Below are 230686 nucleotides of genomic sequence, written 5' to 3'. Positions count from 1 at the left end.
GGTGTTAGAGCTTTAAATAATTTAAAAGATTAATTTTAAATTTAATAATAAATCCGTAATCCTAATGAAATTTCATTTGTTCCATTTTTATTTACATACCCTATTTGAGTTTCAAAATTCTGAGCAATATAATAATTTAAAATTAAAGAATGTTCCATAGAATCAATATTTCTTTCATAGTTATATCTTTTAGAAAAATCGGATTGTAAAATTAATTTAAAATATGGTGAAAGTTTTGCAAGACCACCAATAGAAAGCGTTGGGCCTATATGCGCACCAAAATCAGAAGAATATCCAAAATCTCCTTGAATAATAGCAAACAATAAAGCTTTATTTTCAAAACCAAAAAGTGCTGAACCAAAACCCATTTTTAAATATTCTCTTCCTTGAGTTGAAGCATCTCCAAATCCAAATCCATATTCATATCCAATATCAAAATGCCAGGCGAGAAATTGAATATTTGGAACTTGTTCTGGCAAAGATGTAATTTCTAATAAATGAAAATTTTTTAAATTAATCTGTTTATTTTTATAATCTACTCGAAGAATTGTATCTAAAAAACCTACGCCCAATCCATTGCTATAGCCTTGTTCATTTGCTTCGATATCATGTAATGCGGGTCGCCATCTTAAATCTGAATAAATATCTCCATTAATTGAGGAACCAAGATTTAAAGAAACAAGACCAGAATCATGTCCTAAATGAGGGGCATTTGATTTTGGTGAATATAATAAGGGATCTGATTTAACCCCATCTTGCGATCTTGCAATTAGCAATTGATTTCTTAAATTTTGAAACTCAATAGGATTATTTGAACCGACAAGTTTTTCTTTATAGTCTATATATTCAAGAGCAGAATCAATTGTTCGTGCTTTACAATATTTATCACATTCATTTGATAATGATTTAATTAGTACTGTTTCATCATTAGAAATTATATTACTTACAATCTTTGTTTCATTTTGATTTAAAACAGACATTCTTTCTTTGTAACGTGACAAAACAGATGGTCTATAATGAATACTTTTTATGAATTTTGGAACACGATTTACTATTCGAATTGTATCAGAAGGAATGGCATACAACCAAAGCTTACCAGTTAATTCTAAATCAGGTTTAACAGCTTCAAGTATAGAAAGCATAATATAAGCACAATTATGATCTAAGTAATAATAATCAATATAGAACCAACCAACTTCCCATAACACCCTTTCAAGTAAACGTATTTCATCTTTCGATAAATTTAATCTGTATTCCCATAAATCTCTACTTTCATAATTATTATATTCTTGTATTTTTTGATAATAAGGAACAAGAGAAAATCTTCCTTTATATCCACCAGCTAAACCTTTAATTGGATATAAAAATTCTTTTTCTTGAGGAACAAAAGCTGAAAAATTTACAATATCATCCTGAAGAACAGAATCACCATTTGAATAGGAATTTCTATGAAGCCTTAAGAAAGTATGTCCAAATAAAGTTCCAGGACCATCTGCAACATAATTAGAAAAAACAAGTGAAACATCTTCATAATTTAAATAATTAATAAATTTATTATATTCTGGACATGACTGAAATGTCATTTTACTAGGATCAATTTTAAGTTCTTTAACAAGCCAGTAAAAACGAGCAGCATATTTACACTGAGGATGCATAGAACTATTAATAACTAAAGGCTCATTAAATGCTTTAAGAGTTGAAATAAGTTCATTTTCAGGATTATATTTTCCATCTAGGGCTAAAAAATAAGACTTATCACTTATTAAACTTCGTTTATTATTATAAAAAAAATGATCAGGTATAAGCAATAACTTTATCCAAGCTCTTTTGTCCCAAAGTTTTTTAGATTGAGCCTCAAAAATTAAATTATCTATATAGCTTAAGGACTCACCATAGAGTTTTTTAGACTGAAAAATACAATTAAAAAATAAAATAATATATAAAAAATAATTTATAATATTTTTTATGATCATTATGATAAAATTCTGAAAAGAATTTTTGAAAAAAATCTTAACACTTGGTTACCAAAAATTTTTTTTTCAATAACATAAAAAGAAGCAGAAAAAACTTTAATACCAAAAGGCAAATATTTTTTCCAAAACATCTTGATAAGGCTCCTTACAATGTTACGAATAATTGTTTATATATATGTTTATTAAGGATTTATATATTAGTCAATAATAAATCTGTTTAACTCGATCATTAAGGAGTCTGAAAATTGACTAAAAGTATTTATTTTTATTTATTTATTGTTATTAATTTAGTTTCGGGTTGTAATCACCTTTTCTATTATCCTGATTCTGAAGTAAGGGTAACACCAGACAAATTAAACTTAAAATATGATGAAATATCTATTAAAACAGAAGATAATGAGAATTTAAATGGATGGTTTATTTATTCAAAAAATAAAGACCCGTATGCAACTATTTTACATTTTCATGGAAATGCTGAAAATATAACTACTCATTTCATGTATCTATCTTGGTTAGCAAGCTATGGTTATGATATTATTTCATTTGATTATCGTGGATACGGTAAATCAACAGGAAAGCCAACCCGAGATGGTTTATTTATAGATAGTAAATCTGTATTAAATTGGTTAAAAGATAATTCAAGAACAAAAGACATATTTATTTTTGCTCAAAGCCTAGGAGGAGCAGTTGCGGTTCCCGCTTATGTTGAAAACCCAATTCAGCAAGTGCAAGCAATTATTTTAGATAGTACATTTGGTTCATATAGAATAATCTCGAGACAAAAATTATCTAGTATTTGGCTTACCTGGCCTTTGCAATGGCCTCTTAGTTTTCTAGTTTCAGATAATTTAAGTCCCATTGACTATATAAAACAAGTTAAAATTCCTACATTATTTATTCATAGCACAGAAGATCCAGTTGTTCCCTTTGAATCAGGTTCTTCTTTGTTTAAAGAAGCTGAAAATCCTAAAGAGTTTTGGGAATTAAATGAAAAAGGGCATTGTTCTGCAATGGTAATAAAAGACGATATTTACAGAAAAAAATTATTAAATTATTTATGTTTTCATTTAACAGAATCGAAAGATAAATGCGAAAAAAATTTAAATGATAATATATTATCTTATGTAGAATTATTTCCTAAATCTTTTTATGATTCAAAATAATTCTTTAAAAATCATTTCATTTTCATAAATTTCATCATAATTTTGAATTCCTAAAATATCTTCAATATTTTTTTTATCTGTTAAACATGCCTTTGAGCATTCTAAAAAATTTTTTGAATTAGATATTTCAGAATTTAAAATTTCTATATTATTTGAAAAATATTTATTTATTTTTGCACTAACGGGTAAGCTAGAAAACAATAAAATAGATAAAGATAAAAACTTTTTAATCATAATTCATCCTCAATATCTCTAAAATTTGATAAAATTATAATTCAATACAATAGTATCTAAAAAATTTTAATTAAATAATTTTTTTTAGTCAATTTTATATATTAATAATTTATTAAAAATATTTGGTAATCTTTAAAAATTATTAATTATATTTTATTTATTTTAACATTTTCTATTTATTTAAAGTAGAATTTTTATTTAATCACAGCTATTACGACCAAAGAACAGAATAACGAATAGATCCAAAACTAAGAACCCCTCTTTGTCCTGAAGTCACGGGCCCTACCCCAGCTGGTGTTCCAGTAAATATAAGATCTCCAGCAACAAGCGGAAAAAACTTACTAATGTAAGAAACACATTCGATAGGTGACATTGTCATATTTTTTCCAAAACTTTCCTGTTTGACTTTATCATCAAGAGAAAATGTAAATTTTTCTTCTAAATAATTTGGAAATTCAGATACTCTTAACCATGGGCCAACTACAGCACTGTCTACAAATACTTTGCTAGTTGTCCAAGGATGTCCTTCTTTTTTTTGTTTTGCTTGAAGTTCTCTTAGTGTCATATCTAGTCCAATTGAAACAGCTCCAATGGCTTTTTCTGCTTCTTTTAAATCTAATTGATATCCACCTTTATCAAGACGTAAAACAATTTCAGCTTCATAGTGCAATGAACTAGACACTTGAGGAATAACCAAGGAAAGCTCTTCATGATCGATTGCAGCCCTTAAAATACTTTTGGGTTTAATAAAAAGTACTGGTTTTTCTGGAATGGCATCACCTAACTCTTTTGCATGTTCCATGTAATTCTTGCCAACACAAACAATTTTATCCATAACTAAGTCTCCAAGGGACAAGATGCCCTTTTACAAATAGGCACAGCAATATTTTTATTGGCATGTGCTAATTTGTAATTTAAAGAAAGCTGTTAACAATGTCTACTAGCATTAAAAAAGAGTTTTATACTCTTTCATAAATAGCGTACATTGAGTTTGAAATAAATATTTGCATTTAGTTTGGCCTATTGCAACATTAGTTTTGGAGAATGAAAGTATGGGATTTAAAGGGAATAATAAGAATACATATCGTCCAAAACCCCCTAAAGGGCCGATTCGTCTTACATTTGGAATCATCGATGATAAAAAAAATGAAATTAAACCTGTCATAGTTGAACAACCTAAATTTGAAAAACAAGAAATAATTGGCACATTAAACTTAAAAAAAATAAAAATTCACCTTGCACCTCCTCTTCAAACAAAACATTTAGATCGAATACTAAAAAATATTTCTAAAATTTATGAAGAAGGCCGTTACTTAAATACAAATACAATAATTGATTTAGAAGAAGGTAATTTTAAAGTTACATTTAATTATAATCAAAACACAATTGATAGAATTAAAGGCCTTGATCGAAATGAAAGACAATGGGATCCTGATAATAGAGCATGGAAAGTATTTATCGGGGCATTTGATGATCTTTTCGATATTATTGGTAAAGGCTTTAAAATAACAGATGAAGCATATAAAGAATTAACCGAGTTTGTAAAAGGAAAATATTATGCAAATATTGCTCCAAACAAATTAGGTAAATTAATATTACGTGAAAGCTGGTTTGAAGAGTTTGATTTAAATACAGAAGTTCAAACAAGCATTGGTAGTGAAGCGATGATTGGCTCTACCTCAAAAGAACAAAAAATATCAGAAGATCAACTAAAAATACTAAACAAAACAAGAGAACAATTAGCTTTATTTCCATTTAAACGAAAACCTTATTCACACCAAATTACGGGTATTGAATTTTTATTACAAAACTCTGCATGTGCGTTATTAGATGAAATGGGATGTGGTAAAAGTTTTCAAATTGCTTCCTCTGTTGCAATGCTTTTACAAAATAAATCTATTGATCGTTGTTTAATTGTTGCTCCAAAATCTCTAGTAAGAACTTGGCAAGAAGAGTTATCTTTAGCAACATCTACACCTTTTACAGTTATAGAGGGTTCACCTGCACAAAGAGCTAAATTAATACAAAGTGATTCCCCTATATTTATTATCCACTATGAAGGTATTAGATTAGAAAAAGAAGCATTAGCCAATTGGATCCAAAATGGGGATGGCATGATTGTTTTTGATGAAAGCCAAAGAATTAAAAACCTAATGGCTCAAACAACAATTAGTGCAAAATTTATTCGAAACGGAGCTAAGCGTTGTGTTATTGCAACAGGTACACCAATTGCAAATAGACCAATTGACCTTTTTGCTCAATATTTTGTTATGGATAATGGAAATACTTTTGGAACGAGTTTTCCTGCATTTAAAAATACATTTTGCTATATAGATATTCTTGAAATTAACCAAGGTAGAAGAAAAGTTAAAGTAGAAAAATTTATCGGGGTTAGAAACGGTGAAGAACTTAGAAAAAGAATTCAAGCAACAAGTTTACGTCGTTTAAAAAATGAAGTCTTAGATTTACCTCCTATAATTTATAAAGATTATAGCATTGAACTTAAAGCAGAACAAAAAACAATATATGCTAAAATGAGAGACTCTGTTAGAAGTGAAATAGAAAATATGAGTCCTGAAGAGTATTCAATGCAAGCAAATAATATTGTAGTAAGATTGCTTCGCTTATCTCAGATTTGTTCAAATCCAATGCTTATTGATCCTAATTATAATGGTCCTAATGCTAAATTAACAGAACTTGAAGATATTTTAACAGATATATTTTCTGATGAAACAAAAAAAGTAATTTTATGGAGCCACTTTGTAGGAAACGTAAATTATTTAGCAGAGACATATGCTGAAAGTTATGGCGCAGTTGCTCATACTGGTGAAATGAATATTCAAGATAGAGCTAATAGTGTAGAACAATTTCAAAATAATCCTGAATGTCGTTTATTTATTGCCACACCACAATCTGCTAAAGAAGGTTTAACTCTATTGCCTAGAGATGGAAAAATGAAAGCAGATACAATGATATATATGGATTTAAATTTTGATGGAGGAAGTTACGTTCAGTCACAAGCTCGTTTCCACCGTATTGGCCAAAATTCAGAAAAATGTTTAGTAATCCATTTAGTTGGCTTAGAAACCGTTGATGAATATATTAAAAAATCCTTAATTGATAAAATTCAAACCGCTTCACAAATTTTGGATAATGCTTCACAAGAACAATTAAACCAAATTAAAGGTGAAAAGTTTACTTTATCTAAAGAAGAAATATTAAATATTTTATAAAAGTGATTATAAATAAGTAACAAGGATGTTTCTTAATTTTCTTCCTGATAATTCTATTTTATTTCTGTATCCCAAACCTCTATCTTTATTATAGGAATGGTAACAGTTTATCCATTTATCACCACAAGTTTTAACATATGTTTTTAAAATTTTATTGGATAAAAAATCAACAGAAAATTCGCCGTTTAAATATTTTATGGGCTCATATTCCCATTTTGATCCGTTAGCTTTCCAATTAATTTGCAAGGGGCCAATATCAACATTTTTATTTTTTGGTAACCCTTTTAATAAAAACTTTTTAGCATCATTACCAGTAAGAACCTGTTTTCCTTCTATATTTACTATTCTTATTTTAAACATAGATTCAACATGAGCTATTTGCCATAAAATATCGGGATTTTGAGTGTCACAAGCTGCTTTTGCAAAATTCATCATAAGCAAACGCTCGTCTGCAGGAAGTTTATTCGAAGATGCCTTACCTGCTGCAGCTAAAAATAGCACGTGACAAGGTATATCTCTCTTTTTTGAAACGTACTGGATAGCTTGGCCCTCAGGAATAGAAGCCAAAAAATCTATATTAGGAACCACAAACCCCTCAGTATTACTAAGTACTCTAAAAACATAGAAAAAAACACCGAGTACATATAACAAATTATTTTATAAATGTGGAGATAAAGTTGCTAAAATTTTTATCAATAATTAAGTTAATAGTTATTTTATCAATAATATTAATTAATTATAGGGTTTATAGTGATAGCTCCATTTTAATTCCGCCTACTCCAATGTATTTAGGTGCTAGACCACTAGGTATGGGAGACGCATTTGTTGCCGTTGCAGACGATGAAAATACTATCTTCCAAAATCCTGCAGGGATTGGTTTAAATAATTTAAAATCTAAATCAATTTTAAAAAGTGCTTCTTTCCCTAATATTTCATTTTCAAGCAACGCATATACAACAGATTTATTAGGAAATTATTTTAATTCCTTTGAGTATCCTTCTGGTATAATTAATAAAGCTGTTACAAACTCTGATACTAATAATATTGTATTTACAAGATTAAGTTTATTTCCAAATGTAGTTATTGGGCGTTTTCAATTAGGAATTTTAGTTGATTCTTACGTTAATGGTTATACTACAAAATCGAATTCAATCCAAACTAGTGCATATTCAACTAGCGCAAGTCCATTGACTTACGATAGAACCTTTACTCTATTTAGTCGCGATCAATATGGGCCTGTTATGGGATTTAGTTATACCTTTTCTAGGCATATTGTATTAGGACTAGGCTCAAGATTTATGCAAAGAGCAACAAAAATGAATACGATTGAAGCCAATCAAAATGGTGCTATAGACGCTTCTAATAAGGCTTCTGATAAAAATGTGAATTATACTTATGGTTTTGCTTTTGATACAGGAATTATTTTACCCCTTTATGATAGTATAAACACCAAAATAGCCTTTTCGTTCCTAGATGTTGGAGATACCACATATAAAGCTGCTAGCTCATCATCCAGCAACGAAGTTGAAAAAATGAATATTAAAGGGGGCTTAAGTATTAGTCCAGATATTAGCAAAAACGTTGGCACCATTCTCTCAATTGAAGAAGAAAGAATTAATGATCCAAGAGTGGATGACCGAAATAAGCTACGTGCAGGATGTGAATTTAGTTTTGGTGAAAAAACCGGAGCTAACGCACCATTCTCTGCAAGACTTGGTTATGGAATGCAGACTTTTAGTGCAGGAATGTCAATATACATTCTTTTTGCTAATCTAGAATTCGCAACATATGGCGAAAGTGTTCCAATTAACAATGGTTATGTCATCGACAGACGATATATTACGAAACTCACTGTCGATATATTGAATTAAAGATTTTAATGCATTTAGTTTCGGGAGGTTTACGTGGATGTTCAGTTAAAGGATGGCATATACCTTGTCTCTGGAGACATCACCGAAACTTGTAATTTAGGAGACTTTGGTCTTCCTTCGGGAGTTGTAAAGTTTGATTTAGGTAGCATAAGAACAATCAATAGCTGCGGCGTTCGTGAATGGATATTATGGATTACAAAACTAAAAATAACTCCTGTTTATTATAATTGCCCTCAATCCGTCGTTATGCAATTTAATATGGTTAAAGAATTTTTATCTAATAATGCCAAAGTAGAAAGCTTTCAAATACCGGCATATTGTGAAAATTGCGGTGAACAAAAAGTATTTTTAATGAATTCTGGAAAAGAATTCACATTGGGTAAAAAATTAGAATATGAGCTTCCTAAATGTGATAAAGAAGGTTGTAGTATTGAATCCGATGTCGATTTTGAATCATATTTTTATTTTATTGAAAATTTAAAATAAATTAAGGATTTCTATGATAGATAGTGACAACATAAATTTAGATGCAATTATTGATGTGCAGAGCGAACATTATAGAAATGAATTGGTCGCTTTATTTAAAAGTTGCGCTATATCTACTATTATAGCATCTATGGATAAAACTATTATAGAAATAAAAAAACTGGCACAAAGTGGTTGTAAACAAACCATGTATATCACTGATAAAGTAGATGAAAAAAAATTAAAAGAACATGAACTTATTCCTTCTATTCGAATTGAAAATTTGCTTTTAGTAGATGAAGAAACGAAAGATAAAATAGTAGATAGCGAAGGCTTAATGCTTTTTGGCCATGTATTATCATGTAATCAAGAGCATGTACCACATTTACAATTAATGAGCACAATAAGAAAAATACGTGAAAAAAAATACTTTGGTGTTGATAAGTGTGTTTCTTATGGTGCCTATGTTCATAGATATGTCTTATCTCATTCCGATCAAAGACAATGGTTTAGAGATGCTTTATTTGAATTTATTAAAGGTCTATCTCAAGTTTTAGGTAGACCAACGGATGCCTATGCTCAATTTGGTGTAGAAGTCCAAGAAGAGCTCCTTATGAACGCTATATGGGATGCTAATCCAAAACTGCAAGATGTCGATAGAAGAGTTCCAATTGCCTTATTACCACAAGAAAGTGTCCAAATTGAATGGAGTTTTGATGGAACTTATTTAGCTGTTGGCGTAAGAGACTCTTTTGGATCCTTTAGCAAACACACTGTTTATAAGTACTTAAAGTTTTTATTTGCCAGCGATAGAAAAGCGATGATCCGTCTTCAACAAGAAGCAGCGGGAGCGGGTTTAGGGCTTTTTATGGTGCTTGAAAGACTAAGTTCACTAATTATTACTGTTTCTCCAAATAAAACGACAGAAGTTATAGCAATTTTAAACTTAACCACCAGCCCAAAAGCTTTTACTAGAAAACAGCGCTCATTTCAGTTCTTTAGCATATAAAGTCATTTTTTTTTAATTTAATTACCGATTAGGGTTGAACTATCTAAAAATCTCATATACAGAAGGACATCGAGCGGATGTGGTGAAATTGGTAGACACGCTGGTCTTAGAAGCCAGTGCCTTTGGTGTGAGAGTTCGAGTCTCTCCGTCCGCACCATCTTAAAGTCTAAAGAACTTAGGTGTGCCTATGAGCATTCAGTCTTCAATCGAATTAAAATTAAAAGAAAAATTAAATCCCCATTTTTTAAAAGTCGAAAATGAAAGTTATATGCACAGTGTCCCAAAAGGATCCGAGTCGCATTTTCGAATTGAAGTTGTTTCTAATTATTTTGAAAATAAAAATCTATTAACGAGACATCGTTTTATTAACGAATTGCTTTCCGAAGAAATTTCAAAAATTCGTGCTTGTTCCCTTCATACTTTAACCATAAATGAATGGGAAAAAAAGAATGGAAAAACAGAAAACTCACCTACGTGTGCAGGTGGTTCTAAAAAATAATATTTTATTTTTTTCTGTTTATTTATTCAAATCGAATGGGTGCAATTTCAAAGTGCTCTAAATGATAATCTACAAAAGATTTAACGACTACCTTTTTACCATGCCTAGCTTTAAGTTCATCAATAAAAATTTTATCTTCTTCCAATAATCTGTCTGCAACATGTGGATGAGCTTTAACAACAAATCCTTCATTATTTGAGCGAGAAAATTCTCTTAATAACTCTCTAATTACTTCATAAGAAACTGTAGAAGGACTTTTTACATGACCATTTCCATCGCAGTAAGGACAATCTACAGTCATTTTTTGCATTAAACTTTCTTCAGTACGTTTTCTAGTCATTTGGACTAGACCCATTTCTGAAATTCTTAATACTGTAGTTTTAGCTTTATCTTTTTTAAGTTCTTCAACAAGAGCTTGAAAAACTTTATCTCGATCATCATTTCGATCCATATCAATAAAATCGAGAATAATAATACCACCAATGTTACGTAAACGAAGCTGTTGAACAATTTCTTTTACAGCTTCAAGATTCGTTTTAACAATAGTGTCTCCAAGAGATTTATTACCAACAAACCTTCCTGTGTTAACATCAATTGCAGTTAAGGCTTCTGTTTGTTCAATAATTAAATAACCACCCGATTTAAGCCACACTTTAGAACCTAAAGCACGAGAAACCTCTTGCTCAATTCCAAAAGCATCAAATATTTGAGTGTCGCCTTGATAAAGTTGAACTTGAGCACCTAACTTAACACTAAAACGATTTAAAAAACGTACAAGATCTTCGTAACGTTTTTTGTCGTCAATCACAATTCGATCTAAATCTCGTGAAATAAGATCTCTGGTAGCACGGAAAACAAGATCTAAATCTTCATGAACTAAACAAGGTGATTTCGATTTTAAACTTTTTGTTCTTAAAGATTCCCAAAGTTTAACTAAAAAATCGATATCGGCAATTATTTTTTCATCTGGGACATTTTCACTTGCAGTTCTTACGATAATACCAGCACCATCTGGCTTTATTTTTTGAACAATAGTGCGTAATCTTGTTCTTTCGTCTTCACTTTGAATTCTTCTACTGACACCAATATGGTTAATACTTGGCATTAATACAACATATCTTCCAGGTAAACTTAAGTAAGTTGTAACCCGAGCTCCTTTTGTACTAATTGCGTCTTTAGCAACTTGCACAAGGACTTCTTGACCTTCTTTTACGAGGTCAGATATTTTATAATTTTTTTGAAAATTTTTATTCGGGTTTCCTTCATTATTTTCATCATCATCTACATGATGATGAATAGGCTTACCCTCTTCATCAAAACCTTCAGGTAATTCATAAGAACCCTCTGGTTTTATATCTCCCCCATATAGAAAGGCAGCTCGTTCCAGACCTATATCAACAAAACAACTTTGCATTCCAGGAAGAACACGAATTACTTTGCCTTTATAAATACCTCCAACGATTCCTCTATCTCGACTTCTTTCAATGTAATACTCTGAAACCTGACCACCTTCTATAAGAGCAACACGCGTCTCATAAGAAGTGCTGTTTATAACTAATTGCTTAGCGACCATGACTCATATTCTTTTTTTAAAAAGGTTCAAAAATCCAAACACAAATGGAGTTACCTAGTCTTTACTATTTTTACCTTCTAAAAAGGCTTGCAAGATAATTTCACTTGTATCAGGAATACTTTTAAACAGCTCTATCGCTTTTGACCTTGCTTGGCCTAATTGAATCGCTGGATGGGTTGAGTCAGCCCCCTTCTCTACCAAACTAACCCACTGGGCAAGAAATTGGAACAACTCATTTGAATTTTGAAAAGAAATTGCTCCTCCCGAATTTATCAACTGAGCTGCCTCTCTAGCTCGCAAAAACATATTACCGATTAAAACAGGAACCCCATGAGCTGCGGGCTCTAAAACGTTATGAATTTGGCCATCAAATCCACCACCAATAATGGCAGCATCTGCTAGCTCATATATTTCTGCTAAATATCCAATTTTATCTACTATAATTATTTCACTTAAAGACATTAAATTTGGCGAAAATTTTATTTCATTTTTATAATTATAAATATTATTTGGCAACCTTAATTCATTATGATGATCATTGTTTTTTTGATACAATATTTTTTCTAAATTATCGTTTTTATTTTCAGTAAATTCATTTTTAATACTATTTATAAGATCTGAAAATAAAACCGCTTTTGTTCCTAATTTATAAAAGTCTTCTAAAATATTTTGACAAATTTTTGAATTAACATCATGGGGAACATATATAATTAATATTTTTTCTTTTAAAGATGCACACTGAATTGCTATTTTATGCTCATCACTATGAGGCGAACCAAATACAATACATTTTTTATATAATGATTTTTTTTGAGCAATACAGTATGAATAAAATAGAGAAAAATCATTTTCTACTTTTTTTCCTGATCCGTTTTGAGCTCTTTCATTTGCCCTAGCCCATTTTGCATCACCAGATAAATATATCTTTGAACCATTCATAAATTGAGAAAAATAAGTAACATCTTCATTTGAAACTGCAAAAATATTTTTAAAATTTATATAATATTTTTTATTCCAAATTTTACTTAAAAATCCTAATAATCCGCTTTTTGTTTTCTCAGACGAAGCAGATATTAAGTTTAGTTCAATTTTTCTTTGTAAACATGTTTCAAATAATCCTGGCCAAATATCGTATCTAACAAAGAACATTTTATCTATTTTTACTTCATCAAAAAGAATATTATATAATTTTCTTAAATCAATAGGTAAACCAACACAACCTATTTTTGCAGGAAAATTTTTTAAAAATGGCTCTGCACTAGGTGAATAATAAGTAACAAAAAAATGAGCTCCTAATTTTTCATTTAATTTTCTTGCAACAGGGATAGCTTGTTCCATTTCACCGGCACTAGCAACATGAAACCAATAAATTATAGGATAATCAATATTATTTTTAGTTAAATTATTAATTTTTTCTTTTGTGTTTTTTATTTCACTCAAAAAAAACGATGAATTTCTTAATTCACAAAATCGTATAAATTTTTTATTTACAATAATTTTAGATAATATTATCAATAAAAAATAAACAATTTTTTGAAAAATTTCATATATAAAAAACACTAAAAAAACTCCTGTCTATATTTTATCTTTGTTCAATGGGAATATAAGGAACATTTATATCACCAATATATTTTGAATTAGGACTATACACTTTATTATTTTGTCTGAGTTCTAAAATATGGGCGCACCAACCAACCATTCTTGCTGCAGCAAAAATTGCTGAATAAAGTACAGGGTGAATACCTAATTTTTTGTAAACAGCACCACTCCAAAAATCTACGTTTACATGAACTGGCAACATTTTTTCTTTAAAATATTTTCTAGCTTCTTCTTCTATTTCAGATAAAATTTTTAAATCACTATCTTTCTCATCTTTTTGGGTTAATTGAGTTAATAAGTCTTTAAAAATAACCGCCCTGGGATCTAATGTCTTATAAACTCGATGCCCCATTCCCATAATTTTTCCGCCAGAATTTAATAATTCTCTTGTATACTTTACAGGATTTCCACTTAATTTTGCTTTTTTTAACATATCAATAGTTAATTCACTTGCACCACCGTGTAAAGCACCACTTAATGCTCCCACAGCAGCACTTGTCGCAGAATAAAAATTTGAGAAAGTTGACGCAACAGCTCTTGCGGTAAATGTAGACGGTGTAAAACCATGATCCATTTGAATTATTAATGCAATTTCCATACATCTACTTTGATTTTTTGATGGAATATTTCCAAAAAGCATGTAAATAAAGTTTTCAACAAAAGTTAAATCCGATCTTGGCTCTAATAATGGAACACCTAAATAATGACGATAGGCAGCAGATAATATTACAGGAGTTTGTGCAATAACACGCATAACTTTTTCAATATGATTTTCTTCTTCTAAATATTCATCTTCTCTGTCAATACACGCCAAAGATGATAATCCAGTTTGCAAGACAAGTAATGGATTAGAATGCTGAGGAAACTCTTCAATAATTCGTATTACTTTTTCTTGTGAATGGGACATATTACTTAATCCCCATTGAAATCCTTCGAGTCTACTTTTAGTAGGTAATTTTCCAGTTAAAAGTAACCACGCAGTTTCCTCAAATGTCGCATGAGCAGCGAGTTCCGCAATATTAATTCCTCTATAAAATAAGCGTCCATTTACCCCATCTACCCAACTTATTCCAGTCGTATCTACAATCATGTCTTGCATATTATATTTTAATTCATCATTTTGCTTCGATGGGTCTTGTTGACTCATTTCAAACTTCCTCGGTTTTTTTGACCATTACGCTCAATTTTGCTACCAACTTTAACAATGCTCGAAGTTAGTTTTGAGCTGTACTCATTGTGACATACCAGCACTTTAAGAGGATTAAAACAATATGGACATTCTACAGCTTGAAAAACCCCTTCTTGAACTTTATAATAGAATTTCAGAACTTCGAATTGCTGCTCAACAATCCTCTATTTCACTATCAAAAACTGAAGATACTAAAGGTCTTAATGAAGAAATTTCTATACTAGAAAATAAATTTGAACTTTTAGCAAAAGAAATTTTTTCTAACTTAACACCTTATCAAATTACACAGCTTTCTCGCCATCCAAACAGACCCTACACTTTAGATATTATTAATCAGTTGTGCTCAGATTTTATCGAATTGCATGGAGATCGAAATTTTGCTGACGATCAAGCAATTGTAACAGGAATTGGAATAATTCGTAAAAAAAGAGTTGTCATTATAGGACATCAAAAAGGCCGCGGCACCAAAGAAAATATGAAAAGAAATTTTGGAATGCCAAGACCCGAAGGTTACAGAAAAGCTCTAAGAATAATGAATTTAGCGGAACGCTTCAATTTACCAATAATTACTTTTATTGATACTCCTGGTGCTTACCCCGGAATGGATGCTGAAGAGCGTGGCCAAAGCGAAGCGATTGCAAAAAATATTATGGTCATGAGTCGACTATCTGTACCTATTATCTCCATTGTTGTCGGAGAAGGGGGAAGCGGTGGCGCACTTGCGATTGGAGTTGCTAACAAAACTTTTATGATGGAATACTCGACATATAGTGTAATATCACCTGAAGGCTGTGCTTCTATTTTATGGAAAGATGGCTCACAAGCCGATAAAGCTGCTAATATTCTTGGATTAACTGCTGATATTGCTTTGAAAAATAAAATCATTGATGGAATTATCAAAGAACCTCTTGGTGGAGCTCATTGGAAAAGCAAAGAAGCAATTGAATCTATAGGTGATATTATTGAGAAAAATGTAAATCAATTGTCAAAATTAAGTAAAGATGAACTTAAACTAGATAGAATAAAAAAATATTTTAAAATTGGTTCATTTGAAAATATGCCTGCAATTTCACCAATGCATTCAGAAAAATCCCACATTCCTGATTGGAATGAAGCTTGGGAAGATGTTGAATCCTTTTTGGGTCTGCAATAGAGGAATTTATGATTAACCCCGATTTCAATTTGCAAGAAAAATTAAAGGTAATAACCATAGATGGGCCTGCGGGCTCTGGAAAAAGCACAGTTGCAAAAATTGTTGCCCAAAATCTGGGTTGGATTTACGTAACTACAGGTGCCATTTATAGAACCCTAGCTCTTTTATTTCATGAATCTAATATTAAAGTTACAGATCTTGAAAATACAGAAAGATTTATTTCTTTTATAACAGAAAGATATAGACAAGAATCTAATTCGGGGCAAGTTTTTATTGGCGAACGCGACATTACAAATGAAATTAAAGCTCCATTTGTTTCGGAATTAGCTAGCATTCTTGCACAAGAAGATTTTGTTAGAAAAAGGCTGCTGCCTATTCAAAGAAAAGTTGTTTTAAATAACAATGGTGCTGTTGTTGACGGCAGAGATATGGGGACGGTTGTATTTCCTGACGCCCCACTTAAAATATTCTTAACAGCCTCAGTCAAAGAAAGAGCTGAAAGAAGGCTAAAAGAATTAAATCAAAGTGGTCAAAAAACAGATATAAAGGAAATACTTCGTGAAATTCATGAGAGAGACGAAAGAGATTTAAATCGAACTTTTTCTCCATTAAAACCAGCTCTTGATGCTATTTCACTAGATTCTACTAAATCATCTCAAGAAGAAATTGCAAAAAAAATCTTGCAATTTGCTGTACAAAAAGATTTAGTTATTTCACAAAGCGAATTTTAATTTAATTTTGGAAGGCTTTTTTAATGGATACTGCATTAGAATCAACAAAAATAGATTGGTTTTCCATCCTTTTAAATGGCGGCCCTGTTGGCATGGCAGTCATGATATTATTAGGGTTCATGAGTATTTGGGCATGGGTTGTTATTGTTGGCAAAATGCGCTCTCTAAAAACGATGCAAAATCTCTCGGAAAAATTTCTCACAAATTTTTGGGAAGCCAAAAGCCTTTCTGAATTAAATCTTAAAGTTAAAGACATGGATTATAGCCCAGCTCGTGAAGTCTTTCGCTCAGGATTCAATGAAATGATTCGAGTTTTACAAACTCGTGAAAAAAGAGGGGCATCTGGTCCAATTCCATTTGATACAGTTAAAAGGACATTATCTAGACAAAAAATGCTTGAAGAAGCTAATTTAGGCAACAATTTAAGTATTCTTGCAGTTTGTTCTTCTGCTGGCCCATTTATCGGACTTTTTGGAACTGTTGTTGGTATTATTCGCGCTTTTCATGACATTGGTTCAAGTGGTACATCTAGCTTAGCTTCCGTTGCTCCCGGTATTTCTGAAGCACTTATAGCAACAGCTTTAGGTTTATTTGTAGCTATTCCTGCAGTTATTTTTTATAATGTTTTAATAAACAGAATAAAAAAACATCTCGTTTTATTAGACGGGTTTTCTTCTGATTTCATTAATATTTTAGAACGTCATTACACAATTAAGCCAGATCAAGAAGGTAATTAAAAGGATATCTTAAAATGTCTTTTCAAATTGATAATGAAAATGAAAGTAATCGCAAAGCAAATTTTATTGCAGAAATCAACATGACTCCATTTGTTGATGTTTGCCTTGTGCTTTTAATCATTTTTATGGTAACAGCGCCTTTTGCAATTTCTGGGGTAAATGTTCAATTACCAAAAACATCTCAATCTAAATCTCTTTCTTTATCTAATGAGTCTTTAATATTATCCATTAATAAAAAAGGCGAATTTTATATTGGAAAAGAATTTATAAAAGATACTAGTCTTGTAACTGTAATTAAAAATTCAATTAAAGATCGAGAGCATCCATCTATTTTTATTAGAGCAGATGATGGTGTTCCCTATGGTAAAGTAATGGCCGCCATGACAGCTGCTCAGAAAGCTGGTATCGAAAGAATCGGCATGGTTGGCGAAAATAAACGTGACAAGAAATGAATAAATACGAAATACCGATTGAAATAAAATCTTATAGATATCCTGAAGTCGACGAAAAAAACATGTTAAAATTTAACAAGCCGACTTATACAGCAAAGAATAATATTTATTTTTCAAGTTCATTTGAAAACTCTATTCATGATGATAAAGTTCTAACTGGTCCAAGATATTTAAAAATTTCCGAATTACCATTAAATAAAAAAGTAAAACAACCTATAATAGATATAAAGCCCAATAGTTTTAAAATTCCTTTTTTATCACCAGCAGAAGTTAGTGAATATTATAATACAAAGCCATTTCATTTTTTAGTAGCTTTAATTGTTCATTTAAGCATAGCTTCATTTTTTGTTGTTACTTCTTATATTTCATCCATTAATCAAGATAAAGCAGAAATTGTTGAAGTAACATTTGGATTAAATGACACAGCTGCTCAAACAATACAGAAGACAACTACAGAAGAAATTGGGGAAAGCGAAGCGACAAAAACTATACGTGAATTACCTCAATTAACAAAAAATGTTACTCCTGATACAGCTCAAAAAGTTCAAGAAAAAACTCCCTTAATTGATAATCCAAACAGTACTCTTACTTATAAAGAGCAAGAAACAAAAGTAAAACCACCACCGATTGAGAAAAAAGAAAACAAAGAGAAAGTTGAAAATAAGCCAATTGGGCCAACACCAGATAAAGATAAACAAAAAATTAAAGTAGATGATTTTTTAAAACGTAAAGAGCTTGATACAAGAAAAGAAGCCTCAAAAAAAACAGATGGTATACGTGAAAAAAATCTTGCTAAACCAGAAGGTAACAAAGTAAATCCAAATAAAATTCCTACTTCACCTTTTGCATCTCCTAGTGATCTTCCTGATAGCCCTTTTGCAGAAGCTCCTTCTGGTGTCTTAGAAGGAAAAATAAGTAGCAAAAGTTATAATAGCTATAAGGCTTACATTGGTAGACAATTAAAGTTAAATTGGGGGACATCGGAAGGAAATAATTTTCCTTCAAATTTAAAAGCAAAAGTTGAATTTATAGTTAATCCATTTGGCCATTTAATTGGTAAACCGAAAATAATTAAATCAAGTGGTAATAGTGAGTTTGATTCACTTGTTATCAATTCTCTTGAAAGTACTTTTCCCGTTTCTGAACCACCACCAAAAGATATCAATCCTCCAAAAAGATTTGAAGCATCATATTCAGCTAAAAATGTACAATAATAAGGAATTTTTATGATATTTCCGAATAAATTTAAAAAATACTTTTTACTAGCAATACTAAGTTCAACAAATTTTTCTTTTTTTAGTTATGCACAAAGTAATTCCTCATTTTCTTCTTCTAGTGGTGCATCTAGTTCTTTTGATTCAAATGCAAAAACAAATATTAAACCTAAATCAATTGAAAAAAAACCATCCTCAGTTCCTGAAGATTTAATTCCAGAAGGAAAGCTAGATAACACAATAGATGTGGGAGCCCCAGGCGTAAAAAAAATCAGGATGGCCATTCCAAGTTTTGTCATTAATGACAAAAGTGTTACTTTAAGTAATCAAGATTTAAATTTATTAACAAAAAGAATGAGCTCAATCTTAGGTTTTACAAATTGGTTTGAGTTTATTCCTCAAGATTCTTTTCCTAAAGTGGCAAATATTGCACTTCAACCGTTTCAAGCTAATCAATGGAAACCTTTAAAAGCGGAATATGTTATTCTCGGAAAATTTACTTCGGGAAGTATATCTAATAAGTTTAATTTTGAAGTAAGATTGTTTGATGTTAAATCACAAAATCAAATTGTTGGAAAATTATATACTAATTTAAGTTTAAAAACAGCTGATATCGCATTAAGAAGATTTGGAGATGTAACTGTTGGAGCATTAACAGGTACAACAGGACCATTTATGTCTCAAATTGTCTTTGTTGGTAAAAAACAACTGAATGGCAATGGTCAAATATATATTGCAGACTTCGATGGTGGTAATATTAAACAAATAACTAATAATAATGCAGTTAATTTAAGCCCCACTTGGACAAAAGACGGAAATAAAATATCTTACACTTCTTTTAAATCGGGTAGACCAGAAATTTATAATTACGACTTAATCACAAAACAAGAGACAAAAATTGTAAATAATATGCCAAACAGCTCTGGTGCCTCTTGGTCTCCAGATGGAAATACCATAGCTTTTTCTTCAAGTACTAAAGAAGGTTCCACTCATATATTTTCTATGAATAAATTTGGTGGCAATAAAAAAACCTTAGTTGATACAAGCGCAATAGAGGTTGAACCTGCTTACTCACCAAATGGAAAACTACTTGCCTATACAAGTACAAAATTTGGTAAGCCAATGATTTTTATAAAAAACTTAGCAACAGAAGCCAGCACAAGAATTACATACGCAGGATGGTATAATGCTTCAGCAAATTGGACTCCAGATAGCAAGACTATTGCTTTTGCAAGTTACGATAGAGATATTGATCGCTGGGACTTATTTAAAATAAATGCGGATGGTTCCAACATTGAACGTTTAACTTTAAATCAAGGAGATAACGAAAAACCGACTTGGTCTTCAGATGGAAGATTTATTTTGTTTCAATCCGATAGAACTGCTAAAGGAACTAGAAATGGGCCAAAAAGATTATTTGTTATGACAAAAGATGGTTCCTATCAAAGACCCCTCGATATACCTCTAGCAGAAGTTAAACAAGCCACTTGGGGCCCACAAATTTCTGACTTTGAAGATGATTAGGCAACATATCATTTTATAATTTTTTTATTTTATTAATCTCTTCTTGATACTCTGCCATAATATTAAAAATAAATTGTTTTGCAGAAATAATTTTTTTAATTTTCCAAACAGATTGTCCGCACCAAAGTGACATGAAATCTGGATTTTCATTTTTACTTGCAAAAGCGCGAATATCTTTAGTCATAGAATTTTGAATGGGGAATTCAGCTTTTTTTGTTTTTTTAGATTGTAGATTTTCTATTAACAAATTAAATTTTCCTCTAGCCTTTTTACCAGAAACATACTCTGTTAAAATAGTTTCATGTGAATGACAGTTTAATAAAGATTCTTTGTAAGATTTAGGAATACCGCTTTCTTCCGTTAATAAAAATCCTGTTCCAATTTGTGAAGAAGTTGCACCAAGTGTTTCAACAGCTAACAAACTTTTTCCAGTAATAATTCCTCCTGAAGCAATCACGGGAATTTGAATTAAACCTTGAAATTCTTGTAATAATGAAATTAAGCCTATTTCATCTCTTAAATTATGATTTAAAAATGATGCTCTGTGTCCCCCAGCTTCAATTCCTTGCGCAACAACAGCATCTAATCCCAACTCTTCTATTATTTTAGCTTCAATAATATTTGTACTACTACCAATGGTATAAATATTATGTTTCTTTAATTTTTCAATTATTTTTTTATTTGGTAATCCAAAGGTAAAACTAACAATTTTGACATTATGTTTAATAATAATATCAATTTTATTCTCTATTTCTTCATCAATATGAATTTTTATTTTTTTAGTTTTAAAAATTCCTAATTCTTTTTCTATTGCACAAATATTTTCAGGTTTTATAAAATTATTCTGAATTAATGGATCTATAATAAAGAGATTTACACCAAAAATTTTATTGGTTTTTGATTTAGTCTCTATTATTTGTTTTTCAAGTATTTCTGTAGATAAATAACCTGCTGCTAAAAAGCCTAAAACACCCTCATTAGCAACTGCAGCAACAAGATTTGGGGAAGATGCTCCTCCAGCCCCATAGGAGCCTGGATGATAGGATATTTTAAATTAAAAATTTTATAAAAATCATTGCTGAATATTTTTGGAAGATTTATTGAAATCATTTTTTTTCTTAAATGCCTCCATTGCAAACGCTCTATGACTTAAACGATTTTTTTCTTCCATAGAAATACTAGCAAAAGAAAGATCTTTATTTGCTAAAGAAAAAAATTGTGAATCATACCCGTGACCAGCACCAGAAATCAAATTTTGCTCTTTTGAAGAGACTTCACCATTACAATATCCATAGTGAATATTTAGATGAATATCTAAAGGAAATTCCTTGTAAAACATAGAAAAGGGTAATGAAATTGAATGAAAACCACCTACCCTTTTAAGATCAACTTTTTTCAAAAGTTCATTTTCATTTTCTATTAAATTTTTGTTTACAAATGATGATGCCTCTGTAAAATCAAAATTATTTATAAATTCAAAATCATTTATTTGGTTAAAATTTATTTCAAATAAAAAACAAACAAAAAATGCGGATAATCTTTTTTCATTTGCATAATCAAAAGATTTTGAACTTTTTAAGATTTCATCGGCAAGTTTTAACTTATTTTTTTTATCATCTTTGGGATAACCAGCATAATTTGCAGAATGAACACCTGGCAAATAATTTAAACCAGGTACACACAAACCAGAATCATCTATAATAATTTTTTTTATTTCATTAAATTTTTGAATATTTTTATTATTATAAATGTATTTTAACGCAACAAATACTTTGATAAAAGCATTTGTTAAAAAATAGTCTGAATTTTCTATGGGCTCAACATTATGGTTACTAGATAATTCATTTAATTCTTTAAGACCAACTAGATTAATTTCATTCTTTAACATTTTTTGAAATTCAACTAATTTTCCACTATTACTTGTAAATATTAAAATTGTCATAAATATCTTTTATTTTAAGAGATAATATTTTTTTGGCCCGATTTTTCCCAATCTTCAATAAATTGAGCAAGACCTTTATCTGTTAAGGGATGATTATAAAGCTGTAATAATACTTTATAAGGAATGGTTGCAATATCGGCACCTGCAATAATGGCATCTGTTACATGTCGAGGATTACGAATACTTGCTGCAAGTATTTTTGTTTCAACTTTATGGGCAGAATATAATTCCTTAATTTCTGAAATAAGGCGTATTCCTTCTTCACCTATATCATCTAATCTTCCAATAAATGGCGATACATATGTTGCACCAGCTTTAGCGGCAAGCAATGCTTGTCCTACACTAAAGCATAAGGTAACATTTGTTTTAATTCCCTTACCCGTTAAAACTTTACAGGCTTTTAAACCTTCTTGAGTAAGCGGAAGTTTAATAACTATGCTATTGGCTATTTTTGCTAGTTCTTCTGCTTCTCTAAGCATTCCTTTTGAGTCGCTTGAAATCACTTCTGCAGAAATAGGGCCCGGTATAATATTTATAATCTCAAGTAAAACAGTTTTAAAATCTTGTCCGGATTTCGCAATTAATGTTGGATTTGTAGTTACACCATCACACACACCGAGTTCAGCAACCGATTTAATTTCATTAATATCAGCAGAGTCAATAAATATTTTCATAATCTTCTTCCAATTCTTCCCAAATTTTTAATATTCAGTAAAAATAACAGGATCACTATTAGCAGATGATGAAACTTTATATCTTGAGATGGTTGAATACAAATAATTTACACAAAAAACTTTCGGATTATCCGCTATTGGTAAAACATCGGTACAAGATTGAGCACCTGAACCTGCGCTAAAATTAAACACAGATGGTTGTGTTGGATCTATTGTTAAATTTTGATAGGTCGCATAGCCACCAGAAGATGATGTCATAGTTACAGGACTAGATATAAGCCAAGCAGTATCTCTTCCTAATGAACCGGATGTTACTGTATTTCGAGCCCAATACGGTCTACATGTATTTGATGATGCAAATTTTACAACACTTATGTTAGCTATTCCTGCGCCTGTATTATCAAAATTACTTACATTAGAAGTTCTAGAAAACATAAATGGAGTTAAAGGGCCCACAGTTGAAGTCCACGTTGTACTTGTATTTAATGAAGTCTTTGCCGCATTATAAAAATCTATTATTTGATAAGCAGAAATTTTATTAAAATCTGAATCACCAGAAGCAGTTCTTAATCCTTTAATCACATTAATATTTGATCTTAAATTATCAAAACCAGTTAAAGCAAGAACTTCTGTTCCATTTCCCGTTTTACCACCATTTGAATTATCATTGTTTCCATTTAATCCACTTTTAGCAACAAAAACCGAATTATCGCCTAAAACTTGATATTGATTTGCACTTGTTGTTCCTGTTGTTGCATAACAAGAAGTAGCACCAGAACCTACATTTGAAGTATTTGCCCAATACGAAGACCAAAAGCCATATTGATAAGAAAAGGAATTAAGATCAGAATTATTAGTATTATTTGGATATGTAATTAGAGTTCCATTTGTTGTAGAACGATATCCCATACCATTTTGATTCCATAATAAAGGAACAAAATAGGTTGAATTATTAACAGATTTTCCGGCCACAATATCTGCCATATCCACTGCAGCTAAAGAAATTGTTCTAAAATCAGGTAAAATTTTACAAGCAACTCCATTACATGTCGTGCTATTTGAAGTACCCGATAAATACGTCAAAGCATCAGGTAAAACAGGATATGAGTTCACTCCATTATTAAATCCACCAATTGACCCAGTAGGAAATGCTATAAATAAATCATTTCCTCCACCAACATAAGTTGGTGCACCATATCCAAAAGTATATTGAGCATTATTTGAAGTCACGGCGGAATTTATAGAAGTTGAATTTGGTGACAAAGAATTTGTATCGTTCAATCCGTAAGAAAGAATAAATAATAATTGAACAGAAGAAAAACTACTATCAATTTTTGCAACAAAAACTCTTGATGGAATATTTCCATTAGAACCATCGTCATTTGGAAATGTTAAAATTGAACCATAAAAGTAGTAACTATTATCGGCAGTCCTTTTAAAAAAACCAGTTCTTTTTACTGCCTGCTTGCCCCCAGAAGAAGGCAAAGAAAGATTTATTGGGAGTAAAGAAGGACTATTTTTATTTGAATAATTATAAAATTGAACTTGAGTGTTTGAATAACTTCCATCAAAAGATAATGCAACTAATTTACTATCAGAGCTCACAGCTATTTCTGTTCCATGAGCGGGGACAGACATAGCTGAAATAAAAGTATGGTTTCCTGATGAATCTACTGTATATCTTTGAATAGATCCATCTGAGTAGTCACCATTTGCAGACGTGTTTAATAATAAAAAATCTGTTGTTCCTAAGGCAATCATTGAACCAGGAAAAGACATATTATTGCCAATTGGTGGAGCCTTAGATCTTTTACCGCATGAAAATACTAAAGAAGAAATCATAATAATTATAGAAGAAAAAATAAAACTCTTGTTTAATTTTAATTTCATATTAATTATTCAACCTCTTCAACAGATTCTATTTGAGTAACAGGTGTGTCATCAAATTCACTTGGAGTGGAAACTGAAACAATTTTTTCATCTTCAAGAATTCTCATTAAACAAACACCTTGAGTAACTCGTCCCATAACTCTTAATGAAGAAACTGAAATTCTTAAGACTCTACCTGTATTTGTTGTAAACATAATATCGGAGTCTTCAGAAACGGAAATCATTGTAATTACTTTTCCGTTACGTTCACTTATTTTAATCGTTTTTACGCCTTTTGCACCACGACTTGTTTTTCTATATTCTTCTAATTTACTTCTTTTGCCGTAACCGTTTTCAGTAACAACTAATAAACTTTCTTCAGGGTGTACAACTTCTGCAGCAACTACATAGTCTTTTTCTTCATCGTCTATAGTAATTCCTTTAACGCCTTTAGCTGTTCTTCCCATTGAGCGAACATCATCTTCATCAAAACGAACTGCTTGGCCATTAGCTGTAGCAATAATAATTTCATTTTTTCCAGATGTGATTTTAACAGAAACTAAAGTGTCTCCATCTTCTAAAGTAACAGCTCTTAACCCGCCAGCACGAATATTTGAAAACGAAGATAATTCTGTCTTTTTAATTGTTCCTTGTTTAGTTACCATTAAAATATGTTGATTTTCAACAAACTCTTTAACGGGTAACATAGCCGTAATTTGTTCATTACTAGACATAGTTAAAATTTGATTTATAGATTTACCTCTTGCAGTAGCGGATGCTTCTGGCAATTCATAAACCTTAAAGCTATAAACTTTTCCAAGATTTGAGAACATAAGAACATAATCATGAGTATGCGCATGGAATGTAAACTTAACAACATCATTTTCTTTTAATGCTGCTCCTGTTTTTCCTTTTCCAGCTCTATTTTGCGTTCTAAATTCGTCTTGATTTACACGTTTAATATATCCAGAACTTGAAAAAGTTACAAAAACATCAGCAGGAGGAATTAAACTTGCTATATCGACATCTCCAGCATCTGCAACAATTTCAGTACGTCTTTTATCATTATGTAAATTTTTTAAATTAATAAACTCTTCTTTAACAATTGCACGAACTCTTTCTGGTTTATTTAATATATCTTGCAAGTCTGCAATGATTGCTAATGTTTCTTTATGCTCAGCAATTATTTTATCTCTTTCCAAGCCTGTTAATTGAACTAAACGCATATCAAGAATAGCGCCAACTTGTTTTTCAGATAATGAATAGGCTGAAATTAGTTTTTCTTTTGCGTCATCACGGCTATCTGCACCACGTATAATAGCAACAACTTTATCTATATTATCGACTGCTATTTTTAAGCCTTCTAAAATGTGCAAACGATCTTCTGCTTTGCGTAAGCGGAATGTAGTTCGACGCGTAATCACTTCTAGACGATGTTCTAAGAAATATTCCAATGTTTCTTTAATATTAAGTAAACGAGGAACGCCTCTAACAATACAAACCATGTTTACGCCAAAGGAGTCTTGTAAACGTGTTCTTTTATAAAGATGATTTAATATAACTTCTGCATTTTCACCTTTTTTAATTTCAATAACAACGCGAATACCTTCTTTGTTACTTTCGTCACGAATATCAGAAATACCCTGAACTTCTTCGTCTTTAACTAGTTCAGCAATTTTTTCGATCCAAGTTAATTTATTCACTTGATAAGGAAGTTCTGTTACTATGATTTGCTCTCTTCCACCTTTAGTGGATTCAACAGCAGCTCTACCTCTAACAACAATACTTCCTCTACCTGTACGGTACGCATCTTGAATCCCTTTTAAACCACATATCATGCCATATGTAGGAAAATCTGGGCCTTTGATAAAATGCATAATTTGATCAACAGTTGTTTTCCCTTTTTCTAGCATATGCAACAAAGCATCAATCACTTCGCCTAAATTGTGCGGAGGTATATTTGTTGCCATTCCAACAGCAATACCGCTTTGTCCATTAATTAATAATTGAGGCAATACAGTTGGCAAAACAAGAGGCTGTGTTTCACTATTATCGTAGTTAGGACCAAAGTCGACTGTATCTTCTTCAATATCAGCCATAAGTGCTTCGGAAATTTTTGCTAAACGAATTTCCGTATAACGCATTGCCGCAGCAGAGTCGCCGTCAATCGAACCGAAGTTTCCTTGACCATCTATTAAAGGATAACGCATAGAAAAGTCTTGAGTTAACCTAACTAGAGCTCCATAAACTGCACTATCTCCATGAGGGTGGTATTTACCTAACACATCACCAACAATACGCGCCGATTTTTTAAAAGGTTTATTATGAACGTTATTTTGTTCATACATAGCATATAAAACTCGTCTATGAACTGGCTTCATACCATCGCGTACATCGGGAAGAGCACGACTTACGATTACGCTCATGGCGTAATCGAGATAAGCATTTTTCATTTCATCGTTAATATTTGCTGAAAGAACACTCATTTTTTCTAGTGACATAATCTTTTTTCCAACTTTTTTTTTATACTTTAATTAAGCATCAAGATTTCTTACATTCAATGCATTTGATTCGATAAATTCTTTTCTTGGAGGAACATCATCTCCCATTAACATAGAAAAAATATTATCTGCTTCAATAGCATCCTCTATTGTTACCTGAAGAAATTGTCTTGTAGAAGGCTGCATTGTGGTTTCCCAAAGTTGCTCTGCATTCATTTCACCAAGACCTTTATAGCGTTGAATATAAGCGCCACTTCTTCCTTCAGAAAGTAAAAATTCTCTTAAATCAACCCATGAAGAAATTACTCTTGATTTTTTATCATGAGAAAACTTTAATGGTAAAGCAAAAGTCGATTCTAATTGAGAAGAAAGTCGTTTTAATTCTTCAAATTCAGACGAACTTATAAAATCAAAATCAAATTTAAAGTGATATGGTTTGCCAGATAATTGAAGATCTAATACTGCAAAATAACGATTATGCTCATTGTCAAAATCTATTTTTGTATGGATATGTCCATATTTTAGAACATGTAGCTTTATTTCTTCAACAAGTTTTTCAAAGCCAGATTTATTATAAAATATTTCTGGAGTTAAAGATGTATAATTAGCTAAAAAGCTAACAATTATTGAACTTCTTCTACGAGACAAAATGCTTGTAATTCTGTTTCTTCTTTCAACACATGACAACATATTTTTTACCACTGATAACTCAATTACTTTAGAGTTATTATCAAGGATAGAAGCATCTTGCATAGCTGTTTCAACAAGAAATTTTTCAAGAGCAGAATCATCTTTTAAATAATGTTCCACTTTTTGTTTTTTATATCTATATAGAGGAGGTTGAGCAATGTAGAGGTGTCCTCTTTTAATAACTTCCTGCATTTGTCTATAAAAGAAAGTTAAAAATAAAGTACGAATATGAGCTCCATCAACGTCCGCATCCGTCATAATGACTATTTTATGATAACGAAGTTTAGAAATATCAACATCATTATCGTGTCTTCCAATACCTGTACCTAAAGCTTGAACTAATAAACGGATTTCTTGATTAGATAACATTTTATCCGTTGTCGCTTTTTCTACATTTAATATTTTACCTTTTAAAGGTAACACAGCTTGTGTTTTTCTATCACGACCTTGTTTAGCAGAACCGCCCGCAGAGTCCCCTTCCACGATAAACAATTCACAGTTAGCAGGATCACGATCCTGACAATCTGCAATTTTTCCAGGAAGACCACCCAAATCCAATGCACTTTTTCTGCGAGTTAATTCTTTTGCTTTTCGAGCCGCAATACGTGCTCTGGCTGCATCAACAATTTTTGACACAATTTTCTTAGAGACATCAGGATTTTCATGAAAATAATCCGTTAATTTTTCATTTAACGAACTTTCTACAAGAGTTCTTATTCTAGAATTTGCTAATTTGTTTTTGGTTTGTCCTTCAAACTGTGGATCACGAAGTTTTACATGAACAACTCCAGTTAAACCTTCTCGAATATCTTCTGGTGATAAGCCTTCTTTTAAATTTTGAACCGCTTTATCATTTGAAGCTAATTGATTTACAACACGAGTTAATGCTCCTCTTAAACCAGTTAAGTGAGCACCACCTTCCATTGTATTTATATTATTTGCATAAGAATAAACACTTTCGGAATAACTATCATTCCATTGCAAAGCGATTTCAATAACAGTTTCTTCTCTATCAACAAGCATATAAATTGGTTTTGGATGAATAACAACTTTACTTCTATTTAAATATTCAACAAAACTAATTAATCCACCTTCATATTTAAACTCTTGAGTTTTATCTTTGACTTCATCAATAAGACGAATACAAATTCCTTTATTTAAAAAGGATAATTCCCGAAGACGAGCGCATAAATAATCAAAACTAAATTCAGTTGTTTCCTGGAATATGGTTGAATCCGGTTTAAATGTCGTAGTTGTGCCGTGAGATGTTGTATCTCCAATTCTTCTTACATCAAACTGAGGAATACCGCATTTATACTCTTGCTCATAAACACCACCATTTTTTTTGACTTCTACGCGGCAATAGCTGGATAAAGCGTTAACAACAGATGCACCAACACCATGTAAACCACCAGAAGTTTTATAAACTTCATTATCAAATTTACCGCCGGCATGTAATATTGTCATTACAACTTCAAGAGCGCTTTTTCCGGATGGATGTTTGTCTACAGGAATACCACGAGCATTATCAGATATTGTGACACTGCCATCAAGATGCAAAGTGATTTCTATTTGGGAACCGTGTCCAGCCAAATATTCATCAATTGAGTTATCTACAACCTCATAAATTAAATGGTGAAGACCAACTGTACCTGTATTACCAATATACATCCCAGGTCTTTTACGAACAGCTTCAAGACCTTCAAGGACTGTGATGTTCGAAGAACCATATCCATCATCTTTTTTTTCATAATTTCCAGGATCGCAAACAAACAAATTGAATTTATTAAACATAGCTCTTTTCTTTAATCAAAAATTAAAAACTCAAATACGGACTTAAAAACGAGCTGGCACTAGAAGATAAAAAACTTCTAAACCTCTTTGACTTTCGCCAGTGATTTTAACAGGTCTGTTCATATTTTCCCAAGCAAATTGAACACGTAATCCAGATAAAACCCCTAAAATACCCATAATCAAAGATCCGTTATAGTTCACTTCAAATGGAGATGCTATAGATGCACTCATTTCGATCACCTCTTCGCCTTCTTTTTGACCAGGGGTGGAACTTGCCATCGTTAAAAGTGAATTTTCAAAATGTAATTTCATCACTTTATTTTTGTCAGCAAAAAGAAGAGAACGCTTTACACTATCTTGAATTGATTTTAAATCTAGTTGAATTTCTGTATTTATTTTTTGAGGTATAGCTGCTTCATAAGGAGGATATTGTCCCGCAATACATTTTGCAAACATCGTATATTCATCAGCTTCAACAGAAAAAAAGAGCTCTTTTTCATGCCATTTTAAACTAAATTCTTTTTCAGGTTCTAAAGTAGCTACTCTTTTTAATTCTTCTAAAGCTTTTCTAGGAATTAAAACTTGACTTGAATCCAAATTTTCAATTTGAACGCCTTCATTCAATGATGATTTTGCTAATCTTAAAGCATCACTTGCTACTGCATGTAAAACAGAACTATTTTCGGAATTTTTTTCTGCCCAAATTAAGGCACCATTTGCATAAAATCTATTATCATCAACAGAAACAAAATCTTTAAAGCTTGAAACCCAGCGTTCAATTAAATTTCCTTTGATTTTTACTAAAGTTCCTGCTTGTGGAATATCAATTTTACTTTGTGATTGATCATGTACAAGTTGTATTTTAGCAGAACTTCTTCCACATCTTAATTGAATTCTAGAAGGGAGTTCGGCTTTTAAATAGACTTTAGTTGAAGGAAGTTGTTTAACATAGTCTGAAAACTGCTTTCCAGAAACCTTAATAACTCCTTGTCCTGTATAAGGCGTTTCTATTTCACATTTAATTGCAAGATTGTGACTTATAGAAGAAATAACAACTCTTTTACCACCGGAAAAAGAAAGTTGTACCCAACCAATATCAGGGTCAATTTGTGCTGCACTTACGGATAATAACGCACTAGCTAATTTGTCCCTGTCAAACTCAGCAGAAATTTCAGGACTTATACTTTGGACGTCGGATGAAAAAAAACATTTGCTCTTTTTAAACATATGTCCACCTTTGAAAAAATTCATCTATACAGTGTTTGCTTAACCTATTGTCAACAGCTGTTCAAGCATGAGTACTTGAGTAACTCTTCTTATACACTTTATAAGAAATTTAAAAACTTTTTATTAGAAGTAGTAGTAGGTGAAGCTATTTTATGTGGATAACACAAATGAGGATTTAAAATATATATTATAAATCAATAACTAGAGGCGTTTTTGAGTACTAAAAAACCTGTGGATAAGATGTGGATAAAGTGTGGATAAAGTGTGGATAAGCTAAAATTTTGGTGGATAACTTGCTGCATTAATTTTAAGCGTTTTAGTTATCCACAGGTTGTCCACACTTTATCCACATCTTATCCACATAGAAAATGAGATCTGTAAAGATTCCCAAAAGTGAGATAGAGTAACTAAATTTTTATGTGAGTATGTGGATAACTTTGATTTTTGATGTGGATAACTTTTTGTAAAAACCTTGAAAATCATTCTAAAATATGGAAAAAATGCGATTGAGGTGAGGTCCTATTTCCTATGTGGATAACATGTGGATAAGTCTATTAAGAACTCGAAATGAATCAAAAATTGGAGATACAAGTGGCAAAAATCTTAAATTTCTCTGAAGAATCAATGGATCTGTGTGCCCATGCTTTACAAGCAAGTAACTTAGTCGCATTTCCCACGGAAACAGTTTACGGCTTGGGAGCAAATGCGCTTGATGAGAAAGCATTAGAAAAAATTTTCTTTGCCAAAGGAAGGCCAAAGTCAGATCCTCTTATCGTTCATATAAGTGAAATATTCCAAGCTGAAAGCTTAACAGAAATGACTTCATTTCAAAGACATTGTTTTGACATTCTTGGTAAGAAATTTTGGCCAGGTCCTTTGACATTAATTGTGAAGGCCTCCAAAAATATCCCCAAACTTATCACTGCTGGTGGAGATTCTATCGCTATTCGTATTCCATCGGGAAAAATTGCTTTAAGTTTGCTAAAAAAAGTAAATTTTCCAATCGCTGCTCCTAGTGCAAATCGATTCGGTCATGTAAGTCCGACTAAAGCAAATCATGTTTATGATGATTTAGGAAGCTTCCCAGATTTATATATTATAAATCAAATAGAAGAATGCGATATAGGAATTGAATCAACAGTAGTTAAAATATCTGAAAATAACGAAATTTCTATTTTAAGACCAGGAGCTATTAGTTCACTTCAATTAAATAATGTATTAAATGAAAATAATGTAAATATAAAAGTAAATTTAGTTAAAAGAGAAGTGAAAATAATAAATGAAGATCAGGAATTATCAACTAACCTAGACTCTCCTGGACAATTATTAACACATTATTCACCAAATATTGAATCATTTATTATTAAAAATAATGAATTAAAATTAAATAAAAATATTCCATTATTTTCAAAAAACTTATTATCAAAATCCGTTTTAATTGATTTCAATTCTAAAAATTTAAAATTCAAAGAACTTTCACTGTGCTACTTAGACTTATCTGATTCAGGAGATTCTAAAGAAGCAAGTAAAAATTTATTTCATTTTTTAAGAAAAGCAGAGATAATTGAAAATGCTGAGTTTATTTTATTACCAGATTTAAATTATGAAAATAATGAGAATTTAAGTGCTATTTTTGACAGAATTTATAGAGCAGCATCTGGTAAATTTGTACTAATTAATTAGATTGCATTAGAGCTTCGATTTTTCTTTTTACTTGTATGAAATTGCCTCTGAACTCATCGTCTTTTTCTAAAAGCTCTTTTACTTTTGACATCGCATGTAAAACTGTTGTGTGGTCTTTTTTTCCAAACGCGTTTGCGATTGCTACTATTTGTAAACCAATCATTTCTTTTGCTAAAAACATTGCAATATGTCTTGCGATTACAAATTTTTGTTGACGACTTTGTCCCATTAAATCAGCCATTTTTATTTGAAAATGATTTGCTACTACTTTTTGAATTGCGGCAGTATCAATTGTAGATTCTACAGAGCCTGTAGGAAATCTTCTTTTTAAAATTGTTGTTACAGATTCAATAGTAGGGCTTCTCCCGGTCATGTGCTGATTCATAAGAAGATCTTTTAACAATCCTTGAATTTCTCTTACGTTTGTTTTTGCATGTGTAGCAATTAAAAAAGAAATTTCTTGATTTATTTTAAGACCAATTAAATTTGCTTTTGTTTCGATAATAGCAACTCTATCCTCAAATCCTGGTGGTTCGATATCAACAAGTAAACCTTGTAAAAATCTACTTTTTAAGCGTTCTTCAATATTTGGAATGTCTTTAGGAAACTTATCACTTGTAATAACAATTTGTTTTCTTTTTTGATAAAGCTCATTAAATGTATGAAAAAACTCTATTTGACAAGCATCTTTTTTTTCAAGAAATTGAATATCATCAACTAATAAAACATCACAAGCACTATATTTAGATCTAACTTCATCCATTTTTCCAACACGAATCCCTCTATGAATTACATCATTTACGAAGTCTTCACTTGTTATATAAAGAATTTTTGCATTTGGAATTTTTTGAATTATTTCATTACCTACTGAGTGAAGAAGGTGTGTTTTACCAAGTCCTGTTGCACCGTAAATAAACAATGGATTAGATAAATTACCAGGATTTTTTGCTACCGCTTCACATGCAGAATAAGCTACAAGGTTACTTTCACAGCGTATAAAAGTTCCAAAGTTTTGCGTAGCATCTAAAGTTCTTGGTTTTTCATTATTTATTGGAAGATTATTTTTTTCTTCAAATTTTTGAGTTATTTCTTCTTCTTTAATTGCATTTACAGGAGTAATTTCTTGAAAAGAAATTTTGGGTTTTAATTTTTTCTTTTTTTCTGGGAAATAGTTATTTTCATCTGGAAAAAGTGTAATTTGAGACTCTTTATTTGTTTTAAAGCTTTTTGTTTTGACGGCACTGTTTTCTTCAATAGGGTTGCCTTCTATTTTAAAATCGTATGCTTTTCCCCAACAATCTTTAGCTATTTTTTCTATTTCATCTATTTTTGGAGAGATAATGTGATCTCTATAAAAAGTGTCAGAGCAGTAGGATATAATGGTATTTCCATCTATCTTTACAGGTGTGATTAGTTTGGTTATTTTTGTTGCAGTTTGTTTTGAAAGACCCAACTCAATAAATCGAGTACGGAGTTTTTCAGAAAAAATTTGGTTCGATTCTTTATCTAACATGAAATAACCTCGTTTTGGGTTTTGTCGCCAGCGAGGCATTTAGCCTTTGCGTTGCGTTTTGATTCTTACGAGCCAAATTCTTGAGGTCAAGTGTTTTGCCTAAAAAATGGTATTTTTTTTATGAATAATGAATTAAGAACTGTTGCAATCTTGTTTGGTCAGATTAGTTCAACTATTTTGATCATTCTAATGATTTGGGTTTTAGGAGATACGGAAAATGGAAAAAAAATTGTAAGTTATTTATTTTTTGAACCATTTACTGTAAAAATACTTATTTCCATATTTATTTTTGTACTTTCGTTTATAACTGTGTATAAAAATTTGAAATTATTAATCAAAAATGAGTTCAAGGACAATCGTGATGAGTAGTTTATCTATGCAAATAATGTTTGTAATATCGGCTATTCTAATTATGGCCGGAGTTTTTATCAATGCTAAATTCATTTTAAATAAAAACCAAAATACATCTTTCTTGAGTAGGCTACTAGTCATAACTATGAAGTATCTTGGCTTTGCTATTTTAGCTTATCTGGTTTACGAGTGTCCTTCTGAGAAATTGATTTTGAATTTGTCTCTTTTTGTTGCAACATATTTTGTCAGCTTAATGCTCTACCTACTTGCAAGAAGAGTCTCAATAATGTAATTGGCTTGTGTTTGCTTTGATATTTTACGAAGGGATCCTACATTAAAATTATGAAACGTAAAATTATTCATATCTTAACCTTGTTATCTATAGTTGTTGCGCCAGCAGCCTATGCAGATTCCTCAGGAGTGCATGTTGTGAATTGGTATCATGAAATTTTAGAAAACTTTTTTGTATTTTTTAATCCTGACATAACTCAGGCAGCTGCAAGTATAAAAGCTGAGCAGTGGTCCCCTGTTTTTGCTTCTGCCTGTGCAGTACTTTTACTAGCGGCTATTGCAATATTTTCTGGTTTTTCAAAAATGAAGCCAGAGCAAATGAGTGATGAGGAAATCCTCCCACCTAAAAAGTTTGGAATTGTGGCTTTTATTGAGCTTTGTTGGTCCGTTGTTTCCTCAACTCTTGAATCCACAATTGGTGAGAAAAATTGGATGAGATTTGTTGGAGTATTAGGCGGAACTTTTTTTGTACTAATTGTAACAAACTTATCAGGCGTATTACCTGGTTTTTCTCCTGCGACATCAAATATGTCTTTTACATTTGCAGCAGCCATGGCAATCTTCGTATATTTTAATTATTACGGCTTAAAAGAATCTGGTTTTGATTATATTAAACACTTAGCAGGACCTGTTTTATGGATGGCTCCGTTAATGTTCTTAATCGAATTTATTAGTTTATTATCAAGACCAATCTCGCTTTCTTTACGTATTTTCGGAAATGTATCAGGCGATCACTTTGTGTTTGCAATTTTTTCTGGACTTATGAAAGATTTATATATTCCATTTGTTCCAATTCCAGCAATTTTTCTTGGATTTGGTACATTTGTTGCCTGTCTTCAAGCGTTTATATTTATGACTTTAAGCGCCGTATACATCAAACTTGCACTTGAATCTAAAGAACAACATTAAAATTGTTTTTTAGTTTATGTTTATTTAGGATTTATTGAATATATCAATTCCTATCCATTCAGGATAAAGATTTAATTCATAAATTTCCTTACCTCTTATTTAGAGGTGATTCTATAAGAATCATTACATGAGAACTGGTATTCTGCATGTAAAAAAGAAACGAATGGCAGTGATTAAAAGTTTTTTATTTTTAGGAGTTTTTCATGAAAAAGAAATTTGCTATGGTTTCTGCTGCTGCGGCGGCTTTATCTGTTAACGTTTTAGCTTTTGCTAATGATGCTGCAACTACTGTCGCTACAGACGGAATGTCTATTGGAACAGGACTAAAACTAGTAGGCGCTGGATTAGCAATCGGCCTAGCTGTTGTTGGTGCTGGACAAGGTCAAGGACAAGCTGCAAAAGGCGCTCTTGAAAGTATTGGACGCAACCCACAAGCTTACAATAAAATCTTTACTCCTTTCCTATTAGCAATGGCTCTTATTGAATTTCAAGCGATTCTTGGTTTAATTATTGCATTTATTATTATCGGTAAGTAATATAAGTTTTATTCATAAAAAAATAGTTTAAAGTAAATTACTTTAAACTATTTTTTTATATTCATTCCTTGACTTAGAAGTTCATCTTAGATAACTAAGTGGAAACAAAAGTGGAGGGTTAGCTCAGTTGGTAGAGCAAGAGACTCTTAATCTCTTGGTCCAGGGTTCGAGTCCCTGACCCTTCACCATTTATCCGCTTTATTACAAACAAGTCAAATGACAAAATTTTCAAAATATGTTGGGCGCTTTGCGCCGTCTCCTACTGGCGATCTTCATTTTGGTTCATTGGTAACAGCTGTCGCTAGTTATCTAAGAGCTCGCTCTCAAAATGGAAAATGGCTCTTAAGAATTGAAGATATTGATCAAAAAAGAAACCAAAAAGGTTCTACTTATTCTATTTTAAAAACTTTAGAATTACATGGTTTAGAATGGGATGATGAAGTTATTTATCAATCTAAAAGAACTGAAATATATCGTTTTTATTTAAATCAATTAGTAGAAAAAAAATTAATTTATAAATGTTCTTGTTCAAGAAAAAATTTAATAAATTATTATAAAAATCTACAAACTATGGAATATGTTTATCCAGGTATTTGTAGGAATAAAGAGATTGAAAACAATGTGTTTTCATGCAGAATAAAGGCTTTAAATACATTTAATATTAATTTTACTGATAATATTCAGGGTTCAATTGAACAAAATCTTGAAAAAGAAGTAGGCGATTTCATATTGTGGCGAAATGAAAATATAGCTTCTTACCAATTAGCGGTTGTAGTGGATGACGAACTTCAAGGTATAACAGAAATAGTTAGAGGTTGTGATCTACTCTTTCAAACCTCACGTCAAATTTATTTGCAAAAATGCTTAAATTTTACTACACCAAATTACGCACATATTCCTATTTTATTAAATAAAGAAAATCAAAAATTATCCAAACAAACAAAAGCAGAGCCATTAAAAAATATAAATTCTAAAGAAAATATATGTAAAATTTTAAATTATATTGGTTATGATAAATCAGTTATAAATAATTTATATATTAATAGTAAAAACTCAAATGACTTAATAAATAACTCTGTATCTTATTTTAATTTAAAAAAAATAAATAAAGTTATTAGTGTTCAATTTGAATAAATATATTGATAAAATATTTTTTAAATAATTTAAAAAAAACCTAATATTTCATATCAAATTAACCGAAATGTAATCATGTTATATTATAATGATATTCTGGTATATTGTCATATTTTGAATTGAATTGTTTTAGATTATTATTATCATTAATGAATTTAATATTATGGTGTTAAATGAAAAGAAAAAATTTGCAAAAATTTCTATCCGTTTTTTGTTCCTTGTTAATTCTTTCTTCTCCTTTTCAAACATATGCTTTTGCTAAAGGAATTTCTAAAGTAACATCAATAATTTACAACTCAAAAAACGAAAAGTATAGTAATAATAACAGCTTATTGGTTAATAATTCAGCTCAATCGGCAAATGCAGCAATTACCTCAACGAATCAATCGTCAAATATTGTTAGTGATGCCTATAATTATAAAGATTTAACTAAAAATGTAGATCCTAGAACCGGTGCTTTTTCTATTTCATATAAAATTGCTGATGTAGTTGGGAATGGTTTTGAAGATCCCATTATTCCTCTGTCCGTAAACTATTCATCATTATCACAATCAGATCGCTTTGGATTAGGAAAAGGATGGGCTTGGAATCTAACGTTTTATGATACTAAAACAGGAATGCTGAGTTTATCGAGTGGAGGTAGTTATAAGCTTGATATTGGTCAAGGTAAGTTAAAATATTATAAATTAAATGATTTAAAAATTGAAATTGGAAGTATCTATTTAACTCTAAAATATAAAGATGGTAGAGAAGAAAAAATAGAAAAAGCATTTGGAAATTTAGTTTCTGTAACTAACAAAGAAGGCTATCAAGCATTTTTTAATTATATTAATGGAAATAAATTACAAAGTATAAGCTATAAAGATTTAAATAGTGATTCAGATATTAAAAAAATTGAATTAATTTACTCTAGTAACACATTTATAACAATTAAATTAAATAATGGAACTAACAATTTACCTACTACAACTTTAACAAAATCTAATAATAGTAATTTATTAACATCAATTAAAAATCCACTATTGCAAGAAGTAAATTTTTCTTATGGAGCTTCATCTGAAAAAGATTTTTCTACAGATTCTCTTGTAACAAAAATTTCTTTTCCTACTGGAACTTCAGTAAATGTAACTTATTTAACTGGAGGTTTAAATTCTCCTTTAGATGGAATTTCTTTTCCTGCTGTATCAAAAATTGAAACTAACTCTTTTACTTTGAAAAGTAATTCTAATAAACTTGGAATGAATTCTGAATCTATTTCATATATTTTTAATCAAGATTCATCAAACTATTTAGGAAAAGGTTTTACTGGATATAAAGAAGGTGAAGATACTTTATTTTATACACCAAATACATATACTTATTCTTCTATAGAAAGTAAAGACTCCCCAACTGGGTCAAATATTAAAACAGAAAGAATATATAATCATTTTCATCAATTAATGAGTGAAAAAATAAAAGAAAATGATAATTTGATTCAAACAAAAGAATATAATTATCCTGAATGGAAGAGTAAAAGTTTTGCTTCACTTGACCCAAATTATAATTATCCAATTGAAGTAAAAACTACATACTATAAAGATGGTTTAAATAGAACAGAAGTAGTTAAAAATTCGTATGATAATTCTGGAAATATACTTAAAACAATAGAAGCTAATGGAATTATAAAAGAATACCAATATTTATCAGCTGAAAATACATTTAATGGCTTGGTGCATTTAGTAGAAAAAGAGATTAAAACATCTCCTATTGATAAAGTTAGTTTAATAACAGAATATAAATATGAAAACACTCAAAATTTAACAGGAAAAACATTTCAAAGAGTTTTAGCAAAAATTTATAGATATAATACAAATATATGTGGAATAAGTGATGTAAACTGTGGAAAAGTATACAAAACCGAATTGAATACTTATAACAAGGATACAAATAAATTTAATATTTATTCTCTCCCTTCTATTGTTAAAATTAAATCAGCTTCTGGTGGTAAATGTAAGGTCTCTATTAATAAAAATACATATTCATTAAATTCAAACTTTAATATTACAAATAAAGAATATATTGACTATAAGGGAAATATTCTAGCTAAAGAAACATCAAAAATAAATTCCTTTACTAAAAAAGAAGAAAATAAAGTTGAAACAGATGGAAAAAATATTTCTTATCAATATGATAATTTAGGAAGAGTTTTAAAAGAAACAATAACATCTGTGAATGGTGAGAGTTCTATATCTACAAACTATTTATATTATTTAAATGATTCAAAATATGGTTTGGGATTTGGAACTTCTGCTGTATTAGTAATGAATCCTAACGGATATACTACATATAAAGTTAACGATTCTTTAGGAAGAGAGATTCAAACTTTTTTACAATCTAAATATGATAGTTCATTCAATTTAGTATCTTCATTAAGTTATAATAGTACCGGTCAAAAAGATTCTCAGAGTTTATACGATATTGATAAAGATGGTTATAAATATCAAATATCAACAAAATATAAATATGACGTTTTAGCAAGAGAAAACATGGTTGTTTCACCAAATGGAGAAACGAAAGTAACGAAATATGACGATGCTAAAAATAGTTCTGAAACTTACATGATATCAAATACAGGGAACTCATCTTCAATAAGTGTTTCATATTTTGATTTAAATAAAAAACCTATTCGGCTTGAACTTTTAACTAAAGATAGAACGTTATTTAGTAAGAGCTCAAGTTTATTTGATGGATTTGGTAACTTAATAGAATCTACAGATGTAAACGGAAATGTTGTTAAGTTTAAATACAGCCCTTTGTCTCAAAAAGTTCAAGATATTTTTTCTGATGGAAGAAAAATTTCTTACGATTATGATCCATTATTAAATGATAAAATAATTAAAAAATCAGTTATAACATCTGATGGTTCTTCATACACTTTAGGTTCAAGAGAATATGATTCAATAGGTCAATTAGTATCAGAGTCCGATCCATTTGGAAAATCTATAAAATATATTTATGATTTATACGGAAATGTTGTAAGTAAAACATTAAGATCAGGTAAGGAAATAAAATATTTATATAATGGATTTAATAAATTAATTAAAAAACAAGTCTTGGGTGAAGAATCTAATTATACAACGAATTATGAGTATGATTCGTTTTCTATGTATTTAGTTAATATGATTGATTCAACTGGTAAAACTAAATATACTACTTTTAAAGATGGTAAATTAAAATCTGTTACTTATCCTGATGGAAAATCGATTAGCTATGAATATAATTTTCAAGACTATCCAGTTACTTTAACTGATATTAATCAATTAAAATCAAGCTATATCTTTAATAAATCAACCGGTCGTTTAGAAAAAATTCAATACAATTCTAAAGATGGTATTTTCCAGGAAGAAAATTATTATTACGATGATTTTGGTAGAATATTATATAAAGTACTTCCAAATAATACAAAAGTTTCTTATTCATACAATTCAATGGGAGCATTAAACTCTTTATCTTATACAGATGTAAATAATTCTAATATTCTATCCTATACATATTCCTATAATATAGATATGAATATTGCATCAAGAAATAGATATAGTAATAATTCTTCTAGTGTTGATTCTCAAGAAAATTATTCTTATGATTCACTTAATAATCTCCAAAAATATGTTTGTACTGGAGTACTTTGTCCTAGGGATACAAACGGAAATATTATAAAATCAGAAGAATATTCTTTTGATTCATTAAATAATATTAAAACTGCAAAAGTTAAATATTCTGATTCTACAACAGATAGTATAACGACATATAATTATAATAAAACAGATGGAGTTAGATTAGAGGGATATTCTTCAACTGGATTAAAAAATACATCATCTACTTTAGAATATGATGAAGATGGAAATATAATTAAAGATGGTAATGATAATAAATTAGTTTATACACCATTTCAAAGATTATCAAAATTTATTAGTAAAGATAAAACAATAGAATATAGTTACAATGGTTCAGGTGAAATTATATCACAAAATGATAGCGAAAATGGATTAGTTAAATTTTATTACAATGGAAATAAAATTATAAACGAAAATTCAAATGGAAAAATTGTAAGTTATTTACAAATTAATGGTTACATTATTGGTAAAGTAAATCCAGGTAGCGTTTTCCAATTTTATTTAACAGATCAGGCTAGAAGTGTCATTCGAGTTATGGAAGGTGCAAAATTATTAACTAAGAATTTTGTATACACACCATACGGTGAGCAATTTGATGTTTCAAATTCTGCAGCAAATTCTCCTAAATTAAGTGATATTGGTTTTAATGGAGAAAGAACTGATGGCAAAACAGGTTATCAATTTCTTGGTAAAGGTTACAGAGCGTATAATCCTGCTTTAGGTAGATTTATGCAATATGATACTCAATCTCCATTTGGAAAAGGTGGGATTAACGGATATATATTTGCTGAAAATAACCCTATAATGAAATTCGACCCCACAGGTGAAAATGCTGCAAATATTATGCTAGGTGTTGGACTTGGTTTGTCTATATTAGGAATATTCCTTTCCATATTTACTTTAGGTACAACATTAGCCCCTGCTATTGCAGGTACAGCAGCATTATCTGCTGCAGATATAGCTGTAACTGTTGCTGCTTCTGCTGGTATTGCTTCAAGTGTTATTGGGATAACTGGACAAGTTTATGGAAAGTTATCAAGTGATGCAAATGCAGCAGGAAATAAAGCGGATGCAACTAAATATGGTGATATTTCATACGCATTAGGATGGACATCATTTGCTTTAGGAATGGCTGCAAGTGCTGTTGGTATTGGCCTTGAGGTTTCTTCTTTAGCTGGCGTCGCGTCGGCAGCAAAAAATACTTCTGATAATATAATTAAATTAGGAAGCTCTAACGCGAATAAAATAACGAATAATAATTATTTAGCAGATATGTATAATATTTCTACTTCTGATGGGATAAGAGTTAGTTCTCAATTTAAATACACAAAAATGATTATGGGTTATACAAGTGATGCTGCTTGGATTGCTGGAAAAGGTTTTGGAGAAGCATCAAGAAATGCAGGAAAAGCCGGTGATAATGAAAAATCTGATTTATATGGAAAAATAGCAACTGACATTTTCTGGTTATCCTTAACTACGGGCGGTGTTTCTGCAAGTATGTCAGTATTTAAATCCCCTCTTACTTATAGAGAAACAGTAGATAAATTAAATGTTGATGGTATGTAAAAAAACGGACTAAAGTTCTTAAAATATAATTTAGAACTTTAGTACCTTATTATTTGCTTATTAGAATTTTTATTTTTAAAAACAGAAAAATATAATAATTACTCCCATAACCCATTAAAAAATATTGTAATATATTTGTTAATTATTTGTATTGACAAGTAAACAAATCTTATTTATATAGACCCTTGATCCCAACGCGTCTTTTTTATAAATGCTCTAAATTAAATTATATAATAATTCATTAAATATCATACTTGAATATATATTAATTTAATAAATAACTGATAAGGAATGAATCATGCGTTCTAAATTTTCAGCTCGTTTTATTATAGCACCATTTGTATTATTTTTAGCATTAACAATGTATATTTCTGATGCGTCTTCAGAACAATTTAATGCGGGACCCAAAAAAATAAGAATTTGTACACTTGATGACTGCTAAAATTAACATTTAATAAATTAATTTTTTACTGAAACTTTTAAATATTTCAAAAATTTGATATAATTTCCTTAATATTTTTATAAATTAATTTTTTTATTAATTTTAAGGATAATTATGTTTTTCAATTTTATTAAAATTCCTACTTATATCTTTTTTATTTCGTTATTTCAAAATCAATTACTTGCCCAAAAAATAGTTTGGGAACAAATTCAAATACCTGCCGAGAAAACAAATTCGAACGGACTTGAATCTTTAATCATGTGGCCTGATACGAAAGGCAAGCATCCTTTAACCTTAATAACGCATGGTACCCCGAGAAATCACGAAGAAATTCCAAAAAGAACCGCAATGCTTTTTTTTGCTCAAGCAGTGGAGTTTGCAAGAAGAGGATTTGGGGTAGCGGTTGTTATGAGAAAAGGATTTGGTCATTCTGGTGGTGGGTTGTCAAGATATTTAAATGATTCGTGTACATCTCCGCCCTATTTACTAAGGACAAAAAAAGCTTCGAATGATTTAAAAGAGGCAATTTCATATTTATCTTCTATGCCTCAATTTGATACATCTAAAACAATTGTTATTGGTGTTTCCACGGGAGGGCTTGCTATTCTGGGTTTAACCGCTTTTCCTCCAGAGCCTAAAGATGCTGTTGTTGTTGCAGGAGTTAATTTTGCAGGCGGGAGTGGTTCTTACTCTAATGGACGTATATGTGGCCTAATGAATTAGCGAAAAAGTATCAAAGTTTTTTTCAAACCTATTTAGAAGATGCTCCTCATAAAGCTTTTGCAATATCAAAAAAGGGTGGATATGGAAGAAGTAACTCACAATACTCAAAAGAGATAGCAATACAAAAAGCAATAGATTTTTGCAACAAAAGTAGTAAATCAGAGTGTGAAGTTTATGATTCAGATTAAAATTATTTTTAAATAAACTGGGATTTTTGTTAATGAAACGTGATGAATATTTAAACAGACTTCAAAAAGCAATAAACTTTATTGAAAAAAATATAGATGAAGAAATAAAACTTTCTGATGTATCTAAAGAAGCCTTTAGTTCTTTGTCTCATTTTCATAGAATATTTTCATTTATGACAGGAATATCTTTAAAAGAATATATACGTAAAAGAAAACTTTCAATCGCTGCTGAAAAATTATTATTAAAAAAAACAAAAATTATAGATATTGCTTTTGAAGCTGGCTACCATACTCCTGAAAGTTTTCAAAGAGCCTTTAAAGAAATGTTTCTTTGTAATCCTTCCTATTTTAGGAAAAACCCATCTAGAAAAAAGTTATTTCCAGTATTAAAAATTGAAGAAATAATTAAAAAACAAAAAAATAAAACAATTGAAATTCCAAAATTATCCTATGTTCTATTAAATAGCTCAAAAATTTATGGATTAGAATTAAAAACATCATTAAAAAATAATAAATTAAAAAAAGATATTCCAAATTTTTACAAAAAATGTCTTAAAAATAATAATTTTAATATTATGATTCCATATATAAAATCAAATTATTTATATGGCCTTTATAAGGATATGACTGATGAAGAGGATTTTATTTATTTACTTGGCTATGAATGTTCTGAATTTTTAAATTTAGATTATAAAATTCAAATATTGCCAAAAGGAAAGTATGCGTGTTTTGAAGTTATAGGTGGAACTAAAAAATTAGCTAATGCATGGAAATATATTTATGGAATATGGTTTATTGAATCTGAACAAGAAAGGGATAAGGGTTTTGACTTTGAAATATACAGTGAAAATAAAACTGAGATTTTTATACCATTAAAAAATATCTAATTTTTATAAAAGAATAATTTATTATTTCTAAATATAGGATAATTAATATGTTTCAAAAAAAAACGATAAATAATGAACTTTATAAAAGCTTAGGAGATAAATGGTATCATGGAAATGATTATGTTGAACTCTTAAGATCGGAAGCAAAAACACGAAATCCTTGGATTATGCTTCAAATTGAAAAATATTTTAATAAAAATATTGAAATTCTTGATATAGGTTGCGGAGGAGGTTTATTATCCAATGATTTATCAAAAATTGGATATCATGTTTCAGGAATTGATATTCATGAAGAAGTTTTGCAGGTAGCTAGAAATTATGATCAATTTAAAAAAGTTAAATATATAAAAGCAGATGCATTAAATTTACCTTTTCCTGATGAAAGTTTTGATGTTGTTTGTGCAATGGATTTTTTAGAACATATTGAAGATTATCAACTTGCATTAAAAGAAGGAACTAGAGTGTTAAAGAAAAATGGTTTGTTTTTCTTCCATACCTTTAATAGAAATTTATTTTCTTCTCTTTTTGTTATTAAAGGTATGGAATGGTTTGTTAAGGGAACGCCAAAAAATCTTCATGTGGCTCATTTGTTTATAAAACCATCAGAATTATTGAGTTTTTTTTCTAAATTAAACTGCCAAAAAATAGAATTAAAAGGATTAAGTCCAAAAATATTTTCAAAATCTTTTTTTAACTTAATTCAGAATGGAGTTGTAGATAAAAATTTTACGTTTCAAATAAATTCATCGCTACTTACTGGTTATATTGGTTATGTCAAAAAAAATTAGTATATATTTAAATATATTTTTAATTTTCATAGGTTGAAATATTTTTTTGAATTTCAATATCTCTTACTTTTCCAATTTCAGTCCATAATTTTTCTGCAATATTTTTGTGTTCATTTATAAACTTATGACTAAAAATTAAAAAATAATCTTTTGAAATTACATCAGGATTTATTTTAACAATATTTTTTAGTTTTAGTTTTTTAATAAAGTAATCAACTGTAATAGATTGCCCTATACAGGATGAAATACGAGAAGAATCAAGTTTTTTAAGAAGAACTTCAGTTCCTTTGCTTTCTTCATAAGGTATTTGTAATTTTTTAAGAACATCAATAACTGCATAACCTCGATTTACACCTACTGCTTTATCTGAATTACTTAATTTCTTTCCATCCCATGTTATATTAGAGTCTTTTCTTTTATAAAAAGAATATATCATTGTGGCAACTCGTCTTTCATGATCAAGATCTTTTTTATTCATTGGAAAATATCCGTATTCTAATCTTTCTTCTAAAAAAGAAAAAATAAATGCACCATCTACTTCATTTTTTTTTAAAATATTAAAGACACGGTTAGTTGGTACACGAGAATAAATTACTTTGATATTTAAATTACTGGCAGCTTTTGAAATAATGTCTAAAGAAAGTCCTGCAGGATTAAAAACATGATCACCATTTCCTATTTGCCAAGGAGGAGCATCGTTATCTGGATAGCATAATTTTAATTCAAATTCTTTTGCAATAGAAAATAGTGGGAATAAAATAAAAATAAGTATTATAGAAATTCTACTTAAAACTTTTATAAACACTTCATATTCTCCAGAAAAATATTATTTTATAAATATAACAGATTTTTAATTATTTATTTAAAGTGATAAAAGAAAAATTATGACAAACTTATAGACTAAGATATTTATATTTAAAAATGAGTAAACAATAAAAAAACCCCCTTCTTAATCCTTTAAGAAGGGGGTCTAATATGGCGGAGAGAGAGGGATTCGAACCCCCGGTAGGCTCACACCTACAACGGTTTTCAAGACCGCCGCCTTAAGCCACTCGGCCATCTCTCCAAATAAAATCTTTTAATTAAAATTACTTTTTAGTAGCTGATTTCTTTGTTGTCTTAGAAGCTACTATTTTTGCTTTAATGCGTGCTTTTTTAGCAGCTTGAGCTTTTTTTCTTTTCATTTTAAAAGTACGACGGTTATCTTTCTTACCCATTTTAATCTCCTCATTTAGGTTGAGAAGGTTGTAACTTCTCTAATACAGAAGCTGACCTGTAACATGTGTATAAGAGCTTCGCAAGTTCTTTTAAAAAAAAATAAGTTTAACAAAGAGAATCGACTCTTTCTCTCATTTCTTGTCTATGATCAGAGACTTGCTGTTTTTCTATACTATCAAAAAGAGCCTTAAAATTACCTTCTCCAAAGCTATCATCGCCTTCTCTTTGAATAATTTCATAGAAAAAAGGTCCCGCATTCTTGTTATTCAATTGAACACACTGCTCTTTCATAAATATTTGAAGCAGATATTTGCCGTTAGAACCATCTAATAATATGTTGTTTTTTCTAACAATATCATATGGTTCATTTATTTTTTGTAGGTTCATTTGTTTCATGCGTTCAGGTAATTGCTCATAGTATTTATCTGATGCTTCAAGAAAAACGGTTCCTCTTTCTCTAAGTTTTTCAACGGTTTGTATGATATTTTTTGTTCCAAAAGCGATATGTTGAATACCCGATCCTCTGTTGTCTTCAACATAAATTTGAATTTGAGAGTTATTAAAATAGGGGGCTAGGGGTTGATTGGTTGCAAATTTAATGCCGCTTTCTTTATCCCACATCACAATACTTTCTAACCCAGATCCTGTACCTAATTCTGGTTTATGATGAGCTGTATGGAATTCAACCCCCCAGTACTGCTCAAACCCCATACAGTGCCTATAAAACTCTGTTATAGCGTGCATGGAGCGCCCATTACAAGTAACGTGATCTATACCCAGATCTAAACCAATATCATTTAATTTTGTTTTATTATTTTTATTTGTCCATTCAAAACCTGGGGCAAATTGATCAAAATTATTTTCCTCTATAAAACGAAATCCAACATCATCTATAGCTGTTGCAATAGATGTTTCTCTCCAAGAACCATCATGAGGAGATGTATGACTTTCGATATCATATAGGATGGAAGCTTTTTTATCTAATAGAAATTCAGCTGTATTTTTTATATTTTTAACTCTGAAATTTAAATATGCAATTCCATCTGGATGATTTGTTAAATATCTACCTGCAGTGGATGATTTTTCTATTGGCTCAGTAATTATCCATCCAAGTTTTCCTGCCCCTAAAAGGACAATAGCACGCATTCCATGACGTTTTTCCCAATTTGTTGTTGATTTAGCAATTTCTTCGAAACCAAATTTTTCTTTATGCCAATGCACGCAGGTTTTAATATCGCGTGTAAAATATTGAATAGAATGATAACCAATAAGACCAAGTGATTTATTTTCATTTTTCATAGCGGTACCTCCTGATTAAATATCAAGAGATATTGGATCAATTTTTTTTTAAAGTAAAGAATTTGTTTATTTAATGATTAGTAATAATAATTAATTTATTTTTTTATCTTTAATTTCTTTGCTAAAGTGACATGAAACATGATGTGGATTTTCTGTTGTTCCCAAATTTTTTAAATTAGGAACTTCATTTGTACATATTTCTTTTGCAAAAGGGCATCTTGTATGAAATCGACAACCGCTTGGTGGATTGATAGGGCTTGGAATATCACCTTGTAATACCTGTCGCTCTCTTTTTTCTACAATGTTATGCCTTGGAATACTGGATATTAAAGCTTGTGTATAAGGATGCAAAGGATTTTTATATAAGTTTTCAGATGAAGTATATTCTACTATTTTTCCTAAATACATGACAGCAACATTATCTGAAATATGCTCTATTACAGATAAATCATGTGCAATAAATATATACGATAATTTATATTTATCACGAAGATCCATCATAAGATTTAATATTTGGCTTTGGATTGAAACATCTAAAGCACTTACAGGTTCATCGCATATAATAATTTTAGGATTTAAGGAAAGAGCACGAGCAATTCCTATTCTTTGCCTTTGTCCTCCAGAAAACTCATGTGGATATCTATCAATTGATTCTGGGCTTAAACCAACTTCTTTTAATAAAGAAACAATTTTATCAAGACGTTCATTTTTATTTTTGTATAAATTATGAATCTCAAAAGGTTCAGATAATATTTCTTTTATAGACATTCTAGGATTAAGGCTTGCAAAAGGATCTTGAAAAACAATTTGAAATTCTTTTCTAAGGGGGCGTAAGTCTTTTTGAGATATATTTGTAATATCTTTTCCTTCAAATATTATACTACCCGATGTCGGTTCGATTAAACGCAGAATTGTCCTTCCAAGAGTACTTTTTCCACATCCTGATTCACCAACAAGGCCTAATGTTTTTCCTTTTTCAAGCGTAAAAGTAACATCATCGACTGCATGTACTTTTGCAATTTGTTTACCTAAAATTCCACCATTAATAGGAAAATATTTTACCAAATTATTAATCTGTAAAATATAATCTGTAGACATATTATTTTATACCTCTTTAATAAAGGAACTTCTTTCAAAACGAATTCGAGGACCATAAACTCCATTTGGAGCTTTTTCGCCAGCTCCAATTACCATTACTACATAAGCATCTTTTGGAAGATTAAGTATTTTTTGAACTCTTTGTGCATCAAATCCTTCCATTGGGCATGAATCAAAGGAATGCGCTCTTAACGCTAACATAAGATTTTCTGCTGCAAGAGCACATGTTTTTGTTGCCCATAATACCATATCACTATTTGAAACAGGATTTCGAGGAGTAGGTGTTTTTAATCCTCTTATATATAAAATGGGTTTTTTTATAGTACCAATAATACTTAAAAATCCTTGTGTATAAGCTAAGGGAACAATTTTTTTATAATAATCTATTGCCGTTTTTGGAACTTTATCTCCTTGGCTTTCGAGTAAGTTCAACATTTTTTTTGCATTTTGTTTCCATGTGTTTGTTCTAGCAACACACACAATTAATTCAGCAGCTGTACTTGCTGCTGGTTGAGATAAGCATGCTTTGACTAATTCTTGTTTTTTGTCTTTACTGCGCACCCAATAAAACTCCCATGGTTGTAAATTAGAAGAGTTTGGGGCAAGTAAGGCAAGGTCTAAACATTCATTCATTATATTTTCAGGAATAGAAGTGTTTGTAAAAACACGGACACTTCTTCTTGAGGTAACAACTTTTTTAAATTCTTCAGGATTTATTTTTGGGTTTGCTTCTTCATAATTTTTAGTTGGGATGGTATTAAAAATATTTTTTGACATAATTTATTATTCCCTAAGCCTTAAAGCATGAGACTAGTTTTTCGTTTTTTAAAGTTTTTAATTCAGGTTCTATTATTTTACATTCATCTGAAACTAAAGAACATCTATCTTGAAAACGACAACCTTTAGGTAAATTTGATAAAGAGGGAACAATACCAGGTATGGTATTTAATCTGTGTTTTTTTTCACCTAATTTTGGGATTGAATTAAGCAATCCAATTGTATAGGGGTGTTTTGGGTTTTCAAATAATTCTTTTGTAGAAGATTTTTCCACTATTTTCCCAGCGTACATGACCACAACATCATCACAAGTTTCTGCAACAACCCCAAGATCATGTGTGATTAGAATTGTAGACATTCCTGTTTCTTTTTGTAAATTATTCATGAGCGCAAGAATTTGAGCTTGAATTGTCACATCTAAAGCTGTTGTTGGCTCATCTGCAATTAAAAGTGAAGGTTTACAAGCTAGAGCAATTGCTATCATCACTCTTTGTCGCATGCCACCTGATAATTGATGAGGATAATCATCAATTCTTTTTTCTGGTGATGGAATTCTTACAAGTTTAAGCATTTCAATAGAGAGATCTCGAGCTTCTTTTCGAGTAGCTCTTTTATGCAAAGTAAAAACCTCTGCAATTTGATTTCCAATTGTATAAACAGGATTTAAACTTGTCATAGGTTCTTGAAAAATCATTGAAATTTTATTACCGCGAACAGATCTCATTTCTTTTTCAGATAATGTTAATAAATTTTTATTTTCAAAAATAATATTTCCAGAAACTATTTTACCAGGAGGATTTGGAATTAATCTCATTAAAGATAAACTTGTTACACTTTTTCCACATCCAGATTCGCCAACAATTCCTAAGGTTTTCCCTTTTTTTACAGTAAAGGAACAATTATCAACAGCATTAATTTCGCGTCCTGATACTTTAAAACTTGTTACCAAATTTTCAACTGCCAGAACGGTTTCGTCTTTCACTTTAAAACTCCGATTAGATTTTAAATTTTTTTACCCAAGCCTATTTCCCTTAACCTTTGTAACAAAAATTCATTTGCTAAGATAGGGGGGAATTTTGCTGATCTTGATGGAGAAACACATTTATCTAAAACATTGAGTTCGCAGTTTTCATATGCATGAACAAAAAATGGCAATGAGTATCGAGAAACGTTTTTGGCATTTATAGGATTCACAACTCGATGGGTAGTGGAGGGTATAATTTCATTTGTAATTCTTGATAACATGTCACCTGAATCAACTATCATTTGACCCTTTTGGCTTTGGATTTCAAGCCATTTTCCTTGTCGAGTTAATATTTCAAGCCCTCCTTCTGTTGCTTCACAAAGTATCGTAATTAAATTGATATCTTCATGAGCAGCAGCACGAATTGCTCCCGAATTAAATTGATCGCCTGTTACAGGAGGATAATGCAATGCTCTTAAAACAGTGTTTCCATCTTTTGCCATATTAGAAAGTGTATTTTTTGGAATTCCTAAATACTCTGAAATAGCAGAAAGTAACACAAGAGATATTTTGTCTAATGAAGAATATAATGTTGTTAATTTATCTTTAAAATTTGGTAATTCTTTTACAGGCCAAATATTTTTTGCACTTTTTAATTCAAGGTCTTTGTTTTCATAAAACTCTCTTCCAATATGCCAAAATTCTTTTAAATCGCCTTTATCGTTATTTTTAGCATGTTCTAGTCCAAAACTTACATAACCTCTTTGGCCTAATCCACCTTCTTCAATATAATTTGATTTAATATTTTTTGGTAAATCAAATAATTGAATAATTTGATCATAACAATCTTGAATTAATTTATTTGGAACTTCATGACCTTCAATGATAACAAAACCAAATTCTTGAATTGCTTTGCCAAATATTTTTATAAACTCATTTTTTTCTTTAAGAGAGCCTTCGGTATATTGTTTTATATTTGTTATTGGAACCTTGTTCATGAATATTAATCTCCAATATTATCAAAAATACTTAATAATTTTTCTACTAAGTCTCGTTTTCTTCTTGCTTTAGGACCAATTAAAACAAATCCTCTTCTAGCAGAACCAAAGACTTTTTTTGCGGTATGTAAAATTTGTTCTTGAGTTATAGATTTAACAATATCTATTTCATCATCAACAGATAAATTAGAGTTCATAAAATAAGAAGAGACTTCTCTGTTTAATAAACGAGATGGTGTTTCTTTAATTTGCTTTAAATCAAAACAATATCTAAATTTAATGTGCTCTATTTCCTCTTTAAGAGGATATTCTGAAATTACTGTTTTTAATTCACTAGCTAATTTTTCGAGTAATTCATTTAATCGATCTTCAGAAACAGTAGCGTCTATACTAAAGGTTCCTATCTCATTAAAAAATTGAGTGTCACAACTAATATCATAGACTAATCCATGTTTTTCTCTAATATTTGCTGGTAACCTTGTGCAAATACCATCATCAAGAATTCTTTGTAAAAAGGTAATTAAAACAATATCTCTTGATAGTCCGCCTATTGTAGGAAATATCATTTTTACAGCAAATTGATTATCAGGATTATTTTGTAAACATAATGCATTTTGGGGTTTTCTTAATTTAGATAGAGAGGGTATAGTATTTTCAGCCGTAACTCTATTTGGGTTAGATTGTTTTGTATGCTCCCAAAAGTTTCCAAAATAAGTTTCAAGTGTTTTAATTGTTTCAATTTCAGAATAAGAAGTATTTATTGTTATTATACAACGCTCAGGTATATAAAAATTTCTTCTTTTTTCGGATAATTCTTTTTCCGATATTTTTTTGACTACATCTTCATTACCAATTATTGGATTTCCTAATGGATGATTTGAAAATAATGTAGACATAGATAAAGATTCTGTATCAATACTATCCCCAGATTCATTAAAATCAGATGCCATTTCTTGCAAAATAACAGAACGTTCAATTTCTAAATCAGCATAATTAGGATGCAAAAAGAAATCAGAAAAACATTCAATTGCTTCAATTGTTTTTTCAGAATCACCTTTTAACCAATAAGTTGTATGTTCTATCCCAGTCATTGCGTTTGTTTCACTACCAAAAGATTCCATAGCTTTTGAAAGCGAAAGTGAATTCGGATATTTTTTAGAACCACGGAACATCATATGCTCTAAAAAATGGGATACACCATTATTTTCTTCAGACTCATCCCTAGCACCCGTATTTATATGAATAGATAATTCAAATGAAACGGAATCGGGCGTGTGACAATATAATACGCGCAATCCATTTTTTAAAGTATGTTTACTTATTGAAAAAAATTTCATTTTAATTCTTTCTGTTCAGAACGAAATACGTTATTTCACGAAGTGCTTCTAGTGCATGAATTTGTTCTGTATTTAATTTTAATTCTTTTTCTATTTTATTAAGAGCATCTCTTGCTTTTTTTGAATATTCTTCAGCTGTTTTATATGATTTTTCTAATCCTTCTGTTTCAATAACATAGCTCAAAAGAATTTGTTTATTTTGCTCTGAGGTTTCACCTGTTTCAATAATTGAATTCACTAGCTCAATTAATTTAGTTTTAGAATTGTGCTGAGAGTTTATAGAGTAAATTAGCGGTAATGTAATTTTACCTTCAAGCAAATCGGTTAAAACTGGCTTCCCTAAGATAGATTGTTTTCCTTCATAGTCTAAGCAATCATCAAATATTTGAAATGCATAACCTAAATTTCTACCATATTCTGCAAAATAATTTGAAATTTGAGTGTTTGTTTCTTTAAGATAGCAAGGTGTTTTTGCACTTGCTTGAAAAAGAACTGCTGTTTTTCCTGCAATAACTCTTTCGTATTGATCTATTGTTGTATTTGGTTTCCACAAAAGCTCTAATTGAAAAAGTTCACTTTCACTCATAAATCGAATACATTCAGCAAAATCATCTATTAATTCTAAACTCTTTGTTTTAACCATGAGTCTACATGCTGCTGAATAAATAAGATCACCAGACAAAACTGCGGTTTCATCTCCCCAAACAGAATTAACAGTTGGTTTATTTCTTCTTAATGTTGAGTTATCAATAACGTCATCATGTAATAAACTAGCTGTATGAATATATTCACATACAGAAGCTATTGGAAATTTATTTTCTCCATTATAACCAATTAATTTAGAGCATAAAAGAAAAATAGCAGGTCTTATTCTTTTTCCACCTGAAGAAAAAATATGGGATAAAACTTGATTAGTAGGCTCATTTGGAGTTAGTAAATACTCAACAAGTTTTTTTTCTAAAGAAATAAGTTCATCAGATATTGGATCGTAAAATTTAGGTATCATATTTAATCTTCTTTAATAAAGTTAAAATTATTTAAATCAATTTATTTATGCATTTTTTAAAGATGCTTTTTTAATTTTTTGAATAGCTTCTGAGTAATTTTCAAAATTAAATACAGCACCACCTGCGACTACAATATCTGTACCTAATTGTTTCAATGTCATAACATTTTCTGCATTTACCCCACCATCAACCATAATTTCAAAATTTAAGTTATTTTCTTTTCTAAATTTTGAAAGTTCATGAATTTTTTTATGAACTATAGGTATGTGAGATTGTCTTGAAAAACCAGGATTAACAGACATAATTGTTACTTGATCAAGAATAGGAAGTAAATATTCAATTGTATTCCAATGGGTTGATGGATTTAAAGCAATACCAGCTTTTTTTCCTGCATCTTTTATTTTCATACAAATGCGATGTGGGTGTAATGATACTTCTTGATGAAAAGATAAAACGTCTGCCCCTGCATCTAAATAATCTTGAAATACATGATCTGGGTTTGTTACCATAATATGCACATCAATAGGCATTTTTGTTATTTTTCTCATTTGCTCAATAAATGGAACACCAATGGTTAATAGTGGTACAAAATGACCATCCATTACATCAAAATGAATACTATCTGCGCCACTAGACTCGAGTTTTTTAACTTCTTCTTCCAATTTCATCAGATTAGCAGCTGCAATAGAGGGAGAAACTTTGATTTCTTTTTTCATTTTGTAACCTTATTCAATAATAAAATTCTATATAGGATTAACATAAGTATGTATTAATGTTTTTTCACCTACACTACTTCTTTCAAATTTAATTTTTAGTCTATAACCTTGAGAACTTTTTTCTATTTCTCGAATGATGCCTTCACCAAATACTTTATGATTTACTCTTTGTCCTTTTCTCCAGGTAGGAGTGTCTTCATTTGAGTGATTTGTTTCTTTTTGAAGAAGATCGTCACCTTTAAATATTCGAGGTTTATCTATAAATTTATTTTCAGCATTTATTTTACCAAATTCTTTTTTTACATTTTTATTAATAGTATCAATTTGATCTATAAATTCAAAAGGAATTTCAGAAATAAATCTGCTTTCTTGAGCGGGTAAAAAATCTTTGTATCTATTTCTTTTGCAATTAGTAATTGTTAACTTATTTTTTGCTCTAGTAATAGCAACATACATTAAGCGACGCTCTTCTTCAATTGCTTCAGGAGAATCTAGAGAGTTTTGATGTGGAAGAACTCCTTCTTCTAGTCCTGCAATAATGACATTTGGAAACTCTAAACCTTTTGCAGAGTGTATTGTCATTAATGTAATTGCATTTGCAGTACCTTGTTGAACATTTACAACTGTTGGTTCAATAGTAAGCATTGCCTGTTCAATAAAACGAGATAATTTTTCTATTCCTGTAAAAGGTTTTTCATTTTGAATAAATTCTTCATCATATTCAAAATTTTCAAATTCAATAATCGCGTTTCTTAACTCAATAACGTTAAGCCATCTTTCATCAAAATCTTCAGGATGTGTTGTTTTTAAATAAGCTTCAAATTTAATATCTGAAATTATGTCTGCTAAAATTTGAGAGGGCTTATTATGTTCATTTATATTATTTCGCCATTTTTGGTAGCTCATAATAAATTCTTTTATTCCTGAAATAGATCTCGATATTTCGTTTTCAATAGTTCCATATACAATTTCTGTCATTGTTTTTAATAGTGTTTCATTTCTACTTAAGGAAAGATCTTTTAAATTTTGTAAAGCTTTATCTCCAAAACCACGTCTAGGAGTATTTATTACTTTTTGAAAGGACGCTTCATCTGTTGGATTTATAATTAATTTTAAATAAGCAAGCAGAATTTTAATTTCGGCACGTTCATAAAAACGAACAGAGCCATAAATAATATATGGCATCATGCGTCTTCTAAGTTCGTCTTCTAAAGAACGGCTTTGCGCATTTGTTCTATATAAAATACAAAAATCGGAAAATTTTTCATCATTTTGAATGGCAGAATATATTTCATTAGCAATAAAACGAGATTCAGAATAAGAATCATCACAGGATTTAAACTTAATTTTTGAACCATTTGTTTTTTGAGTAAAAATAGATTTATCGGCTCTTTTATAATTATTTTTAATTACTCCTGTAGCTGCGCCAATAATGGTATTTGAACTTCTATAGTTTTCTTCAAGTTTATAAACTTTTGTATTTTCATTTTCTTTATCAAAATTTAAAATAAAAGAAGGCTCAGCCCCTCGCCAAGAATAAATACTTTGATCATCGTCACCAACAATAAATAAATTTTTAGTTTTTGAGCTTAAAATACGAATTAATTTAAATTGTATTGGATTTGTGTCTTGAAATTCATCAATTAAAAAGTAGCGAAAACGATTTTGTAATGAAGCTAGAACATTTGGGTTGTTTTCTAATAATTTATACATAATTAATAATAAATCATTAAAATCCATTGCATTTTGTTGCTTCATTTGTCTTTGGTATAGTTCATAAACTTTTTGTATAAGTTCAGGATCGTAATGTTCACCAAAATTTCTAAGCTGGTTTCTTTCTTCTTTTATCGTATAATCTTTATTATTTTTTATTTCTTGTAAATATTCTTCAGGAGTATGTCCTTGATTTTTAATTTTATCAATTTTAGATTTAACAGTATTTAATGAAAGAAGTTTATCTGGAACATTTAATTGTTTTAAAATATCTTTTAATAAACTTTTTTGATCATTATCGTCATATATTGTAAAACCAGGTTGATAGCCGGCTTCATGAGAATAAATTCGAAGAAATCTTGCACAAAAAGCGTGAAAAGTTGAAACAATAATGTTTTTTGATTTTTGTCCACCGATATAGCTTTCAATTCTTTCTTTCATTTCTTTAGCGGCTTTATTTGTAAAAGTTACTGCTAAAATGGAAGATGGAGGAACGCCTTGTTCTGTTATTAACCAGCCAATTCTTGAGCAAATTACTCTTGTTTTTCCACTACCTGCACCAGCATAAACAACTGCAGGACCATCTTTGTGTGTGCATGCATCATATTGGGCTTTATTTAAAAGAGTGAGATCAGGAGTCCCTGTTTGATTATGCATAATTGAAATTATCCTTTTATAAATGCAGAGCAAGATGTTACTTTATTTTTTTTTCTTTTTAGATTTTTTCTTATTACGCTTTGGGGTAACATTTTTATTACTCTCATTTTTACTATTAATATTTTTTCTTTTCAGATTTTTAATAGCCGCAAGGCCAGAAGAACCAATAGCTAATCTTCTTATTTTTTTTAAATATTGTTCCTCTAATGCAGCAGCTCTCGATTTATGAAGTAAATTAGAATAAAGAGGGTTGTTTTCAATATTTGAAGTCAAAAATACATGTTGGTGTTCTTGATCAAATCCCTTTTTCTTAAAAAATTGAACTGCTCTATTATTGCTTGGATCTGTATCAGCCATTATAATACGAACACCTTCATTTTCTACAAATGCTTCAACTACTTTATCAATAAGTTTGCTTGCTACACCTTCTCTTTGCCAATTTGGGTGTGCACATAACCAAACAATATATCCATAGCTCCAGGCGGTTCCTGGTTTAGACATTACTGTTCCTAAAACAAAGCCAACAATACGTTCATCTTCAGGATCTTCACCTTTTTGAAAATCATCATTTTCTGCAACAAGGCAATAATCACCATCTGTATTAAACATACTTGTGACTTCATATTCATCCCAGCCTCTGTATAACATTGGCCATAAATCTGCTCTAAAGCATGTTTCACCTAAGTTATAAGCTTCAGCTAAATCTTGGATTTCCATTTCGCGAATAGAAAAGCTGCGTTTAGAATCAAGATTTTTCTTTTCTTCCTTACTTTCTTCTTTTTCTCTTTTTTCTTTCACTGTCATAAAAACCCTTTTTTAACTAAATAAGCCTATTTAGCTATAACGTAAGGAGAGCAAAACACAAAATTTGGTCCCATTTCAATGTTAATTTTACCATCATTTGAATTTAGAAGATCACCATCTAACGAATAAAGAGTGCTATCATTGCAAGTTAATATAGCTTTTTTGAATTTTACAGAGTGAACTTTTGAAAAATTATAAATATCTCCGCCTAAAAAAGCCTTCATAGCTCCTTTTATAAGTTTTCTTCCTTTTTCAGAAATAGCCATCATTTCTGCAAAATTATCGCCCAATTCTACTTTTTTAAAAAAATGTGAGGTAAGTGGAAGTTTTTGAACTGTTGAAGCAAATACTAAACTAAATTCATCAGGTGTGTTATGAAGTTTGTGGATAGACTGCCAAATTGGAGAAGGTGATGTTTCTATTTTCATATTTTGCTGTTTAACTAATCGTGGAAATTCCCCATTTATTTTACCTTTTAAAAGGCCGTCAGCAATATATCCAGCTATTTTGAGAGCGGCTCCAAATGAGTTTGTTTTATCTTTATAAAACTCTTCAAGAAAAGCTGTGGCTACTCCGTTTGCAAAGATAAATCCAATTCGCCCATTGACATACAAGGTACTCAGAATAGCTTCATTCATGATTTGTTTTGTGTTGATGAGTTTTAATGTATCTTCTAGGCAAGTCAGAGCTTCTGTTTTTATGCCTAAATTTTTAGCTAAAAAATTGATTGTTCCGCCTTTTAGGATAAGAATTTTTGGAAGATTATTAGGCCCATAAGCTTTTAATATGGCTGAAAGTGTTAAACTAATGCTTCCATCACCGCCAACAATTCCAACAAGATTTATTTTTCTTGCACTAAATTCTTGGCAAACTTGATTTAGTTGTTCAATAGATCGAGTGACTTCAAGTTGCCCATAATTGGCCAAAGTATACCAGAGGCGCGTATTGTACTCAGGATTATGTTTGATAATTTTTGCAAAAGGGTTGGAAATGATTCCGACTCTGAGCATTGTGGATTCCTTTTCAGGGAGTAAGCCCTATGACTCGTAAGAAAGAGATTGTGATAACTGACGAAGAAAAGCAAACAGATGATTCAAATAAAACAAATAAAAAATCTTTTGTTCGAGTTTCTGGACAGAGCAAACAGAAATTAAAAAACAACAATATAAAAACAAATCTGAACTCCAAATCAAAAAAAACAGATCTACTTGATGCAGAAGTTTTAGATGAAGATGATTATACAGAAGAATCTTCAAAAGAACGACAAGATATAATAGATATAGATAATTATAAAGACTCTGAAACCGAAGTTATTTTAGATGACAGCGATATACTTCCTGCCCTTCGTGAAGAAGAGTCCGATGAAGATGATGATGTTGACCTTGATGATACAATTGAAATTGGTGCTAAAGAAAATGGTTTAATAACTACAAACGCTTTACAAAAATATCTTGCCGAACTTCGTAAATATTCCTTAATGACAAGAGAGCAAGAAAAAGAAGTCGCAATAAAAGCTTATGAAGAGCATGATATTGAATCAAGAAATCGTCTTGTTACCTCTAATTTAAGACTTGTAGTGAAAATAGCTATGGAATATAGAAGAGCTTATTCACAAATATTAGATTTAATACAAGAAGGTAATGCAGGTTTAGTTCAAGCTGTAAATCGTTTTAATCCTTATAGAGGTGTTAAGTTATCAACATATAGTGCATGGTGGATTAGAGCTTATATTTTAAAATTTTTAATGGACAATAAAAGTCTTGTAAGAATGGGAACTACCGATGCTCAAAGAAAATTATTTTTCAGACTTAGAGGCGAAGCTGAAAAATTATATGCTTTAACTCAAAAATTTGATGCTAATTTGTTAGCTGAAAAAATTGGTGTACAACCACAAGATGTTGTTGAAATGCAACAACGATTAACTAAAAATGATGTTTCTTTAGATACTCCTGTTGGTGAAGATAATGATACAAGACAAGTTGATTTGTTATTTTCTGATTCCGAAGAAGCTGATGTTACTTATGAAAAAGAGCAACTATTAAAAATATTACGAAAAGAAGTTTCATTTATTGAAAAAGAATTAAATGAAAGAGATGCATATATTTTTCACAATAGAATTATGTCTGATGACCCTATTACTCTTCAAGATGTTGGTGATAAATATGGTATTACTAGAGAAAGAGCAAGGCAGCTTGAAGCACGAGTTATAAAAAAAATTAAAGATAGAATTATTGCAGCAGGAATAAATCGGTGAAAATATTTTTTATTTATATTTTTGTTTTTTTTAATTTTATAATTATTTCAAAAGCATCAGCAAATAAAAATCAAAAAATTGTTTCATTAGCACCTAATCTTACAGAAATTGTATATGCACTTGGACTTGGCAATCAATTAGTTGGAAATACAATTTTATGTGACTATCCAGAACAAGCAAAAAAAGTATATAAAGTAGGTAATTTTAATAATCCAAATATGGAAAGAATCATTTCTTCAGGAACAAATATTATTTTAGCAACTGAAGGTAATCCAATGGAAAAATTAAATGCTCTAAAAACAAAAGGAATAAAAATAGTTCAAGTAAAACCTCAAAAAGCTACCGATATACCAATAATAATTCAAACTATTGCGAATAACCTAGGAGTAACAGAAAAAGGAAAAGAGCTATCTAGTAGTATTGAAAAATCTTTGCAAAAAATTTCAAATGGTAAGAAAAAAAATAAATCATTTTTACTGATATTACAATTTAATCCTATTTATTCCGTAAGTGAAGAAACTTGGCTAGGTGAATTATTTAAACTATCAGGACTTAAAAATATTGTTGGAAAAAGTGTAATTAAGTATCCTATAATTTCAAATGAATTTTTATTAAAAAACAGACCAGATTTGATTTTAGTAGGTGGTATTGAAGGTAAAACTAAACAGGAAAGTTTAGAAATACAAAAACAAAAAATCCAACAAATTTATGGAGAAGATACTAAAAAAATTGATATAGAAATATTACCTAAAGATGTTCTAGTAAGACCAGGACCTCGAATTGTTGAAGGAATTCATTTTATTGAAAGTATATAACATTGAAAAAAGATTTTTCTTTTAAAATTTTTATTATCTATATTTTAATTTTTTTAGTTTCTTCATTTTTAAGTATCTATTTTGGTTCTACAGACATAAATATTTTTAGTTCAAATTTAATTCAAACTAACAATGATTTATACCTAAAAATTTTAGAATTGAGAATGAATGGTTTAATACAAGCAGCAATTATAGGCGCTATTTTAGCTTTGTGTGGATATATTTTACAAAAACTGTTAAGAAATCCATTAGCAGATCCTTTTATTTTAGGAATATCATCTGGTGGTTCGTGTTTTGCGTCTTTATTTTTCATTTTTAATTCTTTGCCTATAATTTCGAGTCTTCCTTTAACAATACTTTTTCCAATACAATCTATATTTGCATTTATTGGATGTATGTTTTCATTTATAATTTTAATTTTAGCTAGAAAAAATATAAAAAACTTAAATGATGATTATATTTTTCCTGTAATAGGAATTATTATTAATTCTTTTTTTTCATCTATATTAATGTTGATATTTTCTCTTGCAAAGCCTGAACAGTTATCTGAAATTCATAATTTTTTAATGGGGTCTTTACAGCCAATATCAATTTATCCTTTATTATTTATAGTTACGTTGTCAATATACCCAATATACTATATTCTAAAAAAATCAAAATTTTATGATTATATGTTATTTGGAGATGATTTTGCAAAATCTATGGGAATAAATCCTGTAAAATTAAGAAACAACTCAATTTTAATGATTTGTATTCTTATTTCATTAGCAGTATCAACATCTGGAATTATTGCTTTTATTGGTTTAATTATTCCACATATCATTCGAAAAATTCATAGATTTTCATCATATTTTGAAATAATTATTTGCATGATTTTAGGTGCTATTGTTCTAGTAAATGCAGATACTTTATCTAGGTCTTTATTTTCACCAGCTCAACTATCTGTTGGCATTTTTACAGCAATTTTAGGAGCTCCTATGCTCTCTTTTATTCTTTTAAATAGGCATAAAATATGACTCCTATTTTCTTAAAGTCTTTAGATCTTGCTTATGCTGTAAAAAGCGGTAAAATATTATTTCGAAACGTAAGTTTTGAGTTTACCGGTGGAGATATCATTTGTTTGCTTGGTAATAATGGTGCTGGTAAAAGTACTTTGTTGAAGGTTTGCGCAGGTTTATTGGAGCCAAGTTATGGTCAAGTCTCATTATTAAAATCTCAGGATGACTTATTAAAAAGTCATAAAAATAGGAAATCAATCTCTTGGTTACCACAGCAGCTTATTCGACCTGAAAATTTTAACGTTATTGAGTTTATATCTTTGAGCGATTTTTTAAATAGGAATACTAGTTATTTATCAAATGAGCTTTCTATTGACTATGATAACATTTTGAGAGATTTTGACTTAATGCACTTAAAAAATACAGAATTGGTTGATTTAAGTGGTGGTGAGTGGAAAAGAGTACAATTGGCCAGAATATGGGCTAGTAAAGCAAAAGTACTTTTTTTAGATGAGCCTGAAAGTGATTTAGACGCAAGACACAAGCACGATTTAATTTATAAATGTAAATTATACGCTCGTGAAAATCAATCAATCATTTTTATCACTTCACATGACCTATTTTTTGCTAGAGAGATTGCAAATAAAATATGTGCATTAAGTGACGGTTTATGGGTTTGGAATTCGGATTCTGATTTTTTTTGGAGGTCAAATATCGTACAAAAATTATATGGAATTCGAAATTCATTAGAATAAAAAATATTTTTATTCTCAAATCCAATTATTGAAAGGAATTATTAGTGAATGAAAATAATTTAAATAAAAAAAATGATATTATTGACGCTGAGTTTGTTAATGAAGATAGTACTCAAACAAATAATTCAAATTCTAATATCAATGAAAATCAAAGTAATAGTATAAAAAAAGTGAATGAATATCATTTTTCAGAGCAAGAATTTTATTCATCTGAAAATCAACAACAAAAATTTAAATCTTTCTATTATTCCTTTGGAAATAATTCTAATATCAAATTAAAAAAGCCATCAATTTTAAAAATTATATTGTTACTTCCCTTTATTATATTAGGATTTTTATTTCTATTAATAATTGGTTTAATCATGTTTGTCATTTTTTTGCCAAAAATTTTCAATATATTTAGAAAAAAAGGAATTTCTGGTTTAAAAATGGATTATAATTTAATTAGAGGCTTATTTGGTCAAATCAGAACAAAGTAAAAATGCTTTAATTTCACCTTTACTATTATGGGTGCCATGATGCCGGTAAATGCTCCAGAGTTTCCTCCAGAGTTTAAGTGGATAAATTCGGAATTTTCTTTAAGCTTAGAACACTTTAAAGGTCATCCTATTTTATTACACTTTTGGACTTTTTGTAGTGTAAACTGTCTAGAAGTATTAGCTGAATTAAAAAAATTAGAAGACGAATTTAGTAAAAAAGGATTAGTCGTAATTGGAGTTCAAAACGCTAAATTCTTTCATGAACAAGATTTTAATAATGTAAAAGAAGCCTGCCATAGATTAAATATAAATCACCCAGTTATTGTTGATGAAGACATGCAAATTTCAAAAAAGTTTGCTATACGAAATTGGCCTACTTTTGTGATAATTGATTGTGAAGGTAAAATATTTAATTCAGTTACTGGTGAAAATAAATATGATTTTTTAAAGGAACAAATTTCATCTTTAATTATAAATAAAAATTTACCACAAGTTCAATTAAGTAACTGGGGAACAATTGATGATAAATTTAATTTTAGATATCCTACAAAAGCAGTGGCAACAGAAATAAATTCAAATGTATTTTATTTTGTTTCGGATACATTTAATAATAGAATTGTTCAATTAAATTATGAAGGAAAATTTGTAACATCATTTGGTGAAGGAATTCTTTCATCACCTTTAGGATGTTGTATTTGGAAAGAAGAGCTCATCGTTTGTGATTCTGGACATCATCGTGTTATTGCCTTTGATTTAGAGGGCAAACCCCAAAGAAAATATAGAGTACTTGCTGGTAAAGGGGAAAAAGGTTTATTTGAAGCCCGCTCTGAATATGATGCAAAACTAGCTCCGTTAAATTGTCCAGCTGATGTTTGTGTGTGGGGAAATCATCTTGCTATTTCATGCTCTGGAAGCAATCAAATTGTTCAATATATAGTTAAAGACGATTCTGTTTCACATATTGCTGGGTCAGGTCGAGAAGATCTATTAGATGGACCCGCCTCGTTTGCTGCTTTGGCTGAGCCATCAGGAGTTTCTGCCGTTTCTGATACTGTCCTAGCTTTTACGGATAGTGAGACAAGTTCTATCAGACTTATTATTAAAAATTGGAATGAAACAGGAAAAACAATGATAGTTAGTCTTGTTGGTGGAGGTCTTTTTGATTTTGGTTTTTCAGATGGACTTGGTGCAGAAGCTAAAATGCAGCACCCATTAAGTTGTGCATGGAGTCCTACCTCACAAAATTTATATATACTTGATTCTTATAATAATGCGATGAGAATTTATTCTGTAGGCAAGGATTATTTAGGGACAGTTCCTTTATCTGAACGTTTAAATGAACCATCTGGTATTACTTGGTTCAACGGAAATTTAATTATAACGGATACAAACTCTCATCGTATCCTTATTATTCATGAAAATGATATATCACAAAAAGAAGATATAGATTCTTCAAATGTTACATTAGTAAAACAAATTTTTGAAGGACCATTTGCAAGAATAACAGACTACCCAAAAAATAATTTAAATGTAAATTTAGTTTAAAATGTTATTATATAAATGAAATTGTTATTTTAATATCTTATTATTATCTTGAATAATTTATAAAAAAAATATAAAATAATGAATGATTTTATTTCTTATTCCATGAATAAGTTTTTACTATCTTAGATAAAGGAACGGATTTATGTCTGCATATAAAAAAATATTAATATGTACTGATTTTTCAGAAGCGAGTATTAAGTCATTTCAAAAAGCAATTCCTCTTTCAAGTGCTTTTAATGCGGAAGTACATATCTGTCATGCCGTAAGTCCAGTTGCATCTATTCCTGTTCATGGATACTACTATCCTGTAAATATTGATCTTGAAAAAGAAGCCATTCAAGATGCTGAACAAAAAATGAATAAACTTGTTGCGGATCTTAATGTAGAAAAGCAAAATATTCATGTTTTTTTTGCTGATCCTAAAGAGGGTATTGTTGCTTTTGCTAAAGAATTAAATATTGATTTGGTTATAATTGCTGGCCATCACCATTCTTTTATTGGAATGCTAGGTTCTACAGCGAATTATATTGCGAATAAAATTCATAGCGATGTTTTAATATTAAATTAAATATTATTTAATATTTTGTAACGAATAAAGATAAGAGTCTAAAAAATCCCCATTTTTCAAAATATGTTTTTTTATTATTCCTTCTCTTTTCATCCCAAGCTTTTCCAATAGTCTAAAACTAAATATATTTTGAGTGGCACAATAAGCTAAAATTTTTTCTATTTTAAAATTTTTATTTGTAAATGATATTAACGTATTTGCAGCTTCATAAGCGTATCCTTTGCCCCACCAATTTTCTCCTAATACAAATCCTAGTTCATATTGATTTGGTAATTTAGGATTTTTAGGAAGGAGTCCAATAGTTCCAATTATTTTCTCAGATTCAGTTTCACTTTCATTTAACAAAATTGCTAAATTACTTGTAGGAAAATATTTATATAATGATATAATTCTATTTAAATAATCAATTGTTTCTTCTGTATTTTTGTGATAATCCCAATTTAGAAATTTTGTAACATTTAAATTTTTTGAATATTCAAATATTTGTAAATAATCTTCAATTTTTAAAGATCTTAATGTAATTCTTTTTGATTGAATTGTAACTAAACTATTCATAATAAAATCCTTAATATTTTCTTTATTCTTTATTTATTATAAATAAAAATTTTTTAAATGCCAAAAATATTTTTGACATTTTTAAATTTTAAAAAAAATTAAGATTAATGGGTAGCAATTTCAAAATTTTTAATTATTTAATTGACCGTGTGGCTAATTTAATATAATTTAATCTTTGAAAATCAAAAAATAAATATAATATTCAATAATAAAAAAGGAAATTTTATGAAAATAAAATTTATATATCTAATTTTATTTATAATTAATACATTTTGTTTTCAAAGTATTTTTGCTGAAACGACAGAAGTATTTTGTGCTACGAATGACAAAAAATGGGAATGGCTAAGATCAAATAATCAAATTGTTTCTGTGAATGGAGAGTGGGTATTATTCAGCAAGTCAATAACGAATAATAGATATTTAAGCCTAAGATATTTTAAAATAGATGCTGACTGGAGTTTTATAGAAAATTTGCAAAAAGAATGTATTAAAAAATTTGGTCCATCTTATATTTTTGCTCAAGTAGCTGATAGTATGTTTTCAGATTGGTTTCTTTTGGGTGTGTCAAATAATTCTGTAGCAAAAGGTGTATTTGAATTAAATAATAGGTGTGTATTTTGCTCAAGGAACCTAAAACCTTTTAGCATAATAAGAATTAATTTTTATGATTATTTTAATTTAGAAAAATATTTTAATGAGTTTTAAAATAGCTTAAATATAAAAATGGAAAAAGTATTAAATAAAATTTGCTTGAATATTTTAAAATTTTAAGTTATTTAAATTTTATTTAAGGATGTAAATATGAAATTTATTAAAATTTTAATTTATATTAATTTTGTTTTATGTTCCTCATTAATGGCTTATGCAGATACAGCAGATATTTATTGTGCTAATAAAAATAAAGAAACAAAATGGCTTTATTATAACAATGATATTTTAAAATTAAATGGTGAATGGCAAAATTTATCTAAAAAAATAAATTCTGAGTATAGGTTAATAGCAAGATATTTTAAATTAAATAATAAAAATTTAAATTTGAATGAAATACAGCAACTTTGTGTTCATAGTTTTGGCTCTGATTTTCAATATGTTCAAGCATCAAGCGGGATTTTTTCAACATGGTTACCTGTTGGTATTGATGATAGAAATGTACTGCAAGGTTTTTTAAGCTTAAGTTATTACTGTATAAGATGTTTAAAAATAAAAACTTTTCATAAGAGTGTGAATGAACTTTCTCAAAAAAATAACAATATTTTTGAGTTTATTTATTAATATTTATAAATTGGTATAGTTATGAATCAAAAAAAATTAAAAATATTATTATATTTAACTTTAGTAAATATATTTTATTTTAATAATTTGTATGCCACTAAAGTAGATGTATTTTGTTCAACCCTTTCTATGAAATGGGAGTGGCTTAAAATTGATGATAAAATATATAGTGTTGAAGGAAAGTGGGAAAAATTTTTAAAAAAAATAGATTCAAATTATTTTTACGAAATTGACTATTTTAAAATTAATGGTGGTATTCATAAAATAAGAGAAATTGAAAGTTTATGTATTAAAAATTTTGGAAATTCTTATATACTTGCACAACCAGCTACAGGTTTTTTTTCTAATTGGACAGTTTTTGGAGAAAATTCAGAATTTCTTTCAACAGGATTTACAGATACTATAGTTTCATGTCCTAAGTGTTATCAAAAAAGAGCGAATTTTTCGGTCAGAATATTTATAAATTCTTATTAATAAATAATTAATATCTTTTTGGAAACGCATTTAAAGCTTGTCTTTCGTTTTCTTTTTTTAGAACAAATGTTGATCTAAGCTTCCAGCTTTCTGCAGCACGTTCAATTCTTCTATTTGTTTCTTTTAATGCTTCTTTTAATAATAAAATTTCTTCTTGTAAGTTTTTAATTTCATTTTTTAAATTTTCTTCTAAAACAGAATTATTTTTATTATTATTAACTCCAATAGGAATATTTCTTTCTTTATAAATATAATTCAATATAAATGAAGAAGGTTTAAATACATTTTCCTCATTATTATTTAGAATAAATATACCTAAAGATACCATTTTGTTTTTCCAATTATCAAAATGGTTTAAGTCTGAAATAAGTCCAGCTTGTAAAACTTCTTCCCCATTTATGGTTACAGATAAATCTTGTTCCTGAGTAAAAGCTATTTGATTGAATAAAGATAATAGAAAAAGGGCGTGTTTTCCTGGTTTATCCAGTTTTTTTCTTCTTAAAGACTGTTCTAAATTTTTTTGATTTTTAAATATTTGAGCCATATATGCAATAAACCTCGCAACTTATTTATTCTAAGTTTCTATCGGCTAAAGTATTTAATATTTAAAGATATTTATTAATTTTTTTATTTTATACAAAATAATATGATCAAAACAAAAAAAGCTTCCTAAATAATTAGGAAGCTCTTTAAAATGGGGTGACTGAGGGGATTCGAACCCCCGCATGATGGAATCACAATCCATTGTCTTAACCGCTTGACTACAGTCACCATCTCAAGCCTGAAAGCAATACTTTACAAATATATGAGTGTCAAGCACAGAGTAACAAACTCTTTAGTTTACGGGATCTTCATGTTATTATGACAGAATTTCACCTGTCGCAAATACGATTAGAGGGAAGGATAACAATGGAGCAGTTAAAGATTGAGAAAATGAGGCAGTTTTATGACCTTTTCCCTTATCCTAACCGCCCTATTTTTGTTTCTCCTAAATTAGACGCTCAGTTAACAGCTCATGGTGGTTTTCTGATGATGTTGTCTAAGGGAAGGACAATTCTTGCTGAAAAAATTTGGTTTTTAAGCTCCAAGTATAAACATTCAAATATAAAAATATCAAAAGAAGAATTCCTGCCTGTTTATAATGAAATGATAGAGATTTTTCCAAATACAAAAAGAATATTATTAGTAGGTTGTGGAACCGATGAGCCTCTTCTTTTTAGAAAATTACATCCAGAAAACGAAATAATTGCTATGGATCTTAGCAGAAAAGCAATCCAAAAAGCAAAAAAAAAGCTCGCCTTTCATACTATTTTAAATGTTTTTTGGAATCAAAAAACATTTAAAAAAATCGAGTTTCTTTTAGGAAATGCAGAAATGATTTTAAAGGAAAAAGCAATTGGAAAATTTGATTATATTCAATGCTTTGGAGTGTTACATCATCAACCAGACCCTACAGGCATCCTTCTGGCAATTTCACAAAAATTAAATGAAAATGGTGTTTTAAGACTTATGATCTATAGTTTTCATGGACGAAAATTAGAACGTCGTATTCAAAATCGTTATAGTGGGACATGGGATTCTTTTTTACAGAAAAAAGGATTTAAATTTCATATTGTTATTAAATATTTTCAATTAAGAGTATGGCAATTTTTTAATTTTATAGGTTTTTTTAGATCTACCTTCGAAAGATTTCGTTATTTAGGGCCAGGTTCAGCTTCTGTTGCCGATGCTCTTATGCATCCTTCGGATCCTGGATTTTCTTTATCCTACTTTCAAGAACAAGCTCAACAATTCGGTTTAGAGCTTGTTTACTGTGAAGGAAAATTAGAAAATGAAGGCTATGTGAATGGGTTTGAAAACCCGTTTTTAGTCTGGAATAAAATTATAGAAGCAGATAAGAAACAGGAGTTGTTAACAAACCCTATTCTTATTTTTCGTAAGGCGAACAAAGTTGAACAGCAAATTTAAAATCACCCATTTATTTTTAAATTCAAACCCATGGTTTTCTGCGGTCTCCGATTATAGTTTACAAATTGCGCTTTATGTAAAAACGAATCATAATATTCTTTACTGTGCTGAAGTAGGAAGTACAGCTATGAAGGATAAATGCAACCAATATGATATTCCTTTCGTTCATTCACCAATTCACAATCAAACATTCATAAATTTTTTTAAAAGTCTTTTTTTGTTAATAAAAATTTTATCAAATCATAAACAAGATTTAAAATATATTTGGGTTTTTGAAGGTCGTGAGCATACACTATGTTGTATAACTAAAATTCTTTTTCCCTTTTTTTGGAGAGACAAAAAGTTAATTCGGGTTAGAGGTCAAGCTCAAAATATCAAATCAAATTTTATATCAAAATATATTTATAATAAAATCACAGATAAAATTATTTTTGCTGCTGAATGTGTTAAAAAAAGAGTACAATTTAATTTAAAAAACGATAAATTTATAGTTCATTATTATGGAAAATCGCTTTTTCCTGTAAATGATAACAACTCTTCTTTCTTAATTCATCCGTCATTACCAACAATAGATGCAAAAAAATTAGTTTTTACTGTCATTGGAAGGTTTGATCCCGTTAAAGGACATGACTATTTAACGGAAGCTTATTTAAAAGCAAAATTTAAAGATTTAAAAGGTAATTTCATAAAGACCCAAATGGTATATATTGGATATAATGCTAATGTAAATCCTAAAGATATTTATTCAAAATATTTAAATATTTTTGGAGAAGGTAAATATATAGATTCTAAATATTATCTAGAGAATAAAAATGAAAATAAAGAACTTTTTATAATTGAAGAAAAAATAGCTAATATTCAAAATTTATTAAGCATAACAGCATTCGGAGTAATTCCGAGTCTTGATAGTGAAGTTATTTGCCGCGTAGGCGTAGAATTTTTACAAAGTGGCGTTCCTGTTTTAAGTTCAAATGCGGGCGCGCTACCAGAAGTTTTTTCTGATTTCCCAGAATTTATTTTTAATGCAGGAGATATAAATAGTTTAACGAATAAGCTTGAAAATTCTTTAAGTTTATTTTTAGATAATGAAAAATATAGTAATTTAAAAGAAAAGTCTAAAAATATTGGTGTAGAAAAATTTTCATCCCATAATTATAAAAATATGATTGATTTTATAGATAAAAAATAAAATATTTATTCTTGCATAGCAATAGAGCTTTTAGTATTTTCTGGATTTGGATTTGCAATAAATTTAAAATTTGAGCTTGCAAAATATTCAAGAGATTTATTTGCGTTCATATCATATATTTTTAAAGGTTCGCTAGGATTCATATATACAATAAAACCTTCTGGTTTTAGTATAAATTTCTTGATTTCAGATTTATTGTATGGTGTCAATATTTCATTTTCTGTCTTTTGAATATTAGAAATAAATTCTTTTTTAACGGATTTTACAGATTTTTTACTTTCTTTCGCTATAAAATTGAAAATTTGATTGAATACATTTTTTCCAAATAATGAGCAGTTAGAGTCTACTAATTTCATTTCTTTGAATGAATGTTCATAAATAACATTGCTGTTACAAGAGAAGTTAAAAACATTTTTTATATTTGAACTATAATTAAAATAATTATACCATTTTTCATTTTTATCCTTTAAATTTTAAGTATAACTTAAAATTTAAAAAAACGTCATTTTTTTGTTTCCAAATAATTTTGTAATATAAATATTATTAAATATTTTATTAATAGGAAAATGAATATCATTAAATTGAATCTTTAATTCTTTGATTGGAAATAACTTTAATACATTATAAAGTTGTTTTTCTAACTCTGCTAAATGCTCAGTTTCATTATCATGTAATTCTTCTTCTGTTTTGTTTACGAAATCATTCATACGTGCAGCTATTTTTAGAAGATTTTCTTCATGATTATAAAAATTAGTTGCTTCTATTTTTGCGTTAATAAATGAGATTTTATTGTTTGACAAATCTATGCTAGAATTAAATATGTCTTTTTTCTCATTATATTCGCCATAAGAACTCAATTCATAATCTTCTACAAAATATTTAAATGTATGAATTAATGAATTTAATTCTTTATTAATTTTATTTTTCTATGATTTTGTTATAATCAGAATTTTTAAGTTTTTTTAATTCGTAATGTAATGGAATTAATTTGTTATTTATTTTTTTAATATTTTTATAAGAAATTTTATTTATATTAATTACAAATTAATTATTCAATTTATTTGAATAAGTTTTTTAATTATTAGATTCAATATGAACAGGATATAAATTTTTCTCAACTAAATATAAATCTTTTAAAATTAAACTATCATGAGAAACTTTTGTTTTTAATAATTCATAGTTTGATGAAAATTCTATAAATTCAATATTTTTAGGAATTAATATACCGTTTTTTTCTTCAAGATGAGTAGCAATAATTTTTTTAATATTTGTGATTCTTGATTTTTATTTATCGTGTAATTTTACATTATTTAACTCAATTTTTAATGGAATATTAGAGTTTTTTCTCTTTTAAAAGAAAGTGTTTTTCCATGATTTAGGTTTATTTTATTGGAGTATTTTTCATAGAAATAGTTTACGTCAGAGAAAATAAAATCTTTATTTAAGTGTAAAATTTCATTTTCACTTGAAAAGCTAGAGAAATTATGTTCAATTTTTTTATCATTGCACTCATGACACTCCAAATTTGGAGGTGCTGTCTTGCTTTCTGCATAAACTGAGTTTGTAATAGATCAATTTATACCTAGTATAATTAATGTTGTGCTTAGTAATTTAAATTACATATCATACCCTAAAAATTATTGGATGAATTCTAAAAAAATGAAATATATTTGTATTTTTATAAATGTAAAGAAATTTAGTATATATTTTATAATAATATTTAAAATACAATAAATATAATAAATAGAATTATAAATTATAAAAAAATGTGTATTTAATTTATTTTTGATTATTAATTATATAAAATTAGTAATCAATTTTTTGACTCATGATATTTTATATTAAATTTTTTTAAGATAAATTACAGACTCCATTCACAACAACATAAAGGAGTTTCTATGCTTAAAAAAGCATTGTTATTAAGTTCCGTTGCTGTTTCTTTATTTGCAAGTATGAGCGCTTTTTCTTTAGATAGACTTATGCCTAATCAATATATTACATCAGGTCAAAGACTTGATTCCGCTAGAGGTTGTTTTCATTTAGATATGCAGAGTGATGGTAATCTTGTTATTTATAGAAGTTCAAATGGTCAAGCTATTTGGTCATCAAAAACACAAAATACAGGTACCTATTTTGCTGTTATGCAAGCCGATGGTAATTTTGTAACATATAATTATGCTGGTAAACCAACTTGGAATTCACGCACCAATAATCATGAAGGCTCTTGGGTAGTTCTTCAAGATGATGGAAATTTAGTGGTCTATGCTTATAATTCCTTACGTCCATTATGGTCTTCTGGTACTGTGACACACTGCTAATAAAAGAGCGGTTTTATACCGCTCTTTTTTTTATAAAAAATTTCACATTATTTAAAAATTTATTAATTTAAAAAAGTTCTATTTGCTTATCTATATTATAGATTGAAAATTATAATAAAAAAAACTATACTAAATTTTGATTAAATTCCTTTTAATAAGGCTAAATTTATGAAATTTAAATTTTCAGTTTCATTATTTTGTATATTTTTTACACAATTTTCCTTTTCAAATAATCGTCCTTTAAAATTTTGTTACGAAGATCAAGACTCATATCCTTGGGTTTTGAAAGATGGAACTGGCCTTAATATAAATTTAATAAAAATACTTGCTCTTAAATTAAATACAGAAATTATTTTAACCCCTGTTCCTTGGAAACGCTGTTTAGAAGACTTAAAAAAAGGAGATGTATTTGATGGCGCATTTGCTGCTAGTTATAAAGAAGACAGATTAGAATTTGGAAGATACCCAACTCTAAATGGTTTAAAAGAGGGAAAACCAAATGAAAATAAACGACTTCATAGAAATGAATATTCATTGTATGTTTTAAAAGATGAAAAAACCATTCGATGGGATGGAAATATTATTTATGGTGTGGACGTCATAGGATCTTTACCAGGTTACTCCATAAATGATTTTCTAAAAAAATTGAATATTCGGGTCGATGATGGGACCCGAATGCCTTTAGGTGTATTTGAAAAATTGATAAGTAAAAGATACCGCGCTATAGCTATGCAAGATTATAGAGCCGATTATGTTCTTAAACAAAAATCAGAACTTAATAATCAAATTAAAAAAATATTACCTCCTTTAGAAAAAAAGTCCTATTATTTAATGTTATCTGCAAAAATGTTTGAAAAAGAAAAAGATTATTCAAATTTAATTTGGGATAAAATAGAAGAAATCAGAAATTCAAAAGAGTATAAAAATATGTTTGAAGAATTTTTTAAAAGTAAAAATTAAATTATTCTAATTCCTGTTTCTTTATTGAAAAAATGAAATTCATTTTCTGGAATTTTAATAAATATTTTTTTATTTTCAGCAATAATAGCAGATGGTGATTTAATGATTATTTCATTATCTGTATTTTCAATTTTTCCATAGATAAAATTTTCATGTCCAATACTTTCAAACATGTTAACGATAAATGGTATGTACGAAGAATCATTTTTTAAATTGTTGTCTTCAGATATTTGAATTTTTTCTGGGCGAAATCCTAAAATTAAATTGGAATTTAAGTTATTCATTTTTAAATATTTAATTGCGATATCACCAGGTAAAAAATTCATAGGCGGATTTCCAATAAATCCACCTACAAAAACGGAGGCTGGTTTGTGATATAATTCAAGAGGTGTTCCAATTTGTTCTATTTTACCTTTGTTTAGTAATACAATTCTGTCAGCTAATGTCATTGCTTCAATTTGGTCATGAGTAACATAAATACTTGTTGTTTTAACTTTTCTGTGAATATTTTTTATTTCAAATCGCATTTGGGTTCTTAGCTTTGCATCTAAGTTACTTAATGGTTCATCAAATAAAAATACATTTGGTTCCCTGACAATTGCTCTTCCCATTGCAACCCGTTGACGCTGTCCACCACTTAGCTGATTTGGTTTTCTATTTAATAAATCTTTTAGTTGTAACATATCAGCAGCAATATTTACTTTTTTTTCTATTTCATTTTTTGGTACTTTATGCAATTTTAAACCATAAGCAATATTTTTATAAACGGTCATATGTGGGTATAAAGCATAATTTTGAAAAACCATTGCAATTTTTCTATCTTTAGGTTCTAAATTACAAACATTTTGATTTGCAATTAATATTTCACCTTCTGTAACCGTTTCGAGTCCTGCAACCATTCGTAGCATAGTTGATTTACCGCATCCGCTTGGACCTAATACAACAATAAATTCACCATCATTTATTTCTAAATTGATATTATGTAATATATGATGATTTTGATATGATTTTTTTAGATTTTTTAAAACCACTTTTGCCATTTTTTTTACCTTTTTATAATTATTTTTCAGAATCAATCAGTCCTTTTACAAACCATTTTTGCATTAAAATAACAACACAAATAGGAGGAATCATAGCTATAATTGCGACACCCATTACTAAATGCCAAGGAGTTGTTCCGTCATGAGAAATCATTTGGGTTAATGCAATTATTATTGTGTTCATGCTTTGTTTTGTTGTGATTAATAAAGGCCATAAATATTGATTCCAGCCATATATAAATAAAATTACAAATAACGCGGCAATAATTGTTTTTGAAAGTGGAAGTACCGTATCCCAAAAAAAACGTATGGGCCCTGCCCCATCTATTCTTGCTGCTTCACATAATTCATTCGGTATAGACATAAAAAACTGTCTAAATAAAAAAGTAGCTGTAGCAGAGGCAATTAAAGGGACAGATAAACCTTGAAAACTATCTAATAAATTTAAGTTTGATGCCATTTGAAAAGTAGGCACAATTCGAACTTCAATTGGTAACATTAACGTTAAAAAAATTACAGCAAAGGCAAACTTTTGAAAAGGAAATTTAAAATAAACAATGGCATAAGCAGAAATGATCGATATTGCTGTTTTTCCAAATGTTATTAATAATGTAACAATTAAACTGTTTAATAATAATCTCCAAATAGAAATACCTGGTAATATTTTTTTATCTGGAGATAAAATTTCTAAATAATTATTTACAAAATCACTTCCAGGAATAATACCCGATTTTCCGTGTAAAATACTTTCTATATTTTGTGTTGAAGCAATAAATCCAAAGTAGATCGGAAAAGCAACAACAATAACTCCAATAATTAAAATGATATGAGGAATTATATTTGATGTTTTTAAATTTTCATTCATTTAATAGTGCACCTTTTTTTCAACAAATCGAAAATGTAAAATGGTAATTAAAGAAACAAAAATCATAAGAATAACAGATTGAGCTGCAGAGCCACCTAAATTTAAATTTACGATTCCATCGACGTAAACTTTATAAACAAGGTTGGTAGTGGAATAACCAGGGCCACCTTGAGTAGTTGTGAAAATAATTCCAAATGTATCGAAAAAAGTATATATTAAATTCATAATAAATAAGAAAAAAGTAGTAGGAGAAATTAATGGAATTATGATGTCTATAAATCTGCGTATAGGTGTTGCTCCATCTATAGAAGCAGCCTCTAAAAGAGATTTAGGTATAGATTGTAAACTGGCTAAGTAAAATAAAAAATTATAACTAATTTGTTTCCAACTTGCGGATAAAATAATTAATATTAAAGCATGATTTCCATTCAAGCTAGGATCCCAGTTAAATCCTAAAATATTTAGTATATTTGCAATATATCCTATAGAAGGACTAAATAAAAAATACCACAAGACACCTGCAATTGCAGGCGCAACAGCATAAGGACAAATGATTAACGTTTGGTAAATGTATTTCCCCGCTTTTATTTTATTGACAAGCCCTGCTAATATTAATGCAGAAATTAAACAAATTAAAGTAACACTAATGCTAAATATTAGTGTAATAAAAATTGAATTTAAATAGTTTGAGTCGTGAAAAATTTCTTTATAATTTTCAAACCAAACAAATTCTGTTTTTAGTCCAAAGGCATCTTCTTTTAAAAAGGATTGCCATACCGCTAAAAGTGCAGGCCAAAAAAAGAATATGCCAGAGATTAAAAGTTGAGGTGCAAGAAATAAATAAGGTAATAATTTTGAATTAAATCCGGATCGTTTTTCCACTTATTCACCCGATTTTTTAATGATTGCATTTCCCTTTTCAACTGCGTCATCTAAAGCAACTTTGGCAGTCATTTTATCTGATAGCATAGATTCAAAATTTGCTTCAATAATATTTCGAATATTTGGTAAGCCTACTATTCTTAATCCTTTAGAATTATTTGTTGGAGATTTATTATTTAATTCAGAAATGGCTACTTCATATCCTGAATTTTCTTTATAAAAACCACTTTGTTTTGTAAAATTATATGAGGCATTTGTTACGGGTAAATAACCACTAGATTGATGCCATTTTGCCATAACTTCGGGTTTGCTTAAATAAGATATAAATATGGCTGCTGCTTTTTGTTTTTCTTTTGAAATACCATTAAATACCCAAAGACTCGCGCCACCAATAATTGTATTTTGTGGAGCGCCATCTACGCTTTCATAATAAGGTAATTGAGCAACTCCAAAATTAACTTTAGCTTCTTTTACATCACCATATGAGCCTGTAGAATCTAAGTAAATTCCACACTTTTGAGTTGTAAATGCCATTTCTGCTTCTGTTGTTCTACCATAATAAGTAAAGTAACCTTCTTTATTTGCTTTTTGAATATTTTCCCAATGTTTAACTTGTAACTTTGAATTAAAAAGTAATTTTGGTTTTGTAGATTCCATACCATTATTATTTGAAGCATACGGAACATTGTGCCAAGCACTAAAATTTTCAAGTTGGATCCATGCGGGCCATGTTGTCGTAAATCCACATACAGCAGAGTTTGTTTTTTTAATTTTTTCAGCAAATTTAAAAAGTTCATTCCATGTTTTAGGAGGTGTGTTTTGATCAAGCCCCGCTTTTTTAAATATTGTTTTATTATAATACATTACTGGAGAAGAGCTGTTTAATGGAAAAGAGATTAAAGTGTCTCCTTGGCTATAATAACCTTTAACAGCAGGAATAATGTCGTTGGTGTTTAAAGTAACATTATTTTCGCTCATTAAAGTTGAAACGGGAATGATTGCTCCTTTTGCAGCCATCATGGTCGCTGTCCCAACTTCATATACTTGGATCATATCAGGTTGTTTTTTTGCTCGATATGCGGCAATACCAGCCATCATTGTTTCTTGATATGTTCCTTTTCGAACAGCATTCACGTGATACTCTTTTTGTGAGCTGTTAAAATCATTGACAATAACATTTAAATATTCTGCAGTAACTCCAGAAAAACCATGCCAAAATTGAATTTCTGTTTTAGGTAATGCCTCAGTTGTATATATTAAACCTATTACTGAACTTAAAGTAACTAAATTAATTATCTTCATTTTTATTACTCCTTCCAAGGAAAATCGGTAAATATTGCGGTTACGCCCATATCAAATAATTCATTTGCTCTTTTTTGATCATTAACTGTATATGTAAGTATGGGATAACCTTCATGCGTTATCTCATTTATCATTTCTTTATTCACAATTTCGTGATCAATATGTATGGTTTTTGCTTGAACCTCTAAAGCTATTTTTTTCCAATCGTGAGGGAGTGTCTCAAATAAAGCTCCAATAATCAAATTTGGATCGACTTTTTTTGCGGCCACAAGAGATTCCATGCTGAAACTAGATACTAATGGCGGTGGAAGATTTTTAGGCCATTTGTTTTTAATTTCATTAGCTATAGCAATGGCAGTTCTTTTTTCTCTTGTAGGACAAGGCTTGATTTCAATATTTGCACCTAAGTTTAATTCACTTAAAAGTAAAAATGTTTCTTCTAAAGTTGGAATTTTTTCATTAGTAAATGTGGAATTAAAATAAGATCCTGCATCAAGATTTTTTATTTCAGACCACTTCGAATTTATAATGGTACCTTTGCCATTTGTTGTTCTATCGAGATCATCATCATGCATGATAATAAGGACACCATCTTCGGTTTCTTTTACATCGAACTCAACCCATGTAGCACCAAGTTCTTTTGCTTTGCGAAAAGAAACTAAAGTATTTTCTGGTGCAAGTCCTTTTGCTCCTCTGTGGCCAATTATTCTGGGAATTTTTGTGCTTGTTAACATTTTTACTCCTTTTACAGTTCATTGACATGAATTGATATTCTGGCATATAGTAAAGTGATTTTTGAATTTTACAAGTTTACTTTTATTTAAAATACTTTCTTTAATAGTATGGAATCTTAATTTTGAATCAGTTATGATTTTGATCTGTGAGTTACCTTATAAGGTATATAAAGTAAGAAAGTAATTTTCATGAAAATATTTTACAGTTCTCTCCAAAAAAAACATGTCATTAAAAAAGAAGTTTATAATGGAAAAGCACACCCTTATAATGATAAGGTGGGCCGCATAGATTCAATATTAAAAGCTTTTAAACAAGTTGGTCATTATGAAATCATTGTGCCCGAAATTTTACCTTATGATGCATTAACTACAGTTCATGATGAAGATTATCTTCATTTTTTGGAGTCCTCTCAAAATTTAAAAAATGATGAAATTATTTGTCCTTACGTGTTTCCTTGCGATAGTCGTATTCCAAGACATGAACCTTTTATTCCAAAACGCGCTGGTTATTATTGTTTTGATGCAGGTACTTCTTTAATGAATAACACTTGGAATGCTGCTGTTGCTTCTGCAAGTGCTGCTTATTCTGCTGCTTTACACACCAAAAAAACAGGAGAAGCGACTTATGCATTATGCCGCCCTCCAGGACATCATGCTTCAAAAAATATGTTTGGAGGCTATTGTTACTTAAATAATGCCGCTATTATTGCAAAATATTTATCAAAATCGGGAAGTGTCATGATTGTGGATTTTGATTATCACCACGGAAATGGGACTCAAAGTATTTTTTATGATTCATCTGAAGTTTTTTATTTTAGCATTCATGCACATCCTTTAGTTGAATATCCTTACTTTACAGGATTTGAAACCGAAATTGGAATAGATGATGGCGTGAGTTATAATTTAAATGTTCCTTTAATGCCATTGTCTTCACCTAATGAATATTTTAAAGCTCTTTTAAATGGAATAAATAAAGCTTTTAAGGCTATGGAACCTGACTATTTAATATTATCGGCTGGTTTTGACATTGAAGCTGGTGATCCCATTGGTCACTTTAATATTAGCATTGCCGATTTTCAAAAATTAGGCCGTGAGTTTCGTAAATTAAATAAAAAGACAATTATTCTGCAAGAAGGTGGTTATTTAGTAAGTGAACTTGGAACAAATGTAGAAAGTTTTTTAAATGGGTTTCAAGCATAGACAGAGAATTGTATTTGTATTTATTTCTTATTAAGATGAATTTTTTTTCATAAAAAGACAATTATTCCTTATTTTAAGATTCATATTAGTTAAAATATTAATACTCAAAAAAATTATCATTATTTTAATTATCTAAAAAATAAAAAATATTATACTATATTATAATAATATAGATATTTTAATGAAGTTAATCAAGCTTTAAAGCTTGATAATATTTTTAATTTTAAATAATAGATATTAATTTTAATGAAGTATTGGTTTTTATAATCTTTAATTTATGAGGAAAATTAAATGGATTTAATTTTAAAAAGAGAAATTGAATTAGAAAACGAGTTTATTTTTAATGAATTTTTTAAAAATGGTATTTTAGAAAAATACTTAATCGAAAGAGTTGATGTTAAAGAGTATTGGGAAATATATTATAGCGATTTTTTTGACCACTATCCAGATGAGTTATTTTTTATCAGAGAAGATTTGTTAAATGAAGAGCAAAAAAGAAGTGATTTAAATTAAGCATATTAGATGAAAGTAAACAAATATCAAATAATTTGATCTTGAAAGATAAAGAAAAAGATAAAAATATTGCAATATTTAGAAGTGAACAAAAAGAAATTGATATATATTATATGCGCCATTCTATAGTTTATTCTGATTATCGTGGGTTAGGAATTTATTCAGATTATCTTGATAAAATAATCGAATAATTCAAGCTAAATTAAAAAAAGAATTTTATATTAAAGGAGTTGAAACTCATTCTGATTTTGGCTTGAATTTATGTCTTTCTCATTTTCTAAATGAAGATTTGAAAAAAGCATTTTTCTTTAGATGTGGTATGATTGAATTTTCAAAAAATATGTTTCATAATTCAGAAGGGAATTTAGTTAAATTTAGATAAATTAAAAGAAATTAGTCTTTAATATTTTTTTACCCAACTTGCATCTTAATTCAAAAGTGCCTAATTTTTCAAATTTAGTTACTTTTGAATTTTTATTTTTTAATATACATTTTTTATAAGTAAAATTAAAAAGGAATATCATCATCCATTGGGCGTGAGTTGCTGCTAAATGCTTGGCTGTTATTATTGTTTCTTTGTTGTTGTGGCGCAGAGTCGTATCCACTTGGACCAGAATAATAATCGTTTGTATCATTAATTGGTGGAATTTCATTCATGTCACGGCCAGGCGCAGAGTTCATGCTTTCTAAAAATTGCATATTATTTGCTACAATTTCTGTTGTATAGCGTTTTTGACCTTGCTGATCTTGCCATGAGCGTGTTTGAAGTTTTCCTTCAATATACACAAGACGGCCTTTTTTTAAGTATTTATGTGCAATTTCTGCTTGTCTTCCCCAAAGAACAACTCTGTGCCACTCTGTTCTTTCTTCTTTGTTGCCGTCTTTGGTCCAGGTTTCGCTAGTGGCAATGCTGAGGGTGCAGACTTGTTGTCCACTTGTGGTGCTGCGGATTTCGGGTTCTTGTCCTAATCTACCCACAAGAATGACTTTGTTAACTCCAGACATAAGAAACTCTCCTTAAGGTGCTAATAATGGGAATGGGGAAATAGCTCTGCCCACACAATAGGCTTATAGTGGCTGTTCTGAGGCGTCAATCGTGTTTTAAAGGCTTAGTCTTTTTTTATTTATATTGAACAGTTACTGATCGCTTGTATTTAATAACCAAAATGTCAAAAAAGTAAACATAAAATATTACAGCATATTTTAAAGTTTTAGTAGAAATTAAGATATACTTTCCGATAGACTCCCTAAGTTGTAAATGCTGAAATTTGTAACAGTATTAAACTTGCAGCAGCATTTTTATAATGCTAGTTGTTATTAGTAGTTTATAGTCTGTTAGCTGCATTTTAGCTTTCATGAATTATTCTTTTAGTAGTTGTAACTGCTGTATTTGTTTGGATTTTATGGAGAAAGTATGAATAACTTCCAAAGAACGTTGAAGCGCTCTGTATCCTTCGCTGGTATTGGAGTTCATTCAGGAAATTTAATTTCCGTTGAAATTCGTCCTGCTTCAGCTAACACAGGAATTGTTTTCCAACGTACTGATCTTCCTGGTAAGCCTTACATTAAAGCAGACGCTTTATCCGTATTTGATACAAGTTTAGCAACCCGTATTGGTACAAGTGAAGCCTATGTTTCTACAATTGAGCACTTGATGGCAGCTTTTTTTGGATTTGGTATAGATAATGCCGTTATTTCTATAGATAACAGTGAAATGCCTATCTTAGACGGTTCTTCAGCACCCTTTTTAGTTCTTTTAAGCGAAGCAGGAATTGAAGAGTTAAAAGAACCCAGAAAAGTTATAATTGTAGAAAAAACAATTGAAGTGGTAGATGAAAAGAACCCTGCCCGCTTTATTCGTATTGAGCCTTCAAAACAACCGCTCATTTCTTACGCAATCGATTTTGAAAATATAGTGGCTATAGGTCGTCAATCTATTTCAATGGATTATACGGCAAAAGCTTTTTGTGAATACTTTTCTTTTGCGAGAACGTTTGGTTTAAAAGAAGATATTGATTTTTTACATTCTCGTGGCCTTGCAAAAGGTGGTTCTATTGAAAATGCGATTGTAGTTTCAAGAACAGAAGGTGTTTTAAATTCTCAAGGTCTTCGCAATGAGCAGGAGTTTGTAAAACACAAGGCTCTTGATTGCATTGGTGATCTTCATTTAATTGGTATGCCTATTTTAGGCCATGTTATTGCTCATAAAGCAGGACATGATCTTCATAATAAACTTGCAAGAGCAATTTTAAGTGAAGTTTCTTCAAGAAAAATTATTATTCCTTCTGCAAAAGAGACAAGTCGTCTTAAATCTCTTCTCTCTTTCCCAAAATCTCTTGCGGAAGTTCAAGTGAATTTTAACGGACTAGCTATTGGTTAAGTTAAATATTAATAACTTAATTATAGCTTGTTTGTTTCCCTCTTACGAAATCAATTTCTTTCATATAAAAATAAAAATGTAGATAATATCTGAATAATTAAATATACTTTATATCAACTCATGATTATAATCTGAAATTGCAATAAAAAAAGTCTATGACTTGTTGACTCTTTTAAGATCAAGGTTAAGTTTTGTCCGCAACCGTGTTTTTTTCTGTCGAATCGCATGCTAAACCCCCGACAGTTTCCTGGAGTATTATTAGATGACTACAAAACGCAATTATTATGAAATTTTACAGGTATCCAAAACTGCTTCTACAGAAGAAATCAAAAAAGCTTATCGTAAACTTGCTGTTCAATACCATCCTGATCGTAATCCTGGTGACAAATCAGCAGAAGAAAAGTTTAAAGAAGCTGCTGAAGCTTATGAAGTATTAAGTGATCCAAATAAACGCCAACGTTTTGATCAATTTGGTCATGCTGGTGTAAATGGAGCAGGCTTTGGCGGAGCTGGATTTGGCAATGTAGACGATGTCTTCGAGCATTTTGGTTCTATATTTGAAGATCTATTTGGCATGGGAGGCGGAAGAAAAAGAGGCGGTGGAAATAGAGCTCGTAAAGGGGGCGATCTCCGCTATGATCTCAAAGTTTCTTTTAAAGAATCTGTTCTTGGAACTGAGAAAAAAATTCAAATTCCAAGAAAAGCATCTTGTGTTTCCTGTGAAGGATCGGGAGCTGCTAAAGGAACAAAACCAGTTACTTGTTCAACATGTCGTGGTCAAGGTCAGGTTGCGGTTCAACAGGGTTTCTTTACTTACGCTTCTACATGTCCTGACTGTAACGGCAGTGGTAAAAGTATTTCCACACCATGCGGTGATTGTAAGGGAACAGGGTTTCAAACGAAATCATCAAATATTAATGTTAAAATTCCAGCCGGAATTGATACAGGCATGAGACTTCGCGTAACAGGCGAAGGTGAAGGCGGTGTAAATGGTGGACCTGCTGGTGATCTTTATGTGTTTATTGAAGTTGAGGCTAATCCTTACTTTAAGAGAGAAGAGTTTGATCTTGTTTACTCGCTTAAAATCGGTGTGGCGCAAGCAATACTTGGCACAGAAGTAACAATAGACTGCTTTGAAGAAGAGCCTCGTAAAATTGAAATACCTGCAGGAATACAACCAGGCCAACGTCTTGTTGTCCAAGGTGCAGGGATTCCAAAATTAGAAAAATATGGTAGAGGTAAGGGAGACCTCGTCATAGAAGTGAGTGTTGAAATTCCTACGAAAGTTAATAAAGAGGCGGAAGAACATTTAAGAGCTTTTGCTCAAAAAGTTGGGCAAAACGTAAAAAATAGCAATGGTTTTTTTGACAAAATATTTGGGTAATACAATATGAAAATACATTTTTTTAATACGCTTACTGGAAAAAAAGAAAAATTTAACACATTAAATGAAGGTAAGGTAAAAATGTATTGTTGTGGTGTTACTCCTTATGGAAACACACATATTGGCCATAGCCGCACTTTTTTTTCTTATGACTTATTATATCGTACATTAGTTGATAATGAAATGAACGTAGAATGGGCTAGAAATATAACAGATGTCGATGATAAAATTATACATAAAGCAAATCAAGAAGGTGTTTCTTGTGCTGATATTGTATCACGTTATGTTTCTGAGCAAGACGAAATGCTTGAGCTCTTTAATTTACAAAGACCACAGCATGAGCCTAAAGTTACAGAAAATATTCCTCAAATTATTTCGTTAATAGAAAAATTAATTCATAAAGAATTAGCATACGTAACAAACTCCGGAGTTTATTATAGAGTCCGTAAGTTTGCGGAGTATGGTAAGTTAAGCAAAAATAAAATTGATGATTTAAAAAAAGGTGCTCGCATTGAAATAGATGAAGCAAAAGAAGATGCTCTCGATTTTGCACTATGGAAATTTGCAAAAGAAGGTGAAATTTATTGGGCTTCTCCATGGGGAAATGGTCGTCCAGGTTGGCATGTGGAATGCTCTGCTATGATCCATTCTTTATTTGGTGATTCTATAGATATTCATATGGGAGGAAGAGATCTTATATTTCCGCACCATGAAGCTGAAATTGCACAGTCTGAAGGAGCAACAGGAAAACCTTTTTCATCTACTTGGCTTCATGCAGGTATGGTAACGCTTTATGGTGAAAAAATGAGTAAAAGTACAAATCATTTTGTTGCTATTAAAGATTTTTTATCGAAATACCCTTCTGAAGTATTAAGGTTGGTTTTTTTGTCGATTTCCTATGGGCAACCACTCGATTTTACCTTTGAAATGACGACAGAAAACTTAAAAAAACTGGCAAAAATTTATCGTTTTGTTTCTTTAGTAGATGAGTATTCAAACCAAAATACAAATCATGATAATCAATCTAGCGAATTTATCTTTACGGAGCTTGAAACTTTAATACCAAAAATGAGAGAATTTTTAGCGGACGATTTAAATAGTAGTGCTGCCCTTGCTGTATTTTTTGATTTTATTCGAAATATAAATACAAAACTAAGTGCTCTTGAAAAATCGGGAAAAATTTTGTCAGAAAAAGATATAACTATTTTAAAATCAAAATGGCCAGAATTTAAAAACTGGATGAAAAATGCAATGGGTCTACTTGTAGAAGAGCCAAATGTATTTTTTGAAAATTTAAGAAAATATAATTTAGCTTCTGAAATATCTTCTTCCGAAATTCAACAAAAATTAGAAGAACGAAAAAGGGCTCGAGCAAATAAAGATTGGGCAAAATCAGATGCAATACGAGATGAGCTTTTGGCACAAGGTGTCCAAATTCAAGATGCTCCTTCTGGAACAAAATGGACTATTATAATATAGTACATTTTGTGGCTAAATTATAATAGTCCATAAAGCTAATTTTACTTAATTTAATAAAAATAATTAGGAGTTTTGTGTGAAAAAAACAATATTATCTTTTCTTTTAGTTCTTTCTTTTCCTTCTGTTTATGCTTGTTCGGATCATGAATCAGCATCAAATAATATAAAACACGAAAAAACAGAAAAATGTGAAGATTTAAATTGTGTTCGGAAGCATATTGATGAAATAAACAAAGAAATTATATCACTATTAGCGAAAAGAATGGAATATGTAAATCTAGCTGGTGAAATTAAATTAAAAAATAATATAGCAACTGCTTATGATAAAAAAAGATCGGATCATGTTGTAGATACTGCTGAAGAGTTTGGTAAATCAAAAGGCCTTCCAGAAGGATTTACAAAAAGTGTATTTCAAGTAATCGTTGATAAATCAGCTGAAAATGAACAAAAAAATATGGATCAAGTTAAAGTAAAAAAATAAATATCTATTGTTGGTAATGTATTTTCTCATTTAAGTAAAATAATAATATTTCTTTAATTATTTGTAAAATTTATAAATATGTGATATTTTCTCAAAGTTCAATGAATTTATTCTATTCAATTGAACATATTTAATAATAGCAAAAAATAAAAATCAAATACGCATAGCCTAAAATTTAAAGGTAAATAACTATAATGAAATTTGTAATTATAACTATACTACTTTTATTTTCAAATATTTCTTTTGGAGTAACAAATTTTATGAACCAAAATAATGGAAATATTATTTATTATTGCTCAAATAAAATAGGACAGCCTTGGCTGGAAAACTCTTCTTATGATTGTTGGTCCCATTTTATGACAGCTGTTTTAGGAACGCTAATTTATGTTGATAATAATGGCGATCTTGTTCCATCTATGGTTGAATCTTTTAATTGGGATTTTGAAAAAAATTATTATAAATTAAAATTAAGAGAAAATCTTGTTTTTCATAATGAAAGAAAAGTAACAATTGAAGATTTAGAGTTTAGTATTTTACGATCTTTTTTTGCAAAAAATCCAAATAATGAAGGCGCACTTGCGCTTTATAATTTAAAGGGTGTTGAAAAAATAAAACATGGACAACCCTACAAGTCAGGATTGGTTGAAGGAGTAAAAATATTAGATAAAAATACACTTGCATTAGTGCCTAATACTTATAATCCTTCATTTTTATATAATTTATCTCGTGCTCATTACTCTCTTGTTCCTTATGAAGAATATAATGATGATTTAATGACTTGGAAAAAATGGCCTGTTGGTGCAGGTGCATATAAATTAATAGAAGAAGATAAAAAAAATAGATCCTATCAGTTAGTGCTTGTAGACAGCAAGAATTATCCAAGAGCCCCAAAATCAATTTACTTTGAACAAGAACGTATTTTAGAGCCAGATATCACATTAAAAGACTCTTTGTCTTATAATAACAGTAAGTATAATAAGGAAGTATTGTCTTTTCCATATATGCAAAGAAATATTAATTTTAATTTTTCATCACCTTTAGGAAGAAATAAAGATTTTAGAAAAGCAGTTTCTTTAGCAATTTTTCGAGATGAAATAGTAAAAGCAACAGAAATAGAAACAAAACCTTTAAATGAGATGATTACAACAAGTAGTTTAGGAAGAATAAATGTTTTAGAAAATTATAATTTAAAAGAAGCTTCTCGTTTATTTGCTAAAGTATTAGAAAATCAAAATACAAAGGTTTTTAAAATTCCATATTCTTACGATAAATCACTTTTTGGCGAAAAATATAGAGAGGTAATTGTAAATCAACTCTCTAAAGCGGGATTGCAAATTGAATTTTATGAAGGTAAAAATCTTTGGGAACCCTATACAAATGAATTTCAAAATTCACCTTTTAGCCTAGATTCTTTAATGTCAGACGCTTTTGATTTTATATCAACTTTTACAGGTTATGCAAAAAGTGGAGGAGCTTCAAGTAGTGTTTATTATTACGAAACGGAGACTCTTGAAAACTTAATTCAAATAGCAAAAATTTCTAATAATCGTGAAATCTTAAATGAAAGACTTAAAAATCTATCAAAATATTTCCACGAAAATGTTATTATGGTACCTTTATTTGAAACAAATGCTGTAGTCATCTATAAACCAGAAAAAATAGAATCATTAGGAAAACAATTTGGCGAATCTATTTTTTATTTACATAATATAGAAATGAGATATGAATAAATAAATTAATTATTCATCGGAGAGTTCAGGAAATCGGCTTAAAATAATTTTTTCAATTTCAACAGAATTTTCTTCGAGTGCTTTTCCAGTAACATCTAAAACAGGCCATCTTTTGTTTTTTTTAAATATTTCTCGGCTCCATTCTAGCTCTTCAAATATTTTTTCAATATCAGCATAGTCACCAATGTCATTTGTACCTAACGCTTCGATTCTTGCTACTCTAATTTCAGCCAAACGAGTTGGGTCAATAATAAGTCCTATTATTTTATTTTGATCTACTTTTGAAAGTTCAATCGGTGGATCAATTCCAGGAACTAAAGGAATATTTGCTACTTTATAGCCCTTGTGTCCCAAATACATTGAAAGTGGTGTTTTAGAAGTTCTAGATACACCAATTAATATAATATCTGCTTCTGGTAAATCACAAGAAATAACACCATCATCATGTCTAACAGTATATTCAATGGCGCTTATGCGTTTAAAATAACCTTCATCTAATTGTCTTAACAAGCCTGGTATAGAACTTGGACGCCTTCCTAATTGCTCAGATAATGTTTCTAAAAGTGGAAATAAAACATCAACAACCTTCACACCTAATTGCATAGAACGAGATATTAAAAAAACTCTAAGTTCAGGATCAACTAAAGTAGCAACGACTGTCGCATTTTTATTTTTAGCGGAAAGGAGCATTTCCTCCAACATTTCACGACTTCTTACTTTATTATATCTTTCAATATGCATTTCGGCGTGTTCAAATTGAACTCGAACAGCTCGAACAATACTTAATGCTGTTTCTCCTGTACCATCTGATACTGTAAAAATATTTGGAATACTTAAATTTGTATTCATTTTATTCATATTTAATCCTCAAATCTCGAAAATAATTCTAATAAATTTTTTGTAGGCAGTGTACAGCCTTTTTTATTACAAAAAGAATATTCAACTTCAAAATTAGGAGCAAATAATTCTTTAATGTAATCATGAATATTTTCTAATTCATATTTTGAATTTAACACACCACCTAAAATAGAATAATCATTTAAATGATTAACACAAGCTGAATAGGCTGAGTGAAAGTTTTGAAGAGGGACAGAGATGTTATTTTTATTATTGATAATAATAACATTTTTATATTCTAAAAATTTAATTTTTTGAAGCATCTGAGCGCAAGCGGTAGGTATTTTTTGAGATAAAATAACTGTATTAGATACAGAAATTAAAGCAAGTGACTCAATCATTTTGTGATCGCTTGATGAAATTTTATTATAATTGTCTGTACTTCCTAGCCAAAGAATAAACTTAGTTAAACTTCCAAATATTGCAGAATTTGCACTATATATTACATTATCTTCAAATTTAATTGGCCTATTAATAAGATCTTTATCATTTCTTGAATAATATAAAGTTCCTGAAATAGGATCTACATAATTTTTATGAATTGTTTTAATAATTTCTAATATTTCTTTGATTAAACTTTCGCAACCCGTAATTAAAATACTTTCAATACATGCTTCTAGTAAGAAACCCAAATCGTCTACAAAAGGAGATATTTTTGCATGTCCATTCGTATAGACATGAAAATATCCCTGTGGTGATTTAAAGTATTTAAAAATATTTTGAATTAAGCTTAAACCTTGTTTAAGAAAATCGGAATTATTCAAAGTAATAGAAGATTGAATGAGCGCAGTAGCAGTAAGTGAATTCCATGAAAGTAGGCATTTATTATCAAGTCCTGGTCTTACTCTTTTATTTCTTTCATTAAATAAAATTTTTCTTATTTCGGAATAAAATGCTTTACCATCTTCTACAGAAATTGATATTTCATCACAAAACTTTTTAAAATCATTTGGGATTGTTAATATATTAGTGCCTTCAAAATTACCGTTATTTGTTACTTTATATAATCTTTTTGCAAATTCAAGAAGTTCATAATTGTTTTTAAATATTTCTATGAATTCAGATTCTAAAAAAGTATAAAATAACCCTTCTTCTCCTTCACTATCAGCGTCTTCTGCACTAAAATACAATCCTGATTTTTTGCACTTTAAATCACGTTCTAAATATTCAAAAATACTTTCAGATACTTTTTGAAATTCAAGAGATAAATCTTTATTATTTTCTTTTAATAAATTACTAGCAATAGCGTATAAAGTAAGCATTTGGGCATTATCATATAACATTTTTTCAAAATGTGGCACTAGCCATTTATTATCAACGCTATAACGAGAAATTCCTCCCCCAATTTGATCTATAATGCCACCGCATCTTATTTTGTCTAATGTTAAAATTGCATGAGCTTTGTTATGTTTGTTATTTGATAATAACATAGCAGATATTTTAGATGGTTGAGGGAATTTTGGGGCATTTCCAAATCCTCCATTTATTTTATCTGCATCCATTTCTAGTAATTCAAGAAGAGAATTATAAGTTGGTAATAAGTGATCTACTATTTTATCTATTGTTATATTTTGATCTGAAATATGATTTTCTAATTTAACTAAACTAGATTCCATTTTACTTTCATTTAAATAATGAATAATTTTAGAAGATCGTTCTTCTGTTTCTTGATTATTTTCTAAATAAAACTTAGATATAGTTTTAAGTACGTCTTTAAATGAAGGATAATTATTTTTTGATTCTAAGGGAAAATAAGTTCCACCATAAAATGGTTTTAGATCAGGAGTTAAAAAAACACTTAACGGCCATCCACCATGTTTAGTAATGAGCATGACGGCTTCCATATAAATTTCATCAATATCTGGTCTCTCTTCTCTGTCTACTTTAATATTAATAAACAATTCATTCATTAATTTTGCAGTTTCAAAGTCTTCAAAGCTTTCATGTGCCATAACGTGACACCAGTGACAACTAGAATATCCAATTGATAAAAATATTGGCTTATTTTCTTGTCGTGCTTTTTCAAATGCTTCTTCACACCAAGGGAACCAATTTACAGGATTGTTTTTATGCTGCAAAAGATAGGGACTTGTTTCTTTATTTAACTTATTTTCATTTTCCATTTTAATTTCCTGTTAATAATATCTTAGTTATTTTCTGGATTTATAATTTTATCAGAAATTATTTTTTGAATTTCTTTAGAAGATATATCTTCTAAATTTTCTTTAAATCTTGATATATAAATTCTTCTAATGATAAACTCTTCATCTACTCTATTAATAAGAGTACTGTGATTTTCAACGGGCTCAAGGTACCTTAATGAATGAACATCTTTAATAATAATTTTTAAATTATTTTTAGAAGAATTTTCTTTTCCTTTTGGAGAAAAATTAGTTAAATTTGTACTATTTTCTATAATTTCAGCAGGGCAATCTATTTTTTGTAAATAGTTTGTAATTGTAGGACATAAAGAAGGAATTGTTCTTAAAGTATTTTTAGGAATAAATTCTTCATAAACTCTTTTCCAAAGTTTTCTATTATAAATTAAATCGGTTAAAATTTCTTTAGTAAATGGTTTTAAATCCGAAGCATAATTTTTTTCTATATAGGGGAAAAAACTATGTTCATCAATAGCAAGATATTCATCAATTTGAATAGGTAAATTAAAATTAGGAAAATTTTTGTTAATATTTTGAAGCATTGCTTCGCACGCTGTTACTGTTTTATGAAAATAGACTTGTTGGTACATGCTCCAACGAGCCCGCAAATAATCTTCAAAAGCCGATATTCCACTTCGTCTTAATGCTAAGTGATATTTATTTGTTTGATGATTCAAATAAAATCCAATGGAATCTAAAATTCTTCCTAAATCAAAATATCCATAAATGATTCCGCATTCTCTTGAATCTCTTAATAGATAATCCATTCTATCGGCATCAATTTCACCACTTACGATTTCATGTAATAAATTTTGTAATCTGCTTTTATGCAGATCTCCATTTGGGTTTGGCGATACGGAAAGGTCTAAAATAGCACAAATATCTTGTCCCATTTTTTCAGATAAAAATTCATCTTCATTGTTAAATAATTTTGAAACAATAATTAAGGTATAGACTTCATGGCGAATTTTAAGTTCATTTAAATTGAAATTTTTTTCTTTTAATTTTTTAATTTTATTTTTAAATGCTGTTTTAAGCCATAAGGGAACATTTAATTGGTCTAAATGTTTCCCAAAAAATTCCCATGTAACCATAAACCGTTCACCAGAATGGCTATAAGGTGCGTGGCCTATGTCATGTAATAGTGCGGAAAAACGAAGGCATTGTGTCAAATAAGGGCAAGTTTCTAAATAATGCAATGCTTCTTTTGTCATGCTTAAAGAACCATTTAGTTTTTCGTTTTCTAAAAAAAATTCTTTTGTATGTTTTGGAGTGTCTTCACAAGATAGATCTAAAGCTTCTAGAAGTCTTTTTTGGTTATTTATAATTGAATTTAGCATTAGATCTGCAACATGCATAACCCCAAGAGAATGTTCAAATCTTGTATGGGTAGCACCAGGAAAGGCGTACAATGTAAAAGCGGTTTGGGTTATTCGTCTAAGTCTTTGAAATTCTTTGGTATTTATGATTTTTTTTTCATGCTCTGTAAATGGTATGGTATCATGCAAAGAATCTCTAATTTTACCAGTAAAAATAAGTTTTAATGTTTTTTTGTCAATTATAGAATATCCTTTACGAGCTATTGTGAGAGCCATTGAGTCTCCTTTTAAATGCCACTCTATAAAAAAGTTATTAATGTTAAATAGGTGCGCAATTACTATGCAAAATAAATTGACAAAATTGGTTTGTCTAGGTAAATTAGATGATGCTTTGACTTGCAAAAACAGGCTTCAAAAGGTCGGTTTTTTAATACAATAAGTTTAGGTTTAACTAATTTCAATGGCGTGATTTGCTTTAGCTTTTGTTTTTTTACTCTTTTTTGATTCAACCAGAGTTTTATAAAAAACATTCTCTAAGGCGACTCACTATTAGTTTTTTTGAGTTATGTCAAATACACTCATCAATTTTTTTTGAAGAGGATGTAACTTTAAGAAAACTTTTTAAAGTTAAAATTTGATGGAACGATTACTCTGGAATTTTAAGATTGCAAATTCAATCTTTGGGTGAAAATCCCTTAAGACCACAATTAAAATTTGTGGTATATTTTAGAGAGAAATTTTTAAGAATATTTTAGAAAGCATCTTCATTTGCTGTTAGATGCAAGAGAGGGCTTTTTGCTTTATTCAAATTTAATATCTTTCTGTAGCGGAATAAGACTGATAAATAATATTCATATTTTATTTTTTCATTAAAAACTTAAGTATTTCTCGTTGTTTTTCCTGATTTTTATTACAAGGTGCAACGGGTTTTCTTTTTTCTGGAGGTCTTGCAGCATGAGTGCTGAAAAGTTCTACGATTTCATTGTTGGTCAAAAAGCGGTTTATCCTTGCCATGGTGTTGGAACGATTGAAAATATTGAAGAATGCAGCATTGGCGGAGCTCAACAAGATTTTTATGTCCTTAAAATTCATTCAACAGGCGCTAAAGTGATGGTTCCTACTAGAGCTGCAAAAACTGTTGGTCTTCGTTCTGTAATTTCTTTGCCAGACGTAGAGAAAGTGTTTCAAATTCTTCAGTCTCCTTCTAAAAAATCTACTGCAACTTGGAATCGTCGTTTTAGAGCGTTGAATGACAAGTTAAATACAGGTGATTTAGTTGAAATTGCTGAGGTTCTTAGAGATTTATCTTCTTTAAGTTCTGATAAAGAGCTTTCTTTTGGTGAAAAGAAAATGCTTGAGCGCGCACGCAATATGCTTGTTTCTGAAATTTCTGTTGCACGCGGCGAAGAAAAAAGTGTTATTGAACATGAATTAAATCATATTTTATTTGCGATCTAAATTTTTATTCAATTTCATTCTTTAAAAAGCCTCCCAAAAAAGGGAGGCTTTTTTATTTATTTTTTTCGCAAAATATATACAAATTTTAACAAAGAAGAAATTTGTAAAAATAGAACAGAAACTTTGTGAGCTTGTAAAGCAGAACCAAGCTCTATATTCTCATTTGAAAATGAACTTCTAAAGGTTGAAAAATACCAATATTTGTTTCATCAATTTTATTAGGACACAATATATTTTATGGAAATTTCAGTATCATCAATGTCATCATTAATAAAACCATCTCCTGAAATTTTAGCTATAGCTAAACCTGTTCTGAAATGGGCAGGAGGGAAAACACAATTGCTTCCAGTTCTTTCTGCTAATTACCCAAAAAACCTTGGTACTAAAATTAAGAAGTATATTGAACCTTTTTTTGGAGGTGGAGCTGTATTTTTTGATCTTTATAATTCAAATCTCATTAATGAATCAATAATAATGGATGCAAATCCTGAGTTAATACTTTTGTATAAAACAATAAAGGAACAGCCTGATCAATTAGTTGAAGTTTTATATAAAATTCAAAAAAAATATTTATCATTGAATGAATCTGAAAAGGAAAAACTATATTATGAAGTTAGAGACGATTTTAATTCAAAAAGAAATAGTAAATATAATGAAGTGAATCCTCTTCGTGCAAGTCAGATTATTTTTATGAACCGAACATGTTTTAATGGACTTTTTAGGGTTAATAGTAAAGGAGGATTTAATGTTCCTCATGGTAATTATAAAAATCCAAAAATTCTTGATTCTGAAAACATTTATGCTGTTTCTAAATCCTTTCAAATAGCAGAAATTCTTCAAGGAGATTTTGAAGATATTACGTTAAAAATAAAAAGTGATGATGTGTTTATATATTATGATCCTCCCTATAGACCTTTAAATGAAACATCTAATTTTAATGCTTATACTGGAATATTTGATGATTCACACCAAATAAGGCTTGCAAAAGTTTTCAAAAATCTAGATCAAAAAGGCGTAAATCAAATGCTTAGTAATTCAGATCCTATGAGCGCTACGGGTGATAATTTTTTTGACCTACTTTATAAAGATTTTAATATATCTAGAGTTGAGGCTAAACGCATGATTAATTCAATTGCAACTAAAAGAGGAAAAGTTTTTGAACTTCTTATAACTAATTACAATGCAAATTGATTTAGTTAATGATTATTCTTTTGTTGTAATGCCTTTAATTCCAAATGAGTCTATTTCAATATTATAAATATATTCATTTAAATTAATTTAAAACTTACTTGACAAATTGTTAAAGTTCTCTCATGGTAAAAAAAACAGAGGAATAAAAAATGAATAATTATAATAAAATAATCTTGTTATCGTCATTACTTTTTTCTGTAAATACATATGCCGAAGAAGTAAGTGTTTTTTGTTCAAATGATTCTGCAAAATGGAAATGGTTATATATAGATAATAGTTTATTTAAGAAAGTAAAAGTTAATGGAACTTTTATGGATAATATGGTGCAATTTTCAATTTTAAAAAAATATTTTACATATTTTAAAATAGATGGAAATCAGAATAGTATTAATAATCTTATTCAACAATGTATAAATTCATATGGTACTGAATATAAATATGCGCAAATTTCAAGAGGAATAACTTCGGATTGGTATTTAATAGGTACATCAGACTATTCTATTTCACCTGGAAATTATAAAATCTATTATATGCTAGGAGATGTTGCCGATTCTATGGAAGCCGATAAAATATTTACAAATAAACAAATTTCAGTAAAAGAAGCTTTTGAAAAATCATTAAGGTAATTAAAACAAATTAATCATCGGCATTTTCTAAAAAATGTTTTGCAAAGCTAGAGAACGTGCCATCAGCTATTGTCTCTCTAATTTTTTCCATTAATCTCTCATAAAACCATGTGTTGTGATATGAAATTAATTTCCATCCAGTAGGTTCTTCGCATTTAGTTAATTGATGCAAATAAGCTCTTGAAAATCTTTTACAGACAAAACATCCACAAGTTTCATCAATAGGGATTGTTTCTCTAGCATGAAAAACTCTTCTTAATTTAATTTTACCACCAAAAGTATAAGCGACACCTTGGCGAGCATGGTTTGTTGGAATGATACAGTCAAACATATCAACTCCAGCAAGAACACTTCGAACTAAATCGTGTGGGGTACCTACCCCCATTAAGTAACGAGGTTTATTTTGAGGAAGAAGTTTTGCCGTAAAGTTTGTAAAGTGATCTCTTTCTTCATCTGTTTCACCTACAGCTAATCCTCCAATGGCATATCCATCAAAATCTAAGTTAACAAGAGTTTCGGCACTTTCTTGCCGAAGATTTTCATAAATAGCACCTTGAACTATTCCAAATAAAGAATTTTCTTCTCTTGTTTTTGCTTGTTTGCATCTTTTTGCCCAACGATGTGTTCTATTCATAGCTTCAACACAAATATCGTATGAGCTAGTTGAAGGTACACAAACATCAAGAACCATCATAATATCGGATCCAATAACCTCTTGAAAAGCGATATCACTTTCAGGAGTTAATCTTTTGTAACTTTGATCAATATAGCTTTTAAAAGTAACACCTTTTTCACTTATTACTCTTTGATGTGGTAGTGAGAATATTTGAAATCCACCACTATCTGTTAATATAGGTTTATTCCAGCTCATTAATTTATGGTAGCCACCAACATCTTTTAAAATATCTGGACCTGGTCTTAAATAAAGATGATAGGTGTTACCTAAAATAATTTGAACTCCAATATCTTCTAACTCTGTATGATCAAGGGTTCTAACGGATCCAAAAGTTCCAACAGACATAAATACAGGAGTTTCAATTGTTCCGTGAGCAGTATGAATTCTTCCTCTTCTTGCCTCTGAATTTGGATCTTTTGCAATATAATCAAATTTAAGTGCCATTTTTGTGCCTAAAAAAGAAATAAAAAAATCACCAATAAATTTTATTGGAGGAGAAATTATTTTTTAGCAATAATTATGAAAATTTCAACAAAAAAATTCAAATATACAAATGAATATTTGAATCAATGAGTTTTATTTTTGCATTTAAACTAAAATTTATTTTTTGCCGAAAATCTTTTTATCTAAAGAGAATTTTCCAGGTCCAATAACAATAAATAAAAGAGATAATAAAACATAAATTACTGGTAATTCGTAGGAACCATCTTCTCTTGATATAAAGGCATGTCCATAAATAAATATGTGACTATAGACAGCAACAATCATTGTGAAAAATAGACCTAAAGAACTTAAGCGTGTTAAAAGACCCAGTATAAGAGCAATTCCTCCTCCAAATTCAGAAATAGCAGCTAGTGCTTGAAAAAAAGCTGGCACTTGAGCATCTGCTCCCATCCAATGAAATGGATTTAAGATTTTACTCCAACCATGAATTATAAATGCATATCCAAAAACAATACGTATTAATAATAAAGTGAGATCTGCTGGTGTACCAATAGAATTTACGGCTAAAAACTTATTTTTCATTTAAACCTCATATATGGGATTATTAATAATTATTCTCATAAGAATAAACTGATTTCTTATGATATTTAATGTGAATCTTATAACTTTTTCTTTATTTATCAATCTTAAAGAAATGTTTTTTGAATTTTAATTTAAGTGTTTAATTTTAAATAAATTTACTGGTTGTCTGTATTGGTGTTTCCAATATCAGCAAACTGATGTTTTTTAAACTCATACTTTATAGCTTTAAAAAGTCCTGGAGAAAAGTCATTCCAAAACTTTTTCACAAACTTTGGATTACTGCTACTCATTTCAAGTGTAATTGTTGGAATAATTCTTTCATTTCCTGCATAGTTTCCTAGGCTACCTGGGTATATTCCTATATCTTTAATTTTATAATTGCCCGCACTTCTTGACAAAAGTTCAGCTAAATTTCGTGCTTTTTTTTGTTGATCAGTTAGTTTTCCAATTGATAGAAGCTGAGGAATTTCATAATCTAAGTCTAAAAAAGCAAGAGGAGCATGGATAGAAATTACCTTATCAGGATGAAATTTTTCTAATAAATCTGCCTGAAATCTTGTACCTTGTTCCGAATTTGCAAAGTATCCAGGAAATTTTCTTTTATCTTTTTGTTTTGATTTTAACCATACTTGGTAAGCATATTTATTCCAAGTGGCTGTTGGAAAATTTCGATTTAAATCAACACCATTTGCATTTGTTCTTTTGGGAGGATTGGTAAAAAAGCCATCGGGATTTACGAGTGGAGCAACAATGACATGTGAATTTGCATAAAGATCTGGGTTTTTTTGTAAAGCTTCAGCAAATTGAAAGGCAAGGTGAACTGGGGTCAGCTCATCGGGATGAACTCCTCCTAGAACAACTGTAATATTCTTTTTTTGATCTTCGTCCATAGTGTCGCTTACAAAGTCCCAATATATAAGGGGATTTCCATTTTCACTGACATAATCATATTTCCATGGGACTGAGAAACAAGGGCTTTTACCCCAATTTAATTTTTTATAGGTTAAATCGACTCTTTGACATAAATCCGCGATTTGTTTTTGAGAACGGGCTCTTTGTATATCATTTAGTACGTGAAAACTGGTGAAAGGAATTCCGCTAATATTAAGTAATGACAGAGGAATATTTATGTTTTCAAAAATGAGTGGTGAATAATCATTTTTTTCTATAATATTAATGGCATAAGCGCTATTAAAGAAAATTAAGATTAGCAAGCTAAGGATATATTTAAAGTTGATTTTGCCCTTGACTGGAGCAATAACCATGAGAATTCCTTTTATCTAATTTTATAAAATAAATAATATTTTTTCATTAACTTATCATATATTTATTGCAACACGTATAAGGAGTCTTTGCAAGGCTTCCGTCATGAACTAAACTATGCTAGTATTATCATGGCTAATAGAAAGACTTATGTTAAGAATGCGATAAATCGTATATTTATCTAACTAGCTTTAATGATTAAGGATATTTTTTATGAAGAATTTAGAGCAGTATAATGCGATAAAAGGATTTATCGATGAAAAAATTTCACCAGGCGTTATGGCTCATGGCGGAGAAGTTAATTTGATAAGTTTAGAAAATAATATTTTAACTTTAGAGTTATCTGGTTCATGTGGAAGTTGTTCAATTCAGGCATATACATCTGAATCTATTTCTAATTATTTATTAGAAGAATTTCCTGATCTTGATGATGTGATTGTAACTGACTAATAAAGAAAAATATAAATGAACGCCTTTATTCAAATTATCGAAAAACTCGTAGAGGCTGTTTCAGGACAGACATGGTTAGAGCAAAGTAACTTTCCTTTTAAATTTTTAGACAATCCTTCAGGGCGTGTTTTTGATGCCTGTTTGTTTGAAACGTCTGCTCAAGGCGCATTAGGATTTATTTGGGTTGAATTTGAAGGAACTTCTGACTTATACGTTTTTCCATTTCGTTTAGCGAGATATAGTGAAGATGGTGATTTAATCTCAATTTCTCCTTGGAGTTTTCGTGATGCATCATCGGATAGTCAATTTTATGAATCTTGGCGTGTAACTCAAAAACAAAGAAATCCACTACCAACAGCAAAAAAAGGAACATTTTATCACAAAAAATGTGGTGGTGAACCAAGTTTAATTGCAATAGGAATTTGGAGTGACACAAAAAATACTTGTGTACGTTTAGATTTTCAGGTTGCTTATAAAATTTTTAGAACAATTGAAAGAGAGCACCCACAATCAATTGAAGTTGAATTATTATCGTATTTAGGTAGTCAAAATATTTTTTCGAATTTTGCTAAATTGATAAGTGTTTTTGAGTTTTCATCTAGAAATATAAAAAAATCTCATACGGCTATTGGTATTAAATATGTTCAAAATAATGGTACTTTATTTCCACATTTAGTTTCGTTATTGCATAAAGCAAGATTCCCAAAAAAATTAAAAGAAACACAATCTGAAGAAGCATGGAATCAAGTTTTAGAAATTGTAGAATCCCTTGGTAGAATTATGGGTGATTTTCATAAAGCAATGACTTTAGCTCCACGTGGAACGGATCTAATGCCTGATCAAACAACGGCTGAGTCTAAAAACAAATGGCTTGAAGTAACATCTCAAAAACTTTATGAGCGATTGAATAAAGTTCTGACTATGAAAGATCAGTATCCAATTTATTCTGGAGTTTTTTATTTATTACCAGATTTTATTGAAAGAATAATTGAAAAAATTAAAATTGCAGATGACTTAGGACTTCGAATTCGTAATCATGGTAATATACATTTAGGTCAATTTTTGATTGGAAAAGATGGAATTGTATTATTAGATTATGAATCTGATAATTTTGATGATCCGAGTTATAGAAGATTCAAACAACCGTGCTTAAAAGATATTGCATCACTATTAGTTAGTTTAAGATTTGCTTGGTACTTTACAGAAAGAAAATATTACTCATCGTTAACTGATGGTTCAGAAAATATCGAAATCAAAATTGGAAATTTAAATACTAAAAAAATTTCAGAAACTATAACTCCAGAAAAATATAATCCTAATTTAAATGAAATAGAAAATTTATTTTATAAATTTTATAATCATAGTCTTGAAGAAAATATTGGTTCTTCTCAATTAAGACCAAGAAATTTAGAGATGGTTCATGATTTATTTAACTTCTGTTTTATTATGCGAATTCTTAAAGAAATTATTCGTGACTCAAACGATGGAAATCCTAGGCCTAGAATATGGCTTCATATTTTGCAAGATTTTATAATGAAAGAATCTTCCAATAACAAATAGGCGACTGGTATTTATATCTTTTCATAAAAAAGCTCCTTTTTGAATGTTTCCTATTGACATTTAACCTATTTTTTAAATAGCTTTGTTTTGGTTTTATTTATTCTTGATTTTCTTAACTAATTAATAAGAGGTATATTATTATGGAAAGAACCTTCTCTATCATCAAACCAGATGGTGTTAAAAGAAACCTTATTGGAAAAATTCTTTCTAAAATGGAAAGCGCTGATTTAAAAATTGTTTCAACTAAAATGATACATATGTCTCGTCGTGAAGCAGAACAATTTTATTCTGTTCACTCAGCTCGTCCCTTTTTTGGTGAGTTGTGCGATTATATGACTTCTGGGCCAGTTGTTGTTTCAGTATTAGAAGGTAAAAATGCAGTTGTTGCTTATAGAGAATTAATGGGAGCAACAGATCCAGCTAAGGCTGCTAAAGGAACAATTCGTGCTGAATTTGGTCTAAGTATTGGCGAAAATACTGTTCATGGTTCTGACTCTCTTGAAAATGCGGCTATTGAAGTAGCTTACTTCTTTTCTGGAACAGAACTTGTAAATGCAGCTAAATAATTAAATTTTATTTATATTTCGCTCGTTAAAAAACCGCATTTGCGGTTTTTTTTGTTTAAAAAGAGTGTATAGTATCCGACGTGCGTTTTGCTTTCCTTAATCTGGGAAAGTTTTGTTCTCCTGGCTTATTTAAATTGCGAGTAACTATTATGGCTATAAAAGAAATTATCCTCACTCAAGAAATGATATCTGATATTTCAAACGATTTAAATATTCAAAAAAATCAGGTTGAAAATACTCTTAATCTTATACTTGATGATTGTACAATACCATTTATTGCTCGTTACCGAAAAGAAGTAACAGGCGGACTTGATGAAGTTCAAATTAGAAATATTGTAGAAAAATTTGAATATATATTTTCTTTAAATGAAAGAAAAGACGCAATTGTTAGATCAATTACGGAACAAAATAAAATGACTCCTGCTTTACAAGCTAAAATTTCAGCTTGTAAAGTTAAATCAGAATTAGAAGATTTATATTTACCATATAAACCTAAAAAACGTACTCGTGGTCAAATTGCTGTTGAACGCGGTTTAGCTCCATTAGCATTAGAAGTATTAAATCAGGATTCATCTCTTATTGATTTAGCTTCTTTATTTTCAGCATATATTGGCAAACACGATGATTTAAAAAATCTTGAATTAGTTATTCAAGGTACAAAAGATTATATTGCAGAGAATATTTCTGAAATTGCAGAAATGAGAAAAGAAGTCCGTCATTGGATGTTTGAAAATGCAAATTTTAAAGCTGAAGTAAGAGATGAGTTTAAAGATAAAAAAACTAAATATAATAATTATTATGAATTTTGCGAACCTATTAAGTCGATTGCAGCTCATCGTTTAATGGCATTAAGAAGAGGCGAAAAAGAAGAAGTATTAAAAGTGTCATTTGAGTTTGATGAGCAAATTCCACTTTCTATTATTTCTAGTCATGTAATTAAACATGAAGCATCTGATGTTGTAAAAAACTTTTTAACAGAATGTGTAAATGAAAGTTATACAAGATTAATTTCTCCAAGTATTGAAACAGAATTGCGTTTAGAAACAAAAACAAGCGCAGAAGAAGAAGCTATTTCTGTATTTGGAAAAAACTTAAGAAACTTGTTACTTTTACCACCAATTCCAAAAAGAATTATATTAGGTGTGGATCCTGGCCTCAGAACGGGAAGTAAATTAGTTGTCGTTGATCAAACAGGAAAATTACTTGATTATACAACTGTATATCCTCAACATGAAGATGATTTTGAAAAACCAAAAAATAAAAATGCTGCAGAATCAATTGTGAATTTAATTCAAAAACACCATGTAGAACTTATTTCTATAGGTAACGGAACTGCAGGTCGTGAAATGGAAGCATTTATTGAAAAGACTTTAGAGACTTTAACAAATGTTAAAAAACCTAGAGTTGTAATCGTAAATGAAGCTGGAGCAAGTGTTTATTCCGCAAGTGATATTGCCAGAGAAGAATTTCCAGATCTCGATATTTCCTATCGTGGTGCTGTAAGTATTGCGAGAAGATTGCAAGATCCATTAGCAGAACTAGTAAAAATAGATCCAAAAAGCATTGGTGTTGGTCAATATCAACATGATGTAAATCAGAGCAGATTAAAGAAACAACTTGGTGAAGTTGTTGAAAGTTGTGTGAACTATGTTGGTGTTAACTTAAACACAGCAAGTCCTAGCTTACTTTCCTATGTTGCTGGCATTGGAAATAGTTTAGCAAAAGGTATTGTTAGACATAGAGAAGCAAATGGTGAGTTTAAAGATAGAAAAAATTTATTTGAAGTAATGGGATACGGCGCAAAAATATTTGAGCAATCCGCAGGATTTTTAAGAATTCCAGAAAGTTCAAATCCATTAGATAATACAGGCGTTCACCCAGAATCTTATCCAATATTAGAAAAAATGGCTTCTGATTTATCTCTGCCTATAAATCAAATAGTAGGTAACAGAGAAAATATAAATAAAATAAAACTTGAAAATTATGTTTCAGATGAAGTTGGATTACCAACATTACAAGACATCATTAAAGAATTATTAAAACCAGGCCGCGACCCTCGTGAAGATGGTTCAAAACAAACTTATAACCGTGAAGTTAGAGATTTTGGACATTTAAAAGAAGGCCAAGTTGTTACAGGGACAGTTACTAATGTAACAAATTTTGGAGCTTTTGTAGATATTGGCGTGCATCAAGATGGATTAATTCACATTTCTGAATTATCAAATCAATTTATAAAAGACTTATCTCAAGCTATTAGTGTTGGGCAACAAGTTAAAGTTAAAGTAATTGGTTTAGATAAAGAAAGAAAAAGAATTTCTCTTTCTAAACGTGCATGCGAAGAAAATTCGGCAACTACAAATACTGCATCCTCTACACATCAAAATCGTTCTGGAGCAAGTAGCGGTCAAAATCAAAAGCAGCAATATAATAAAGGGCAATCTCAAGATAACAGAGGCCATCAAGAAAATCGTAATTACAATCAAAATTCTTCTTATAATACTAAAAAATATAATACTAAGAACACGAAAAATGAAAATAAAGAATCGGAAAAGCCAGCAAGTTTATCTGATTTAATTAATAAATTTAACACAAATAGAGTTTAGTCTATGAAAGTACAGTTGCTTCCTGTTTTAGAAGACAATTATATCTTTATATTAATTGATGAAAAAAATAGAGAAGCAGCTGTTGTGGATCCTGCTTTAGCCAAACCTGTTATTGAATTTTTAGATCTTAATAATTTAACTCTTACTAAAATATTTAATACCCATCATCATTATGATCATGTTGGTGGAAATAAAGAGTTAATTGCAAAATATCCAAAAGCCGAAGTTTATGCTGGAGCAAATGATTCGGGACGAATTCCATTTCAGAAACATTTTTTAAATCATAATGATATTGTTTCTTTTGCAGGAAATAATGCTCATGTTTATTATGTGCCAGGCCATACATTAGGCCATATTTGTTATTTTTTTTCAATTAGCAATTCTGAAAATCATTTATTTATTGGTGATACAATTTTTTCTGGTGGTTGTGGTAAATTATTTGAAGGATCATTAGAGCAAATGTATACTTCTTTAAATTTTTTACGTGAAAATTTACCTAAAAACACATTAATATGGTCTGCTCATGAATACACTTTAGAAAACTATCTTATACTTCAAAAGCTTGAACCAAATAATAAAAATATTGAAGAAAAAATTAAAGAGATTATTTCAATTAGAAAAGAAAATAAATTTACAGTTCCTTTTCATTTTGAAAATGAGCAAAAAACAAGTAGTTTTTTTAGATGGGATGATCCTGAGTTGCAAAAAATTACAAATACTTTCACAAATTTTGAAACATTTTGTTTTGTTCGAAAATTTAGAGACAATCCTCCCATAGTTAAGATAACTATTTAATTCGAATAAATTTATGGAGAAATAAAGTATGAAAAAATGTATACTTCCAAATGGAATAACTATTTATAAATGGCCTCATAAAATAGATCCAACTGAAAATCTAATGAAAGAAGAATTAGAAAAATTAGGATTTAAAGCTTATGATTTACAAACTTGTCCTCCTTGGTTTGAACGTAGTAAACATGGGCATGATTATGAAGAAATAAGAGCTGCAGTATCTGGTTGTATTACATTTCATTTTGACGAATTTCCTTTAACAATGGAAGCTGGTGATATTTTAGTGATACCTGCTGGAATTCCACATGAAGTTATTATTCATAATTCAAAACTTTTTACAGCATTTAAGGGAAGTCGTTCTGGTGAACGTAAGGTAACTGAACTTGGTGATGGCAAAGGAAGTGTTGAAGACTTACAAAAAAATAAGGCGTAAATTTAAATGAGATTTTTTTTCTTTGATTTAGATGGTACTTTAGAAGACTCAAGAGAAGATATGGCAAATTCAGCAAATGCTGTTCGGGAAAATTTGGGTCTTGCCTTAAAAGATGTTGAAATTTTAAAAACGCATGTAAATAAAGGAATGCATGAACTTTACATGAATTGTTTTGAAGATTATTTACAAAATAAAGAAAATTTTAATACTTTATATGAACAAGTAAAACAAAAGTATGAGACACACTATTTAGAAAATATTTGTATAAAAACAAAATGTTATTCTGATATAAAAGAAGTTTTAAAAATCTTATCTCAAAAAGATAAGGTATTTGTTATTACAAATAAGCCAGAACTTCATTCTAAAGAATTATTAAAAAAATTAGGTCTTTTAGAATATATAACTGATGTAATGGGTGGTGATAGTTGTGCCGAAATGAAACCCAGTTCTCTTCCCTTAAAAATTGTTTCACAACGACATAACTTTTGTTCTTTATCAGATAAAGCTTTTATGGTTGGTGATAGTTCTGGAGATATAAAAGCAGGAAAATCTTTTGGAGCTTCAACTATTTGGTGCTCATGGGGATATAATTCAGCTCCTGGATCCGACCTTCCTGATTTTACTGTTAATACACCTAAAGAAATTTTAAGTTTAATTTAATTTTATAAAATTTATTTTATTGCAAAAAAGGATTTGCCTACTTCTGGAAATTGTCTAGAGGATAGGCTAAGCCATTCGTGAGTGGCATTGAGCTACAAAATTAAGTGTTTTCTTTTTTTAAAGCTCCCATAAACTTAAATTAGGAAGTGATATAATGCAAAATGAAGATACAAGTGCATTTAGACGTAAAGGTGACCTGGGTGTGCCTTTTGTTATTGCTCTATTTGCTCTTTCTATAATTATTGGTTGGGTTGTATTTAGAAATTATGAAAATTCTGCCAAAGAGATAACGGCTTCTCTTGCGCAAATTCAGGAAGAGTCCAAAACTTTTACTATAACGGATTGTGCAGGCAAAACTATGGAATGGTTTTCAAAATGTGATGCTATGACACAGCTTTGTGACTCTACCGTTCCTAGGATGATTAAGGTATGTTTAGCGAATTCAGATAAATCATCACAATGTCCTCAATATGGAAATGAAATCTATGGCTATAACTTTGGAGCAAAACAATGCAAACAGTATATGCATGGAAGAAATATGAAGAGACATAAAAAAGCTTGTGGTGATGTTTGGCAAGTAATTGCAGAATATTGCAAGGATGCAGCTAAAGTAACAACGCAAAAAACACAATAGAGTTTTGGAAATTAAATAAACAATGTCTATTAAAAATTCTACATTCCGTGATTATATAGAACTATCAAAGCCAAGAATCGCCTTTTTTTGTATTTTAATGACTGCTGGCGGAGTCGTTCTTGCTCCTGGTAGCATAAACATTTTTAGCTTTATTATGACTTTATTCGGTACGGCTTTATCTGTTGCTTCTGCAAATACATTTAATATGATTTATGAAAAAGATACAGATAAGCTTATGAGACGCACAAAATTTAGACCACTTGCAACGGGAAGAATTAAAGCTTCGCATGCATTTATTTTTGCAACATTATTGGGTATATCAAGTATTTTAATTTTATATGTATTTGTAAATTTATTAACAGCTATTTTAGCATTAACAGCTATTTTAGCATATAGCCTCATATATACTCCTTTAAAATATAAAACTCCTTTAGCTTTAGTTATAGGCGCATTTCCTGGGGCAATGCCTCCCTTATTAGGTTGGACTGCAGTTAGTAATAAAATTGACATAGCAAGTTTAGCTTTATTTGGTGTTTTATTTGCATGGCAAATGCCGCATTTTATCGCAATTGCGATTTATCATAAAGAGGATTACTCTAAAGCTGGAATAAAAGTTGTATCTGTTATACGCGGTGATTATATTGCAAAAATTCAAGCTTTATTGTGGACTCTTGTTTTAATTGGATTCACTTTTACGCTTGTTCCCTTAAGTGTAGGTGGCGAAGTATATTTTATTTTTGCCGCTGTTCTGGGAATATGGTTTTTAAGATTGAGTATTATTGGTCTTAAAAATAATGTTTTGCCAAATTGGCCTAGGAAATTTTTTCTTGCTTCCCTTGTTTACTTACCAGTGTTAGTTCTTGGATTAGTAGCAGATCGATTTTTTTGGATGCTCATGCTTAAGTAAGAATAAAATTTCAAAACATTAATTGAGAATTATTCTCAATTGAATTTCGCCACTCTTTTGTATATAAGCTTGACAAGCAAGCAAGTGAACGAGAAAATTTTTATTTACTGAGAGATTATGAGTTTGAAAAATGTTTTCGATGATCTAGGATTAGGCTCTTGCTCGTATTGTTTTGATCCGTTAGAACACTCCCGCAACATAACATTGCACTGAGTTCAACTAAAACTGAATTCTTTGGGTATGTTTTGTTTGTTACGTTACTGAAAAAAGTTTTTGATTTTTTAATTATTTTTTAGCTTTTGCTTTAATTTAGGTGGTGCCGTGGAACCGATATTTCCAAAATGGACGAACCGAATTCCTTTATATCTAGGTATAGGTATTCCTTTACTCGTAATAGCTATTGTTACAGGAATTTGGTACTATTTTTCGCCAAAATTTTTGGCTGTAGGTTATGAACCCGAACAACCGATAGCTTTCAGCCACCAGCTTCACGCAGGGCAAATGGGGATAGACTGTCGTTACTGTCATAGTGGAATTGACAAAACAGAAATTGCTCCATTGCCACCTACAGAAACATGTATGGGGTGCCATAATAAAGTTAAAAAAGACAGTCCTCGTCTCGAACTTTTGCATAAAAGTTATAAAAATAAAACTCCAATTCCTTGGGTACATGTTTATTCTCTACCAAGATATTCACATTTTAATCACAGCGCGCATTTAACAGCGGGTGTTGGTTGTGTGTCTTGTCACGGTGATGTCAGTAAAATGGAAACAATTCGATTGGTAAGTCCGTTAAGTATGGGATGGTGTCTAGAATGTCATAGAGATCCTATGCCAAATATTAGACCCCAAAATCAAATCACAAATATGATTTATGATCCTCATGCGTCGGGATATATTCCAACGAATGATCCTGATTACAAAGATAAATTAATACAACCACCACAAGCGTGTGGAGCTTGTCACTATTAGTGAATTTTAAAACGAGTTTTATAAAAGAACTCGTAAAGTAACAAATTTTGATTGGAAAGTTTGCACCATGACAAAGTTCAATTCCAATGATGAACAAAACAAACAAACCCATTGGCGCAGTATTGAAGATTTAGAAAATTCGCCAGGATTTCTAAATAAACTGCAACGTGAGTTTCCGCACGGTGCGAGTGAATTAGAAATGCGCCCCGGTGTTCACAGAAGAAAATTTTTAGGAATTATTGGCGCTTCAATGGCGCTTGCCGGTGTTGTGACAACGGGTTGTATAAGACGACCAAAGGGGCATATTTATCCAGAAAATAATCGCCCTGAAGACACCATTCCAGGAATTCCAAAATACTATGCAACATCTGCTCAAATTGGTGGAAGTGTATTAGGTCTTTTAGTAACAAGCACGGATGGCCGTCCTACTAAAATAGATGGAAATTCAAGGCACCCAATGAATAATCCAATTTTAAATAGTAAAATTGGATCATCAAATGGATATGCTCAAGCTGAAATTTTAAATATGTATGATCCAGATAGAGGCCAACAATGCCAAGCATCTGGTAAAGTTATGGCTAAAAAAGAAGCTTACACTGCACTTCGCAATTCTATGATGAGTTCAAAAAAGACAGATGGAAGTGATCTCGCATTAGTTTATGCATCAAATTCTTCAATGGCATTTGCAAGTCTAATAGACGAATTCAAAGCAAATTATCCAAAAGCAATCATTGTTGCTCAAGACTCTAGCTATTCTAATAATCGTAAAACAGCATTAAGTAACATTGCAAATACACCTGTTGATTGTGTTTATGACTTTATAAATGCAAATGTTGTTCTTGCAGTAGACTCTGATTTTATGGGTATTGAAGGTGACAGCGTAAAAAATGCAAGACAATTTGCAGAAAAAAGAAAAGTAATTGATTCAAAATCTTCAATGAATAGATTGTATAGTATTGAATCAAATTTTAGTACTACTGGAACAATTTCAGATCATCATTATATTTTAAGAAGCGGAAGAATGGGGGAATTCTTATTAGGAATTGCTTCAGAATTAACAACATTTGGTGCTACTTTTCCATCTGAAATAAACGATGCTCTTAAAGGTAACAGAGTATTTCCTGAGTCTTTGACAAAATGGATTAAGGCTTGTGCAAAAGATTTGTATAAAAATAAAGGAAATAGTTTAATTGTAGTTGGCGACAGACAACCTGTTTGGGTTCATATGCTTGCCTTTTCAATTAATGTTTTTTTAGGCTCTGTTGGTAAAACAATCAATTTAATTCCTGATACAACAAGACCAAAAAGTTTAGATAATGAAACAAATTTAACTTTTGCTTTGCAAAAAGGATATATTCAAACATTAATCGTTGTTGGTGGTAATACTGTATATACTTCTCCAGCAGATTTAAAGTTAGCAGAATTATTTAAAAAAGTTTCAAATAGTTTCTATTTAGGTTTTTCATTAAATGAAACGTCTGAAGTTTGTAAATATTATTTTCCAAAAACCCATTTTCTTGAAACTTGGGGAGATACACGTTCTTCAGATGGTACTGTAGGTATTACACAACCATTAATTGCACCGCTATATGAAGAATGTTCCGATGAATATTCCTTTGTTTATTCTCTTTCTCATTTAGATGATGCTGAATCTGGATATTCTTTAATTAGAAAATACTGGCAAAATAAGCTCGGAAATCCTGTAAATTTTGAAAGTTTATGGCGTCAATATTTGAGCGATGGGTTTATTTCAGATTATCGTAAAGAAGTTTTTTCAAATACTTCTTATTTATATTCTAGCTTTGCCGCATCATTTAATAAATCGGTAAAATTAGCAGAACCAAATGCAAGTTCTCTTGAAATTGATTTTGCGCTTGATAAAACGGTTTATGATGGTCTTTATTCAAATAATGCTTGGATGCAAGAAACTCCCGATCCAGTGAGTAAATTAGTTTGGGATAATGCATTATTTATCAGCCCAAAAACAGCAAAAGCTTTAGATTTATTAGCTCGACCAAAACCCGGAAAATCGGAAGTAGATCTTGTTAAAGTAACTTATAAAAATAGAACGATAGAAGTTGCTGTTTGGGAAGTTCCTGGTGTTGCCGATTTTTCATGTATTTTACACTTAGGATATGGCAGAAATTTCGGTCGTGTTGCTAAGGGCTGTGGATTTAATGCAAATTTAATTAGAACATCTGAATCTTGGTTTGGATCTGATGTAAAAATTCAAAAGACAGGTAAAAAATATTCATTAGTTTCAACTCAAGAGCATGGATCTATGAGTGGAACTCCTGGCGTAAAAGAAGACAGACCTCCAACAGTTCGTGAAGCAACTTTAGATAAATTTAAATCAAAACCAGACTTTATTCATGAATATGAATTACTACCTGTTGAAGAACAAAAGAGTAATTTATTTAAATTCCCAGAAGATCCAGCTCAGAAAAAATGGGCTCGTCAGCAATGGGGAATGACGATTGATCTAAATACTTGTATTGGTTGCAATGCTTGTTCCGTTGCTTGTCAATCAGAAAATAATATTTCTGTTGTTGGTAAAGAAGAAGTATTTAAAAATCGTGAAATGTCTTGGATACGAATAGATCGTTACTTTACTGGTGATGTTGATAATCCAGAAATGGGAACTGTATTTCAACCTATAAATTGTCAGCAATGTGAAAATGCACCTTGTGAAGCAGTTTGTCCTGTTGCCGCTACTGTACATAGTCCTGATGGACTAAATGATATGGCATACAACCGTTGTGTAGGAACTCGTTATTGTGCAAATAACTGTCCATACAAGGTTCGAAGATATAATTTCTTTAACTACAGCAAAGTAGATGACGAAAGAAATCCTTTGTATGCAATGCAAAAAAATCCAAACGTAACAGTGCGCTTCCGCGGTGTTATGGAAAAATGTACTTATTGTGTTCAAAAAATAAATAGCGCACGCTCTAAATTTAAAAAATCTTCAGATGGAATAATTCCAGATGGAGCTATCACAACTGCTTGTCAAAATGTTTGTCCAACAAATGCAATTGTTTTTGGTGATGTTGCGGATCCAAATACTATGGTTTCAAAACTAAAAGCACTAAGTCGTAATTATGCATTGCTTGGAGAATTAAATACAAAACCAAGAACGACTTACCTTGCAAAACTTCGCAATGTGAATCCTGAACTTGGATAAAGTAACGCGGGAATTGTGATGGTGGAGGAATTATGACTACGAATGATAAAAAAATGCTTTATGGAATATTAGCTCAATTTGAAACTGCTCCCGAAATTTATCATGCATGTGAAAAAGTTCGTGATAGAGGATTTTCAAAATGGGATGCTCATTCCCCTTTTCCAGTTCATGGACTCGATAAAGCAATGGGTCTACCTCAAAGTAAGTTATCATGGATTGTTGGAGCTACTTCAGCCATTTGTGGAATTGGTGGATTCGCTACATGGGTATGGATGAATGGTGTAGATTATAAACTTGTTATCGCAGGAAAACCTTTTTTGGGATTAACGGGTTATTTTTTACCAGGATTTGAGTGCGCTGTTTTATCGGCAGCAATTGCGTGTCTTTTTGGAATGCTTGCCCTAAATAAATTACCTAGGTGGTATCATTCCTTATTTCGATCTGAAGCATTTAAAAGAGCTACTGATGATAAATTTTTTATCTCGATTGAAGCAACTGATCCAAAATTCCATCCAGTAAAAACTATGGAGTTCTTAAAAGAATTAGGTGCATCTAATGTGGAACTTGTGGAGCAGTAACATTATGGTAAAGATTATGAAATGCAAAAAAATATTGTTACCTTTAGTTGGTTCTGCTCTAGTTCCTTTTATCTTAGTAGGATGTAGAGGACAAAAAAGCACAGAACCACCTATTTTACCAATACAAAATATGGTTGAGCAAACATCATATGGACCTCAATCAAAAAATGAATTTTATAAAGATCAAATGGCAAATAGACCTCCTGTGCCTGGTACGGTTGCGCAAGGTGAAGAAAAAACAAATAAGCAACTTTATTTAGGTCAAGAAGCAACTTCTACAGATCAAAATCCAATATGGGTTAAGAAAATACCAATTAAATTAGATCAAAAAACGCTGAAACATGGACAAGATCTTTACAATATTTATTGTTCACTTTGTCATGGAAAATCAGGCGATTCTAATGGTCTTGTTACGCAAAGATCTGGTGGTGCGATTCGTCCATCTAATATTCATGATCAAGACAGATTAAATCTTCCCGTTGGTAAAATTTATGATGCTGTTCGTAATGGTGTAAATAATTGGAATATGCCAGGATTTGCAGCTCAAATGACAGTTGAAGATAGATGGGCTGTGGTATCCTACGTTCGAGCTTTACAGCTTTCTCGAACCGCTAAATTAGAAAATATACCTGATGAAGTTCAAGTTAAAAATGGTTGGAGTAACAAAAAATGAGCGGCAATCATCATAAAGTAACACTTACAAAAGAGAATGCTTCTGTACCTCAAGATCATCTCTTTGCAAAATTGCCACTTGCAGGAACAGCCATCGGATTAATTTCATTATTAGTTGCCTGTATGCTCGGTAAATCAAATTCAGAATATTTTTTCTTTTCTTTTCATGTCTGGTGGCTTTTCTTTTTAAGCATTGCCATAGGAGCGGTATTTTTTGTATTAATACAATTTGCAACAAAAGCGGGATGGAGTGTTGTTGTACGCCGTTTAGCTGAAAATATTGCTATGACTATGCCGTTATTTTTTGCCTTACTTATTGTTATGGCATTTGGTACTTCCACATTATATCACCACTGGTTAAGTCCAGAAGCTATGGTTGATAAAGTGATTCAATCTAAACAGTGGTACTTAAATGTTCCATTTTTCTATATACGCGCTGTTTTTTATTTAGCTATATTTACTTGGGCTGCTATGTTTTTTGCAAAACATTCTGCAAAACAAGATGAGACTGGAAATCATGCCATCACTTACAAACTTCAAAATGCAAGTTATCCATTTTTAATCATTTTAGGCTTTTGTGTTACATTTGCTGCATTTGATTGGATAATGTCTTTGGAGCCACACTGGTATTCAACAATTTTTGGATTATATTTCTTTGCAAGTTGTTACATGGTTTTCTTTGCTGTTTTAACAATTGCAACTCGATTGTTACAAAATGTAAAATCATTAAGTGAAGTTGTTACTGTAGAACATTATCATGATCTCGGTAAATTGGTTTTTGGTCATACTTGTTTTTGGGCTTATGCTGCTTTTGTTCAATATTTACTTATTTGGTATGGAAATATTCCTGAAGAAACAGTTTGGTATGAAGTTCGTGGCCATCATGGATGGTTTTATGTTTTGATGATTCTTTGCATTGGCCATTTTTTCGTTCCTTTTTTCTTTTTAATGGCGCGAAAAGCGAAACGCTCAAGAGCAATGTTGGTTGTTCTTTCTGTCTGGATGTTGATTATGCACTTTCTTGATCTTTATTGGTTGGTTATTCCTTCAAGATATCATGAAGGCCCCCAATTTGGATTAATAGATGTATTCTGCTTTCTTGGAATTGGTGGATTATTTGTTGCTTTATTTGCAGCTGTAGCTAAAAGAAAAGCTCTTGTTCCAATTAAGGATCCGCGCTTGCCTGAGTCTATGACATATGAAAATGTGTAAGGTGGTTTGAGATGCTAAATTTTATCAAAGGTATTCATTTAAATTTATCTTCTGATCACTCTTCAGGAGCTGATGAAGACGAGCCAGACCGTCCGCCAGTTTTAATAACTGCTGTAATTGTTGTATTATCTTTTGTTTTTTTAATATTTGTTGCAATTTTATCGTATACATTTTTATGGAAAACAACGGACTCTCAATTGAATAAAATGGATACAGGTATGGCAAATGAAACGAGATTAAACTATGAAAAAAGTCAGGATGAAACTCTTTCATCTTATAAAAAACTTGAAAATGGTCTTTATCAAATACCTATAACGAAAGCTATGGATATGGTTATTAAAGAACAAAGTAGTAATTAATGGGAGTATAAATTTTGAATTTTCGTGTTTATTCAATCATAATAATAAGCATTTTTACTTTAACAAGTAATTTGTCATATGCTTTTGATGAATCTATGCGAATGCCTTCTCAAAAAAGAGAACTTAGTACTTCCTTGCCTTTGAATGAAACTCCAAAAGTAATGCAAGGAGTTACTATAAAAGAGAATTTAGGAAAATCAGTTGATCTTAATCTTTCTTTTACAGATGAAAATGGTAAATTAACAAAAATTTCTGATATGGTTGCTGATGGCAAACCACTTATTCTTACTTTAAATTATTATAGATGTTCAACTCTTTGTTCTATTCAGCTTATTAATTTTGCTAAAACGTTAAAAGACATGGGATGGAAAATTGGTAAGGATTATAGAGTTGCTACTGTAAGCTTTGATCCTACAGACACTTCAAAAGAAGCTAATATTAAACAAAAAGAATATCTTAAGTTAACAGATCAAGAAAGTGGCGATTGGAAATTTTATGTTGGAACAAATGACAATATAAAAAGCTTAACAGATCAAATTGGTTTTTATTATAAATATGATCCTGTCAGTAATGAATTTGCTCATGCTGCAGCAATATTTTTTATTACTCCGCAAGGAAAAATATCTAGTTACCTTTATGGAATTACTTATAAATCGAGAGATGTTAAGTTTTCATTAATGGATGCCTCAAAAAATAAAATAGGATCACCAACCGATCAAATTTTGTTAACTTGTTTTCATTATAATCCTACAACAGGAAAATATGATGCATTTGCTATGGGGATGCTAAGAATTGCAGCTTTAATTACAGTCTTTTTCTTAATTATGTTTTTAGGATACTTTTTTTGGCGCGAGCAGCGCAACAAGAAGGCTTATTAGGGAGTACATAACGTGTCAGCAACACCAGTGCCAGAGAACACTTGGCAAGGATCATTCTGGTTGCCAGAAAATGTGTCACCAATGACTGGTGGCCAGGATGAATTATTTTATTTTATATATGGACTTTCAATCTTCTTCTTCATAATTGTTGTTGGTTTTATGGTTTATTTCGCATGGAAATACCGTAAGAAAAAAGAAGGAGAAAAAACAATAGATATTCATGGGAATACCAAATTAGAAATAATTTGGAGTGTTATTCCTGCTATTCTATTTATTGTTATTTTTATTTGGGGATTTAGAGACTGGGTAAAACTTAATGTTCCTCCTCAAGACTCCATGGATGTTCGTGTAACTGGACGTAAATGGGACTGGTCTTTTATGGATGTAAGAACTGGAGCAGAAACTTCAGATCTTTTTGTGCCAGTAAATACCGCTGTCCGTTTAACAATGTCTTCTGCTGACGTGATTCATGGTTTTTACGTCCCTCAATTTCGTATTAACCGAGATGTTCTTCCAAACCAATATACTGTTTTATGGTTTAAAGCAGAACAAGAAGGTAGTTATCCAATATTGTGTACACAATATTGTGGAACAAAACACTCTCAAATGGTTCGTTACGTTAGAGTAGTATCTCAAGCAGAGTATGAAAAACAAATGAATGCAGCTCAAGGAGCTGGCTTAACCCCTGCACAACTTGGTAAAAAAATATTTGAAGGAAAAGGAGCATGCGCTTCTTGTCACGACGTATCTAAAGCAAAAACAAGATCTGTTGGACCACCTTTATTTGGTTCTTACGGAGAAAAACAAGAAATTATTTTATCTAACGGTAAAAAAGAAACTGTTACTTTTGACGATAATTATATTCGTGAATCTATTCTCAATCCAAATTATCGAGTTGTGGTAGGATATCCTTCAGTGATGCCTTCCTATCAAGGACAATTAAATGATAAAGAACTTAATTCTATAGCTGAATATATTAAATCACTAAAAGAATAAAGAATGAAAGATTATTTGGATATTTAGGAGCTTTTCTTATGGAAAAACGAGAGTTTGTTAAGCCAGTGCTATTTTCGGATATGCTGTCTTCACATCATGATACCGGATCAAATTATTTGAATGCAAAAAAAGGATTTATGTCCTGGTTATTTACTGTGGATCATAAACGCATTGGAGTAATGTATTTTATTTCTATTGCTATATTTTTCTTAGTTGCAGGCTTATTTGCTTTATTATTAAGAACAGAATTAATGCAAATTCGTATTCCAAATGCGACTGCAAATTCATATATGATTAGTGCCGATCATTATAATGAAGCCTTTACATTTCATGGCGCAATTATGGTATTTTTAGTTATTATTCCATCTGTTCCAGCAACATTAGGTAACTTTTTACTACCACTTATGATTGGCGCAAAAGATGTTGCTTTTCCAAAATTAAATTTAATTAGTTTTCACTTATATATAGTTGGCGCTTTATTTCTTGTTTATACCATAGCCTTTGGTGGTCTTGATACAGGTTGGACATTTTATACACCTTACAGTACTCAAACTTCAACATCTGTAATTGCAGCTGTTTTTGGTGCTTTTATTCTTGGTTTTGCTTCTATTTTAACAGGCGTTAACTTTATTGTTACCGTTCATAAAATGCGTGCGCCAGGCATGACTTGGGTAAGAATGCCTTTATTTGTTTGGGCTATTTATGCAACAAGTGTTATTCAAGTTTTAGCGACTCCAGTAGTAGGTGTAACTTTAATATTAGTAGCAATTGAACGCTTATTAGGAATTGGTATTTTTGATTCAAATTTAGGTGGAGATCCTATTTTATTTCAAAACTTTTTCTGGTTTTATTCACACCCTGCAGTTTATATTATGATTCTTCCAGCTTTTGGAATTATGAGCGAATTAATTACGATCCACTCTCGTAAAAGTATTTTTGGATATAAAGCAGTTGCGATTTCGAGTATTGGTATTGCCGTTATTGGTTTCTTTGTTTGGGGACATCATATGTTTACAAGTGGTCAATCTGCACTTGCATCCGTATTTTTCTCCTTGTTAACTTATGCGGTTGCTGTTCCTACAGCGATTAAAGTTTTTAGTTGGGTTGCTACCTTATATAAAGGATCTATCTCTTTTACAGCGCCAATGTGTTACGCATTTGTTTTCTTATTTTTATTTTTAATTGGTGGTTTAACAGGAATATTTTTAGGAGCTCTTTCTACTGATGTGCATTTGCATAACACTTATTTTGTTGTTGCACATTTTCATTATGTAATGATGGGTGGAACAATTATTGCTTGGATAGGTGCTATTTATCATTGGTGGCCTAAGATTACTGGAAAGAAATTTAACCAAGCATGGGCAATTATAAGTTCAATTGTTGTTTTTATTGGTTTTAATTTAACATTTTTTCCTCAGTTTATAATGGGTACACGTGGTATGCCACGTCGTTATTATGATTATTTACCTGAATATTATACATTCCATTTATTATCTACAATTGGTTCTTTTGTTCTCGCTATAGGTCTTTTTATCGTATTATTTAATTGGCTTCATTCTATATTTTATGGAGAAAATGAAACAAATCCTAATCCATGGAAAGGCAAATCTATGGAATGGACTGAAACAGCTGTTGTGCCAATTGAACATAATTTTGAAAAACAACCCATATCAACTCATGGACCATATGAATTTGATGAGCTTGTAAAACCAGTTAAGGCAGGGGGACATTAAGTTATGACTGACCATGGCCACGGTTCTCATCCAAAGTACCAAGCACATCATTTTAAAACGATGGACCAGCAGACGTCTGCTGGTAAGCTTGGTATGTGGGTCTTTATGGCCCAAGAGTTGTTGTTTTTTTCTGGATTATTTTGTGCTTTTGGATTTGTTCGTTACATGTATCCAGAAATGGTTTCTCAAGCACAAAGCTCTATGGATTGGAGACTAGGGGGAATTAATAGTATTATCCTTTTAGTCAGCTCTTTAACAATGAGTTTAAGTGTACGATCAGCACGTTCTAACAATAGAAGTGGTACTATTAAGTTCTTAATTGCAACTATGATTTGTGGTATTGCGTTTTTAGTGATCAAGGCAACGGAATGGGGAATGCACATGCATGAAGGGTATTTTCCTGGAAAATACTTTAACCCAGTTCATCATGCTGAAGTCCAAGATCCTTTAGCCCACATTTTCTTTGGCCTTTATTATGTCATGACAGGAATGCATGGATTGCACATTGTTGTTGGTCTTGGACTTATGACTTGGATGCTTGTACGTGCTTCAAGAGGTGAGTTTAACTCTGAAAACTATGTTTCTTTAGAGAATACAAGCTTGTTCTGGCACCTTGTGGATATTGTCTGGATCTTCTTGTATCCGCTTCTTTATCTAGCAAAGTAACAGATTAGGAGTTCATCATGTTTGATAATTTAAAAAAATCGTTTTCAAAAAGTAATTCAGAGAACTCATCTGATCATGAAAAGAAAAGTCATGGCTTACTGCCTGTAAAACTATATTTGGCTATTTTTACAGTACTTCTAATAATGATTTTTGTGAATGTTGGTATTGCACATCTGCCGATACCAAGTTTGTGGAAAACAGTTTTATTAATGACCGTTGCTCTTATACAAACTATTTTAGTTGCCGTCTTTTTTATGGAATTGATTCACGAAGATAAATTTTATTCTTTTGTTTTTGGTTCTGCTGTTTTGTTTATGCTTTTATTTTTTACAATTACTCTCGCTGAGCTTAGTGGTAGAGATTTCTTTCACAAAAATGAAGGAATTAAAATCCTAAGAGGAGTCGATCAAAAAGGTAATTTTGCTCCTGGTGGTCCTAAACTTGAGCATTCTAAAGAACAAGGTAATGAGCACTAGAAAAAGTTGTTTCTTGTTTTATCCTTAATTTTGTTAAAATTTGTTTATTTAATTGAAAACATATTTTGACAATGCAAATTAAACCCTGCAAAAATTATCTTATATAAATTTAATAAATAGCCGATAATAAAGAAAATTCCAGTTCTATATGCAAGGTGGCGGGGCATGTTAAAAACGGTTACGAGAGGGATTTTTAAATCAAATTCAAAAGATTCCTCCGATTTCACGGAGCGAATTTTAAAAGCATATTATAATAATCAAAAGCCTCCTGAAAGAGATCAGGTAGAAGATCCCTTAAATTCTTCCTATATTACCAATCAACAAGGAACAGATAAAATATATTCTCAATTTTCAGAAAAAGATGAATTAGAAATAAAATCGAAAAATCAAATTAGTAAAGATTCTAAAAATTTGGAAAAGTCTGTTAAAACTCCTCAAATAATTTCAATTGGTGGTGGTAAGGGCGGTATAGGGAAAAGCTTTTTATCGGCGAATATTTGTGTCCGACTTGCTTCACTAGGTTACAAAGTCTCTGTTGTTGACTTAGACTTAGGTGCCGCTAATTTGCACACTTGTTTAGGAGTTCCCACACCCAGATCTGGAATTTCTGATTTTATTCATGGAAATGTAAATACTCTTGAAGAAACAGGAATTTCTTGTTGTTACCCTAATTTAACTCTTTATGGAGGGGGTCAAGAATTTTGGCAACAAATTAAGCCACAAAGTTCACAAAAAATAAAATTAATATCTAAGTTACAAGAACTAGATGCAGATTATGTTTTTTTAGATTTAGGAGCTGGAACTCATATTCATACTCTAGATTTTTTCATTTTTTCTCATGGCGGTGTTTTAGTTGTTGCGCCTGAGCCAACAAGTATTGAAAATGCTTATGTTTTTATGAAGAGTGTCTTATATCGAAAAATTCAGAGTATATGCAAGGCGTTTGAGATTGAAGAAAGCCTTGAAAATGATTTGTTAAAAAAAATATCTAACCCAAAAAGTTCTGAAACCCCATTTTCACAACTTGTTTCCTTTTCCCAGAAAAACAAAGAAGTTGGAAAACAAATAAAAGATATGATAGAAGCTACTAATATTGGTATTATAATGAACCAAGTTAGAACAAAGGAAGATAGGGATCTGGGTGAGTCTATGTCTGTTATTTGTAATCGTTACTTTGGCTTTTCATCACAGTTTCTTGGCTCGACAAGGTATGATGATGCAGTTTGGAAGTCAGTAAGAATAAGACGTCCGCTTATTTTAGATTATCCACTTTCTGCTATAGCAGTGAATATAAATCAGATTACAGATAGAATTATCAAGATGTTTATTCAAGAAGGCAAAAAGGGTAAAATAGAAAAAGCTGGTTAAATTTATGAATATTTCTAACAAAAAAAAGAACCCGTTTGAAATTTTAGGTCTTCGTGATGGAGAAATGTCTTTAGTTAAAGTAGAAAATGCTTATAGAACCATGAGAAAAAATCTTGATGATCAAATGAATCAGGGAGAATTAAAGCTTAATTTAACTTATGAAGACATAGAAAAAGCTTTTCAAGAATTAATTAGTTATATTGATGAAGATACATCTCAAGACCCTGAAGAAGTAGTTATTTCTGCTTCATTTATGCCTAAAGTTAATAATAAAAATATGGTTATTAGAAAAGAACAAATTAGTATAGATAATAATTTACTTTATATGCATAAAGATAATCATGTCTCGCTACCTGTTCAAAAAATTAAAAATGAAAATATTACCAGGCCTATAGATAGTCTTATGAATATGAAAAATACATCAAAAAGACTTCGAGCAGTATCAGCAAATAAGCCTGAAATGATACAAACATTAGAGAGCATTATTTCTTCTACAGAATCTATATCAGGAAGTTTATTGCGTATACTTAGAGAGAAAATGTCAGTAAGTATTGATGAAATGTCTAATAAAATCAAGGTTAGTAAAATCTATTTAGAAGCAATCGAAAGTGATTCGTTTGACAAATTGCCAGCCGAAGTTTATGCGAAAGGTTTTTTTAATTCTTATCTAAATTATATAGGGCTTGACAGAAAGGATCTTGTTGAAGCATTAATGGAGATCTATAGAGCCAGAAAAAGGTTGATTAAAAAAAGGTAATTTTGTCAATCTAAGGCAAACATTGCGGGTTGGCATAATCAAATGAATGATTTAATTCAAGTTCGAGTAACTGAAGATTTTGAAGGGGAGCGATTAGATTTATTCATCACTCGAGTTATTGATATTATTCCAAGCAGGTCATTTGCTGTAAAGTTAATCGATAATAAAAAAATTAAGGTTGATGAAAAGTTTCAAAAACCTTCTTATAAATTAAAAATGAATCAATTAATTGAAATAGATACTAGTTTTTTATCTGAAATAAATCCAAACCCAAATGCAGAAAATATACCTTTAAATATTGTATATGAAGATGAACATTTAATCGTAATAAATAAACCTGCAGGTATGGTTGTTCATCCAGGTGCTGGAGTAAACACAGGAACCTTAGTAAATGCTATATTAGGTTACTGTGGAGTTACTTTACCAACTTTAGGCGCACCTTCTAGAGCAGGAATTGTACATAGACTTGATCGTGATACAAGTGGTGTTATGGTGGTTGCAAAATCTCAAATTGCATTAACAAATTTATCAAAACAATTTGCAGATCATTCGCAGATAAGAATATACAATGCAATAATATTTGGTGAATTAAATCCTAAAGAAGGTAAGATTGAAACTTGGCATGGAAGAGACCCGAAAAATCGTCTTAAATATTCCGTCCAAGAAGAAGGTGTTGGAAAAAAAGCCTTATTAAATTATGCAACGATAAAAAATTTATGTGGTAATTTATGTTCACTTATTTCATGTAAATTATATACAGGACGAACTCATCAAATTCGAGTTCAAATGAGCTATATGAATCATGGAATTATTGGTGATGCTTTGTATACAAAAACTCCTCAATCGATTATAAATAATAAAGAACTTTCAGCTATGATAAGTAAAAATGTGTCAAGACAAATGCTTCATGCAACACACCTTGGTTTCAAACATCCCGTAAGTGGAGAAAACCTAAGTTTTGATGTACCTTATCCTGAAGATTTTCAAAATATTTTGACCCTTTTAAAATAAAAAGGTTGTTTTATATGAATAAGAATATTTTAAACGAATTTTTGGAGTCTGCTTATTTTATAGGATCTCCAAACGAAAATAAAATATGGTGTATGGTTTCTTCTTTTGAAAATTATTCGTTTGAAGAAAAAATAACTCCACCTTATTTTTATTTAAATAATTTTTATTTGTCTAAAGCAAAACCTTATTGCAAGGGCGAAGTTTTTTTTGAAATGACATACTCTGAGTTTTCTGATTTTTTACAATTTGAAAATGATGAAAAACCAAACATTAAATGGGAAAATGTTAACAAAGAATATTATTTATCAAAATTTTTAGAACTAAAAGAAGAAATAAAAAATAATATATTAAAAAAAGCAGTACCTTATTCATTTATAAATGGAAATGTGAAAATAAATAAATTAAATAAATTATATTTATTAAAAAAATTATTAGAAAATAAAGATCAAAAGCATTCATACATTTATGGTTTTTGGAATAAAAATACAGGATTTATAGGTTCTTCACCAGAACTTCTTTTTACACAAAATGTTAAGAATATTCATACGATTGCTTTAGCTGGGACAATTCCAAATAATTCTTCTACAAATAAAAATGAATTTTTATTAGATCCTAAAATGCAAAAAGAGCATTATTATGTTATTGAAGGAATTAAACAATCACTTAATAAATTTGGTAAAATAAAAATGGGAGAAACGAATTTATTAGAATTACCTAAACTAATACACTTGAAAACAGATATTAATATAGAAATTGAAAATCAAAATTTATTTCAATTTCATCAATTTATAGATGTTATCCACCCTACCCCAGCAATTGGATCTCTTCCAAAAAATTCTCAATCAAATTGGTTAAGTGAATCTGTTGTAGAACATAGCAATCGAGGATATTATGCAGCTCCATTTGGAGTTGTATTAAATGATCAAAAATCAATTTGCATATGTACTATCCGAGGCATTCAATGGAATGAAGAAAATATTAAAATATGTGCCGGTGGAGGAGTTATCTTTGAAAGCGAATTTGATTTAGAATGGGAAGAAATTCTTTCTAAAATAAATGCTATTAAGCATAATTTAGGTATTTAAAGTTTTATTAACTTTTAAAAAAATATATAGTGATAATAATTTGTCGTTTTTTTCAAAAGTCTTTTTTTGCTTTTTTTTGATTCTAATCTTTTATATTAAGATTTTTTTCTAAAAATGTAATATAATATTTTTAAATAAAATAGGAGACAAATTTATGTCGTTAAATAATAAAGAAGTTATTGAAGAAAGGCATTTTGTTGTCAAAAAGGTTTATGATCCTGTTTTAAGATTTCTTCATTGGTGGAATGCCTTAAGTATATTTAGTTTAATGCTCACAATCTGGCTGAAAAAATTTATAAGAGAATATGAAAATGGAAAAGAAATTCTTTATCGCTATCATACTTTAATTGGATATGCTTTGACCGCTGGGATTACTTTAAGAATAATTTGGGGATTTATTGGGCCAGAACATGCTAAATTTAAAAATATGATACATATAAAATCTTTTATTAAATTAATACAAACTAGAAAATACGATGATCATGATAATTGGGGACATGATAAATATGCAGGATTATTATATATCATTGTCTATATATTAATGGTTTATCAAATATTTTCTGGTTTATATTTAGCAGCTAAAATTTTTGGAATGGGTCCTTTAACTAGTTATGTTCCACTTTTAAAAGAAAAGACTCCATTATCAAGTTTTCTTAAAGATGTTCACGAGATTATTTTTTATATTTCAATGATATTTGTTTTACTACATGTGTTTATGATAATATTTCACGAAATAAAAAGAAAATATCCTATGGCACAGTCTATGTTTAGTGGAAATCAATATAGGAAAAAATGATTAACAGTCAAAAATTACATTTGATTAATTGTTTGGGTATAAAGAAATTTGGAAGAACTGCCTTCGAATAAATGAAGTTCTAATCCACCGTTTCTGTTAATGGAATAAATCATATTAAAAGGAACGTATCTATTTGCATTTCTTTCTTTTACTGCTGCATCAATATCTTTGAATGAATTTATATCGAATTCGTCTCTAAAAAAATGTGCTTTTCGATCTCTTGAATCCATTATTAATTGTGCATAGTAAGAATATTCATTCCCTTTTTTAGTATAAATAAAACAGTCAGAAAAAAAATCTCTATTTTGTTTAACATCACAATGAGCAATAACAGTTTCTTGTCCCCATTGAGTAAATAAGTATTTTTTATCGAGGCAATCTTCTTCGTCTTTTGTTATTTTAATTAAGGATTGTTTCTGTTTGTCTTGTTGATTTTGATGACTTTGATCTTGATAAAATAGATTAGATTGTCCATTTGCCTTTATACAAGCTGATTTTGTTTGATTTGCATTTGGCTGATGTTGTTGCGTGTATTGCTTAATTATATCTGTATCAATTATAGGATCTAATGCATGTCCTTGTAAATAGGCATTTGCAGATAAAGGGGAGATAAAAAAAACCAGTTTTAGCATCCCTGAACTAAAAGTAAATTTATTCATATTTATTCCTATTCTTATTAATATTGATAAAAATGAAATTAAAGAGATTGAATTTATTTATAAATAGAATTATTTAAGCCTACCAATAAAAATATTTTCTTAAATTATGTGCTATTTATAACTAAAATCAAAATCATCGTATAATAATTATTTGTTTTGTCAATAAATTAAAATATATATTTTTGGTAAGTTATTTTGTTTTATATATAAAAATATTAAATTAAATTAAGTAAAAGTTTATGAAATATATTAAAATATTTTATCTTTTATTTCTAATTAAAATAAATTTTAAAATAAAAATGAAAAGAAAAAAATTTAAATAATATATCTAATTATTATGTAAGTATCTAATATTATAGAACTAAATACCATAATCAATTTATGAAATATTTTCTTATTTTAATCAATTTGTAATCTTATCAAATAAATTTATAAAAAACAAAAAACCCCTAGCAAATTGCTCATAATTATAGCATTATGGTATAACGTACACTTTCGGTATGCATTTATATTAAGAATTAGGAGCGCGTTTTGAATAAAGATAACAATTATATAGAGCTACATTCACCCGCTCTTCTAAAAGCCTTACAAAAAAGAAAAGAATATTTTCAAGCTCTTACAGAGGAAAAAAGAGAAGAGGCTTATAAGTTTCAAGAATTTATTGATAATGAGCTAAAAAAAGCTGGAAATCAAAATAATAGAATGTCTATTATTCAGCAAATGATGAAAGAACAATTAAGAGAACTTCATAAACAATCCTCATTATTATCTGGTTCTTTAAAAAATCTATCTAGCAGTTTAAGTGCTCTTGTTCCTGAAGAACCTAAAAACTAAATTAAAAAATATTCAATTTATCTCTATATTCATTTATTCTCGCCCTTTCACTCCCTTAAAAATAATTGTAAAGTCGCTCACTGTTGAGACAATTGTCTTAAATGTATAGTGGGCTTGGTGCCCGTTTCATTCATATGGTCTTTTATATATTTTGGAGAGTTTCATGAATATTCATGAGTATCAGGCGAAGGAGCTACTATCCCGTTTTGGTTTAAGTATTCCTAAAGGCAAACTTGCATATACTGCTACGGAAGCGGAATGGGCTGCGCGCAGTCTTTCTTGTGGAAAAGATGGCAAAGTTGCTGTTGTTAAAGCTCAAGTTCATTCAGGTGGTCGCGGTAAAGCGGGCGGAGTAAAATTAGCAAAAAGTCCAGAAGAAGCATTTTCAATTGCTGAAAAAATGCTTGGAATGACTTTAATTACAAATCAAACTGGCCCTCAAGGCAAAAAAGTAAATAAACTTTTAGTAGCTGAAGGCTGCGATATTGATAAAGAATACTATTTTGCTCTTGTTGTAAATCGCGAGACAGCAACAATTGGAATTATGGCTTCTACAGAAGGCGGAATGGACATAGAGGAAGTTGCTGAAAAACATCCAGAGAAAATTATAACAGCAGACATTGATCCTACTGTAGGCCTTCAGGAATTTACAATTCGTAAATTGAGTCTTGGATTAGGTTTTGGCCTTGGAACTCCATTGGCAAAAGATTTTGCGAAGACTTTAAAAGGATTATACCAAGCATTTTTAGCATATGATTGCTCAATGGTAGAAATTAATCCTCTTGTATTAACTAAACAAGGCAATATTGCCATTTTAGACTGCAAAATGAGTTTTGATGAAAATGCTTTATTTCGTCATCAAGACATTGCAGATTTACGCGATTATGAAGAAGATGATGCAAGAGAATTAGAGGCATCAAAATATGGTTTAAGTTATGTTTCTTTAGAAGGTAACATTGGTTGCCTTGTAAACGGTGCCGGATTAGCAATGGCTACTATGGACATAATTAAACAAACTGGTGGTCAGCCATCAAACTTTTTAGATGTTGGTGGTGGTGCTAATCAAGAGACTGTTACTCAAGCATTTAGAATTATTTTACGTGATAAAGCTGTAAAAGGTATATTTGTAAATATCTTTGGCGGAATTATGAAATGTGATGTTATCGCAAATGGTATTGTTGCAGCTGCAAAAGAACTTGGTTTAAAAGTTCCACTTGTTGTTCGTCTTGAAGGTACCAACGTAGAACTTGGTAAAAAAATTCTTAGTGAATCTGGGTTAAATATTTTAAGCGCGTCATCAATGGCTGATGGTGCACAAAAAATAGTAAATGCTGTAAAGTAACAAAAGATTAAAAAGGGTTAAATAATATGTCAATTCTCGTTGGAAAACAAACAAAACTTATATGCCAAGGAATTTCAGGAAGTGCAGGCAAATTTCATTCTGAAAAATGTGCAGAATACGGAACAAATTTAGTTGGTGGAGTTGTTCCTGGAAAAGGAGGCTCTTCTGTTTTAGATCGCCCTGTATTTAATACTGTTGCAGAAGCTATGCATAAAACAGGTGCAAATGCATCTATGATTTTTGTGCCTCCTCCTTTTGCTGCCGATTCTATTCTAGAAGCAATTGATGCTGGAATAGAACTTATCGTTGCTATTACAGAGGGAATTCCTGTTTTAGACATGCTTAGAGTAAAAAAAGCGCTTTTAAATGCAGGTGGCCGTACTCGTTTAGTGGGACCAAATTGTCCTGGAGTTATTACTCCTGGTGATAAATGTAAAATTGGAATTATGCCTGGCCATATTCACTTGCCAGGTAGGGTAGGAATTATAAGTAAGTCAGGAACATTAACATATGAAGCGGTTGGACAAACTTCTGCTTTAGGAATAGGCCAATCTACTTGTGTTGGTATTGGTGGCGATCCTATTAATGGCACAAGCTTTATTGATGTTCTTGAAATGTTTCAAAAAGATCAAGATACCGATGCTATCATCATGATTGGTGAAATTGGTGGAAATCTTGAAATTGAAGCTGCGGAATGGATTAAAAGAAATATGAAAAAGCCTGTAGTAGGGTTTATTGCAGGACAAACAGCTCCTAAAGGCAAACGTATGGGCCATGCTGGTGCCATTATTAGTGGCGGAAAAGGAACGGCAGAAGAAAAAATTGAAGCCATGAAATCTTGTGGTTTGCATGTTGCTATGAGTCCTGCTGATATGGGAATTACTCTTAAAAAAGCCCTAGGTATTTAATTTGACAGCAATAATTTGTAAACTTTAACCCTTTTGATATTCTTAATTTTAGATAAGCTCTATAATTAGGAAAATTAAAATGTCCGTATTTAAAAATGAAATTTATAAGAATTCTCGAATGAGGGAATTCTTATTTTTTTTCTTTATTATTTTTACGATTATATTTATTTTTTTTGAGCTAAAAAATGGCCGTTATTGGCAAAGTGATTTTGAAGTTTATTATAAAAGTGCAAAACGTGCATTGTTAGGTGAAAATCTTTATCGACCTGACGAAGATGGTTTTTATCGTTTTAAATATTCTCCATTTTCAGCTTATTTATTTATCCCTTTTACTTTATTTTCTTTTACATATGCAAAATATTTATATTCCTTTTTTATTTCTCTTTTAATGTTTTTTAATTTTTTGTATTGTTTTTTATTAGGTAGCGAAATTTTAATTGAAAAACTGAAAAATAAAAAAAATATAAATTCATATTTAATCTTAGTATTTTTGTTTTCATTGTTGCCATTAGGGGTTTTTTATGTGAGAGAATTGCACTTAGGGCAAATTAATATATTATTGCTTTTTTTGTACATATACTCTTTTTATTTATTAAGACACAATAATAATATGTCTTTTTTTATTTTGGCAATTTCATGTTTTATAAAGCCTTATTTTTTGATATTTTTAATGTATTTTTTATATCAAAAAAATATAAAAGCGGTTTTTTTAACTATTTTTTCAGTTATTTTTATAAGTTTTATTCCTTTATTTACCTATAAATTTAAAATATTTATTGAGCAAAACTATTTATGGTTTAATGAGCTTAAAATTGAAATATTTAGACAGGGTTCTGTCTCTGGGGATTCAAACATTTCACTATTTTCTTTTATAGATAGATATTTTCCAATTAGTTTTAATAATTCTATTATTATAAAAAAAATGTTTATTATTTCTTTGTGCGGCTTGTTTTTGGTTTATTTTTTCAATAAAACAAAAATTTTATTATCAAAAAATTTAAAAATATTTTATGATTTTTCTTTGTTGTGCCTTTTTATTTCTCTTTTAACTTCAAATGGGAAAAGTGTTTATATTTTATTATTGCCTAGTATTTTCATAATTTCTTCAGTAATCAGCAAATATAATTATTTTTTAATTATTTTATTTTCAATTTCATGTGCGATTTTAGGGTTAGATATTGGAGATGGTGGAATTTATACCAAATGGATTAGAACATATTACCTCTTGCCATCAAGTGGACTAATTTTAATTATTTGTCTATTAATTTCATTAAAAAAAGCAAATTCAAATTATATTTCTGATCCAATACCTTTATCTGAATCTTTGCCTTTAACTAAATAAGTAGGCTTAAATCCGACTTCTATTTTTTAGAAGGAATGAGTTTTGATAATAAAATTACTTCTTTTTTACATATAAAGTTTTTTCAACTTTAGCAATAAGATCGCCTTTATCATCAAATATATATACTTCTTTATTAAATAAATGTTTTTTTCTGTTTTGGCAATTATGCTTAATTTCTTCTAATTCTTCTGTGGTAAATTCGAAATGTGCTTTGACAATTCCAACTCCTGGCTTCATAAATTCAATTTTAGAAGCTTTATCCCAAATTATATATTCTGATCCTAAAGATTTAATAAGCATCAACATATAAAAAGGATCTGTCATTGAAAATAAAGATCCACCAAAATGTGTTCCTACAAAATTTTTGTTGTACCAAGATAAATTCATTTCAACATCTAACTTTAAAAAATCGTCACTAATATTTGTAACTTTAATTCCAGCCCCTAAATAAGGTGGCCAAAATCGGATCATTTTTAAGAGTGTATTTGCAGGTAATTTATTTTTAAATTTCTCAATAATATTCATTTTATTTCCTTTTTATTAAATAAAATATAATAAGTAATAGAACATATCATAATGATTGGAATAAAAACAGGCTTTGTGTTTATAAAAATTTGTTATATTTAATAAAAATTATTGAAATTATTATATAATTAAAAATAAAAAAAATTAATTAAAATTAATTTGAATAAATAATAATTTAAATTAATTTTAAAAAAATATTAAATTTTGCTGAATAAAAATTTAAGTTATTGTAGTTAATTTGTTTAGGGGGATATAATTATGAAAAGAATTTTATTTTGTTATTTGTTATTTTTTGCTAATTTAAGTGCGTTTTCTATTCCTGATGCTTGTAAAAATACAGCAGAACATAAATGCATAACGAATTATGGTGAAAAATTAGGGGAGAATAATGGGGTTGAAGCTTATTCAAATTGCCGATCTTTATGTGTAAATCCTGAACCTAATAATTTATCTGGGAAAACTCTTGCTTTAAATAAAGATGTTTATACTGGGATAAAGTGGCAGTGTGTAGAGTTTGCTAGAAGATGGTGGATTAGGCAAAAAGGAATTACTTTTGGTTCAGTAGAAACAGCAAATGAAATTTTTGATTTGAATCATGCTGAAAAATTAAACTCAAAAGAAAAAGTTATTTTAAAAAAAGAAAAAAACTTTTCAAACATTATTCCTAAAGTTGGAAACTTAATAATATATAAAAAATTAGCAATGGATTCAGATTTACCATTTGGGCATGTTGCTGTTGTAGTTAATCTAGATACAACAAAGGGTTACTTAGATTTAGCAGAATCAAATTATAACAATGAAAAATGGGAAGATCCTAATAAATATTCTAGAAGAATTAAATTAGAACAAAAAGATAATAAATATATATTATATGATATTGATTATGCAAAATTTGATCCTTCAAAAAAAGATAATCAAGCAAAAGCTGAATTGATTTTAGGCTGGGTAAATCCTGAGATTTAAAAATTAAATAATAAGTTTTTCTAATGATATATCATTTGTAGATTTAGCAAAATCAATTAAGGTACGTTCTTTTAGAATTTTTGCAATTGGCAATGTAAAAATAAATTCAACAGAGGATTTATTCATATCTTCATTATATTTAGAAGTGCAAACTATAGTTCCACCATGTGCACGAATTATTTTTTGAACAATGGCAAGGCCTAAGCCTGTGCCACCTAATTTATTATAAGTAAAAAAAGCATCAAATATTTTTGCTGATTTTTCTTTTGAGATATAACTGCCATTATTTCCAATACAAAACTCTATAAATAAATTTTCATTTATTTTTATTTCTTTTGTTTTTATCCATATTTTACCTGATTTATTTATGGCTTCAATGGCATTAAATATAATGTTTGAAAAAACCCTATGAATTTTATTTTTATCAACATTAAATTTATAGCTATGATTAAAACTATAATAGAATTCTATATATTTTTTGTTTTCAGTGAGTAAAAGTTCATTTATGACAGAATTTATTAGAATTTCTGGAGTTATGGCCTCAAGTTTAGGTAGTGCATCAGAGCCAATTTCTAAAATGTCTGAAATTAAGTTATCAACTGAATTTTTTGCTTGATTCATAAATGGGATGGTAGAGGTTAAAATTGATTTAACCTTTTCAAAATCATTTTCTTTTTCAATGTTGTCAATTAATAATTTAATGATAGAAAATGGTTTTCTAACATCATGTGCAAACATTTTTGTTGAATTTGCTATGGCATCATTTATTTGAGATTTTATTAAAATATCATTAAGATTATTTTTACTAGAGAATAAATTTTCAGACATTTCAATTAAGTTTTTGCAAATTTCATCTATTTCTTTTGTGCTTTTTACTATTTTATAATCAATTTTTTCTCCGTTTTCAATATGTTTTAATAGCTTAGGAATTAGTTTTTCAGAAATATTTTCTAAAGGTTTTTTTATTTTTTTAAAAAGCAAAAAACCTAAAATGGAAAAAATTATAATTAATCCAATAAAAGTTAATAAATAACTGTAAATTATTTTTTTAGAAAATGTTTTATTTCCTTTTATGGTAATATTGTATTCCGGTTCAATTAAAGACGTTTGAGTAACAATACAAGATAATTCAAATAAAGCACAATTTTCCGTTTTTTCTTTGGTCACTTGAATGGACTCTAAATCATATAGTGAGTTTAATTTTGCAATTGTATGATTTAAACTATATTTATCTCCTAATAAAAGATCATTGGATAAAACCCTAATTACTCTTGGCGAAATTCCTACAAGTTTATCTTTTTCTAGATTGATTATATTTATTAAAACAAATGAACTTGAAATCATAAATAATAAAAATATTAGAACAATAATACTTAATATAATTTTTTTAATTGTCAATTTATTGTTCATATGTTTTTATTTAAAATTTCTTTAAAAAAGAATTTTTTTCCGCTTAGTTCAAAAACTCCAAAATTTAAATTTGACTGGAAAAAATCTTTTGGTTGTTTTTTTATTATTTCATTAAATTCATCTTTATTATTTGGTTTATTTTTACATAAGATATTTAATATTTTTTCAAGAGATTCTTTAAAGTAAATAGCTTCATCAGGTGGGAATAGCTCTATATCATTCCAAGATAAACTAAGATTTTCAGTATTTAAAATTTTAATGGTCTCCGATTTTTTAGGACCTAGTCTTATTGAAAAACCCTTTTGTTCTTTGCTTATTGGGTAATAAGATACATGATTTAATTCATCTCCTAATCCATCATTGGCAATAAATTTTATTTTTGAAAAGGGCTCTTTATTTAATGAAGAAATTACTTTCCCAGAAAATGAGGAATATAGAGGTAATAATATAGAAGTAATATTATACCTATTAATTTGTTTTTTTAAAAAATTTGAATTAAAAAGATCTTCACTTGTTTCATATACAAAAGAAGGATTTCCAGCATATTTTATATAATTATTTTTAAAATCTTCACAAAAAGTGCAGCTTGGATCAGTAACAACTCCATAATTTCCTGAGTATTCTTTGTTTTTATTAACCCAAAAATATGTTGCTTTAGCTAATAATTCATTTGAAGGATATATAGTATAGAATGGCCAGTTTAGTTCATAGATTTCTTTAGAATTTGCCATGCCACTTATCATAACTGTTTTTTTAATTACTCTTGCTGCATTTATAAATTGTTCACTTTTATTTGGACCTAAAATAAGCCAATTGTTTTCATTTTCTAATTTCATAGCCAAAGACTTTAATTTAGGAGTATCTTCATGAGGAAAATATTGAAACTTATACTTAGGAAGATAGCCACATTTTTTAAATTTTTCAGCAAACATTCCTAAATTAAAAAAGAGAGCTGCTTCAAATGCCCCTTTATATAAATAGGAATCTTGTGTGTCTTCAGATAAAAATGGTTGTAGTACACCTATATTAAATTCTATTTTTTTATCTATTTGAATAGCATTTGCCTGTATAAAAATTAAATTAATAATGATACAATAAAGATATTTCATTCTAGTTATCATCCAAAATAAATTTTAATAACGTTTTTATAAATAATTCCGGTTCTTCAAAATGAGGATAATGTGCTGAAGTATTAAAGCGGACAATTTTACTTTGATCTTCTATATTAAATTTTATCGTTCCATTCATTAAATAGTCATGAAATCCATTAATATAAAGACTTTTTTGTTTTAGTAAACAGGGGTTAAATGATCCTGAATTAAATGTTTCGTCGTTAAATGAGGATACTATTTTAAAATAAGCTTCATCCGAATCTTTTACATTATGTTCTGAGTCTATTTTATTCCACCAATTCATTGCGTTTTCATTTACCCAATAATATTTTTGTCTTTCTTTTTGTCTCATTTTTAAGTCTGAAAAAAGTTTTCGAATTTCAGGCGAAATTTCATAGGGCTCAATATTAGCTTTTGAGATTAATTCTACTGCTTTTTTAAATTCTTTTGGTTGACTATTGCGTAAAACAAGAAGATCCAACCCTAATGAAGTATTTAAACAATCATTTGGATGAAGACTTGTTCCAGATAAAATAAATTTAAAATCCATTTTTGGATTATTCCATAGGTAGTCGTAAACCAAACGCGCACCATAACTATGTCCATACAACACTGGTGGTAATTTTAAATTAAAAACTTCTTGTGTCGCCATGAGAAGAGTTTTTAAATCTTCAATATTTCCTCTATGGTTTAAAGTTTTTATTTCATTCTCTTTTATTTTTGATCTGCCAGATCCTCTTTGATCATAAGTTATAAAAGCTAATTGTGATTCATAAAATGCATTAAAATGAGTTAAGCCTTCTTCAAAATCTTTTGAATGGCTCCCTGGCCCGCCGTGGACATAAAATACACAATGGCCATTCCAATTTTTGGGAGTGTGGATTGCTACATAGAGATCATTTATAATAAGAGTTTTAGTTTTCATTTTGATATTCCTTTATCATATGAAATTTTACTTTTATTTAGGATTTTGGTTATGAAATTTTGATTAAAATGAGCACTATTAAATATCCTAGATTATTTTTTAAATCTCTCCATTAGTATCAAATATATAACCAGAAGATTATTGCTATATGGTTTTTTTGATCCATAGTAGCTATTTATTTAATTAAATAAAATAAGATAAATTGTCAATATTATTTAAAAAAAATAAAATTCATTATGAAGTAGTATATTATTATAATAAATTATAATAATATTGAAATTATTCTTATAATTATTTTACATTTATAATTATTTTAAATTTATATAAAAAAATTTTATTTTTTTATCCACTTTAAATTAAGCTAAACATATTAAATTATTAAAAAGCTAATATCGATAAATAATTTGAATAAGATAACCAATATTTATTTTTAACAAATATATTTTAACTACTTCAAGGTAATGTCTAACTTCATTAAAACTTCTTTTAATTTATCAAAATCTCTTAATGTTAAGATGATTTCTTTATTTTCTATCGTTCCGCCACAAGCTAATTTATTTTTTAATTCGGAACAAAGTAATTTTAAACTTTCCTCATTATTTGCTTCTGGATCTGTAAAGTTAAATAATATAGCCACAGGTTTTCCTGCTCTCCCCTTTGTTTCTTTCCGGGCTTGCACTTTCCCTTTGATTTTTTGAGCCGGTCTTTTTTCATTCTTTTGAGATGAAGACTCGCTTCCTTTTAATGATATTGGTTTTTCTTCTGTAGTCGATATGAGCGACCCAACCCACTCTAATTTTGTTGGTTTTGTCTTTTTCTTTTCTGTCATAATTCCACCTTATTTGACCCTTAGCTTATATGTGAGGCATTAATTTTTCTTCACAAATGAGCAAACTGCATGTACAACATACCGTCATCTTTCTCCTTCCTTATTTAATATTACATAGGAAGGCTATTTGCTTTTTACTTATTTTTTTGGAGTTGTCCTATGTCCGTAAATCCATGGCATCCTTGGCATTCTGTGAGTGTTGGTGAAAAAGTTCCATCAATTGTTACAGCAATTATTGAAATTCCTCGTGGCTCTAAAAATAAATATGAAATCGATGCGGATTCGGGATTGTTATTTCTAGATCGTGTTTTATCGAGTCCTATGTTTTATCCAATAAATTATGGTTTCATCCCACAAACTTATTGTGATGACGGTGACCCTCTCGACGTTATGGTTATTGGCCAAGATCCCGTTCATCCTCTCAGCATGATGGATGTAAAAGTGATTGGTTGTATGAAAATGATTGACGGTGGAGATGCTGATGATAAAATTTTAGCTGTTCACGTTGATGATCCTCAGTTTAAGCATATTAATGATCTTAAACAAATGGAAGAAATCAATCCTCATTATTTAAAAGAAATAGAACAGTTTTTTAAAACATATAAGCTTCTTGAAAATAAAAAAGTTGAAATCGTTGGCTGGTGTGGAAAAGAAGACGCTGAAAAAATAATCAATGAAAGTATTGATTTTTATAATAGAAATAAAGAAATGCTAAAAAAATAATTTAAAATTATAAACTATTTTTTTGATTAAAAGTCTCCTTATTAAATTAATTTTATAAGGAGACTTTTAATATTAATTTAACAATTATTTTTCATATAGTTCTATTGCAGATAATCAATTAATCCCTCTTTATTTAAAACTTTTTGAACTGCTGGGCGATCGTAAACACGTTTCATATAATTTGTAATATTTTTATGATCTTTCGTGTTTATTTTTACCCATTTTGTCCAACCTAAAATTGTAAAAAGATAGGCATCTGCAATTGTAAAGTTTTTGCCCATAATATACTCTTTATTTGTAAGTTTATCTTCAATATAGCTTAATAAATCATGTAATTTTTTGGTATAAAAATCTATAATTTCTTTTTGATTTGTTTCGGATGCTGTAATATTTTTTGCATGAAAAAAGGGTGTAAATGCTTTCTGGAGATCCGACGCGACAAAAGCTACCCAACTCATAGTTTCGTTTCGTTCAAAAGTTCCCTGTTTTTCAAGGAGCTGTGCAGATGGTTTTTGATCAGCCAAGTATTCAAGAATAGCTGTATTTTGCGTTAAGGTTTTTCCTTGATCTGTAACAAGTACAGGCACGGACCCCAAGGGGTTAAGCTTGTTGAGTTCTGCAACATTTAAATTTCTTTTCCAACTTACTTCTATGGGAGTGTAGTCTAATCCTAATTCTTCAATAGCAATATGGCATGCTGTAGAACAAGTCGCAGTAGAAAAATAAAATTTCATCATTTTTTATTCCTTATCTTCGTATGTGTTTCCTATTATGCAAAGCCGCTTAAAAGTAAGTTGATTCTGATGCGACTGCAAGTTTACGAAACAAAATAATGCATTCTTAAAATAATCTTCCTTCTATATGAGTAGAAGGTATCGCTTGACTAAAATTACCCAAATCAAGAATATAGGAGCGGCACTCAATCCTTAAAAATACGAGGGAACCCTATGTCCATAAATGAAAAATTAAAAATAACTCCTCTTTATGATGAGCATGTCGCTTTAGGCGCAAGAATGGTGCCTTTTGCTGGATGGAATATGCCAGTTCAATATTCTGGTGTTGTTGAAGAGCATAAATGCGTGAGAAATCAGGTAGGACTTTTTGATGTAAGCCATATGGGAGAAATTAATGTAACAGGGAGAGGTGCTCTTGATTTCTTACAAATGATGACTGTGAATGACGTATCAAAAATAATAATCGGACAAGCACAGTATAACGCATTTTGTTATGAAAATGGGACGATTGTGGATGATATTATTATTTATAGAAGAGGATATGATTCTTTTTTTATATGCGTAAACGCAAGTAATATTGAAAAAGATTACTCTTGGCTAAAGGAACATGCTCCAAAACAAGGTGTAATTTTAGAGAATTTAAGTGATGATTATGCGCAAATTGCTGTGCAAGGGCCAAAGAGTAGAGAACTCGTTTCAAAAGTAGTTGATGTTAAAATAGCAGATCTTGCTTATTATCATTTTGCGGAAGGGAAAGTATTAGGTGTTCCCTCTATTATTGCCCGTACAGGTTATACAGGAGAATTAGGATACGAATTATATATTCCTTCTTCTGCAGCTCCTAAAATTTGGAAAGCATTAATGCAAGCAGGAAGCGATTATGGGATTAAAGCTTGCGGATTGGGTGCACGAGACACATTAAGATTAGAGTGTGGATATCTCCTTTATGGAAATGATATGGATCATACAACGACTGCTTTAGAATGTGGTTTGTCATGGATTACAAAATTTGAAAAAAATACTTTTATTGGTAAAGAAGTTCTTTTAAATCAAAAAGAAAAAGGTTTAAATAAGCGTCTTGTTGCATTTGAAATGCAAGAAAAAGCAATTGGTCGTCATGGTTATAAAATTTATTCTTCGAAAGATGGCGAACAAGAAATTGGAATAATTACAAGTGGTAGTCCGTCTCCAACATTAACAAAAAACATTGGAATGGCTTATGTGACTACAGATTATTCAAAAATAGGTTCTTCAATTTGGATTGAAGTCCGTGGAGAAAAAAAATTAGCAATGGTTGTAAAAAAACCGTTTTTTGTTCATGGTAGTGTACAGGGTTAAAATGCTAAACCAGTTTAGTTGAAAAGGAAAATAGGTATGTCATATCCAGAAAATTTAAAATATACGAAAGAGCACGAATGGATTAAAATTGAAGGAAATACAGCTTCTATTGGTGTTACTAAATTTGCAATAAATCAATTAGGTGATGTTGTTTTTCTTGAATTACCTAAAGTGGGAGCAATTTTAAAACAAAATGATTCTTTTGGAACCATTGAATCTACTAAAACAGTGAGCGAATTATATACTCCAGCATCCTGTACTGTAACACATGTTAACAATGAAATAGTTGATAACCCAGAAAACCTTTCATTAGATGCTTACGAAAAAGGTTGGCTTATTAAAGTTGAAATTAAGCAAGAACCAACTGGACTATTAACAGCATCCGAATACGAAAAATATATATCTGGACAAGATTAAAAATAAAAATTCGATAGACGGGTTACAAAAACCCGTTTTTTTTTTAAAAGGGAATAAATATGTCAGGACATCGTTTACTTCCAACAACAGAACAAGATAAAATTGATATTTTTAAATCTTGTGGCGTTAGTAGTATGGAAGATCTTTTAATTGGAATTCCAAAAGAAGTTCGTTTAAAAAGTATTCTCTCTATAGGAGATGGGCTTTCAGAAATAGAAATAAAAAGAAAAATTTCACAAATTTTAAAAAATTCAAGAAATAAAAAATCTTCATTAAGTTTTTTAGGTGCAGGTGTTTACGATCATTTTTGCCCAGCTGCGATTAACCAATTAACTTTAAGGGGTGAGTTTTTAACATCTTACACTCCTTATCAGCCTGAATTTTCTCAAGGAACACTTCAAGCTTTATTTGAATATCAAAGTATGGTTTCTGAAATATTCGGAATGGAAATATCAAATGCTTCACATTATGATGGTTCAACAAGCATGGCAGAAGCTGCTTTAATGGCCTTAAGAATGAAGCAAAATAAAAAAAGAATATTAGTTTCATCTGGAGTTCATCCAGAATATGTTGAAGTATTAAAAACTTATTTAACAAATTTAGGAGTTGAAGTTTCTTTAATTCCAGTAAATGAAAAGGGAACAACATCATTATCTGCATTAAAATCTTTATTAGCAGATGATGTTGCTTTAGTAATAGCACAAAGTCCAAATTTTATGGGATGCATTGAAGATATGCAAGAAATGAGCGATCTTTCTCATTCTAAAGGTTCTTTATTTTCTGCTAACGTAACAGAGCCTTTAAGTCTTGCTCTTTTAAAAACACCTGGTGAATATGATTGTGATATTGCCACAGGAGAAGGACAGAGTTTTGGACTACCGCAAAGTTTTGGTGGCCCTTATGTAGGACTTTTTACAACACGTTTAGAGAATGTAAGGCAAATGCCGGGACGTCTTTGTGGTGAAACCGTTGATGCTTTAGGTAGAAAAAGTTTTACTTTGACTTTAAGTACAAGAGAACAGCATATTCGACGTGAAAAAGCGACTTCTAATATTTGTACTAATCAAAATTTGTGTGCTTTGTGGGCATCTATTTGGTTAGCGTTGGTTGGAAAAGAAGGTTTTGTAGAACTTGCAGAACAAAATTTAGCCAAATCAGAATATGCAAAATCAGAATTAACAAAAACAGGAAAAGCAAAAATTAGATATTCAAATACAAATACATTTAATGAATTTGTTTTAGAATTAAATACCTCATCTTCTGAATTTATAAAAAAATGTGTTGAAAATAACCTTGCTCCTGGTGTTTCTTTACAAAGATTTTTTCCGGATGATAAAAATGGTTTATTAATTGCAGTTACTGAAAAAAAATCTCGTGAAGATATAGATTTATTTGTTGATCTCTTAAAAAGATTTGGATGAGGTAATTATATTATGAATTATTTAAATAAAAAAACGGGACAAAATATTGTATTAGAAGAAGAACTTTTATTTGATCGTTCTCATAAAGGTGGCTACGGTATAGGGTTACCTAAATTAGATGTTCCTGAAGTAAATTATAAAAAACTTTATAATAAAAATTTAAGAAAAAATAAAGCAAGACTTCCAGAGCTCTCCGAGCCAGAAGTTGTTCGCCATTTTACCAGATTATCTACTTGGAACTATGCAATTGATTTAGGTATTTATCCACTTGGTTCTTGTACAATGAAACACAATCCAAGGTTAAATGAAGAAATTGCGAGAAGTTCTGAAATTTGTGAAGCGCATCCTTATGATCCAATTGAGTGGACTCAGGGGCATTTGCAAATTATGTATGAATTGCAAGAAGATCTAAAAAAAGTAACAGGAATGCCCGCTGTTTCTTTACAGCCAAGTGCTGGAGCGCAAGGAGAATTTACAGGCTTATTATTAATTTCTGCTTATCACAGAAATAAAGGAAAAATTAAAAAGACAATTATTACTGCAGATACATCTCATGGAACAAATCCAGCAAGTGCTGCTTTAGCTGGTTATAATATTGTTCAAGTTCAAACTGGTGAAGATGGATATGTTACTTTAGATTCTGTAAAAGATGTATTAACAGATGATGTTGCTGCAATGATGCTGACAAATCCAAATACATTAGGATTTTTTGAAAAAAATATAGAACAAATTGCAAAATTACTTCATGAAAAAGATGCTCTACTTTATATTGATGGCGCAAATATGAATGCTGTTTTGGGTTTAAGCCGTCCCGGTGATTATGGAGCAGATGTAATTCAATTTAATTTACATAAAACGTTTACAACACCTCATGGAGGAGGAGGGCCAGGCAGTGGTCCCATTGCAGTAAGCGAAAAACTAATTCCATATTTGCCAATTCCAAGAGTAGAAGAAAAAAATGGAAATTATCATTTAAATTATTCTTTTTCAAAATCAATAGGAAGAGTAAAATCTTTTTATGGAAATTATGGAATGTTTATTCGAGCGTGGTGTTACATTAAGGCTCTTGGAGGTGAAGGTCTCCGTAAAGTTAGTGAAAATGCAATATTAAATGCAAATTACATAAAATCACAATTAAAAGATGTATTGCATATTCCAGTAGACGGAAATCATCTGCACGAAGTAGTATTTAATGATAAAAACCAAAAAGAAAGTGGATGGGACACCTCTAAAATTGCAAAAGCATTAATTGATTACGGAATGCATCCACCCACTGTTTACTTTCCATTATGCGTTAAAAATGCATTAATGGTAGAACCAACAGAAACAGAAAGCAAAGATGAATTGGATAGATTTATTTTATCCATTAAAGAAATTGTTACTTCAAAAGATTCTTCTGTGGTGCATCCTAAGAGAGCTTTTCGTGAAAAAATAGATGAAGTAAAAGCCGCTCGTGAATTAAAATTAACCTATAAATTTAAAGATGAATGAAAAAATTCATCTTTAAAAAAGGATTAAAAAATGAATAATTTTGAATTATACAATCCCGTAAAAATTATATTTGGAAAAGACTCTATAGGCAGTTTGCCATCTTTATTACAAAACCATGAAAAAATTCTATTTGCATTTGGTGGTGGTTCTATAAAAGAAAATGGAATTTATGATCAAATTAAAACTGCATTAATTCATAAAGATGTTTATGAATTTTCTGGAATTGAAGCGAATCCAGAATATGATACTTTAATGAAAGCGGTTGAGCTTTGTAGAAAGTGCAAAATTGATTTTATTTTAGCGGTTGGTGGTGGCTCTGTTATTGACGGCTGTAAATTTATTGCAAATGCAGTTAAATTTAAAAAATCCGATCCTTGGAATATTTTAATGGGAGAGCAGTCTGACAATGCTTTGCCTCTTGGTTGTGTATTAACGTTACCTGCTACAGGTTCAGAAATGAATCCATTTAGTGTTATTTCAAGAAGAAGCATGCAGCAAAAAAAAGATTTTTCATCTGTTCATTCTTATCCTGTTTTTTCTATATTAGACCCATCTGTTACTTTTAGTCTACCTGAAAGACAAGTGATTAATGGAATTATAGATCCATTTGTTCATGTAACAGAACAATATTTAACATACAAAGTAAATTCTCCTTTGCAAGATCGCCAAAGCGAAGCTATTTTAAATACCTTAATTGAAGAAGGCCCAAAAGCGCTCAATAATCCTAAAGATTATGATGTAAGAGCTAATTTAATGTGGTGCGCTTCTAATGCTTTAAATGGTGTTATTGGTAAAGGTGTTCCACAAGATTGGGCAACTCATCAAATTGGTCATATGTTAACAGCATTATATAATTTAGATCATGCACAAACTCTTGCTATTATTTTACCAGCATTATTAAAACATGAATTTGAATTTAAAAAAGAGAAACTAGTTTCTTATGGAAAAAGAGTATTTAATTTAGATTATAGTTCAGATAATAAAATAGCTTCTTCTGCTATAGATAAAACAGAAAAATTTTTTAGATCTTTAGGTGCAAAAACTAGATTATCTGAATACAAAATTTCCAAGAAAGATTTGCCTGATATTGCTAAAAAAGTAATGGAAGTATCAAAAGGAAATAAATTAGGAGAAAACAAACGTATTGGAGAAGATGAAATTTTAGGGATTTTAGAAATTGCATGGACTGCTTACGATTAAACTAATCCAATTTTCATAAAAACAGATTCCATATTCAAATCAGAAATAATTTCATCATTTGAATATAAATAAAGATATTTTTCAATATTATGATTGATTATTCCGTTGAAAAATCCTTTATTTGATGAAATATAAAGAACTTTTATTTCGTTAAAGTTTGATTTAAATGGTAATTTTATTTTAAATAAATCTTCACAAGAATCAGGAAAGTTAATAACAGTCCAATAGCTTTTCCCTATTCTGTTAAATTTTATTGATTTTATATTTGTATTAAATTTATTTGTTAAGCATAACATTTTTGTCATTTCATGAAGAGAGTAATATTTTACTATTATATTATTAAAAAAATTTAAATCTTTTAAAAATAAATAAAAAATATCTTCTATTAGATTATCTTCTTTTTTTTCAAGATAAATATGATTTTCTATAAATTCATAAAAAATATCATATCTGTTTATATTTAGTTCTTGTTCTAAATATTTGAATGTTTGTGTAAAAATATATAATATCCCATCTTGATTATCTCCTTCAATAATTTTTTTATACAAAGAATTATGTAATTTATTCATATTATTTGAAACAAAAGACGTATTATTATTTTTTTGTAAGTTATTTCTCATTTTTTATTGTCCAATTTTAGGAATTGCAATTAAATTCTAATATAATTTGGTCTATAACATTATTTATTTTATAAATTAATAGAAATTGAGATGAGATTTATATTATAAAACTTTTAATTTACAGAGTAATACAAATATACTCTGTAAATTTTTTAATACTTAGTATATAAATTGTCAAATAAAAAAATTGAAATAATGTTTCTTAAGTGTTTTCAGACAAGTAAAAAAATATTTAAAATATATTTTTTCAATATATTTTGGTCGAATCAAAATTGTTGAATTTTCAACAGAAAATAAGTAAATACAAATATGGTATGGATATACTTACAATTCTCTTTATGAAGGAGTCCACTATGAGCTTAAATATTTGGAATACAATGCATGAGTTTCAAGATATTAAATTAGATAGAACAGAAGATGGTATAGCAAAAATAACGATAAACCGCCCTCATGTACGAAATGCATTTCGTCCTGAAACCGTAAAAGAATTATTACAGGCTTTTGAAATATGCAGAGATAATTCAAAAATCGGTGTCATTATATTAACCGGTGAAGGCAAAGAGGCATTTTGTTCAGGTGGCGATCAAAAAGTAAGAGGAAATGGTGGTTATGTTGGTCAAGATGGTTTGCCACGTTTAAATATATTAGACGTCCAAAAAGCGATAAGGTCTATGCCAAAGCCAGTTGTAGCTATGGTTGCTGGCTATGCAATTGGTGGGGGGCATGTTCTACATGTTGTTTGTGATCTCACGATTGCAGGAGATAATGCTAAGTTTGGACAAACAGGACCTAAAGTAGGCTCATTTGATGGTGGTCTTGGAAGTAGTTATTTAGCAAGAATTGTAGGACAAAAGAAAGCAAGAGAAATTTGGTATTTATGTCGTCAATATAATGCAACACAAGCTTTAGAAATGGGATTAGTAAATCATGTTGTTCCTGTAGATGAACTTGAAGCAGAAACATTAAAATGGTGCCGAGAAATGTTAGAGCATTCTCCACTTGCATTACGCTGTTTAAAAGCTTCCTTAAATGCAGATTGTGATGGACAAATTGGTTTGCTTGATTTAGCTGGAAATGCAACACTTCTTTATTACTTAAGTGAAGAAGCAAAAGAAGGAAAAGAAGCCTTCATTGAAAAAAGAAAACCCGATTTTAATAAATTCGATAGATTTCCGTGAGGATAAATGGATAACACGCTAAAAAAAACAAATAAAATAATTCCTTGGATTTTGGCTTCAAGACCTAAAACATTATCAGCCGCATTTACCCCTATTTTTGTTGCAACTGCTGTTGCATATTCTGTTTTACGCCCTACAGAAAATAAAGTAACATGGGCATATAGTATATTTGCCCTACTTGCTTCTATTTTTATTCAAATTGGAACCAATTTAATTAATGACGCTCTTGATTTCAAAAAGGGAGCAGATGATGAAAATAGGTTAGGTCCTAAAAGAGTAACTCAAAGTGGTCTTTTAAATTCAAAACAAGTCATGTTTGGTGGATTTTTAAGTTTTTTGATTGCCATTCTTTTTTCAATACCAATCGTTATTCATGGGGGAATTCCAATCATAATAATTGGAATTATTTCTTTATTATTTGGATATTTATATACTGGCGGCCCTTATCCTTTAGCTTATGTTGGTTTAGGCGAATTATTTGTTATTTTATTTTTTGGATTTACGGCAGTTCTTGGTGTTTTTTATTTACAAACTGGATTTATTACTGCAGCTCCTATAATAGCTGGTCTTCAAGTAGGCTTACTTGCAACAGTATTAATTTCTATTAATAATTTTAGAGATTATATAGGTGATAAACGAGTTGGTAAAATGACATTGGCGGCTCGATTCGGAAAAAAATTTGCTAGAATTGAAATTGTTCTTTTATTTTTATTTACTTATTTGCTTAATATTTATTGGGTTTATAGCGGAAATATATGGGCAGGTTTGTTACCAATGCTAACTTTACCTCTAGCAATTAAAATTATTATAAGTATACTAAATAACGAACCATCTCAAATATTTAATAAATATTTGGGTATGTCTGCCTTAACTCAAATTTTATTTGGATTTTTAATGGGGATTGGCTTTTTTATAAGGTAATTTAATTTGTGCACATTGTTTTTATTCATTAATCAAATAAAAGATTTTCCTATAGTAATTATCTCTAATAGAGATGAATATAAAAAAAGAAAATCTTCCAATATTAATGGTTGGGATCGTGATTTGCAATTTTATGGCAATGATATTATTGCGCCTCGCGATGAATATAAAAAGGGCACTTGGTTTGCTTGTCAAAATATAATCAATCCAAAATGGGCTATATTAACAAATATTCGCCATTTAAAATCTTATAAAGAAGACTTAAAGTCTAGAGGTGATATTATTCTAGATTTTTTAAATTCAAGTGATACAGCAGAATCATACTTAAATCGTCTTAAAAAAATAGCCCATGAATATAATTATTTTAATTTAATTTTTTCAGATGGTGAGTGCATTTATTATTATCATAGTAAAGATCATGAAAGTAAATTATTATTTAAAACAGGTGATAATACAAAAAAAATTTTTGGATTGAGTAATGGTAAAATAGATTCAAATTGGCCAAAAATTAAAAATACCAAAAAAACGTTTTCAGCCTTTTTTAATAATCAGGATAATAAATTAAAAACGTTTGATGATTATTGGATCTATTTTAAGACTGAGATGATGAACAATAAAACTTATGATATCTCTGATCTACCAGATACAGGTGTCCCGCCAGAACAAGAGGTTTTTTTATCCTCTTTGTTTATTTCTAGTGAAAAATATGGTACAAATTCAACTTTATTATTTGGAATTAAACCTGACAGCTCAATGCAATTTTATGAACAAAGATATGATATAAATTCTAAAATAGAATCATCTAAAAAGATGAATATAAAATTTTATACAAATGAATAAATTTTTTAATATCCAATCACAAATTCAAAATATTGAAATAGCAGAGTATACTTTAAAGCCAAAATATAGTTTAAATTCAAAATATAAATCTTCAAATCACAGACCGGGTTTTTTACTTAAAATAAATTTTAAAGAAACTGGTGAGGGCTATTCTGATTGTTTTTCATGGGAAGAGCTTGGAGATTTTTCTTTGAAAGATCAAATTTTAAATTTAAAAAATAATGAATATAATATTCATTTAAAAAAGAGCATTTATTTTTCTTACATAGATTCTTTATATCGAGCAAAAAAACAAAATATTTTTAGTGGATTATTTATACCTAAAAATCATTTTACTTGTACTGATGTTAATTTGCTATCAAGCGAATTTATTGAACAATTAAATGAGCAAGGATTTTTAAAAATTAAAATAAAATGTGGCCTAAATTTAAAAAATGAAGCTCAAGTTATTAAAAATAATTCTCAGATTTTAAAAAAATTAAATATAAAGCTAAGATTAGATTTTAATAATTCTTGTGATTTTGAGAAAATTTTTTATTTTTTAAATGAGATTGGTGAGTTTTTAAATTTAATTGATTTTTTAGAAGATCCAATTTTATTTTCTGAAAATGATTGGCTACATATTAAAACAAAGTATCCAAATATAAAACTTGGAATAGATAGAATTAAAGATAATGAATTAAAAAACAATTTTATAAATTCATTATCCTTTGATTATTTAATATTAAAACCTGCTATTCAATATTTTTCCGAAGAAAACATCGATCCCAATACGAGCAAGAATATTCTTTTTACAAGTTATATGGATCATCCTTTAGGGCAATTATGCGCTTTATATGAGTCCTCTCTGTTTTACGTAAAAAATAAGCAAAAAATAAATGAGTGCGGTTTATTAACACATACTTTATATGAAAATAATTGTTATTCAGAGACATTTTCAGTTATAGATACAAAATTAATACCTTCTAATGAGGGATATGGATTTGGTTTTGATAAACTATTAAGCAAAGAACGTTGGAGAAGACTTGTATGAAAATAGATTGGCTTTCCAATGAATCCCATGTTTTTTTAAATCCTAAAGCCTTGCCATTACATAATTTATCTTTGAATAAAGTGATTAAAGATTATTCTCTTGAATCCCATATTATTTTAGCAACATCAGGCTCAACTGCTTTAAATTCAAGTGAAATGAAATTTGTAGCCTTGAGTAAAAATGCGATTTTAAATTCTTCAAAATCAGTTAACAATCATTTAGATTGTACTAAAAATGATATTCTTTTAAATGCCCTACCCTATTTTCATATTGGTGGCTTATCATTATATTCTAGGTCTTATTTAAGTGGTGCAAAATTAATAAATGTATATTCTGATTCTTTAAAATGGGATGCAAATTATTTCATACAAGAAATTATTAAAAATAAAGTAACTATTGCTTCTTTAGTTCCAACACAAATTTATGATTTAATCAATCAAAATTTGACTTCCCCTCCGTCCCTTAGAGCCGTTGTGGTTGGTGGTGGTGCTTTATCAAAATCTTTATATGACAAAGCAAAAAAATTAAATTGGCCTTTATTACCAAGCTATGGAATGACGGAATGTGCTTCTCAAATTGCAACTGCTGCTATAAATTTTAAATGGGAAACAACCTATCCAGAATTAAAAATTTTAGATCATTTAAATGTTAAAAAAAATGAATATGGAAATTTAAGTATTTCAGGTTCTTCTTTATTAACTGGATACATAATTTTAAAAAATAATGAAACTCAATTTTTAGATGTTAAAACTCATATTTCAAATGAATCAGATAAGTATTTAATTACTTCAGATATTGGTAATATTAAGGATTCATTTCTTCAAATTTATGGAAGAAGTGATGATGTTATTAAAGTTTCAGGTGAGAATGTTTCTTTATCTAGATTAGATCATATTTTATTAGATTTAAAAACAGAACTTGAATATAATGATGATGCTGCAGTTATTTATGAAAAAGATGAACGATTGGAAAATAAAATTTCACTTGTTTTTACAAAAGATAATATAAAATCTAGTAAATTATTTGACCAAATTAAAAATGAATTTAATAAAAGAGTTTTTCCTTTTGAGAAAATAAAAAATATTTATTTTATAGATAAAATTCCGAGGACTGAACTTGGTAAACTAAAGCGTAATCAATTAATATGTGATCTTTCAAAAAATAATCATCAATTATAATAAGGTAAATTGAATGAAAAATAATCCAAAATTTATAATATTTATTTTAGCTATAGGGTATATGATTGATTTTTTTGATTTAACAATTTTTGCCGTAGTAAGAACACCTGCATTGCAAGCGTTAGGAGTGCCCCAAGAAGATTTTATAAGTGTAAGCTCACTCATGTTTAATGCTCAAGCGGTTGGTGTTGTTGTGGGTGGAATTTTAAGTGGGATTTGGGGTGATAAATTTGGAAGAATGTCTGCCGTTAGAGCAGGTATTTTATTATATTCTGTTTGTATTATTTTGAATGCATTTGTTACTACAGTTCCCATGTTTGCTTTAATGAGATTTTTAGCTGCCGTTGGATTAGCGGGTGAATTTGCGGCTTCCATTACATTATTGAGTGAATTATTACCAGCCGATAAAAGAGCAAAAGCATCTGGTATCATTTATTCATCCGGTGTTGTTGGTGGTATGCTTGCAGCATTTATAGGTAGTTATTTTAATTGGCAAGTTTTATTTATTGTAGGTGGATTGGCTGGATTAATTTTGCTTTTTGTCCGAATTTCAGTTGCAGATTCTATTATTTATCAAAATATGAAATATCAAAGTCATGTTGTTAGAGGCAGTATAAAATTATTAATATTTAATAAAAATTCTTTTGCTAGAGTTGTTGCTCTTTTATTAGCAATTGTTCCTTTTTGGTTTATGGCATTTTTTGTAAATTTTGCACCTGAAATTGCTAAATCTGTTGGAATTAAAACTGCCATTAGTCAAGGGTTTTCTTTAGGTGTTTATTTTGTAGGTTCATTTATTGGGTCTTATTTTTTTCCATTTATTGCAAAATTAACTTATAGTAGAAAAAAATCTATTTTTAGTGCATTATTAATTATGTTCTTATCTATTTGTTTATTTTCTTTAGGCTCTTTGGTATCTATAGAAGTATATTATTCCATTTTATTTTTAATAGGTCTTGCAAGTGGATATTCTGGATTACTTATGGTTTTTGCTGTTGAAAGTTTTGGAACAAACCAAAGAAATATTGCATCTTCTATTATTTCTAATTTAGCAAGATGCTCTATTATAATTATGAATGCTTTTGTTCCTTGGATGTCTTTACAATTTAATGAAAAGTGGATTGGTTTGGTTATTTCAGCTGGTATTTTTTTAATACTAGGAACAATTGCATTATTAACATTAAAAGAAACAAATTATGCTTCACTTGATTATAATGAAGGAGAAAGCGTTCCTAGTTAAATTTAGCTTGCGCTTAATTTGACTAAAGTCTTTCCAAAACTTTTTCCTGTAAAAAGATCAATCATTGCTTGTGGAGAAGATTCAATTCCTTCTGAAACACTATGATTCCATTTTAATTTACCAGAATTTAATAATTGATAAGCACAATTTAAAAAACTTTCATTTAAATCTTGGTGATTTGTTGAAATAAATCCTTCTAATTTTAAACTCTTTTTAATAATTTGAAATAAATTTGATGGACCTGGTTTTTGAGTAACATTATTATATCCATCAATCATTCCTGAAAATGCAATACGTCCAAATTGTTTCATATTATCTAATGCAACACGAAGTTGTTCGCCCCCAGCATTTTCAAGATAAACGTCTATACCTTGTGGAAACGCCTGTGTAATTGATTCTGAAAAGCGGGTGTCATTATAATTAATTGCGACATCAATTTTTAATTCTTTTTCAAGCCATTTTCTTTTTTCTTCACTGCCAGCAGTTCCCACAACGTAACAGCCTATGGATTTAGCTAGTGCACAAGCAACAGAACCAACAGCTCCCGTCGCTCCTGATATAAATACTTTTTCACTTGGTTTTAAATTTGCGATTCGGAATAAAGCAGCGTAAGCGGTTAATCCTGCATTTCCTAAAATACTTAAATGTAGCTCAATTGGTAACGAGTTAGGCATGTCCGTGAGATTTAATTTTTTTAAATATTTTGCTTGAGAAACAAATGCTTCTCTCCATCCAAACATACTAATTACATATTCGCCTTCTGTAAATTTTGTTGATTTAGAAGAAATTACTTTTCCAATTGCACTTCCTTCTAAAGGGGAGTCTAGTTTAAATGGTGGGATGTAGCTAGGTGAGTCGTCCATTCTTCCTCTCATATAGGGGTCAACAGACATCCAAATATTTTGTACTAAAACTTCTTCTTCTTTAACTTCAGGTATTTTTTTTTCAACTAATATAAAATCATTTAATTTAGGAAGTCCAATTGGTCTTGAGGCAAGATGAATTTCTTTAGATAAATTTATGGATAATGTTTGTGCCATTTTTATTTCCAATTCTGTTAATTGCAAATGAAAGAAAGGAGACAAACATAAATTTAGTCAAATTTAGAAATATATCAATGATAATTTATTATTATAAATTGGTTGTCTATTTTTATTTAATGAAGTTCTTTTTGCGCTTCCATAACTAAAACTTTAGCCTGTGCAAGACTTTCTTGGCTAATTTCTTCACCAGATAAAAGAATAGCGATTTCGTTTATTTTTTCGTCTTTATTCGCTTGAATTATTTTTGTTACTGTTTTGTTGTTTCTGAGTTCTTTCGAAACAACAAAATGATTTTGAGCATAACAAGCAACTTGTGGCAAGTGAGTGATGCACAATGCTTGTCTTGTTATGTTACCATATGAATTTTTGCAGAAATCGGATAATTTTCTACCTACTTTAGCCGCAATATTTCCACTAATGCCAGTGTCAATTTCGTCAAAAACAAAGACACTCATTGTTTCTTCATCAAATAAAACATTTTTAATCGCAAGCATTACTCTTGATAATTCTCCGCCACTTGCCACTTTTTCAATGGCTTGAGCTTCAATACCTACATTTGTACTTAATAAAAATTGTGCTTTTTCAGACCCAGACTTTGATAATGAAAAGAAATTTTTTAATAATTCTTGAGATATTTTTGAGTTTATAAATTCAAGAGTTTTTTGTTCATCTTGATATTTTATATTTTCTTTTAATTCACAAATAAACTTTGATTTAGGCATGCCTAATTCAGAAAGTTCTTTTTCTATGGACAATGAAATATAATCTAATTTGCTCATTCTCGAGTTTTTTAATTCTTCAGAAAGTGTTAGGGCATTTTTCAAAGTTTTTTCACATTTTTTAGATAAGTTAATCATTTCATTTTCTATATTTTCTGCTTTCAATAAATAACTTTCACATTTATTTTTATACAAAAAAATATCTTCTATGGTTGGGCCATATTTAATCAATAATTTATTATAAATTTCGATTCTTTGTGATGCTTGGTTTAATAAGGATTCATCTATTTCAAATTTATTTGAGGTTTGTTCAATTTTAAGAACAAGCTCTTCTAAAAGAAAAATGATTTCATCCATTTTTTCTGATTGAATTGGAATTTCAGTTTGACCAGATAATTTAATTAATTTTTCAATATTTTTTCTTGAATGTTTTAAAAGATCTAAACAATTAACTTCATCATTTGATAAATTCATATTGATTTCAGAACAAATTCTTTTTAACAAATTTGATTTGTTGCCTAATGAAATAATATCTTCTATTTTTTTAAATTCATTTAAAGAAATATTGGCTTCATTTATTTGAGAAAGTTCAAATTCATATAAATTTTTTTCCCTTCTTAATAAATCTTGTTCAAATATTAATTGTTTTAATTGCTTTAGTTGTTCATGGCCTAAATTAAAATGATGAATATAATTTTTATAATTTAATGTGTTTTGGGCAAACTCATCTAAAAAGGAGGTGTGAGTATCACTATCTAATAATCTTTGATTTTCAAACTGACTGCTAATATCTATTAATTCGCCAGATATATATTGAAGAGTTTTAGAGCTTACTATGGTTTCATTAATCGTAGCTCGGTGTTTTCCATTTCTTTGAATATATCTTTTAATAACAATTTCATCGGGGTCGTCTGAATAAAGAGGAATTCCAAACTCTTCAAGCGTAGAAAATATGGAGGAATCGTTTTTATTTGGAGTGAATATTCCAGTGACCAGAGCGCTTTCATGACCTGTTCTTATTAATTTAGTGTCAACTCTACATCCCCTTAGAAGGCACATGGCATCTACTAGTAAAGACTTTCCTGCGCCTGTTTCTCCTGTGATGACATTTAATCCTTTTTGAAAATGGACAGATATATTCTCTGCAATAGCTAGATTTTGTATATTTAGCTGTTTTAACATTTGTTTTTCCTTAAACAATGAATTGCTTTCATCATAAAATCATAAATCAACCAAAAGCTCCGATTACATGTCATATTATGATTATTAATCTTGCACATTCAAGAAAATTTGCCATGATATGCTACTTAGGTTAGGAGATGCAAGACATACGAAAGTCATGGTTGCTAGAGGAGCGTATAAACATGGCAAAGCATTTTAAGACAGTAATGACACATTTTTCTCGATATCTTCCTCCAGGAAGAGTAACTAATAATGATCTTAGCAAGCTCATGGACACAAATGATGCTTGGATAACGGAAAGATCAGGTATTAGAGAAAGACGTTTTGTGGAAGAACCCACAACAACTTCCGATCTTGCGATTGAAGCTGTAAAGAAAATTCTTGAAGAATCTAAATTAAAACCTTCTGATTTTGATTATATTATCGCCTCTACATTATCTCCGGATTTTTATTTTCCTGGAATTGCTCCCATTGTGCAGCATAAATTGGGATTTCCTATGATCCCAGCTGTAGATATTCGAGTGCAATGTAGTGCTTTTGTCTATTCCACACAATTAGCTGATGCTATGATTAAAAGTGGACAATACAAACGAATTTTGTTGGTATTTTCTGATGTACAAAGCAAGCTTCTCGATCTGACTACAAATGGCAGAAACGTAGCTGTGCTTTTTGGTGATGGCGCAGCTGCAGTTATATGTGAAGCTGAAGAATGTTCTGAGTCTGAATTACCATCTACAAATAATAATAAATCTGGTGTGATTGACACCATTCTTGGAAGTGATGGAACAGGTGCAGAACTTCTTTTGATACGTTCACCAGGAACGGCTACAAAAGGATTTTTAAATCCAGAAACTCATGGACTAGGTGACTGGCATCCTAAAATGGAAGGTCGTTTGGTTTTCAAACATGCTGTAAGTAGAATGTGTGAAGTTGCTGAAACATTAATGAAGAGACATCAAATCACTGCGAACGATATTGCTTGTTTAATTCCTCATCAAGCAAACTTAAGAATTAGTGAAATGGTAAGAGAAAAAATGGAGCTTTCTCCAGATAAAGTCTTCAATAATATTCATCAATATGGAAATACAACTTCAGCGACAATTCCAATTTGTATTAATGAAGCACTTGAGCAAGGTAGAGTTAAAAAAGGTGACCTAATTTTAACTGTTGCTTTTGGAGCTGGTTTTACTTGGGGCGGAAGTTTAATTCGGTTGTAAAAGTTACTTTACTTACCAAAATCTCCAAAGCTAAGTAAAAATGTTATCATAATTCCTGAGACAGTTGCTTGGGAGGGATCAGAGATTAGTGTACTTCCATAAGTTGTTACTTTATATGGAAAGGTATAATGATATCCTCCTCCCATACTTGCTTTAAAATTTTTTCCTCCTGAAACTCCTAACATTAAAAATGGTTCAATAAATAAATAATCCACTATAATGCTTCCACTTTGTGAACTATTTATCGAGGTAAAATTTAAATTCCCTACTCCAAATAAACCACCTAATTTAAAATCTATAAAAGATAAATCAAATCCATAACCAGATTTTAATCCAAGTGTTGTTAATTCATAAGTGCTTGCCGAAGTACTAACGCTACTTGTTGCTGTGCTTCCATATAAAACACGACCACCTGTAAAAAATCCTTTTCTCATAAAAGTAGCATCACCACCCAACATCAACATGCTGGTTGGAAAAGTAGGTTGACTCGCGTTTGAAGCAATTGTTGCAAATTTTCCATAAGTTGGTTGAAATAAACCAACGACAGCACCAGCAGAGGATTCATTGTTACTTGAAAAAGCTGAACTTATTAAAATAATATTTAAAGAGAAGATGCATATAAATTGAATAAATTTAATATTGAAATAAATCATTTTTAAGCCTTAAGTCATATTTTAGTTTTAATTTTTCGGAATATTTTTAAAATGATATACGGTAAATTTTACCTAAGATAATTTATTGGTATTCTAATTAAATTTAGATTCATTAATGTTTCAAAAGTCTTATTTGACAAAAAAAATAAAATAATTTATTAACTTAATAATTTTATTTTTTTATTTGATAGGTAATTCAATGCATCCTTTTAAACGGCTATTTATATATGCGAAAAGTTATCAGAAAGATGTTATATTAGCTAGCATTTATTCATCGCTAAATAAAATATTTGATATTATGCCAGAAATTTTAATTGGTATTGCCATAGATACTGTAGTAAATAAACAGAATGCGATATTATCAAAATTAGGAATTTCATCTGCAAAAGAACAAATTCTATTTTTAGGAATTATAACAGCTTTAATTTGGATATTAGAATCTTTTTTTGAATATTTATATTCTATTAAATGGAGAAATATAGCTCAAAATTTACAACATGATCTTAGAATGGATCTCTATTCTCATATTCAAAAATTAGATATCTCCTATTTTGAGAATAAAAATACAGGAAACTTACTTTCTATTTTAAACGATGATATAAATCAAATTGAAAGATTTTTAAATAATGGAATAAATTCTATTATACAAGTTTTTTTGTCTTCCACATTAATAGGAATTATTTTTTTTATTTTAACACCTTCAATCGCAATATTGTCTCTTGTTCCTATTCCTTTTATTTTATTCGGAGCTTTTTATTTTCAAAGAAAAATTGGTCCTAAATATTATAATGTAAGAGAAAATGCGGGTGAATTAAATTCTATTTTAAATAATAATATTTTAGGAATTTCAACAATTAAAAGTTTTACAACAGAAAATTATGAAATAAATAGAATTAAATCCTTAAGTAATAAATATAGAAAATCTAATCATGAAGCCATAAAAATAAGTTCCGCAATAACTCCTATAATCAGAATGGCTGTAATGATGGGATTTATGCTTATTTTAATTTACGGTGGTTTTTTAACATTAGAAAATAAATTAAACGTAGCTATTTATAGTATTTTAATATTTCTTTCTCAAAGACTTTTATGGCCATTAACAGGGTTATCTGAAATAACAGATAATTATCAAAGATCACTTGCCTCAATAAATCGAGTTATGGATTTATTAAAAACACCAATTAAAATAATAGAACAAGGAGAGAGATTAAATTTAATTCAAACAAAAGGTGAAATTATTTGTAAAGATTTAAAATTTTCTTATTTAACGAGCCCTGTTTTAAAAAATATTAATATAAATATTCTTCCGGGTGAAACCGTTGCCTTTGTTGGAACTACAGGATCGGGAAAAAGTACTTTATTAAAACTTTTTCTTCGTTTTTATGAAAAAACATCAGGACAAATATTAATAGACGGAAAAGATATTTCTGAAATTAATTTATTTGATTTACGAAAATCTATTGGTTATGTTAGCCAAGATATTTTTTTAATAAATGGAACAATTGCTGAAAACATTGCATACGGTTCGTTTCATGCAACTCTTGAAGAAATCAAAAATGCAGCAAAATTAGCAGAATCTCATGAATTTATTTCTTTACTAGAGTCAGGTTATGAAACAAAAATTGGAGAACGCGGTCAAAAATTATCTGGTGGCCAAAGACAACGCCTCGCTATTGCTAGAGCAATTTTAAAAAATCCTCCTATTCTTATATTAGATGAAGCAACATCAGCAGTAGATAATGAAACAGAATTAGCAATACAAAAATCATTAGAAAAATTAGTTTTAGGGCGAACTACAATTCTTGTAGCACATAGATTGTCAACTATAAGGCATGCAGATAAAATATTTGTCTTTGATCATGGCGAAATTATGGAATCAGGTAATCATGAAACTTTAGTAATGAAAAAAGGAATATATTCTGGATTATGGAGTATACAAATGGGAGAGAAAATTTAGAAAAAAACATATTCATCATAATATAAATGTTTTTTCTAAACAGTTATTTTGAGCTTAAAACACATTGGTATTTTTGATTTGTATTGCTATCTCTAAAATGGAGAAAAGAATATGCATTTTCAAAGTTTTTATCTAAAGTAAAAAAAATAATTCGAATAGTTCTATCTAATGGGCTTGGTATTGAAGGGGTTAAAAAAGTATATTCTCCTGAAATTCCTGCAGAAGCTAAAGGAATATCTATATTTTGATAAGTTAAAATACCATAATGCATATTTGTTTGTGTATTAATCTTATAATTTAAAATAATTTCACTTTGAAGCATATTTCCATAAAGTGAGTTGCAGATATTTTTGAAATTTAAGCATTCATTATCACTTAAAGAGCAATTAGAGCCATTTAATTGAAGAGCATCTAATTTTTTATAAATCACTTTTGATGTACCTATGACTTCATTCGCATAAGTACTACTCATTGCTATGAATGATAATACCAAGAAAATAATATTAAAAATTCGAAATTCTTTTAACATATTGAATAATTCCTCTATTTGATTAAGGTTAATAAAACACTTTTATTATATGAATAAAAGATTAAATTAAATAATATAATTTAAAAATATAAAAAAAATTGTTTCAAATGATGTCATATTAATTGACATATATTTATTTTCATAAAACTTAATTTTATTCTAAATTTAACTAAATATTTATTATAAAAAATCCTTGATTGTATTTAAAATAGACATTTTAATTGCTTTGTTTGAATTATTAAATATTTAAAATTTGACAAATATAAATAAATGGTTTATTAGTAACGATGAATTAAAAGTATTTCTTTATTAAATAGGGGTGATATATGAAATTAAAACTTCTTTCTACTTTATTTATTATTGGGTTCCTTTTTGTGAGTAATATTGCTTCTGCAAATATATGTTTTTTAATTTGGAGTAAACCGGAACATTGTATTTTTATAAATCCTTCACCTCCTTATTATCCATAAAATATATTTATTTTTAAATTTTAAGTTTAAAAAAAAGTAAATGAATTTATACTCTCAATTTATTTGACAAAAATAATAAATATGTTAACTTAATTTTGTCCTACGCCATAATTTCATGTTTCTTTTGCATTACATACTAAAAACTAAAATTTATAAGGAGTATATAATGAATAAACCATACCCTAGAGCGTTTTCTCATATCGGAATTACTGTCCCTGATTTAGAAAAAGCGATTCAGTTTTACGAAGAAGTTTTAGGTTTTTATATGATTATGCGTCCAACTGAAATTAGAGAAGATCCAAAATCTGTTATTGGTATGATGTGTAAAGATGTTTTTGGACCTGGTTACGGAAGTTTTAGAATTGCTCATTTATCAACTTCAGATAAAATAGGGGTTGAGTTGTTTGAGTTTCCTCAAACAAATTCATTGCCAATGCCTGAATTTTTTCCATTTAAAACAGGACTGTTTCATTTTTGTGTTCAAGATCCAAATGTTGAAGAACTTGCAGAAAAAATTGTAGAAGCAGGCGGCAAGCAAAGAATGCCAGTTCGTTACTTTAATCCAGGAGTAAAACCTTTTAGCATGGTTTATTGTGAAGATCCCTTTGGAAATATTATTGAAATATATTCTCATTCATATGAAATGATTTATGCGGATGGAGCTTATTAATTTTCAAATTTTTAGTTTTTTTCAGACATTAATTTTAAGTTTGAAAGTCCTTTTTCAAATTCTTTTCCAACCAATTTATCTCTATTAATAAATAAACATAATAATTTATATATGTAGTTGGCATTGCCTTTCATATTCCAAGTGATAAGAGTTTCCCTGCCTTCTGGTTTCTATAAATGAACTTATTTAAAAAATAATCAATATTTGTGTAGTTATAAAACAAGATGGAAATATTATGATGAAAAATATTTGCTAATATAAAAAAGAAGAATGGTTAATGTCAAATTAAAAGTAATTGTTAATTTTCATAGATTTTAAGAAGAGTGAATTTATTTTATAAAAACTCATATTTATAATGAGCTACTCATAACATTTTATTGAATAAATAATATTTTAGATAAAACGATTTAATTTATAATTAATATTGTAAAATATTTAAAAAAAATAAACCAATTTATTATTTGACTGGATATTTGCAAAATGCTATTCGTAACATGATGCTGCGCATGGTTTATATTCTAAATTATGTTCTAATTTTATAAATAAACTTTTTTTATTTTAAATATAATTATCGTGAAAACATATAAAATATGTGTTTAATTACCTCATATTTGAATTTTATATGAAAATTAAAATATGACTATTTTATTAATATTCTTTATTTGTTTATATTATTTTAGAATATATCTATTTTTATTTATAATAATGTTGTTATAAATTAAATTTTATTTAATGAAGGATTAAAGTGGAATATTTAGAAAAATTTATCGATTTTAACAAAACAGAGCTTTTAATATTTGATTGTGACGGAACTTTAATGGATACCGTATGGGCGCATTATAAAGCGTGGAATGATACTTACAGTTTATTAGGTTGTGTTTTTGTATCTAATCAAGAATTTGTTGATACTTACGCTGGAACGAGTGGTGATGAATTAGTAAAAGTATTAAATCATCAATTAAATTATTGCTTAGATGTTAAAAAAGCGATTGCGCTTAAAGATGAAATTTTCGTTAAAAATTATATAAATAAAGTGAAGCCATTTGAAAAGACACTTAATATTATTAAAAAATATTATGGGGTTTTACCATTAATTGTAGCTTCTGGAGGAGAAACAGAAGTTATACGTAAAATGCTTGCAATAAATAATTTAACAAAATATTTTGTTGACATTATTACAATTAATGATGTTAAATTAGGTAAACCTGAACCAGACTTATTTCTTGAAGCAGCCATCAGGCACAAAGTTGCACCTGAAAATTGTTTAGTCTTTGAAGATTCTGAGGCAGGATTTCAAGCTGCACGTAATGCAAATATGAAGTTTATCGATATTGATAAATTTGAAGGAAAATCATTTATTAATGAAATTAATGGAAGCATTAAATCAGATTCATTTATTGAATACAAAATTTATGAATTAAGAAATGCTTTTAGCACCCATAGTAATATCATGTTTGATAAAATATTTAAAGAAATAAACGCGGTATTTCTTATTTTAGATTCTGGACTATCCAAAGAGCAAATTTATATGATAAATAACTTTTTTGATAAATTTAAAATAAAATATAACTCAATTATATTTGAATCTGGAGAAGAAAATAAAAATATTACAAATGTAATTAAATTAATTACAATATTAGATGATTTTGGTGTACAACGTCGTAGTCAACCAATTGTTGCAATTGGTGGTGGTGTATTAACGGATTTAGCTGGATTTGTTGCTAGTATATATAGGAGAGGTATTCCTTGTATTAAAATTCCTACAACTTTAATGGGATATATTGATGCGTCAATCGGAATTAAAACTGGAATAAATTTTAATCAAAATAAAAACAGAATTGGATCTTTTGCTTCCCCATTATGTTGTATTCTTGATTCAACATTTTTAAGAACACTACCTGATAGAGAATTAATTAATGGGGTTGGTGAAATTATTAAATTAGGGGTTATTAAAAATAAGTATTTATTTGAGTTACTAGAAAATCATGGTGTAACTTCCATTACGGATAAATTTCAAAATTTATTAGGAAGAGATATTTTAAATATATCAATAAATGATATGATTGAAGAGTTAAAATATAACTTCCTGGAGCTTGACTTAGAAAGAATAGTAGATTTTGGTCATACCTTTAGCTTAGTTATTGAAATGTCAGATGATGAAAATTTGTTGCACGGTGAAGCGGTAGCGGTTGATATTTTAATATCGTCAATCATTGCTTTTAATAGAAATTTAATTTCTATCTCTGAATTATCAAGAATAAAAGAATTAATTAAAAAATTTGGTTTGCCAATAAGTACAAAATTATCTGCTAATAAATTATATAATAGTTTACAGGAACGTGTTTTACACAGAGATGGCTATCAAAGAGTTCCGTTACCTAATGGAATAGGGAATCATGTATTTGTTAATGATATTAATATTGATGAAATATCCTTAGCTTTAAAAAACTTAAACACTTTTAATAGAGAATAAAAAAATGACTTATTTTCCTAATGTTGAAAAAATCATGTATGAAGGTTCTTCTTCAAGAAATAACTTAGCTTATCGATACTATAATCCAAATAAAATTGTATTAGGTCAGCGTATGGAGGATATTTTAAAAATTGGTATATGCTGTTGGCATACTATCTGTTGGCAGGGTAATGATATATTTGGAGAGAGTACATTCAAACGTAACTGGTTTAAAGATTCATCTAATCTCGATTATGCAAAAACAGATGCTTTGTTTGAGTTTATTAGTAAATTGGGAGTTCCATATTTTTCTTTTCATGATACGGATTTAATATCTGAATCTGATTCGTTTGCAGAATTTGTTGATAAAACAAAACGACATACAGATTATATCTTAAAAAAAATGGAATATACAAAAATCAAGTTATTATTGGGAACTTCTAATTTATTTTCTCATCCTCGCTTTATGTCTGGCGCATCTACGAATCCTAACCCTGAAATATTTTGTTATGCTGCGGCAAAAGTTAAAAATGCCATGGATCTAACTCACAAATTAAATGGTCAAAATTATGTCTTATGGGGAGGAAGAGAGGGTTATACTTCTATTTTAAATACATCTATGAACAGAGAAATTAAGCAGCTCGGTAAATTTGTTAATCTAGTTGTTGAATACAAACACAAAATAGGCTTTAAAGGTGATATTTTAATTGAACCAAAACCATGTGAGCCAACTAAACATCAATATGATTTTGATGTTTCCACTGTATTCGCATTTCTAAAAAATTATGGTTTAGAAAATGAAGTAAAAGTAAATATCGAAGCAAATCATGCAACATTAGCAGGTCATTCTTTTGCTCACGAAGTTGAAACTGCGTTTAATCTTAATATTTTTGGAAGTATTGATGCAAATAGAGGTGATCCACAGCTTGGTTGGGATACAGATCAATTTCCAAATAATTTAGATGAAACAGTCTTTATTATATATTCGATATTAAGGCATGGTGGATTTAAAAATGGTGGGTTTAATTTTGACGCAAAATTGCGAAGACAAAGTACTGATTTAAATGATTTGTTTTATAGTCATATTGGTGGAATTGACTTACTAGCAAAAAGTTTATTAATTGCAGAAAAGATCATAAATGATAATTTTTTTGATGATATTATAAAAAATAAATATGCTGCATGGAACTCAAAATTTGGAAATAGCATCATGAATAGTGAACTTTCCTTAAAAGATCTCTATGATCATATGTTACTTAATAATCTGAATCCAAAAGTAGTTTCTGAAAATCATGAATTAATTGAAAATTTATATAACAAATATTTATGGGAATTTAAAAATGAATTATAAAAGCACAGTAAATTCAAATGTTGTAATTGTGACGGGTGGAACAAGAGGTATTGGTAAAGCCATATCTGAAGATTTTTTAAAACATGGTTCAATTGTATACGCTCTATATGAAAAAAATGATATAATGGCAGTCGAATTTTATAACTTAATGAAATATAAATATCTTAACTTCTTTAATATTATTAGAGCAGATATTACAGATAAAGAGGCAATAGATAAAATAATTATTGAAATCATCCAAAAAAATAGTAAAATTGATGTCCTTGTTAATAACGTTGGAATTACTAGAAACAAAGAATTTTCTGAAATGAGTTTTGTTGAATGGAATACAGTTGTTGATGTAAACTTTTCTAGTTTATATAATATTACTCACCCAGTAGTTAAATGTATGAAAAATAATAATTTCGGTAGAATTATTAATATTTCATCTGTAAATGGGCATAAAGGTCAATCAAAAGAATCAAATTATTGTTCTACAAAGTCAGCAATGTATGGATTTACTAAATCTCTTGCACAAGAACTAGCGTCTTATGATATTACTGTAAATACAATATCTCCTGGGTACATAAATACAGATCTCACCGCCACATTAGATAATTCTGAATTGGATATAATTATTAGTCGAGTCCCTAAAAAACGTTTAGGCACTACTTATGAAGTCGCTAGAATTGCTACTTTTTTAGCCAGCAGAGATTCGGGATTTATTACAGGCACAGATATTTCTGTTAATGGAGGTCTTTACATGTAAATTATTTTGGCAGTTAATATCTAAATGAAATATCTTTTGCAAAATTTGAATGGAACAGAATGAATTACACGTAAATATCTTCGTCAGATAAAATTAAGGTTGAGTCTTAACCCCTCACTTCTTTTCAGACATTAATTTTAAGTTTGAAAGTCCTTTTTCAAATTCTTTTCCAACCAATTTATCTCTATTAATAAATAAACATAATAATTTATATATGTAGTTGGCATTGCCTTTCATACTCCAAGTGATAAGAGTTTCCCTGCCTTCAGGTTTCAAGATAAATTCAACAAAGCTGACGTCTTCAAAAGGTTTAAACATTTCAAGTTTCATTTGGACCAAATTATTTGGTACACTTTTTTGGATTGACATGCGTCCTGCGCCAACTTCATTGTTTCCTTCCCATTTGTAACTTGCTCCTAATCCTTCTGTTGGACCATCAAATGTCATTTTTGTTTGTGGGTCGAGTTTAGCCCAAGGGTTCCATTCATTAAATTTTTTTAAATCATTTACATTTGCAAATATGGTTTGTTGTGATGCTGTTATTCGGATGGATCTTTCAATAACATATTCAGATGGCTGAAATGCCGCGTATCCAAGCACACATCCAATTAATAATAATATGATAAGAATAATCTTTTTTACCATTTAAAAACTCCATAAAAAATTTATCATATAATAAATTATAGAGACTGAATATAAAATAACAATATTAGTCTCTATAAATGAATTTGACGCAAAATAAATATCAAGTTTTTAAATAGATAATATTTTTATTTAAAAACTACCTTGAACATTTCCTCCATATCCTCGAACAACTGAATTGAATGTATTATTGGGACCATTTTGCCATTGTATAACATTATTTGATTGATCATTCTTTTTAAGGCATTTCCATTGAATATTATTTGTATTTGAAGAAATATTTGAAAAATAACCTGACCAAGTTGGATATTCAACGGGATTTAATTTAATTGCTTTTGATGTATCCCAATTTCCAAGTTCAGGAGTATTACCTAATATATAAACAGATTCACCAGTTTTTGTTGTAGAATTAAAACATGTAAAGTTATACTGCGAATAATTACTTCCATTTTGTTTTAGAGAAAAGGAATAAATAGTGGATGTATTTGTAGCTATATACCCTAATTTTGCTATTACAGAATTTCTGCTAGATTGTGTCCAGCAGTTTTCATTTATATTTTCAGTGCATTTATTTAAGAGACTGCCATTTATATTTATTGATAATAAAGTCTCGTTTGGAATTGCAATTTCAACAGATTGTTTTCTCTTTAATGGCATTCCATTATAATTTCCTTGAATTGCAGAAACAGACACTGTTATATTATTTCCTGATCTAATTTGTGAAATTAAAGTTTGAGAATATTTAGATGATTTATAATCTATAGAATGACCATCATCTTCATATAAAGTAAATTCACTTTTATTATTGCTCGGCACTACTTTTAAAATGAGATCATTTATTTTACTTCCATCACTTCTTAGCCCTAGCATATCCATTGTTTTATCATCGACCAACATTTGAGGAATAATAGCACCTTCTCTAACAAATAATGGAATCTTATAATTATTTCCTAAGTAGATTGGATAATCAATATATGTTTTTCCATTATAAGTTACTTCATCAAGAGTGTGATAATTTAACCACCTACCCTCTGGTAAATATATATTTCTTCTTATTGGGTCATCATATTGAGATATAGAGCTTCCTAATAAAAATTTACCAATCATCTTTTCACTACTATTTGAACGTGCATTTAAATCATTTTGAAATAAAGTAACTAGAGGTGGAGTCACAGCTTCTCCAAACAAATGTGCTCTATAAAATAAGGAGTAGTAATAAGGTGCTAAAGCATAGCGTTGATATATGTTTTCTCTATTTGAATTTATATCTCCAATTAAAGATGGTGTTGTTTCAGAATTATCTGTTTCGCCTACCCATGTGTGTGGCCTAACGGGAAAATCAAACACAACAGCATTCGCAAACCATTGTGTATAAAGTTTTTGTATGTCTTTTCCATCAAAAACGTTTCTATGAAACCCACCTGTATCGGCTGAATAAAAATCAATTCCACTTAGCGAAACATTCATTTGGTTATTTATATGAGCTCTTAATCCACCTAAATTTGATCCAATATCTCCAGACCACATTCCAGCCCCAAATCTCTGCATACCTGGAGCACCTGCTCTACTTATAAATAAAGGGCGTTCTTGAAAAATAGAGTTTTTTTGATTTAATGTATAACCGCGATGAAGACTTTCTATCCATTTAAATGCGTATAAATTAGCGATATCAGAATGTCTATTTTTTAATACTCCATTTACATTATATCCAAAATAATATGCATTTGCATCATACATTTCTGGCTCATTTAAATCTAACCAAAAATTATTTATTCCCATGTTAATAAGTGGAATTTCTTTTTTCTGGAACCAATAATCGGCAGCACTATCATTACTCCAATCTATCATTCCGCCACTTCCCCACCAAGTATCTTTAAAAAATACAGGGTCGCAATTTTGTAAATTTTTTCGAACAAGGTAACAACGTGTCATTAAATCTTGATAATCAGATTTATTTGAATTTGGGGCAAATGCAGTTTCAGAAATATAGGATTCTTGTATTGGAATAAACTCAATTCCTTGATCTTTATATTTTTTTATATTTGTAGCTGCGTCTGGGAAATTCATTTGATCAAAGCTTATAGAGCCCATTCCTTTTGTGCCACCAAACCAATATAGGTCTAAAGCAAATCCATCAATTGGAAACTTATTTTGGCGAAGATTATTTAATTTGGCATTTACTTCATTCCAATTTTTATATCCATATTCACTTACCCATAATCCTAAAGTTTTTTTAGGAGGTACTGTAGGAAGTCCTGTTAGTGAAAGATATTTTTTTCTTAGCTGCTCTAAATTATCTCCAGCAATTATAAAGTAACGAAGTTGATCTCCCCACATTGAAGCATTCCAAGCTTGATTATTTGTAAAATCCCAACTTAATTTATAGGGACTATCAATAAAAATAGCGTAGTTTTGATTTTCATTTCCTAAAGCATACAAAATAGGGAATTGAATTTTTGAATTTGCTCCTCCTGAAAAACCAACAAAAGTATTTCCAAATTCTCCAGGCTCCCATTTTCTTCCAATCCAGTCTCCATTAGCAGAATTTGGATCATAAAAATATTGACCTAGACCATAAGCATTTTTATTTTGTGTCGAATTTATTTGAAGAGTTTTTGTAGAATTATTTAAATTTAAAGGACATATATTTCCAAGATTATAATTAAGTTTTTTGTTATAATAAGATATGCATAAAGTTTTTTCATCAATAAAAATTGAAAGATTTGAAGTTTCAATTACATTTCCATTTTTAGAAAATTTACTTGGACCTTTAAAATTATTTTGGCTTGTAATCATAGGTGTTGTATAAATTGGTAATTTAATGTCGGAAGTTGTTCCATTTGCGGTCTCAACATGAATAATATCATCTGAAAGAATTTCTATAGAAATATATTTTCCATTTGATGAATATTGTAAATTAGGAATTTTTTCAGAGAATGTAGATTTTGCATATAAATCAAAACTTTTAGAACTTAAAAATAAAACAAAAGCACTTGATACAATTATACGATAATATTTGTATATTTTCATAAATACCCTTTCGTTTATTTAATTATGAATTGTCTTTTTTGTTCTAGAAAATTTTCTAAAAAAGAATTACATTAAAAATGTTTATTTGTAAAACACTTAATTTGTTTTTTTAAAAATAAGTTTTTAGTTTTAATTTATTGATAATTTAAATAATTATATATAAATATATATGAAAAACAATAAATATTATTTTATGATATTGTTTGTTGTTTTTTGAATGTATTAAAGATTGATTCCCATTTTTAAATTCTTTGAAACATGATTATGACATTTGTTTTGAAATTGAGTCTTTTTTCTATGAACCTTCTAACGCCTATTCTAAGATCATCTTGTAAAATATCTTCATTAAAATTCCGTTTTTTAATACTTGACTCATAAACATTATTAAAAATTAACGGAACTTTTTTGGCTAAATGTTCTGGATTTAGTGGAATTCCTTTAAATGCAACAGAAGGTTCTCCTATAATATTGTAAGTATTTTCTTCAAATACTATAGAGACAACAGCAACGCCACCATGAATTAAAGCAACTCTGTCTTTATAAATTTGACTTGATTGAGAAAATATTCCACCAGGGCAAACATAATCTCTACCAGATGAAACTGAATCTACTACCCCAATAATATCTGGACCTACAACAACAACATCTCCATTTTCGGCAAGAAAGGCTTTATCGGGAGATACACCGCAAGATATTGCAATTTCTCTATGTTTCTTTAAGTGTCGATAGGTTCCGTGAACAGGCAAAAATGAAATTGGTTTTGCTGTATTTATACACGTAATTAAATCTTCTTGATAGCCATGTCCGCTTACGTGAATTGATTTATTTTCTTTTGATGTGATAACTTTACAGCCAATTCTTGTAAATTGTGTGATTAAACTTTCAATTGTTCTTTCATTACCAGGAATTATTCTTGAAGAAAAAATAACAGTATCTTTTTCGTCAATTCTAAAATCAGATACGTTATTCCATGCTAGGCGGTGCAGTCCCGAAAAAGATTCTCCTTGGCTTCCTGTGCAGAGGATACAAACTTCATTTCTTGGATATTTATAAATATCCTGAATTTCAATAAATATATTATTAGAAAAATTTAGTAGACCTAATCTACTTGCTATTTCTGTATTTTTTAATAATGATTTTCCTAATAACGCAATTTTTCGATCTGTTAAATAAGCTGCTTCAAAAATACTTTGAAGTCGCCATATATTACTAGCGAATGTTGCTATGATAACAATACCATTTTCTTTATCTAAAAAATCAATCATATGAGGTGAAATTTCAGATTCACTCATATCTGTTCCAGTTTGAAATGAATTTGTACTATCACTCATCATTAAAGTAACAGTTTTTCCTTCTGTTACTTTTTCTACGTTTTTATGAGTCATTGATTTTTCTGGTGGCGAATAATCAATACGAAAATCACCCATATGTAAAATATTACCAATTTTAGTTTCAAAAAATAATCCAGATGCATCGGCAATGCTATGATTTACTGGAAAAACAGTTACTTTCATGTTTCTAAAATAGACTGGGTCAAAATAATTCCAGAGATTAAAAATAGCATCATAAATTCCAGCTTCTTCAAATTTTGATTTAATGAGCTCTAAAGTAAATTCAGTTCCATAAATAGGAGCTGGATATTTTTTAAATAGATATGGAAGTGCTCCAATATGATCTTCATGACCATGAGTAATTAACCATGCATCTGGCTGAATTTGATTTTCATCGATGAATTTAGTGTCTGGTAAAATGAGATCAACCCCAAGTAATGAAGCGTCTGGAAATAATGCTCCTGCATCTATAAAATAATAGCGATCCATTACACAAAGTACTGTCATATTCATCCCTATTTCTCCGCAACCGCCGAGAGGGATAATTTTAAGGGAATGAGAATCCATTTAATTTCCAATCACTTTTTTTTTGTTATAATAAACTGAAAAGGATATGTTACGGTAACAAATCCATTTTTTGGTTTTGGAAAATTCCAAACCAATAATCTTGATTCCAAACAGGATATCAGATTTTTATCATGAACGCTTGATTCTACTACCACAATGTCTGAGGCTTTTCCTGAAAGTAATATTTTCCAACTTATTGTCATATTCCCACTTAGACCAGGGTTTTTTCTTAATGCAGAATTATAGCAAGAACGAATTTCTTCTTTTTTGTTAAAGATAACAAAATCTACCATTTTTGTATCAATATAAGCTTCAGGAGGAGGAATTGGAGGCATTTTAAAAATACCAACTGAGTAAAAAGCATTATGCATCATATTATTATATTGAAAATCATAATTAATTTTATCATTTGTTCTTCTAAAATCTGAAGGAATGATTAAGCTGCTATTAGAAATCCAAATGGCAGAATTCATGGAAGAGAATTTCATTTTTTTTGTTTTATTATTTAAGGTTTTTCTAAATGATGATTCTTCTGCAATTTTAGCTTCTCTTTCAGCCTCTTTGTAGTTACTAAATTCTTGTTTAAATGATTTATCTGGTTGTGGACCTAACACTTGACCTGTAGAAGGGGGATCAACAATTCCTAATTTTTTTGCTTTATGATTTTGTGCATAAAATTCTTTTAAAATTATATGTTCTTCTTCAAGGTATTCAAGAATAGCTTTATCAGTAGCTTCAAGTTGTTTTAATCTCTTTAGTAAAGTTATGTATTGAGATTTTCCATCAATTCCTGATATTGGAGTTGAAAATGAGGGATAAGGTTTTAAAAATGAATAGTAACGTTCTGAGTTTTTAGAAGTTCTTTCTGCTTCTATTTTTTTATAATTATCAAATATATTTTTTTCCCAATCTTCTAATTTTTTATTATTATCAACATATTTATGTGCATTTTGTAAAAATGGTATAATAGAGTTAGTGCTTTTTCCATTTTCAGCTGCTTCCCATCTTTTCATGAGTTCAAAAACCCAAAATATAGCTAATTTTTCATTATCATTTTGATCATATTTATTTTTATAAATAAATGGAAGTAACCTTATATTTTCTGGCGATATAAATTGAATAGAGATATCCTGAGGAAGATTTATTAATCCAGAAATAGGTTCCATAGGCGCTTTTAGTAACCAAAATATAATAGGAAGAAAAGTAATTCCTGTTATAATCATACTGATTGGAATTATTTTACGCTCTATAGGAATGTCGTACTCTGGCATTTGAAAAATTTTTTTTTCTAAAGGCTGTACTTTAATTTCTCTTTTTTTGAGAAATTCTTTTTCAATTTTAAATGTAATGTCGTATCCATGATATTGTATTTTTCCACGAGATCCATAATCAAGAGAAACAATTAGTGGGTCTTCAATAGAAGTTAATTGTAATAAGGATCCTCTTGGTGATGTAAATTCCTTTAAATTACCAAATTTATTTCCAGTATTTAAAAAACCATCTAATCTTGGGTCTAAAATAATATCTACTTTATTTCTGCCTATTTTGAAAAGTCCAATTTCGATTAATGTTTGAGCGAATGGAATAAATAGTTCACATGTAGAATTATAACCTATTTTAATTTTTTTTGAAAAAAAGGAATCAATTTTCAATTTTTTTTCTATTTGAAGAGCTCCTGTTTGGAATACTTGCAAAAAAAGAAAAGTATTTTGATTTAATATTTTTTTACTTTTTTCGGCCATATTGGCTACCTTTCAACAGCGATATCAAAATCATCATATCCAAATTGAGAAAATATTTTTATAATATATTTTATATTTTTAAAAGTTAATGATTTATCAGTCCAAATTTTAACTCTTGAAATGGATGGATCTTCAACTCTCATAATTAAAGCGGTTAGCATAATATTTTTTCTTTTTTCTTCAAAATATTCTAAAAAATTTGATGCCTGACTTGGCAATAAATAACTTTTTCCGTTTTCAAATATAATTCTAATATTGTTTGATTTATCCATAGAAAGATAAATAGAAATTGCCGCTTTTCTTTCTTTAATAAAAAATCCATTGTTAGAATTTTTAATATCATTGAATTTTATGAATGTCTTTGAAGCAGATTCAAACAAGAAAAACTCTTCTCTTATTTTAATTGCAATAATAAAAAAAATCCAGCTAATGAAAGCAGCCATCCCTAATGAAAATAAAAATTGTCTTGAAATTAATTTATAAGAAATTACATTATTTGCTCTTTCTTCCTTCCATACCCCAAATTTTTTTGTAGCATTTGTAAACATTTAAACCTCAATTAAGTTTTATAGGATCTAGTAAAACTATTGATGGGTGAATATTGTTTTTGGTATTTTTATTTTGACTTGAAATTAAATCAAATGTTTTTTGTAATAAATCAATATTTTTATCGTAAGGTAACTCGGTGTCAAATATGACTCCAAATGCCTTTGCGGGGAAAATTTTATTTCTGTTCTTAAAATCATTTATTTTTAACTTAAAATCTTCTTGCCAATTTTTGTTTAGTACTAAAACATCATTATTTGGCATAGGTGCTATTACGTTTTTTAATGATCCAAATAAAACATTTTCTTTAACAAATACAAATACGGGAGAATTATTATCTAATGATACTTGATTTTTTACATCATCAATTTTATTATTTTCTGTATTTACTGTTCTTATATTATAAAAAATAACATTTCTATCGTGAGTTTTTAAAATTTCTACAATAGTAAATAAAAACCCAATACCTATTGTTGTAATGAGTGCAAATCCCCAGTAAGTCCAGGCAAAGCTAGATAATTTCTTCTTCGTCAGGAACCTCTTGTAAACCCGGGTCTGAACTATCATCTTTCCTTCCTTTCGATTCAGCTCTGTCTATATTTTCGTTTGCTGCATTTCCTCCTGAATAATTATCTGAGGATTCCTCTTGATTGCTAGAAGAAGAAGCTCCTCCAGTAAACATAGGTTGCATTTCAGGTGAAAGAATATTCAAAACTACACAAAGACTGTGCTCCATTTCTGATTCTAATCTCCATGCAATGGCATCTAATATTCCAAAAGGTAACATTAATAAAACTGCAGAAACGAGTGAAATAGCTAGCGGTAATAATGCATGAGATAATCCTGTAGAAAAAGCAAAACTTTTTACTCCAAGCTCTAATCCTTCTACCATCCTAAATGAAGTCCAAATTCCTTGAACTGCAGCAATTGCTCCTAGCAAAACACAAGCAGCTGCTAAATTTGGTAATTGATTTATTCTTCTTCTAATTCTTGGAAAAAAACGAAGACTTTCTTCTGAAACAGTTGATCTAACTCTCATAGGATCATTTTCGTAAGCATCGATTGCTTTTAGAGTGAGCATGGGAACTGCCGTTTTTGAAGTTGCTTTTGTAAAACTTCTTGCTCTTTCCATATCATTAGCAGCAAGCATTTTTTTAATTGTCGAATTAAATTTTTCAAAATTTATTCTATATACGAATTGTAGCAAAATAAATTTTTCAAATATGATAATGTAACCAACTGACACAAAGGCTAAAATAACAAATGGAATAATTTCTCCATTTCGAAACATTAAAAAAATATCATTTAGCATACGAATTCCTTATTTTTCTATTGGAAATTCTTGCGCAAAGTCTTGATCTTTCATGCCCGTTAGATCTTCTGGTCTATCAAGTAAACTAATGAGCTCTTTACCTGGTTTAAATCCTGTATCAAAGGAATCAATATCATAATCAAATTTAGGTAATGGAATATCTGCTAAACTTGTAGGTTCTGCATCGCCATCTATTTTTATTGAATTTGTTTTAGTAGATTCTTCTTTTGAAATTGCTGTGCTTTTAGGTAAAATTATAAATAATAAAATAATGAATAAAATATATTTAATGTTTTTTTTAAATTTAAAGCACATATTTATTATTCCTAAATTTTTTAATATATTCTTAATATATAATGTTATTGTTTATTTTATTTTTCAAATATTTTATATTCATCATTTTGACTTTGTACTAAGAAAATTTTGCATATGGGAAAATATTATATGTTTTTAAATTATGGGGTTACTAAAAATAGTAGATATTAAATAATATATTAGTTTAAAAATTTATATTTAAAATAGAAATTTTTTTCCCCTTTTTAAAAGGGGGTAAATTAAAACTTGGCAGGTCGTTTGTTAAAATGAACTTTAAATTTTAAATGTAGATAAAATTATTCGTCTTCATCATAAATAATGATATCTTCCCATGAAAAACCATTTGCCACCATAACGATTTCATACTCTTTACCGTCTTTTTCAATAAAATTTTCTGTAAAAAGACATTCTTTACCATCAATTGTGATGAAATTTGGCACTTCATCTTCGTCACTATGACCAGCGTTGCGGTATAAATCATCAATTTTATCACGTTCCACTAAGTAGTACTCGCCTTTCACGGGCGACATTTTTACAAGAGTATCAGATAATGCCATGGAATTTCTCCTTAAAAGAGGTTAACAAACGAAATATAGGTTATTCTAATTAAAAGGAGGCGACAAGGCATAAATGAGAAAATTAAATCAAGTCCTATCAGATTATGAAATGAACTTACCTGTGCCTGAAAAAAAGAAAATATTAAGAAAAATACTTATAGATGAAAGACAGAAATTATCAGAGATTACAAAGTCACAGGATTGGGGATCGCGTCAATTTTTTAGAGCTTTAGAGTTACTTAAAGTTACAAATGAAGAAATAAATAAAAAAAATATAAATAGAAAATTCGTAATTGCATGTTTTTTTCCAATTAAAAATGAATTAGATATTTCTTATTTTGCTGATGAAGATTGGCTTTTTCCTAAGATATCTGCGAATGGAATCATAAAATGGTTTGAGTATGGAGATGGAAAAAAAGATTTAATAAGAAATAATTATGGAATATTAGAAAAACCAGAAGAATTATGTTTTGAATACAGCTCAGATATGCCTCCAATGCTTTGTTTTGTTCCTGGTCTAGCTGCATCTCTAGATGGCTACAGATTAGGGTATGGCGGTGGATTTTATGATAGATTTATTAATAAAATGAACAAACGCATAACGACTGTATTTTGCCTCCCGTCGGATAAATTTGTTTTTGATGAAATCCCTTTTGATGAAAATGATCAAAAAATAGACTTAGTAGTGTGGTAATAATTTAAAACGTGCAATTAATTAAAAAATCTATCCCTAAAATTAAAAATTAATTTTCAGCAAAAAATTAAAAATAATATATTTAATTATAATATTATTTAAAAATAATTATCAATATATTAATTTTTGTATATTGTAATACTTATTCTTTAAAATAAATAATAAGTATTAATATTTTATTAAATATAAAATAGATTACCAAAAATTTTAAGCGATTTAATTTAAACATTTCTATTTAAAAATTTGACATTTAAAAAACTTTTTTGTAGCTTGGCTATTCAGTCAACCAAACATGTTAAATAAAATAATTACTCAAGAAATGGGGTATTTTTATGAGTTTAAATCGCAATTATTTTGCTTTTTTATCTATTTCTGTAATCGCAGTTTCATTTTTATCCGCATGCGGTAAAAATTCTAATAATGATAATAAATCCAATGATGCAATCACTCAAAACAATTCAACTCAAGAAGCCCTTAATGATAAATATTGTACAGATCTCTCTGATGGATCTAAGAATCCTTTAGGTAAATTTCAATGGCATTTAAAAAATACAGGACAAAGAGCTTTTGCAACAGAGGGCGGTGTTGCTGGTGAAGATATAAATGCAGAGCCAGCTTTAAAAGATGAATGTCTGAGTGGAAATGGAGTTAGTGTTGCCGTTGTAGACTCTGGTATGCAAATAATCCATCCCTCTTTAAAGCCAAATATTGATGGTAACAGTAAGGCAAAATCAATTAACTTTAGAGATAATCGTTTACAAAATAATGATCCATCTCCAATTCCAGAAGATGATGAAGACCATGGAACAATGGTGAGCGGTATTATTGCAATGCGTAGTAATTTAGGCTTTGGAGGATCTGGAGTTGCTCCTCGTGCTAAATTAGCTGGATATAATATTATACAAGCTGAAGCAGGAGTTCAACAATTCCAAAATTTTGTAGATTCTCTTGGTGGTTCAGACTTTTCAAAAGGTAACGATATTTTTAATATGAGTTATGGTGATAATAATTTAGAACAAATATCTTCAGATGATCCAATAACATTAGGCGCTATTACAGCATATAAATATGGAACCAGACACTTAAGAAATGGAAAAGGCGCTCTTTATGTTAAAGCTGCAGGAAATGGTTTTACTAAATTAGGTAGAGATAGACCAAGTATAGAAGCATGTAAAATGGCTATAAAATTAGGAGTAACTTGCCAAAACTCAAGTATGAATACGGATAATACTATTCCAGAAGTCATTACAGTTGGGGCTATAAGTGCAAAAGGTAAGAAGACAAGTTACTCAACTACGGGTTCTTCTTTATGGATAAGTGCGCCAGGCGGAGAGTTTGGATTTGATAAAAATTGGATAGACTCACAATATGCAAGATTCTCTAAAACTGTTGAATGGCAAAATCTACGACCATCTCTTGGAGAACCAGCTATCGTAACAACAGATGTTATGGGTTCAAGATATGGAATGAGTAAAATTGTAAATTTTGATAGTGAATTTTCATTAGATGATGTTTTTAGTATTAGAAATTCATTTAATGCTGGTTATGCAGTAGATAATGAAGGAAGATATTTAAATTCAGAATATAATTATACGAATACAATGAACGGGACTTCTTCTGCAACTCCTGTTACTTCAGGAAGTTTAGCATTAATATTAGAAGCAAATCCAAATTTAACATGGCGCGATGTAAAATATATTTTAGCTAAAACAGCGACAAAAGTAGATCCTAATTTTGCTGGTGTTAAAGTTAAAATAGCTAATGGTGAAGATTATCAAGCAGAAGATGGATGGACTAAAAATGCAGCTGGATTTAATTTTTCAAATTGGTATGGATTTGGAAGAATTAATGTTGGTGAAGCTGTTAAATTAGCAAAAAACTATAATGTTAATTTAGGAACTTATACAGAAAATAATTGGTATCCATTAAGAGGTTATGCAACTAATCTTGCTGTGGCTCCAGGAGCAACTGGTCTAATTTATAAAATTCCTTCAATACCAAAAGCGGCAAATCTTAAAATCGAATCTCTTCGTGCAGAAGTCTCAGTAGATAGTGATTATATTGGTGATGTTGGTCTTGAATTAACTTCTCCAAGCGGAACAAAAAGTATTATTTGGAATATTGGAAATGCATTTTCTAGTAATGGAAATTTAGTAAATATGCCAATTCAAAGTAACGCGTTCTATGGTGAAAACAGTGCAGGTGTTTGGACATTAAGAGTGATAAATAGTGGTTTAAATGCAAAAACAGTTTCCTTTAAAGGCATAAGATTACAAATTGCTGGTCAAAAAGTTTCATTATAATCATAAAAATATGATGAAACTAAATTAATATTTATTAAATTAAATTAACTATTAAGGAAAAATATCATGAAACTTAGAAATACATTTCTTTATATAAGTGCATTTTCATTATTGAATATATTTACATTAAATTCTTATGCAGTTGTCGATAATTTTTCTCTAAATAATGAAGCCGACTTAAAAAGCGATAATGATGAAAGTAAATTAATTGAAAACATAAACAAAAATTTAAATGTAGATGAAGTTTTTACACAAGGTGGAATGAATTATACTCTATATAAAGGCTTAAAAGCATTTGTTGGAAAAGATACAAGTAAAGATTTTTCAAATGAAGCATCTTCAGGAAATTCTCCACAAGATCTTTCTATTAGAGCGCCTAAGACGATTCTCTTAGATAAAGGTGCATTTAAAATATTTTTTGATTCAAAATCTGTTCGAAATTCAAAAAATAGAAGCTCATCAGATAGAATGACATCAACATCTGTGAAAGATTTCAGCGACTCGGATTCTCTAGAAACTGTTGCAAGTAAATCTGCTTTTAAAGTTGCTTTTAATAATCAAACTAAAAAATTTGCTGTTGTAACTGGAAATGCGATTGTAAAAGTAAGTCCAGACAAAATAGTTAAAATTCCAAATAAATATTTTCAAGTTGTTAAATCTTATAAAGCATTAGGTCTATATGTTATTAAAGTACCGGAAAATGTAAAGTTTCAAGATGCAGTAACTCAATTAAAGAAATTAAATCCTTATAGCCAGGCTGTTGGAGAAGAAAAAGTAACAAGTGTAAATGTCGAAGTTTTAGAAAACTTTAAAACTCCAATGTAAAATAAAATATACTAAAAATTTTCTTGAGCCCTTAAATTTTATGAATTTTGAAAGGGCTTCATTTTTTGCGACTATTTAATGAGGGGAGTTATAATGATTTTGTCAAATAAAAGATTTTTATTGATTTCAATTTTAACGGTATCGTTTGTTTCATCATGCGGAAAAAAAACAAATTCTCCTGATATTATAGAAACAGAAAATGAATATACAAATCAAGAAAATACGAATCAAGATTTAGATAAAAAAGAAAGCGACAAAAAAGAAAGCGATAAAAAAGAAGGCGATAAAAAAGAAGGCGATAATGGTATAAATAATGATAATAAATTTTGTACAGATTTATCTGATGAAAAAGCAAATCCATTAGGTAAATATCAGTGGCATTTATTAAATAATGGAAACACAGCTTTCTCAACAACTCTTCCTAAAGCTGGTGAAGATATAAATGTAAATTCTGTTCTTAAAAATGATTGTTTAAGTGGAAATAAAGTATATGTAGCCATAGCAGATTCTGGTCTTCAAATAAGCCATCCTTCATTAGCTCCCAATGTAGATAATAAACCAAATGTATCAAAAACATGGTCGTTAAATTTTAGAAGTAACGGCTTATCTCCAAACGATCCATCACCAATAGATGGTGATGAACCTGATCATGGGACAATGGTTTCTGGAATCATTGGGATGAGAAGTAATTTAGGATTTGGTGGTTCAGGAGTAGCGCCAAGAGCGCATTTGTCTGGATATAATGTTATAAGTAGCGGCGCTCAAAACTTTAAAAACTTTTTAGATTCCTTGGGTGGTTCTGACGCTTCAAAAGGGAATGATATTTTTAGTATGAGTTTTGGTATGAATAATACTAGACAAATTAAAGAGGATAACCCAACGACAAAAGCATCTGTAGCGGCCTTTAAATCGGGCACAACGACATTAAGAAATGGAAAAGGGGCTCTTTATGTAAAAGCAGCTGGAAACGGTTTTAGTAGTATGGGAATGTTTTCTGGTAGCTCATGTGATGATGCAAAAAAATTAAATTTATCCTGTCAAAATTCAAGTATGAATTTTGAAAATACACTGGCAGAAGTAATCACCGTGGGAGCAATAAATTCACAAGGTGTGAAATCTTCTTATTCAACAACAGGTTCATCTTTGTGGATAAGTGCTCCAGGTGGTGAATTTGGTAAAAATAAAGAATGGGTTGAAAAAAATTATAAAACAATTAATGAAGTAATGGATTGGACAAAAATTCGAGCTACAGCTGCAGATCCCGCAATTATTACAACAGATGTTGTTGGTTCAAAATATGGTTTAAGCCGTAATCCTGATCTTAAAAATAAAGAGGACATTTTAAAAGTTGGAAATCCTTTTAATGCTTGCGAAGTCGATGTAAATAAAGACTGTAATTATACAAATTCAATGAATGGAACTTCTTCGGCTACACCTGTTACTTCAGGTAGTATTGCTCTTATATTAGAAGCAAATCCAAATTTAACTTGGCGCGATGTAAAATATATTTTAGCGAAAACGGCAACAAAAGTAGATCCAAATTTTAATGGTGTTTCTATAAATATTGCTGAAGGAGTTTCATATCAGGCAGAGCAAGGTTGGCTAACAAATGCGGCTGGATTTCATTTTTCCAATTGGTACGGATTTGGAAGAGTAAATGTTGCAGATGCAGTAGCTCTTGCAAAAAATTATAATATAAATTTAGGCGAATATATTGAAAAAGATTGGATACCAAAAATACCTTCTGATTTTAGCCAACCTGTTCAAGCAGGAGATATTAATGGTTATGAATCTAAGTTAACAGTTTTTAATTCTAATTCATTAAAGATAGAAAATATTCAAATTAAAGTTTCTTTAGAAAGTAAATTTATTGGTGATGTAGCATTAGAATTAACTTCACCAAGAGGCACAAAAAGTATTGTTTGGCATGCTGCAAATGCATTTTCAAGTAATGGCAATTTAGTTGGAATGCAAATTCAATCAAATGCGTTTTTCGGTGAGGATAGTAAAGGTGAATGGAAGCTTAAAGTAATAAATACTGGTATACATAAAAAGGAAGCTACATTTAAAGGTTGGCAATTAAAAGTTACAGGACATCAATAAAAGTAGTTTTTAATATTTAATATAACTAATGTAGGAGAATGTATGACAATGAAAACAATTTTATATACTGCAGGTTTTCTAGCTTTTAACTACTTTTCGTTAAGCGCAATTGCAGCTGAAAAATCTATCCAGCTAGATGATAAAATGGAAAGTCCTGTGATTAATGGAAAAGAAGTAGCTAAAAAATTTAAAGTTTCTGAAACTTTTGTTCAAGGGGGAGTAAAATATACTGTTTACCAAGAATTAGAAGCTGATTTTAACAAAGAACCAAAAAATCATACGAATAAAACAAAAAATGTTTTAAAAACAAAAGGATTTAATATATATAATATTTCTCCAAATGAAAATGAAAATGAAAATCGAAAAACATTTAACAATAAAGTTGTTATAAATGAGTCTACAGACTCTTTTGGTGTTCTAAGTGGAAATATAATTATTAAAACAAAAAATAATGTAGTTTTTAATGATAAATCATTTGAAATCGTAAAAAGTTATCCCAATTTAGGATATTATTTAGTTCGTATTCCTAAAACGAATAAAATTCAAGATACCATTACAAAAATTAAAAATATTGAAAATGTAGAAGAAGTAAGTGTTGAGGTCATAGAGAACTTCAAGGAGCCACTTTGACTCTAAATAATTTTTTATATAATGGTATTCAAAATATCTGATTAGATATTGTATTTAGTTGATTATTTAAATTTAACTTAAAAATATTTTTGTTTTTTACAATTAAATATTGTTTAATTTTGTTATTTTATTTAAAATTAATCTTGATAGAAAATAAATTTTGTTTTATTAAAATTCTGCGGTATCAGCTATTTTTTGCGCAAAAAAAAAATTGAATTAATTTAACAATAATTAAATATATCTTTGAGGTTTTTTAATGAAGTATTCAGTAATATTTAAATTAGCATGCCCTATTTTTATTTTAACTCCTTTCATAATGGGTTGTAAAGGAAATACAAACTCTAATAATTCACCACAAGAATCTAATAAGAACGAATTAAGTAATGTAGAAACATCAATTGATTTAGCATTAATAGATAATATTGCATCAGATAAAAGCAATTTTCAAAATATAAATGTAGATACTTTTTCTATCAAAGGATTATACGGGGCTGATTGTAAAGGCAGAAAAGAAAATGAGTCTTGGCTGCTTACAAAAAATAAAATTGGTTCTACTTTAATCTTAAAACAAGGAAACTCAACTTGTAAATTAACAGTTACAGGTATTAAATATTCAAATAATGACAATACTGAAGTTGAATACGCATTAAAGCCAAAATCATATATATTATCAAAAAATGCTTCTGAGGAAAATCTTGAATTTCATAAAGAAACAAATTCTGTTAGTGGTCCAGATATACTCTATTCAAAAATGATAATAACACCTGATGATTTTAGTACAAATCCAATAATAAAAATATATTTATCAGAATTAAATAAAAGATTTGAATTAAATAAAAAATGGAATGAATTTACAAGTAGTAAAATATTTAAACCAGAAATAGATCCTAATAATAATATAAAATTCATTGAAGCTTCAGATTATAAAGAAGTGACTTATAGTTCAGCTAGTGAAAATCCTTTTAAGATTGAATTTGATATAGATAATAAGCAATTAATTTATTTGGGACATTTAAATTTAATTTCTACCATTCCCGCAAAAAAATATATTATTGTTAAGGGAGATAAAGTTCAAGATAATTATAAATCAATTCATTCTGTTTTTATAGCAGCACGAAAATCATATGCAATTACTGCAGGAAAAAATTTAAAGATAGACGCGCATGATCTAAGAATTGATGGAGAATTACCAGATACTCTAGATGAAAATAGAAAAGAAGTTGTTAAAATTATTTTTGCAACATCGGAATCGGGAGAAATATTGAATAGTTACCAAGTATTTAAGCTGACTATTCAGAAAGAATAATATTCATATTATTTTTTCCATATTTGTTCTCTAAGTAATTTTCTTTTTAGGGCGGCCTCTCTTCTTTCTTTTTGCTTTTCTGTCGTTACCTTTAATTCTGGAATACTCACAGATTTTGAGTGCTCATCGACAGCAACCATGGTAAAGTAACTGGATAATACATGATTAGTAGCTCTTGTTTTTGTATCTTCTGAGATAACTTTAATTCCTACTTCCATGGATGATTTGCCCGTATAATTTATATTTGCAAAAAAAGATACTAATTCTCCAACATGAATAGGATGTCTAAAAAAAACTTGATCAACAGAAAGTGTAACTACATAATTACCTGCATACCGAGATGCGCAAACATAAGCAACTTGATCGAGAAGTTTTAATATGGCACCACCGTGAACTTTGCCTGAAAAATTCACCATATCTGGTGTCATTAAGACAATCATTTGGATGGACGTGTCATTTTCAATTTTTTCTTCCATTTTTACCTCTCATAGTATTTATTTTATAATAATATGAGATTAAGTGCCTTGTAAACTACTAACAAATATTGAATTTTTACTGCATAAATTATCTAGAGCATTAATAGGAAATTTTTTCTCATTTAAACTTTTTATTGACATAGAAGGAATGTAAACATATTCAAAAATATCTTCAAAATTTGAAAAGAACGCTCCTGGAAAAAATAAGATATCTTTTTCTTTGTTTTCTTCAAATATATTATGAATTAACATTAAGGCATATTTTCTATCTTTATAATAGGAAGAATGTATTACATTTTGAAAATCGTCTCCTTTATTATAAAAACAAACACCCATTATTTCTTGATTTTCTGTTATATAATACATTTTCATATTTTTGATTTTTAAAATATCACAAAATTCTAGATAAGATAAAATACACTCAGAAAAAGGAGAATTTAATACGATAAATTGCCATATTTTCGATTTTTCTATATTTAAAAGTTCTTTTAAGTTAGTTTGTGTAATTATTTTTAAATTTAAATTTTCAGATTTTATATCATTACATTTATTTATAAGTGATCTGTAATTATTTAATGATGTTTTATTAACTAAACTTGAGCTAATTTGTGCTAAATAGGTTTTTCCTGAAGAAATATAGTTTAATTTATTATATAGTTTATTGTTGTCAGCAAATAAAAAAATGAAATCAGCAGCATTTTCAATCGCTTTTTTTTCAGCTAATTGAATTGTTTTCATTGCTAATCCTAATTTTCTTAATTTAGGATCTGTACAAACACTACCAATGCAATAAGCGCTTATTCTTTCGCCATTTAGCTGAAATGAAAAAGGAAACAAAGAACAAAATGAAGCTACTTTATTATTATATTTTATCAAAAACAAAAAATCCCTAAGCTCTTCTTTAAAAACTTGGGGAAAATTGCTTAAATAATTTTTTGTTTGGAAGCAGGCGTTTGTTAGAAATTCAAGATCATTAAAGCTAAAGTTTAGGTCACGAACTATTTGATGTTTTACATCACCGTTCTGCATCCACTTTTCCTTCTGATAATGTACCTATTTTTTCGCCTATGTGGACGAGAGTTTCAAAACCTTCGTTTGATGCCTGAATAAGATCTTCATCAAATTTCATTATTCCATGTTCAAAAAAGAAAATACAAGTACTGCCGCCAAATTTAAAGAAACCTTTTTCGTCACCTTTTTCTACTTGCATTCCAGGTCTATATGTTTGAACAATCGTCCCAACAAATAAGGCACCTACTTCCATTAGCAAAACTTTGCCAAAATTATCAGAATCAAGTTCACAAATAGTTCTTTTATTAAGACAATAAACAGGTATTTTATGTTCTAACGCATATGGATTCACGGAATGTAAAAGACCTGGCACTGTTTTTGTGATACCTGCTTTTCCCGATACAGGAAAATGAAAACGATGATAATCAGAAGGACATAATCTTAAAATTCCGCATGATCCATTTTTATATCTTTCTGCTAGACTTTCATTGCCATTAAAAAGTTCTATCAGTTTTATGGGTGCCCATTTAACATAAGATAAAGTGGAATCTGTTATTTTAGGAAAAACAAGTAAACGGCCATCGCCAGGCGAATTTATTCCAGTCGCTGTTCTATTTATTGGCCTTGCTCTTGGGTGTAGTTTTCTAGCAAAAAAATCGTTGAAAGAATTATATTCTGATATGTCTTTTTCAGATTCAGAAACATTTATTCCCATTAAGTTAACAAATTCTTCTATTTTATGTTTACTTGCTCCAGAGTCATTATAAGCGCCATAAATGTTACTTATCCATTTATTAGTAAGAAATTTTTCAGTGAAGGCAGCTCCAGCCGCACTGCCATAAAAGACTTTCATGGCGTCTTCACCATAAATTTTCTCAACAAATTTTTCACCGCTCATTCTTTTAATCACATTAATTTGTTTAGTGGTGTTTCCTAAAATTGATTTTAACATTTTATTTTTCCCTGAATAACTTTATTTTTAATAACACGAATTATAATACTCATGCTAGTTGTCATTTAGCAATCGACAATAACCTTTCTACAATTTTCCCACCCTGAGCTCCACTTCCTGGACCAACTTTGATCAAATGATGAGCGTGATTTTGAAATAATTCATGATGTTCAACTATGACGAAAGTATGACCTTCGCTACAAAGTTGAATTAAAGATTCTAAAAGATCTCCAATATCTTTTTCTGAAAGTCCTCTTGTTGGTTCATCAAGTATACAAAATATTTTTTTGGAAGATTTAGATAGTGCTGCACATATTCTCAGTCTTTGAGCCTCTCCTCCGGACATCGAAGTTGTAGGCATTCCTAAAGGAATATGTCCTAAGCCAAGTTGACAGCACAGAGCAATGGGTTTTCCAAAGCCAGGTAGTTTTCCTAATTTTATTTTACATTCATAAAGGCTTGTTGAAAGCCATTCATAAATATTTTTGCCAAGCCATTTCACTTGTAAAACATCATTACGGTATCTTGTTCCATTGCATTCAGGACAAGTCTTTTCAACCTCTCCAAGAAAAAATAAATCTTCTTGAATAATTCCTTTTCCATTACAAGTATCACAGCTACCAGAACCATTAAAAGAAAAATCAGATAAATTAAATCCTAAAGATTTTGCTTCTTTTGTTGTAGCAAAATTTTTTCTTAATAGATCCATTAAACCAAGAATAGTTGCAGGTACACTTGAAGAAGTTCTATGTAATGCTTTTTGCTCTACACTAATTAAATCTGTTCCTGAGAAAAAATCTTTTGGAGCTATTAAGTTTTCCCAGGTACCTATTTTTGAGTCATAATCGGCGATGTTATTTGATGTTGAGTTATGACTGTTTAATTTTTCTAAAGCCGACTCAAGTCCGAAATGAATTATTGTTGATTTTCCTGCGCCACTTGGACCTGTTAAAACATTTAATTTTTTAAGTAATATTTCTAAGTTAACAGAGTTGCAATTTAATGCGTTAAAGTTTTTTAAATATATTGATTCATCAGAATTAAAAATTCTTTCATTTTTTATTTCTTTTTTTGTAACTTGATTATTTTCAATATTAAATTTTGTTTTAAAAGATGCTGGAGTTTTATTTATAATAGGTAGTAAATTTCCTCCTTCATTCCCTCCCCCAGGTCCAAATTCAAATATTTCATCAGAAGCAGAAATGAGATCTTTATCATGTTCTACCATAATAATTGTGTTACCAAGATCTCTTAATTCTTGGATACAAGAAATTAAAGTAGGAATTTCATTTTTACCCAAACCAATACTGGGCTCATCTAATACATAAAGAGCATCGGTTAAACCATTTCCAATTACTCTTGTTAGCAATACTCTTTGGTACTCTCCACCCGATAATGTTTTACATCTTCTAAATAATTGAGCAGATCCTAAACCAAGCTTGTTTAATAAAGTGATTTTTTTTAAAGCTTCATTATAAATTTCAGGGATAGAGTCAATTAATTTTTCAAATTTTTTTTCTTTTTTTAATTTTATTAGCCAGTCAAAAGTATCTTTTATTTCTGACTGAAATATATTATAATAAGTTTTACCAAAACATATGGCATTTTTCCCAGACTTTCCAATGCGAGCGCCTTCACATTCGGGGCACAATATATATTTTCTATACTTTGCAAGTAATATTCTTGAAGTGCTTTTATATTTTTCTTGCTCTAAAACATCAAAGAATTCATTTATAGAAACAAAATCATTTTTTTGTTTTTTATTATTTGAAGGTTCTCCCTTCCAAATCCATTCTTTTGTTTCTTTAGATAAGCTTTCGTAAGAGTCTTGAATTTTAACTCCTCTTTTTTTGCAAGCGCGTAAAAGCTCTTCTTGCATCCAAGAAAAAGTATCCGAAGTCCATGGTTTTATTGCGCCTGAATTTAATGATAGTTTTTGGTTTGGAATAATTTTATTTTCATCTAAAACGGGAATATTACCTAATCCATTACAAGCTTTACAAGCACCTAATACAGATTGCCAATCGAGATCTTTTGATTGGATTATATTAGTTTGGCTTTGGCACTTGTTACAAAAAGGTTGTACATGATAATTTTTAATAAATTGAGAAATAACGTTAGATTTATCTAATTTATTTAGATTAATAAAAGAAAATTTAGGAGAAAATTTTACTTGTGACCAAATTGTTTCAACACGGTTTTCTATTTCAGAAATTTCTAAAGTACTAGAAATTCTATCTAAAACAATTTCTATATTTAATGGGAAAACATGATTTTTAATGTTACTTAAAAATTCTTCTATTAAAAATATGTTTTTCTCAATTAAAATTCTTGAATAACCTTCCACTAGTAAGTCTTGTGCAACTTTTTTGTTCATTATAACAAATGGTACAGAAATCAAGAAGTTTTCATTAGATTTTTTTCTATCTGGATCGCTTAAAAATTGTGTTAATTCTTCAGCTTTACTCATTTTAACAGGTGAGCCGCATGTTGTGCAGGAGGGTTCCATTAAAGATATAAATAAAGTACGAAGTGGTTCTGCCACATCAGATGCCGTTGCAATAACACTCCTTGGGTCGCCTGTTTTATTTGATTGTTTTAAGGCAATTGCAGCAGGTATGTTTTCAATATCTTCAAATTCACCTTGAGGTAATCCTTGCAAAAATTGTCTTTCATAAGTTCCTAAAGTTTCTAAAAAACGTCGTTGTGACTCTGAGTATATTGTATCAAACGCAAAACTACTTTTACCACTTCCTGATACACCTGTTATAGAAATCCATTTTTTTAAAGGAATTTTTAAATTAATATTTTTTAAATTATGTGTTCTTACTCCAGAGCATGTCAGATATTCTAAATCTTTTTTCATGTTTCTTTCTTTATTTAATTAACAAAAAAATATAATTTTAAATTTCTCTCTCAAAATTATGTTTTCTGATAGTCAAAAAATTTGTTATCCATGGATCATTTAATTCTAATAATTGTTCTTTTGTGCCTTTTCCAATTATTTTTCCATCTTTTAAAATAGCTACATTTGGCGCAAAACGAAAGGCAACATCTATATTAGATGTAACACTGATCATGGTTGTTCCTATATTATTTCCAATTTTATGGATCATATCAATTACAATTGTAGTTGTTACGGGATCTAAGCCTGCTGTTGGTTCGTCTAATAAAGCTAATTCAGGGTTTGTAACAAGAGCTCGAATAAAACCTACTCTTCTTCTCATCCCTCCAGATAATTCACTTGGAATTTTATCAGCAGCATGACTCAGTAAAACTTGTTCTAAAAAGCTTTTTACTTTTGCTTCACGTTCTTCTTTCTTGAAATCTGTCATATTTTCCATTGCAAAAAGGATATTTTCTCTTACAGTCATAAAATCGAAAAGAGCTCCTTGTTGAAAAGCCATTCCCATCTTTTTGAAAAGCTTGGATCTTTCATCATTCTTAAGAGTATTTATCGTTTTGCCAAGGACATGAACAGAACCTGATTGCGGTTTTATGATACCTAATATAACCTTTAAAAGAGTACTTTTTCCGGAGCCTCCAGGCCCAAGAATAGTAAGTGATTCTCCTTTTTGTATTTCAAGGTTTAACTCGTTTAATACTGGTTTATTCTGTAAAAAAGAGTGATGGATTTCATGCAATGATACGATACTTGATGCTTGCACTTAACCTCCTATTATTAGCATGAGCTTGAATATTTTAAATGGAATCGAAGTTTTTTGCAATAACATTTGCTAAATGAATTGGCAGACTTAAAAAAGATTGGTGAATATTTTTGTATTACTTTATGAGTTTAAAAAAAATGAGTCGTATGTTTATATTTTTTTATTATATTATTTTTATATTAACATTAAATATATTTGTTTTTCAGGCAAATGCCTATGAAGATGAAGATGAAGATGAAGAAATAAATGAAAAAAAATCACTAGTTAATTTGAATAATAATGAGAAATTAATCTCTAATATAAAAACGAAACAAGAAGCATGTAAAATATTGAATCATAAAGTAGTTACTTATATTGATCTTATTTATTATGTAAAAAACTGTAACTTAATGTTAATTAATGATCCTGAAGTTTCAAATAATCTTATTCAGGATCAAAGAAAATCAATTGTTTCATTATCTGCTAATGTATATGCTATGATGCCTATAGGAAATAATTATACTTCTGACGATTATTATAATGATTATACCAAAAATTCTGATGGTTCATTTCATTCTATTTGTCAAAAATATGAAAAATGGGTCGTTACATCTGATAGTATCAATTATTATTTTATCGATTCTTGCAAAAAAAGATTATTTAAAAATTTTAATGATATTTCTTTATTTACAGATAAAAGTAAGCCCATTTTTTCATTGCAGCCTCGAATATTAAATAGATTTCCAACTGGGGAACCTATCATTGTAAAAAAGAAAAGTGATGAATCTGTAATGGTAGTTCCTGAAACAGAAATTAAAGCAGGACTTCCATCAGCAAAAGTATTATGCGGAAAACTTGATAGAAAAGTTGTTTCTTTTCATGAAGGATTTTTCTTTTTAGAAAATTGCAAATTATATACAATTTCAGATTTTAATATTGATATTCAAAAGAAGGCAGATGATTTAGGTGGAATAAAAGAACTTACTATTAAACAAGCAATTGGAATTCCACAAGTAGGTACAATTAAAAGTAAAGATGTATTAAATAGAATGCGTTAATTTTTTCTTTTTTTAATTAGATTCTGGCATCATTCTTAAAACAATTCCATGTGTAATTTCTTTATTTGGCCAGCTCTTTACAGGTTGCATGCCAGATTGAAGCCAATCATTTCCATATCCAATAGAAATAATTTGATTTTCATTTATATTAAAAGTATTTGCAAGATACTTTGAAACAGATTGAGCTCTCATTAAACTTTCAATGCGTAATTCTTCTCGATTTCCTGATGTTAGTATGAACCCTTCTATTAACATTTTTCCATTTAAGTTTTTGAATTTTTCAAATTTATCTTTTAATATTTCTTCACCTTGTCTTGATAATTCATAAGAATATTGATTTAAGTCTACGCTTATGAATAAATCCTGAAATGATAATTCAATTTTTGGACTAACAGTAAGTTTTTTATTTATTATTTTTTCAACTGGAAAAATGACATCTCCAGCCATGGGACGCCAATACATATTACCAGTATCTACGAAATCAATGGGTATTTTACCAGCGGAAGATGTTTTGTATTCATAGCCTTTAACTAGCGCTTCAACAATATTGCCATTAATTCCTATTACATTACCTTTTCCTAAAAAAGCCCATTTACCAGGTGGTAAACAACGGGCTACTTGTATCTCTCCGCCTATAGTAGGTTTTAAATAATTTGGTATTTCAGATGAAGAATAATAGTTCCAACCAACTCTAAATTCGTTTATCGTTTTTGTTCTTTCGGAGAATTCTAACCTTAATGTCTGCGTGTCCATGCCTTTAGGCGTACATTCTTGCTCGGGATATGATTTATGAAAATAGGTGCTTTTAGATGAATATGGGGTATAAGGAATGGAATCGGGAAATTTATAGGAATAACCATAATTAGGAAATAACAATAAAATACATGGATAATAAGAGATTGCTCTTCTTACATTCCTGTTAATATTGTTTCGTTTCAAGTTCATGCTTTTCCTAAAGAATTAAAATTTGGCTTGATTCCTTCTTCCCTTTTCGGCAACCTGCGTTGGTAAGGCTGGGCAAGAATTTATTTTGTCAAATTATTGAAAATAAGAGAAAGATTCTTATAAATGAGAAAAGTTGGAACTATTATAGATAACTTAAGAAAAGGTGAGAACGCTCCTGATAGACATGAGAATCCTTATCTGAAAGAAGCAATTCAATTAGCAGATTATTTATTTACTCAAAATGAATTAAATGAAAAAATTTCGACGCTATTTAAAGATACAAGTAAACCTCTGATTTTAGAAATTGGTTGTTATATGGGTAAAAATGTTCTTGAAATCGCCTCGCAAAATAAGCAATTAAATATTTTAGGTATAGATATAACTTATAAAAGAGTTGTTAAAGCGGCGCGTAAATTAAAAAGATTAAATATAGATAATGGAAAAATTGCAATTTGTGATGGAAGAGCTTTTTTAAGTGAAATTATTCCTGATAAAAGTTTAAATGGTGTTTGCGTTTTTTTTCCTGACCCATGGCCTAAAGATAGGCATGAAAAAAATAGATTACTTAAAAAAGAATTTATTGATAATTTATATCAAAAATTAGCTCCAAAAGGATTTTTTTGGTTTAAAACAGATCATGAACAATATTTTGAAGAAACAAATAAATTAATGCTAGAATCTGGTTTTGTTCCTGATGATGGTCTAAATGGAGAACCTTTACCGCAGCCCAGAGATATTTTAGGTGGGCCATATGAAACCGCTTTTCAAAAGTTATTTACGGGTAAAGGTGTTCCTTTTTATCAAAGAGTTTATATTAAAGAATAATAGTTAGAAAGAAGTGTTTTTATGCAAATAGAGCATTCTAAAGATTCTTTAGATTCAAAAATAGCACAAAGAGCGGCACTAACAGCAGCGCTTTGTGCTGCTGTATTAGCTCTGGGTAAACTCATATTATTTTTACTAACAGGCTCAATGGTTGTTGCTTTATCTGCATGGGATAGCACAATGGATATGCTTGTCAGTTTGGTGAATAGAAAAATAGTAAAATTCTCTCGATTAGATCCCGATAATAATCACCCTTATGGGCACGGCCGTGTAGAAAGTATTGCTGCTTTAGGCCAAGGCTGTTTGATCATTGGTGGTGCTATTGGAATTATTGCATCAAGCGCAAGGCAAATATATGATAGTTTAAAAGGAAATGTTACTTTAGATTTTCATGCAGATTGGAGGCAGGTTGCCTTTTTTGTTTTCGCTGGCATGGTTAGTTTTTATGTGACTAAAATGTTAAAAAGAAATGGTGATAAATTAAATAGTCCTGCTTTGTTAGCAGACTCAGAGCACTATAAAGTGGATTTAGTCACAAATATTGCGAGTGGAATAGCTATTTTTATTGTTATTTTATTTGGCAATCCAATATTAGATCCAATAATAGCTCTGGTTTTTTCATTGTATATTATTTACGGTGCATTTGGGCTTGTAAAAACTAGTATAAATGAATTAATGGATCATGATATTTCTGACGAAATTAAAATAAAAGCTAAAAAAATAATTAAAGAAACAGACTCAAGAGTTTTAGATATTCATCGTTTTAGAGGTAGAAAAAGTGGATATAAATACTTTTTTGATTTCCATGTAACTTTACCAGATGAATTATCTTTTAACGAGGTCCACATTATAATAGAAAAAATAGAAGATTCACTTGAGCTTGAGTTTGATGGAGATGTTATTGTTCATGCTGATCCTAGTAGTGTAAGAATGAGCTCATGAAATTAAAGAATGAAATAACTGATTTATTAAAACAAAATGGCGCTTTTGCATCTGCTGTATTTTCATTTGAAAAAAATCATTCAAAAATATTAGAAAAAGATATTCCTGCATTCAAATTATGGCTCTCAGAAAATGCTCATGCTGAAATGTCTTTTTTAGAAAATAATTTTGAAGCAAGAGCAAATCCTAATTTAATTTTACCAAATGTAAAAAATGCAATAATTATTTTGTTCCCTTATGCAACAGGGCACAGAACAAGAAATAGTAAATATAAAAATTTAAATAAACATGATAATTTTATTAATGAAGAATCTATAATTTCAAAAAAATTAATTTCTCGATATGTTTACGGAAAAGATTATCATAAAACTTTAAAAAATAATTTAAATAAAATAGCGAAAAATCTCCAAAATTATCTAAATAATCAATTTCAATATAGAGCTGTAGTAGATTCCATCCCTTTTTTTGATAGAGCGCATGCACGTGAAGCTTTTTTGGGATTTATTGGAAAAAATACAATGCTAATAAGACCTGGAATGGGTAGCTTTTTTTTTATTGCTACTTTATTAACGGATCTTCCTTTGGAAGAAATTATTGAATTAAATCAAAATAAAATAAATCCAATAGGTAATCTAGACTGTGGTGAATGTAGAAAATGCTTAGACGCTTGTCCCACAAATGCATTTAAAAAACCATATTTTCTTGACGCTAACCGTTGTCTCTCCTATTTAAGTATTGAGCATAGAGATATTGTGCCAAATGAGTTTATTTCTCATTTTAAGAATACAATATATGGATGTGATATTTGTCAAGAAGTCTGTCCTTATAATATTGTAACAACTGATTTTTCAATTTTAAAAGAATTTTCAGAATATCACAAGCCTTTTTTATCATTAAATGTTAAAGAAATTGCTTTAATGGATATAACTCAGTATGAAAAATGGTTTGGAGGTACGGCTGCTACAAGAGCAAAATTTCAAGGACTTGTTCGAAATGCATTATATCATTTGTACGCTACAAAAACGGATGGGCTAAATGATATATTAGATAATCTTGCATCTTCAAATAATGAATTAATTTTAAAAACGATTAAACAGTTAAAGGAATTATTGAATAAATAGATTGTTATTGATTAGGATTTTTCTTTTATTATATTAATTTTTGTTAATACCTTGAGTTCGTCAAGTTGTTAAGGGTAATTTTAAGGAAACATAAAATGCATTTAAAACGCATTGTGGATAGATTTGCGACAATTTGTATATTTTCATTTATTTTTTATTCATGCCAGACTATGAAGCCTTTAAATAACGGAATTCAAGAAGGATATGAAGCCGTAAATCCTGCTTCCATTATTGCTGTTCCCGTATTTTTATTACCCGATCCATCAAAACATTCTTTAATTGATCCAGCTATTATAAATACACATCAATTGGTAAATAAAATTCAGAACAAAGTCATGCAATCATTTAGTGGACAGCCAAATATTAATGGTTACGCATTTTCTGCTGTAGCAAGTGCATTAGGAAATGCAAAACCAAATATTTGGGATAAATTGAATGAAAGTATGAAAGCAGTCGCAGACAGATTTAATTCAAGTCAAACATCTACAAGATTATTAATTACATCTAGTTGTCTAGCAAGAAGAAATTTCATGGAATTTTATACTTACTGTCTTTCTCCTGATAGATTATGGATAGAAAATTTAAATGGATTAGCAGCTAAAGTTTTAAATGCAGATACTGCTTTAATCGTAGTTATTACAGAAATAAATTCTGCGGCAAAAGAAGATATTTATAGTATTCATGGAAGTTTTTCTATTTTACTTGTGGATACAAATAATGGTAAATTAATTTGGGGTAAAGATGCCTCCGCTTCTTTAATAAATCCAGCAGATAAAAAATATTTTCCAAGTTGGGATGATCTTTTAAATCAAATATTTACTGATAATTATTGGGAGAATTTTCCAGGGCGAATTTCTAAAATGAAGACGGATAAAAAATAAATAGTTTTGATATTAAAAGAGGTTGTGAAATGTCTATTAATAAAAAGGATCCGCTCCGTAAATCAGAATTTATTACTGCTTCAAGCTCATTGATTCATGAGATTTACTCACTAGAAAATGCTAAAGAAGATAAAAAATATTTAGAAAAAATAGGATTTCCAGGTGAATATCCTTTTACACGCGGTGTCCATTCTAAAATGTACCGAAGTAGTCTTTGGACTATGCGGCAATACGCTGGTTTTGCAACTGCTGAGGAAAGTAACAACAGATATAAATATTTATTAAGTCAAGGACAAACAGGCTTAAGTGTTGCCTTTGATTTGCCTACTCAAATTGGTTACGATTCAGATAGTCCCGAGGCATCTGGTGAAGTAGGAAAAGTAGGAGTGGCTATAGACACTCTTGCTGATATGGAAATATTATTAAATGGAATTCCTTTAGATAAAATATCTACATCTATGACAATAAATGCCTCTGCCTCTGTTTTGCTAGCGCTTTATATTGTAGTTGCCGAAAAGCAAGGTATATCAAGCGATAAATTACGTGGTACGATTCAAAATGATATTTTAAAAGAATATATTTCGAGAGGAACTTATATATATCCTCCAAAACAATCTATGCGAATAATTACAGATATATTTTCTTACTGCAAAAAAAATGTTCCTTTATGGAATACTATTTCTATAAGTGGATACCATATTCGTGAAGCAGGAAGCACTGCTTCCGAAGAAATTGGATTTACATTATCTGATGGGATTGCTTACGTAGAAGCTGCTATAAAATCGGGATTAGATGTAGATGAATTTGCTCCAAGATTGTCTTTCTTTTTTAATAGCTTTACAGACCTTTTAGAAGAGGTTGGTAAATTTAGAGCAGCAAGACGTATTTGGGCTAAAATAATGAAGGAACGTTTTCATGCAAAAAATCCAAAAAGTTTGATGTTACGTTTTCATACACAAACTGCTGGTTCTACGCTCACTGCGCAGCAGCCAGATAATAATATTGTTAGGGTAACAATTCAGGCATTAGCTGCTGTTTTAGGAGGCACTCAAAGTCTTCACACAAATAGTAAAGATGAAGCTCTGGCTTTGCCAACAGAAGAATCCGCTCGCATCGCTTTGCGTACCCAACAAATTATTGCACATGAAAGTGGAGTTGCAGAAACGGTAGATCCGCTTGCAGGCAGCTATTATGTTGAGGCCATAACAGATAGAATTGAAAATGAAGCCTTAGAAATTATTTCAAAAATTGATTCTATGGGTGGAATGGTAAAAGCAATTGAAGAAGGCTTTGTTCAAGCTGCAATTCAAAAATCAGCTTACAAATATCAACAAGACATAGAAAATAAAAATAGAGTTATAGTAGGCGTAAATCAATTTTCAATTGAAGAAAAAGAACAAGAAGGTTTATTGCGTATAGATGACTCCGTTGAAAAAAATCAAATTAATAGATTAAAAAATATAAAAAATACGAGAGATCAAAATGCCGTGAAAACTTCTTTAGCCCATTTAAAAACCGCAGCTAAGGGAACAGATAATTTAATGCCATATATTATTGATGCAGTAAAAGCCTATGCAAGTATAGGTGAAATTTGCAATGTGATGAGAGAAGTATTTGGTGAGTACAAGGAAAATATTATTTTATGAGCGATTCAAGTTTTAAATTAAAAGAAGATAGAAAGTCTTTCCCCTTAATTGAAATTAATTATAATAATAGAAAAACTATTCAAAGACCTTCATGGGATAATTATTTTATTGGAATTGCAGAAGCGGTTTCTAAGCGAAGTCATGATGGTGAAACTCAAGTAGGAGTTGTTTTAATTGATGAAAATAAAAGAATTTTAGCAACGGGTTACAATGGATTTCCACCGGGATGTGATGATACAAAACTCCCAAATTTAAGGCCAGACAAATATCCTTTTATGGTTCATGCAGAAATCAATGCAATTGCAGCATCTAGACAAGATCTAAGAAATTCTTCTCTATATTGTACATATAGTCCTTGTCGAGATTGCGCAAAAGCAATTATTACTGCTGGAATAAAGCAGGTTGTTTTTAAAACGGCTTATAAAAATGAAGATTACGATTTTGTTATGGAATTTATGCGATCTTGTGGCTTAGAAGTTCGCCAATCATCAGAGTAAGATCCTCCTATTTGCATCCTGTCTTTCTTTGATGTAATGAATAGCGTGCTTTAGGCATGTGGATTCATTTTTGGTAAAATTATTTATGATTAAACCTTTTTGTTGTTATTTAATTGTTTTTTATTTATTAAAATTTCAATCATTATTTGGCTTAGAAAACTCAAGTTTTATCATGATAAGCAACTCTCCTAACAAAAAAGAACATGCTGACTATAGAATTCCTCTTGATGTTGATAATGATTTTATAAAAATATCAAATAAAATAAAATTAATAAATTCTGAGTATTTACCTTTGTTTTTATTTTATAAAGAAACAGGTACAAATCATCAAATATGTTCAAAAATGTTGTTTACAGATAACTCCAAGGTATATGAATATTCTGAAATTAAGAAAAATATTTTTTTAGGAATAATGATAGATCCATCTGATAAAATTTTAGATCAATTAAAAAAATCTGTTTTTAAAGGGAAATTAATTATTTCTTACTGGAAAAAGAAAGATATACCTGTATCTGTAATTGTTGACGATAAAGGGATTGTTTATTCTGTTTCAAAAGAGTCTTCTAAAGATATTTCTATTGAGACTATTGGTTTATCTCGTTTAAAAGAAGTTCATATCCATTAATTTTTCTTCTTTAATTATTGTGCTATTGTCTTTAAGCTTTGTCTCTATTTTATAATAAGACTCAATAAAGCTTTTTTAAATTTTTATTTCATAATAAAATATTAATATTTTAATAAAATTAATATCATACACTCTCCTGAACTACCTTTGCTTTTGGTGGTCTCTTATAAAGATAAAAATGAATTAAAACATAATAAATATGGATAATTAGTTGTTTGTTATCCATTCAAAAAAAAAATCCTTGACACATCTTAAACCTCGTTTACTTTCCACGTAAGGTTTGAGGATAACAATTATCCTCCTTTAAAATTAATACTTTTACTTGTGTGGTTTTTCCCCACTCTTTTTGGAGGCTCATTATGAAGATTCGTCCACTTTCAGATCGCATTTTGGTTAAGCGTGTAGCAGAAGAGACTAAAACTGCTGGCGGCATTCTCATTCCAGACAATGCCAAAGAGAAGCCAGTTGAAGCAACTGTAATTGCTGTTGGTAACGGCAAAATACTTGCAGATGGTAATGTTCGCGCAATTGATATTAAAGTAGGCGATCGCGTCCTATTTAGTAAATACAGCGGTACAGAAATCAAAGTTGAAGGTGAAGATCACCTTATTTTACGTGAAGACGACATTCTTGGCGTAATTGGTTAATTTTTTTTGCTTAATAAATTAAACGGAATCATTAGGAGAATTTCATGTCAGCTAAAATGATTAATTTTGGTGAAGATGCGCGTAAAAAAATTCTAGTTGGAGTAAATACTCTGGCAGATGCAGTTAAAGTTACAATGGGACCAAGAGGCCGTAATGTGGCTATTGATAAATCTTTCGGTTCTCCAAACGTTACTAAAGACGGTGTTACTGTTGCAAAAGAAATTGAACTAGAAGATAAATTTGAAAATATGGGCGCTCAAATGGTTAAAGAAGTAGCTTCTAAAACCTCTGATGTCGCTGGTGACGGTACAACTACGGCTACAGTTCTTGCTCAAGCTATTTACCGTGAAGGTGTTAAGCTTGTTGCTGCTGGTCATAATCCAATGGATTTAAAACGCGGTATTGATAAAGCTGTCATTGAAATTACGGCAGAGCTTAAAAAAATTAGTAAACCAATTTCTAGTCACAATGAAATTGCTCAAGTTGGTACAATTTCAGCAAACTCAGATACTACAATCGGAAATATTATTGCTAAAGCAATGGAAGAAGTGGGCAAACAAGGCGTTATTCAAATTGAAGAAGCTAAAGGCATGGAAACAACTTTAGAAGTTGTTAAAGGTATGCAATTTGATCGCGGTTACCTTTCAAACTATTTTGTGAATGACGCAGAAAGAATGGAAGTTAATTACGAAGACGCTTTTGTTCTTATTTTTGATAAAAAACTTTCTTCATTAAAAGATCTTGTTCCAATTCTTGAGAAAGTTGTTCGTACAGGCAAACCACTTTTAATTATTGCTGAAGACGTTGAAGGCGAAGCACTTGCTGCTCTTGTTCTTAACCGTTTACGTGCAAATTTAAAAATTGTTGCTGTTAAAGCACCTGGCTTTGGCGATCGTCGTAAAGCGATGCTTGAAGACATTGCTATATTAACTGGCTCTGCTGTTATTTCTGAAGAGCTTGGCATGAAGCTTGAAGCAACAACAATTGAGCAATTAGGCGTTGCTAAACGCATTCGTTGTGACAAAGACAACACAACAATCATTGACGGCCAAGGTCAAAAACCTGAAATCGAAGCACGCGTTAAACAAATTAGAAAACAAATTGAAGATACAACTTCCGATTACGATCGTGAAAAACTTCAAGAACGTCTTGCTAAATTATCAGGTGGTGTTGCTGTCATTCGTGTTGGCGCAGCTACTGAATCTGAAATGAAAGAAAAGAAAGCGCGCGTTGAAGATGCTCTTCATGCAACACGTGCTGCTGTTGAAGAAGGAATTGTTCCAGGGGGCGGTGTTGCTCTTATTCGTGCGCAAAAAGTTCTTGAAGCTTTACGTGCAAAAGCAACAAACGACGAGCGTTTTGGTATTGATATTATCTCTCGCGCTTCTGAAGAGCCACTTCGTCAAATCGTTTCAAATGGTGGTCATGAACCATCCGTTGTTCTTAATAAAGTTCGCGAAAATACTTCCGCAAACTTTGGCTTTAATGCAAAAGAAGAGCGTTATGAAGACATGGTTGCTTGCGGTATTATCGACCCAACTAAAGTAACACGTTCTGCTTTACAAAACGCAGCATCTGTTGCTTCTTTGTTACTTACAACTGAGTGTATGATTGCTGAGCGTCCAAAAGACGACAAAGCAGCTCCTATGCCAGCTGGCGGTGGATACCCAGGAATGATGTAATATCTTTTTAATTTATATTAAAAAGTTTATTTAAAAGCCTCAATAAAATAGTTTTATTGAGGCTTTTTTTGTATTTCAATTAAATAAAATATTATTTATATTTTTATCAAATTATTTTTATGAATTAAAAAATAGATTAGGTCTTGTATAAAAGATACAATATGTTTTATATTTTACATTGGGTGCCCCGTTATTTTTATTAAAATTATTATATTTAAAGAACGAAAAAGGAATTTAAATAATGGCGGTTAAAAACTCAAGAAGAGATTTTTTAAAAAATACTACAATTTTAAGTTCAGGATTATTTTTTAATTCAAAAATTTCTGCAATTTCAAATAATTATTTAGATATTGCTGTAATAGGTTCAGGAGTTTCAGGTCTTACTTTTTGCTATTTACTTAAAAATCAAAATAAGAATATTCAATTATTTGAATCTAACAATTCTAGGTTAGGAGGAAGAATTCAAACAATTTTAAATTTTAATTCAGATCATCAACATGTTGAGCTTGGTGGAGAGCATATTAATAGTGATCAGCTATTTACAATAAATTTATGCAAAGAACTTAATTTAAAATTAATTGAAGATAATAATCATTCTAATATTTCAAAAGATATATATTTTGCAAATAATGAAAAAAAATCGAAATTAGAAATATTTCAAGAAGCCAAAAAATTAGGTACTATTAATAAAAGAATATTAGATAAATTCACAACAAATAATGAAATTAACTGGCCTGACTATAAAACAAATCAAGAAGCATGGAAAGAATTTGATAATCTTTCCGCTACAGAATATCTTGAAAAATATGCTAAAGATATTGAACCATGGTTTATTCTAATGCTTAATAAAGCATATAGCGCTCTCATGGGACCTGATATGAGTGAAATTAGTTCAATTGTTTTTCTCCAAGTATTTCCAACTGATTTTTCGAGTGAAGAAAAATTCACAATATATAACGGATTAGATGAAAAATATTCTATTAATGGTGGAAATATAAAGTTAATTGAAACTTTAAAAGGATGTTTGTTAAATAAAATTAAAATAAATATGGGTTATAATTTAATAAATATATCAGATAATAAAACATATTTTTTAATAACATTTATAACTCCATTTGGTACAAAAGAAATTAAAGCAAAAAAAATTGTAATGGCAATTCCTTTGGGTGCATTAAGAAAAATAGATAGTTTTAATAAATTAGAATTAAATCCAATAAAATTAAAAAATATAAAAGAACTTGGTTTTGGTACGAATGGAAAATTAATATTAAATTTTGAAAATCGCTTTTGGACAAATGAAAACACTGAACCCAAGCTTTTAAAAAGATTTTTAACTGATGAAATGGGAGGTTGTTTTTGGGAGCCAACTCAATTTCAAGAAGGAAATATGGGTGCTTTAAATACATGGTTTGGCGGTAATTTTGGAAAAAAAATAAATAAAAATCTTATTAAAGAAACATTAGAATTTTATAATAAAGTTTGGCCAAATTCAAAAACGTTTTATAATAATAAATTTGTAGAAAAATATTGGATCGAAGATAAATACACACATGGTTCCTATAGTTGCCCTTTAAAAGGACAAATGACAACATTATTTGGAAATTTTAATGAACCTGAGCTTAACAATAGATTATTTTTTATTGGCGAACACACCAGCTATAATAATTATGGTTATATTGAAGGGGCTGTCGAATCTGCAGTTAATACAGCTAAAAAATATTTTCTCACTTAATATTTTGAGAGAATTAATCTTGTGTATTATTATTTTAAATATTCCAGTAATGATAATTTTAAAAATAATTAATTTGATAAAGTACAGTATAATAAAGAATAATAAGTTTTAAATCCTCTTTTAATTTTTTTATTTCGTAACTTTATTCAAAAAAAATTCTGATTCTTAATTGAATTAAATTTAATAAACATTCATATTTTTAGAGCAATATTCAGGAAAATAATGCAAAAATAATATTTTAGCTAATAATGATGTTTCTTTGTCTGGTCTATAATGTCCTGAAAAATTATTAATTTCAGTGATTTTATTTGTCTTTGTGTTAAAAAAAACTTCACCTGCAGCTATAACGGGTAAATAATTATTGAGAGCAGAATGTGAAGATGCTTTTATACCGTTAATTGCTATATTATTACGACTTTCAATATTATTATCATGCCCTAAAATGATTGCTCCTGATTCGTCAATAACATATCTATAGCGTAAAGATCTTTTAAATTTTATTAAATTATCTATAGTTAGTCTTTGTGGAATTGCAAAATTTATTAGAGGATTTTTAGAGTCTTCTAGAGGAGTATAAATTGAATCATATTTTTTAGAACTCTTAAGTATTGCTAGTAATAAATAATTTGTTAGTTTGTTAGTTTTTTTTAGTTCATATTCTGCTAATTTTAATAAAGTGCTATAATCAGAGTTTGAATAAAAATTTGTACTAGACCTATCTTTATTTAAATTTTTTACTCCTGTTTTAAGAAAAAATACAATAACATATAATAAATATCTGTAATATTCAGTTGTACTTTCATGCCTTGTAAAAGAAAAATTTTTATGAATTGTATCAGAAATTAATGAATGTATTTTAATTATTTTAGATTTATTTAAATCTTCATCATTATTTAAATTTTTTAAATAATCATTATAAATTTTAGCAATTGTTTTTGGCATAAATTTTATTTGATTATTGGATAAAATAATTTTATCCCCACCAAAACCCATAAATCCTAATTCAAAACGTTTGCTCTCAATATTTTGTCTAATTTTATGAAGAAAATATCCATATGTAATCATTTTTATTCCTTAATAAATCTTATTTTTATAGAATTTAATTTACTATTATATAATTATTTTTTAAAATCCCAAAAATTATTTACTTTTTTGTTTATATATTCAATATAATCTTCTTTATCTAAAGAAATATTTTTTTCTAGATCCTCAATTAAAAATTTTTCTATTGCATTCTTACAAAAAATTTTTCTTTCATTGGATAAAAAAATTTGTTTCTTGATGCGTTTTAATTCAATAAATAAATTTGAATATATTATTGCTACGTCGTTACCATCAAAAGGTTTATACAATTTATTTCTTAATGATTTAAAATAAGCGTCTTGTCTAAGATAAAATAAATTTGCCCAAAATTGAAGTATTGGAGCTAAAACTTTATAATCTGCTTTTTGTATTGAAAATAAAACAGATTTAAAACAATCCATTTCTAACAAAGTAAAAGAACTAGAATTTGCGTTTTGAAATAATAACGGTATTTTTATTGTCATTTCATTATTTAGTCTTTTTGGAGAAGTATTTTCGGAAAGAATTTTTTTTAATAAATTGTAATAAGACGTTTGGGAAAATTCTGATGTATTGACATTAGAAGGAGCTTTTAATAAAGAATTAAATTCATCAAAAGTAATATAGCCAGCTCCTAAAGAGCCAACATAAAGACTAAATCCGTTTAAAAAGTAGGGGTCTTCTGATTCTATGGATTCCGTATTTTTGTCAAATAAATATTTTTGGTGAAGAAAAACGCATTTTAAATTTTCTAATTTATTCATATTAAATCCATAAAGAACTATTTTCATTAAAGATTGTGCTCGTTCTCTATGTGATCGCCATCCCCAACTTTTTAAATAACTATTTAACATATTAATTATATTCTGATAATTTAAACTTTTTAAATATATTTGTGCTTTTAATGGATTATGATCTTGTTTATAAAAAGAATCAAAAATCATAGTATTTTCCTATATTAATAATAAATTTAATATTTTTGTCTTACGTCCTGTTGGCAATTTTAGTTGTAATAAATTAAAATATAATTAAATTAATTACAAGATATATTTTAAAAAACTATTTATTTTAGAGTAAAAATTGTTTATTATATAAAATACCATTTTATTAAATTTCTTTGAAAAGATTATATCAAAAACAATAAAGAGATTATTTAAATAAAAAAATTTAATTATTCCAAAGATAATCATTCAAAAAAATCTTACAATTTGTGAATTAATTACTTCTAAGTTTGTTCTAAAAATATTTGAAATAAAAATATTTTGTGTTCCAGTATAAAATATTCTACTTGTATTGGGAATTCTTAATCCAAAAGATGGCCTATAATATTTATATTTTACATTAAATTTTGAAAATGATATGTTATTTATATTTGCTACAATAATAAAATCAATATATTTGTCTTTATATTTTTGAACAACTTGAATGTTTCTAGATGAACAAGAGGATAAATAATCATTCACCTTTAAGGAATGTTCTTCGTTTAACTTAAAATATACTGTTTCAATTAGAATACTAGGACTATTTACATATAGACTTATAAAATCTCCTTCAACTATAATATTATTACCTAAATAAGATAATTTTTCATATTGGTTTAAATTTTCAACACAATAGAGTTGTGTTTTTTCAGATGAATATGCAGTTGGTTCTGATAAAATAAATAGAAAATTAAATATAAATTTCATTTTATTCATTTTTATATTCCTTAATTTTTAAAATATTATCATAAATTTTTTGACATATTTCTTCTATAGGTAAACAACTTAAGCTTTTAATAGAAAAAGGATTTTGTAGTTGTATTCCAATTTCATCTAATGATAAAAGCGGATATGCAACTAATCCACAAATAAATGATGTATAAAACTCATTTTTATCACTTAAGCAAAATGGGAGTAAAATTAAAAATAAAAGTATAAATCTTCTTATTTTTATAGCTAATACAAAAGGTATTGGTGTACTTGATATTCTTTCACATGCTCCTACAGCATCAAGTAATAAAAATCTTTCATTCTGCGCTTGATTGTAGCTGTAATTATCTAATCCATTACCTCTTAGTTCTTTAATAAGGCAATCTATTTTTAAAGCAAGAAGAGTTGGCTTATGCTCTGATTTAATAATTTTTTCTATATCTTCTTTATCTAATAATGAATATACTTTTGGATGAATTTCTTGATTTCTAAGATTTGACATTATAATATAAGGCCAACAAGAAATATAATTTAAAATTTTATTTATTTTTTCTTTATCATTACTACAATAGCAATAAATTATTATAGCTAAATTTCTACTTTGATTTACAATTTGACCCCAATGTTTTCTAGCTTCCCACCATCTTTCTAAACCTGCATTTATTCTTAATACAAGAAGAACACTTAAGGCAAATCCTGTGTATTGGAAAGGGCTTAAGGATAAAGTAGGTAAAGGAATAAATCGATTTATTTTGCTTACTAAAAAAGAATAGATCATTATTAGTAAAACTCTATGTAAAACTTTGGGTGTTACAGAACCATTCCAAGTTAGAGCTGTTTTAACGAATGAATTTTTTTCATGCTTATTAAAATAATTTAAATTTTTATAGTTCAAATCTATTTGATTCATCTATTAACTCTTTTTTTACTTTAGATGTGTTGACAAACTCTTTATATTTTTGGTCAAAAATTCTAATTTCACCATTTTTTAGTTGGTATATCCATTCATAAATTCGAATTTTTTCTTTTCTTAATGCTGACGAAACAGAAGTTTAAAACGTCTATTGCAAATTTTAAAGATGCTTCTTCACTTCCACCTGAAGCACGAAATGGGTGATAATATTTTCAGCATTATGAATGATAAATAATTTTTTTTTAAAATGGAAAAATATTTTCCGTAAATCTTCTTAAACCAGGCATTAGATTTTTCATTTGAACTCCTAATTTTTATTTTAAAATATTTAATTAAATATGATTCTAAATAAATATATTTATTTATCAATAGTATTTTTAATTTGTTGAAATGAAAAATATGTTTTAAAATTTAAGAAATATTTCAAATAAATTGAATTATTTCTTTTTAAATAAATAAGAATAATGTCCGTAGCCTTCTTTTTCTAATTGAGCGGCAGGTATAAAACGTAGCGAAGCGGAATTAATACAGTATCTTTTTTTAGTGGGTCCAGGACCATCATCGAAGACGTGACCTAAATGCGATTTTCCAAATTTTGATTTTACTTCAGTTCTTGTTTCTGAAGGGAGAGATTGGTCTTTAGAAAAGTTTATATACTTATCATCTATTGGTTTTGTAAAACTTGGCCATCCTGTCCCTGAGTCATACTTATCAGTAGAACTAAAGAGGGGCTCACCTGTTACGACATCGACATAAATACCTGGTTCTTTATTATTCCAATAAGCATTATCAAATGCTCTTTCGGTTCCTTCTTTTTGAGTAACTTCAATTTGAAGGGGGGTTAATTTCTTTAGTTGTTCATTTTTATCAACTTTTTCAAATTTAGAGTCTGTTTTATCAGCCATTGCGTATCCAACCATAATAAAAAAAGCAATTAAGGATAAGAAAATTCTTTTATAGTCAATCATTATAAATAAATTCCCTTCTCAAACAATTGTCAATATGTTATTATATCATAAGTTAGTTTATAATATATCAAAAAAATGACAAATATATGAAACTAAAATGATATTAATATTTTAAAGTTATAACGCAAACAGCATTTTAAAACAAAATTTTTTATTATGCAATTAAAATTAAATTTTAAACTCTAATGTTCTAAATTAAGTAACAAAAATAAAACTTTATTTAGCGCTCATTCAAAAATATAGTAATGAATTCTTTTTGGTAAAAAAAATGAAAAAATAATAATACTATCTGTAGTATTAAAAAAAATAGGTTGAATTCAAAATCGTTTTTCTGTTATATATTTTTTTATTAGACAGATGATAATTTCTTTAATCGGAATGATTTATAAATACTATGAAAGTTTTGGAGGCAAAATGAATGACTCATTTCATAATTCAAATAGAATTTATTTTGATTGTAATGCAACCACTCCAATTTTAAAGGATGCATGCCAAGCGGTTTTATGTACGATGGAAAAAGTTTATGGAAATCCAAGTAGTACACATATGGCTGGTGCCGAAGCAAAAATGATTTTAGAGAGAGCCCGCATTTTTGCTAGTGAAGTGATACAAGCAAAACCTTCCGAAATTTTTTTTACAAGTGGTGCCACAGAGGCTATTCAAATTTCAGTTTTATCTTTATTGCAATGGATTTCTGCTCAAAAAAAATTGGGAACTAATTTTGAAAATAAAAAAATATTAATCTCCGCAACAGAACATAAAGCAGTTCCTAATGCTGTAGAACATTGGTGTAAAGTTCTGGGATTAGATATTGAAATAATTACAATTCCTGTAAATGAAAAAGGGCATCTTAATTTAAATGTAATAGAGGAACATGCTCAAGAAACTATTTTTTTATGTACTATGGCTGTAAATAACGAAACAGGGTTAATTACAAATTTAAAAAATATTGAAAAAATTATAAGAAAGCAGGCGCATCATATATATTGGTTGGTTGATTCTGTCCAAGCTTTAGGAAAAATAGATTTAAAATTATCAGAATTAAGCATTGATTATGCAACATTTAGTGGTCATAAAATACACGCTCCAAAAGGAATCGGTTTTTTATATTTAAGAGAAAATGCTCCGCAGTGTCCTTTAATTGTAGGTGGAGGGCAAGAACAGGGCGTACGATCTGGCACTGAAAATCTTCCAGGAATTGCAGCAATAGGTGTAGTTTTAGAGAAATTAAATCAGAGAAAAAAGGGGATTGAATCTTCTCAATTACGTTCTGAAAAAGAATTATTTGAATTTAGAAATATATTATTAAATGCACTAAATGAAGCCTTTCCTTCAATAGAGTTTAATACCGATTTGGAAGAGTCAGTTCCTACAACATTAAATTTTTCTATTTACGGTCTATTATCAAAAGAAATTATGAATGCATTTGATGCTGCTGGAATTAGTATAAGCGGAGGGTCTGCTTGTAATTCTAAATCAATCGAATATAGTCACGTTTTATGCGCGATGAATTTACCTGAGTGGAAAAAAGCATCAGGTGTTCGATTATCTTTCAGTATGATGACAACAAAAAATGAAATATTAAATGGTGTTCAAGCTATATTAGCAGCGGGTAAAGCGTTTCGAAATTCTTGCTTAAACTTATCATGCAGTATTGAAAATAATAATTTAGATAAAATACCAGATAAAAGTTCATTTCATGGTGTAATTCAATTTCAATATGACTATTCAAATACCTGGTTATTAGTAGATAGCAACACAAAAAATTGTATTATTATAGATCCTACAATAGAAAGTATGGATAGAATTGCAAGTTTTATTCAATGCAGAAATTTGTCTGTACAAGCTGTATTAGATACTCATTCACATGCTGATCATGAGTCATCAAGAAAAAAACTTTTAAATAAATTAAACTTGATAGATAATTCAAATGATATTTTAGGTTGGCCAGGAGATGAAAATATACTTCTTTTTAATTCAAACGAGTGGGAAATAGAAAGGCTTGGAACTCCAGGTCACACAAAAGATAGTGTTTCTTATTTAGTTTACAATAAAACGAATGAAGAAAAATTAGAATTTGTTTTTGTAGGCGATACTATTTTAACAGGAGGATTAGGTAGAACGGATTTTGGAATTAGTGCTGTAAATCAATTTTATAATACTCTCCATTTATTAAACAAAAAATTTGATGATAATGTCCTTTTATGTCCAGCTCATGACTATAATAATAGTTTTGCGACTACTTGGGGTGTTGAAAAAAATACAAATAAATTATTAGAAAAAGCAATAAACCCATTTAATGTAATGAGTCTAAATGAATTTTGTGAAGAAAAAAAATTAATTGATTCTGAATTGTGCTCAAATAAAGTTCAAGGAAAAATAATTTGTGGATTAATTCAAAGTTCAGTTCATATAGAAGATAAATCAGAACCAACAATAAATCCTGAAAAGTTAAATAATGAAGACTTTATTTTAATTGATATCAGAGATAAAACAGAATCTCTTTTATTTAAAGATTGGAACATATTTGGAATTGAGTTTGAACCTATTAGTATTCCAATGATACAAATAACAAATTTAATGATAGACTTGCTTCAAAAAAAATCGAACTTTTTAAATAAAAAAATCGTTTTATTATGCTCAACAGGAAATCGTTCTTTATATATTGCTAAAAGCTTTAGGCGTATGGGATTTCAAAATGTCTGGAGTATTAATGGTGGTGTTGCTTTTTCTAGATTAAGAAGTGATGAAAAATTAAATAATGATTTTTAAATAAATAATATAATAATAAATAATAAGGAATTTTTATGAGCCATAATTCGGAGTTTATTATTCATCCTGGTAAATTATCATTAAATGATTTAAATAATATTTATAAAAATAAATTTAGTAAGTTCTCATTAAATAAAGAGTCGAAATATTTTATAGATGCCTCTGTCAAAAATGTTCAAGATCTATTTTCACAAAAAGAAGTGAAAGCAGTATATGGAGTTAATACAGGATTTGGTAAACTTGCTAATACAAGAATTCAAGAGTCTGATTTATCTATTCTGCAACATAATTTAGTTATGTCACATTGCACTGGAGTAGGTAATTTATTAGATAATAATTTAGTTAAATTAATTGCTATTATAAAAGTAGCAAGTTTAGGAAGAGGCTATTCGGGAGTCCGATACGAATTGCTCGAATCTCTTTTAAATTTAATTAATCATGAATATTATCCTTGTATTCCCACGAAAGGTTCAGTTGGAGCTTCTGGCGATTTAGCGCCTCTGGCTCATTTAGTTTCCCCATTAATAGGGGTTGGTTATGTTCGAAAAAATGATCAAGTTATTACAGCTATTGAAGCACTAAAAGAGTGTAATATAGAAAAATTTGAATTACAGCCCTTAGAAGGATTATCGTTATTAAATGGAACTCAGGTTTCAACAGCTCTTGCATTAAAAGGTCTTTTTAAAATCCAAGATGTATTTGAAGCGGCGCTTGTTGCAGGAGCAATGTCTGTTGAGGCTTTAAACGGTAAATTAGAGCCATTTGACTCAAGAATTCATGAGTTAAGAGGGCATAAAGGTCAAATGGTAGTTGCTGAAAAAATAAAATGTTTATTGAATGAAAAAAATCAATCAAGCGAAGATCATAATTCAGGTAAAGTGCAAGATCCTTATTCGTTACGTTGTCAACCGCAAGTAATGGGGGCTTGTCTTGATCAAATCAATTCAATTGCAAATATTTTAGAAATTGAAGCAAATGCAGTTACAAATAATCCTATTTCATTTTCTGATACAAAAGAGTTTATTTCAGGAGGAAATTTTCATGCAGAGCCCGTTGCCTTTGCTGCAGATATTTTAGCAATTGTATGTTCTGAAATTGCTTCTTTATCAGAAAGAAGAATTTCATTAATGGTAGATTCTAATTTTAGTGGATTACCTCCATTTTTAGTAAATAATAGTGGTTTAAATTCTGGATTTATGATAGCTCAGGTAACAGCGGCAGCTTTAGTAAGTGAAAATAAATCGAGATCGTTTCCTTGTTCTGTTGATAGTATCCCTACTTCAGCAAACCAAGAAGATCATGTTAGCATGGCCACTCATGCAGCAAATCGTCTAAGCGAAATGTCTGACAATTCAAGTTATGTAATTGCTATAGAGTTGTTATCAGCTGCCCAAGCCATGGATTTAAAAAATGGTTTTCAAGCTTCAAATAAAATTAAAAAAGTTTATCAAGAAATAAGAAATCTAGTTCCATTTTACGAAAAAGATAGATACTTTGCAGATGATATTGAAAAAGTAAAAAATTATATTTTTCAAAATTCATTTTTAAATTTTTATTAGTGACTTTTTCATAATGAGTTATTTTAATGTTAGATAATTATATTATAAATAAAAATGAAGTACATATTTGGATTATTAAAATTCCTTATGTATATTTTAATATAAATTTTCATTCTAGTGTTTCATCAAGATTTAAATTAAATTTAAATCATTTTCTTTTTATAAAAGATTTTAATAAGTTAATGATTAACGAAAAAGATATTAAAAAAGGATTCAGTTTTTATCAGGCACGAGACCAAATATGTTCTTTAATTTCAAAATACTCATTACGATTATTGCTAAATAATTATTTAAATTTAAAATTTCAAAATTACGATTTTGAGTATAATAAGTATTCTAAACCTTTTCTTCCTTTTGATATAAATAAATTAAATTTACATTTTAATTTGTCACATTCAGGAGAATATATATTAGTTTCTTTAAATTCTAATGACAATATAGGAACTGATATTGAATACATTAATTCTAATATTGATTTTGAGTGTTTAAAAGATCAATTTTTCTCAAAATATGAATTAGAGATATGGAAAAAATTAAATGAAATTGAAAAAATAGAATATTTTTATAAAATTTGGGCATGTAAAGAGTCTATTTTAAAAGGGATTGGTATGGGTTTTTCCTATTCACCAAGTAATATTTCATTTGATTTTATTTCTGATAATAATGCTAAAATAATTCATTCATCATTTTGTCTTGAAGAGAGTGATTTTAGTCAATGGAAAACGAATTTATTTAAAATTGATAATAAATATCAGTCCGCTTTTTCTGTTAGAAAAAATACATTCCAGGTTAAATATATAAATTGGAATTGGGAAAAAAATATAATTTAGTTTGTGAGTATTTTACCACCATAGACATTTCCTAAAATTTTGCTTCCATTTATAAGGATAACTTTTCCTAAATTGCTTTCAAAAATGATATCTCCATCAACAGTAGAATTGTCTATGTATAAAAATTCTTCTCTACTATCAATTCTATGTTTCATAATATAAATATCTTTTGTAACTGTACCGTCATTTAATTCTATTTTTGAAGAAGTTATAAATATAGGTTTTTCAAATTTTGTTGATGAAGTTACAAGCATTCCATCTATATTTACTTTACCGTTTACTATACTACTCTGATAAAGAAATAATTCACCATTAATTTTAATATCGTTTAAACTTGCATTTGATGCTACAAGCTTTCCAGATACAAAAGTATTTTCTAAAATAGTAACATTTTCTAAATTTACATATCCATAATGCATTATGCATTTTTTTATAGAGTTTTCTATGGTTATTTTTCCACTAAATCCTGCACATGAATACCTTAGTAGGTAGTATATAAATGTTGAGAGAGTTAAAATTGCTAGAAAAATCGAAGAAATTTTTTTCATAATTACTCTAATTAATTTATTTTAATTATAAATAATTAAATGAAAACAAAAATTTTATTATTTATTAAATATGTTTCCATTTTATTGGGAAAATACTAAATTATTATTTAATTTAAGTCAAATTTTAGAATTTTTATTATTATTTATTTTTGGTATTCTATTTGTTCTGATTATTCAAGAAAAATAGCTTCATCTTTAATGTCATTTGGAAGGGTTAGTTTAAAACGGTTTAATTCATATTTGCTAAAAATAAACTTTCCTTCTTGCAAATAAATTGGAAATAATGAGCTTGGTAGTAAATTAGGATTATTTAGGAGTTTTTCAGCTATTTCTGAAGCTGTTTTTCCTTGACTTGCTCCAGTCATAACAAGTCCACCCATTGCCTTATTTTTTCCTACAGTAAAGTCCCAGAATGCAAAAAGTGGTATTTTTGTATTCTGAGCGCTCCAGTTCATTACTTTTTCGGAATCTACATTTTTATTATTTTCGTCTGTTAAAGTGGAATATAGCCCCGTTACAATTGCATCATAATGTCCTGGAGCTTCTAAAATTCGTTTTTGCCATTCGGCATATGTTGAATTTAAGTAAATATCATATGTAATACCTGAAAAAACTATTGAGGGTTTTCCAGAAAAAAAATCTTCATGAACAATTTGTGAAGTTCTATCACTATCAAATAAAATTAAAACTTTTTTTGTGTTTGGAATAAGATCTTTAATAAAAATAGCAGATCTTCTCATTAAAGGTCGCTCTAAAACGCCTGTAATATATTTTGGTTCTTTGTCAAAATAAACTCTTGGATTATTATTTATTCCTAAATAAACAGTTCTCATTTTATTATCTTCAAGTCTTGGTCCTACAAATTTTAGAGCGGCGTCATCTCCAACTATTGTTAATATAGGCTTGATTTTTTGAATAAGTTCCCAAGCTTTATTTCCCATTTTTTCATGTTCTATTTTAGGTATTCGTTTGGTATCCATTTCAAAAAACGTCAAATTATATTTTTTTCCAAATTTATCTTTTAATACTTTACAATAATCTGCATCCCACTTGTAACTTTTACTATAGCTTTCGATTATAACAATATCTTTTTTACCAGCATAGGAATAAATTGGTGTTAATAAAATTACTATAAATAAAATATTTTTAATTAAAAAATTTATTGACATAATTTTCTCCACGTCTTATAAAAAAGAATATATTTATTTTAATATTTTAAGTTTAAAAATTCCAAGATAATAATAACGTGAGCCAAAACTTTGGCTCTATAAGTTTAAATATAAATTCCAAACTCGTTAAAATTTTCTTTATTTAGGTAATGCTTAGGCTTTAATAGTTCAATTATTAATGAAAGATCTTCTTTATTCCCAGCACACCAAACAAAAGACTGAATATCTTTTTTAGATTGAGTGCCTGTAACAATGTTTTGAAGGTTTTTAATTTTAATAAATTCATTTAAATGTTTTTCAAAATGTTCAGCAGTTCCTTTTGAATCTTTTCCAAAATAATCCCAAATGCACGCTATCATTTTAATACTCCAAATTTTTTTTATTCAATAAATTCTGCACCACCCATATATTTTTGCAAGGCTTTTGGAATTCGAATTCGGCCATCTGCTGTTTGGTGATTTTCAATTAATGGTATTAATACTCTTGGAGTTGCTACAGCAGTATTGTTTAAAGTAAAACAAAATTGGTTTTTGCCATTTTCATCGCGAGTTCTTATTTTTAATCTTCTAGCTTGATAATCATAAAAACTAGAACAACTATGTGTTTCTCCATAATTATTACGACTTGGCATCCATGTTTCAATGTCGTTCTTTTTCACTTGGCCTTGTCCAAGATCCCCTGTGCAGACTTGTACAACTCGATAGGGAAGTTCTAATAATTTTAATAAATCTTCAGCATTTTTTAATAATTCTGCATGAAGTTTATCGCTTTTTTCTAAATTAGGTTCGCAAATAACAACTTGCTCAATTTTTTGAAACTGATGAACTCTATAAAGACCTTTTGTATCTTTTCCTGCAGCGCCTGCTTCTCTGCGGAAACAAGTAGACCAAGCACACATTTTTACTGGTAACTGTGAGGGCTCTAAAATTTCATTTTGATGGTAGCTTGCTAGTGGTACTTCCGAAGTACCCACTAACCACATGTCGTCTTTTTCTACGTAATAAGCTTGGTCCGCACCACCAGGTAGATAACCCGTTCCTTCCATAGCGCTTGTTCTTACTAAAACAGGAACTGTATATTGCTTATAACCGCGAGATTTTAAGAGATCTAATGCTAAGGAATGGACTGCTCTCTCAAGTTCAGCTCCTGCGCCTAAAAGAAAATAACTACGGCTTCCTGCAATTGTAGTCCCTCTTTCAAAATCAATAATTCCAAGTTTTCTAGATAGTTCAATATGATCTTTAGGGCTAAAGGAAAAGTTAGGCACTTCTCCTACTTTTCTAATTTCCACATTATCGAGATCAGATGAACCTATAGGTGTGTCTTCAGAAGGAATACTAGGTATGGTCAATAAAAGCTTATCAAAATCAGATTCCACTTCTCTAAGAAGTTTTTCGGCTTCTTCTAGTAAGGGACCCATTTGTCTCATTTGAGAAACAAGATTTTCACGTTCTTCTTTGCTTTTTGCTTTTTTTACAGCATCGGAGCCTTCGTTTCGTTTATTTCTTAATTCTTCCGTTTCCTTGATACATTTAGAACGTTTTTCGTAAAGTTCTGTAAAAAGGGCTGGATTAAAGTCAAATTTCTTATTTTTTGCAGCAATTGCAATTGCTTCTAAATTATCTCGGATAAATTTGGGATCAAGCATGGTATAGTTACGCCTTTCCTGAAAATTAGCTTAAACGCAGGTCATTCTTATAAAGAGGAGAAGACTTTTCAAGTACCAAATGCACATATTCAAAATTTTTATTGTTGACCAGTGCCTTTCGGTGTTTAAACTCTTAGGGATCAAGATTCTGATCGAAATGAAACGAGAGGGTTATAAATATGATTTTGAACAATAAAGTTAAACTTTCTGCAGAAGAGCCTACAAGCGAGTCATCTTCTGATAAAAAAGAAAATTCAGCAAATAATGAAACTAATTTAAACGGTGCTTCTCAAGTTTTAAGTGAAGAAGCTGCAAAAATAGCAGCGTTAGAAGCTGAGTGTACAGCTACGCAAGCTAAATTGGCTGAAACTCATGATCGTATGTTAAGAATAGCTGCTGATTTTGAAAACACTCGCAAAAGAATGGAAAAAGAAAAACAAGATTCTCGAATTTATTCCATTCAAGAATTTGCAAAAGATCTCCTTCCTGTCATTGATGCCTTTGATAAGGCAATGTCTGCCATTGAACAATCCCAAATAAACTTTGAAACTGAAGAAGGTAAAAAAGTAGCAGGAATTGTTGAAGGGGTTCAGCTTGTTTCTAAAGTTTTCCAAGATACAGTTAAAAAACATGGAATTGAAAGACTTCCTGGAAAAGACGCCCCTTTTAATCCTGCCTTCCACAATGCAATAGCGAAAATAGTTGATCCTATTTATACGCAGGAAACAGTAATAGATGAATTTATGGCGGGATATAAAATTGGAGATCGCATACTTAGAACGGCAATGGTTCGAGTTGGTTCTCCAGACTAATAAAATAATTGTTTATATATCAGTTATTTTTTTTGTATTTCCTATTCAAGCTCAGCTCTCAGCTTTTGATAAAGCGGAGAGTTTTTTTTATAATAAAGAATTTGATAAAGCTTCTTTGTTTTATAAAAATGTAATTCAAAATGAATATTCATCAAAAAAAGAAGTTGCTTTTTCAAAATGCAGGCTTTCTCTTTTAAATAATAATTATAATGATATTTTACAATATCAAAAATATTTAGAAGAATCTTTAAGTGATAATATTTTACCCTTATCTATGGCATCAATATGTTCTTATGCATTATTGCAAATCTATTATTTATTAAATGATTATAAAAATGCAGTTATTTTGTCAAAAAAAATGGGTAATCCAAATTTACAACCATTATATTTAGCAAGATTTTATGCATTATCTTTGGAATCTGCAAGAAATATTCAAAATAAAGATTTTGAAAGATCTCAATTAATTTATCTATTAAATTTAATGAAAAAAAATAATATACAGTCTGTAGAATTAAACAAAAATAATAATAAAGTATTACTTTTATCGGATATTGAATCAAGATTAAATATTTTAAATTTTGAGAATAATATAGATTCAAATTTTCAAAATAATTTTATTGAAAATGTTTTTCTATTAAAAATGAAAGAAGGAGATTTTCAGTTATCTTTAGATATACTTGAAAAAAATATAGTTAAAAATTCTGAAAGTATTTTACTAGAATCTGGTTTTTTAATTGAAAATTCAAAACTAAGATCACGATTAGTGCATTTAAACCATGATGATCCACAAGAAATGAGAATTGGAATTATTTTATCAAATAGAGAAGATAGACAAAAATACAATCAAAATGTTTTAAGAGGTATTTCTGCATTTTTTTCGTCTACTGCTGTTCAGGGCGTCCATTATAAAATTGAAATTGAAGAAGCAAACTCAGATGAAGGAAGTTTATCAACTGCTGCTTTAAATTTAATATTTGATAAGCATATTCATACATTAATAGTGACTGAAGGATTTAAGGATATAAAGGATTTAAATTATTTAGTAGATATGTTTTCTATACCAACAATATTTCCTGAAAAAAATAATGAAATGATATTATCAAGTAAAAAAGATTTAAATTATCTAAAAATAATATCTGAAAATGGAAGGTTTAAAAATTCATTTGAAGAATTATTAAACTCCGATTTAAAGACGTTAAGGATAGAATCAAAAATTTTTGATGCCTTTATTTTATTAAGAAATATGCAGTATTTAGCTAACGGCTCCCAAAACGCTCAAATAAATAAAATTATGAAAGATGGTAATTGGAAAATTGATGGGGTTTCAATTTATGAAGGTTTTTCGAGTGTTAGATAAACTATTTTCATTCGAAAAATCTAAGCAAAAAATCTTCAAAATTATTATTGATAATATTTGCTTTTATATTCATTTAGGCCATTTATAAAATAATTAAACAATATTAAATACAAGTAAAATAATATTTTTCATAGTTTACTTCTGGTCTACATATATGACCAAATGCCGATTTTAAATTATATTTTTTTGTAAATAATTGATTATTTAAGTCTAAAATCATTAATTTTGGAAGATTTTGACTTGAAAGAACAGAATGATTTAATTCATTCATGAGTGAATCTTTAATAGAAAGTACTTCTAAATTTGGTAATAAATAAAAAGCTCTCTCGGAAATGCGAGTTATTGGATTATTATTTAAGTTTAAATATTTTAGTGTATTTAGATAATAAAATGAGTAATGATCTAATTCTTTAATTTTATTAAAACTTAAGTCTAAAAATTCTATATTTTTTATATAGATTGAATAATTTATTATCTCAATATTGTTTTTAGAAAGGTTCAATTTAGAAATTTTTAAATTTTGAGATATAAATTCTAAATCACTTATTGAATTATTACTTAAATATAATTTATCTAAGGAATAAATATAAATAAATGCATCTTTATGAATTTTTTTAATATTATTACCTTCAAGATTTAAATTCTTTAATTTTGGTAAATTTCCAAAAACATCATCTAGTATATTATCTAAATTAGAATTTGTTATGCTAATTTTTTCAATATTGATTAGGTTTTTAAAAGAATTTTGAGCTAATCTTAGATTCCTATTTCCGCTAATATTTATTTCTTTTAAATTATTTAGATTGTTAAATGAAGATTCGCTAATGACTCCAATATCATTGTTTTTGAATGTGATACGTTCAAGATTTAATCCATTAAAGCTTTCAGAGACAATTTCATTTATTTTGGTGTCAATAAACTCTAGTTCTTTTAAATTTAATAAATTAGATAAATTAGCTAAAGAATCAACTCTGAAATCTATAAAAAATCTATGGAAAATTATTTTTTGAATATCATTTCTAAAATTGATTTTATTTAAAAAGAGTAAGTCTAATTTTTGGAATTGATTACCTTGAATAATTAATTCTTTTTTCTTTGGATCGTAAACATAATCTTTATCCTTTTTGCTATCTCCATCACAATTTATTTTATATAAATTTTCATAATTATTTAAAGAAGTTAAATTACAGAAAAACTGATATTTTTTATCTTTGCTATTTTCATTATTATATAGCTCATTATTATAATCAAGTTTTATTTCTTTAACTTTTGACAATTTATAAAATGCTTTATCGTCAATTTTTCTAATTTTATTACCTATGAGGTCAATAGTCTCAATATTGGTTAATTTCGAAAACGAAAAAGAATTAATTTCAGGTAAAATGTTACTAGAGTATATAATCTGAGTTAGTTTTTCATTTTTTGGAAATAGAAATGCATTAAAGCTATTTGCTTGCTCAATCCTGTAACCTTCGATGGTAAGTTTCTGCATGTCTGGAAATATATTTATTTTATAGATAGGACTTAGATCTAAGTATTCAGAATATATAATAGAATTAGGACTTGGCTTTAAATGAATATTTGTATTATTTTTATTTTGAATTTGGTCTATATTTAAAGCTATTTTTAGAGCAGGTGAGAGGTATGAATTTTGATTTGATTTTGCAATCTCAAGCCACCTATTATAAGAATAATTAATTTTTATGTTAAAATTAATTTTATCAGATATTTTATTCTTGTTTTTATTGATTTTAAAAGCAGTAAAATCACAATTTAATAATGTGGTTAAATTTTTTGGAAAATTATTAATATAAAATTTTTCTTGAATCTGAGAAAAAGATATTTTTTTACAATTTTCATTACTAAAATATGAATTATTATTATTTTCGTTGTATTTAATAGATAATTCATTTAAATGTAAAAAATCATCATTTTCATCTAAAATATTAAATGAAAATAATTCATAATCATTTATTTCGTTAGAAATACCTGAAAAATTGTTATTACTATCTTTTGGAACATAAACATTTTCTTTTAAAGGATTGCCTTCTTCTATTGGTTCTTGAAATAAATAAGTAAGACCATTATTTGGAATATTTACTATTAACTTACTAATATTATTTTTTATTTGCTCTTTTGAATAAATAATTTGATGAGTAAATATCTGTATTAATAGAAAATAAAATGAAATTTTTTTTATATAACAATTAATCACGAAAAAATCCTTTTTTTCTGAAAATAATTAAAGTAAATTCTCAATTTACTATATAAATTGAGCATAAATATGTGATTAATTTCTAACAATTTATTAAGTTTTTTACAATTAAAAAAATGGATATATATTATTTAAATAAAGCACCTTGAAATTCAGACCATTTTAATGCGTCACGTATAGCATCTTCAATGCTAAAATTTGCTTTCCAATTTAAATATTTCAGAGCTTTATCTGCATTTGCATAAGCTCCTGCAACATCTCCTAGTCTTGGTTCTGTTTCTTTTTGAGGTAGTTTTTTTCCATAAACATTTTCAAACGCTTTTAAAAGTTCTTTTACAGTAACACCGTTCCCTGTTCCAAGATTAATAACTAAATATTTTTCTTTTTTATTTGAAAAGATGGAGTCAAAGTTTTCTACGGCGTTTACATGGGCTAAAGCTAAATCCCATACATGAATGTAATCTCTTATTCCGCTGCCATCTCGAGTGGGCCAATTTACTCCAGTGATGCAAAATTCCGGTATTTTTCCTTGCGCTGTATCAACCATTTTTGCCACAACATGGCTTGCATTTTTAGCATGACTACCTGAGCGCATTTTGGGGTCAGCACCAATTGGGTTGAAATATCTTAGAGATATTGCTTTCATATTTGAATAAGCTTGGCAATAATCTTCTAATATCATTTCCATCATTAGCTTAGTTTTTGCATAAGGACTTCCTGGTTTTAATGAGGCTTCTTCTGTAACCATAAAATTAGGAGCTACATCGTAAATAGAAGCAGAGCTGCTAAAAACTATATGATGGCATCCTAATAAAATTAAATTTCTAAATAATTCATTAGATTTAGATACATTTTCTCGGTAATACTCGTAAGGTTTTTCAACACTTTCGGGTACAATAATTAGAGCTGCACAGTGAATAGCGTGTTTTATTTCAGGATGTTCTTGGAATATTTTTTTTAAGGTTTCTTTGTCAGAAATATCTGATTGATAAAAATAACGATTTTTAACAAATTCTGATTTTCCTGTGACAAGTGAATCTAGAACGATAGGAATATGACCAGAATCTTCTAGTGCAGAGCAAATTGTACTTCCTATATATCCAGCACCACCTGTGACCAATACTTTCATGATTTCCTCTTTATCTTTATAAAATGATTCAGATTCCTTAATTAAGGAACGCCTCAGAATTGAGTTTAATTGAAACTCCTTATTTTTCAATAATTTCTCGAAATCTTCTTCTTTTTGGTATATGGAAATTAAATTGAAAGAGTTTTTATACTCTTATTGTATTCATAAATTGGGGGGTTTCATGTTTCAAGACTATCTTTTTTTTGGAGTAGATACAAAAGTTTATTATAGCTATCGAATGCTCCATTTAAGCCATTTGGTTGAAGAAGCTAAAAATCTTCATAATTTAAATAATAATCGAGCTCTTCTTTTGTCTGATACCCTTCTTGGAAGTGTATTATTATCATCAATATTAGATTATGAAGAGAGAATTAATTTAAGAATTCATTGTGGCAGTGACTTTACAATAGGCACAGAAACTTCATATTTAGCAGAAACTCGAGGCTATATTGAATGCAATGAGGAATCTGAAATAGTAAAACAAATAGATTTGGGAAATAATATTATTCCTGAACTTCAAATTAGATCAATGCGTTCTCAAAGAAAAAAATCTACTTTATCGGAAGGGCATACGGTTTCAAAATTAAATTCAATTGAACAAGCTTTAAATGATCATTTATCGTCTAGTTATCAAATGAATACGTATCTAAAAATAAGTAGTTGGGTGAATGAGAATGATGGAAAAATCAATGCTTTTGGAGTTATTTATCAGGAATTGCCTGATATTCCAGAAAGTGTTTCTGAAAAACTAAAAAATCATATTGCTTCTTTGCCATCTATGAAAGATTTATATTTATTAAATAGTGATGCAGATGTTTTATCAAAAAAATTAATTCCAGATGAAACAAAAGCTGTAAAAAGTTTAAATCCAAAATTTGTTTGTAGTTGCTCACAAGAAAGAGTGGAAAGTGTTCTTGTTACATTACCAATGGAAGATCTTTCTGATATAATAAAAAAATCCGAAGATTTAGAAATGAAATGTCATTATTGTAACAGAAATTATATTGTTGGCATGAATAAAATTTCACAAATATATGCTAGCAGAAGTAATGTAAATTCTGAATCATCTGAAATGAATTAACATGAATTTATTAAAATATGAAATCATGTTGGACGAATGTAATTTTGTAAAAAGATATAAACGATTTTTTGTAGATGTAAAAACAAAAGAAAATGATATATTAACTGTACATTGTGCAAATAGCGGTAGTATGAAAAGCTGTTTGGTCGATGGTTCGCAAGCATATATATTAGACTCTAAAAATCCTTCACGGAAATTGAGATATTCTTTAGAATTATTAAAATTAGAAGATGGTTTAGCATGTTTAAATACATCTAGAGCAAATCAATTTATTGAAAAATTATTATTTAATACAATTGGACAAAAAGAACAAAACAACTTTATTGAAGCTCTTTTTCCATATGAAAAATTCCAATTTTGGAATCAATTTAAAAGAGAAGCTGTTTTTACTAAAGAAACAAGATTTGACTTCTGTTTAAGCTCTTCTACTTCGGCAAAAAAATGTTGGATTGAAGTAAAAAGTGTAAGTTTAAAATTGGAAAATAATGTTTGGGCTTTTCCCGATGCCGTTACAGAAAGAGGGCAAAAGCACTTAAAAGAATTAATTCATGCAAAAAAATCAGGAGATGAATCTTGGTTGTTTTTTGTACTAATGAGAGGGAATAATATTTCAGAAGAAATATTAAAAAATGGTTTTCGAGCAGCTCATGAAATTGATCCGACTTATTCTTTATTGCTGGAAGAAGCTAAAAAAGAAGGGGTCAATATTGCTCTTGTTATTCCAAGTATTTCTACCGAAGGATTCTCTCTTAGAAAGTTTTTCTTAATAAACTAAAGGATTATGAATGAATTCTTTATATTTAAAAAATACTGTTTATCCTATTATTTTGTTAATATCGCTAGGTTTTACTTGGGGAACAAGTTTTTCCATTGCTAAATTTGCAATGGAAAGTGGAATAACGCCACTTGGCTATGCATTTTGGCAAAGTTTTGGGCCTGCTATTTTAGTTTTTATACTTTCTTATATTCAAAAAAAATCAGTTCCTCCTTATAATTTACAGCACGTCTTTTTTTATTTTATTTGTGGATTACTTGGAATTGCTTTGCCTAATTTAACAATGTATTTTTCAGCCTCACATGTACCTTCAGGGATTTTAGGTCTTATTATAAATACTTCTCCAATTTTGACATATGTATTATCTATTATATTTTCAATTGAAAAATTCTCATGGATAAGATTTATCGGAATTGTATTTGGTTTTATTGGATTATTTATTTTATTTTTTCCAAAATTATCAAATTATTTAGAATACAAATGGATGTTATTTGCATTATTAACTCCATTATTATTAGCTTCTTGTACCGTTTTTATGGTTAAACTTAGACCAAATAATACTTCTTCTTTAGCGCTTTCGTGTGGAATGTTGGTTGCGGCAACTTTTATTATTTTGCCTTTAGTATACTTAAATAATAGTTTTCATCCCATTGTTTTTCCTTTAAGTAAACCTGATCTTTTTATAGTTATTGAAATTATATTATCTAGTATTGGATATGTTTTGTTTTTTGAATTATTAAGAGTAGCTGGAGCTGTTTTTTATAGTTTAGTAGGTTGTATTGTTGCTTTAGCTGGTTTGTTTTGGGGTTATATAATATTTGGCGAAAATATAAAACCATTTGAGTGGTTTTCGATCTTATTTATAATTTCTGCTATATTTCTTGTTTCTAAAAAAAATAAATAATTTTTAAAAATATAATTTTAGTTGATATTTTAATTTTATAATTTATAATTACTTTATACTTAAAACACTTTTAAGATTTCTTAATTAAAGACTAAATATTGTTATCAATTATGAACATTATTTGCGGATTATAAAATATGAAATACTTTATTTTTTTGTTGATATTCACTAAGTCCATATTTATTTATGCAAATACTGAAAACGATAAAGATTTATTAAATAAACAAAACTCTCCAGTACAAAATGAAGCGCCAGGGTTTTGGGATGGAGAATGGTATTTTTCTTGGGGATATAATCGTGATTATTGGCGGCCAAGCGATATTCATATTTCCCAAAAAGCATTGGGCAATGATTTTACAATTTATAATGTTCGTGCTGAAGATTTTCCTCAATGGAATAGCGGTGTTTTTAATAAAGAATTAACAGAACCTCAATTTAATGTTCGAATTGGACACTTTTTTGATAAAGAGAGAACTTGGGGATTAGAATTAAATTATGACCACACAAAATATTCAACTTACATTGATCAGTATGCGAGAGTTTCGGGAACAATTAATGGTAATTACACTGATTCCATTCAGTTGTTAACTTATGATTATTTTCATTATAATTTACATAATGGTGCAAATCATGTGATGATTAATCTTGTAAAAAGAATTCCTATTTTATTTGAAACTAATGAAAACTTTAGCTTGGCAGGAATTATTAAAGCAGGTGCCGGAGTTATGTTACCTCATTCTGAAAATAAAGTATTAGGGAATACAAACTATGTTGGTTCTAAAGAATGGGGTAATTTATTTGGTGTTAAAAATGGTTGGTGGCAATTAAATGGTTGGACTGTTGGAATTGAAGCTGGATTTAGATTTGTTGTTTGGAATCCAATTTATATTGAATTTACTGATAAAGAAGCTTATGCAAGCTTAATTAATATTCCTGTGTATCAGGGGGTAGCAGATCAAGTGTTATGGATGAATGAACTTATTTTAAGTTTAGGATATACTTTAGATACCTTAAAAGATTAAATAAGCTCATTATTATTAATTTACAAAAATAAATAACTAATTAAATTTAAAATTAATATCTATATGCATCTGGTTTGTAAGGACCATCAATATTTATATTTAAATATTCAGATTGTTTATTTGTTAGTTTTGTTAACTTAACTCCAAGTTTTTCAAGGTGAAGACGCGCAACTTCTTCATCAAGTTTTTTAGGTAGTGTATATACATCAATTTTATATTGGCTGCTATTTTGCCATAATTCAATTTGAGCTAAAACTTGATTTGTAAAACTAGTACTCATTACAAAGGCTGGGTGTCCTGTTGCACAACCTAAGTTAACAAGTCTTCCTTCTGCTAATAAAATTATTTCATGTCCATCAGGAAAACGATATTTATCAACTTGAGGTTTGATATTTATATGTTTAATACCTTTAATAGCTTTTAATCCAGCTACATCTATCTCAACATCAAAATGCCCAATGTTGCAAACTAAGGCCTGATCTCTCATTTTTGTCATATGATCTGCTGTTATGATATCGCAGCATCCTGTTGTGGTAACAAAGATATGTGCTTCATGAATGACATCTTCCACTCGAACAACTTGATAGCCTTCCATTGCAGCTTGTAAAGCATTTATTGGATCAATTTCAGTAATTAATACTCTTGCTCCGTGTGACTTCATTGAGTGAGCGCAGCCTTTACCAACATCACCGTATCCTGCTATTAAAACAGTTTTGCCGGCGATCATGATATCTGTTGCTCTTTTAATGCCGTCAGGTAAAGATTCTCTACAGCCATATAAATTATCAAATTTACTTTTTGTTACGCTATCATTTACATTTATTGCAGGAATTTTTAATTCACCTTTTTTTAGCATTTGGTGTAAATGGTGAACACCTGTTGTTGTTTCTTCTGAAACGCCTTTGATTTCTTTTAATAATTGAGGAAATTTTTTGTGAACCAAAGTTGTTAAGTCGCCACCATCATCAAGTAGCATATTTGGACCTTGGCCGTTTGAAAATTTAAGAGTTTGCTCAATGCACCAAACATACTCTTCTTCCGTTTCGCCTTTCCATGCAAAAACAGGAACACCAGTAGAGGCAATCGCAGAAGCCGCAGCGTCAACTGTAGAAAAAATATTACAGCTAGACCAGCGTACATCGGCCCCAAGTATTGTAAGTGTTTCAATAAGTACAGCAGTTTCTACAGTCATATGTAAACTGCCAGCAATACGAGCTCCTTTAAGGGGTTTTGTTTTTCCGTATCTTTCCCTTAGTGTCATTAAACCAGGCATTTCTTTTTCAGCTAATTCAATTTGTCTTCTTCCAAGTTCGGAAAGGGAAATATCTTTAACTTTATAGTCCATTTTTTTCTCCATGAATTTGATATAAATTTGTACAGCTTATTCTATTTTATGATTCCATTGCTTGATTTAAAATTATTAGCCAGCAAAGGAAAAGCATAAAAAGTTAACATATAAAGATTACGAAAATAAATTGAGTTAATCAACCATTAGAAATTTTTTTCCAGGTTGTAATTATGTTTAATAAAATATTAGGTGAAATATTTTCCATGCAAAGGCATTTTTTTTGAATTGTGCATTTTATATTACAATACTCATTTTTACTTATATTCTTTCCTATTAAATATTGAGCATGAATACCAATAGGAGCCCATCTTTTAGGAGCCATTGCTTCAATTGGTGGATAAAGACCAATGGTATTTTTTCCTAATGCCGATGCAATATGTAGAGGTCCAGTGCTATTTGCAATTAAGCCATCGCACATATCTATAAATGAAATAAATTCGTTTAAATTAAATAAACCAGAGATATCTATAGCTGAAGGACATCTATTTATAATATTGCTTTTTATAAAATTGGATTCTTCTGCACTTCCTGAAAAGAAAACTTTGAATGACTCTTCTGGCAATGAATTTGCTAAAGTAACAAAATTATCAACGCCCCATTCTCTTGCACTGCCTTTTGATTTAGGGTGTAAAATTAAATTAAATTTTGAATTATCAATTAAATTATTGAATTTTTCAGGTAATTTATTTTTTATTTTTAGCCCATAAAAATTAGATATTTGATTTGTTTTTAATTCTGTATTTATATTTAGTGGAGACAAAAGTTTTAAATTTAATTGAGATTCATGTAAGTCTGATTTCTTTCTGCTCAATGTTATATTTTTGTTACAATATATCCAATGAAATAATCTTCTGTTTGTTCCTACTCTGTTTTTTATGCCTGCTTTTTTTGCAGATTTTGCAATTTCTTTATTTGGAAAAACATGAATGATCGTATCACAATTTATTTTATTTAACTCATTTGCTATGTCTGAGCTTTTTTTTATTTCATCCCAGTCATAAAATTCATCAATGTTTGTGCAAATATCTATTATGGGTTTGGTATATTTTTTTCCAAGAAATAAAATTTTAGAGTTTGGATATTTTTCTTTAATTAAAGCAGCCATTGGTAGAGTTAATATAACATCACCAATATTATCGGTTCGGCTAATTAAAACTCTTTGATATAAATTTTCTTCCATGAATTTTTTCCTAAACATGAAAAGTTTAGATTGTTATTTTTTTTCGTTTAGGTCTACATATTGATATTTTTTTAGAAAAAAGTAATTTGCGTATTTAATAAAATTAGAAAAAGCAGCTCCCATGCAAATAATAATTCCAATCCTACCATCTAAAAAACCTTTTTTAAGAATATAAAATTTAAAAAAAGTCCAAATAGGCTGTAAAAGAATTTGAGGAAAAAAGGCTATTTTCTTTTTTCTGGCAATTTCCCTTGCTCCTGCATATCCATATTTATTCATTTTATCAAAATATTGATACATTGAAGTGTAAGAGTAATGCAATAAATCAGTTTGAAAATGCTCGACGACATAACCTGTTTTAGGAATGACGCCCTCATGAAGAATATTATCACTTAAATAAGCTCGTTTTTTATGAAAAAAACGAATGACTTTTCCTGGATACCAGCCAGAATGTTTAACCCAGTGTCCTAAAAAGAAAGTTTTTCTTGGAAAATCTATGGCTCCCGTTTCATGAAAAGTTCCCTGATGAATTCTTGTTATCCACTCGTTTGCAAGTTCTTTTGGAACTTCTTCATCTGCATCGATCCAAAGAATCCAATCATGGGTTGCTCGATTGATACCTATTCTTTTATTTTCAACAAATCCAAACCATTCCGTTTGTATGAGAACAATATCTTTATATGTTTTAACAATATCTAGTGTTTTATCTGTGCTTCCAGAATCAACAACAATAATTTCATCTACAAACGATAAAGAGTTTAGGCATTTTGCAATATTTTTTTCTTCATTTTTTGTAATAACAACAGCAGTGAGCTTTTCAATTTCTGGAACAAAATTTGAAATATGATAGCTCTGCATTTTTTTATATTCTTGGTAAATTTCTGTTATTCCCATTCAATTGTCGCTGGTGGTTTTGTGCTTATATCATAAACAACTCTGTTAATACCTTTAACTTCATTTATAATTCTAGAGGAAACATGAGCTAAAAACTCGTATGGAAGTTTACTCCAATCCGCTGTCATACCATCTGTGGCACTTACGCATCGAATTGCGGCAACGCTTTCATAAGTGCGACCATCACCCATGACTCCAACAGAACTTACAGGTAACAATACCACAAATGCTTGCCAGGTAGAATTATATAGATTTTGTTTTTTTAACTCTTCTATAAAAATAGCGTCTGCCTCACGAGCGATATTTAATCTCTCTTTTGTTACTTCGCCTAAAACTCGGATTCCTAAACCAGGTCCAGGAAAAGGATGTCTTGCTAGCATGTCATTTGGAATATTCATTTCTGCACCAAGTCTTCTGACTTCGTCTTTAAAAAGTTCTCTTAGTGGTTCAATGAGTTTAAATTTCATTTTTTCAGGAAGGCCACCAACATTATGATGAGTTTTAATTGTTACGCTTGTTCCATGAAGAGAAATAGATTCTATGACGTCAGGGTACAAAGTACCTTGTACTAAAAATTTAGCATTTGGAATTTCTTTGGTTTCAGATTCAAATACATCTATAAAAGTATTTCCAATGATTTTTCTTTTTTTCTCTGGATCAGTAACACCTGCTAAACGAGATAAAAAAAGTTCAGAGGCATCAACGCCTTTTACATTTAAATTTAAATCTTTTTTAAATCTTGCAAGAACTTCTTCATACTCGTTTTTTCTTAATAAGCCGTTATTAATAAATAAACAAAGTAACTTATCACCAATTGCTTTTTGAGTTAAAACAGCTGCAACACAAGAATCAACGCCACCACTTAGAGCGCATATAACTTGTGTGTCAGGACCTTCTGCTGTTACTTTTTCTTTTATAAGTTCAACAGCTCTTTCAATTTGTAATGAACTATCCCATTCTTTTTTATCTTTACAAATATCTTGGACAAAGCTCTTTATGATATCTCTTCCATATTTAGAATGTTCTACTTCTGGATGAAATTGCACACCAAAAATAGGTAAGCTTTTATGATGAAAAGAAGAAATTACTTTATTTCTTGTAACGGAATCAATTGTTAACTTAGAAGATAATTCTTTTATTTCATCACCATGACTCATCCAAACTATATTTTCTTCAATATCTTTAATTTTATATAATGGGTTTTCTGATTGAATGTTTTTTTCAACTATAATTTTTTCAAAACCATATTCTCTATTTTTAGAAGGAGCTACTGTCCCACCAAGCATAAAATTAATTAATTGTAATCCGTAACAGATTCCAAGTACTGGAACTTCAAGTGTTTCAATATTCAAATCTATTTTAGGAGAATTGTTTTCATAAACACTATGTGGGCCACCAGAAAATATAATTCCAGAAAGTAATTTTTGTTTTTTTAATTCAGAAATTCTTTCTTTTGCAGATGTAAAAGGAACAATTTCAGAGTAAACAGATAATTCTCTAATTCTTCTTGCTACTAACTGTGTAAATTGTGATCCAAAATCAATTACTAAAATCATTGTTTTTTCCTTATGAATGGAAACAAAAAAAGCTTGTTTTTAGCAAGCTTTTTAAAGAATTTATCCTCTACTTATGCTGTAGTTTGGAGCTTCTTCCGTAATATTTACATCATGAACATGGCTTTCTCTTAAACCAGCAGCCGTTATTTTCACGAACTCTGCTTTAGTTTGAAGATCGAGAATATCTGTTGCGCCAGTGTATCCCATGCCTGCTCGAATTCCGCCAACAAGTTGGTGAAGCACTTCGCTTAGAGGACCTTTATATGGAACTTGTCCTTCAATACCTTCAGGAACTAATTTATTATTATCGCTTTGTGTTCCTTGGAAATAGCGATCTTTTGAGCCTTGTTTCATAGCTCCTAATGAACCCATACCCCTGTATTTTTTAAATACTTTTCCTTGAAAGCTAATTCTTTCCCCTGGTGATTCTTCAGTACCAGCTAGCAATCCTCCTAGCATAACGGTGTGCGCTCCCGCTGCTAGTGCTTTAACAATATCGCCACTAAATTTAATTCCACCGTCAGCAATTATTTTCACATTTGTACCAGCAAGAGCTTCTGCTACACTCATGATAGCACTAATTTGCGGCACTCCAATCCCAGCAACTATTCTTGTCGTACAAATGGAGCCAGGACCAATTCCAACTTTTACACAATCAGCGCCTGCTTCAGCTAAAGCTTTTGCAGCAGCGCCTGTGGCAATATTTCCAGCAACAATAGAAAACTTGTTCCCATATTGTTTTTTTACTGCTGCCACTGTTGAAATAACGCCTCTGCTGTGGCCATGCGCCGTGTCTATCACAAGAACGTCTATTCCTGCTTCAACAAGCGCCGGGATTCTTTGCTCAATATCGAAAGGAGTTACTCCAACTGCAGCTCCAACTAAAAGCCTTCCAGATGCATCTTTGCTTGCATTTGGATGTTTAATTGCATTTTCAATGTCTCTTCTTGTGATAAGACCAATTAAATGATCATTTTCATCAACAATAGGAAGTTTTTTTATTCTATGTTTTTGAAGTAAATTTTTAACATTTTCAAATAAATTATTATCGAAAGGAGTATCTCTATGTTTTTTAGGCATAACGATTAATTTGCTTCTCTCAGTCATAATATCTTTTATTTGTATAGATTCGTTTGCTTCAAATCTAATATCACGTCCTGTAACAAGTCCAACAAGCTTTTCATTATGCACAACAGGTAGACCAGAAATTTTTCTGCTTTCCATGATGGCTTTAGCTTGCTTAATAGTATCATTAGGGGAAATTGTTAAAGGATTTGCTACTACACCGCTTTCGGAGCGTTTAACGAGTCTTACTTCTTCTGCCTGAGCTTCTGGAGAAAGATTTTTATGTATGATTCCAAGACCACCTAGTCTTGCCATACAAGCAGCAAGCTCGTGTTCAGTAACACTATCCATAGCAGCGGATATGATAGGGCTATGAAGTTTAATAGATTTAGATAAATAGGAACAAACATCAACTTCATGTGGCAATGTTTCGGAATAGTTAGGAAGTAATAAAACATCATCAAAAGTTAAGGCGTCAGAGACAACCTTACGTGTAAATAAAGTGTTTTCCTTACTAAATTCATTGACCATCTTGTACTCCATTATTTTTGAAAGTGTAAACGGGTATCAAAACTAGTGCCGATGCTTTATCAAATAAAATTTTGCTAATCTACTAAATAAAATAGGTAATAAAAAATAAGTAAAAATTTTATAAAAAGATGTTTCTTCTTTCTTTTTCGAAAGTCGAGAAAACATTATAGTAGTAATTACAATATAATAAGGATTATGAAAAACGAAAATCAATGGATAAGTTATTGTATTTGCTTATTTCAAATACAATTTGAGAGACTTTAGCGGCAAAGATTTAAGAAAAAACGATATAAAATTTAAATCTTATAATTTCAATAAGTTATATTAAAAAAATGAAATATGTAATTTTTTTTTAAGAAAGATTTGACAACTCAAACTGGGTTGTGTAGCTAGGTGTTCTCGCTGCTAGCGAACCACCGACTCAAACGAGAAAGTGAAGAGCCCAGCAAAGAGAAGTTATTTGACAAGAGAAGAAAGCAAAAACAGAGTGCGGTTCCATGGTTTTGAGTAGATTTTCTCGCGAGAGGAAATGGAAAGAAATCAGGTTCCGTAAAAAGAACCGTCAAGATAGTAAAAAAAGCGGATGGGTAGAAATACTTATCTGTAAGTAAATTAGAGCTAAGAGTTTGATCCTGGCTCAGAACGAACGCTGGCGGCGTGCCTAACACATGCAAGTCGAACGGAGGTAGCAATACCTTAGTGGCGCACGGGTGAGTAATGCATGGGAATCTGCCTTTTGGAGGGGGATAACTACGGGAAACTGTAGCTAAGACCGCGTAAGCAGCAGCGATGCTGGAAATGCCGGGACCGCAAGGCCGGCAGCCGAAAGATGAGCCCATGTTCCATTAGCTAGTTGGCGGGGTAACGGCCCACCAAGGCGAAGATGGATAGCTGGTCTGAGAGGACGATCAGCCACACTGGGACTGAGACACGGCCCAGACTCCTACGGGAGGCAGCAGTGGGGAATATTGCGCAATGGGGGAAACCCTGACGCAGCAACGCCGCGTGAGTGAAGAAGGCCTTCGGGTTGTAAAGCTCTTTCGGTTGGGAAGAAGGGTTATTGTTTTAATAAAGCAGTAATTTGATGGTACCAAAAGAAGAAGCACCGGCAAACTTCGTGCCAGCAGCCGCGGTAATACGAAGGGTGCGAGCGTTGTTCGGAATTACTGGGCGTAAAGGGTTCGTAGGCGGGAATGCAAGTCAAGTGTGAAATCCCCAGGCTTAACCTGGGACGTGCATTTGAGACTGTGTTTCTTGAGTTTCGGAGAGGGTGGTGGAATTGCTGGTGTAGGAGTGACATCCGTAGAGATCAGCAGGAACACCGGAGGCGAAGGCGACCACCTGGCCGAATACTGACGCTGAGGAACGAAAGCGTGGGGAGCAAACAGGATTAGATACCCTGGTAGTCCACGCCGTAAACGATGATAACTAGGTGTTGGGGGAGTTGACCCCTCCAGTACCGTAGCCCACGCGCTAAGTTATCCGCCTGGGGAGTACGGTCGCAAGACTAAAACTCAAAGGAATTGACGGGGGCCCGCACAAGAGGTGGAGTATGTGGTTTAATTCGAAGCAACGCGAAGAACCTTACCTGGGTTTGACATACCGTGAAAAGCGCAGAGATGCGTAATAGTAGCAATACACACGGATACAGGTGCTGCATGGCTGTCGTCAGCTCGTGTCGTGAGATGTTGGGTTAAGTCCCGCAACGAGCGCAACCCTTTCCCTTATTTGGCATCATTAAGTTGGCAACTATAGGGGTACTGCCGGTGATAAACCGGAGGAAGGTGGGGATGACGTCAAGTCCTCATGGCCCTTACATCCAGGGCTACACACGTACTACAATGGCCAAGACAAAGCGAAGCTAAGCCGAGAGGTGGAGCCAAACGCAAAAACATGGTCTCAGTTCGGATTGTGGTCTGCAACTCGACCACATGAAGTTGGAATCTCTAGTAATCGCAGATCATCAGGCTGCGGTGAATACGTTCCCGGGCCTTGTACACACCGCCCGTCAAACCACGAAAGTTGCATAAGCCAGAAGCAGGTGGGCTAACCGCAAGGGGGCAGCCTGCCAAGGCTTGTGCGATGATTGGGGTTAAGTCGTAACAAGGTAGCCGTAGGGGAACCTGCGGCTGGATCACCTCCTTTCTAGGAATTTTGAGTCTTCTGTAAAGAAGCTCTATTCTAGGTCAATGGAATCGCACTCTGTTTTTGTAATCTTT

209 protein-coding genes, 4 tRNA genes and 1 other annotated feature (2 of these 214 only partly in view) are annotated in these 230686 nt (G+C 29.4%); of the genes, 124 read left to right on the top strand and 89 right to left on the bottom strand.

Annotation, left to right across the window (positions count from 1 at the left end):
* On the top strand, positions 1 to 33 hold the 3' portion of the coding sequence (locus GCL60_RS08595; protein ID WP_153420237.1) for a cob(I)yrinic acid a,c-diamide adenosyltransferase. It extends 573 nt beyond the left edge of the window; 33 of the gene's 606 nt are visible here — the last part of the coding sequence; its start codon lies off the left edge, out of view; it ends in the stop codon at positions 31 to 33.
* Between the two features lie 8 nt (positions 34 to 41).
* On the opposite strand, the gene GCL60_RS08590 is transcribed toward GCL60_RS08595, so the two are convergent.
* Positions 42 to 1973 (bottom strand): Lnb N-terminal periplasmic domain-containing protein, encoded by a 1932-nt coding sequence (locus tag GCL60_RS08590; RefSeq protein WP_153420235.1) that lies wholly within the window; start codon positions 1971 to 1973, stop codon positions 42 to 44.
* Positions 1974 to 2218: 245 nt separating this feature from the next.
* Between GCL60_RS08590 and GCL60_RS08585 the strand changes: the two genes are divergently transcribed.
* A complete protein-coding gene (locus tag GCL60_RS08585) occupies positions 2219 to 3136 on the top strand; it encodes an alpha/beta hydrolase (RefSeq protein WP_153420233.1) in 918 nt (305 codons plus the stop codon).
* On the opposite strand, the gene GCL60_RS08580 is transcribed toward GCL60_RS08585, so the two are convergent.
* On the bottom strand, positions 3128 to 3370 hold the full coding sequence (locus GCL60_RS08580) for a hypothetical protein (protein WP_153420232.1): 243 nt from the start codon (positions 3368 to 3370) through the stop codon (positions 3128 to 3130). The genes GCL60_RS08585 and GCL60_RS08580 overlap by 9 nt on opposite strands.
* Before the next feature lie 211 nt (positions 3371 to 3581).
* Positions 3582 to 4205, bottom strand: coding sequence for a fumarylacetoacetate hydrolase family protein (locus tag GCL60_RS08575; RefSeq protein ID WP_153420230.1), 624 nt, complete (start codon positions 4203 to 4205; stop codon positions 3582 to 3584).
* A gap of 217 nt (positions 4206 to 4422) precedes the next feature.
* Here GCL60_RS08575 and GCL60_RS08570 point away from each other — a divergent pair, with 217 nt between their 5' ends.
* Positions 4423 to 6603 (top strand): DEAD/DEAH box helicase, encoded by a 2181-nt coding sequence (locus tag GCL60_RS08570; protein ID WP_153420228.1) that lies wholly within the window; start codon positions 4423 to 4425, stop codon positions 6601 to 6603.
* A gap of 6 nt (positions 6604 to 6609) precedes the next feature.
* Here the strand turns inward: GCL60_RS08570 and GCL60_RS08565 are convergent, their stop codons facing one another.
* Positions 6610 to 7191 (bottom strand): lysozyme family protein, encoded by a 582-nt coding sequence (locus GCL60_RS08565; protein WP_153420226.1) that lies wholly within the window; start codon positions 7189 to 7191, stop codon positions 6610 to 6612.
* An 89-nt stretch (positions 7192 to 7280) separates the two neighbouring features.
* Between GCL60_RS08565 and GCL60_RS08560 the strand changes: the two genes are divergently transcribed.
* From GCL60_RS08560 to GCL60_RS08540, 5 genes are all read left to right on the top strand, one after another.
* Positions 7281 to 8474: a hypothetical protein gene (locus GCL60_RS08560; protein WP_153420224.1), complete on the top strand. Its 1194-nt coding sequence runs from the start codon at positions 7281 to 7283 to the stop codon at positions 8472 to 8474.
* 33 nt (positions 8475 to 8507) lie between these two features.
* Positions 8508 to 8960, top strand: a complete 453-nt coding sequence (locus tag GCL60_RS08555; protein ID WP_153420222.1) for a hypothetical protein — start codon at positions 8508 to 8510, stop codon at positions 8958 to 8960.
* 13 nt (positions 8961 to 8973) lie between these two features.
* Positions 8974 to 9948, top strand: a complete 975-nt coding sequence (locus GCL60_RS08550; protein WP_153420221.1) for a hypothetical protein — start codon at positions 8974 to 8976, stop codon at positions 9946 to 9948.
* Positions 9949 to 10021: 73 nt separating this feature from the next.
* Positions 10022 to 10105 (top strand) — tRNA-Leu (locus GCL60_RS08545).
* A gap of 30 nt (positions 10106 to 10135) precedes the next feature.
* Positions 10136 to 10447, top strand: coding sequence for a BolA family protein (locus tag GCL60_RS08540; protein ID WP_153420219.1), 312 nt, complete (start codon positions 10136 to 10138; stop codon positions 10445 to 10447).
* 22 nt (positions 10448 to 10469) lie between these two features.
* Here GCL60_RS08540 and GCL60_RS08535 read toward each other — a convergent pair whose 3' ends face one another.
* Genes GCL60_RS08535 through GCL60_RS08525 form a run of 3 tightly spaced genes read right to left on the bottom strand, consistent with a single transcriptional unit; the run spans position 10470 to position 14766 of the window.
* On the bottom strand, positions 10470 to 12020 hold the full coding sequence (locus tag GCL60_RS08535; RefSeq protein WP_153420217.1) for an Rne/Rng family ribonuclease: 1551 nt from the start codon (positions 12018 to 12020) through the stop codon (positions 10470 to 10472).
* A gap of 54 nt (positions 12021 to 12074) precedes the next feature.
* The gene (locus GCL60_RS08530; RefSeq protein ID WP_153420215.1) at positions 12075 to 13580 is read right to left on the bottom strand and encodes a 3-deoxy-D-manno-octulosonic acid transferase; all 1506 of its coding nucleotides are present in this window, start codon (positions 13578 to 13580) and stop codon (positions 12075 to 12077) included.
* 22 nt (positions 13581 to 13602) lie between these two features.
* The gene (locus tag GCL60_RS08525; RefSeq protein ID WP_153420213.1) at positions 13603 to 14766 is read right to left on the bottom strand and encodes a citrate/2-methylcitrate synthase; all 1164 of its coding nucleotides are present in this window, start codon (positions 14764 to 14766) and stop codon (positions 13603 to 13605) included.
* Positions 14767 to 14890: 124 nt separating this feature from the next.
* On the opposite strand from GCL60_RS08525, the gene GCL60_RS08520 reads away from it, so the two are divergent.
* The 6 genes from GCL60_RS08520 to GCL60_RS08495 are packed head-to-tail and all read left to right on the top strand — an operon-like array spanning position 14891 to position 20619.
* Positions 14891 to 15961 carry an acetyl-CoA carboxylase carboxyltransferase subunit alpha gene (locus GCL60_RS08520; protein ID WP_153420211.1) on the top strand — a complete coding sequence of 357 codons (1071 nt, stop codon included), beginning with the start codon at positions 14891 to 14893 and terminating at the stop codon, positions 15959 to 15961.
* An 8-nt stretch (positions 15962 to 15969) separates the two neighbouring features.
* On the top strand, positions 15970 to 16692 hold the full coding sequence (cmk, locus tag GCL60_RS08515) for a (d)CMP kinase (RefSeq protein WP_153420209.1): 723 nt from the start codon (positions 15970 to 15972) through the stop codon (positions 16690 to 16692).
* Positions 16693 to 16715: 23 nt separating this feature from the next.
* Positions 16716 to 17429, top strand: a complete 714-nt coding sequence (locus GCL60_RS08510; protein WP_153420207.1) for a MotA/TolQ/ExbB proton channel family protein — start codon at positions 16716 to 16718, stop codon at positions 17427 to 17429.
* A 14-nt stretch (positions 17430 to 17443) separates the two neighbouring features.
* On the top strand, positions 17444 to 17881 hold the full coding sequence (locus GCL60_RS08505; protein ID WP_153420205.1) for an ExbD/TolR family protein: 438 nt from the start codon (positions 17444 to 17446) through the stop codon (positions 17879 to 17881).
* The gene (locus GCL60_RS08500; RefSeq protein ID WP_153420203.1) at positions 17878 to 19095 is read left to right on the top strand and encodes a TonB C-terminal domain-containing protein; all 1218 of its coding nucleotides are present in this window, start codon (positions 17878 to 17880) and stop codon (positions 19093 to 19095) included. Before GCL60_RS08505 ends, GCL60_RS08500 begins: the two co-directional genes overlap by 4 nt.
* Before the next feature lie 12 nt (positions 19096 to 19107).
* Positions 19108 to 20619 carry a DPP IV N-terminal domain-containing protein gene (locus GCL60_RS08495; RefSeq protein ID WP_153420201.1) on the top strand — a complete coding sequence of 504 codons (1512 nt, stop codon included), beginning with the start codon at positions 19108 to 19110 and terminating at the stop codon, positions 20617 to 20619.
* A gap of 13 nt (positions 20620 to 20632) precedes the next feature.
* Here the strand turns inward: GCL60_RS08495 and GCL60_RS08490 are convergent, their stop codons facing one another.
* The 7 genes from GCL60_RS08490 to GCL60_RS08460 are packed head-to-tail and all read right to left on the bottom strand — an operon-like array spanning position 20633 to position 31316.
* Positions 20633 to 21667 (bottom strand): NAD(P)H-dependent flavin oxidoreductase, encoded by a 1035-nt coding sequence (locus GCL60_RS08490; RefSeq protein ID WP_153420199.1) that lies wholly within the window; start codon positions 21665 to 21667, stop codon positions 20633 to 20635.
* 24 nt (positions 21668 to 21691) lie between these two features.
* Positions 21692 to 22561: a non-canonical purine NTP pyrophosphatase gene (locus GCL60_RS08485; RefSeq protein ID WP_153420198.1), complete on the bottom strand. Its 870-nt coding sequence runs from the start codon at positions 22559 to 22561 to the stop codon at positions 21692 to 21694.
* A 14-nt stretch (positions 22562 to 22575) separates the two neighbouring features.
* Positions 22576 to 23235: a fructose-6-phosphate aldolase gene (gene fsa, locus GCL60_RS08480; RefSeq protein ID WP_153420196.1), complete on the bottom strand. Its 660-nt coding sequence runs from the start codon at positions 23233 to 23235 to the stop codon at positions 22576 to 22578.
* 27 nt (positions 23236 to 23262) lie between these two features.
* Entirely contained in the window at positions 23263 to 25125 is a 1863-nt protein-coding gene (locus GCL60_RS08475) for a hypothetical protein (protein WP_153420194.1), read from the bottom strand.
* 5 nt (positions 25126 to 25130) lie between these two features.
* Positions 25131 to 27605: a DNA gyrase subunit A gene (gene gyrA, locus GCL60_RS08470; RefSeq protein WP_153420192.1), complete on the bottom strand. Its 2475-nt coding sequence runs from the start codon at positions 27603 to 27605 to the stop codon at positions 25131 to 25133.
* 33 nt (positions 27606 to 27638) lie between these two features.
* Positions 27639 to 30089 (bottom strand): DNA topoisomerase (ATP-hydrolyzing) subunit B, encoded by a 2451-nt coding sequence (gene gyrB, locus GCL60_RS08465; protein ID WP_153420189.1) that lies wholly within the window; start codon positions 30087 to 30089, stop codon positions 27639 to 27641.
* Between the two features lie 42 nt (positions 30090 to 30131).
* On the bottom strand, positions 30132 to 31316 hold the full coding sequence (locus GCL60_RS08460; protein WP_161998143.1) for a DNA polymerase III subunit beta: 1185 nt from the start codon (positions 31314 to 31316) through the stop codon (positions 30132 to 30134).
* Positions 31317 to 31907: 591 nt separating this feature from the next.
* On the opposite strand from GCL60_RS08460, the gene GCL60_RS08455 reads away from it, so the two are divergent.
* On the top strand, positions 31908 to 32999 hold the full coding sequence (locus GCL60_RS08455) for an L-threonylcarbamoyladenylate synthase (RefSeq protein WP_161998142.1): 1092 nt from the start codon (positions 31908 to 31910) through the stop codon (positions 32997 to 32999).
* On the opposite strand, the gene dnaA is transcribed toward GCL60_RS08455, so the two are convergent.
* Positions 32992 to 34512, bottom strand: a complete 1521-nt coding sequence (gene dnaA / locus GCL60_RS08450) for a chromosomal replication initiator protein DnaA (protein ID WP_161998141.1) — start codon at positions 34510 to 34512, stop codon at positions 32992 to 32994. The genes GCL60_RS08455 and dnaA overlap by 8 nt on opposite strands.
* Before the next feature lie 693 nt (positions 34513 to 35205).
* Here dnaA and atpB point away from each other — a divergent pair.
* The 10 genes from atpB to ubiG all read left to right on the top strand — a co-directional run bounded on the left by atpB (position 35206) and on the right by ubiG (position 45983).
* Entirely contained in the window at positions 35206 to 36063 is an 858-nt protein-coding gene (gene atpB / locus GCL60_RS08445) for a F0F1 ATP synthase subunit A (protein ID WP_153420183.1), read from the top strand.
* Positions 36064 to 36284: 221 nt separating this feature from the next.
* Positions 36285 to 36599 carry an ATP synthase F0 subunit C gene (locus tag GCL60_RS08440; RefSeq protein WP_202614014.1) on the top strand — a complete coding sequence of 105 codons (315 nt, stop codon included), beginning with the start codon at positions 36285 to 36287 and terminating at the stop codon, positions 36597 to 36599.
* 112 nt (positions 36600 to 36711) lie between these two features.
* Positions 36712 to 36787, top strand: a tRNA-Lys gene (locus GCL60_RS08435).
* 28 nt (positions 36788 to 36815) lie between these two features.
* Positions 36816 to 37733: a tRNA glutamyl-Q(34) synthetase GluQRS gene (gluQRS, locus tag GCL60_RS08430; RefSeq protein ID WP_153420181.1), complete on the top strand. Its 918-nt coding sequence runs from the start codon at positions 36816 to 36818 to the stop codon at positions 37731 to 37733.
* A gap of 173 nt (positions 37734 to 37906) precedes the next feature.
* Complete coding sequence (locus GCL60_RS08425) at positions 37907 to 42955, top strand: RHS repeat-associated core domain-containing protein (RefSeq protein WP_153420178.1); 5049 nt, start codon at positions 37907 to 37909, stop codon at positions 42953 to 42955.
* Positions 42956 to 43253: 298 nt separating this feature from the next.
* Positions 43254 to 43397, top strand: coding sequence for a hypothetical protein (locus tag GCL60_RS08420; RefSeq protein ID WP_153420176.1), 144 nt, complete (start codon positions 43254 to 43256; stop codon positions 43395 to 43397).
* Positions 43398 to 43511: 114 nt separating this feature from the next.
* On the top strand, positions 43512 to 44120 hold the full coding sequence (locus GCL60_RS08415; protein WP_153420174.1) for an alpha/beta hydrolase family protein: 609 nt from the start codon (positions 43512 to 43514) through the stop codon (positions 44118 to 44120).
* Entirely contained in the window at positions 44102 to 44308 is a 207-nt protein-coding gene (locus GCL60_RS08410) for a hypothetical protein (protein WP_153420172.1), read from the top strand. The genes GCL60_RS08415 and GCL60_RS08410 overlap by 19 nt, the downstream gene beginning before the upstream one ends.
* A gap of 32 nt (positions 44309 to 44340) precedes the next feature.
* Entirely contained in the window at positions 44341 to 45195 is an 855-nt protein-coding gene (locus tag GCL60_RS08405) for an AraC family transcriptional regulator (protein ID WP_153420170.1), read from the top strand.
* A gap of 47 nt (positions 45196 to 45242) precedes the next feature.
* Positions 45243 to 45983: a bifunctional 2-polyprenyl-6-hydroxyphenol methylase/3-demethylubiquinol 3-O-methyltransferase UbiG gene (ubiG, locus tag GCL60_RS08400; protein WP_153420169.1), complete on the top strand. Its 741-nt coding sequence runs from the start codon at positions 45243 to 45245 to the stop codon at positions 45981 to 45983.
* A 19-nt stretch (positions 45984 to 46002) separates the two neighbouring features.
* Here ubiG and GCL60_RS08395 read toward each other — a convergent pair whose 3' ends face one another.
* The 14 genes from GCL60_RS08395 to GCL60_RS08335 form a co-directional block, all read right to left on the bottom strand.
* Positions 46003 to 46788 (bottom strand): type 2 periplasmic-binding domain-containing protein, encoded by a 786-nt coding sequence (locus tag GCL60_RS08395; RefSeq protein ID WP_153420166.1) that lies wholly within the window; start codon positions 46786 to 46788, stop codon positions 46003 to 46005.
* Between the two features lie 171 nt (positions 46789 to 46959).
* Positions 46960 to 47049: transfer RNA gene (locus GCL60_RS08390), tRNA-Ser, on the bottom strand.
* A 22-nt stretch (positions 47050 to 47071) separates the two neighbouring features.
* Positions 47072 to 47200, bottom strand: coding sequence for a hypothetical protein (locus tag GCL60_RS17460; RefSeq protein ID WP_272914816.1), 129 nt, complete (start codon positions 47198 to 47200; stop codon positions 47072 to 47074).
* 106 nt (positions 47201 to 47306) lie between these two features.
* Positions 47307 to 48500, bottom strand: a complete 1194-nt coding sequence (locus GCL60_RS08385) for a 4-hydroxyphenylpyruvate dioxygenase family protein (RefSeq protein ID WP_153420165.1) — start codon at positions 48498 to 48500, stop codon at positions 47307 to 47309.
* A 90-nt stretch (positions 48501 to 48590) separates the two neighbouring features.
* The gene (locus tag GCL60_RS08380) at positions 48591 to 49598 is read right to left on the bottom strand and encodes an ABC transporter ATP-binding protein (protein WP_153420163.1); all 1008 of its coding nucleotides are present in this window, start codon (positions 49596 to 49598) and stop codon (positions 48591 to 48593) included.
* A gap of 6 nt (positions 49599 to 49604) precedes the next feature.
* Complete coding sequence (locus GCL60_RS08375; RefSeq protein WP_153420161.1) at positions 49605 to 50375, bottom strand: nitroreductase family protein; 771 nt, start codon at positions 50373 to 50375, stop codon at positions 49605 to 49607.
* A 13-nt stretch (positions 50376 to 50388) separates the two neighbouring features.
* The gene (locus GCL60_RS08370; protein ID WP_153420158.1) at positions 50389 to 51357 is read right to left on the bottom strand and encodes an ABC transporter ATP-binding protein; all 969 of its coding nucleotides are present in this window, start codon (positions 51355 to 51357) and stop codon (positions 50389 to 50391) included.
* Positions 51358 to 51377: 20 nt separating this feature from the next.
* The gene (locus GCL60_RS08365; RefSeq protein WP_153420157.1) at positions 51378 to 52337 is read right to left on the bottom strand and encodes an isopenicillin N synthase family dioxygenase; all 960 of its coding nucleotides are present in this window, start codon (positions 52335 to 52337) and stop codon (positions 51378 to 51380) included.
* A 5-nt stretch (positions 52338 to 52342) separates the two neighbouring features.
* A complete protein-coding gene (locus GCL60_RS08360; RefSeq protein ID WP_153420155.1) occupies positions 52343 to 53674 on the bottom strand; it encodes a M16 family metallopeptidase in 1332 nt (443 codons plus the stop codon).
* 1 nt (position 53675) lies between these two features.
* Complete coding sequence (locus GCL60_RS08355; RefSeq protein ID WP_153420153.1) at positions 53676 to 54680, bottom strand: polyprenyl synthetase family protein; 1005 nt, start codon at positions 54678 to 54680, stop codon at positions 53676 to 53678.
* A gap of 45 nt (positions 54681 to 54725) precedes the next feature.
* On the bottom strand, positions 54726 to 55397 hold the full coding sequence (gene rpe / locus GCL60_RS08350; RefSeq protein WP_202614013.1) for a ribulose-phosphate 3-epimerase: 672 nt from the start codon (positions 55395 to 55397) through the stop codon (positions 54726 to 54728).
* Positions 55398 to 55424: 27 nt separating this feature from the next.
* Positions 55425 to 57767, bottom strand: a complete 2343-nt coding sequence (locus tag GCL60_RS08345; protein ID WP_153420151.1) for an ATP-dependent helicase — start codon at positions 57765 to 57767, stop codon at positions 55425 to 55427.
* Positions 57768 to 57809: 42 nt separating this feature from the next.
* A complete protein-coding gene (locus tag GCL60_RS08340; RefSeq protein WP_153420149.1) occupies positions 57810 to 58571 on the bottom strand; it encodes a GNAT family N-acetyltransferase in 762 nt (253 codons plus the stop codon).
* Between the two features lie 26 nt (positions 58572 to 58597).
* Positions 58598 to 59581, bottom strand: coding sequence for a diacylglycerol/lipid kinase family protein (locus tag GCL60_RS08335; RefSeq protein WP_153420147.1), 984 nt, complete (start codon positions 59579 to 59581; stop codon positions 58598 to 58600).
* A 29-nt stretch (positions 59582 to 59610) separates the two neighbouring features.
* Between GCL60_RS08335 and GCL60_RS08330 the strand changes: the two genes are divergently transcribed.
* From GCL60_RS08330 to GCL60_RS08300, 7 genes are all read left to right on the top strand, one after another.
* A complete protein-coding gene (locus GCL60_RS08330) occupies positions 59611 to 60825 on the top strand; it encodes an RNA polymerase factor sigma-32 (protein ID WP_153420146.1) in 1215 nt (404 codons plus the stop codon).
* Positions 60822 to 61640 (top strand): helical backbone metal receptor, encoded by an 819-nt coding sequence (locus tag GCL60_RS08325; protein ID WP_153420143.1) that lies wholly within the window; start codon positions 60822 to 60824, stop codon positions 61638 to 61640. The genes GCL60_RS08330 and GCL60_RS08325 overlap by 4 nt, the downstream gene beginning before the upstream one ends.
* A 2-nt stretch (positions 61641 to 61642) precedes the next feature.
* The gene (locus GCL60_RS08320) at positions 61643 to 62656 is read left to right on the top strand and encodes a FecCD family ABC transporter permease (RefSeq protein ID WP_161998140.1); all 1014 of its coding nucleotides are present in this window, start codon (positions 61643 to 61645) and stop codon (positions 62654 to 62656) included.
* Positions 62653 to 63393, top strand: a complete 741-nt coding sequence (locus GCL60_RS08315; RefSeq protein ID WP_153420140.1) for an ATP-binding cassette domain-containing protein — start codon at positions 62653 to 62655, stop codon at positions 63391 to 63393. The genes GCL60_RS08320 and GCL60_RS08315 overlap by 4 nt, the downstream gene beginning before the upstream one ends.
* Positions 63394 to 63437: 44 nt before the next feature.
* Positions 63438 to 63872, top strand: coding sequence for a hypothetical protein (locus GCL60_RS08310; RefSeq protein WP_153420138.1), 435 nt, complete (start codon positions 63438 to 63440; stop codon positions 63870 to 63872).
* A gap of 39 nt (positions 63873 to 63911) precedes the next feature.
* Positions 63912 to 65417, top strand: a complete 1506-nt coding sequence (locus GCL60_RS08305; protein ID WP_161998139.1) for a redoxin domain-containing protein — start codon at positions 63912 to 63914, stop codon at positions 65415 to 65417.
* A gap of 142 nt (positions 65418 to 65559) precedes the next feature.
* Positions 65560 to 65985 (top strand): universal stress protein, encoded by a 426-nt coding sequence (locus GCL60_RS08300; RefSeq protein ID WP_153420134.1) that lies wholly within the window; start codon positions 65560 to 65562, stop codon positions 65983 to 65985.
* Between the two features lie 3 nt (positions 65986 to 65988).
* Here the strand turns inward: GCL60_RS08300 and GCL60_RS08295 are convergent, their stop codons facing one another.
* The gene (locus GCL60_RS08295; protein WP_153420132.1) at positions 65989 to 66540 is read right to left on the bottom strand and encodes a GNAT family N-acetyltransferase; all 552 of its coding nucleotides are present in this window, start codon (positions 66538 to 66540) and stop codon (positions 65989 to 65991) included.
* A 225-nt stretch (positions 66541 to 66765) separates the two neighbouring features.
* Here GCL60_RS08295 and GCL60_RS08290 point away from each other — a divergent pair, with 225 nt between their 5' ends.
* The 3 genes from GCL60_RS08290 to GCL60_RS08280 all read left to right on the top strand — a co-directional run bounded on the left by GCL60_RS08290 (position 66766) and on the right by GCL60_RS08280 (position 68286).
* Positions 66766 to 67245 (top strand): hypothetical protein, encoded by a 480-nt coding sequence (locus GCL60_RS08290; RefSeq protein WP_153420130.1) that lies wholly within the window; start codon positions 66766 to 66768, stop codon positions 67243 to 67245.
* A gap of 96 nt (positions 67246 to 67341) precedes the next feature.
* A complete protein-coding gene (locus tag GCL60_RS08285) occupies positions 67342 to 67812 on the top strand; it encodes a hypothetical protein (RefSeq protein WP_153420128.1) in 471 nt (156 codons plus the stop codon).
* A gap of 21 nt (positions 67813 to 67833) precedes the next feature.
* Positions 67834 to 68286 (top strand): hypothetical protein, encoded by a 453-nt coding sequence (locus GCL60_RS08280; RefSeq protein WP_153420126.1) that lies wholly within the window; start codon positions 67834 to 67836, stop codon positions 68284 to 68286.
* Between the two features lie 7 nt (positions 68287 to 68293).
* Here GCL60_RS08280 and GCL60_RS08275 read toward each other — a convergent pair whose 3' ends face one another.
* On the bottom strand, positions 68294 to 68830 hold the full coding sequence (locus GCL60_RS08275) for a hypothetical protein (protein ID WP_153420124.1): 537 nt from the start codon (positions 68828 to 68830) through the stop codon (positions 68294 to 68296).
* A gap of 151 nt (positions 68831 to 68981) precedes the next feature.
* A tRNA-His gene (locus GCL60_RS08270) sits at positions 68982 to 69057 on the bottom strand.
* A 138-nt stretch (positions 69058 to 69195) separates the two neighbouring features.
* On the opposite strand from GCL60_RS08270, the gene GCL60_RS08265 reads away from it, so the two are divergent.
* The gene (locus GCL60_RS08265; RefSeq protein ID WP_161998138.1) at positions 69196 to 70254 is read left to right on the top strand and encodes a methyltransferase domain-containing protein; all 1059 of its coding nucleotides are present in this window, start codon (positions 69196 to 69198) and stop codon (positions 70252 to 70254) included.
* Positions 70238 to 71443 carry a glycosyltransferase gene (locus GCL60_RS08260; protein WP_153420120.1) on the top strand — a complete coding sequence of 402 codons (1206 nt, stop codon included), beginning with the start codon at positions 70238 to 70240 and terminating at the stop codon, positions 71441 to 71443. The genes GCL60_RS08265 and GCL60_RS08260 overlap by 17 nt, the downstream gene beginning before the upstream one ends.
* Positions 71444 to 71448: 5 nt before the next feature.
* Here GCL60_RS08260 and GCL60_RS08255 read toward each other — a convergent pair whose 3' ends face one another.
* Complete coding sequence (locus GCL60_RS08255; protein ID WP_153420118.1) at positions 71449 to 71799, bottom strand: hypothetical protein; 351 nt, start codon at positions 71797 to 71799, stop codon at positions 71449 to 71451.
* A gap of 135 nt (positions 71800 to 71934) precedes the next feature.
* Positions 71935 to 72300 carry a hypothetical protein gene (locus GCL60_RS08250; protein WP_153420117.1) on the bottom strand — a complete coding sequence of 122 codons (366 nt, stop codon included), beginning with the start codon at positions 72298 to 72300 and terminating at the stop codon, positions 71935 to 71937.
* 1041 nt (positions 72301 to 73341) lie between these two features.
* Between GCL60_RS08250 and GCL60_RS08245 the strand changes: the two genes are divergently transcribed.
* Positions 73342 to 73761, top strand: a complete 420-nt coding sequence (locus tag GCL60_RS08245) for a lectin (protein WP_153420115.1) — start codon at positions 73342 to 73344, stop codon at positions 73759 to 73761.
* Positions 73762 to 73929: 168 nt separating this feature from the next.
* Positions 73930 to 74721: a substrate-binding periplasmic protein gene (locus GCL60_RS08240; RefSeq protein WP_153420113.1), complete on the top strand. Its 792-nt coding sequence runs from the start codon at positions 73930 to 73932 to the stop codon at positions 74719 to 74721.
* Here the strand turns inward: GCL60_RS08240 and GCL60_RS08235 are convergent.
* The 5 genes from GCL60_RS08235 to GCL60_RS08215 are packed head-to-tail and all read right to left on the bottom strand — an operon-like array spanning position 74718 to position 79544.
* A complete protein-coding gene (locus tag GCL60_RS08235) occupies positions 74718 to 75761 on the bottom strand; it encodes an ABC transporter ATP-binding protein (protein WP_153420111.1) in 1044 nt (347 codons plus the stop codon). The two genes, GCL60_RS08240 and GCL60_RS08235, sit on opposite strands and share 4 nt — an antisense overlap.
* Before the next feature lie 19 nt (positions 75762 to 75780).
* Complete coding sequence (ugpE, locus tag GCL60_RS08230; RefSeq protein ID WP_153420109.1) at positions 75781 to 76626, bottom strand: sn-glycerol-3-phosphate ABC transporter permease UgpE; 846 nt, start codon at positions 76624 to 76626, stop codon at positions 75781 to 75783.
* The gene (gene ugpA / locus GCL60_RS08225) at positions 76627 to 77508 is read right to left on the bottom strand and encodes a sn-glycerol-3-phosphate ABC transporter permease UgpA (protein WP_153420107.1); all 882 of its coding nucleotides are present in this window, start codon (positions 77506 to 77508) and stop codon (positions 76627 to 76629) included.
* Positions 77509 to 78810 (bottom strand): sn-glycerol-3-phosphate ABC transporter substrate-binding protein UgpB, encoded by a 1302-nt coding sequence (gene ugpB, locus GCL60_RS08220; protein WP_153420106.1) that lies wholly within the window; start codon positions 78808 to 78810, stop codon positions 77509 to 77511.
* Positions 78811 to 78815: 5 nt separating this feature from the next.
* On the bottom strand, positions 78816 to 79544 hold the full coding sequence (locus GCL60_RS08215) for a glycerophosphoryl diester phosphodiesterase (protein ID WP_153420104.1): 729 nt from the start codon (positions 79542 to 79544) through the stop codon (positions 78816 to 78818).
* Positions 79545 to 79733: 189 nt separating this feature from the next.
* Between GCL60_RS08215 and GCL60_RS08210 the strand changes: the two genes are divergently transcribed.
* Complete coding sequence (locus GCL60_RS08210; protein WP_153420102.1) at positions 79734 to 80744, top strand: histone deacetylase family protein; 1011 nt, start codon at positions 79734 to 79736, stop codon at positions 80742 to 80744.
* Between the two features lie 291 nt (positions 80745 to 81035).
* Positions 81036 to 81257, top strand: coding sequence for a hypothetical protein (locus tag GCL60_RS08205; RefSeq protein WP_153420100.1), 222 nt, complete (start codon positions 81036 to 81038; stop codon positions 81255 to 81257).
* A gap of 507 nt (positions 81258 to 81764) precedes the next feature.
* Here the strand turns inward: GCL60_RS08205 and GCL60_RS08200 are convergent.
* Complete coding sequence (locus GCL60_RS08200) at positions 81765 to 82262, bottom strand: single-stranded DNA-binding protein (RefSeq protein WP_153420098.1); 498 nt, start codon at positions 82260 to 82262, stop codon at positions 81765 to 81767.
* A 409-nt stretch (positions 82263 to 82671) separates the two neighbouring features.
* On the opposite strand from GCL60_RS08200, the gene lpxC reads away from it, so the two are divergent.
* The 5 genes from lpxC (at position 82672) to GCL60_RS08175 (ending at position 88711) form a co-directional block, all read left to right on the top strand.
* Positions 82672 to 83637, top strand: a complete 966-nt coding sequence (gene lpxC, locus GCL60_RS08195; protein WP_153420096.1) for a UDP-3-O-acyl-N-acetylglucosamine deacetylase — start codon at positions 82672 to 82674, stop codon at positions 83635 to 83637.
* Positions 83638 to 83899: 262 nt separating this feature from the next.
* Positions 83900 to 85021, top strand: coding sequence for a molecular chaperone DnaJ (dnaJ, locus tag GCL60_RS08190; RefSeq protein WP_153420094.1), 1122 nt, complete (start codon positions 83900 to 83902; stop codon positions 85019 to 85021).
* Between the two features lie 6 nt (positions 85022 to 85027).
* Complete coding sequence (gene cysS, locus GCL60_RS08185) at positions 85028 to 86500, top strand: cysteine--tRNA ligase (RefSeq protein ID WP_153420092.1); 1473 nt, start codon at positions 85028 to 85030, stop codon at positions 86498 to 86500.
* Positions 86501 to 86576: 76 nt separating this feature from the next.
* Complete coding sequence (locus GCL60_RS08180) at positions 86577 to 86981, top strand: chorismate mutase (RefSeq protein WP_153420090.1); 405 nt, start codon at positions 86577 to 86579, stop codon at positions 86979 to 86981.
* A gap of 194 nt (positions 86982 to 87175) precedes the next feature.
* A complete protein-coding gene (locus GCL60_RS08175) occupies positions 87176 to 88711 on the top strand; it encodes an ABC transporter substrate-binding protein (RefSeq protein WP_153420088.1) in 1536 nt (511 codons plus the stop codon).
* Between the two features lie 9 nt (positions 88712 to 88720).
* Here GCL60_RS08175 and GCL60_RS08170 read toward each other — a convergent pair whose 3' ends face one another.
* From GCL60_RS08170 to GCL60_RS17490, 3 genes are read right to left on the bottom strand one after another with little or no spacing between them, the layout of a single operon-like run.
* Entirely contained in the window at positions 88721 to 89569 is an 849-nt protein-coding gene (locus GCL60_RS08170) for a pyruvate, water dikinase regulatory protein (protein WP_153420086.1), read from the bottom strand.
* Positions 89570 to 89571: 2 nt separating this feature from the next.
* The gene (locus GCL60_RS08165; RefSeq protein WP_153420084.1) at positions 89572 to 91731 is read right to left on the bottom strand and encodes a thioredoxin domain-containing protein; all 2160 of its coding nucleotides are present in this window, start codon (positions 91729 to 91731) and stop codon (positions 89572 to 89574) included.
* A gap of 23 nt (positions 91732 to 91754) precedes the next feature.
* Positions 91755 to 93362, bottom strand: coding sequence for an HD domain-containing protein (locus tag GCL60_RS17490; RefSeq protein ID WP_153420082.1), 1608 nt, complete (start codon positions 93360 to 93362; stop codon positions 91755 to 91757).
* A gap of 678 nt (positions 93363 to 94040) precedes the next feature.
* Between GCL60_RS17490 and GCL60_RS08155 the strand changes: the two genes are divergently transcribed.
* The 3 genes from GCL60_RS08155 to GCL60_RS08145 all read left to right on the top strand — a co-directional run bounded on the left by GCL60_RS08155 (position 94041) and on the right by GCL60_RS08145 (position 96361).
* Entirely contained in the window at positions 94041 to 94544 is a 504-nt protein-coding gene (locus tag GCL60_RS08155; protein ID WP_148698734.1) for a CarD family transcriptional regulator, read from the top strand.
* 237 nt (positions 94545 to 94781) lie between these two features.
* Positions 94782 to 95735, top strand: coding sequence for a DNA adenine methylase (locus tag GCL60_RS08150; RefSeq protein ID WP_202614012.1), 954 nt, complete (start codon positions 94782 to 94784; stop codon positions 95733 to 95735).
* Between the two features lie 149 nt (positions 95736 to 95884).
* Complete coding sequence (locus GCL60_RS08145) at positions 95885 to 96361, top strand: hypothetical protein (protein ID WP_153420080.1); 477 nt, start codon at positions 95885 to 95887, stop codon at positions 96359 to 96361.
* 10 nt (positions 96362 to 96371) lie between these two features.
* On the opposite strand, the gene tgt is transcribed toward GCL60_RS08145, so the two are convergent.
* The 3 genes from tgt to GCL60_RS08130 form a co-directional block, all read right to left on the bottom strand.
* Positions 96372 to 97481 carry a tRNA guanosine(34) transglycosylase Tgt gene (gene tgt / locus GCL60_RS08140; RefSeq protein ID WP_153420078.1) on the bottom strand — a complete coding sequence of 370 codons (1110 nt, stop codon included), beginning with the start codon at positions 97479 to 97481 and terminating at the stop codon, positions 96372 to 96374.
* Positions 97482 to 97637: 156 nt separating this feature from the next.
* Positions 97638 to 98063 carry a DoxX family protein gene (locus GCL60_RS08135; protein ID WP_153420076.1) on the bottom strand — a complete coding sequence of 142 codons (426 nt, stop codon included), beginning with the start codon at positions 98061 to 98063 and terminating at the stop codon, positions 97638 to 97640.
* A 155-nt stretch (positions 98064 to 98218) separates the two neighbouring features.
* Complete coding sequence (locus tag GCL60_RS08130) at positions 98219 to 99328, bottom strand: M14 family zinc carboxypeptidase (RefSeq protein WP_153420075.1); 1110 nt, start codon at positions 99326 to 99328, stop codon at positions 98219 to 98221.
* Between the two features lie 211 nt (positions 99329 to 99539).
* On the opposite strand from GCL60_RS08130, the gene GCL60_RS08125 reads away from it, so the two are divergent.
* The 25 genes from GCL60_RS08125 to GCL60_RS08005 all read left to right on the top strand — a co-directional run bounded on the left by GCL60_RS08125 (position 99540) and on the right by GCL60_RS08005 (position 124674).
* Positions 99540 to 99776, top strand: a complete 237-nt coding sequence (locus tag GCL60_RS08125; RefSeq protein ID WP_153420073.1) for a NifU family protein — start codon at positions 99540 to 99542, stop codon at positions 99774 to 99776.
* Positions 99777 to 99791: 15 nt separating this feature from the next.
* Positions 99792 to 101336 carry a hypothetical protein gene (locus tag GCL60_RS08120; protein ID WP_153420072.1) on the top strand — a complete coding sequence of 515 codons (1545 nt, stop codon included), beginning with the start codon at positions 99792 to 99794 and terminating at the stop codon, positions 101334 to 101336.
* A gap of 134 nt (positions 101337 to 101470) precedes the next feature.
* On the top strand, positions 101471 to 101902 hold the full coding sequence (gene ndk / locus GCL60_RS08115) for a nucleoside-diphosphate kinase (protein WP_153420070.1): 432 nt from the start codon (positions 101471 to 101473) through the stop codon (positions 101900 to 101902).
* Positions 101903 to 102051: 149 nt separating this feature from the next.
* Entirely contained in the window at positions 102052 to 104505 is a 2454-nt protein-coding gene (locus GCL60_RS08110; RefSeq protein WP_153420067.1) for a Tex family protein, read from the top strand.
* Positions 104506 to 104508: 3 nt separating this feature from the next.
* Entirely contained in the window at positions 104509 to 105300 is a 792-nt protein-coding gene (gloB, locus tag GCL60_RS08105; protein ID WP_153420065.1) for a hydroxyacylglutathione hydrolase, read from the top strand.
* Positions 105301 to 105328: 28 nt separating this feature from the next.
* Entirely contained in the window at positions 105329 to 105730 is a 402-nt protein-coding gene (locus tag GCL60_RS08100; protein WP_153420063.1) for a cupin domain-containing protein, read from the top strand.
* A gap of 6 nt (positions 105731 to 105736) precedes the next feature.
* The gene (locus GCL60_RS08095) at positions 105737 to 106390 is read left to right on the top strand and encodes an HAD family hydrolase (protein ID WP_153420061.1); all 654 of its coding nucleotides are present in this window, start codon (positions 105737 to 105739) and stop codon (positions 106388 to 106390) included.
* Between the two features lie 154 nt (positions 106391 to 106544).
* Positions 106545 to 107024: a hypothetical protein gene (locus tag GCL60_RS08090; protein ID WP_153420059.1), complete on the top strand. Its 480-nt coding sequence runs from the start codon at positions 106545 to 106547 to the stop codon at positions 107022 to 107024.
* Between the two features lie 22 nt (positions 107025 to 107046).
* Positions 107047 to 107931: a heme o synthase gene (gene cyoE, locus GCL60_RS08085; RefSeq protein WP_153420057.1), complete on the top strand. Its 885-nt coding sequence runs from the start codon at positions 107047 to 107049 to the stop codon at positions 107929 to 107931.
* A gap of 321 nt (positions 107932 to 108252) precedes the next feature.
* Positions 108253 to 108903 (top strand): cytochrome c3 family protein, encoded by a 651-nt coding sequence (locus tag GCL60_RS08080; protein WP_153420055.1) that lies wholly within the window; start codon positions 108253 to 108255, stop codon positions 108901 to 108903.
* Positions 108904 to 108970: 67 nt separating this feature from the next.
* Positions 108971 to 112087, top strand: coding sequence for a TAT-variant-translocated molybdopterin oxidoreductase (locus tag GCL60_RS08075; protein ID WP_153420053.1), 3117 nt, complete (start codon positions 108971 to 108973; stop codon positions 112085 to 112087).
* 32 nt (positions 112088 to 112119) lie between these two features.
* Positions 112120 to 112665, top strand: coding sequence for a DUF3341 domain-containing protein (locus tag GCL60_RS08070; protein WP_153420051.1), 546 nt, complete (start codon positions 112120 to 112122; stop codon positions 112663 to 112665).
* 4 nt (positions 112666 to 112669) lie between these two features.
* Complete coding sequence (locus GCL60_RS08065; RefSeq protein ID WP_161998137.1) at positions 112670 to 113338, top strand: c-type cytochrome; 669 nt, start codon at positions 112670 to 112672, stop codon at positions 113336 to 113338.
* Entirely contained in the window at positions 113335 to 114549 is a 1215-nt protein-coding gene (locus GCL60_RS08060) for a quinol:cytochrome C oxidoreductase (RefSeq protein WP_153420047.1), read from the top strand. The genes GCL60_RS08065 and GCL60_RS08060 overlap by 4 nt, the downstream gene beginning before the upstream one ends.
* 11 nt (positions 114550 to 114560) lie before the next feature.
* Entirely contained in the window at positions 114561 to 114908 is a 348-nt protein-coding gene (locus GCL60_RS08055) for a hypothetical protein (RefSeq protein WP_153420045.1), read from the top strand.
* A 14-nt stretch (positions 114909 to 114922) separates the two neighbouring features.
* The gene (locus GCL60_RS08050; protein WP_153420043.1) at positions 114923 to 115786 is read left to right on the top strand and encodes an SCO family protein; all 864 of its coding nucleotides are present in this window, start codon (positions 114923 to 114925) and stop codon (positions 115784 to 115786) included.
* Positions 115787 to 115798: 12 nt separating this feature from the next.
* Complete coding sequence (gene coxB, locus GCL60_RS08045) at positions 115799 to 116782, top strand: cytochrome c oxidase subunit II (RefSeq protein ID WP_153420041.1); 984 nt, start codon at positions 115799 to 115801, stop codon at positions 116780 to 116782.
* An 80-nt stretch (positions 116783 to 116862) separates the two neighbouring features.
* Positions 116863 to 118515: a cytochrome c oxidase subunit I gene (locus GCL60_RS08040; RefSeq protein WP_153420631.1), complete on the top strand. Its 1653-nt coding sequence runs from the start codon at positions 116863 to 116865 to the stop codon at positions 118513 to 118515.
* Between the two features lie 3 nt (positions 118516 to 118518).
* Complete coding sequence (locus tag GCL60_RS08035) at positions 118519 to 119181, top strand: cytochrome c oxidase subunit 3 family protein (protein WP_153420039.1); 663 nt, start codon at positions 118519 to 118521, stop codon at positions 119179 to 119181.
* 17 nt (positions 119182 to 119198) lie between these two features.
* Positions 119199 to 119657: a cytochrome C oxidase subunit IV family protein gene (locus tag GCL60_RS08030; RefSeq protein WP_153420037.1), complete on the top strand. Its 459-nt coding sequence runs from the start codon at positions 119199 to 119201 to the stop codon at positions 119655 to 119657.
* Positions 119658 to 119822: 165 nt separating this feature from the next.
* Positions 119823 to 121025, top strand: a complete 1203-nt coding sequence (locus GCL60_RS08025; RefSeq protein WP_153420036.1) for a nucleotide-binding protein — start codon at positions 119823 to 119825, stop codon at positions 121023 to 121025.
* A gap of 4 nt (positions 121026 to 121029) precedes the next feature.
* Complete coding sequence (locus GCL60_RS08020) at positions 121030 to 121782, top strand: helix-turn-helix domain-containing protein (RefSeq protein ID WP_153420034.1); 753 nt, start codon at positions 121030 to 121032, stop codon at positions 121780 to 121782.
* Between the two features lie 42 nt (positions 121783 to 121824).
* Entirely contained in the window at positions 121825 to 122793 is a 969-nt protein-coding gene (locus GCL60_RS08015; protein WP_153420032.1) for an RluA family pseudouridine synthase, read from the top strand.
* Between the two features lie 14 nt (positions 122794 to 122807).
* The gene (locus GCL60_RS08010; RefSeq protein ID WP_153420030.1) at positions 122808 to 123878 is read left to right on the top strand and encodes a chorismate-binding protein; all 1071 of its coding nucleotides are present in this window, start codon (positions 122808 to 122810) and stop codon (positions 123876 to 123878) included.
* A 154-nt stretch (positions 123879 to 124032) separates the two neighbouring features.
* Positions 124033 to 124674: a cytochrome b/b6 domain-containing protein gene (locus GCL60_RS08005; RefSeq protein WP_153420028.1), complete on the top strand. Its 642-nt coding sequence runs from the start codon at positions 124033 to 124035 to the stop codon at positions 124672 to 124674.
* Between the two features lie 14 nt (positions 124675 to 124688).
* Here the strand turns inward: GCL60_RS08005 and GCL60_RS08000 are convergent, their stop codons facing one another.
* Positions 124689 to 125333, bottom strand: a complete 645-nt coding sequence (locus GCL60_RS08000; protein ID WP_153420026.1) for a hypothetical protein — start codon at positions 125331 to 125333, stop codon at positions 124689 to 124691.
* Positions 125334 to 125864: 531 nt separating this feature from the next.
* Between GCL60_RS08000 and GCL60_RS07995 the strand changes: the two genes are divergently transcribed.
* From GCL60_RS07995 to GCL60_RS07980, 4 genes are all read left to right on the top strand, one after another.
* Entirely contained in the window at positions 125865 to 126167 is a 303-nt protein-coding gene (locus GCL60_RS07995) for a DUF3135 domain-containing protein (RefSeq protein WP_153420024.1), read from the top strand.
* Positions 126168 to 126330: 163 nt separating this feature from the next.
* On the top strand, positions 126331 to 127509 hold the full coding sequence (gene sucC / locus GCL60_RS07990; protein WP_153420022.1) for an ADP-forming succinate--CoA ligase subunit beta: 1179 nt from the start codon (positions 126331 to 126333) through the stop codon (positions 127507 to 127509).
* A 26-nt stretch (positions 127510 to 127535) separates the two neighbouring features.
* Positions 127536 to 128417: a succinate--CoA ligase subunit alpha gene (gene sucD, locus GCL60_RS07985; protein ID WP_153420019.1), complete on the top strand. Its 882-nt coding sequence runs from the start codon at positions 127536 to 127538 to the stop codon at positions 128415 to 128417.
* A gap of 79 nt (positions 128418 to 128496) precedes the next feature.
* Positions 128497 to 129759, top strand: a complete 1263-nt coding sequence (locus GCL60_RS07980; RefSeq protein WP_153420017.1) for a glycosyltransferase family 87 protein — start codon at positions 128497 to 128499, stop codon at positions 129757 to 129759.
* 54 nt (positions 129760 to 129813) lie between these two features.
* On the opposite strand, the gene GCL60_RS07975 is transcribed toward GCL60_RS07980, so the two are convergent.
* Positions 129814 to 130284, bottom strand: coding sequence for a DUF4442 domain-containing protein (locus GCL60_RS07975; RefSeq protein WP_153420015.1), 471 nt, complete (start codon positions 130282 to 130284; stop codon positions 129814 to 129816).
* A gap of 258 nt (positions 130285 to 130542) precedes the next feature.
* On the opposite strand from GCL60_RS07975, the gene GCL60_RS07970 reads away from it, so the two are divergent.
* A complete protein-coding gene (locus GCL60_RS07970; protein WP_153420013.1) occupies positions 130543 to 131247 on the top strand; it encodes a CHAP domain-containing protein in 705 nt (234 codons plus the stop codon).
* A 3-nt stretch (positions 131248 to 131250) separates the two neighbouring features.
* On the opposite strand, the gene GCL60_RS07965 is transcribed toward GCL60_RS07970, so the two are convergent.
* The 4 genes from GCL60_RS07965 to GCL60_RS07950 all read right to left on the bottom strand — a co-directional run bounded on the left by GCL60_RS07965 (position 131251) and on the right by GCL60_RS07950 (position 135523).
* Positions 131251 to 132645: a sensor histidine kinase gene (locus GCL60_RS07965; RefSeq protein WP_161998134.1), complete on the bottom strand. Its 1395-nt coding sequence runs from the start codon at positions 132643 to 132645 to the stop codon at positions 131251 to 131253.
* Between the two features lie 8 nt (positions 132646 to 132653).
* On the bottom strand, positions 132654 to 133766 hold the full coding sequence (locus tag GCL60_RS07960) for a hypothetical protein (protein ID WP_153420009.1): 1113 nt from the start codon (positions 133764 to 133766) through the stop codon (positions 132654 to 132656).
* A 1-nt stretch (position 133767) separates the two neighbouring features.
* Positions 133768 to 134694 (bottom strand): alpha/beta hydrolase, encoded by a 927-nt coding sequence (locus tag GCL60_RS07955; protein WP_153420007.1) that lies wholly within the window; start codon positions 134692 to 134694, stop codon positions 133768 to 133770.
* A gap of 448 nt (positions 134695 to 135142) precedes the next feature.
* On the bottom strand, positions 135143 to 135523 hold the full coding sequence (locus GCL60_RS07950; protein WP_153420005.1) for an SUI1 family translation initiation factor: 381 nt from the start codon (positions 135521 to 135523) through the stop codon (positions 135143 to 135145).
* A gap of 159 nt (positions 135524 to 135682) precedes the next feature.
* Between GCL60_RS07950 and GCL60_RS07945 the strand changes: the two genes are divergently transcribed.
* Positions 135683 to 136246 (top strand): inorganic diphosphatase, encoded by a 564-nt coding sequence (locus tag GCL60_RS07945; protein ID WP_153420003.1) that lies wholly within the window; start codon positions 135683 to 135685, stop codon positions 136244 to 136246.
* Between the two features lie 101 nt (positions 136247 to 136347).
* On the opposite strand, the gene GCL60_RS07940 is transcribed toward GCL60_RS07945, so the two are convergent.
* Positions 136348 to 136983 carry a glutathione binding-like protein gene (locus GCL60_RS07940; protein ID WP_153420001.1) on the bottom strand — a complete coding sequence of 212 codons (636 nt, stop codon included), beginning with the start codon at positions 136981 to 136983 and terminating at the stop codon, positions 136348 to 136350.
* 210 nt (positions 136984 to 137193) lie between these two features.
* Here GCL60_RS07940 and gcvT point away from each other — a divergent pair, with 210 nt between their 5' ends.
* The 5 genes from gcvT to GCL60_RS07915 are packed head-to-tail and all read left to right on the top strand — an operon-like array spanning position 137194 to position 142847.
* The gene (gene gcvT, locus GCL60_RS07935) at positions 137194 to 138318 is read left to right on the top strand and encodes a glycine cleavage system aminomethyltransferase GcvT (protein WP_153419999.1); all 1125 of its coding nucleotides are present in this window, start codon (positions 137194 to 137196) and stop codon (positions 138316 to 138318) included.
* 36 nt (positions 138319 to 138354) lie between these two features.
* Positions 138355 to 138735, top strand: a complete 381-nt coding sequence (gcvH, locus tag GCL60_RS07930) for a glycine cleavage system protein GcvH (RefSeq protein WP_153419996.1) — start codon at positions 138355 to 138357, stop codon at positions 138733 to 138735.
* Positions 138736 to 138794: 59 nt separating this feature from the next.
* Positions 138795 to 140156, top strand: a complete 1362-nt coding sequence (gcvPA, locus tag GCL60_RS07925) for an aminomethyl-transferring glycine dehydrogenase subunit GcvPA (protein ID WP_153419994.1) — start codon at positions 138795 to 138797, stop codon at positions 140154 to 140156.
* 12 nt (positions 140157 to 140168) lie between these two features.
* Positions 140169 to 141647 (top strand): aminomethyl-transferring glycine dehydrogenase subunit GcvPB, encoded by a 1479-nt coding sequence (gene gcvPB / locus GCL60_RS07920; protein ID WP_153419992.1) that lies wholly within the window; start codon positions 140169 to 140171, stop codon positions 141645 to 141647.
* Between the two features lie 30 nt (positions 141648 to 141677).
* Complete coding sequence (locus GCL60_RS07915) at positions 141678 to 142847, top strand: iron-containing alcohol dehydrogenase (protein ID WP_153419989.1); 1170 nt, start codon at positions 141678 to 141680, stop codon at positions 142845 to 142847.
* On the opposite strand, the gene GCL60_RS07910 is transcribed toward GCL60_RS07915, so the two are convergent.
* Positions 142844 to 143467, bottom strand: coding sequence for a hypothetical protein (locus GCL60_RS07910; RefSeq protein WP_153419986.1), 624 nt, complete (start codon positions 143465 to 143467; stop codon positions 142844 to 142846). The genes GCL60_RS07915 and GCL60_RS07910 overlap by 4 nt on opposite strands.
* Before the next feature lie 353 nt (positions 143468 to 143820).
* On the opposite strand from GCL60_RS07910, the gene menB reads away from it, so the two are divergent.
* The 6 genes from menB to GCL60_RS07880 are packed head-to-tail and all read left to right on the top strand — an operon-like array spanning position 143821 to position 149857.
* Positions 143821 to 144645 (top strand): 1,4-dihydroxy-2-naphthoyl-CoA synthase, encoded by an 825-nt coding sequence (gene menB, locus GCL60_RS07905; protein ID WP_153419984.1) that lies wholly within the window; start codon positions 143821 to 143823, stop codon positions 144643 to 144645.
* A gap of 6 nt (positions 144646 to 144651) precedes the next feature.
* Positions 144652 to 145566: a 1,4-dihydroxy-2-naphthoate octaprenyltransferase gene (gene menA, locus GCL60_RS07900; RefSeq protein ID WP_153419982.1), complete on the top strand. Its 915-nt coding sequence runs from the start codon at positions 144652 to 144654 to the stop codon at positions 145564 to 145566.
* Positions 145567 to 145572: 6 nt separating this feature from the next.
* On the top strand, positions 145573 to 146406 hold the full coding sequence (locus GCL60_RS07895; RefSeq protein WP_153419980.1) for an NRDE family protein: 834 nt from the start codon (positions 145573 to 145575) through the stop codon (positions 146404 to 146406).
* Complete coding sequence (locus GCL60_RS07890) at positions 146399 to 147439, top strand: beta/alpha barrel domain-containing protein (protein ID WP_153419978.1); 1041 nt, start codon at positions 146399 to 146401, stop codon at positions 147437 to 147439. The genes GCL60_RS07895 and GCL60_RS07890 overlap by 8 nt, the downstream gene beginning before the upstream one ends.
* A complete protein-coding gene (locus GCL60_RS07885) occupies positions 147436 to 148617 on the top strand; it encodes an AMP-binding protein (protein WP_153419976.1) in 1182 nt (393 codons plus the stop codon). Before GCL60_RS07890 ends, GCL60_RS07885 begins: the two co-directional genes overlap by 4 nt.
* A gap of 13 nt (positions 148618 to 148630) precedes the next feature.
* Positions 148631 to 149857, top strand: a complete 1227-nt coding sequence (locus tag GCL60_RS07880) for an MFS transporter (RefSeq protein WP_153419974.1) — start codon at positions 148631 to 148633, stop codon at positions 149855 to 149857.
* A gap of 2 nt (positions 149858 to 149859) precedes the next feature.
* Here GCL60_RS07880 and GCL60_RS07875 read toward each other — a convergent pair whose 3' ends face one another.
* The gene (locus GCL60_RS07875; protein WP_202614010.1) at positions 149860 to 150897 is read right to left on the bottom strand and encodes an NADP-dependent oxidoreductase; all 1038 of its coding nucleotides are present in this window, start codon (positions 150895 to 150897) and stop codon (positions 149860 to 149862) included.
* A gap of 116 nt (positions 150898 to 151013) precedes the next feature.
* Positions 151014 to 152801 carry a DNA repair protein RecN gene (locus GCL60_RS07870; RefSeq protein WP_153419972.1) on the bottom strand — a complete coding sequence of 596 codons (1788 nt, stop codon included), beginning with the start codon at positions 152799 to 152801 and terminating at the stop codon, positions 151014 to 151016.
* A 182-nt stretch (positions 152802 to 152983) separates the two neighbouring features.
* Between GCL60_RS07870 and GCL60_RS07865 the strand changes: the two genes are divergently transcribed.
* Entirely contained in the window at positions 152984 to 154018 is a 1035-nt protein-coding gene (locus GCL60_RS07865) for a 3-oxoacyl-ACP synthase III family protein (protein ID WP_153419970.1), read from the top strand.
* A gap of 8 nt (positions 154019 to 154026) precedes the next feature.
* On the opposite strand, the gene GCL60_RS07860 is transcribed toward GCL60_RS07865, so the two are convergent.
* The gene (locus tag GCL60_RS07860; protein WP_153419968.1) at positions 154027 to 154671 is read right to left on the bottom strand and encodes a hypothetical protein; all 645 of its coding nucleotides are present in this window, start codon (positions 154669 to 154671) and stop codon (positions 154027 to 154029) included.
* Between the two features lie 199 nt (positions 154672 to 154870).
* On the opposite strand from GCL60_RS07860, the gene GCL60_RS07855 reads away from it, so the two are divergent.
* Positions 154871 to 156628 (top strand): ABC transporter ATP-binding protein, encoded by a 1758-nt coding sequence (locus GCL60_RS07855; RefSeq protein WP_153419966.1) that lies wholly within the window; start codon positions 154871 to 154873, stop codon positions 156626 to 156628.
* Positions 156629 to 156671: 43 nt separating this feature from the next.
* Here the strand turns inward: GCL60_RS07855 and GCL60_RS07850 are convergent, their stop codons facing one another.
* Positions 156672 to 157157: a hypothetical protein gene (locus GCL60_RS07850; protein WP_153419964.1), complete on the bottom strand. Its 486-nt coding sequence runs from the start codon at positions 157155 to 157157 to the stop codon at positions 156672 to 156674.
* 326 nt (positions 157158 to 157483) lie between these two features.
* Here GCL60_RS07850 and GCL60_RS07845 point away from each other — a divergent pair, with 326 nt between their 5' ends.
* The 5 genes from GCL60_RS07845 to fabG all read left to right on the top strand — a co-directional run bounded on the left by GCL60_RS07845 (position 157484) and on the right by fabG (position 162848).
* Entirely contained in the window at positions 157484 to 157627 is a 144-nt protein-coding gene (locus GCL60_RS07845) for a hypothetical protein (RefSeq protein WP_153419962.1), read from the top strand.
* A gap of 166 nt (positions 157628 to 157793) precedes the next feature.
* Positions 157794 to 158297 (top strand): lactoylglutathione lyase family protein, encoded by a 504-nt coding sequence (locus tag GCL60_RS07840; protein ID WP_153419961.1) that lies wholly within the window; start codon positions 157794 to 157796, stop codon positions 158295 to 158297.
* 745 nt (positions 158298 to 159042) lie between these two features.
* A complete protein-coding gene (locus GCL60_RS07835) occupies positions 159043 to 160770 on the top strand; it encodes an HAD-IA family hydrolase (RefSeq protein ID WP_153419958.1) in 1728 nt (575 codons plus the stop codon).
* A gap of 4 nt (positions 160771 to 160774) precedes the next feature.
* A complete protein-coding gene (gene xylA / locus GCL60_RS07830) occupies positions 160775 to 162100 on the top strand; it encodes a xylose isomerase (protein ID WP_153419956.1) in 1326 nt (441 codons plus the stop codon).
* The gene (fabG, locus tag GCL60_RS07825; protein WP_153419954.1) at positions 162090 to 162848 is read left to right on the top strand and encodes a 3-oxoacyl-ACP reductase FabG; all 759 of its coding nucleotides are present in this window, start codon (positions 162090 to 162092) and stop codon (positions 162846 to 162848) included. Before xylA ends, fabG begins: the two co-directional genes overlap by 11 nt.
* A 114-nt stretch (positions 162849 to 162962) precedes the next feature.
* Here fabG and GCL60_RS07820 read toward each other — a convergent pair whose 3' ends face one another.
* The 9 genes from GCL60_RS07820 to GCL60_RS07780 form a co-directional block, all read right to left on the bottom strand.
* Complete coding sequence (locus tag GCL60_RS07820) at positions 162963 to 163493, bottom strand: SRPBCC family protein (protein ID WP_153419952.1); 531 nt, start codon at positions 163491 to 163493, stop codon at positions 162963 to 162965.
* A gap of 129 nt (positions 163494 to 163622) precedes the next feature.
* Positions 163623 to 166520: a TIM-barrel domain-containing protein gene (locus GCL60_RS07815; RefSeq protein ID WP_153419949.1), complete on the bottom strand. Its 2898-nt coding sequence runs from the start codon at positions 166518 to 166520 to the stop codon at positions 163623 to 163625.
* Between the two features lie 242 nt (positions 166521 to 166762).
* Positions 166763 to 168418: a ribonuclease J gene (locus GCL60_RS07810; RefSeq protein ID WP_153419947.1), complete on the bottom strand. Its 1656-nt coding sequence runs from the start codon at positions 168416 to 168418 to the stop codon at positions 166763 to 166765.
* A gap of 11 nt (positions 168419 to 168429) precedes the next feature.
* Positions 168430 to 170160: an AgmX/PglI C-terminal domain-containing protein gene (locus GCL60_RS07805; RefSeq protein ID WP_153419945.1), complete on the bottom strand. Its 1731-nt coding sequence runs from the start codon at positions 170158 to 170160 to the stop codon at positions 168430 to 168432.
* Positions 170161 to 170165: 5 nt separating this feature from the next.
* Positions 170166 to 170708, bottom strand: a complete 543-nt coding sequence (locus GCL60_RS07800) for a hypothetical protein (RefSeq protein WP_153419943.1) — start codon at positions 170706 to 170708, stop codon at positions 170166 to 170168.
* Positions 170709 to 170715: 7 nt separating this feature from the next.
* On the bottom strand, positions 170716 to 171273 hold the full coding sequence (locus GCL60_RS07795; RefSeq protein ID WP_153419942.1) for a hypothetical protein: 558 nt from the start codon (positions 171271 to 171273) through the stop codon (positions 170716 to 170718).
* Positions 171218 to 172018 carry a MotA/TolQ/ExbB proton channel family protein gene (locus tag GCL60_RS07790; protein WP_153419939.1) on the bottom strand — a complete coding sequence of 267 codons (801 nt, stop codon included), beginning with the start codon at positions 172016 to 172018 and terminating at the stop codon, positions 171218 to 171220. The genes GCL60_RS07795 and GCL60_RS07790 overlap by 56 nt, the downstream gene beginning before the upstream one ends.
* A 9-nt stretch (positions 172019 to 172027) precedes the next feature.
* The gene (locus GCL60_RS07785; protein WP_153419937.1) at positions 172028 to 172333 is read right to left on the bottom strand and encodes a hypothetical protein; all 306 of its coding nucleotides are present in this window, start codon (positions 172331 to 172333) and stop codon (positions 172028 to 172030) included.
* 296 nt (positions 172334 to 172629) lie between these two features.
* Positions 172630 to 172890, bottom strand: coding sequence for a hypothetical protein (locus GCL60_RS07780; protein WP_153419935.1), 261 nt, complete (start codon positions 172888 to 172890; stop codon positions 172630 to 172632).
* A gap of 73 nt (positions 172891 to 172963) precedes the next feature.
* On the opposite strand from GCL60_RS07780, the gene GCL60_RS07775 reads away from it, so the two are divergent.
* The 6 genes from GCL60_RS07775 to GCL60_RS07750 all read left to right on the top strand — a co-directional run bounded on the left by GCL60_RS07775 (position 172964) and on the right by GCL60_RS07750 (position 180751).
* Entirely contained in the window at positions 172964 to 173584 is a 621-nt protein-coding gene (locus GCL60_RS07775) for a 5-formyltetrahydrofolate cyclo-ligase (RefSeq protein WP_153419933.1), read from the top strand.
* A 332-nt stretch (positions 173585 to 173916) separates the two neighbouring features.
* Positions 173917 to 175887, top strand: a complete 1971-nt coding sequence (locus GCL60_RS07770; protein WP_153419931.1) for a S8 family serine peptidase — start codon at positions 173917 to 173919, stop codon at positions 175885 to 175887.
* Between the two features lie 66 nt (positions 175888 to 175953).
* Positions 175954 to 176712, top strand: a complete 759-nt coding sequence (locus GCL60_RS07765; protein WP_153419929.1) for a hypothetical protein — start codon at positions 175954 to 175956, stop codon at positions 176710 to 176712.
* 93 nt (positions 176713 to 176805) lie between these two features.
* On the top strand, positions 176806 to 178815 hold the full coding sequence (locus GCL60_RS07760; RefSeq protein WP_161998132.1) for a S8 family serine peptidase: 2010 nt from the start codon (positions 176806 to 176808) through the stop codon (positions 178813 to 178815).
* A 42-nt stretch (positions 178816 to 178857) separates the two neighbouring features.
* A complete protein-coding gene (locus GCL60_RS07755; RefSeq protein WP_153419925.1) occupies positions 178858 to 179445 on the top strand; it encodes a hypothetical protein in 588 nt (195 codons plus the stop codon).
* Between the two features lie 256 nt (positions 179446 to 179701).
* Positions 179702 to 180751, top strand: a complete 1050-nt coding sequence (locus GCL60_RS07750) for a hypothetical protein (protein WP_153419923.1) — start codon at positions 179702 to 179704, stop codon at positions 180749 to 180751.
* 8 nt (positions 180752 to 180759) lie between these two features.
* Here GCL60_RS07750 and GCL60_RS07745 read toward each other — a convergent pair whose 3' ends face one another.
* The 5 genes from GCL60_RS07745 to GCL60_RS07725 all read right to left on the bottom strand — a co-directional run bounded on the left by GCL60_RS07745 (position 180760) and on the right by GCL60_RS07725 (position 186858).
* Positions 180760 to 181227, bottom strand: coding sequence for an acyl-CoA thioesterase (locus GCL60_RS07745; RefSeq protein ID WP_153419921.1), 468 nt, complete (start codon positions 181225 to 181227; stop codon positions 180760 to 180762).
* Between the two features lie 39 nt (positions 181228 to 181266).
* Positions 181267 to 182256, bottom strand: coding sequence for a GNAT family N-acetyltransferase (locus tag GCL60_RS07740; RefSeq protein ID WP_153419919.1), 990 nt, complete (start codon positions 182254 to 182256; stop codon positions 181267 to 181269).
* Positions 182243 to 183190, bottom strand: coding sequence for an archaetidylserine decarboxylase (asd, locus tag GCL60_RS07735; protein WP_153419917.1), 948 nt, complete (start codon positions 183188 to 183190; stop codon positions 182243 to 182245). The genes GCL60_RS07740 and asd overlap by 14 nt, the downstream gene beginning before the upstream one ends.
* Before the next feature lie 61 nt (positions 183191 to 183251).
* Positions 183252 to 186056 (bottom strand): excinuclease ABC subunit UvrA, encoded by a 2805-nt coding sequence (locus tag GCL60_RS07730; RefSeq protein ID WP_153419915.1) that lies wholly within the window; start codon positions 186054 to 186056, stop codon positions 183252 to 183254.
* 37 nt (positions 186057 to 186093) lie between these two features.
* The gene (locus tag GCL60_RS07725; protein ID WP_153419913.1) at positions 186094 to 186858 is read right to left on the bottom strand and encodes an ABC transporter ATP-binding protein; all 765 of its coding nucleotides are present in this window, start codon (positions 186856 to 186858) and stop codon (positions 186094 to 186096) included.
* Between the two features lie 146 nt (positions 186859 to 187004).
* On the opposite strand from GCL60_RS07725, the gene GCL60_RS07720 reads away from it, so the two are divergent.
* Positions 187005 to 187895, top strand: coding sequence for a hypothetical protein (locus GCL60_RS07720; RefSeq protein WP_161998131.1), 891 nt, complete (start codon positions 187005 to 187007; stop codon positions 187893 to 187895).
* Positions 187896 to 187907: 12 nt separating this feature from the next.
* Here the strand turns inward: GCL60_RS07720 and GCL60_RS07715 are convergent, their stop codons facing one another.
* Entirely contained in the window at positions 187908 to 188840 is a 933-nt protein-coding gene (locus tag GCL60_RS07715; RefSeq protein ID WP_153419908.1) for an OmpA family protein, read from the bottom strand.
* Positions 188841 to 188963: 123 nt separating this feature from the next.
* Between GCL60_RS07715 and trmB the strand changes: the two genes are divergently transcribed.
* The 10 genes from trmB (at position 188964) to GCL60_RS07665 (ending at position 199438) form a co-directional block, all read left to right on the top strand.
* A complete protein-coding gene (gene trmB / locus GCL60_RS07710) occupies positions 188964 to 189665 on the top strand; it encodes a tRNA (guanosine(46)-N7)-methyltransferase TrmB (RefSeq protein ID WP_153419906.1) in 702 nt (233 codons plus the stop codon).
* A 21-nt stretch (positions 189666 to 189686) separates the two neighbouring features.
* Positions 189687 to 190607 (top strand): cation diffusion facilitator family transporter, encoded by a 921-nt coding sequence (locus GCL60_RS07705; protein ID WP_153419904.1) that lies wholly within the window; start codon positions 189687 to 189689, stop codon positions 190605 to 190607.
* Positions 190604 to 191728, top strand: a complete 1125-nt coding sequence (queG, locus tag GCL60_RS07700) for a tRNA epoxyqueuosine(34) reductase QueG (protein ID WP_153419902.1) — start codon at positions 190604 to 190606, stop codon at positions 191726 to 191728. The genes GCL60_RS07705 and queG overlap by 4 nt, the downstream gene beginning before the upstream one ends.
* 95 nt (positions 191729 to 191823) lie before the next feature.
* A complete protein-coding gene (locus GCL60_RS07695; RefSeq protein WP_153419900.1) occupies positions 191824 to 192609 on the top strand; it encodes a hypothetical protein in 786 nt (261 codons plus the stop codon).
* A gap of 29 nt (positions 192610 to 192638) precedes the next feature.
* Positions 192639 to 194255 (top strand): acyl-CoA mutase large subunit family protein, encoded by a 1617-nt coding sequence (locus GCL60_RS07690; RefSeq protein ID WP_153419898.1) that lies wholly within the window; start codon positions 192639 to 192641, stop codon positions 194253 to 194255.
* On the top strand, positions 194252 to 194752 hold the full coding sequence (locus GCL60_RS07685; RefSeq protein ID WP_153419896.1) for a deoxycytidylate deaminase: 501 nt from the start codon (positions 194252 to 194254) through the stop codon (positions 194750 to 194752). Before GCL60_RS07690 ends, GCL60_RS07685 begins: the two co-directional genes overlap by 4 nt.
* Before the next feature lie 85 nt (positions 194753 to 194837).
* Entirely contained in the window at positions 194838 to 195377 is a 540-nt protein-coding gene (locus tag GCL60_RS07680; protein WP_153419893.1) for a hypothetical protein, read from the top strand.
* 359 nt (positions 195378 to 195736) lie between these two features.
* Complete coding sequence (gene groES / locus GCL60_RS07675; RefSeq protein ID WP_153419891.1) at positions 195737 to 196024, top strand: co-chaperone GroES; 288 nt, start codon at positions 195737 to 195739, stop codon at positions 196022 to 196024.
* Between the two features lie 44 nt (positions 196025 to 196068).
* Positions 196069 to 197706 (top strand): chaperonin GroEL, encoded by a 1638-nt coding sequence (gene groL, locus GCL60_RS07670; protein WP_153419889.1) that lies wholly within the window; start codon positions 196069 to 196071, stop codon positions 197704 to 197706.
* Positions 197707 to 197947: 241 nt separating this feature from the next.
* Positions 197948 to 199438 (top strand): flavin monoamine oxidase family protein, encoded by a 1491-nt coding sequence (locus GCL60_RS07665; RefSeq protein WP_153419887.1) that lies wholly within the window; start codon positions 197948 to 197950, stop codon positions 199436 to 199438.
* A gap of 180 nt (positions 199439 to 199618) precedes the next feature.
* On the opposite strand, the gene GCL60_RS07660 is transcribed toward GCL60_RS07665, so the two are convergent.
* The 5 genes from GCL60_RS07660 to msrB all read right to left on the bottom strand — a co-directional run bounded on the left by GCL60_RS07660 (position 199619) and on the right by msrB (position 204024).
* Positions 199619 to 200503, bottom strand: a complete 885-nt coding sequence (locus GCL60_RS07660; RefSeq protein WP_153419885.1) for a hypothetical protein — start codon at positions 200501 to 200503, stop codon at positions 199619 to 199621.
* Positions 200504 to 200556: 53 nt separating this feature from the next.
* A complete protein-coding gene (locus GCL60_RS07655) occupies positions 200557 to 201444 on the bottom strand; it encodes a hypothetical protein (protein ID WP_153419883.1) in 888 nt (295 codons plus the stop codon).
* A gap of 246 nt (positions 201445 to 201690) precedes the next feature.
* Complete coding sequence (locus GCL60_RS07650; RefSeq protein WP_153419881.1) at positions 201691 to 202197, bottom strand: hypothetical protein; 507 nt, start codon at positions 202195 to 202197, stop codon at positions 201691 to 201693.
* Positions 202190 to 203101, bottom strand: coding sequence for a bestrophin family protein (locus GCL60_RS07645; protein ID WP_153419878.1), 912 nt, complete (start codon positions 203099 to 203101; stop codon positions 202190 to 202192). The genes GCL60_RS07650 and GCL60_RS07645 overlap by 8 nt, the downstream gene beginning before the upstream one ends.
* Before the next feature lie 440 nt (positions 203102 to 203541).
* Entirely contained in the window at positions 203542 to 204024 is a 483-nt protein-coding gene (gene msrB / locus GCL60_RS07640) for a peptide-methionine (R)-S-oxide reductase MsrB (RefSeq protein ID WP_153420629.1), read from the bottom strand.
* A gap of 462 nt (positions 204025 to 204486) precedes the next feature.
* Here msrB and GCL60_RS07635 point away from each other — a divergent pair, with 462 nt between their 5' ends.
* From GCL60_RS07635 to GCL60_RS07625, 3 genes are read left to right on the top strand one after another with little or no spacing between them, the layout of a single operon-like run.
* The gene (locus GCL60_RS07635) at positions 204487 to 206844 is read left to right on the top strand and encodes an aminotransferase class V-fold PLP-dependent enzyme (RefSeq protein ID WP_161998129.1); all 2358 of its coding nucleotides are present in this window, start codon (positions 204487 to 204489) and stop codon (positions 206842 to 206844) included.
* 35 nt (positions 206845 to 206879) lie between these two features.
* Entirely contained in the window at positions 206880 to 208403 is a 1524-nt protein-coding gene (gene hutH / locus GCL60_RS07630) for a histidine ammonia-lyase (RefSeq protein WP_153419874.1), read from the top strand.
* 26 nt (positions 208404 to 208429) lie between these two features.
* Positions 208430 to 209233, top strand: coding sequence for a 4'-phosphopantetheinyl transferase family protein (locus GCL60_RS07625; protein WP_153419872.1), 804 nt, complete (start codon positions 208430 to 208432; stop codon positions 209231 to 209233).
* Here GCL60_RS07625 and GCL60_RS07620 read toward each other — a convergent pair.
* The 4 genes from GCL60_RS07620 to serS form a co-directional block, all read right to left on the bottom strand.
* Complete coding sequence (locus GCL60_RS07620) at positions 209230 to 209781, bottom strand: hypothetical protein (protein WP_153419870.1); 552 nt, start codon at positions 209779 to 209781, stop codon at positions 209230 to 209232. The two genes, GCL60_RS07625 and GCL60_RS07620, sit on opposite strands and share 4 nt — an antisense overlap.
* 170 nt (positions 209782 to 209951) lie before the next feature.
* Positions 209952 to 210950 carry an ABC transporter substrate-binding protein gene (locus GCL60_RS07615; protein WP_153419868.1) on the bottom strand — a complete coding sequence of 333 codons (999 nt, stop codon included), beginning with the start codon at positions 210948 to 210950 and terminating at the stop codon, positions 209952 to 209954.
* Positions 210951 to 211054: 104 nt separating this feature from the next.
* Complete coding sequence (locus GCL60_RS07610) at positions 211055 to 211309, bottom strand: hypothetical protein (RefSeq protein ID WP_153419865.1); 255 nt, start codon at positions 211307 to 211309, stop codon at positions 211055 to 211057.
* A 20-nt stretch (positions 211310 to 211329) separates the two neighbouring features.
* Positions 211330 to 212598 (bottom strand): serine--tRNA ligase, encoded by a 1269-nt coding sequence (gene serS, locus GCL60_RS07605; protein ID WP_153419863.1) that lies wholly within the window; start codon positions 212596 to 212598, stop codon positions 211330 to 211332.
* Positions 212599 to 212777: 179 nt separating this feature from the next.
* Here serS and GCL60_RS07600 point away from each other — a divergent pair, with 179 nt between their 5' ends.
* Together GCL60_RS07600 and GCL60_RS07595 are read left to right on the top strand one after the other, a co-directional pair.
* Positions 212778 to 213410, top strand: coding sequence for a nucleotide exchange factor GrpE (locus tag GCL60_RS07600; protein WP_153419861.1), 633 nt, complete (start codon positions 212778 to 212780; stop codon positions 213408 to 213410).
* Positions 213358 to 214767 carry a hypothetical protein gene (locus GCL60_RS07595; protein WP_161998128.1) on the top strand — a complete coding sequence of 470 codons (1410 nt, stop codon included), beginning with the start codon at positions 213358 to 213360 and terminating at the stop codon, positions 214765 to 214767. The genes GCL60_RS07600 and GCL60_RS07595 overlap by 53 nt, the downstream gene beginning before the upstream one ends.
* Before the next feature lie 103 nt (positions 214768 to 214870).
* Here GCL60_RS07595 and GCL60_RS07590 read toward each other — a convergent pair whose 3' ends face one another.
* Together GCL60_RS07590 and galE are read right to left on the bottom strand one after the other, a co-directional pair.
* Positions 214871 to 216982 carry a leucine-rich repeat domain-containing protein gene (locus tag GCL60_RS07590; protein WP_153419857.1) on the bottom strand — a complete coding sequence of 704 codons (2112 nt, stop codon included), beginning with the start codon at positions 216980 to 216982 and terminating at the stop codon, positions 214871 to 214873.
* 127 nt (positions 216983 to 217109) lie between these two features.
* Positions 217110 to 218111 carry a UDP-glucose 4-epimerase GalE gene (gene galE / locus GCL60_RS07585; protein WP_153419855.1) on the bottom strand — a complete coding sequence of 334 codons (1002 nt, stop codon included), beginning with the start codon at positions 218109 to 218111 and terminating at the stop codon, positions 217110 to 217112.
* A 181-nt stretch (positions 218112 to 218292) separates the two neighbouring features.
* Between galE and GCL60_RS07580 the strand changes: the two genes are divergently transcribed.
* The 4 genes from GCL60_RS07580 to GCL60_RS07565 all read left to right on the top strand — a co-directional run bounded on the left by GCL60_RS07580 (position 218293) and on the right by GCL60_RS07565 (position 221893).
* Positions 218293 to 219192, top strand: coding sequence for an Hsp33 family molecular chaperone HslO (locus tag GCL60_RS07580; protein ID WP_161998127.1), 900 nt, complete (start codon positions 218293 to 218295; stop codon positions 219190 to 219192).
* 1 nt (position 219193) lies between these two features.
* Positions 219194 to 219967 (top strand): DNA/RNA nuclease SfsA, encoded by a 774-nt coding sequence (gene sfsA, locus GCL60_RS07575; RefSeq protein WP_153419851.1) that lies wholly within the window; start codon positions 219194 to 219196, stop codon positions 219965 to 219967.
* 10 nt (positions 219968 to 219977) lie between these two features.
* Complete coding sequence (locus tag GCL60_RS07570; protein ID WP_153419849.1) at positions 219978 to 220871, top strand: DMT family transporter; 894 nt, start codon at positions 219978 to 219980, stop codon at positions 220869 to 220871.
* Between the two features lie 137 nt (positions 220872 to 221008).
* On the top strand, positions 221009 to 221893 hold the full coding sequence (locus GCL60_RS07565) for a hypothetical protein (RefSeq protein WP_153419847.1): 885 nt from the start codon (positions 221009 to 221011) through the stop codon (positions 221891 to 221893).
* 52 nt (positions 221894 to 221945) lie between these two features.
* Here the strand turns inward: GCL60_RS07565 and ahcY are convergent, their stop codons facing one another.
* From ahcY to guaB, 5 genes are all read right to left on the bottom strand, one after another.
* On the bottom strand, positions 221946 to 223238 hold the full coding sequence (gene ahcY / locus GCL60_RS07560) for an adenosylhomocysteinase (RefSeq protein ID WP_272914815.1): 1293 nt from the start codon (positions 223236 to 223238) through the stop codon (positions 221946 to 221948).
* 139 nt (positions 223239 to 223377) lie between these two features.
* Positions 223378 to 224421: a glycosyltransferase family 9 protein gene (locus GCL60_RS07555; protein WP_161998126.1), complete on the bottom strand. Its 1044-nt coding sequence runs from the start codon at positions 224419 to 224421 to the stop codon at positions 223378 to 223380.
* A gap of 33 nt (positions 224422 to 224454) precedes the next feature.
* On the bottom strand, positions 224455 to 225279 hold the full coding sequence (locus tag GCL60_RS07550) for a glycosyltransferase family 2 protein (protein WP_161998125.1): 825 nt from the start codon (positions 225277 to 225279) through the stop codon (positions 224455 to 224457).
* A gap of 26 nt (positions 225280 to 225305) precedes the next feature.
* Positions 225306 to 226871 (bottom strand): glutamine-hydrolyzing GMP synthase, encoded by a 1566-nt coding sequence (guaA, locus tag GCL60_RS07545; RefSeq protein ID WP_153419840.1) that lies wholly within the window; start codon positions 226869 to 226871, stop codon positions 225306 to 225308.
* A gap of 60 nt (positions 226872 to 226931) precedes the next feature.
* On the bottom strand, positions 226932 to 228467 hold the full coding sequence (gene guaB / locus GCL60_RS07540; RefSeq protein WP_153419838.1) for an IMP dehydrogenase: 1536 nt from the start codon (positions 228465 to 228467) through the stop codon (positions 226932 to 226934).
* 614 nt (positions 228468 to 229081) lie between these two features.
* Positions 229082 to 230686, top strand: a sequence feature (most likely nonfunctional fraction of RNA operon); it runs 2886 nt beyond the window's last position.

The sequence above is a fragment of the Silvanigrella paludirubra genome (genome assembly GCF_009208775.1).
GTDB classification, from domain to species: domain Bacteria; phylum Bdellovibrionota_B; class Oligoflexia; order Silvanigrellales; family Silvanigrellaceae; genus Silvanigrella; species Silvanigrella paludirubra.
Note: the sequence above shows the minus strand (reverse complement) of the source record. Positions and strands in the feature narration are given on the sequence as shown.

Excerpts from the sequence above, each read along its gene's own strand:
- GCL60_RS08345 (WP_153420151.1), bottom strand. The coding sequence starts at position 57,767 with ATGCATAATCAAACAGGGACTCCTGATCTCACTCTTTTAAATAAAGCC.
- GCL60_RS08305 (WP_161998139.1), top strand. The coding sequence starts at position 63,912 with ATGCCGGTAAATGCTCCAGAGTTTCCTCCAGAGTTTAAGTGGATAAAT.
- GCL60_RS08375 (WP_153420161.1), bottom strand. The coding sequence starts at position 50,375 with ATGTCAAAAAATATTTTTAATACCATCCCAACTAAAAATTATGAAGAA.
- GCL60_RS08070 (WP_153420051.1), top strand. The coding sequence starts at position 112,120 with ATGACTACGAATGATAAAAAAATGCTTTATGGAATATTAGCTCAATTT.
- GCL60_RS08460 (WP_161998143.1), bottom strand. The coding sequence starts at position 31,316 with ATGTTTAAAAAGAGCAAATGTTTTTTTTCATCCGACGTCCAAAGTATA.
- GCL60_RS07635 (WP_161998129.1), top strand. The coding sequence starts at position 204,487 with ATGAATGACTCATTTCATAATTCAAATAGAATTTATTTTGATTGTAAT.
- gyrB (WP_153420189.1), bottom strand. The coding sequence starts at position 30,089 with ATGTTTAATAAATTCAATTTGTTTGTTTGCGATCCTGGAAATTATGAA.
- GCL60_RS08000 (WP_153420026.1), bottom strand. The coding sequence starts at position 125,333 with ATGAATAAATTTACTTTTAGTTCAGGGATGCTAAAACTGGTTTTTTTT.
- GCL60_RS07690 (WP_153419898.1), top strand. The coding sequence starts at position 192,639 with ATGTCTATTAATAAAAAGGATCCGCTCCGTAAATCAGAATTTATTACT.
- GCL60_RS07815 (WP_153419949.1), bottom strand. The coding sequence starts at position 166,520 with ATGAAAATATACAAATATTATCGTATAATTGTATCAAGTGCTTTTGTT.
- GCL60_RS07765 (WP_153419929.1), top strand. The coding sequence starts at position 175,954 with ATGAAACTTAGAAATACATTTCTTTATATAAGTGCATTTTCATTATTG.
- GCL60_RS08060 (WP_153420047.1), top strand. The coding sequence starts at position 113,335 with ATGAGCGGCAATCATCATAAAGTAACACTTACAAAAGAGAATGCTTCT.
- cmk (WP_153420209.1), top strand. The coding sequence starts at position 15,970 with ATGATTAACCCCGATTTCAATTTGCAAGAAAAATTAAAGGTAATAACC.
- GCL60_RS08040 (WP_153420631.1), top strand. The coding sequence starts at position 116,863 with ATGCTGTCTTCACATCATGATACCGGATCAAATTATTTGAATGCAAAA.
- GCL60_RS08215 (WP_153420104.1), bottom strand. The coding sequence starts at position 79,544 with ATGTTAACAAGCACAAAAATTCCCAGAATAATTGGCCACAGAGGAGCA.
- GCL60_RS08440 (WP_202614014.1), top strand. The coding sequence starts at position 36,285 with ATGGTTTCTGCTGCTGCGGCGGCTTTATCTGTTAACGTTTTAGCTTTT.
- GCL60_RS07685 (WP_153419896.1), top strand. The coding sequence starts at position 194,252 with ATGAGCGATTCAAGTTTTAAATTAAAAGAAGATAGAAAGTCTTTCCCC.
- GCL60_RS07870 (WP_153419972.1), bottom strand. The coding sequence starts at position 152,801 with ATGTTAAAACAGCTAAATATACAAAATCTAGCTATTGCAGAGAATATA.
- GCL60_RS07945 (WP_153420003.1), top strand. The coding sequence starts at position 135,683 with ATGTCCGTAAATCCATGGCATCCTTGGCATTCTGTGAGTGTTGGTGAA.
- guaA (WP_153419840.1), bottom strand. The coding sequence starts at position 226,871 with ATGATTTTAGTAATTGATTTTGGATCACAATTTACACAGTTAGTAGCA.
- gcvPA (WP_153419994.1), top strand. The coding sequence starts at position 138,795 with ATGTCAGGACATCGTTTACTTCCAACAACAGAACAAGATAAAATTGAT.
- GCL60_RS08420 (WP_153420176.1), top strand. The coding sequence starts at position 43,254 with ATGCGTTCTAAATTTTCAGCTCGTTTTATTATAGCACCATTTGTATTA.
- GCL60_RS08020 (WP_153420034.1), top strand. The coding sequence starts at position 121,030 with ATGAATATTTCTAACAAAAAAAAGAACCCGTTTGAAATTTTAGGTCTT.
- GCL60_RS08245 (WP_153420115.1), top strand. The coding sequence starts at position 73,342 with ATGCTTAAAAAAGCATTGTTATTAAGTTCCGTTGCTGTTTCTTTATTT.
- GCL60_RS08135 (WP_153420076.1), bottom strand. The coding sequence starts at position 98,063 with ATGAAAAATAAGTTTTTAGCCGTAAATTCTATTGGTACACCAGCAGAT.
- gloB (WP_153420065.1), top strand. The coding sequence starts at position 104,509 with ATGAAAGTACAGTTGCTTCCTGTTTTAGAAGACAATTATATCTTTATA.
- GCL60_RS08285 (WP_153420128.1), top strand. The coding sequence starts at position 67,342 with ATGAAATTTATTAAAATTTTAATTTATATTAATTTTGTTTTATGTTCC.
- GCL60_RS07820 (WP_153419952.1), bottom strand. The coding sequence starts at position 163,493 with ATGGTAAAAAAGATTATTCTTATCATATTATTATTAATTGGATGTGTG.
- GCL60_RS08235 (WP_153420111.1), bottom strand. The coding sequence starts at position 75,761 with ATGGCAAAAGTGGTTTTAAAAAATCTAAAAAAATCATATCAAAATCAT.
- GCL60_RS08010 (WP_153420030.1), top strand. The coding sequence starts at position 122,808 with ATGAATAAGAATATTTTAAACGAATTTTTGGAGTCTGCTTATTTTATA.
- GCL60_RS07875 (WP_202614010.1), bottom strand. The coding sequence starts at position 150,897 with ATGGCACAAACATTATCCATAAATTTATCTAAAGAAATTCATCTTGCC.
- gluQRS (WP_153420181.1), top strand. The coding sequence starts at position 36,816 with ATGACAAAATTTTCAAAATATGTTGGGCGCTTTGCGCCGTCTCCTACT.
- GCL60_RS07705 (WP_153419904.1), top strand. The coding sequence starts at position 189,687 with ATGCAAATAGAGCATTCTAAAGATTCTTTAGATTCAAAAATAGCACAA.
- GCL60_RS07795 (WP_153419942.1), bottom strand. The coding sequence starts at position 171,273 with ATGATAGTTCAGACCCGGGTTTACAAGAGGTTCCTGACGAAGAAGAAA.
- GCL60_RS08360 (WP_153420155.1), bottom strand. The coding sequence starts at position 53,674 with ATGAAATTTTTTTCAATAAGTAAACATACTTTAAAAAATGGATTGCGC.
- sucD (WP_153420019.1), top strand. The coding sequence starts at position 127,536 with ATGTCAATTCTCGTTGGAAAACAAACAAAACTTATATGCCAAGGAATT.
- GCL60_RS07805 (WP_153419945.1), bottom strand. The coding sequence starts at position 170,160 with ATGGCCGAAAAAAGTAAAAAAATATTAAATCAAAATACTTTTCTTTTT.
- GCL60_RS08090 (WP_153420059.1), top strand. The coding sequence starts at position 106,545 with ATGCAAAATGAAGATACAAGTGCATTTAGACGTAAAGGTGACCTGGGT.
- GCL60_RS08075 (WP_153420053.1), top strand. The coding sequence starts at position 108,971 with ATGACAAAGTTCAATTCCAATGATGAACAAAACAAACAAACCCATTGG.
- GCL60_RS08335 (WP_153420147.1), bottom strand. The coding sequence starts at position 59,581 with ATGCTCAGAGTCGGAATCATTTCCAACCCTTTTGCAAAAATTATCAAA.
- GCL60_RS08540 (WP_153420219.1), top strand. The coding sequence starts at position 10,136 with ATGAGCATTCAGTCTTCAATCGAATTAAAATTAAAAGAAAAATTAAAT.
- GCL60_RS07955 (WP_153420007.1), bottom strand. The coding sequence starts at position 134,694 with ATGAAAACTAAAACTCTTATTATAAATGATCTCTATGTAGCAATCCAC.
- GCL60_RS07615 (WP_153419868.1), bottom strand. The coding sequence starts at position 210,950 with ATGTCAATAAATTTTTTAATTAAAAATATTTTATTTATAGTAATTTTA.
- tgt (WP_153420078.1), bottom strand. The coding sequence starts at position 97,481 with ATGGCACTTAAATTTGATTATATTGCAAAAGATCCAAATTCAGAGGCA.
- GCL60_RS07565 (WP_153419847.1), top strand. The coding sequence starts at position 221,009 with ATGAAATACTTTATTTTTTTGTTGATATTCACTAAGTCCATATTTATT.
- GCL60_RS08210 (WP_153420102.1), top strand. The coding sequence starts at position 79,734 with ATGAAAATATTTTACAGTTCTCTCCAAAAAAAACATGTCATTAAAAAA.
- GCL60_RS07790 (WP_153419939.1), bottom strand. The coding sequence starts at position 172,018 with ATGCTAAATGATATTTTTTTAATGTTTCGAAATGGAGAAATTATTCCA.
- GCL60_RS07775 (WP_153419933.1), top strand. The coding sequence starts at position 172,964 with ATGAGAAAATTAAATCAAGTCCTATCAGATTATGAAATGAACTTACCT.
- GCL60_RS07885 (WP_153419976.1), top strand. The coding sequence starts at position 147,436 with ATGAAAATAGATTGGCTTTCCAATGAATCCCATGTTTTTTTAAATCCT.
- GCL60_RS08425 (WP_153420178.1), top strand. The coding sequence starts at position 37,907 with ATGAAAAGAAAAAATTTGCAAAAATTTCTATCCGTTTTTTGTTCCTTG.
- GCL60_RS08265 (WP_161998138.1), top strand. The coding sequence starts at position 69,196 with ATGGAGCAGTTAAAGATTGAGAAAATGAGGCAGTTTTATGACCTTTTC.
- GCL60_RS08025 (WP_153420036.1), top strand. The coding sequence starts at position 119,823 with ATGTTAAAAACGGTTACGAGAGGGATTTTTAAATCAAATTCAAAAGAT.
- GCL60_RS07880 (WP_153419974.1), top strand. The coding sequence starts at position 148,631 with ATGAAAAATAATCCAAAATTTATAATATTTATTTTAGCTATAGGGTAT.
- GCL60_RS17490 (WP_153420082.1), bottom strand. The coding sequence starts at position 93,362 with ATGGCTCTCACAATAGCTCGTAAAGGATATTCTATAATTGACAAAAAA.
- GCL60_RS07695 (WP_153419900.1), top strand. The coding sequence starts at position 191,824 with ATGCATTTAAAACGCATTGTGGATAGATTTGCGACAATTTGTATATTT.
- GCL60_RS08475 (WP_153420194.1), bottom strand. The coding sequence starts at position 25,125 with ATGAAATTAAAATTAAACAAGAGTTTTATTTTTTCTTCTATAATTATT.
- GCL60_RS08120 (WP_153420072.1), top strand. The coding sequence starts at position 99,792 with ATGAACGCCTTTATTCAAATTATCGAAAAACTCGTAGAGGCTGTTTCA.
- GCL60_RS07620 (WP_153419870.1), bottom strand. The coding sequence starts at position 209,781 with ATGAAAAAAATTTCTTCGATTTTTCTAGCAATTTTAACTCTCTCAACA.
- GCL60_RS07970 (WP_153420013.1), top strand. The coding sequence starts at position 130,543 with ATGAAAAGAATTTTATTTTGTTATTTGTTATTTTTTGCTAATTTAAGT.
- GCL60_RS08005 (WP_153420028.1), top strand. The coding sequence starts at position 124,033 with ATGTCGTTAAATAATAAAGAAGTTATTGAAGAAAGGCATTTTGTTGTC.
- GCL60_RS08575 (WP_153420230.1), bottom strand. The coding sequence starts at position 4,205 with ATGGATAAAATTGTTTGTGTTGGCAAGAATTACATGGAACATGCAAAA.
- GCL60_RS07745 (WP_153419921.1), bottom strand. The coding sequence starts at position 181,227 with ATGGAAGAAAAAATTGAAAATGACACGTCCATCCAAATGATTGTCTTA.
- GCL60_RS08315 (WP_153420140.1), top strand. The coding sequence starts at position 62,653 with ATGACTCCTATTTTCTTAAAGTCTTTAGATCTTGCTTATGCTGTAAAA.
- guaB (WP_153419838.1), bottom strand. The coding sequence starts at position 228,467 with ATGGTCAATGAATTTAGTAAGGAAAACACTTTATTTACACGTAAGGTT.
- GCL60_RS07715 (WP_153419908.1), bottom strand. The coding sequence starts at position 188,840 with ATGAACTTGAAACGAAACAATATTAACAGGAATGTAAGAAGAGCAATC.
- GCL60_RS17460 (WP_272914816.1), bottom strand. The coding sequence starts at position 47,200 with ATGGGTAAGAAAGATAACCGTCGTACTTTTAAAATGAAAAGAAAAAAA.
- GCL60_RS08125 (WP_153420073.1), top strand. The coding sequence starts at position 99,540 with ATGAAGAATTTAGAGCAGTATAATGCGATAAAAGGATTTATCGATGAA.
- sfsA (WP_153419851.1), top strand. The coding sequence starts at position 219,194 with ATGAATTTATTAAAATATGAAATCATGTTGGACGAATGTAATTTTGTA.
- GCL60_RS08385 (WP_153420165.1), bottom strand. The coding sequence starts at position 48,500 with ATGAAAAATGAAAATAAATCACTTGGTCTTATTGGTTATCATTCTATT.
- GCL60_RS08495 (WP_153420201.1), top strand. The coding sequence starts at position 19,108 with ATGATATTTCCGAATAAATTTAAAAAATACTTTTTACTAGCAATACTA.
- GCL60_RS07555 (WP_161998126.1), bottom strand. The coding sequence starts at position 224,421 with ATGGAAGAAAATTTATATCAAAGAGTTTTAATTAGCCGAACCGATAAT.
- GCL60_RS08590 (WP_153420235.1), bottom strand. The coding sequence starts at position 1,973 with ATGATCATAAAAAATATTATAAATTATTTTTTATATATTATTTTATTT.
- GCL60_RS08095 (WP_153420061.1), top strand. The coding sequence starts at position 105,737 with ATGAGATTTTTTTTCTTTGATTTAGATGGTACTTTAGAAGACTCAAGA.
- GCL60_RS08365 (WP_153420157.1), bottom strand. The coding sequence starts at position 52,337 with ATGAACAAGGTTCCAATAACAAATATAAAACAATATACCGAAGGCTCT.
- GCL60_RS08170 (WP_153420086.1), bottom strand. The coding sequence starts at position 89,569 with ATGAATAAAATGAATACAAATTTAAGTATTCCAAATATTTTTACAGTA.
- GCL60_RS07975 (WP_153420015.1), bottom strand. The coding sequence starts at position 130,284 with ATGAATATTATTGAGAAATTTAAAAATAAATTACCTGCAAATACACTC.
- GCL60_RS08405 (WP_153420170.1), top strand. The coding sequence starts at position 44,341 with ATGAAACGTGATGAATATTTAAACAGACTTCAAAAAGCAATAAACTTT.
- GCL60_RS08520 (WP_153420211.1), top strand. The coding sequence starts at position 14,891 with ATGGACATTCTACAGCTTGAAAAACCCCTTCTTGAACTTTATAATAGA.
- gcvT (WP_153419999.1), top strand. The coding sequence starts at position 137,194 with ATGTCCATAAATGAAAAATTAAAAATAACTCCTCTTTATGATGAGCAT.
- cysS (WP_153420092.1), top strand. The coding sequence starts at position 85,028 with ATGAAAATACATTTTTTTAATACGCTTACTGGAAAAAAAGAAAAATTT.
- serS (WP_153419863.1), bottom strand. The coding sequence starts at position 212,598 with ATGCTTGATCCCAAATTTATCCGAGATAATTTAGAAGCAATTGCAATT.
- GCL60_RS07730 (WP_153419915.1), bottom strand. The coding sequence starts at position 186,056 with ATGAAAAAAGATTTAGAATATCTGACATGCTCTGGAGTAAGAACACAT.
- GCL60_RS07980 (WP_153420017.1), top strand. The coding sequence starts at position 128,497 with ATGTCCGTATTTAAAAATGAAATTTATAAGAATTCTCGAATGAGGGAA.
- GCL60_RS07855 (WP_153419966.1), top strand. The coding sequence starts at position 154,871 with ATGCATCCTTTTAAACGGCTATTTATATATGCGAAAAGTTATCAGAAA.
- GCL60_RS08035 (WP_153420039.1), top strand. The coding sequence starts at position 118,519 with ATGACTGACCATGGCCACGGTTCTCATCCAAAGTACCAAGCACATCAT.
- msrB (WP_153420629.1), bottom strand. The coding sequence starts at position 204,024 with ATGGTTGGATACGCAATGGCTGATAAAACAGACTCTAAATTTGAAAAA.
- dnaA (WP_161998141.1), bottom strand. The coding sequence starts at position 34,512 with ATGTTAGATAAAGAATCGAACCAAATTTTTTCTGAAAAACTCCGTACT.
- GCL60_RS07660 (WP_153419885.1), bottom strand. The coding sequence starts at position 200,503 with ATGATTACATATGGATATTTTCTTCATAAAATTAGACAAAATATTGAG.
- GCL60_RS08500 (WP_153420203.1), top strand. The coding sequence starts at position 17,878 with ATGAATAAATACGAAATACCGATTGAAATAAAATCTTATAGATATCCT.
- GCL60_RS08175 (WP_153420088.1), top strand. The coding sequence starts at position 87,176 with ATGAAATTTGTAATTATAACTATACTACTTTTATTTTCAAATATTTCT.
- GCL60_RS08485 (WP_153420198.1), bottom strand. The coding sequence starts at position 22,561 with ATGACAATTTTAATATTTACAAGTAATAGTGGAAAATTAGTTGAATTT.
- hutH (WP_153419874.1), top strand. The coding sequence starts at position 206,880 with ATGAGCCATAATTCGGAGTTTATTATTCATCCTGGTAAATTATCATTA.
- GCL60_RS08280 (WP_153420126.1), top strand. The coding sequence starts at position 67,834 with ATGAATCAAAAAAAATTAAAAATATTATTATATTTAACTTTAGTAAAT.
- GCL60_RS08550 (WP_153420221.1), top strand. The coding sequence starts at position 8,974 with ATGATAGATAGTGACAACATAAATTTAGATGCAATTATTGATGTGCAG.
- gcvPB (WP_153419992.1), top strand. The coding sequence starts at position 140,169 with ATGAATTATTTAAATAAAAAAACGGGACAAAATATTGTATTAGAAGAA.
- GCL60_RS08015 (WP_153420032.1), top strand. The coding sequence starts at position 121,825 with ATGAATGATTTAATTCAAGTTCGAGTAACTGAAGATTTTGAAGGGGAG.
- GCL60_RS07760 (WP_161998132.1), top strand. The coding sequence starts at position 176,806 with ATGATTTTGTCAAATAAAAGATTTTTATTGATTTCAATTTTAACGGTA.
- GCL60_RS08145 (WP_153420080.1), top strand. The coding sequence starts at position 95,885 with ATGAATAATTATAATAAAATAATCTTGTTATCGTCATTACTTTTTTCT.
- GCL60_RS08355 (WP_153420153.1), bottom strand. The coding sequence starts at position 54,680 with ATGATACCTAAATTTTACGATCCAATATCTGATGAACTTATTTCTTTA.
- GCL60_RS08340 (WP_153420149.1), bottom strand. The coding sequence starts at position 58,571 with ATGACAGTGAAAGAAAAAAGAGAAAAAGAAGAAAGTAAGGAAGAAAAG.
- dnaJ (WP_153420094.1), top strand. The coding sequence starts at position 83,900 with ATGACTACAAAACGCAATTATTATGAAATTTTACAGGTATCCAAAACT.
- GCL60_RS07720 (WP_161998131.1), top strand. The coding sequence starts at position 187,005 with ATGTTTATATTTTTTTATTATATTATTTTTATATTAACATTAAATATA.
- gcvH (WP_153419996.1), top strand. The coding sequence starts at position 138,355 with ATGTCATATCCAGAAAATTTAAAATATACGAAAGAGCACGAATGGATT.
- GCL60_RS07865 (WP_153419970.1), top strand. The coding sequence starts at position 152,984 with ATGGCAAAGCATTTTAAGACAGTAATGACACATTTTTCTCGATATCTT.
- rpe (WP_202614013.1), bottom strand. The coding sequence starts at position 55,397 with ATGAAAAAAGAAATCAAAGTTTCTCCCTCTATTGCAGCTGCTAATCTG.
- GCL60_RS07810 (WP_153419947.1), bottom strand. The coding sequence starts at position 168,418 with ATGGATTCTCATTCCCTTAAAATTATCCCTCTCGGCGGTTGCGGAGAA.
- GCL60_RS08255 (WP_153420118.1), bottom strand. The coding sequence starts at position 71,799 with ATGAAATTAGTAGACTCTAACTGCTCATTATTTGGAAAAAATGTATTC.
- GCL60_RS08535 (WP_153420217.1), bottom strand. The coding sequence starts at position 12,020 with ATGGTCGCTAAGCAATTAGTTATAAACAGCACTTCTTATGAGACGCGT.
- GCL60_RS08410 (WP_153420172.1), top strand. The coding sequence starts at position 44,102 with ATGTGGCCTAATGAATTAGCGAAAAAGTATCAAAGTTTTTTTCAAACC.
- GCL60_RS07850 (WP_153419964.1), bottom strand. The coding sequence starts at position 157,157 with ATGTTAAAAGAATTTCGAATTTTTAATATTATTTTCTTGGTATTATCA.
- GCL60_RS07800 (WP_153419943.1), bottom strand. The coding sequence starts at position 170,708 with ATGTTTACAAATGCTACAAAAAAATTTGGGGTATGGAAGGAAGAAAGA.
- GCL60_RS07780 (WP_153419935.1), bottom strand. The coding sequence starts at position 172,890 with ATGGCATTATCTGATACTCTTGTAAAAATGTCGCCCGTGAAAGGCGAG.
- GCL60_RS07910 (WP_153419986.1), bottom strand. The coding sequence starts at position 143,467 with ATGAGAAATAACTTACAAAAAAATAATAATACGTCTTTTGTTTCAAAT.
- GCL60_RS07860 (WP_153419968.1), bottom strand. The coding sequence starts at position 154,671 with ATGATTTATTTCAATATTAAATTTATTCAATTTATATGCATCTTCTCT.
- GCL60_RS07915 (WP_153419989.1), top strand. The coding sequence starts at position 141,678 with ATGAATAATTTTGAATTATACAATCCCGTAAAAATTATATTTGGAAAA.
- cyoE (WP_153420057.1), top strand. The coding sequence starts at position 107,047 with ATGTCTATTAAAAATTCTACATTCCGTGATTATATAGAACTATCAAAG.
- atpB (WP_153420183.1), top strand. The coding sequence starts at position 35,206 with ATGAAACGTAAAATTATTCATATCTTAACCTTGTTATCTATAGTTGTT.
- ugpE (WP_153420109.1), bottom strand. The coding sequence starts at position 76,626 with ATGAATGAAAATTTAAAAACATCAAATATAATTCCTCATATCATTTTA.
- GCL60_RS07770 (WP_153419931.1), top strand. The coding sequence starts at position 173,917 with ATGAGTTTAAATCGCAATTATTTTGCTTTTTTATCTATTTCTGTAATC.
- GCL60_RS08110 (WP_153420067.1), top strand. The coding sequence starts at position 102,052 with ATGGCTATAAAAGAAATTATCCTCACTCAAGAAATGATATCTGATATT.
- asd (WP_153419917.1), bottom strand. The coding sequence starts at position 183,190 with ATGTTAAAATCAATTTTAGGAAACACCACTAAACAAATTAATGTGATT.
- GCL60_RS08205 (WP_153420100.1), top strand. The coding sequence starts at position 81,036 with ATGGATTTAATTTTAAAAAGAGAAATTGAATTAGAAAACGAGTTTATT.
- GCL60_RS08505 (WP_153420205.1), top strand. The coding sequence starts at position 17,444 with ATGTCTTTTCAAATTGATAATGAAAATGAAAGTAATCGCAAAGCAAAT.
- GCL60_RS08295 (WP_153420132.1), bottom strand. The coding sequence starts at position 66,540 with ATGAATAGTTTAGTTACAATTCAATCAAAAAGAATTACATTAAGATCT.
- fsa (WP_153420196.1), bottom strand. The coding sequence starts at position 23,235 with ATGAAAATATTTATTGACTCTGCTGATATTAATGAAATTAAATCGGTT.
- menA (WP_153419982.1), top strand. The coding sequence starts at position 144,652 with ATGGATAACACGCTAAAAAAAACAAATAAAATAATTCCTTGGATTTTG.
- GCL60_RS08580 (WP_153420232.1), bottom strand. The coding sequence starts at position 3,370 with ATGATTAAAAAGTTTTTATCTTTATCTATTTTATTGTTTTCTAGCTTA.
- GCL60_RS08155 (WP_148698734.1), top strand. The coding sequence starts at position 94,041 with ATGAGTGCTGAAAAGTTCTACGATTTCATTGTTGGTCAAAAAGCGGTT.
- GCL60_RS08570 (WP_153420228.1), top strand. The coding sequence starts at position 4,423 with ATGGGATTTAAAGGGAATAATAAGAATACATATCGTCCAAAACCCCCT.
- GCL60_RS08030 (WP_153420037.1), top strand. The coding sequence starts at position 119,199 with ATGTTTGATAATTTAAAAAAATCGTTTTCAAAAAGTAATTCAGAGAAC.
- GCL60_RS08330 (WP_153420146.1), top strand. The coding sequence starts at position 59,611 with ATGACTCGTAAGAAAGAGATTGTGATAACTGACGAAGAAAAGCAAACA.
- ugpB (WP_153420106.1), bottom strand. The coding sequence starts at position 78,810 with ATGAAGATAATTAATTTAGTTACTTTAAGTTCAGTAATAGGTTTAATA.
- GCL60_RS07645 (WP_153419878.1), bottom strand. The coding sequence starts at position 203,101 with ATGAATCAAATAGATTTGAACTATAAAAATTTAAATTATTTTAATAAG.
- GCL60_RS07650 (WP_153419881.1), bottom strand. The coding sequence starts at position 202,197 with ATGAATAAAATGAAATTTATATTTAATTTTCTATTTATTTTATCAGAA.
- GCL60_RS07655 (WP_153419883.1), bottom strand. The coding sequence starts at position 201,444 with ATGATTTTTGATTCTTTTTATAAACAAGATCATAATCCATTAAAAGCA.
- GCL60_RS07750 (WP_153419923.1), top strand. The coding sequence starts at position 179,702 with ATGAAGTATTCAGTAATATTTAAATTAGCATGCCCTATTTTTATTTTA.
- GCL60_RS08055 (WP_153420045.1), top strand. The coding sequence starts at position 114,561 with ATGCTAAATTTTATCAAAGGTATTCATTTAAATTTATCTTCTGATCAC.
- xylA (WP_153419956.1), top strand. The coding sequence starts at position 160,775 with ATGACTTATTTTCCTAATGTTGAAAAAATCATGTATGAAGGTTCTTCT.
- GCL60_RS08100 (WP_153420063.1), top strand. The coding sequence starts at position 105,329 with ATGAAAAAATGTATACTTCCAAATGGAATAACTATTTATAAATGGCCT.
- GCL60_RS08415 (WP_153420174.1), top strand. The coding sequence starts at position 43,512 with ATGTTTTTCAATTTTATTAAAATTCCTACTTATATCTTTTTTATTTCG.
- gyrA (WP_153420192.1), bottom strand. The coding sequence starts at position 27,605 with ATGTCACTAGAAAAAATGAGTGTTCTTTCAGCAAATATTAACGATGAA.
- GCL60_RS07665 (WP_153419887.1), top strand. The coding sequence starts at position 197,948 with ATGGCGGTTAAAAACTCAAGAAGAGATTTTTTAAAAAATACTACAATT.
- groL (WP_153419889.1), top strand. The coding sequence starts at position 196,069 with ATGTCAGCTAAAATGATTAATTTTGGTGAAGATGCGCGTAAAAAAATT.
- GCL60_RS07570 (WP_153419849.1), top strand. The coding sequence starts at position 219,978 with ATGAATTCTTTATATTTAAAAAATACTGTTTATCCTATTATTTTGTTA.
- GCL60_RS08240 (WP_153420113.1), top strand. The coding sequence starts at position 73,930 with ATGAAATTTAAATTTTCAGTTTCATTATTTTGTATATTTTTTACACAA.
- GCL60_RS08200 (WP_153420098.1), bottom strand. The coding sequence starts at position 82,262 with ATGTCTGGAGTTAACAAAGTCATTCTTGTGGGTAGATTAGGACAAGAA.
- queG (WP_153419902.1), top strand. The coding sequence starts at position 190,604 with ATGAAATTAAAGAATGAAATAACTGATTTATTAAAACAAAATGGCGCT.
- GCL60_RS07840 (WP_153419961.1), top strand. The coding sequence starts at position 157,794 with ATGAATAAACCATACCCTAGAGCGTTTTCTCATATCGGAATTACTGTC.
- GCL60_RS07625 (WP_153419872.1), top strand. The coding sequence starts at position 208,430 with ATGTTAGATAATTATATTATAAATAAAAATGAAGTACATATTTGGATT.
- GCL60_RS07950 (WP_153420005.1), bottom strand. The coding sequence starts at position 135,523 with ATGACAGAAAAGAAAAAGACAAAACCAACAAAATTAGAGTGGGTTGGG.
- GCL60_RS07610 (WP_153419865.1), bottom strand. The coding sequence starts at position 211,309 with ATGATAGCGTGCATTTGGGATTATTTTGGAAAAGATTCAAAAGGAACT.
- fabG (WP_153419954.1), top strand. The coding sequence starts at position 162,090 with ATGAATTATAAAAGCACAGTAAATTCAAATGTTGTAATTGTGACGGGT.
- sucC (WP_153420022.1), top strand. The coding sequence starts at position 126,331 with ATGAATATTCATGAGTATCAGGCGAAGGAGCTACTATCCCGTTTTGGT.
- GCL60_RS07580 (WP_161998127.1), top strand. The coding sequence starts at position 218,293 with ATGTTTCAAGACTATCTTTTTTTTGGAGTAGATACAAAAGTTTATTAT.
- ubiG (WP_153420169.1), top strand. The coding sequence starts at position 45,243 with ATGTTTCAAAAAAAAACGATAAATAATGAACTTTATAAAAGCTTAGGA.
- galE (WP_153419855.1), bottom strand. The coding sequence starts at position 218,111 with ATGAAAGTATTGGTCACAGGTGGTGCTGGATATATAGGAAGTACAATT.
- GCL60_RS07890 (WP_153419978.1), top strand. The coding sequence starts at position 146,399 with ATGAATAAATTTTTTAATATCCAATCACAAATTCAAAATATTGAAATA.
- menB (WP_153419984.1), top strand. The coding sequence starts at position 143,821 with ATGAGCTTAAATATTTGGAATACAATGCATGAGTTTCAAGATATTAAA.
- GCL60_RS07600 (WP_153419861.1), top strand. The coding sequence starts at position 212,778 with ATGATTTTGAACAATAAAGTTAAACTTTCTGCAGAAGAGCCTACAAGC.
- GCL60_RS07785 (WP_153419937.1), bottom strand. The coding sequence starts at position 172,333 with ATGTGCTTTAAATTTAAAAAAAACATTAAATATATTTTATTCATTATT.
- GCL60_RS07740 (WP_153419919.1), bottom strand. The coding sequence starts at position 182,256 with ATGCAGAACGGTGATGTAAAACATCAAATAGTTCGTGACCTAAACTTT.
- GCL60_RS07550 (WP_161998125.1), bottom strand. The coding sequence starts at position 225,279 with ATGCAGAGCTATCATATTTCAAATTTTGTTCCAGAAATTGAAAAGCTC.
- GCL60_RS08290 (WP_153420130.1), top strand. The coding sequence starts at position 66,766 with ATGAAAATAAAATTTATATATCTAATTTTATTTATAATTAATACATTT.
- GCL60_RS08065 (WP_161998137.1), top strand. The coding sequence starts at position 112,670 with ATGGTAAAGATTATGAAATGCAAAAAAATATTGTTACCTTTAGTTGGT.
- GCL60_RS07755 (WP_153419925.1), top strand. The coding sequence starts at position 178,858 with ATGACAATGAAAACAATTTTATATACTGCAGGTTTTCTAGCTTTTAAC.
- ahcY (WP_272914815.1), bottom strand. The coding sequence starts at position 223,238 with ATGGACTATAAAGTTAAAGATATTTCCCTTTCCGAACTTGGAAGAAGA.
- groES (WP_153419891.1), top strand. The coding sequence starts at position 195,737 with ATGAAGATTCGTCCACTTTCAGATCGCATTTTGGTTAAGCGTGTAGCA.
- GCL60_RS07940 (WP_153420001.1), bottom strand. The coding sequence starts at position 136,983 with ATGATGAAATTTTATTTTTCTACTGCGACTTGTTCTACAGCATGCCAT.
- GCL60_RS08130 (WP_153420075.1), bottom strand. The coding sequence starts at position 99,328 with ATGGTTATTGCTCCAGTCAAGGGCAAAATCAACTTTAAATATATCCTT.
- GCL60_RS07960 (WP_153420009.1), bottom strand. The coding sequence starts at position 133,766 with ATGAAATATCTTTATTGTATCATTATTAATTTAATTTTTATACAGGCA.
- GCL60_RS08525 (WP_153420213.1), bottom strand. The coding sequence starts at position 14,766 with ATGAGTCAACAAGACCCATCGAAGCAAAATGATGAATTAAAATATAAT.
- trmB (WP_153419906.1), top strand. The coding sequence starts at position 188,964 with ATGAGAAAAGTTGGAACTATTATAGATAACTTAAGAAAAGGTGAGAAC.
- GCL60_RS08150 (WP_202614012.1), top strand. The coding sequence starts at position 94,782 with ATGGAAATTTCAGTATCATCAATGTCATCATTAATAAAACCATCTCCT.
- GCL60_RS07680 (WP_153419893.1), top strand. The coding sequence starts at position 194,838 with ATGATTAAACCTTTTTGTTGTTATTTAATTGTTTTTTATTTATTAAAA.
- GCL60_RS08300 (WP_153420134.1), top strand. The coding sequence starts at position 65,560 with ATGTCTGCATATAAAAAAATATTAATATGTACTGATTTTTCAGAAGCG.
- lpxC (WP_153420096.1), top strand. The coding sequence starts at position 82,672 with ATGAATAACTTCCAAAGAACGTTGAAGCGCTCTGTATCCTTCGCTGGT.
- GCL60_RS08380 (WP_153420163.1), bottom strand. The coding sequence starts at position 49,598 with ATGTCTACAGATTATATTTTACAGATTAATAATTTGGTAAAATATTTT.
- GCL60_RS08510 (WP_153420207.1), top strand. The coding sequence starts at position 16,716 with ATGGATACTGCATTAGAATCAACAAAAATAGATTGGTTTTCCATCCTT.
- GCL60_RS08165 (WP_153420084.1), bottom strand. The coding sequence starts at position 91,731 with ATGGAAAATGAAAATAAGTTAAATAAAGAAACAAGTCCCTATCTTTTG.
- GCL60_RS07845 (WP_153419962.1), top strand. The coding sequence starts at position 157,484 with ATGAAATTAAAACTTCTTTCTACTTTATTTATTATTGGGTTCCTTTTT.
- GCL60_RS08275 (WP_153420124.1), bottom strand. The coding sequence starts at position 68,830 with ATGGCTCAAATATTTAAAAATCAAAAAAATTTAGAACAGTCTTTAAGA.